Origin of the sequence: Streptomyces sp. KM273126 (genome assembly GCF_004337435.2) — a bacterium.
Lineage (GTDB): Bacteria > Actinomycetota > Actinomycetes > Streptomycetales > Streptomycetaceae > Streptomyces > Streptomyces acidicola.
In genome coordinates this window covers 6,029,118-6,258,377 of record NZ_SJXB02000001.1, presented here as the reverse complement: position 1 = coordinate 6,258,377, position 229,260 = coordinate 6,029,118, and the positions used below count along the sequence as shown (strand labels likewise).

The window sequence follows — 229,260 nt, the reverse complement described above, 5'->3', positions numbered from 1 at the left end:
TGACACGGCCGTTCCGGATTCCGGTGCCGGACACCTGCCGGTGCCCGGCACCGGAATCATCCGTTGTGCTCCCCGCGAGCCATGCTGCACGACCGGGCCTCGGCCGCGCATTGCCGGTTCCCGGCAGTGTTCCTTGGGGTCTGCATGCCGGTGACCGTTAAGAAACCGTCAGCGAGGCGTCAAGGATGCGGGGGGACGACGTGACGGACCGGAGGGTTCCGGAGCACACTCCGGACGGTTGTGACCGCATCCTGGCGAAGGTCTCGGCCGCCGGTCGACGCCTGCCCCGGGACGAGATCGCCTCGCGACGCGCCCTGGGCGAGGAGGCCGCCGAGGCCGACCTCGTCCTCGGCACCCTGGGCCCGCTCACCACGGCCCGCGGCGGGGTCCAGTCCCCGTGGCCGCCGCCCCGTCCCTGACGGCCCTCTCCGCGCAGATCCCGGGGGTTGATACTGGTGGGCTCGCGTATTCAACTGTCGCCAGTTGCCCGGGGAGTCCACCCCGTCGGTGACCGTGCGTGGCCGGCGGCGTATCGGCTCCAGGCTCCTCTGGCCTTGGCGACGAGCCAGGTTGTGGTGACCTGGTGGTAGCAGAGGGGCCTTGGCGACGACGGGGGCGGTAGTTCGTCGGCCTGGAGAACGGCGAAGTAGGCGTGTGCCTGGGCGATACGGCTTCCGGGTACGCTCAGCGCTTGGCGTCCTCGGCGAGGCCCGGGTGGGATTATCCGAATCGGCTTCTACGGAACCGTGATTGCTCGTAGCGTGTCCATCCTGTTGAGCATGCACGTGCGGAGGGTTATGCGGGTGGATCCGGTATCGGTGGGAGAAACTTCTCAGGGATCTCCTTCACCACCATGCCCCCGCCGCCAGCCGAGCCCCTCCGCGCAGGGCTGACCGACATGGCTGACACAGACCGGAGCGGCGAGGACAGCGCGGGCGGGCCGGTGTCGAACCGGATCAGCGGCGGTACGTTCTCCGGACCGGTGTTCCAAGGCCGAGATCTCAACGTGCAGCTGCCACTGGTCGAGCAGCACGAGCCCATGGCGCCAGGGGAATCAGAGGATCATGAGGCAGGGGGGACGACCCGCAACGTCGTCCAAGGCGGTGCTCGAATCCGCGGCTTCCTCGTGCAGGCAGACACGATCGAAGGAGGCGTGCACGTCCACCCTCCCCAGGTGTCGCCCGTCGCGCCGTCGGTCGAGACTCGCTCCGGGATGGTGATCCGTGTCGAACGCAACGGCGAGGCCATCGAGTTCTTCGACGCGGAGTTGGCACGCCTGTGGGTCACCGCGACTCTCGGCCCACCTCCAACTCCCGCCCCGCCAGGGTCGGCACGCCGCGACGATGTCCCCGTGACCGAGCGCGCGGCCTCAACACGGCGGGCCCTCGACCTCACCGTCACGGTCTTGAGCGGGCACACTGGCAACGTCACAGCGGTGGCCTTCGAGCTCGAGGGGCGCCTGTTGGCGACCGCCTCCAACGACGGCACGGCGCGACTGTGGGAGGTAGCCGCCGGTTCCCCAACGGGCGCACCGCTTGCCGGGCACCGTGACGGCGTACGGGCTGTGGCCTTCTCTCCTGACGGGCAACTGCTGGCGAGTGCGGGCCAGGACCGCACGGTGCGGTTGTGGGACCCGGCCACGGGCGAGCAGATCGGGCAACCGCTCACGGGGCACACCTGCGCCGTGTGGGACCTCGCGTTCGCGCCCGACGGCACACTGCTCGCGAGCGCCGGTCTGGACCGCACAATATGCCTGTGGGACCCGACCACCCGCGCCCTTGTCGGATCTCCGCTCACGGGCCACACCGGCGGGGTCGACACCGTGACGTTCTCCCCAGACGGACGGCTCCTGGTAAGCGGCGGGGAGGATACCGTCGTGCGTCTGTGGGATCCCTTGAGCGGCCAGCCCGTCGGCGCACCGCTGACGGGTCATCGCGGTGCGGTACGCGCGGTGGCCTTCTCCCCCGATGGCCGCCTTCTCGCGACCGGCAGCTGGGACGGGACCGTGCGGCTGTGGGACCCCGTCACCTTCCGGCCCACCGGCACCCCCTTGGTGGGTCACCGCAACGCGGTCCGGGCCGTGGCCTTCTCCAACGATGGCTCACTGCTCGCGAGCGCGAGCATGGACCGCACGGTACGCCTATGGGATCCGGCCACCGGCCTCTCCGTCGGGTCTCCACTCATGGGTTACGTCAACGGCCTCAAAGCGGCGGTGTTCGCCCCGAATGAGCCATTGCTGGCGAGTGCCGATGGAAACACGGTCCTGCTCTGGCGCGCGCCGACCCGAACGAACGTAGGCATCTATGACCCTTGATTTACTGGTGAGCTCGCCTATTCAACTGTCGTCAGTTCGCCATGGCCATCCAGTCGGATGGTGACTTCAGGTAGTCACCCGGCTCACGTTGGCTGGACCCTAGCGGGCGCTCGCGAGAACGATGTAGGCGACCACCGCCACAGCGACGACGTACAGCACGTTCCGCTCCTGCGGCGGACAGTAGGTCAGCTTGCCATCTGAGGTCAGCGTGCGACCTGTTCGCGGGTTGAACATGTCGTAGTGGCCAGCAAGGGCGAACGGATAGCCCACAAGCAGGAGGACCGACAGGCCGAAGGCCTTCAGGGCGACGGCCGCACCGCTGATCCCAAGGATGGGGAGTGATGAACACACCAAGCATGGTCACGGCGAGCGACGCAAGGTTGAGGGCGTCCGCGAGGGGCAGCCACGTAAGTTCGCCCTTTCCACCGACCGCGATCTCCCTGTTGATCCGCAGAGCGAACCCGGTGACCTGGAGGCCACCAAGGACTCCAGCCGCGGTCCACAACTTTTCCAAATCAAGGTGCATGGCGGTAGTTTCTCGGGCGGCTCGTCTCCATGTGATGCGGCGCGCGGACCTCGGCATAGGTGGGCGTTTGCCGATCAGACGTCCTGGACCTGGATGACCACGGAGGCGACACGGGTGAGCTCGCGAATCAACTCTCGCCAGTTCTCTTTGGGGACCAGCCGGATGGTGACCGTAGGTGTTCTCCGGCGGCGTATCGGCTCCAGGTGCCACCGGCCTCTTTGAGGAGGCGGCTGGTGGTCTTGCCGTGGTAGCCGAGAGCGTCCGCGACGACGGGGGCGGGCAGTTCGAGGAGTTGTTGTCGGATGGCGGCGCCGCGGGCGGCGGCGACCGGGATGCCGATCTCGCCCAGGAGCGCGGACAGGTGGTCGGGGCGAGCCGGCTGGTCTCCCCGGCGTCCGGGAAAGAGCCACCGGGATGCCTGGTTGGTGGCAGTGTTCATGTTGTCGCGATCCGCGATGTACGCCAGCAGCAGGGATGCGACTGGTGCGGGGACGGGCGAGGCGGGTTCCCCGAGCCGCAGAAGCGTGGTCTCCCCGTCGTGGAGCACGTCGTCGACCGTCAACTGGACGATCCGAGTCAGGGGTTGCGCATAGAGGAGGACGATCACGCCGGCGACGCGGAAGCGCATCGGTGTGTCTGCGTCGGTCAGCAGCCGGCCGAGGGCGTCCAAGCGCTCGTCCTCGCTCAGCGCGGGTCGCCGGGAGTCCCTCAGCGCGGGAATTGAGAGGGAACGTCGGCATCGTCGGCTCTGCATGGCCCAGTTGAGGAAGGCCCTCAGGCAGGTGCGGCCGTGTTCAGTGTTCTCTGCCCACCAGGCCTCGATGTCGATCTGGCCGCAGGAAGCGAGGCTGCTGTCCCGGGCGCCGAGCCACTGGAGGAAAGCCGTCGCGTACTTGATCTGCTCGGCCGCGAAGCGGCGCACGCTCGGTGTGATGTGGCTCCGGTCAGCCCGTTCCCGCAGTCGGGGAAGGACGTGCCAGGTCGCGAAGAGCTTGATCGTCTTGACGTGCTCGGGATCGGCGATGTGGGCCAGGTGACCGGGCAGCCATCGCTGGAATGAGCAGATGTACTTCTCGACGGCGGGTAGGACTCCGCTGGCCATCAGGAGTTCTTCCAGATGAGCCGCTGCCCGCCAGGGCTGGAGTTCGTGAAAGGCATCGTGGGTCAGGGGTATCTGTCCGAGGCCGAGCCGCCGCAGCACCTGGGAGGCGTTTCCCGGCTGGTCGCGGCGCATATCGAGCCAGGACAGGCCGCTTCCGGGCTTGTCCATCGCCACCAACAGGTTGAACAGGGGCGTCAGCGCGGGACGGATGCGGCCCGTGCCGTCGTCCAGGAGGGCGGTCAGCCGGTCGGTGAGCGTGCAGCGTTCGCAGAGCCGTCCGCCCAGCAGTTTGCCCTCGAAACCGCAGCGCGAGCAGTCGAAGGTCTGGGAGAAGCCGGCACAGGTCGTGCAGATCGCGGCGCCGTCGACGGGGTGCAGCCCGGGAAGGGCACGGTCCTGGCCGCATCCTGGGCAGATGCCTCGTGTCCGCACCGCACGGTCCGAACAGGTCCGGCAGACATATCCGTCCGGCCAGGTCCCGGCCTTGTGTCTGCGCTGGCCACAGCGGCAGCACTCGGCCATGAACCAGCGTTCGTACTGCTCGTCGGTGGCGTAGGAGCGGCTCATGCGTCGGGCAGGATGCGGGCCGCGCGGGGCCGCAGCTTCGCGACGTTCACGGGCGGGGCAGGCAGGTCGCCGGTGGCGGTCTTGCGGACACCGGCGTTCTCCGCGGTGGTGGCCACCAGGTCGGCTGGGGTGCAGGACAGGATGTCGCAGAGCGCGGACAGGACCTGCAACGACAGTCGCTCGGGCGTCCCGGAGACCAGGCGGTGGACCTGGGAGGCGGAGAGGTCGATGCCGCGGTCGCGTAGCAGCGGGATCAGTTCGGTGGCGGTGTAGACGCGGTGTTGGGCCATCACCTCACGCAGCCGCCAGGTGTAGCCGACCTTGCGCTTCATGCCCGCCCCCCGTTCTGGGCATGGAGGGCGGCGGCGACGGTGGCGTCCAGGTGTCGGCGCAGGGTGCGGGTGCGGAAGTCCGAGGAGACGCAGGTGTAAATGGAGGTGGTGCTGGCGTGCTCGTGACCGACCTGTTGCTGAATTATCTTTAGTTTGCTGAGCTGGCAGGCTGTTGACCTGTGCGTCTGTGTTGCGGTCGTTGTCCGTGACGTAGCTGGTGAGGGCAGTGGGGGGCCTTTCAGCACGGGCCGATCGTTACCGACCTGGGATTGCTTGTCGACGGTCTCTTGGAGGGTCTCCCGGGCGTCGGCCATTCGTCGGCCGTCGGAGGCTGCGGAGGAGGTATCCAGTGGCACGCGCGGCGGCCTCTTCAGTAGGTTCTGCGGATGCGGCAATTCGCGGACATCGAAGACCTGTCGGGGCTCGTGCGTGACGCACTGGGAGCGGGATGCCACGTTGTCGCGGTGGACCGGTTGCGCGGGGGAAGCAAGAAAGGGGTGTACCGGGTCCGCCTCGGTGGAAGCCACCCGGCGAGTGTGATCATCTACAGCTGGGCCGAAACTGAGAACTTCTGGCCAGGCGCGCACGAAGCCGACCCGGCTGACCCGTTCGCGCCCGCCTCCGGGCTGGTCCCGTTCCTCACCGCGCAGCGGAGCTTGAACAGCCTCGGGGTGCGGGTTCCGCAGGTGCTTCTGGCGGAAGACAGCCGTCGCCAGTATCCGGCGGACGTCGCCGTGGTCGAGGATGCCTCCGGCGGCACGCTCGAAGCACTCTTCGAAACCGATCCCACGCGCGCCGCGGGAGCCCTGGGCGACCTCGCCGAGATGCTTGAGGTGATGCACCGGCACCAGGCCCAGCACTACGGCAGGGTGGACCTGTTGGAGCGGGGCGGCTCCGCATCCGAGATCTCGTGCGAGCGACGGGTCCTCGACCGCGCCATGCGGGACCTTGAGGAGGCGGCGGGGCGTGACGGCAGGATCGCGGCAGCCGGCACGGCATTGTGCGACCGTCTGCAGGAACTGGCTGATCGAGTGAGCCCTCGCGCGCAATACGGACTGATCCACGGTGAACTCGGACCCGACCACGTCCTGGTCGACGCCGAAGGTCACCCTGTCCTGATCGACATCGAGGGCCTGATGTACTTCGACGTCGAGTGGGAGCACGTCTTCCTCCAGCTCCGCTTCGGCGAGTGGTATCCCGCACTGGCCCGGCCCGGTCTCGATCCGCAGCGCCTCGACCTCTATATGCTCGCGATGCGTCTGTCGCTGGTAGCCGGTCCACTGCGTCTCCTCGACGGTGACTTCCCCGACCGGGCGTTCATGCAGGGGATCGCTGAGCACAACCTGAAAGAGGCGCTGGCGCTCCTGCCGTTGGTGTAGCCGGATACACAGGGCCGCGCCGAGCACTCGCCTACTCGACACGATCAGCTCGAACGGGTGGGCGGGGAAGCTGACGCTCGCCGTGGGGAACTGGGTGACCGTCGACAGGGTTGCTTGCGCCTGCCCGTGGTGAGTTGGTACGGGTCGCCGCGGCGCGTTGTTCGCCGAGGGCACGGGCGAGTTGCTCGCGGAGTTGCTGGTTCTCTTCGGTGAGCCGCCGGATGCGCGCGTTGGCGGCTTCGAGCCGTCGCAGCAGCGAAGCATCGGAAGTGCGCTGACGTGCGGGAACCGGCGATCTGGGTTCCTGGCGGTGTGCTGCCCGTAGTCGCTCGATCTCTGCTCGCAGGTCCGGCTGGGCATAGAGCCAGGACCGGGAGACTCCGGCCTGCTTCGCGACGGTCTCGAATGTGACCGGCTCGCCTGCAGCGTCGAGGGTGCGGAGGGCCTGGATGGCTTTGGCGCGGGTGTACTCGCTGCGGCGGCGGGCGGCGTCGACGATGTGCCGACTGTTGTCAGCTCGCATCGGCGATCGCCTCCGGCTGTCCGGGGTCGTCTTCCAGACCGGTGATGATTTTCTCCAGGTTGCCGAGGACCTGGCGGTTCATCTCGGCCACGCGTGCTTGGCCACGGGCTTCGGCGGCGGAGACGATCTGCAGCAGTTGCTGCCGTTGCTCACGGTGCTGGGGCAGGAACTCGGGGGTCGTGACGAACATCGGGCATGTCAGGCAAGCGTTGGCATGCGGACAGGTCTTCTGTACTGGCAGACCGCAGTAGCCGTTGGGCAGGGCCTGGGTCACACGGCCGAGCCGCTGCTTGGCCCAGGTGGCCTCGGCCAGCGGGCCTTCGGGATCGACGGTGACGCTTTCGCCCTGGATGTTGACCTTGCGGGCCTTCTCCCAGTGCCGGCGGACCGTGGTGTCGTGCAGCCGGGCATAGTGGGCGGTCATCTCGCCGGAAGAGTGATCGAGAAGGACGCGTACAACTTCTTGCGGGACGTCCCGGTTGATCAGTCTGGTTCCAAAAGTGTGGCGCCATTGATGGGGCGTCAGATGGACAGCCCGGCCATGTTCGTCGCGGACGTCGCACCGCTCCAGCCAGAGGTCAAGCTGCCCGCGGTAGGAGTGCGTGGTCAGTGACCGAGTGCCGTCGGGGTTCATCCGCGGTGCCGGGAACAGCCACCGGCTGCCACCGGGCCAGCGGTCCAGGACGCGCTGCTGCTGCGTGGTGATCTCGTTCTCGACTTCCTCGTCGATCGGAACCAGGGCTTCGCGTTTCATCTTCCGGTTGAGGTAGCGCACGTAGGCAGCGCCGTCGGCGTCCCGGATGATGCAGTCGAAGGCCAGGTTGCAGGCGTCGCCGACCCGCAGTCCGCAGCGCATGAGGATCAAGGTCAGCACGCGGCCGTCGGGGTTGTGCCAGCGGTCGAGGTTGGCGGGCTGCTCGACCTGGGCCATCACGTGCTCGGCCAGCGCCCGGGGCAGCCGCTTGTCGGGGCGGGGGAAGTCGTCGGGGTAGAAGGTCGCATTCGCCGGGAGACTCTGGTCCCAGCCGTGCCGGCGCACGGCGTTGAAGAAGGCGTTGAGCGAGCCGATGTCCCGGCTACGGGAATGGGTCGAGCGCGGGTCCAGGGCCAGGTCGGCGAGATAGCGTTCCAGCACCATCCGGTCCACGCGGGCGAGCTTGTCGGCGGCGACGCGGGGATCGGCCAGGAAGCCGGAGAAGCGGTTGAGGGCAAGGATGTCGACGACGGCCTGGTTGATGCTGCGGCCGATACTCAACCGCCAGCGCACGAATCGCTTGGCCGGCTCGCGCAGCCACGGCTGGGTGATGCGGTCGAACCGCAGCCGTGCCCGGGTGCCCTCGATGCCGAGCCGGCGCAGTTCCCATACGTCGCGCGGGAACTCGCTCTCCCAGCCATTGCCGTGGACGAGGTCTTCCAGATGCATGTACGCATAGCGCAGGAAGGCCAGTTGCCCGTTCTGGCTGTGGCTGGCACCTCGCATCGCCGCGTAGTACTCGCTCCACCGCTCCATCGGCCACTCCAGCAACGACGCGGTGCCGCTGACGGCGGCCAGTCGGATCACCGGGGCGACAGCCGAGCTGTGGGTGTTGACCTGCCGGTCGTCGTGACGGCACTGGAGTGCGTACTGCAGCTCCAGTCGCAGCTGCCGCTCTCCGTCCAACGGTCGGAAGTCGAACCGGTCGTCGCCCGCTGCCTCGCAGCGGCGTACGAACTCCTCGATCTCGGGGCGGCCGACAGCCTGCCAGCGGGAGTTGTGGTTGTGGCAGAACGGCGACTTCCCCTGAGCCCACAGGCTGCAGAACAACAGCCGGCAGACCCGGCGGCCGTCGTCTTCGACCACCCGGAGACCCGGGGTCCAGATCTTCTTGTCGGGTTTGCCCGCCCGCTCCCAGAAGCCGTTGTGGCTCACGCACAGGCCCTGACGGGCCGCTCCGAAGCGGCATCCGGCGATGGCGCAGGCGGTCAGCTCGGACCGCCCGACCGGATCGGCTCCGGGATCGGCGATGAACGCTTCAACGTCCGGTTTCCCGCGCCGTTGCCAGCGGTAGTAGTGGCCACGGCAGAGCTGGCGGGTGCGGGGCTGGCGCGGGCAGCCGGGAACCCGGCAGGCGCCCAGACCGAAGATCAGTTCCCCGGGTTCGGGGATGAACACATCCACCCGGAACGCCGGCCGGACGGCAGCCATCAACTTGCCCAGCAGTCCGGCGCCGGGAGACGGAACGGCGAAAGTCTCCTGGCTCACCAGCGCACCTCCCGGCCGGTCAGGAATCCTGCGGCCTCCAGAGCACGGCGGGCGTCCTCCACCGACAGGTGGCCGTAGATGTCGTGCGTGGTGGCGATCGAGGAATGTCCTAGCAAAGTGCTGACCACTTCGATCGGCACCCCCTGCCGCAGGAGCAAGGTCGCTCGGGTATGCCGGAGCCAGTGGGGGTCGAAGTCGATGCCGGTGCCGCGGCGCAGTCGCAGGACGAGATCGTAGACGGACGCGTAGGTCAGCGGGCGCCCGTAGGAGCCACCCCATAGATTGACGAACATGTAGTCGCTGTCGAGGTCGCCGTACTCACCGTGGAGGTAGTCGGCGTAGAGCCGTACGATCTCGGGGCCGACGGGAACGGTGCGGGGCGATGCGGACTTGGCCCTCGCCCGGTTGTCGTTGACGCGCGGCATGACGGTCAACTCGCCTTCTGCCGCAGCCAGATCCTCGTGCCGCAAGCCCAGAGCTTCGCCGATCCGGACCCCGGTCTCCCACAGCAGTGCGAACAGGAACCGGTCCCGCAGCCGGGTGCAGGCGTCCAGGATCGCCTGGACCTGGGCGGCCGTCAGGATCGTCGGATGCGTGCGAGGCGTCTTCAGCTTGATCGTGCGACGCCGCTCCGGCTGGCCGCCGGCCAGGTGGTAGAGGAATGGCTTCCAGCCCGTGCGGCGGGCGCGGACCGGCTGCAGCTCGGTGACAAGGTCGCCGAGGTCCACTCCATGGCGTGCGTGGAAGACGTACAGACCGCTGACGGCGGAGAGCTTCCGGTTGACCGTGGTGACCCCGCAGTGATGCTCCGCCGAGGGCAGCAACGTCACACCGCCATGCCGTCCCGCAGGCGGCAGCCGGAGCCAGGCAACGAACTCGCCCAAGTCCTCCAGCCGGACCTCACGCCAGTCCAGACCGCGTCGGTCGAGGAAGACAAACCAGTCCTTCAGATCATGGGCGTATGCCTTGATCGTGTTCGGCGACCGCTCGATGTCGGTCAGGTAGGCGAGGTAACGCTCGATCGGCTCGACTATCCCGCCTTCATTGCCGAGGACCGTCCATGACTCAAGCGCTGAGTCGGGCATCAGCACCCGTTGCACCAGCATCAAACCTCCCGGGGAACTGCCTGGTGGACGGCGGTAGATAACCACCTCCACCACACAGATCGCCGCCCGTCCCAGGTTCGTGCTGCACGTCATGGACATACTGCTGAGGACTCAAGAGAACCTGGACGAAGCGGGGATCCCAGCCGTCCTCGATGAGGTGGGTGACGTAGGACCTTCGGAAGGAGTGGTAGTCCAGCCCCTCGTTCAGGCCCAGGGCCTTGCGGTAGGTGATGAAGCGGGAGTTGATGCGCTGGCAGCCGATCCGCATCCCGCGTTCGGAGGGCCAGGCTGCCGGGTTGCCGTCGGTGCCCAGCAGCGGGCGGACCTCGGTGAACCACTCGTCCAGGATGTCGGGGGTCCAGCCGAACACGATCAGCACGCCGCGGCGCTTGGGCGGTGAGCCCTTCTTGGCCTTGCCGAACCGGACCTGGCAGCGGCCGAACTCGCCGTACTCGGCGCCGTGCGGGTTGCGGCCGAAGTCGGCGGCGTCGAGCATCCGCGTCTCGTTGCGCCGGAGCCCGTAGGCGGAGGCGGTCTTGAACAGGGTGGCGTCACGGAATGCCGGCAGCCAGCCCTTGCGGCCGAAGGCCCGGATCCGGGCGACCTCGTCGTCGCAGTGCTCGAAGAACGCGTGCAGCTCGGCCTTGGTGAACGCCCGCTTCTTCGCGTCGGCCTCGTTGTCCTGGACGTGCACCGCGGTGTTCCACTGATGCACGACCTGGACCGGGTGGGTGCCGAACCGCTCCTCGCACGTGGCCACCCAGTCGTAGAGCGGGTCGGTGACGAAGTGGCAGAACGCTCGGACCGCCTCCGAGTAGGACCGGATCGTGGAACGGCGCAGGTCCCTCAGCGAGCGCAGGTCACCGAGCCACTCGTCGACCATCGCCGGTGTCCAGTGCCACGGGTAGGTGTTCACGTACGCGGCGAACGCCTTGACCGTGTTCCCCCGGCCCTCCACCGTCGTCTGGGCCAGATTCCGCGCGAGCTGCTGGTTGGCGAACCCGATCAGCATCGCGGTGAAGACCTGTTCCTCCGGCCGCAGCAGCGCGACTCCGTCCACCAGGTGCAGCCGTGCCGCGCCTGGGATCGATCCGTTGAACCCCACCGGTCCACCACCCTCCGTCACTCGCGTCGTATGCGAGAAAACCGCATCTGATGCGAGTCGGCGGACAAACCGTAGGTCAGTCAGCCGGACGAGTGACACCAGCTGGCGTCATCGTCACGTCCGTCGCTACCGTCGCCACCAGTAGGCCGGGCCAACCTCAGTGGTCAGCGTGCTGGTTGGCGCCGTTGCCCACGACGATTCGCGAACCGTCGCGATTTCGCATCGGATGCAATTGGCGGCGCTTGGAACATCGGAACGAAAACCGGCGCTAAGCCTCCCGTGCACCTGAGAGTGCTTTGACCTGGACTTCTTCGAGGGCGGAGCCTTCAGCAGTCGTGTTGATCATTGACTGTGTGGAGGTCCGGGGTGCCGGTCGAGTTTCTGACGGACGCACAAGCCGCCGCGTACGCGGCGTATGACGGGACGCCGTCCCGTACGGAGTTGGAGCGGTTCTTCTTCCTGGACGACGCGGACCGGGAGCTGATCGAGGGCAAGCGGCGGTCCCACAACCGGCTGGGCTTCGCGGCCCAGCTCACGACCGTGCGTTACCTCGGGGTGTTCCTGGACGACCCGACCGAAGTGCCGGTCGAAGTCGTCGACTACCTCGCCGAGCAGCTGGGCATCGCGGACGCGTCGGCACTGGAGGCGTATGGGGAACGGGAGAACACCCGGCTGGCCCACGTCCGTGAGCTGCGGAAGCTCCTGGAGTACACGGAGTTCGCCGAGGCGGAAGCCGAGTTGCGGGTGTGGGTGGACGCGCGGGCGTGGACAACCGGGGAGGGCCCGAAGGCGTTGTTCGACGCGGCGGTGGGGTGGCTGCGTGAGCGGCGGGTGCTGCTGCCCGGCGTGACGACGCTCGCCCGGCTGGTGGCTTTGGTGCGGGAGGCGGCGAACCAGCGGCTGTGGGACAGCCTCTACGGGCTGCTGAGCGCCGGTCAGCGGACGGTGCTCGACTCCCTGCTGACCGTGCCGCCCGGTGCGCGGGTGTCGGACCTGGACCGGCTGCGGCGCGGCCCGGTGCGGATCTCCGGGTCCCAGATGAAGTGGGCGCTTGAGCGGGCGGCGGAGATCGACGCGTTCGGGATGGGTGAGCTGGACGTGTCCGGGATACCGCAGCGGCGGCTGGCGGAGCTGTCGCGGTACGGCGTGGACGGCAAGGCGTCCTTGCTGCGACGTCACGGCGACTCCCGGCGCCTGGCCACGCTGCTGGCCACCGCGGTCTACTTGACGAGCAGGGCGGTCGACGACGCGCTGGATCTGCTGGAGGTGCTGATCGCGACGAAGCTGCTCGCGCGGGCGGAGCGGGAGACGGCAAAACAGAAGCTGAAGACGCTGCCGAGGATGGAGCGGGCCGGGATCAGGCTGGCGACCGCGTTCCGGGTCGTGTTCGACACCACGAGCGAGCAGGTCGACACCGAGTCCGGGGAGATCAGTCCGCCTCAGGTGGCGACTCTGACGGCGATGTGGGAGCGGATCGAGGAGGTGGTGCCGCGCGAGGAGCTGGCCGCCGCGATCGCCGCGCTGTTCGAGCTGGCGCCGCCGATCGACTCGGACGCGGACGCGGACGCGGCATGGCGCACCATGCTGGTCACCCGGTTCCCCACCGTACGGCCGTTCCTGGCGCTCCTGGTCCAGGTCGTTGACTTCGGCGCGACCCCGGAGGGCCTGACGGTCCTAAAGGCACTGAAGTCCCTTCCCGACCTGATGGGGCGCAAGAAGGTCGGACCCGACGAGATCGACACGTCGCTGCTGGTCGGCTCGTGGCGGCGCCTCGTGCTGGCGGCGCCGCACCTGGAGGCGGGCACGGTGGACTGGAAGGCGTACGTGTTCTGCGTGCTGGAATCTTTCCACCGGATGCTGCGCCGGCGGGAGGTGTTCGCCAAGAACTCCTCGAAGTGGGGCGACCCGCGGGCGAAGCTGCTGGACGGTGAGTCGTGGGAGCGGGTCCGCCCGACCGTGCTGGCCTCTTTGAACCTGCCCGGCGAGGCGGATGAGCACCTGGCGGCGCGGGCCGCGCTGCTGGACGGCACGTACCGGGAGGTCGCCGGGCGAGTGCCGGCGACCTCCCAGATCGTGTTCGACGACGACGGCCGCCTCCATTTCGCCGCCCTGGAGCCGGAGCCCGAACCCGCCTCCCTGCTCGAACTGCGGAAGGCGGTGGAGGCGATGATGCCCCGCGTCGACCTGCCGGAGGTCCTGCTGGAGGTGTTCTCGTGGACTGGCGCCGACCAGGCGTTCACCTCGATCACCGGCGGCGAGGCCAGGCTGAAGGACCTGCACGTGACGGTCGCCGCGCTGCTGGTCGCGCACGGCTGCAACGTCGGCTACACGCCAGCCATCGGCGGGATCGATGAGCTGAAGTACGGCAGGTTGTCCCACGTTGACCAGACGTATCTGCGGCTGGCCACCTACCGGGCCGCGAACGCCACCCTCATCGAGCACCAGGCGTCCATCGGCCTCGCGCAGGTGTGGGGCGGCGGGCTGGTCGCCTCCGTGGACGGCATGCGGTTCGTCGTCCCCGTCCCCTCCGTCTACGCCCGGCCGAACCCGAAGTACTTCGGGCGCCGGGGCGGCGCGACGTGGCTGAACATGATCAACGACCAGGCGGCGGGGCTCGGCGGGAAGGTGGTGGCTGGCACCCCGCGCGACTCCCTGTACGTGCTCGATGTCCTGTACGACCGGGACGGCGGCAAGCGCCCGGAGACGATCGTCACGGACACCTCCTCGTACTCGGACATCGTCTTCGGACTCCTCACCCTGGCCGGGTTCGCGTACGCGCCGCAGCTCGCGGACCTGCCGGACCAGAAGATGTGGCGCATCGACCGCACCGCCGACTACGGCGCCTTCCAGGAAGCGGCCCGCGGCCGGGTCGACCTCACTCGGATCGAACGCCACTGGGAGGACATCCTGCGCATCATCGGCTCCATCCACACCGGCGCCGTGCGCGCGTACGACGTGATCCGGATGCTGTCGCGGGACGGGCGGCCGACCCCGCTGGGAGACGCGATCGCGCACTACGGGCGGATCGCCAAGAGCCTGCACATCCTGCGCCTGGCCGACGAGCCCGGCTACCGCCGCCAGATCAAGGCGCAGGCCAACCTCCAGGAGGGCCGCCACTCCCTCGCCCGGAAGATCTTCCACGGCCGTTCCGGGCAGCTCTACCAGCGCTACCAGGACGGCATGGAGGACCAGATCGGCGCGCTGGGCCTGGTCCTGAACGCCGTCGTGCTCTTCAACACCCGGTACATGGACGCCGCTGTGAACCAGCTGCGCACGGACGGGTTCGACGTACGCGACGAGGACGTTGCCCGCCTTTCCCCGTTCGTGCGGCAGCACATCAACATGCTCGGCCGGTACTCGTTCAAGCTGCCCGAGCTGCCCGGCGGGATGCGCCCGCTGCGTGACAAGGACGCCATCGACGACGAGTGACGTCATACGATGGCTCGTCGTGGTCGCCACCATCTTGACCTAGGCGTCTGCGCTGGCCAGGCCCCGGAGAGGGGTACGAGAGCCGTCAACCGGCCGGAGCTGTTACGGCTTCGCGGATCCACTCGGCCGCCCGGCGTGCCCGGTACGCCTTCTGTCGGCTGGCGGGCCGGTCGTAGACGGCGTCCCGGCGGTGACCGCGGCCCAGGGCGAACCGGTCCGGCTTCTCGTCGTTGGCCAGGTTCCCGTTCATCAGGGTGAGCGCCCGACGGCGAGCCGGCCCGGTGCGTGGGCGCGGGGCCGGCTCCTGGTACCAGTGCGGCGTGACGTTGCCTGCTGGCTGATCACTTCGCCTGGGAGAGCGAGACCGCGTCGGGGCCGGCGGGGAATCGCAGCTGGCCGGTCGTGTCGTGCACGGCTCGCCACACTGTCTCGGCGACGTCGCTCTCCTTGGTGAACAGGTCCTGGCTCGTGAAGTCGCCCATGACCTTCTTCGCCCATGGTGCGTAGGGCGCCGGGACCAGCTCGTCCACCGAGGCGCCCTTCGTCGCGTTGGCCGCGAAGTTCGTCGTCAGGCAGGCGCCCGGCTGGACCGTCTTCGCCTGTACACCGAAGGGCGCGAGCTCGAGCGCAAGGGATGCGGTGAACCCCTCGATGGCCATCTTGCTCGCCTTGTAGAGGGCCGAGAGCGGCATGTGGCCCAGCACCACGCTGGATGTCACGTTGACCACCACGCCGGAGCCGCGCTCGCGGAACTGGGGCAGCACCGCCTGCGTCGTCGCCATCACGCCGAACGTGTTGGTCTCGAAGACCTCCCGCACTCGGGCCATGGGGGTGCCCTCGAACACGCTGATCGATGGGACGCCCGCGTTGTTGACCAGGACGTCGATGGGCCCGGCTGCCTCGAACGCCTCGGTGATGCTCTCGGGCCTGGTCACGTCGAGCTCGATGACGCGGAGCCGGTCCGACTCAGGAAGGACGCCTGGACGCGGCGTCCGCATCGTGGCGATGACGTTCCACCCCTGCGAGTGGAAGTAGAGGGCGGTCTCCCGCCCGTACCCGGATGAGGTACCAGTGATCAGAACGGTCTTCATGGTGTGCCCCTTTGCGATGTGGTGGGATCCATACGGGTGGGCAGGCATTTTCCTGCTCCACGGGAGGACCGGTGATCCCATTGAATCGCCCTGACCTGCGGAGATAGTAGAACTATCCTCGCTACTCCTTGCACGATCCTCCAATAAAGCCCACCCGGCTCAGGGCAGGAGACCTGCCGGGGCACGCACGGCCTGACGCAGGCGGGCGGCGTCCTGGCTGGGGGGCGCGCCGAACTGGCGGCGGTACTCCCGGCTGAACTGCGACGGGTTGTCGTAGCCGACGCGGTGGCCGACTCCGGTGACGTCTCCGGGGTGGGTGGCGAGCAGCAGCCGGGCCTCCTGCAGCCGGATCTGCTTCTGGAACTGGATGGGGCTCATCGCGGTCACCGCTTGGAAGTTGCGGTAGAAGGCGGAGACGCCCATGCCGGACTGCCGCGCCACGTCCTCGACCCGGAAGGGCTGCGCGTAGTGCTCGCGGATCCAGCGCACGGCCCGCGAGATGTGGCTGAGGCTGCTGTCGGCCAGGCCGAGCTGGCGAACCGTCGCACCCTGCTCGCCGGTGATCAGACGCCACAGGATCTCGCGCTTGACCAACGGGGCCAGTACGGCCCTGTCGCGGGGCTCGTCGAGCAGGCGCAGCAGCCGGACCACCGCGTCCAGCAGCGCGGCCGGAGCGTCACTGACGGCGATCCCCGACGGCGCGCCCCCGCTGCTCCGGGGGGCGTCTCCGGGCCCGGCCTCAAGCAGCAGCTCGGCAACGGCGGACGGTTCCAGGACGAGACCGAACCCCAGCGCCGGCTGCTCGGGGTCGGCCTGGGTGAACTGCCCTGTGACAGGCAGATCGACGGATGCAACCAGGTACTGCCCGGGCCCGTACTCGAACACCCTCTCACCCAGGGCGAGGCGTTTGGCGCCCTGCGCGATGACCGCCAGGAGCGTGCCGGACATCGAAGGTGCCGGCGGATCAGGGCGGTCGACCTTCGAGATGAGGACGCCGTCGACGGCGGTGGTCCAGTCGGGCCGCGCATGGCGCGCCAGCAGGGTGCGGAGTTCTTCGAGGTACATGCGTCCATTGCAGCACCATTCCGCGCCGCGGTTCCCAAAGTCGCGAGGATCGTGCAAGGACGAACGAGCATCGGTCTAACGTTTGCGCAGGTCAACCCGCTTGAATGGAATCACCGCACTCCACCATCGAAGAGGAAGAGAAGGAATCCATGATTGCCAACTACGGCTTCAGCGCCACCCTGACCGCCAGGCCCGGTATGGGCGACCAGCTCGTCGACCTGCTGCTGACCGGACTGAACGAGGGCAGCCCCGGCGCCAGCGAATACTGCCTCGTCTACCTCGTCTCCCGCTCCGCGTCCGACCCCGACGTCGTTCACGTCGCCGAAGGCTGGACCAGCGAGGAGGACCACCACCGCTGCTTCGCCGGCCAGACCGCCCAGGCCATCGTGGCGCAGATCGACCCGCTGCTCGCCAAGGACTCCGAGTACACCGACTACGTTCCGGTCCGCGGCAAATCCGCCCTCTGACTCGCCGAACACCCCACGCCCCTGCCTCTGCCGCCTCGGTGCCCACCGAGGTGGCCCCTTCCCTCGCCCGACCGTCCCGCCACCACCCACGAAAGGCAATGACCATGACCACAGCACGTCCCTCCCTCGACCCCGAACTGCATGAACTCCTGGCCGACATGCCGCTGATGTCCCAGCTCAGCCCGGAAGTGCTGGCGCAGGTACGCCCCTTCTCCTCGATACCCGTCGAACCCCTTCTCGAAGGTCGCGCTATCGACCGGCGCGAGGTCACCATTGCGAGTCCGGACGGCACCCCGATCCCCTTGTCCGTCTTCAGCCCCGCGAACAGCGATCGCACCGCTGCCGCACCCTGCGTCTACTGGATGCACGGCGGCGGGATGATCATGGGCGACCGCTTCTCACAAATCGACATCCCGCTGGAGTGGCTCGACGAGTTCGGCGCCGTCGTGGTCTCCGTCGACTACCGGCTCGCGCCCGAGTCCACCGGCACCATCCCGGTCGACGACTGCTACCAGGGACTGCTCTGGATCGCCGACCACGCCGCCGAACTGGGCATCGACCCCGCCCGGATCATCGTCGCAGGCGCCAGCGCGGGCGGCGGCCTCGCCGCCGGCGTCACCCTGCTGGCCCGCGACCTCGGCGCCCCGACGATCGCCGCCCAAGTCCTGATCGGCCCCATGCTCGACCACCGCAACACCACCACCTCCAGCCTCCAGTACTCGAACGGGCCCGGCGTCTGGACCCGCGAGATGAACGGATTCGGATGGCGCTGCCTCCTCGGCGACCTCACCGACGACGAGGTACCCGCATACGTCTCACCTGCCCTGGCCGACGACCTCGCGGGCCTACCGACCACCTACATCGACACCGGCTCCGCCGAGGTCTTCCGCGACGAGGACACCGACTACGCCACCCGCATCTGGGCGGCCGGCGGCCAAGCCGAACTCCACGTCTGGGCAGGCGGCTTCCACGGATTCGACGCCCTGTACCCGCAGGCACACATCTCGAACACAGCCCGCCGAACCCGCACCGACTGGCTCGCCCGGCTCCTGCCCACGAACCCCGCCGCATAGGTGAAGTCGACGAGTTTCGGTCGTACGCTTCAGCCTTGGCCAAGACCTCAGCGTCTGCTGTCTCCGGGCGCGAGCAGGCTGGTGACCTCGGCGATCGCCTCCGCCGAGGGGTGGAAGTAGCGCCGTACGTTCTCCGCCTTCTTGTGCCGGGACTTCGCCATCAGCATGGGCAGGCTGGCCCCGGCCTCGCCGAGGTGGGTGAGACCAGAATGGCGATATTCGTGCAGGTCCCAGCCTGTGCCCGGCACTCCGCCGACTGCGGTGTGGGCGTCGAGCAGGGCGCGGGCCTGGCCGTACGACAGCCGGACCAGCCCGGTGTCCGGGCACACGTCACGCGGCGCGAGGACCTTGCTGGGACCCGGCTTGCGGTGGGTGACGAAAACCGGCCCGCGCGTGCGGCCCTTGATCAGCCGGGGCAGCAGGCGGGCGGTGCCGGCGTCCCAGTACACGGGCTCCATGACGTAGTCCTCGCGCGGGGCACCGCGGCGGCGGGTACGCGGCTTCGTTAACGACTGTACCGATGGTCCAATACCAAGGCCGGTTCAGGGCTTCAAGATCATCCCGTGGCCCCTTCTGGGATTATCTCGGCGATCCCCCTATCCGCGCTCGACACACCAGCCCAGCCACGACAGCACCGCCGCCCGCCGGGCGTTCCACGTGTTAACCGCGGCCTCGCCCCACAGTTGTTCGAGGGCGCCGCCGATCTCGTCGTCCGCGACAGTGGCGAGCGGGCGGGCATCACCGAGGTGCTCGGCGGTCTTGCCGACGCCAATTCCGTACGACCGGAGCGTGTTCGCGTTGTCGAGCGAGTCGAGGAACACGTCGGCCGCCGCGCGGACGGTCAACGCCTTCCCGACGGGCAGTCGTACGACGGCGGGCACCGCTCCCCCCTTGCCACAGATAACGGGGCCGCTTCGTGCACAGGCCCGAGAACGTCGCCGCATGTCGTGATCAGCGATGCCGCAGATAATAGGGCGTTATCTGCGGAAGACTTCACACGGGTCCCACCGCCGACCATCCGTCAGCAGCCCACCAGGGCCGATCGGGGCTTAGCGCCGGTTTTCGTTCCGATGTTCCTCAACCCCCATCCCCGCCAAGTCCCTGTCGCTCACCGAGGCGTCATCGCCGCCCCTCAGAGCAGCCGGGCCCTCTGGCCGGCAACCCCGACACGCGCTCGTTCCGCCCGTCCGCCACGGTATCCAGGGCCCGCAGGACAGTCCGCCGCAGCCGCTGCCCGGACACATCGACATCTCCTCACACCATTGACACTCACCTGTCCCAACCCGAGACTCATGTCCGCCAGTGAATCAGATTTCACCAGGCGAACAACCCATGTTCCAGAGCCCGCTCATCGCCTTCCCGTCCCCCTCTCTCCCCCACTCATCTCCAATCTCTCCCCTCCGCTCATCTCCAAGGACGAAGATGAACCAATCCCCCGCGTCCGCCACGCTCCGTCCCCCACACACGTTCCGCTCCGTGTTCCCGGTCCTGGCCCTGTGCTGGCTGGCCGTGTTCTTCGACGGCATGGACGTCAACATCTACGGCGCCGTCATGCCGCACATGCTCGACGACCCAGGGCTCGGCCTGGCCCCGGCGAGTGCGGGCACGATCGGCAGCTGGACCACGTTCGGCATGCTCATCGGCGCGCTCACGGCCGGAAACCTCACCGACTGGCTCGGCCGGAGGCTGATGCTGGTGGCGAGCGTGACGTTGTTCTCCGTCGGCTCGGCGATCTGTGCCGTGGCAGGCGGCGTCGGCCTGTTCGGTTTCGGCCGGTTCTTCTCCGGCCTCGGCCTCGGCGGGCTCATGCCGCTGTGCCTGGCCATGGTCATGGAGTTCGCCCCGCCGCGCCGGGCGGCTCTGACCACCGGCCTGCTCATGACGTCGTACCACTTCGGGGGCATGGCGGCGACCGGGCTCGGTCTGACGCTGGCCCCGGCCGCAGGCTGGCGCTGGGTGTTCTGGGCGGGTGTGCTGCCGGCCCTGATCGCGGTGCCGCTGCTACTGGCCCTGCTGCCCGAGTCGCCGGGTGTCCTGCTGGCGCGGGGCGAGCGCGACAAGGCCGATGCCGTCGCGGACCGCTACGGGCTTCCCCGGCCCACCGCTGTCGCCGCCCCGGCGGCCGGCGCCAAGGGTCGGCTCGCCGCCGTACGGGCGTTGTTCCGCCCCGAGTCCCGCTGGGCGACTCCGCTGCTGTGGCTGGCCTCGTTCTGCGGTCTGCTGCTGGTGTACGGCGTGAGCACCTGGCTGCCGCAGATGATGCGCGCCGAGGGTTACGGCCTGAGCTCCTCCGTCAGCTTCCTCATGGTGATCAACGCGGGCGGCATCGTCGGCCTGCTCATCGCGGGCCGCACCGCCGACAAGTTCGGCGCCGTGCGCGTGTCGGCGATCTGGTTCGTGCTGACCGCCGCCGGGGCCCTCCTGCTCAAGGCCCATCTCCCGCTGGGCGTGACGTACGCCGTCGTCGCCGTCACCGGTGTGTGGCTGTTCAGCGCACAGGTCATGGTCTACGCCGCCACCAACTCCGTCTACCGCGACAGCGAGCGCGCAGCCGGCCTCGGCTGGGTCACCGGAATCGGCCGCACCGGAGCCGTCGTCGGCCCGTGGCTGATCGGCTCGCTCGCGAGCGACGGCAACCAGAGCTGGGGCTTCACCACCTTCGCCCTGGCCGGGCTCGTGGGCGCGGTCGCGATCGCCCTCGTCCCTCTCGCCCGGCGGATCGGCCGGAGCGACACCCAGGCGCCGATACCCGTCGCGGCCACGACGGGCGCGAGCACCTCGGACGCCTGACGCTCCGTCCCTCGCCGCGTTCACGGTGACCCGTACGACGACTGCGCTCAGAGCGCGTTCCGCGCACACTGGCGGCGGCGGCCGCGGCGGTGGCTCTCATCACTGCTGCGGGAGCCGCCGCCGCCCTTCCCCGCACGCCGAGGGCCACGGGCCCGAAGGGCCTCGTGCGCTTGGCGCGGCGCCGAAAACCGAATGATGCGAGGGGTATTGACGCGTGCACTGAGGCTCGTATTCTCCATCACGCCCGAAGTGTCGGCCGACGTTCGAGACTCCGAACCCCGGCTTGGTTGAAGCGGCTCGCGCTCTCTGCGCGAGCCAGGCACGACAGCACCCGCATCATCCGTACCGGTAAGGCTCTCCCCCACGCGCCACCGTGCCGGAACTCCAAGGGCGCACAGGTGTGTCCGTGCGGCGGGCCCCGACCGCTTCCTGGAGCCTTGTATGCCCGCATCCGTACGACGACGGCCTCACCCGCGCCTCCGCCGGACGGCGGCGGCCTTCGTGTCAGGCCTGGCGCTGGCGCTCGCCCTCCCCGCGCAGGCCTCCTCCGCTCAGCCCGGGCCGGAGCGGGCAGCCACCAGAGCAGCGGCAGAGCTGCCGAGCAGTTTCCGGTGGTCGTCCAGTGGCCCGCTGATCGCCCCCAAGCCCGACGCGAGTCACCCGGTGGTCTCGGTCAAGGACCCGACGGTGGTCCAGGCGAACGGGAAGTGGCACGTCTTCATGACGACCGCGAACACCTCCGGCGCCTGGAGCCTGGCCCACACGAGTTTCACCGACTGGTCGCAGGCCGCCTCGACCCCGCTGACCTACCTGGACACCAACCCCGACATCGGCACCCGGTACGCCGCGGCTCCCCAGGTGTTCTACTTCGCACCGAAGGGCGTGTGGTACCTCGTGTACCAGACCGGGCCGCCCTCGTACTCCACCAGCACGGACCCCGGCAACCCGCAGAGCTGGTCCGCACCCCGGACCTTCCAGAACGCCGCTCCGTCGGGGACGCTCGACTACTGGGTGATCTGCGACAGCGCCAAGTGCTATCTGTTCTCCGCGGACGACAACGGCCACGTGTACCGGTCGGAGACCACCGTCGGCGAGTTCCCGGGCGGCTTCCGGAACACGCAACTCGTCCTCCAGGACTCCAAGTTCGCCCTGTTCGAGGGCGGAGCCGTCTACCGCGTCCAGGGCACCGACACCTATCTGCTGCTGTGGGAGGCCATCGGCAGCGACGGCAGGCGGCACTACCGCTCCTTCACCGCCCAGGGGCTCACCGGCCAATGGCAGCCACTGGCCGCGACCGAGGCCAACCCGTTCGCCCGCAGCAACAACGTCACCTTCCCCTCCGGCGCCTGGACAGCGGACATCAGCCACGGCGAACTCATCCGCAGCGGCAACGACCAGACCATGGCCATCGACCCGTGCCGCCTGCGGTTCCTCTACCAGGGCATGAACCCTTCGGCCGGCGGGGACTACTCCCAGCTCCCCTGGCGCCTGGGGCTGCTCACCCAGACGAACAGTTCCTGCTGATCCCCCATCCGCCCGCATCTGTTCGGTCCGTCACACCAGGAGGCGGGCACATTGTCATGACTCGAACAATCGCACTGATCACGGAAGCCCCCCTTCCCGGCGCCACCCCGACGCACAAACCGCACCACCCGCACCCGCACCCGCACCCGCACCCGCACCCGCACCCAACCGTACGAGGAGAATCATGAGACTTCTTCAGCGAACACATCGGCGCCGGCTCACGGCATTAGGCATGGTGGCCGCCGGCGTACTGGCGACGTTGACCGGAACCGCGACGGCCGCTGCCGCTCCCGACGCCGTCCAGGCCTCCACCCTGGGAGCCCAAGCGGCGCAGTCCGGACGGTACTTCGGAACCGCCGTGGCCGCCGGCAAGCTGGGCGACGGCACGTACACCACGATCCTGGACCGCGAGTTCAACTCGGTCACGCCTGAGAACGAGATGAAGTGGGACACCATCGAGCGGTCCCGCGGCTCGTTCAACTTCGCCCCTGCGGACCAGATCGTCAACCGCTCCACGGCACGCGGGCAGCGCGTACGAGGCCACACCCTGGTCTGGCACTCCCAACTGCCCAGCTGGGTCAGCTCCATCACGGACGCGAACACGCTGCGCAGCGTGATGAACAACCACATCAGCACGGTGATGAACCACTACAAGGGCAAGGTCTTCGCCTGGGACGTGGTCAACGAGGCCTTCGCCGACGGCGGCAGCGGCCAGCACCGCCCCTCGGTGTTCCAGAACCTGCTCGGTGACGGCTTCATCGAGGAGGCCTTCCGCACCGCGCGGGCGGCCGACTCGGGGGCCAAGCTCTGTTACAACGACTACAACATCGAGGACTGGAACGCCGCGAAGACCCAGGGCGTCTACCGCATGGTGCGCGACTTCAAGGCTCGCGGCGTGCCCATCGACTGCGTCGGGTTCCAGGCCCACTTCGGCACCGGCGGGCCGCCGGCCGGCTTCCAGACCACGCTGTCGAACTTCGCCGCCCTCGGCGTGGACGTCCAGATCACCGAGCTGGACATCGCGCAGGCGCCGACGACCGCGTACACGAACTCCGTACGGGCCTGTATCAACGTCGCGCGCTGCACCGGCATCACGGTGTGGGGCATCCGTGACAGCGACTCCTGGCGGGCCGGGGAGAACCCGTTGCTGTTCGACCGCAACGGAGCCAAGAAGCCGGCGTACAACGCGGCTCTGACCGCGATGGGCGGAACGCCCGCAGCCGCGCCCGCTACCGCCGCGCCCACGCCCGCTGCCGCCGCGACCACGAGCACCGCCGCCAGGGCCGCAGCCGCCCTGCCCGGCAGCTACAACTGGAGCTCCAGCGGTGTGCTGATGTCCCCGAAGCCGGACTCGACGCACAACATCGCGGGCCTCAAGGACCCCTCGGTCGTCTACCACAACGGCAAGTGGCACGTCTTCGCCAGCGTCGCCGGCTCCTCCGGCTACAGCCTGGTGTACCTGAACTTCACCGACTGGTCCCAGGCGGCCTCCGCCACCCACCACTACCTCGACCGCAGCGCCATCGGCACCGGATACCGGGCCGCGCCCCAGGTGTTCTACTACGCGCCGCAGGGTCTGTGGTACCTCGTCTACCAGACCGGCAACGCCTCGTACTCCACGAACCCCGACATCAGCAACCCCAATGGCTGGAGCGCGCCCCGCAACTTCTACTCGTCGATGCCCGACATCATCCGGCAGAACATCGGCAACGGCTACTGGGTCGACATGTGGGTGATCTGCGACAGCACCAACTGCTACCTGTTCTCCTCCGACGACAACGGGCACCTCTACCGCTCGCAGACGACGCTGGGCCAGTTCCCGGGCGGCTTCACCAACACCGTCATCGCGGCCCAGGACTCCAACAAATACGCCCTGTTCGAGGCGAGCAACGTGTACAAGGTGCAGGGCAGCAACCAGTACCTGCTGCTCGTCGAGGCGATCGGCTCGGACGGACGGCGCTACTTCCGCTCCTGGACGTCCGGCAGCCTGGCCGGCTCGTGGACGCCGCTGGCCGCCTCCGAGAGCAACCCGTTCGCCCGGGCCAACAACGTCTCCTTCCCCGCGGGCACCTGGACGAGGGACATCAGCCACGGGGAGATGATCCGCGCCGGCAACGACCAGACGCTGACCATCCCCTCCTGTCGGCTCCAGTACCTGTACCAGGGCAAGGACCCGAACGCCGGCGGCGACTACAACAGCCTGCCGTGGCGGCTCAGCCTCCTCACGCAGACCAACTCCACCTGCTGACGAGCCGCGGGCAGCAGCATCCACCGCTCCTCCAGGACCGCGAGACGGCGTGGTGTCTTACGGAGGTGTGACGTGGTGGGCGTGGCCCCACGGTGGGACGGGTGCGCCGCCCTACCGTGGGCCCATGCGTGTACTGGTCACCGGCGGTGCCGGGTTCATCGGTTCCCATGTGGTGGAGGCGCTGGCGGCGCGCGGGCACGAACCCGTCGTGTTCGACGTGCGCGAGGACGCGGAATCGGACGTACGGGATCCGGAGGCGGTCGCCCGTGCCCTGTCCGGGGTGGACGCCGTGTGCCACCAGGCGGCGATGGTCGGCCTCGGCAGCGGATTCACCGACGCGGCGGAGTACGTCTCCCGCAACGACCTCGGCACCGCCGTGCTGCTCACCGCCATGGCGGACGCGGGCGTGCGGCACCTCGTGCTGGCCGGGTCGATGGTGGTGTACGGGGAGGGGCGGTACCTCTGTGCGCGGCACGGGGTGGTGCGGCCGGGACCGCGGGCCGTCACCGACCTGGCGGCCGGCCGCTTCGAGCCGCGGTGTCCGGTCTGCGGGGAGGAGTTGTCGCCGGGACTGGTCGGGGAGGACGCCCCGGCCGATCCGCGCAACGTGTACGCCACCACCAAGCTCGCCCAGGAGCATCTGGCCGCCGCGTGGGCGCGGGCGACGGGCGGATCGGCGGTGTCGTTGCGCTACCACAACGTGTACGGGCCCCGGATGCCGCGCGACACCCCGTACGCCGGGGTCGCGTCCTTCTTCCGGTCGGCGCTCGCCCGCGGTGAGGCGCCGCGCGTGTACGAGGACGGCCGCCAGCGGCGGGACTTCGTGCACGTACGCGATGTGGCGGCGGCCAACGCGGCGGCGCTGGAGGCGGATTCGGCCCTCGGTGCGCTGACCGCGTACAACACCGGCAGCGGCGAACCGCACACCGTCGGGGAGATGGCACGGGCGCTGGCGGCCGCGTACGGCGGTCCCGAGCCGGTCGTCACCGGGGAGTACCGCCTCGGGGACGTACGGCACATCACGGCGGACTCGTCGCGGCTGCGGACCGGGCTGGGCTGGAAGCCGGAGGTCGGATTCGCCGAGGGGATGCGGGAGTTCGCGCGGGCCCGGCTGCGGGGTGAGTGAACCGGTCAGTGTTCGGCTGCCGGCAGGGTCACCTCGAAGCGGCAGCCGCCGGGAATGTTGCGTACGACCGCGCGGCCCTGGTGGGCCTCCACGATCCCGCGGACGATGGCGAGCCCCAGTCCCGCACCGGCCGGAGGGGTCCGTGCGTGCGTACCGCGCCAGCCGGTGTCGAACACGCGCGGCAGATCCTCCTCGGGGATGCCGCCGCAGCCGTCCGTCACCGACAGCACGACGCCCTCGGCGGAGCGTTCGGCGGCGACCGCGACCGTCCCGTCCTCGGGTGTCCGGCGGATCGCGTTGACGAGGAGGTTGCCCAGCACCCGGTTCATCTCCTTGCTGTCCACCTCGACGGGCACCTCCTCGATGCGGTCGCCCACCAGTTTCACCCCGTGTTCCCGGGCGAGCGGGTCGGCTCCGGAGAGGGCGTCGCCCACCAGGTCGTACAGCGAGATCCGGGACGGCGTGAGGGCGAGGGTGCCGGCGTGGATACGGGACAGCTCGAAGAGGTCGCCCACCATGTCGTTGAGGCGTTCGACCTCGGTGCGTATCTGCCGCAGATAGCGGTCGGGGTCGGCGGCGACACCGTCCTCCAGCGCCTCGGACATGGCACGCAGTCCGGCGAGGGGGGTGCGCAGGTCGTGCGAGATCCAGGCGACGAGTTCCCGCCGGGAGGACTCCAGCATGCGTTCCCGCTCCCGGGACTCCGCGAGCCTGACACTGGTGGCCGCCAACTCCCGGCTTAGCGCGGCGAGTTCGGCGGTCGCGGGCCGGGACGGGGCCGCGAAGTCGCCGCCCTCGCCGAAGGAGCGGGCGGCGAGCTGGAGTTCCCGGCTGCGGGCCACCACCCAGCGACCCAGCAGCAGCGCGGTGGCCAGGGAGACCACGGCCGCCATCGCGACCACCGTCGTGACGACGGTCAGGTCGTGCGCGGACAGGAACATCGCCTGCGCCACGGCCAGCGTGCCCGCGAACATCGCGGCCACGGCCACCGCGGCGACCACCGCCAGCGAGGCGGTCAGCGAACGGCGGCGCAGCTGCCACAGCGCCGCGGCACCCAGTAGCCCGGCCGCACCGGCGCCGAGGAAGGCGAACAGGGCGATGAGGAGGGTGTCTTTCATGATCACTCCTCGCCGGAGGCCGTGGGGGCGGGATCGAAGCGGTAGCCCACACCCCAGACCGTACGGATCAGGCGGGGCCGGCCGGGATCGTCCTCGACCTTGCCCCGCAGGCGCCGGACGTGGACGGTGACGGTCGACAGGTCGCCGAAGTCCCAGCCCCACACCTCCCGCATCAGATCCTCGCGGCTGTACGCCCGGCCCGGATGGCGCAGGAGGAACGCGAGCAGGTCGAACTCGCGGAGGGTGAGGGCGAGGTCCGCGCCGTTCCTGGTGGCGCGGCGGGCGGCCGGGTCGACGGTGAGTCCGGCCGCGCTCAGCGGACGCGTCGCCGCGGGAGGCCGGGTCCGGCGCAGCACCGACTCCACCCGCAGCACCAGCTCCCGGGGGCTGAACGGCTTGGTGACGTAGTCGTCGGCGCCGACCTCCAGGCCCAGGATCCGGTCGTCCTCGTCACCGCGGGCGGTGAGCATGATGACCGGGACGGGGGCGCGTCCGCGCATCCGGCGGCACACCTCCAGTCCGTCCATCCCGGGCAGCATCAGGTCCAGGACCACCAGGTCCGGCCAGTGCGCGGCGGCCCGGTCGAGTGCCGCCGGACCGTCTCCGGCCCGGTCCACCACGTATCCGGCACGGTCCAGATAGCCCGAGACGACCTCGGCGACCGTGGGGTCGTCGTCGACGACGAGGACGCGGGCGCCCCCGGCGCCGCGGCCGACGGTCCCGCCCGCCGTCGGATCGTAAGACTGCTGCTCCTTGGCCATGGGGCCAGCCTGGCACCGCCTGCCCTTGCCCGTCCCCCTCCGAGCCGCCCAGAGCCCCGACGTCCGTGTTTCGTAAGGAGCGGCAGTCCGATATGCACCATTCGCATTCGTAAGGTGAGACCCGTGATGACCTCTTCCACGCCTGAGGACGTCGATGTCGTCCTCCCCTGCCTGAACGAGGCCGGCGCCCTGCCCTGGGTTCTTGCCCGGATCCCTCCTGGCTGGCGCGCCCTCGTGGTGGACAACGGCTCCACCGACGGCTCGGCGGACCTCGCACGCGAACTCGGCGCGACCGTCGTCCGGGAACCGCGCCGTGGCTTCGGCGCGGCCTGTCACGCGGGGCTGACCGCCGCGACGGCCGAGATCGTGTGCTTCTGCGACTGCGACGCCTCACTGGACCCGGGCCTGCTCGTGCCCTTCGTACATGAAGTGCGGGACGGCCAGGCGGACCTGGTGCTCGGGCGGCGCCGGCCACAGGGCCGGGGCGCCTGGCCCGCGCACGCCCGGGCCGGCAATCTCGCGCTGGCCCTGATGCTGCGCCGCCGCACCGGCCTGCGCCTGCACGACCTCGGCCCGCTGCGCGCCGCCCGCCGCGAGGCGCTGCTCGCCCTGGACCTGACCGACCGCCGCAGCGGCTATCCGCTGCAGATGGTCGTGCGCGCCGCCGACGCGGGATGGCGTGTCACCGAGCACGACGTCCCGTACCGGCCGCGCACCGGCGCCTCGAAGGTGACCGGGACCTGGCGCGGCACCTGGCAGGCGGTACGGGACATGAGCCGCGTCCTGGCCGACGCGCCCGCCGCGCCACCGGCTGCCGCACCCCAGGCGCAAGGAAGGCCCCGCCCTTGACCACCCTCCTCGTCATCGCGAAAGAGCCCCGGCCCGGAAGGGTGAAGACCCGGCTCACGCCACCGTTCACTCCCGTGGAGGCGGCGGCGCTCGCCGCGGCGGCCCTCACGGACACCCTGCGTACGGTGGCCGCGACGCCCGCCCGGCGCCGGGTCCTGGTCCTCGACGGGAGGGCCGGTCGCTGGCTGCCGCCCGGCTTCGACGTCGTACCGCAGTGCGCGGGCGCCCTCGACGAACGGCTGGCCGCGGCCTTCGCCGACTGTGCCGGCCCCACCCTGCTGATCGGGATGGACACCCCGCAGGTGACACCGGAGCTGCTCACCGTGGACCTCGACGAAGGCGACGCCTGCCTCGGTCCCGCCGAGGACGGCGGCTTCTGGGCCCTGGGGCTGGCCGATCCGGACCCGGAGCTGCTGCGCGGAGTCCCGATGTCGACGCCCACCACCGGCGCCGCCCAGCGCGACCGGCTCGTCGCCGCCGGTCTGCGCGTCCACGATCTGCCCCGCCTGCGGGACGTCGACACGGCCGCCGACGCCGAGGCTGTCGCCGCCGAGGCACCGCACACCCACTTCGCCGCGGAGCTGGCCCGGCTGCGAGCGGTCGGCGGCCGATGAGCACGGCGCACGAAGCGACGGCGCGGGACAGCGCGAAGCGCCCCTGGTCCGCCGACCCCTACGCCGACGCCCTGCGGACCGGTCGCGGACCCCTCTTCCTGCGCCGCAGCGACGGGTGGCTGCTGCCCCTGGACGTGGAACGGTGGTGTGCCCGCGCCGACACCGTGGACCTGGCGGTCCTGGACCGGTGCGAGGGTGCCGTGCTCGACGTGGGATGCGGGCCGGGACGGCTGGTCGTGGAGCTCGCCGCCCGGGGCCGGTCCGCGCTCGGCATCGACGTCAGCGAGGCGGCGGTCGCCCACACCGCGGCGCTCGGGGGGAGGGCCCTGTGGCGCTCGGTCTTCGAACCGCTGCCCGGCGAGGGCCGTTGGAACACGGCCCTGCTCCTGGACGGCAACCTCGGCATCGGCGGCGACCCGCGGGCCCTGCTCCGCAGGCTGGCCGAGCTGTTGCGGCCCGGCGGCCTGCTGATCGCCGAGACGGCCCCGGCGGACGTGGACGAGCGCGTCGAGGTCCGCCTCGTGTACGGCACCGACGCCCGGGGCTCCGCCGACGCCCTGTTCCCCTGGGCCAGGCTCGGCACCCCGGCACTGCTTCGGTACGCCGGCCCGCTGGGCTGGAGTGCCGACGATCAGTGGACGGCCGGGGGCCGCTGCTTCGTCGCCCTGCGCAGCCGAAGCACCAGCAGCAGCGCCGAGCCGCCGAAGAGCACCGCCGTGATCAGCAGCCAGCGGGTGAAGAAGCCCTCCGCGGACAGTCCGGTGACGGGCTCGTAGCTTTCCGCCACGCGACCGCTGATCAGCGGGAACCACACGAGCAGGAGAAGCCCGGACAGGGTGGCCGGAACGCGGACGTACATCGTCCGCTCCCGGTGGCCGACGGCGCCGAACACACCGGCGACGGCCCGGTCCACGGCCGCGTACAGCGGCAGAAACACGAGGTCGTGCAGCACCGCCGCGCCCACGAACCAGAGCGTCACCGCCAGCGCGTCACCGGCCAGCAGGCGCACGCCCGCGTATCCCGCAAGCGCGAACGAACAGGCCAGGAGCAGGATCTGCAAGGGGCTTCCCAGCGTAGGAAGTCTTCTCATCACGGGGTTCTCCTCACCGCACGGCTCTTCTCGTCCCGAGGGCTCTTGTCGTCACAGGTCCCCCCGCAGGCCCGGTCACAGGTCGCCGAAGGTCATCCGGGCCACCCACTTGGTGTTGAGCACGCCGGGCGCCGCGGGCACGATGATCCGGGCCGGGTGGCCGTGGTCGGGGGTCAGCGGCTCACCGTTGACGTCCAGGGCCAGCAGTGAGCGCGCATCACGCACCTGGTTGGCGCGCAGGGCGGCCCTGCGGAAGGCGCCGTGCCGTTGGAGGGACTCCACCAGGACGTCGGGGGCCGCATCCGCCTCGTATCCGACCAGCGCGGCGAGGTCCCGCAGCCGTACGCCCCGCCACCACTGGTCGGAGGTCGACCAGCCCTCCACACAGGCGATGGGGAGCGCCGAGCTGTGCAGGGGGAGGCCCAGCAGTTCGGCCCGGCTCAACCGGACCGTGCCCGAGGGCCCGGTGACGGCCAGTCGCCACACCTCGTCACTGGTCTCCCGCGCGCTGATCCCCCGGTACGCGGCCGTCTTGTTGATCTGGAAGCCGCCCGGGCCGCTGCCGGGATCGGCGAAGCCGTGTGGTGCGAGGAGGGCCGTGCGCCGCAGCGGACCGTCGAAGCTCTGTCCCGCCGTCGTCACGAACAGCGCCAGCGAACCGCCTCCGACCAGCCACAGCGATCCGCGCCGGGACACCGTGGGCGCCGCGGGCCGCGGGGTGACCAGCGGGAAGTCCGGCTCCCCGCCGGCCTCCTCCTCAGGACCCTTCCCCGCCCGCATGCGACGCAGGTTGCGTACGGCGGCGGGCGCGCGGAGCAGCGCGTGCACGACGAACGCGGCGAAGAACACCCACGCCCCGTAGAAGTGCAGCGGATAGAAGGAGCCGGGGAAGACGTAGTCCAGCTGGACGTTGAGCACACCCGTCACGAACTCGAAGAGCGCTCCGCCGACCAGCAGGAGCAGCGAGATCCGCTCCAGGGCGTGGGCGAGCGACCGGACCGGCGGCAGGGCGAAAAGTTTCGGCACCACCGACCACAGTTTGGCCAGCAGGACGGGGACGATCGTGATGCCCAGGGTGACGTGGACGCCCTGGGTGAGCCGGTACAGCCAGTACGGACCGGTCGGCCAGGCGAAGAGGTAGAAGCCGAGGATCCCCTTTTCCGGGGTCTTGTCGTTCACCGGCGACAGATCCGGGTTGTACGCCGCGTACGACAGCAGCCCCGTCACGAACAGCACGGTGATGCCCACCAGCAGCACGACACCGAGCACGGAGGTGAACCAGGGGCCGCGCACCGGACTGCGCCAGAAGCCGGGCGATGAAGGAGGAAGCGGTTGGTCGCGCATGTCCCGACGGTAGGCCGGAACCGGCCCCCGAAAGGGTGCGCAACCCATGACGAAACGCTGACGTCAGCGGTGCGGGCGACGGTGTTCGCCCCTTTCCGCCCTAGCGTTCCTTCTGTGACCCGCTCCCCGCTCGGTTTCTCCCTCCGTCCGTTTCCGCGCACCCCCCGTCGCTCCGGCCACGACCCCCTTCGCGCGTCGCTGCGCACCGCTCTTCCCGACCTGGCCGCCGCACTGGCCGCCGTCCTCCTCGTCGTGGCAGCCGCACTGGTCGGCCGACACCTTCAGGACAACTACGGGAATCTGCACGTCGGCTGGCCCCCGCTGTACGCGAACTGGGGCCCGCACGCCGGGCCGGGCACCCCGGCCGCCCTGGCGGTGGCGGCCGCGGTCGTCGCCTATGGTCCCGTCGTCGCCGCGCGGCTGCCGTGGCGCGCCCTGCTGGCCGCGGCCTGGGGCACGGCCATGGCGTGGACCTGGTCCCTGGCGCTGATCGACGGCTGGCACCGGGGCATCGCGGTCCGGCTCACCACCCGCTACGAGTACCTCCAGGTCATCGACCGCTTCCACGACATCCCCGCCACCCTGCGGGACTTCACCCACCACATCCTGCTCCACTCCCCCGACCACTGGCCGCCTCATGTGGCCGGACACCCTCCGGCGGCCACCCTCACCTTCGTCCTCCTCGACCGGATCGGCCTGGGAGGCGGAGGCTGGGCCGGGGTGTGGTGCATCACCGTCGGCGCCGCAGCCGGCGTGGCGGTGCTGGTGACGGTGCGGGCACTGGCCGGAGAGGAACTGGCGCGGCGGGCGGCGCCGTTCCTGGTGATGGCGCCGGCCGCGGTGTGGATGGGCACGTCGGCCGACGGGTACTTCGCCGCCGTCGCCGCATGGTCCGTGGCACTGCTCGCGCTCGCGGTGACCGGGCGGCCGGGGCCCCGTATGCGGGCCGCCGCGTTCGCCTCCGGGCTGCTGTTCGGCCTGACCTGCTACCTCTCCTACGGGCTGACTCTGTTCGTGCTGGTCGCGGCGGGTGTTCTGCTCCTCGGACGGCACCGGGCACGTCCGCTCCCCTTCGTTCTCGCCGGAGCCGCCGTCGTGCCTCTCGCGTTCACGCTCGCCGGCTTCGACTGGTGGGAGGGGTACCGCCTCCTGACCGAGCGCTACTACCAGGGGGCCGGCGGCATCCGGCCCTATGGGTACTGGGTGTGGGCGAACCTCGCCTGCACCGTGTTCCTGGTGGGCCTGGCGACGGCCGCGGGACTACGGCACACCGTCGCCGCCCTCGCCCACCGGCGCGGCAGCGTCCTCACCCGGCCGGACAGCCCGGGTCCCCTCGCTGCCGGGGCCCGCCTCGCGCTCCTCGTGTCCGCCGCCGTGATCGCCGTCCTCGCGGCCGACCTGTCCGGGATGAGCAAGGCGGAGACGGAACGCATCTGGCTGCCGTTCGCGATGTGGCTGCTCCCCGCGTGTGCCTTCCTGAGCCGGCCCCGCGTCTGGCTGACGGCCCAGGCCTCCCTCGCCCTCCTGACCAACCATCTGCTCATGACCGGATGGTGACAGCGGCGACGGCCGGAAGGCGCCCCACTCAGTAGCTCCGGACCGGCCTTGTAGCGGTGCCTGCCATCCTTGGCTGCCGAAGTCAAGACGCCGTGCGTTCGGCAACTCGAAGATCGCGCACAGGACAGCCCCCTAGGATGGGCTGACCGCATCGCTTGTCCGCGTGCGGAGTTGTGTCCACCGCAGGGAGAATGTCCATGGGCGTCCAAGAGGCCACATGTACACCGTCCGGCAGCGGGGTCCTGTACGGCCAGTCGGCCGGCCCCATGGTTCCGCGACTGGCACTGGGGGCACACCTGCGCAGACTGCGGGAGGGGCGGCTCATCTCCCGTGAGGCCGCGGGTCGGGCCATCCGCGCCTCCCGGTCCAAGATCAGCCGACTGGAGGCCGGCCGTCACGGGGTCAAACTGCGTGACGTGGCCGATCTGCTCACCCTCTACGGAGTCACGGACGAGGCCGAACGCGCCACCTTGCTGGCGTTGGCCGAGCAGGCCAACGCCCCCGCCTGGTGGCAGCACTACAACGACGTGGTGCCTGCCTGGATGCAGGCGTACCTCGGGGTCGAACAGGCAGCGAGTCTCATCCGCTGTTTCGAGGTCCAGCGTGTTCCCAGCCTGCTGCAGACCCGCGCCTATGCACGTGCCTCCATCCGGTCCGTCCATCCAGGCGCTTCGGCGGAGGAGATCGAGCGGCGGGTCACCCTGCGGACGACACGCCAGCGGATCCTTCACCGGCAGCAGGCGACCCAGCTCTGGGCCGTGATCGACGAGGCGGCGCTTCGCCGCCCGGTGGGCGGAGTCAGCGTGATGCGCGCCCAGCTCCAGCACCTCATCGAGATCTGCCGACTCCCTCAGGTCACGGTGCAGGTCCTGCCGTTCCTCGCCGGTGGCCACGCCGCGGAAAGCGGCCCGGTCACCATCCTGCGCCTGCCCGGAGGTCAGTTGACCGACGTGGTCTACCTCGAACAGCTCGCCACTGCCCTCTACCCGGGCAAGCCGTCCGAGATCGAGTGCTACTGGGATGCCATGAACCGCCTGGTGGTCCAGGCCGAGTCACCGGACGAGACGCCCACGATCCTCCACCGCATCCTCCAGGAGACGTGACCGGGGGATGTGGTCGAGGACGTGGGCGGTTCGTCGGCCGGGGTTCACCTCTTGAGGGCGACACCACCGTACTGATGTACCTCCGCGGGGAGACCCCAGGCGCCCGCGTCCGGACGCCAGCGCGAGCACGACGCCACGCCCGGTTCGAGCAGTTCCAGGCCGTCGAAGAAGCGCGCGATCTGGTCGGGGCTGCGGAGGATGTACGGGACCGATCCGCCGTCGTTGTACTGCTGGATGGCCTTGACGTACGCCTTGCTGGTGTTGGTGCTGTCGTACTGCACGAGGTAGCTGCCGGAGGGCAGCGCCTCCACCAGCTCCCGCACGATCGAGCGCGCCTCGTCGAAGTCCTCGATGTGGCCCAGGATGCCCATCAGCATGAGCGCGACGGGCTTGTCGAAGTCCAGCGTCTTGGCGGCTTCCCGCAGGATCGTGCTCGGCTCGCGCAGGTCGGCGTCGACATAGTTGGTGACGCCTTCCGGTGTGCTGGTCAGCAGCGCGCGGGCGTGCGCCAGCACCAACGGGTCGTTGTCGACATAGACAATCCGGGATTCGGGGACGACCCGCTGGGCGATCTGATGGGTGTTGTCCACGTTGGGCAGCCCGGTGCCGATGTCCAGGAACTGCCGGATGCCCTCCTCGGCGGCCAGATGACGAACAGCGCGGGCGAGGAAGTACCGCGCGGCACGGGCTCCGGTCTCGATGGCGGGGAAGATCGTGCGGAAGGCGTCACCGGCCACACGGTCGACTTCGTAGTTGTCCTTGCCGCCCAGCCAGTAGTTCCAGATCCGAGCCGACTGCGGCACGGAGGTATCGATCTTGGGGAAGCCCTCCTGCGCGGAGTTCGCTGCCTCATCAGTCATGGACACTCCCTGCGTGTACGTGGTGCGAGAACCACGAAACCGTCGAACACCAGTTGTGGACGCCCACGTTATTCCACCCCGCTCCCCTCAACTAAATCAGCGGTCCCAACCCACTTGTCCAGCTGGGTGGTTGGCCGGCTTGCTCCCCCCCCCAACCGGGGGGAGCGCCCAAAGTCAGCCGACTGCCGACGGGTGCCGGGCCAGCGGCGTCACCGTGATCTCCATGTAGGGAAAGAGCGGCAGGCCCCAGAGGAGTTCGTTGAGGCGGTCGTTGTCGCTCACGTCGAAGACGCTGAGGTTCGCGTACTGACCGGCACAGCGCCACAAGTGCAGCCACTCGCCGCTGTGTTGCAGCTTCCGCGCGTACTCCTTCTCCGCCGCGAGGAGCGACGTGCGGAGTTCGGGGTCCATGTCGGGCGGCAGTGCGACTGTCATCCGGACGGCGAAGAGCACGGGCACGCCTCCTTTCGTTCGGTCAGGACACCGGGTCGAGGACGATGTCGTACACGACCTCGTTTCCGCCCCCGGAGGCAGGCCGCGGGTCGAGGACGAGTTCGGGCTTGACCGCGGAGGCCACGTCGTCCTGGATGTGTTCGCCGCCCTTGAAGTACAGCTGTGTGGTGAGCGGCTCGTAACCGGGCGCGGACACCTTCAGGTGCAGGTGGGCGGGGCGCCAGGCATGCCAGCCCGCGGCGGCGATGAGCCGGCCGCAGGAGCCGTCGGTGGGGATCTGGTACGGGGCGGGCTCGACGGTCGTCACCGCGAACCGGCCCTCGGCGTCGGCGACGACGCTGCCGCGCAGGTTCCACTCCGGAAGGCCGGGCGCGAACTGTGCGTACAGCCCGTCGTCGTCGGCCTGCCACATCTCCAGCAGGGCGCCGCCGAGCGGCTCGCCCGACACGCCGGTGACCTGCCCCTGGAAGAGGAGCGGGGTGCCCGGCTCGTCCTCGCGCATCGGCAGGACGGCGGTACTGGGGAGGGCGGGAGCACCCGGTACGTAGTACGGGCCCTCGATGGTGCCCTTGCTGCCCTCGCGAGCGGCACTCGCGACCTCCTCGACGACGTGCTCGATCCACACGTCCAGGAACAGCGGCCACTCTCCGTCCTGGCCGACCGCGATCAGCCACGCCTTGAGAGCGTTGTACTCGTCGTAGGTGACCCGGTGGCGGCGGATCACGTCGTGCACGGCAGTGAGGACCTCCGTGGCCAGCGTGTTGACGCGGGCGGCGTCGGTACCTTCGGTGGGCAGGGAGGTCTTGTCGGTGAGGAAGCGTTCGGTCGCCGAAGCACCGGATGCGGCGGCCGTGGCGGTGAGGGCGGTGTCGGACATGGTGGTGCGGCTCCTTCGTGGGTGGAGGGGTCAGTGGTCCTGGCGGTAGCGGGCGAGCTTGTCCTCGTCGATCGCGACGCCCAGTCCGGGCCGGTCGCGGACGGCGAGCGTGCCACCGGTGATGGTGAGTGGTTCGGTGAGCAGGTCGTCGCTCATGTCCAGGAAGTTGGACAGTTCGCCGGCACGGCGTGACGTGGCGACGTGGGCGGCGCCGAAGGCCACCGTGCAGACGGTGCCCAGCTGGCCGTCGATCTGGTTGCCCATCACCACTTCGGCACCGAGCCCCTCGCACTGGAACAGCACGCGCTGGGAACCGGTGAAGCCGGTGCGGGCGGTCTTGATGCTGATGGCGGTGGCGTCGCCGTCGAGCAGGGAGCGGGTCACCTCGGCCGGTGTGGTGGCGGACTCGTCGGCGACGAACGGGACACGGCAGTCCCTGACGAGCCGGCGGCGGCCGAGTACGTCGTCGGCGGGGCACAGCTCCTCGGCGAGCGTCAGGCCGAGGCCGTCCAGTTCACGCAGGGCGAAGGCGGCCTCGGAGGCGGTCCAGCCGCGATTGCCGTCGACGTACAACTCGGCGTCGTCGCCCAGGGTTTCGCGTAGGGCACGGCACACGTCGAGGTCGAGGCGGACCGGGCGGCGGCCGACCTTCACCTTGAAGACGGTGATGCCGTGGGTGTCGCGGATGCGTTCCGCCTCCGCGGTCACGCGCCGCGGTGTGTCGAAGCCGAGCATGTGGCTGACGCGCATACGGTCGGTGCTGCCGCCGAGCAGTTGGGTGACGGGCCGCCCGCAGGCCTGGCCCGCGATGTCCCACAGCGCCATGTCGAGGGCGGACTTCGCGGCCGGGTTGCCGACCGTGCGGTGCAGGAGGGCGTGGACACGCTCGCGGGCGAAGACCTCCGCCCCCAGCAGTTGCGGGGCGAAGACCTTCTCGATCACTCCGGTCACGGATGCCTGCGTCTCGCCGTAGGTGAACGGACGCGGTGGCGCGTCGGCGACTCCGACCAGCCCCTCATCGGTGTGTACCCGGACCAGGACGTGCTCGGCGGTGTGCACCTCGCCGCTCGCGAACCTGAGTGGCTTGGTGTAGGGGATGGCGTACGGGATGGCCTCGATCCCGGTGATCTTCATCGGGGGCTCCCTGTGATGTCCCGGACGAGGGTTTCCGTGTGCCGGGCGATGCCGAGCAGACGGCCCGCGCGGTCGGGGTGGCCGATGAGCTGGAGGCCGAGGGGCATGCCGTGCGGGTCGCGGTGCCCCGCGATGGTGACGACGGGCAGGCCGAGCAGTTGCCAGGGGCGGCTGAGGACCGGGGTGCCGGTGGCGCCGAGGCCGTGCGGGGCGGGGCCCGGAGCGGCGGGGCCGAGGATTACGTCGGCACGGTCGAGCAGGCCGAGGATCCGGGTGCGGGCGCCGTCCCTGACGGCGAGCGCCGCCTCGTAGGCGGCCACAGGGGTGTCGCGTCCCCGTTGCAGAAGTTCGCAGAGGTGTGCGCTCAGTGCCTCGGGGTGCCGTGCCTCGGCTTCGAGCGCGCGGGCGGCCTCGTACGCCATGACAGTGGCGTGCGTCTCGGCGAGTACCGGTGTGCCGGTCCGGTCCCCGAGATCGGCCGTTTCCGCGCCGAAGGCTTCCAGGGCCCGCCGGGTGTGCTCCAGCGCGTCCAGCATCGCGGGGTCGATGTCCGCCAGTTCGGTGCCGGACCACAGCAACACCTTCGGGGACTGGGGCTCCTCGGTCAGGGTGCCGTCGACGGCCTCCACGGCCGTGGCCAGGAAGCCGACGTCCGCCGCGAGCAGTCCGGGCGCGTCCAGGGTCCGGCTGAGGCCGGTGAAGCCCGTTGTCGGCCACGCGCCCGCCGGGGCGACATATCCGGCGACACCGCAGAAGGACGCCGGCCGGGTCAGGGAGCCCGCGGTCTGCGAACCCAGTGCGAGCGGTACGACGCCGGAGGCGACCGAGGCGGCCGAGCCGCTGGAGGAACCCCCCGGTGTATGGGCGGGGTTGTACGGATTGCGGGTGGGACCGGGCTGGAAGTACGCGAACTCGGTGGTCACGGTCTTGCCGAGGGGTACGGCCCCGGCTGAGCGCAGCCGGTCCACCAGCCAGGCATCGGCCGTGGCGATCCGCCCCCGGCGCAGCGGGGAGCCGCACTCGGTGGGCAGTCCGGCGACGTCGATGATGTCCTTCACGCCGAACGGCACACCGCGCAACGGGCCGGACGACGCGCTCTCGGCAGCCGCACGGGCGCCGTCCGCGTCGACCCGGACCCAGGCACGGATTCCGGGCTCGGTCTGCTCCAGGCGGCGCAGTGCCTCCTCGACCGCGGCCGTCCTCTCGGTGGTCATGACCCGGCGCCTTCCGTTATCAGGGGCGTGGCGTCGAGGCGGTGGAACGCCCGGTTGAAGTAGACGAGGCTCTGCCCGCCCGAACGGGTGCGGATCTGCTCGACGTCGACGAAGAGGACGCTGTGGGAGCCCATGGGGACGGTGTGGCTGACGGTGCCGACCGCGGTCACCAGGGCGTCCTTGAGGACCGGCACGTCCTGGGTGCGGTCCCAGACGTCCCAGGTGAAGCGCTCGGCCATGGGCACCTTGGTGGCGCCGGCGAAGTGCAGTGCCAGTTCCTGCTGGTCGCCGCCGAGGACGTTGACGCAGACGTGACCGTTGGTGCGGAAGACGTCGTGCATGGCACTGGAGCGGTTGACGCAGACCAGGAGGGTCGGCGGTGCGTCGGTGACCGAGCAGACCGCGCTGACGGTGAGGCCGCAGCGGCCGCTCGGGCCGTTTGTCGTCAGGATGTTGACGGCTGCCGGGAGATGCGCCATGGCCTCCCGGAACTCGCGCTGATCGGGGGCCACGGCGGTGCCGCTCCTCTCCTGCTCGGATCGGTTCTCGCTCACCACAGCTCGACCACCAGCCGCGGCGACTTCGCACGTGACACACAGGCGGCTATCTGGTCGCCGGCCGCCTTCTCCTTCGCGGACAGGCAGTGGTCGCGGTGGTCTGGTTCGCCCTGGACGACCCGCAGGACGCAGGTCCCGCAGATGCCTTCCCGGCACGAGGTTTCGAGGGGGACGCCGCCCGCCTCCAGTACGTCGGCGATGCTCTTGTCCGGCGGCACGGTGTACACCTCGCCGGTGTCCAGTTCGACTTCGAAGCCGGTGGCGGGTTCGGCTTTCGGAAGGTCACCTGCCTGGAACAGCTCACGGTGGACACGGTCCTCGGGCAGAGTGCGGGCCGCGAGCGCGCCGACCCGGTCCATGAAGCCCTGGGGGCCGCAGGTGTAGACGTGTGCGTCCGGCCCGGCCCCGGCGAGTTCGCCGGCCAGGGCCCTGACCGTCGCCTCGCGTCCGAGGCCGAAGTGGAAGACGACGCGGTCGGCGAAGGCGCTGCGTTCGAGCAGGTCGGCGAAGGCCGCCTCGGCCCGGCGGCGTGCCACGTAGTGCAGCCGGAACTCGGCGCCGGTGGTGTGGAGTTCGTACGCCATCGCCAGCAGCGGGGTGATACCGATCCCGGCGGCCATCAGGTGGTGCTGCCCGGCGTCCGCGGCGAGCCCGAACAGCCGGCGGGGCTGCCCCACGGTCAGTTCGGTGCCCCGGTCGGCCTTGTCGTGCAGGGCCTGGGAGCCGCCGCGCGAGTTCTCCTCGCGTTTGACCGCGATGGTGTAGGCGCCGGTGTCGTCGGGTGGCCCGCACAGGGAGTAGGGGCGGGTGATCCCGGTGGGTCCGGTCACGTCGATGTGTGCGCCCGCCGGATACGGAGGGAGGGCGTTGCCGTCGGAGCGGACGAGCCTCAGGGCCTTGATCGTGTCGGTTTCGTCAGCGGTCTCGGTGACGGTGACAGTGAACATCCGTCTGCCTTCGCGTTCGCGGGTGGTGCTGATGTGGTGCTGACGGCGCTGTCAGCGCATGTACAGGCCGCCGTTGGCGTCCCAGCAGGCTCCGGTGACCGCGTCCGCGTGCTCGGCGGCGAGCAGGACGGCCATGTCGGCGATGAACCGGGGCCGGCCGAGGCGGCCGACCGGGATCGACGCCTCGATCTGGGCGAGCCGGTCCGGGGCGACGGTCTCGCGGACCACCGGGAGGTCCTGCGGTCCCGGGGAGATGGCGTTGACCGTCACCCCGTGCGGTCCGAGTTCGCGGGCGAACACCTTGGTCAGTGTCGCCACACCCCCCTTGGCCGCCGCGTAGTGCGCGCCCGTCGCCGTACCGCCGTTCTGGCCGGCGAGGGAGGCGATGTTGACGATGCGTCCGTAGCCGCGCTCGGCGAAGTAGGCGCCGAAGACCTGGCAGCCGAAGAAGGTGCCGTTGAGGTTGGTGGTCACCACGGCGTCGAAGCTCTCCGGGCTGATCCGCATCAGGGGCTCGACCTTGGACTGCCCGGCGTTGTTGACCAGGACGTGCACGGCGCCCCAGCGTTCGGTCAGCCGGTCCCGCACCCGGACGAAGGCGTCCTTGTCCCGCACGTCCAGGGCGAGACCCACGGCGTTGCGGCCGGAGGGGTCGAGCTCCGCGGCGGCCTCGGCGGCGGCCTCCGCGTCGAGGTCGGTCAGGGCGACGCGGTAGCCCCGGTCGTACAGCCGCGCGGCGATACAGCCGCCGAGGCCGCGGGCCGCGCCGGTCACCAGCGCGACACGGTGGGCGTCGTCCTCCCAGCTCTCGCCGGTTCCCTGCGGGCTCACAGCAGGAATCCCGATGCCGTGACGGTGTCGTCCGAGTTGACCAGCCGGACGACCTTCCGGGAGATCCGGGGGCCGTCGGCGTCCCACACGATCCGGTGGGTGAGGTCGGCTGCGAGGACGAAGGTCTCCTCGCGCTTGTAGCCGACGAGGACCTGCGCCGAGCAGATCTCGATCGCGTCCGGCTCGCGGCCGGTGACGACGAAGCGCGAGACGGTGCGGACCGTGCGCGCCGCCGCGGCCGCGGAGATGGAGAATCCGCCGGTGAGGCGCTCGATGCGCATACGGCGCATCCGGTCGTCGTCGAAGACGAGGTTGAGGGTGGAGGCGAAGTCGGTGGTCTCACGGTCGATGGGGACGACGTACTCTCCCCCCTCGGCCCACAGGCCGTCCCAGTCCTCGTACCGCCGGGCGTCCAGCAGGTGTGCCTCGCGCCAGATGAGGGACACGGCGGCCAGGGCACGGGGGTCGTCGAAAGGGAGTGCCGTGGCCGGGGCGGCCGTGCTCGGGGCGTCACTCGCCATCCGTCATCATCCTCTTCCACATCGCGTAGGCCTCGCGCATCCCGGTCTCGTCAGTCGCGTGCGAGGTGGGCTGCCCCAGGTCGTTGGGCTTCTCGCGGCCGAGGCCGCGGTTGACCAGGATCGGCATGTCGACGCCGCCGGTCACCCCGCGCTGGACGCGGTTCCACGCCTCGGCGTCGTCGGGGCTGCCGAAGCCGAACGGGCCCTGGAAGTGCTCGTGGATGCGCAGCCGTTCACGGTTGACGATCTCCGGACCGCCGTCCAGGCCGAGGGCCACGTGCCGGATCTCCGTCTCGGCGACCGAGATCGGACGCAGGACGCGGAAGAAGGACATCGACATGGCCACGTTCGGGAACAGGTTGAGGTTGAACCCGGCGCCGTGCAGCGAGCGGACGATGCGCCGCACCTTCTCCGGCGGCATGTCCTTCGACAGTTCCTCGACGATGTGGCTGAAGCGGTCCTGGAGTTTCTCGGTGCCGTCGTCGACGTCGAGGTCGGCGTGCTCGGCAACTGATATGGACACGCTGTGGCCGTTGCCGAGGGCGTGGGTGACCGCGCTCTCGTCGGTCATGATCGACAGCATGCTCGCGGTCTCGGCGTCGACCGACGACATCCAGGAGCGGTGCACGATCGGGAAGTGGTACCAGTCGGTGGTGTTCTCCAGCTGGATCTTCCAGTTGCCCCGGAAGCGGAACCGGTGCTCGCCCTGCACCTTGACCGGGTAGCCGGCGCCCTGCTTCATGAAGCGGTCGATCCACAGGCGGGCCCCGCCGAGGAAGTCCTCCAGCGGCTCGATGTCGTGGTCGAAGCTGGCGAAGATCATGCCCGCGTAGCTGCCGACCTTCAGCCGCTGCAGCGGCAGGTCCTTCTTCTCGACGACGTCCTCGTAGCCGTCGGGGTAGGGAATGCCGCGCAGTGTGCCGTCCAGGGCGTACGACCAGGCGTGGTAGGGGCACGTGAAGCCGTTGCCGTTGCCCTTGGGGGTTTCGCAGACGCTGGCGCCGCGGTGGCGGCAGCGGTTGAGCAGGACATTGATGCCGCCGCGGCGGTCTCGGCTGACGATGACCGGCCTGCGGCCGATCCAGGCCGTCTTGAAGTCGCCGGGCTTGGCGACTTCGCTCTCGTGCGCCACCCACACCCAGGTGCGGTGGAAGATGCGGTCCATCTCCCGCTCGAACAGGTCCGGGTCGGTGTAGAGGGTGCCGGCGACCCGGTCGGACTCGACCAGGGAGGAGATGTCGGGGCTCATCGGACCGCCTCCGGTTCGGGCAGCGGGCGGCCGAGGCGGGCCTCGATCTTCATGTAGCGCCACAGGCCGTGCTCGCCGACCTGCACGGTGCGGAAGAGGTTGCAGGCGGCGGCGACTGTCGGCTGGTCGACGACATCGGCGAGGACGTAACAGGTCCACGGCCAGGAGTCGGACGGGCCGACCATGTGCCGGTCGTCGTCGATGGTGCCGAGGACGGTCACCCCGGGCAGCTCGAACAGCTGGGTGAGCATGGTGGTGAAGCCGTCCCAGACCGTCTTGCCCTGGCCGGTGGGCAGGTCGAAGAAGTTCTGGTTGACGCCGATACAGAAGAGCACCCTCAGCGGGGAGTTGTCGGGCATGGCGATTCCTGCCTCTCAGAGGTAGCCGGTCAGAGGTAGCCGGGGAAGGGCTGGACGCCCATGAGCACAGCGCCGGCGCCGTCGTACATGCCCTCCTGGAGGAAGGCGTGCTGCGGGACGACCGACGCGTCGCGCAGGTGGCGCTGGAGGGGGCTGCCGTCGGCGATGGCACCGATGCCGCCGAGCTGGTAGGCGGCCCGGACGACCTCGAAGGTGGTCCTGGCCAGGTGGGCGGAGGCGAGCCGCAGCAGGCTGGCCTGCTCGGGGGTGGCCGGGTCTCCCGCCTCGACGGTGGCCCAGACCTCTTCGGTGGTCTCGTAGAAGAAGGCGCGCACGGACCGGAGTTGGGCCTCGGCCTGCGCCACCGCGATGCGGTAGGTGGCGCGTTCGGCCGGTTTCGGGGCGCCGGTGTAGCCGGAGCGGCCGCCCTGGGCGATGACGTGGTCGAGGGCCGCACGAGCCACTCCGAGGCCGACGACGGCCAGGACCTGGGCCGCGTACGGGACCGTCGGGTAGCGGTACAGCGGTTCGTCGACAGCGGGCTCACCGCCGCGGACGAACGTCCACTCCTCCGGTACGACAGCTCCGTCGACCACCAGGTCGTGGCTGCCGGTGCCGCGCATGCCGATGACGTCCCAGTTGTCGGTGATCTCCACCTGGTCGGGCCGCAGGACGGCGGTCAGCGGCCGGCCGGAGTGGTCCGCGCCGGACTTGATGCCCACGCCCAGCACGTCGGCCCCCTTGCAGCCGCTGGCGAACCTCCATCGGCCGGAGACGCGGTAGCCGTTCTCGACGCGCTGCGCGGGCTGCACCGGGAACAGCCCGCCAGCGAAGGCCACGTCGGGGCCGTCCGCGTACAGCAGGGCCTGCGTCTGTAGTGGCAGTGCGGTGAGATAGATGGCCGACGAGCCGAAGCTCGCGACCCAGCCGGCCGAGCCGTCGACCACGGATATCCGCTCGACGAGGTGAAGGAATTCAGCGGGCGGCAGTGCATCTCCACCGAAACGCTTCGGGACGCCGGCCCGGTAGATTCCGGCCTTCTTGAATTCGGCGATCACATCACGCGGGACGTGCCGTTTCTCCTCGAATTCGGCCCGCCGTCCCCTCACTGTCTCCAGCAGTCGGTCGAACGCCGCCCCGGCTTGCGAACGGCCTTCGGCCGCGGTCGGGGAATCCAGCGTCTGCGTCATGAGAAATTCTCCTCGCATTGCCGGGGCGGTTCTCTCTTCCGCCTCCCTTTCACGCTACGGGCATCAACCATGTGTCCACCATTGGGACTTGGCCGCGTCCGCATAGGGGAATTCCCCTACACTCGGGCCCGCTCTCATCGGGCCGTCATGAGGTCTTTATGAGGTCTTTTCGTACGGTTCCCGACTGCGCGACCAGCACGATGGCATCGGGCCGGCCCAGTACGCCGATGTCGGCCAGCGGATCTCCGTCGACAACCACGAAGTCCGCGGTCTTTCCTGTTTCGAGGGAGCCCAGCGTCTTGTCGAGACCGAGAAGGCGTGCCGCGTTCAGGGTTCCGGCCGTGATCGCGTCGAGCGGTTCCATGCCCAGTTCGACGAGGTACGACAGTTCCAGCAGATTACGGGCGTGCGGGACGACGCCCGAATCCGTGCCGAGGGCGATGGGGACTCCGCGGCTGATCGCGTGCGCGATGTTCTCCTTGCTGATCCGGGCCCAGCGGCTCTTCTTGCGGAAGTGGTGCTCGGCCATCGCCTCGCGGTCGAGCGGGGCGAAGACGGTGGACAGGGTGGGGACGAGGAACGTGCCGTGTTCCAGGGCCAGATCGCACAGTTCGTCGGTCATGCCGTAGCCGTGCTCGATGCTGGTGACCCGGGCGCGCAGGGCGTTGCGGATGCCGGCGCTGCCCTGGGCGTGCGCCGCGACGCGTTTCCCGCGGTGCCGTGCCGCCTCGTCGACGACGGCTGTCAGCTCGTCGTAGGTCAGGCCCTCGTCGTCGGGGTCGTCGTGCGGGCTGCCCATGCCGCCGGTGGCGCAGACCTTGACGAGGTCCGCTCCGGCTCGCAGCACCTTGCGTGCCGCGAGCCGTGCCTCGTCGGCGGTGTCGGCGATCTCGCCCAGATGCGGTGCGGCGTCGACCCCTCCGGGCAGCGAGCAGTCGGCGTGCCCGCCGGTGTGGCTGATCACTTTCACGGCGACCTGGAGCCGAGGGCCTTCGATCAGGCCCCGCTCGATCGCGGTGCGGTAGCCCGCGGGCACACCGCCGAGGTCGCGCAGTGTGGTCACGCCCGCGTCCAGGGTGGCGCGCAGCCGCCGGGCGATCTCGAAGGTCTCCACCGTCGCGTCGGCGGCCAGCCCTGCGAGCAGCCCGCGTTCCGGGGTCATGCACAGGTGCACGTGGCAGTCGATGAAGCCGGGCAGCAGTGTCCGGCCGCCCAGGTCGACCGTCGTCGCGGTGGGTGTCGGTGGTGCGCCCGCAGCCGGACCCGCGTAGGCGATGAGTCCGTCGTCCACGACGAGAACCGCGTCGGGCACGGGGGTGGCTCCGGTTCCCTGGATGAGGGTGGCGTGCTGGTATCGGATGGTCATGAGCTTTCTGTCTCCGCTTGCGATGGGGCCGGCGGCAGCGTGAAGCGGAAGACCGCGCCGCGCGGCTCGTTGGGGTGGACTTCGATGTGGCCGCCGTGCCGGGTGACGATGCGGTGGCTGAGGGCGAGGCCGATGCCGCTGCCGTTCTCCTTGGAGGTGAAGACTCCGTCGAAGATCCGGTTGTCGGGGGGCGGTCCGTGGCCCTGGTCGCGGACGGCGAGTTCGGCGCGACCGCCCTCACCGCGCCGGGTGGTGACCTGTACGCCTACGCCGCGTTCCTTCCCGGGCCATCTGGCCATCTCCTCGACCGCGTTGAAGGCGAGGTTCATCACGACCTGGCCGATGAGGACGTTCTCGCAGCGCACCGGCAGCGGCTCGCCGGTGAGGTCGAACTCGACGGTCACCGCGTGCTCCTGGGCCCGCAGCTCGATGAAGTACGCGCAGTCACGCACGATCGCGTTGAGGTCGGTCAGTTGCTCGGACTGCTCCAGGCGTCCGACATAACTCCGCAGGCTCCCCAGGATGCGACGCGCCCGGTCGATCTGCCGCACGGCGTTGTCCAGCCCCCAGGCCACCGACGCGTCACCGGCACCGTGGCCGAGCCGGCCGCGCGCTCCCTCGACGAAGTTGTACGCGGCGGCGAGCGGCTGGCTGACCTCGTGGGCGATGGCCATCGCCATGTCACCCATGGCGTTGTAGCGGGCGAGGTGGTCGAGGTGCTGGGTGTCGCGGCGGTGCCGCTCCTCCGCGCGGACCCGGTCGGTGATGTCGTAGAACAGGAGCATCCGGCCGCGCAGATCGCTCTCGATCTCGATGTGCTGGCACGTCGCGGCGTACCAGCGGGGCGCCTGGCCGGGCCCGGCGAACCGGTAGCGGCCCTCACGTTCGGGTACGGGTCCGTCGCAGCAGTAGGCGGTGAAGTCGGCGCCGTCGAGGTCGCCGCCGAGCAGCCGGAGGGCGGACTCACTCGCGAACACCACGCTGTCGGCGTCGTCGAGGACGACGATCCCCTCGGCCAGCCCGCCGAGGAAGGCGCGCAGTCTGTTCTCGGTGCGGAACAGGTCCCGCCGGACCGCCTTCTCCTCGGCGATGTCCCGGAACTGGACCATCACCGCCGTCCGCGCCGCCAGTTCGACACGGATCGCGATCGCCTCGGTGAGGATCTCCTCGCCGCTCTTGGAGCGATAGCACCACTCGGTGGCGCTGACGCCCTGCTCGACGGCGCGGCCGAGCCAGCGGTGCCCCAGTTCGCGGCTGTACTGGCGGGCGTTCTTGCTCATGTCGGGCGCCTTGAGCGGCTTCAGCTCGTCGACACTCCAGCCGAGCAGTTCGCAGGCGGCCCGGTTGGCCCACAGGATGTCGAAGGTGCGGGCGTCATGAAGCAGGACGCAGTACTTCAGGGCCTGGGTCAGCTCGCGGAAGTCGTCCGGGGCCAGGGCCTGTGTCGAAAGTGGAGTCGTCCGCCCGAAGGGCGGGCCGGGCGGCGGCGATGGGGGTGCCCCCGCGCGAGCTCGGGTTCGAGCGTGGGGGAGCGTGCTCTCGGTATGCCGGGCGGAAGACCCCGTTGACGGACCGGACGTACTTGGGCTTTCGCCCGGTGCGGCGAGGGGGCGTGCCAGGCGTCGGCCGGCAGGCGCCACTTTCGACACAGGCCCTGGGTCGTCCATGTGTTTGCTCCCGGTCACTGTGCGTCGAGCCGGAGTACGTCGCGGACCAGGGCGGCCATGCTCTCGGCACCGGTCTTCTCCCGGATGCGGGCCCGGTGCACGTCGACGGTCTTGGCGCTGATGCCGAGCCGCCCCGCGATCTGCTTGCTGGGCACGCCCTCGACGGATAGCGCGAGCACTTGCCGTTCCCGTACCGTCAGGCTGTCCAACCTGGCGCGCAGTTCGCCTTGTTGGGCCCTTCGTGCGAACCGGTCCCGGGCCGTGCGCTGGGCGGCCTGCACGACGTCGAGCAGGTGCTGGGGGTCGTACGGCTTCTCCAGGAAGTCGACTGCGCCGTTCTGCAGGGCGCGCACGGACATGCGGATGTCGCCGTGCGCGGAGACGAAGACGACGGGCAGTGGGGACCCCGTCTCATTGAGGAGTTCCTGGACGCCGAAGCCGCTGAGCTCGGGCATGCGGACGTCCAGGACCAGGCAGGCGGGCCGGGCGCGGTCGTAGGAGGCGAGGAAGGTCCGGGCGTCCCGGAAACGCTCCGAACGGATGCCGACCGATTCCAGGAGCCAGGCGAGTGACTCGCTCAGCTCCTCGTCGTCGTCCAGGATGTAGACGAGGCACATCGCAGCCGTCCCGTGTCCTCAGCCGTCCCAGACGGCCTGGGCGGTCCAGTAGTCGCCGCCGTCGGCGCTGACGCCGTGCCGCCACTCGGTCGTGCGGCGCAGCGCGGGTTCGACGCGGGCGGTGGCCTCGTCGGCGCCGACGGGGCCGTCCTCGTCGACCGTCCAGTGGACCCAGTTGACCTCTCTGCCGGTGCTGTCGTGCGTGAACAGGTCGACGTGGTGCCAGCCGTAGTTGTGGGTGTCGGCGTAGCAGGTCAGAAGCATCGTGCGGGTGTTCATCGCTCTCCCGACAGCGGTTCGCTGAAGAGTCGTTCGGTGCGGAAGGCGGAGATACGGGGCCGGTCGGCGTCGAGGCGGAACGTCACGTCGAGCCGGGCGACCATGACCTCCGAGGCACCGGACGCGTAGCGGGAGAGCTGCTGCATCGACCAGCTCCCTCGCGCTGTCGCCCCGTCGGTGTCCACCGTGCCGGGGAACAGCAGATGGACGTTCGTGTGGAAGTGCGGGTTGGGCGGCAGATAGGCCGAGAGCATCCGGACGATCGCCTCACGGCCTTCGCTGCGCCCGAACTTCTCGGCGTACGCACTGCCGCCGCCCTCCCACACGGCGTCCTCGGTGAAGAGGTCGCCCAGATCGCCCTCGACGCGCGCGGGCACGTCGCACAGGGCGAGGTAGCGGGTCAGGGTGTCCGTCACGTCGGTCATGACGCCCTCAGCTTCAGCCGCTCCGAGCGGCGTTGCGCCTGCCGCTCCGGGTCCGGTACCGGCGCGGCGAGCAACAGCCCCTTCGTGTAGGGGTGTTCCGGGCGCTCGGTGACCTGGACCGCGTCGCCGGTCTCCACGATGTCGCCCCGGTAGAGCACGGCCACGCGGTGGCTGATGTGCCGTACGACGGACAGGTCGTGGGTGACGAAGAGGTACGCCACGCCGGTCGCCTCCTGGATCTCGATGAACAGGTCCAGCACCCGGGCCTGGGTCGTCAGGTCGAGGGCGCTGACCGGTTCGTCACAGACGATCAGCTTGGGGTCCCGGCACAGGGCCCGCGCGATGGCGATCCGCTGACGCTGTCCGCCGGAGAACTCGCGGGGCAGCCGGCGGGCCGCGTCCTGCGGCAGGTACACGTGGTCGAGCAGCTTCTGGACCCTGCGTTCGGCGTCGGCACGGGCGACGCCGGTGACGAGCAGCGGCTCGGTGAGGATGTCCATGACGGTCATGGCCGGGTTCAGCGAGGTGTACGGGTCCTGGAAGACGACCTGGATGTCCTTGCTGAGTGCCCTCCGTTCCCGCTTGCCGAGGCCGGAGACGGTCCGTCCCTCGAACCGGACGGTGCCCCCGGTGACGGGCGCGAGGCCGAGTACGGCCCGGCCCAGGGTCGTCTTGCCCGAGCCGGACTCGCCCACCAGGCCGAGGGTCTCACCGGGCGCGACGGAGAGGGACACGCCGTGCAGGACCCGGAAGGGCTTCCTGCCGCGGCCCTTGCCCGGGTACTCCACCACGACGTCGTCGAGTTCGAGGAGCGGTGGCGTCTGTGACGTCATGACGTCACCTCCTTGACGGGCTTCGAGGGGACGTGCAGCGCGCCCCGTGCGGGCCCGCCTTCGAGCGTGGAGTCCAGCAGCATGCGGGTGTACGCGTGGTCGGGCGCCGCGAAGATCCGCCGTGCTGGCGCGGTCTCCACGATGCGGCCCTTCTGCATCACCGCGACCCGGTCGCAGATGTCGGCGACGACGCCGAAGTCGTGGGTCACGAGGATCATGCCCATGTGGCGCTCCTGCTGGAGCGAGCGCATCAGGTCGAGGACCTCGGCCTGGACGGTGACGTCGAGTGCGGTGGTCGGCTCGTCGGCGATGAGGAGCTGCGGGTCGCAGGAGACGGCGCCGGCGATGAGGACGCGCTGGGCCATGCCGCCGGAGATCTGGTGCGGGTACGACCGGAACACGCGCTCGGGGTCCGGGATGCCGACCCTCTCCAGGAGGTCGAGGGCCTTGGTGCGGGCCTCGGCCCGGGACAGGCCCAGGTGCTTCCGCATGGGTTCCACCAGTTGGGAGCCGATGCGGAAGCAGGGGTCCAGGTTGGACATGGGCTCCTGGGGGATGTAGCCGATGCCCCGGCCGCGCAGGGCGTTGAGCGCGGCGAGGTCCAGGGCCAGCAGCTCCTTGCCGTCGAAGACGAGGTGGTCGGCCGTCACCCCGGCCTCGTACGGCAGCAGCCCGAGGACGGAGAACGCCGTCTGGCTCTTGCCGGACCCCGACTCGCCGACCAGGCCCAGGACTTCGCCGCGTGCCACGGTCAGGTCCACTCCGTCGACGACCGTCTTCTCGCCGTAGGCGACGCGCAGACCCTCCACCGTCAGGAGACGGTCCGCGGGCATCTCGGCCACGGCTGCCGCGGCCTTCCGCGCGACGAGTTCGCGCCGCCTGACCACCCGGGGCTCCGCCGTGCCCAGTGCGTCCCGCACCGCGTTGCCCAGCATGCTGGACGCCAGGATGGTCAGGCCCATCGCGGCGCCCGGCCAGACCAGCAGCACGGGTGCGTTGTACACGTTGGTGAAGGCGTCGCCCAGCATCGCGCCCCAGCTGGCCTGGGACGCCTTGCCCAGACCCAGGAAGGCGAGGCCCGCCTGGATGCCGATCGCCACGGCGAACACCTGGGTCGCCTGGATGACGGACGGCGCGATCACCACGGGCAGGACGTGACGGCGGATGATGCGGGCGTCGCCGAGCCCGGAGACGCGGGCGGCGTCGACGTACAGCTCCTCACGCACCGCGAGCACCGAGGCGCGGATGAGGCGGAAGACCATCGGTGCCATGATCACACCGAGGACGATCATCGCGACGTTGAGATCCTGGGACACGGCCGCCATGACCACGAGCATCACGATGATCGCGGGCACGGCCATGATCACGTTGACGGTCCAGCCGGCCACGGCGTCGAACCAGCCCCGGTAGAAACCGCTGACCAGGCCGAGCGGTGCGCCGACCGCGAAGGCCACGAGCACGGCGAGAGTTCCGCCCAGGAGGCTGGTGCGTCCGCCGTACATCAGCCGGGACAGGACGTCGCGGCCCACGCCGTCGCCGCCGAGGGGATGGGTGCCCGACATGGGCGCGAGGGTGTCCGCCAGGACACTGCGGTCCGGCGCGTGGTCCGTGAGCAGCGGCGCCGCGAGACTCACGGCGATCACCAGGGCCAGGACGAGGAGACAGACGACGGCGACCGGGTCACGCAGGGACCGGCGCAGCAGCCGGTCCCGTTCGGGAGCCGCGGCGGACGCCGCAGGCGCCACGGAGTCCACGGAGGTCATGAGACACGCACCTTCGGGTTGAGCCAGCCGTACGCGACGTCCAGCAGCAGGTTGACGGCGACGACGATGACGACGGTGACCACGACCGTGCCGAGCAGCACGGGCGCGTCGCCGCGCACGGCGGCCGAGTTGGCGAGGGTGCCGATGCCCGGCAGCCCGAACACCTTCTCCACGACGACCGCGCCGCCGATCAGACCGATGAACTGGAGGGCGAGCACGGTCAGGGCGGGCGGCGCCGCGTTGCGCAGCGCGTGCCGGTACACGACGCTGCGGGTGGTCAGGCCCCGGCTGCGCAGGGTGCGGACGAAGTCGGCGCGCAGGATGTCGATCAGGGCGCCGCGTACCTGCATCGCGGTGGCCGCGGTCGCGGCGACGGCGAGGGACAGGGCGGGCAGGGTGATCGAGCGGAGCCAGCCGCCGGGCGAGGTGCCGAGGGCGACGTATCCGGTGGCCGGCAGCCAGCCGAGCCGGACGGCCAGGGTGACGGCGAGGACCAGGGCGATCAGGAAACTGGGCACCGCGGTGCCGAGCACCGCGGCGAACTGCACCGCACGGTCCACCCAGCCGCCGCGCAGCGCCGCCGCGGTGCCCAGCGCCACGCTGAGCACCGCCGCGATCACCATGCCGGCGAGCACGATGGACAGGGTGACCGGCAGCGTGTCCGTCAGGGACTGGCTCACCGAATCGCCGGTGAACCACGAGCTGCCCAGGTTTCCCTGTACTGCCTGTTCGGCCCAGTGCCAGTAGCGCTCCACCAGGGGCTGGTCCAGGCCCAGTTCACGGCTCTTGGCGGCCACAGCGGACCGCGAGGCCGTCTCGCCCAGGATGTTGCGGGCGACATCGGTGCCCGTGAGGCTGAGCAGCAGGAACGTCGCGGTGGCCACGACGACCACCAGGGCGGCGCCGGCGGCGATGCGCCGGAGCAAGAAGGCAAGCACGACAGAGTTCCTCCTTCCGGACGTCGGAGCGGGCCGAAGCTACTTCGCGGCCGGCGCGTAGTTGTAGATCGGCGGGTACTGGGAGCCCGGCTGGGGCGTCACCCTGACATCCTTCGCGGTCGCGTACGCGTTGGCGATGACGCTCCAGGGGGCGTTCCATGCCTGGTCGACGACGTAGGTGTTGAGTTCCTCGAACAGCGCCTCGCGCTCGGCCCCGGTCGACTTGCCGATGCGGTCGATGAGGTCGTCGGCCTTGGGGTCGCTGTACTTGAAGGGGTTCCAGGTCGACTTCTTCGTCAGCTCCAGCTGGACCTTGTCCCAGGCCGTGGGAGCGCCGAGCTTGAAGTACGACATCGCGTACTCGCCCGACAGCATGGCGCTGAAGATCTGGTCGCCGGGCAGGTTGTCCAGCTTCACCTTGATGCCGATGTCCCTGAGGGACTGGGTGAGGGCGGCCTGCTCCTGCGGGAAGTTCGCGGAGAGGTCCGGGATGGTGACGGCGAAACCGTTGGGGTAACCGGCCTCCGCGAGCAGTTTCCTGGCCTTCTTCGGGTCGTACGAGTAGGTCTCGTCGAGCGCGGCCTTGTGGCCGTCCTCGCCCTTGGCGAAGATCTGCGTGGTGGGCGTGCCGAGTCCGGTCTTGGCCGACTTGATGATCGCCTCCTTGTCGAAGGCGTGGTTGAGGGCCTGGCGGACCTTCAGCTTGCCGAGGGCGGGCACCTTCCTGCCGGCGCGGTCCCAGATGTACAGACCCTCGATGTCGCCGGGCTGGTAGGTGACGACGTTCAGGCCACGGCCCTTGACGGTCGCCACCCGGTTGAGGTTGAGGGTGGCGCCGTCGAGCTGGCCGGACAGCAACGCGTTGGTGCGGGCCGTCGGGTCGGCCAGGTACTTGATGACGATCTTGTCGTAGGGGAACGCCTTGGTGTTCCAGTAGTCGGCGTTACGCGTGTACGTGTACGTCTGCCCGGCCGTGGTCGCGCCCGTGTCCAGCTTGTACGGGCCCGAGCCGACGGGCGTCCGGGGGCTCTTCAGCGCCTTCGGGCTGACGATCATGCCGGAGACCTGGCCCAGCGCGGGCAACAGGGCCGCGGTGGGGTGGCTCAGCCTGATCGCCACGGTGTGGGAGTCGACGATGTCGACGCCGGTGATGTCCTGGATCTCGCCGGCCGCGGAGGCCGTGCCGCTCTTGGTGTGCAGCAGGCTCTTGCGCACGGCGTCCGCGTCGAGGACGGTGCCGTCGGTGAACTTCACTCCCTCGCGCAGTTTCAGCGTCAGGATGGTCTGGGTCTTGTCGTACGACCACGAGGTGGCCAGGTTGGGGGTGGGCTCCCCCTTGGTGTTCAGCCGGATCAGGGTGTCGTACACCGGCTGGTAGTACTGGGACTCGGGGCCCATGCTCGCCTTGGCCAGGTCCCACGGCGTGGCCGTGACCGACTCGGCGAGTGTCAGGGTCCTGTCCCCGCCCGCGGCCTGTGTGCCGCCGCCGCAGGCTGTCACCGTCGCTGTCAGAATTCCCGCGCCGATGAACGCCACTGTCTTGCGCATGTTCTCTCCACCTGTCTCAATCCTTCGGCTCCTGGTCGCCCCGTCTGCGGCCGTGCCCGGCCGGTACTGCTCGTGGTCCGCGTGTCCCGGTCATGGCTACGCGTGCTTGGCGGCCCACTCCCCGCAGAGCCGCACGCTCTCCTCCGGTGTGGGCCTGGCCCCGCGGTCGACCTCGACGATCAGCCAGCCGTCGAAGTCGTCCGGGAGCGCGCCGACGAAGCCCTCGATGTCGGCGTTGCCGTGGCCCGGCTCCGACCACAGCCCCGCCAGGACGGTCCTGCGGTAGTCCCAGCCCGCTTCCCTGGCCTCGGCGGCGAGGTCGAGGTCCAGGTCCTTGATGTGGACGGCCGCCACCCGGTCCGCGTAGTCGCGTACGAGCCCTGCGGCGTCGGCACCCGCCCAGGCCAGGTGGCCCATGTCGGGTCCGAAGCCGAGGACGGAGGCGTCGACCGTGTCGAGGATGAAGCGGGTCTCCTCCTCGGTCTCCGCCCAGGTACCGACATGCGGGTGGAAGGCGGGGGTGATGCCCTGGGCCCGGACGATCCCGGCGATCTCGGCCAGCAGGTCCCGTACGCGCTCCAGCCGTCCCTGGTCGGCGAGGTGGCCGACGGCGGGGTGGGCGACGCGCTCGGCGTCCTTCGCCATCCCCATGGCGAGGAAAACCGTCGGGACGCCAAGTGCGGCGTGCTGTTCCGCGACGCGGGCCGCGGTGTCCCGGAAGGTCCCCCGCTCGGACTCGTCGTCCGTCAGGCGGACAGGGATGTAGCCGGGAGCGGGGCTGATCCCGTACTCGGCGAGTCTGGCGGCGTACGCCTCCGGTGCCATGTCGCCGGGGACCGCACTGTGCAGGGCCGTGATACCCGCGTCGCGGATGACCGCCAGTTGCGCGTCGAGCGAAGGGGCCAGGGAGGGGTCGATCCAGCCGTCGGCGCTCGCGACCCACTGCAGGGGGTTGATGGCGAGGCGGTCCTGCCTGATCTTCATGGGGTTCGGTCCTCTCAGTGGACGGGGCGCGGTTCGGGGCGCTCGCAGCTGCTCTCCGGCGTGACGAAACGTTTCTCTCGTTGCGAGGTCTCGAAGCTCGCCAGGACGTCCAGGACGTGGAAGGCGAACTGCGGGGTCGCGCGGTGCGGTCCGCCGCCGATCGCGCCGGCCAGGTCACGGACGCCGAGTCCGCGCCGGTGCTGCTCGGGGGTGTCGACGGCGCCGAACAACTCGGTGACCGGGGTGAGAACCCGCCACTCCTCGTCCCCGTGCCGCTTGAGGCGTACGTCGCCGTCGAAGAAGTTCGGGTTGGGCAGCGCGAGCGTGCCCTCGGTGCCGTAGATCTCGATGCGCGGGAGCTCGGTGTCCCAGACGTCGAAGCTCATGAGGGTGGTGCCGATGACGCCGGAGGCGAAGGTCAGGGTAGCCGAGGCATGGGTGGTCACCTCGACGGTCACCTCGTCGACGACGCGCCCGGGGCTGGTGACCTTGCGGGTCGGTGCGCCGATACGGGTGGCGGCGGACACCTGGACGACCGGGCCGAGGCAGTTGATGAGGGCGGCCAGGTAGTAGGGGCCCATGTCGAGGACGGGGCCGCCTCCGGGGCCGTAGAAGGCGCGCGGGTCCGGATGCCAGGTCTCGCTGCGGCTGGAGCGTACGAAGGCGGTGGCGCCGACGGCCTCGCCGATCAGGCCGGTGTCGATCGCGTGCCGGGCCGTCTGCACGGCGCTGCCCAGGAAGGTGTCCGGGGCCGACCCCAGCAGCGCCGCACTCCGGCCGGCGGCGTCGAGAACCTCGCGGGCCTCCTCGACCGTGGCCGCGAGCGGCTTCTCGACATAGACGTGCTTGCCCGCCTCCAGCGCCGAGATGACGGTCTTGGCGTGGAACTGCGGCGGGGTGATGTTGACGACGATCTCGACGGAGTCGTCGTCGAGGAGCTGGTCGCCGTCGCCCCAGGCCGGAATGCCGTACTCGTCCGCGGCCTGCTTGGCGCGGGCCGTGTCGACGTCGGCCACACGGACCACCTCCAGCTCCGGGAAGGTCCGCAGGCCCTCGACGTAGCGGCCGAAGATGTTGCCGGCACCCAGGATCCCGATGCGGTGCCGTGCTTGGTTCTGAACCATGAATCTCCTGCAATCGGTCAGTGATTGACGGGTGTCAGGCGACGATGAGAGGCCGCAGGGTCCTGTGGGCGATCTCCAGGCCGGTCTTCACCTTCTCCTCGGTCCCGCTCCAGACGGGGTCCTCGTGCTCGACGGAGAGGGTGCCGGTGAAACCGTGCTCGTACAGCGCGTCGACGACGGCGTTCCAGTCGACCTGGCCGCGGCCCGGGACGCGGTAGCGCCACCAGCCGGTGTCCCAGGGGTCCTCGCGCCGGACCGCCTTGCCGAAGAAGCCGTAGCGGTCGGCCTTGCCCGGCAGGATCTGCAGGTCCTTGGCCTGGGCGTGCACGATCCGGTCCGCGTACGGCGCGATGGTGGTCACCGGGTCGATGCCGATCCAGGTCAGGTGGGACGGGTCCCAGTTGAGGTACAGGCCCAGGGAGAACATCCACTCCCACAGTTCCGGCGAGTAGGCGAGGTTGCCCGGGTAGCCGTCCGGATGCCAGCCCTCCATCACGCAGTTCTCGATGAGGAGCCGTACGCCCCGCTCCCCCGCGTACTCGACGAGCCCGGGAAAGACCTTCTCCGCCTCGGCCAGGTTCTCCGCCACCGGCCGGGTCCAGTCACGGCCCACGAAGGTGCCCGCGAACGGGACGTTCAACGCCGATGCCGCGTCGATGACGTGCTTGAGGTGGGCGTGGATCTCCGCCCGCCGGGCGGGATCGGGGTGGAGGTTGTTCTCGTAGTAGGCGAGGGCGGAGATGTCGAGTCCGTGGCGCGCCATGAGCGCCCTGGTCTCGTCGGCCGACCGGGAGTCGAAGCCGGCCACCGGCAGATGGGCGGCCTCGAAGTCACGGCCGCCGGTGTCCGGCCAGGCGGCGACCTCCAGCGCCTCGTATCCCGCCTCACCCGCCCAGGCGGCGATCTCGGCGAGGGAGAGCTGGGGCAGGCAGGCGGTGAGCATGCCGAGTTTCATGCAACGGTCTCCAGGGTTTCGGGGGTGTCCACGCCGGTCCAGGTGAGCGATGCTGCGGACTTCAGGACGGCCTCGACGATGCGGGCCGAGCGGACCCCGTCCGCACCGGTCGGCAGGCCTTCCGGCGTCTCGCCCCGTACTGCCGCGTAGGCGTCGGCCACGAAGGAGTGGAAGCAGTCGGCGTAGCCCTGCGCATGTCCGGCGGGCAGCCGGGACAGACGGCGCTGCTCGGCCGAGCCGTGGCCCGGGTCCCGGACCAGCACACGGGCTCCGTCCGGTGCGCCGAGCCAGACGGTCTCGGCGTTCTCCTGGTCGAAGACCGCGCTGGCGGCCGCGCCGTCGAGCTCGAACCACAGACGGTTCTTGCGGCCGGCCGACACCTGGGACACTGTCAGCGTGCCGAGCACGCCCTCTCCGGTGCGCATCATCACGGTCGCCACGTCCTCCGTACGAACCTGAACGCGCGGTCCGCCGCCGGAAGCGGTGAAGCTCGCGCCGGTACCGGCCGGCCGGGTGGCGACGGTGGTGCCGAGACGCGCGGTCACTTCGCTGAACCGGACTCCGGCAACCCATTCGACGAGGTCGCACCAGTGGGAGCCGATGTCCGCGAACGCCCGTGACGGCCCGCCCTCGGACGGGTCGACCCGCCACGACATGGCGTCCTCGGACAGCATCCAGTCCTGCAGATAACTGCCGTGGATCACCTGCCACGCCCCGAACTCGCCGCGCAGCCGGCGCTCACGGATCTCCCGGACGAGCGGGTGGTAGCGGTACACGAAGGGCACCGCCAGCACGAGGCCCTCCTCCCGCGCCAGCCGCGTCAGACGTTCCGCGTCGGCGGCCGCCGTGGCGAGCGGCTTTTCGCAGATCACGTGCTTCCCCGCGGCCAGAGCCGCCTCCGCCTGCCGCATATGGAGCGCGTTCGGTGTGCACACGTGGACGACGGAGACGCTGTCGTCGGCGAGCACGGCTTCGAAGTCCGGGTAACGGGCGGGCACTTGCCAGGCATCCGCGACCCGGGCGCTGCGCTCGGGGCTGGAGGCCACCACCCCGGCCAGTTCTCCGCCGGCGGCGCGAATGGCGGCGGCGTGCACGGCACCGATCATCCCGGCCCCCACCACCACTGCCCGAATCGAGACACCCACCGCTGCACCTCCGCCTTCCGGTACTCGACCGCGGTCTGAGCTCCGCGTTGCGCATCACCTTCGTTTAGTTCGCGCATCGCGCACAAGACGCTGCATTTAATTTTTTCCAAGGCCTAAAAGTGGCTGAAATTCAGGCAACATGTCCGCTTAGATCCCCATCGAACAGCACACGGGCACGAGCTATTGACGGGCATAACGAGGCGACATTACGTTCGCTCGAATGCATAAAGATGACGCCCACATCGCGGAAGCGCTTGGCCCCACGTCGGTTCCCCTGGCGCTGCGCCGGGTCCTGGGGCTCGTCGTTTCCGGGCAGGCTACCAACCGGGCGGAGATCGCCCGTCGCAGCGGCCTGGCGCGCTCGACCGTGGGCCAGCAGGTCGACCATCTCGTCGGCACCGGCATCCTGGAGGAGGTCGAGTCCAGACGGTCCGTCCGGGGGCGGCCGCCTCGCGTGCTGACGATCAGCCCGCAGGCCGGGACCGTCGTCGTCGCCGACGTCGATTCCGCGGAATCCCAGGTCGCCATCGCCGACCTCACCCGGCGGGTGATCGCACAGGAGACCGTGGCGGTCCGGATCGGTGCGGGCCCCCGGGCGGTGCTGGACGCGGTCACCGAACGGCTGCAGGAGCTGCTGGAGAAGCACGGGCGCGATCCCGGTCGCGTCCGCCAGGTGGTCGTCGGGCTGCCCGGTCCGGTGGACTTCGAACAGGGGTGCGCGGTGCAACCGACCGGCATGCCCGGCTGGGACGGCTACTCCGTCGCCGCACACCTCCGGGAGCGCCTGCACGCCCCCGTCGTGGTGGACAACGACGTCAATCTGATGGCTCTCGGCGAAGCCGTGCAGGCCCGTATGGAAACCCCGCTCCTGTGCATCAGGATCGGGAGCGGCATCGGCGCGGGGCTCGTCACCGCGGGCGGTGACGTGTACCGCGGCGCAGACGGAGCCGCGGGCGACATCGGCCACATCAGAGCCGTGGGCGGTGGCAACGTGCTGTGCGCGTGCGGCAACGTCGGCTGCGTCGGGGCGCTGGCCTCCCACCGGGCGGTCCTCCGCGGCCTCGGCATCCCCGAGTCGACCGACGACGACCCACTGCACGGTGCCCGCGAACTCGCCCGGCGCATCGCCGACAGCGAGCCGACCGCCCTGCACGCCGTACGACAGGCCGCCACGGAGATCGGCGAGGTGGTGGCCATGCTGGTTCACATGTTCAATCCGCGCACCGTGGTGCTGGCCGGACCGCTCAGCGAACTCCGCGACGACCTCGTCTCGGCCGTACGCGCGGCGGTGTACCAGCGGGCCCTCCCACTGGCCACCCGCAAACTGACCATCACGGCAACCCAGCTCAAACGCAGCTCCGGCCTGCACGGCGGCATCGCCCTCGCCACACAGGACGTCTTCAGTCCGGCGGGCATCGCCCGACTGCTCGCCGACGAGGGGCCGCCGCAGGAGTAACGCGCTCCCGGAGCCGGTGGCGTCGGCCGGCCACAGAAGGCCGCAGCAGGTCGCGGGGGTCGGCGGCACAGAGGCCGGCTGGGCTCGCCGGTTCAGTCGTGAAGCGTGCTGGAGTCCGACGCCGTTGCGCCCCCTTGCTCGGGATGGCGTGCCGCCGCGTGCCGGCCCTGCGGGGGGATGCGATGGTTCCGGTGCTCCAGAAGGGCGGCCCTGGCTTCCAGGGGGCCGGCCATATAGGCGAGGACGCAGGCCGAGGCGATGAAGGCCATGTGGATGATCGTGCCCATGAGCAGCTCCGCGCGTGGGGTGCGGTGGATGTCCACGAACATCTGCAGCAGATGGATCGAGGAGATACCGACGATCGCCATGGCGAGCTTGACCTTGAGCACGTGCGAGAGCCACTCCGGCTGATCACGGTGTCCCTGCAGACCGATGCGGGACACGAACGTCTCGCCTCCGACGATCACCATGACCAGCAGGTTGGCGATCATGACGACGTCCACCAGTTTCAGGACGGTGAGCATCACCAGGTTCTCGTCCGAAGTCCCGGTGACCACCGCACGGATGAGGTTGCCCAGCTCGCCGAAGAACTCGTAGACGTAGACGGCCTGGGCGACCACAAGCCCGAAGTACAACGGGGCTTGCAGCCAGCGGCTGGCGAACAGCGCGTGGCCCAGCGACGGCACGCGCCCGCTCGCCGGGTCCGACACGGCGGACGTGTACCGACCGAAAGTGCGCACTGGTTGTCTCCCGTCCTCGCTCTCCCCCCGGTCAGGGATCAGAACTGCCCAGATGCGCAGCGCTTAGGGATGACACGCGTAGACTTCCTCAATGTGGGTGAAACGCCCCGGGTCAGCGTCGGGTGGCCTCGTCGAGGAGTTCGAGCAGGTGCCGGTAGGGGTGCCCGGTGGCGCGGGTCATGCCGAGTTCGCAGGTGCGGTTGACCGAGGCGTAGGCGGTTGCCGGGTGGTTCCGGACAGCGCGCGACTCGGCCGCGGTGGCGGACGACGTCAGTTCCGGGTGGAGCAGTCCGCGGTCGCCGGCGAAGGCACAGCAGCTCCAGTCCTCCGGCTGCACGACGTCCTCGGCGATGGCGTCGGCCACGCGCAGGAGCGCCGGGTCGATGCCGAGTTGGGTGGAGGAACAGGTGGGGTGCACGACGACGGAGGGGATACGGCGGGCCGCGGGCAGCCGTGGCAGCACCGTTGAGTCGACGAACGCCACCGCGTCCACAACCTGGATGCCCTCTTCGCCGAGCATGCGCGCCAGGCCTTCAGTGCAGGATGCCGCGTCGACGACGACAGGCAGCGCGCCCTCCTCGGTCGCCGAACGCAGCACGGGAACGACCTGCTCGCGCATGACCGCATGGCCGGCGGTGAGGCCCTTGGACTTCCACGGTGTGCCGCAGCACAGGGAGGCGATTCCCTCCGGCACCCGAACCTCGACTCCGGCACGCTCGCACAGGGCCAGGAAGGAGTCCCGGACTCCGGGGCCCGCGTCCGGGTCGGCGGGCCCGAACATCGTCGAGACGCAGGCGGGGAAGTAGACCGCCCGCGGTGTTCCGGCTGCGCGGGCACGTCGTCTCGTGCCGCCGCGCGGAAGCTCCGGGGACCAGGCGGGCACCACGTCCGTGCCGAGCAGTTTCCGCCCTGTGGCCGTGGCTCCGGCAGGCACGGCGTCGGGGGTGGCCCGGGCGAGCGTGAGCGCTCCGGACGCCGCTCTGGTGAAGCCGTCCCAGTGCCGGGCGGCCGAGGCCCACGCCTTCTGTTCGGTCCGGCCTCGTCGTTCGGCGCGCAGTCGCCGGGTGAGGTCCCCGGTGTCGATGAGCACGGGGCAGGCCGTCCGGCACATGCCGTCGACCGCGCAGGTGTCGACGGCGTCGTACTGGTACTCGCGCTCCAACCGGTCGAGCAGGTCGGTGTCCCCGGCTGCCCGGGCGCGGGCGATCTCGCGGCGCAGCACGATCCGCCGGCGTGGTGTCGTGGTCAGGTCCTGGCTGGGGCAGACCGGTTCGCAGTAGCCGCACTCGACACAGCGGTCCACCTCCTCCTCGACGGTGGGTGTGGACTTCAGATGGCTGATGTGGACGGTGGGGTCGTCGGTGAGCAGGACCCCGGGGTTGAGCAGTCCGTGCGGGTCGAGGAGGTGTTTGACCTCCCGCATGACGTCGTGGAGCTCGTCGCCGTACTGGCGGCGGACGTACGGTGCCATGATGCGGCCGGTGCCGTGCTCGGCCTTGAGGGTGCCGCCGTGGCCGAGGACGAGGTCGGCCATGTCGTCGGTGAACGCCAGGTAGCGCTCGACGAGTCGGGGGTCGTCGAAGTCCTCGTTGAGCAGGAAGTGGACGTTGCCGTCTTTGGCGTGGCCGAAGATGACGCTGCCGGTGTAGCCGTGGCGGTCGAACAGTTCGGTGAGGTCCGCGCAGGTGGGCAGCAGCCGGGCGACGGGGACGGCGATGTCCTCCAGCAGGGCCGTCGTGCCGGAGGGGCGTGCCCCGGCGACCGCGGCGTAGAGGCCCTTGCGGATGTGCCAGAGGGCGGCCCGTGTGTCCGGTTCGGCGCTCAGCTCTCCGGGGGCGGTCAGGGGGAGGCCGCGCAGGACGTGCCTGGCGTCCGCGATCCGGTCGTCCAGGGCCTCGGCGGTCGGCTCCTGGTACTCGACGAGGAGTGCCGTGTGGTCCCGGACGGTCAGGTCCCGGAGTGCTTCGGTGGCCCCCGGGTCGCGTTGGGCGACCCGCAGGCTCGTGGCGTCGAGGAGTTCGACGGTCGCGAACCCGGCGGCGACCAGCTCGGGCAGGGCGCCGGTCGCCGCCGCGAGATCGGGGAAGAGGAGCAGTCCGGTGGCCGCGTGCGGGTGGGCCGGAACGGTGCGGAAGGTCGCCTCGGCGACGAAGGCGAGGGTGCCTTCGCTGCCGATGACCAGGTGGGTGAGGATGTCGACCGGGCGGGTGTGGTCGACGAAGGAGTTCACGCCGTAGCCCATGGTGTTCTTGATGGCGTAGAGGCGGCGGATCGTCCCTACGGACGCGGGGTTGCCGCGCACACGGTCCCGCAGTCGCACGAGTCCGTCGTGGATGCGCGGTTCGAGCGTGCGCAGGCGGTCGTCGGCGTCGGGGGCGCCGGTGTCGACGACCGTGCCGCTCGGCAGCACGAGGACGGCCGACTCCAGCGTGCGGTAGGTGTTGAGTTCGGTGCCGCAGGCCATGCCACTGGAGTTGTTGGCGACGACACCGCCGATGGTGCAGGCGGTCTCGCTGGCCGGGTCGGGGCCGAGCTTGCGGCCGTACCGGGCGAGGCGGGTGTTCACCGCCCTTACGGTGGCGCCGGGTTGGACCCGTACGCGGGCGCCGTCGTCGAGGATCTCGATGCCGCGGAAGCCTCGGCGGGTGTCCACGAGGATCCCGCCGCCCGTGGCCTGACCCGAGAGGCTGGTGCCGCCGGAGCGGAACGTCATCGACAGCCCGTGGGCGGCACTCGTGCGCAGCAGCTCGGACACCTGGGCCGCGTCCTTCGGGGTGACCACGGCCTGCGGCACGAGCAGGTAGTGCGAGGCGTCGTGGGCGAAGGCGAGCCGGTCGGAGGCGCGCGCGGTGACCGCGCCCGGTACCGCCGCTTCCAGGCGCGCGAGGAGCACGGCGTCGGCGGTGAGGAGCCCGCCGTCACGGTCAGTGCGACTCACGTGTCACCTCGGAGCCGCTGGAGCCGACGAGGAAGTCGAGGTCGGCGCCGGTGTCGGCCTGCTGGACGTGGTCGACGTAGAGCCGTTCCCAGCCGCGGCGGGGGTTGGCGAAGCCGGTGGTGGTGGCCTCGCCCGGGGTCCTGCGGGCGAGTTCATCGGCGGGTACGTCGACGTCGATGCGGCGGGCCTCGACGTCGAGGGTGATGAAGTCCCCGGTCCGTACGAGGGCGAGGGGGCCGCCGGCCGCGGCCTCGGGGGCCACGTGCAGGACGACCGTGCCGTACGCGGTGCCGCTCATCCGGCCGTCGCAGACCCGGACCATGTCGCGGACGCCCTGCTCCAGCAGCTTCCTCGGCAGCGGCATGTTCGAGACCTCGGGCATGCCCGGGTAGCCCTTGGGGCCGCAGCCGCGCAGGACGAGGACGGACGTCTCGTCCACGTCGAGTGCGGGGTCGTCGATGCGGGCGTGGAAGTCCTCTATGGAGTCGAAGACGACGGCCCGGCCGCGAGCCTTGAGCAGGTGCGGGGAGGCGGCGGCCGGTTTGATGAGGGCGCCGTCGGGGGCGAGGTTGCCGCGCAGGACGGCGATGCCGCCCTCGGCGACCAGCGGTTCGGCGCGGGTGCGGATGACCTCGCCGTCCCAGATCGGGGCGTCGTCGAGGAAGTCGGCCAAGGGGGTGCCGGTGACGGTCAGCGCGTCGGGGTCGAGCAGGTCGCGCACCTCGCGCAGGACGGCGAGCAGGCCTCCGGCGCGGTGGAAGTCCTCCATGAGGAAGCGGCCGGCCGGCTGGAGGTCGACCAGGACCGGCACGCGGGAGCCGATGCGGTCGAAGTCGTCGAGGGACAGGTCGATGCCCAGTCGGCCCGCGATGGCCAAGAGGTGGACGACGGCGTTGGTGGAACCGCCGATGGCGGCCAGCGCGACGATCGCGTTGTGGAAGGACGCCTTGGTCAGGAACGTCCCGGGGCGGCGGTCGGCACCGACCATGTCCACCGCGAGCCGGCCGGTGTGGTGCGCGGCCTCCAGCAGACGGCTGTCGGGGGCGGGGGTTCCGGCCGTACCGGGCACGATCGTGCCCAGTGCCTCGGCGACGAGAGCCATCGTCGAGGCGGTGCCCATGGTGTTGCAGTGCCCGCGGCTGCGGATCATCGCCGACTCGGACCGGGTGAACTCCCCCTGGGAGAGGGTCCCGGCCCGGACCTCCTCCGACAGCTGCCACACTCCGGTGCCGCAGCCCAGCAGGCCCCCGCGGAAGGTGCCGTTGAGCATCGGGCCACCGGGTACGACGACGGCGGGCAGGTCCACGGAGGCGGCGGCCATCAGCAGCGACGGGATCGTCTTGTCGCAGCCGCCCAACAGGACGACGCCGTCGATGGGGTTGGCGCGCAGCATCTCCTCCGTGGCCATCGCGGCCATGTTGCGCCAGAGCATGGCCGTGGGACGCACGTTCGTCTCGCCGAGCGACACCACAGGCAGGTCCAGCGGGATGCCACCCGCCTCGTACACGCCGTTGCGCACCGAGGCCGCGACCTCGTTCAGATGCGCGTTGCAGGGAGTCAGGTCCGATGCCGTGTTGGCGATGGCGATCTGCGGCCGGCCGGTGAAGGCGTCACCCGGCACACCGCGTCGCATCCACGCGCGGTGGATATAGGCGTTGCGGTCCTGCCCCTCGTACCAGTGCGCGCTGCGGAGCGTCACCCTTGAGCCCCTTCCAATAAACGGTACAGCGGTCTAAAGTCTGGAACGCCATGGAGCATACGCAGACGTACGACGATTCGACAGCCCCCGGCGAGGACGGCGTGGCAGGCGCCGAGGGCGGCCGCCTCGTCGGCTCGGACCGGGTGCTCGCCGTCCTCAAGGAGCTCGCTCGCCATCCCGACGGCGTGGGGCTGGAGGAGCTGACGCGTGCGATGGGCAGCCCCAAGCCGACCGTGCACCGGGCACTCGGCGCACTGCGCCGGGCAGGGCTGGCCTGCCAGGACGCCCGCGGCCGCTACGTACTCGGCGACGAGTTCCTGCGCATGGCCTTCGCCCACCACGAGGCGCGGCCCGAGCACGTCCGCGTCCGCCCCGTGCTCGCGGCGCTGGCGCACCGGTTCGGCGAGACCGCGCACTACGCGGTCCTCGACGGGCACGAGGTCGTCTACCGCGCCAAGGTCGACCCGCCCTCCGGTGCCGTCCGGCTGACGTCGACGATCGGCGGACGCAATCCCGCCCACACCACCGCCGTCGGCAAACTGCTGCTCACCCGGCAGTTGAACTCCCTGAAGGAGGTCGAGGCGTGGACCGGCGGCTCCCCCCTGGAGCGTCGCACGCCACGGACCCTGTGCGCGGCGGCCGACCTGCACCGTGAGCTGGAGGCCACCCGCGAACGGGGCTACGGCGTCGACGACCAGGAGAACGAGACCGGCGTCAACTGCCTCGCCCTGCCCGTGTACCTCACCTCACCGACGACCCCCTCCGGAGCCGTGAGCGTCAGCGCGCTGGCGTACCGGACGCCCCTGGACACCCTGGTCGACTCGCTCGACGAGATCCGGGCGCTGCTCGGCCCCCTCGGCGAGCCCCACCGCTGAAGACGGCGCGGTCGAGCCGCCGCCGCATGCCCCGCCGGGACCACCCCGCCGGGCGCCCCCGGTCATCCACCACACCGCCCCGCACCCTGGAGTCAGACCCGTGTACCTCATGCGCATCGGCGCCCCCGGCGCAGAGAAGCCCGTCGCCCGTATCGACGACGAGACGTACGTCGACCTCTCCGACGTCGTCACGGACTTCGACGAGGCGTTCTTCGAGTCGGGCGGCATCGACCGCCTCCGCCCCGTCGTGACCGAGCGGACGCAGGCGGGCCGGGTGTCCCGCTTCGCCGGGGAACGCGTCGGCGCCCCCATCGCCCGTCCGCACCAGATCCTGTGCATCGGCCTCAACTACCGTGACCACGCCGCCGAGAGCGGCATGCCCGTCCCCGACGAGCCGATCCTGTTCACCAAGTCACCCAACACCCTCATCGGCCCGGGCGACGACGTGCGCATCCCCCGCGGCTCCACCAAGACCGACTGGGAGGTGGAGCTCGGCATCGTGATCGGCCGCCGCACCAGCTACCTGGACTCGGTGGAGGAAGCACGCGACGCCATCGCCGGCTATGTGGTCGTCAACGACGTCAGCGAGCGCTCCTTCCAGTTGGAACGCGGCGGGCAGTGGGCCAAGGGCAAGTCCGCCGAGACGTTCAACCCCGCGGGCCCCTGGCTCGCCACGACCGACGAGATCGACGACGTCCTCGCCCTGGACATGTGGCTGGACGTCAACGGCGTGCGCCGGCAGACCGGCAGCACCAAGACGATGATCTTCGACCCGTACTTCATCGTGCACTACCTCAGCCAGTTCCTCGTCCTGGAGCCCGGCGACCTGATCAACACCGGCACCCCGCCCGGCGTCGGCATGGGCCTCACCCCGCCCGTCTACCTCCAGGAGGGCGACGTGATGGAGCTGGGCATCAAGCATCTCGGCACCCAGCGCCAGCACGTCCTCGGTCCCCGGTGAGCCGTCGGCTGATGCGCGCGTTCGTCCTGACCGCCCCCGGCGCCTACGAGGTCCAGGACCTCCCGGCGCCCGTGGCGGGCCCCGGTGAGGTCGTCGTCGACGTCGAGCGGGTCGGCGTGTGCGGCACCGACGTGGAGTTCTTCAGCGGCGCCATGGCCTACCTCCACCAGGGACACTCCTCCTACCCGATGCGGCCGGGCCACGAGTGGGCCGGCCGGGTGACGGCGGTCGGCGACGGCGTCGACCCGGGCTGGCTCGGCCGCCGCGTCATGGGCGACACGATGCTCGGCTGCGGCATCTGCCGCCGCTGCCGACGTGGCCACCAGCACGTGTGCGAGAAACGGCAGGAGGTCGGCATCCGAGGGGGCCGGGCCGGTGCCCTGGCGGAGCAACTCGCCGTTCCCGCCTCCTCGTTGCATGCCCTGCCCGACTCCGTCGACGCCGTGCTCGGCGCGCTCGTGGAGCCGGGCGGCAACGCCCTGCGCGCCGCGCAGGCCGCCGCGCAGGCCCCCGGGGACCGCGCCCTGGTCCTGGGTCCGGGGACGATCGGGCTGCTGGTCGCGATGTTCCTCCGTGCCACCGGTACGGAAGTCCATCTCATGGGCCGCACCGACAGTTCCCTCGCCTTCGCCCGCGATCTGGGCTTCGACCACGTATGGACGGAGGACTCCGTGCCGGACCTGCCGTTCGACGCGGTCGTCGACGCGTCCAACGCCGCCCATCTTCCGGACAGAGCCCTGGAGTTGGTCGAGCCGGCCGGCCGCCTCGTGTACGTCGGGCTGGCCGGCGAACCCAGCAGGATCGACACCCGCAGGCTCGCCCTGAAGGACGTGACCGCGGTGGGCGTCCTGTCCGCCTCCCCCGGACTCGACGCCACCATCCAGGCGTACGCCGCCGGTTCGGTCGACCCCAGGCCGCTCGTCGCCGCCACGCTGAGCCTCGACGAGGTCGGCCCCGTGCTCGCCGGTGAGCGACCGGCCGGCGCCGGGCCCGGACCCAAGATCCACGTCAACCCCCGACTCGGCCCAGCGAGGACAGCTTCATGAACGACTTCCACGGCGTCGGCGCGATCGTCACCGGGGGCACCGGCGGCATCGGCGGCGCCACGGCCACCCTCCTGCGCGAGCGCGGCGCGCGAGTGGCCGTCCTGGACCTGCGAATCGACGACGCGCCGGACGGAGTGCACGCCGTACGCTGCGACATCACCGATCCCGTGGCGGTCGACGAAGCCGTCGCCACCGCCGTCGACCGCCTGGGCTCGCTCGACGTCCTGGTCAACAACGCCGGTATCGGAGCGGTCGGCGACATCGCGCAGAACGACGACGCCGAGTGGGCCCGGGTCCTCGACGTCAACGTCACCGGCATCGCCAGAGTCACCCGGGCGGCCCTCCCTCATCTGCTCCGCTCGCCGCACCCGGCGATCGTCAACACCTGCTCGGCCGTCGCGTACGTCGGCGTACGCCAACGCGCCCTCTACAGCGCCAGCAAAGGCGCCGTGCACGCGCTGACCCTCGCCATGGCCGCCGACCACGCCGCCGACGGCATCCGCGTCAACGCCGTCGCCCCCGGCACCGCCGACACTCCGTGGGTGGCACGCCTGCTGGAGGGCACCGACGACCCCGACACGGCGGCCCGCGACCTGCGGGCACGCCAGCCACTGGGCCGGCTGGTGACCGCCGAGGAGGTGGCCGACGCCATCGTGTCACTCGCCTCCCCCACCGCCGGTGCCACCACCGGCACGATCCTGCGCGTAGACGGAGGCATGACCAGCCTGCGCCTGTGACCGCCCGGTCCCGGTTCGAGTTCCTCAGTAGCTCCTGAACAACAGCTGATTCACCTGGCTGAGGCGCGTCACCCCGGAGTGTGATTCCGGCGGCCCTGCGCGCCGGGCGCTGAGAGAGGGCGGGTGGACGTGGGCATCGTTGCGGATTCGTACGGGGCTGCGGAGCGGTGGTCCCGCAGAGCCGTTGGAGGGCGCATGCTCGGCACAGACTTCACGCATGGATCACCCTGCTGGATCGACCTCGGCAGTCCGGACACCGAGCGGGCGACCGCCTTCTACGGCGGCGTCTTCGGCTGGCGGTTCGTCTCCGCCGGGCCCGAGGCCGGCGGGTACGGGTTCTTCCAGAAGGACGGAAGCACCGTCGCCGCACTGGGCCGGCTCACCGAGGAGGGCGCGAGCACGGCCTGGACGGTGTACTTCCGCACCGACGACGCCCGGGCCACGGCCGAGGCCGTCGAGCGGGGCGGCGGCACAGTCCGGGTCGCGCCCATGAACATGGGAGAGGCGCGGATGGCTCAGTTCACCGACCCCCAGGGGGCCCGGTTCGCGGTGTTGCAGCCGGGCGGGACGCCAGGCGGGCTGGAGAGGACGTCCGAGGACGACACCCTGCTGTGGGTGGAGCTCCACGTACCCGACCCGGTGGCCGGGATCGGCTTCTACCGCGGCCTCTTCGGCTGGCGCTCGGAGGAGATGCAGGCGCCCGGGATGACGTACCGAGTGCTCAGCCTGCGGGACGGGGACCAGCAGGCCACATCCTTCGGCGGGGTCGCCCCGCTCCAGGACGGCGGCCTCGGGGCGCGCTGGGTGCCGTACTTCGCCGTGGCGGACGCCGACGACGTCGTGCGGAAGACGCAGGAGAACGGTGGCTCGGTGCTGATGCCGGCGTCGGACGTGCCGGACGTCGGCAGGATCGCGTGGCTGGCGGACACCTCGGGCGCGGTGTTCGCGGTGCTCAAGCCGAACCCCCGGCAGGCGTAGCCGAGCGCGCCTCCGGACGATCGCCGCGCAGGCGGGAGCGGTGCTTTCGGCCTACGGTGGTCCGAGAGGACCGACGAGAACCGACGAGAGCCGAACCGATGTCGCGGAGGAGGGTGCGGTGGAGGAACACTTCGTCTGGGTGACGACACGCCGTCTTCAGCCGAGCTCGCTGGAGGAGTTCGAGCGTGCCTGGCGGCCGGACCCCTACCCGCAGAGTCTGCGCCGCGCCTACGCGTACTGGTCCGAGGACGGGGAGGAGATCACCGGCGTGTCGTTCTGGGAGTCGAAAGAGGCGTGCGACACCTGGCGGGCTTCCGAGCCGGAGACGCAGCGGCGTGCGGCCATGGCCCCTTACGTCGTCGAGGAGTGGGAAGGCTTCTACCGGGGCCGTGAACTCACGGTCCCCCGGCGGTAGTCGAGGCGATCAGGGGCGGCCCCGGACTTCCGTGCGGAGTGCCGCCGGTCGCCTCACGGAGACGGCAGGGACGACGGGGACGACGGGGACGCAAAACGGTCCGGCCCTCCCGCCGGAGGGCCGGACCGTTGCACTGCCCGGTCCGGAACCGCTGGATACGGCCGGGTCAGCGGCTCTTGAGTCCGAGAGACAGCTCAGGGAATGGTGACGCTGATCCCGCCGCCGTCCTCCACTTCCACTTCCTGGCCGGCCTGCTCGTTGCCGACGCCCTGCTGCCCGTCGCCGACACCCTGCTCCTGACCGGCACCGACGTCCTGGCCCGCACCGGCCTCTTCGCCCGCACCGGCACCCTGACCGGCACCGGCGTCGCCGCCCGCGCCAGCCTCGCCACCGGCGCCCGCTTCCTCACCGGCGCCCGCTTCTCCGCCGGCACCCGCTTCCTCACCAGCGCCCGCTTCTCCGCCGGCGCCCCCTTCCTCACCGGCACCGGCCTCGCCGCCGCCGGCCGCGCCGCCGTCACCGAGGGTCGCACCGGTCGCCTCCAGGGCGGTCGTGACCGGCTGGAAGAACGTCTCACCGCCGACGGTGCAGTCCCCGCTGCCACCGGAGGTCAGGCCGATGGCGCTGCCGTCCGCGGTGAACAGGGAGCCGCCGCTGTCGCCCGGCTCGGCGCAGACGTTCGTCTGGATGAGCCCGGTGACCGTGCCCTCGGGGTAGTTGACCGTGGCGTTGAGGCCCGTGACCTCGCCGTCGCTGAGGCCGGTGGTGGAGCCCATGCGGATGACCGGCTGGCCGACGGTCGCCTCGGCGGCCTGGGTTATCTCCACGAGCTGGCCGTCGCCGGTGTTCACGGCGCTGCCCGCCTGGGTGGCCGGGTCGTCGTAGTTGACCAGCGCGAAGTCGCCCGCGCCGGGGAAGGTGGCCGTCTGCGCGTCGACCGTGCCGATCGGCGCGCCGTTCTCCTCCTCCGACCACTCGGCGGCCGCGACACCGCAGTGACCCGCGGTCAGGAAGGCGGGGTCGCCCTCGGAGTTGGTCACGTTGAAGCCGAGCGAGCAGCGCGCGCCGCCGCCGAAGATGGCGTCACCGCCGTCGGCGAAGATCTTGAAGGTACCCTCGGACTTCTTGACCGTCGCAACACCGTCGCCGAGCGCCTGCACCGTCGACTGCAGTCTGTTCCACGTGTCACCGGTGACGGTGGAGTCCGCGGTGACCCGGACCTCGTTGGTCTTCGGGTCGACGGCCCAGGCGGTGCCCGGGATCGTCGCGTCCGCCTTCAGCGTCTTCTCGGCCGCGTCGATCGCGGCGAGGCTGTTCTGCACCTCGTTCGGGACGGCGCCGGCATCCTTGATCTGCTGGATCACCTGACTGTTGTCGCCGACCACATTGATGATGATCTGCTTCTGGTCACCGTCGTAGTACGAGCCGGCGAACGCCTCACCGAGCAGTTCGGAGAGCTGCGCTGCCACGTCCGGGACGTCGGCCGCCGTGAACGTCTTGGGGGTGGCGGCCTCACTGTCGTCCGACTGACCCGCCATGGCGTTCGGGATGATCAGTGCCGCCGCTCCGAGCGCCACCACGCTTCCTGCCGCGATGACAGCCTTGCGCTTGGGTGTGCGTTTGTGACTCAACTCTGAACCTCCTGGGGACGGGGCCAGGGCCACCGTCCGGAAGTGACTGGGGCGCCTGGATGCCTGTTGATACGCACATGCCGCGTGGGGTGTTCAACGCTCGTAAGAATCAGTTCAGGGCACTGGCCCCCTCCAGGACAGAGAAGATCATTTCCGCGAACTTCCCCCATGAAGCGGTGAACTGCCGGTTTTCGTACAGGAGTTGAGTGAGCGTCGGACAGTGCCACGCCTCCGGCCGGGGAAGGTGGCGCCCCCTCGGGCGGGACGCCGACGACCGCGGTCGGCACGGCGACCGCGATCGCAGCGATCCGGGGCGCGCGGCACCCACACCCCCTTTTACGACCGTTCCGCGGTCCACCGACTTCCAGCACCCCGTCACGGAAGCGAACACCGCCGCCGACGGCGTACCTCACCGAGCTCCCCTTGAGTCCGCCCCCGCTTGCCATCACTCCGGTCACGACAGCCCCCCGAGTGCACCCCAAGTGCGCTTCGAATACACCCGACACGGTCTGTTGTCGATCAGTAGCGATCCGTTCACGACAGGGAGCGGAATCCTGGCTTCCGTGAATCTCCACATCGACTGCGCAACCAAGTCACGCCACGCGGTGAATCGGCACACCCTTCCAGTGCGTGCCGTGCCATTGAGGCGGGAGTGTCCTGTTCGTTTTCCGGGTGGCAACGAAGGGAACGCGACGATGCCGCGCACCCTGTGAAGAAGTGGAAACCGAGCCGTGCGCGGGACTGCACGGTTGGCCCCTGAGCGGGCCCAAGTCCTCTGGTGAGGGCCGTCGTTGATTGGAAGCGCGGAGCGCGACCGTGCTTTGATCCATCGCATCGCGGGGGTCGCCGCGGGTTCTCCGGGGAACCAGCGACCGACACCCGCGGCCGCGGCCGACCGTCTGTTCCAGAAGCCGTCTGTTCCAGGAGGGGGCCGCTCTCCCCCTTATGAATATCCATTACGAAGGGAAGTTCCAACATGAACTCCACCCCCCAGGTTGAGACCGTCGAGATCTCGGACGCCGACCTCGACAACGTCTCCGGCGGTCTGTCCGTGAACGCGGTCAACACCCTCACCGGCGCCGTTGACGGCATCGTCCCGCTGTCCGCCACCGTGGACACGGTTGTCGGCACCGTCGAGGGCGCGACCGGCCTGAGCACGGCCCCGGTCACCAACCTGGTCGCCGGTCTCTGATCGCACCTTGTTGCCGCTGAGCCCCGGAACCGTTATCCGGTTCCGGGGCTCTCGGTTGTCGTCACACCCGTCCGCCGCGGGGGCTTGGTACGTCCCGCTCCGTCGCGCGCGGACGCCGTACTCCTTTCCTAGCAGGTGAGGGAAGTCCCGTGCAGTTCCGCCAACAGGCCCTCGCCAAGCTGCAGTCGCCCGAGGAGCTCGATCTCCCGGTGCGCTTCGCTCGTCCCCAGGGCTGGCTGGTGCTGTCGGTGACGGTGGTCGTCATGGCCGCCGCGTCCGTATGGGCCGCGACCGGTTCGGTGGCCTCCACGGTCAGCGCGCCCGCCATTCTGACCCACGGGCAGGGCAGTTACGTTCTGCAGAGCCCTGTCGCCGGCCAGGTCACCGCCGTACTCGCCAAGCAGGGCCAGCGGCTCGACGCCAAAGCGCCCGTCCTCAAGGTCCGTACCGAGCAGGGCGAGACGGTCGTACGCACCGTCGCCCCGGGCCGGGTCACCACGCTCGCCGCACAGATCGGCCAGATCATCTCGACCGGCGCCAATGTCGCGGCCGTGGAGAAGGTCGCCAAGGCCGACGACCCGCTGTACGCGACCGTGTACGTGCCGGCCGAGAACGCCGCCACGATCCTCAAGGACGCGTCGGTGGACCTCACCGTGCAGTCCGTGCCCACACAGCAGTACGGCGTGCTGCGCGGCCATGTGAAGTCCGTGGACCGTACCCCCCAGACCCCGCAGTCGATCACCGCGTTCCTCGGCGACAGCCAGCTGGGCGAGCAGTTCACGAAAGAGGGTCGGCCGGTGGCCGTACTGGTGCGCCTGGACAGCAGGTCCGCCACCAAGTCCGGCTACGAGTGGTCCTCGCAGGACGGACCGCCGTTCAGGCTCACCTCCATGACCATGGCCACAGGTTCGATCCGCATGGCCGATCAGCGTCCGATCGATTGGCTGCTGCCGTGAGTTCGCCCAGCACGTCCCAGGAGACCGCACCACCGCCCGTACGGGGACGGCGGAAGGCCGCGCCGAAGCGCCCCGTGCCCAAACCGAAGCGGCGGCAGAAGGGCGTCCGCACCCCGACCGTCCTCCAGATGGAGGCCGTGGAGTGCGGTGCCGCGTCCCTCGCCATGGTGCTCGGCCACTACGGGCGGCACATCCCGCTGGAGGAGCTGCGCATCGCGTGCGGCGTCTCCCGCGACGGCTCGCGTGCGAGCAACCTCCTCAAGGCCGCCCGGAGTTACGGGCTCACGGCCAAGGGCATGCAGATGGACCTGGCCGCGCTCGCCGAGGTCAAGGCGCCGGCCATCCTGTTCTGGGAGTTCAACCACTACGTCGTCTACGACGGCATGGGGCGCCGCTTCGGCCGCCGTGGCGTGCTCATCAACGACCCCGGCAAGGGCCGCCGGTTCGTGCCCCTGGAGGACTTCGACGCCAGTTTCACCGGGGTCGTCCTCGTCATGGAGCCCGGCGAGGACTTCGAGCGCGGCGGACGCAGGCCGGGCGTGCTGGGCGCCATGCCGGCCCGGCTGCGCGGCACCTCGGGCACCCTGCCCGCCGCCGTGCTGGCGAGCCTGCTGCTGGTGGCGGTCGGCGCGGCGGTGCCCGCGCTGAGCCGCACGTACATCGACATGTTCCTGATCGGCGGCCAGACCTCTCTGCTGGGTGTGCTGTTCGCGTCGATGGGCGCGTCGGTGGCGCTGACGGTGGTGCTGACCTGGCTCCAGCAGGCCAACCTGCTGCGCGGCCGCATCATCTCCTCGACCCTCTCCAGCGCCCGCTTCCTGCGCCATCTGCTGCGGCTGCCGGTCACGTTCTTCTCCCAGCGCAGCCCCGCCGACCTGGTGCAGCGGCTCCAGTCGAACGACGCGGTGGCGGAGACCCTGGCACGTGACCTCGCGGCGGCGGGTGTGGACGCGATCGTGGTCGTGCTCTACGCGGCCCTGCTGTACACCTACGATCCGCAGCTCACCTTCGTCGGCATCGGCGTGGCCCTGCTCAACGTGGTCGCGATGCGGGTGGTCATAAAACTGCGCGCGACCCGTACGGCGAAGCTGCGCGCCGACAGCGCCCGGCTCACCAACACGTCCTACACCGGCCTGCAGTTGATCGAGACGATGAAGGCGACCGGCGGCGAGGACGGCTACTTCCGCAAGTGGGCCGGGCAGCACGCCACCACCCTGGAGGAGCAGCAGCGCCTCGGGGTGCCGAGCGCCTGGCTGGGCGTGGTCGCGCCGACGCTGGCCACCCTGAACAGCGCGCTGATCCTGTGGATCGGCGGCATGCGGGCGATCGAGGGCCATATCTCGGTCGGTCTGCTGGTCGCGTTCCAGGCGCTGGTGACCCGCTTCACCGCGCCGATCACCCGGCTGAACGGCGTCGCGGGCCGTATCCAGGACTTCGCTGCCGACGTGGCCCGGCTGAAGGACGTCGAGAACTTCCAGGCCGACCCGCTGTACGCCCGCCGCGAGGGGGCCGAGTCCACGCGCCGACTGCACGGGCACGTCGAGCTGCAGAACATCACGTTCGGCTACAGCCCGCTGGACAAGCCGCTGCTGTCCGGCTTCGACCTGACGGTGGGACCGGGGCAGCAGGTGGCGCTGGTCGGCGGCTCGGGCAGCGGCAAGTCCACCGTGTCCCGGCTGATCTCGGGCCTCTACACACCGTGGGAGGGCGTGATCCGCATCGACGGCCAGCGCTTGGACGACATCCCGCGCGGCGCGCTGGCCGCCTCGGTGTCCTTCGTCGACCAGGACGTGTTCCTCTTCGAGGGCACGGTCCGCGACAACGTGGCGCTGTGGGACCCGTCGGTGCCGGACGACGCGGTCGTGGCGGCGCTTGAGGACGCGGCGCTGTACGACGTGGTGACGCGCCGGCCTGGCGGCATCCACAGCCGGGTCGAGCAGGACGGACGGAACTTCTCCGGCGGGCAGCGCCAGCGGCTGGAGATCGCCCGCGCGCTGGTGCGCAGGCCCAGCATCCTGGTCCTGGACGAGGTGACGAGCGCCCTGGACGCGGAGACCGAGCTCATCGTGATGGACAACCTGCGCAAGCGCGGCTGTGCCTGTGTGGTGATCGCGCACCGGCTCAGCACGGTCCGCGACAGCGACGAGATCGTCGTGCTCCAGCACGGCACGATCGTGGAACGCGGCCGGCACGAGGAGCTCGTGGCGCGCGGCGGTGCGTACGCCCAGCTGGTCAAGGAGCGGTGAGATGACGACCGTTCACGAAGGACACGAAGGAGACCTCGTCCTCGGTGCGCTCGGCGCCATGGGCACGCCGATGGACTGCACCGGTCACAGCCGCCTCGACCTGGAAGGTCCGCAGGTCCTGTGGCTGGTGGCGTCGGGCGCGCTCGACCTGTTCGCGGTCGACGCCGTGCAGCAGGGCCACTGGCACCACCTGGGCCGCCTGGAGGCGGGCTCGCTGCTGCTCGGCCCGGTGGCGGGACCCCAGCACACCCTGGTGGCACGCCCGCTCAGGGACTGCGTGGTGCGCCGCATCGGACTGCGCGAGCTCTACCAGCAGGCCGACACCGCGAGCTGGTCGTACGACGAGTACGGCAACCCGCAGTACGTGCCGCCCACGACGAGCCCGCTGGAGTACGCCCTCGCCCTCGGCGTCGGCCGGGGCCTGTCGATCCTCTTCCAGGCGCCGATGGCCACCGAGAACGCCGCCGCGCTCACCGACGACGACGTCTTCTGGATGCAGGTGCCGCCGGGCAGCGTGCAGTACGGCTCCCTGTACGGGGCGGAGGCGGCGGCCGATCTGCTGATGGACCCCGGGGTCTGGCAGGGCATGGTCGACCAGCAGTACCGGCTGCTGGCCACCCTTGACCGGTGGATCGAGCAGCTGGAGCGCACCCACGAGGACCGTACGGCCGCCGGGATCAAGGCGGGCGAGGCCGTGCGCGCCCAGGCCGACCGGACGCTGCTGGCCTCGATGGGCAAGCCGTCGGCGCGGCGCACCACCTCCGCCGACGCCGACGCCACGTACGCGGCCTGCGAACTCGCCGCCCGCGCGGCGGGGATCAGCCTCTCCGAGCCCGCGCAGAGCGGCACGGAGAGCGACCGCATCGACCCCGTGGAACGCATCGCGATCGCCTCCCGCGTCCGCACCCGTGCCGTACGCCTCACCGGCCGCTGGTGGCGGGAGAACGTCGGCCCGCTGGTGGGGCACCGGGCCCTGTCGGGCGCACCGGTCGCGCTGCTGTGGCGGCGCGGCGGATACGTGGCCGTGCAGCCCTCCTCCGGACGCGAGACACCGATCGAGAAGGCGAACGCGGCGGAGTTCGAGCCCCGTGCGGTGATGTTCTACCGACCGCTGCCCGAACGGACGCTGAGCCCTCTCCGCCTCGTGCGCTTCAGCCTCCAGGGCACGCGCGGCGACCTCGGCAACCTGGCGGTCAGCGGGCTGGTGACGGTCGCGCTGGGCGCGCTGGTGCCGATCGCGACGGGCAAGGTGCTCGGTGAGTATGTGCCGAAGGCGCAGGAGAACCTGATCGTCCAGGTCTGCCTGGCCATCATCATCGCGAGCGTGGTGTCGGCGGCGTTCATGCTGCTGCAGAACCTCACGATCCTGCGGCTGGAGGGAAGGATCGAGGCGACGCTGCAACCGGCCGTCTGGGACCGGCTGCTGCGCCTGCCGACGAAGTTCTTCGCCTCCCGCTCCACGGGCGAACTCGCCAGCGCCGCCATGGGCATCAGCTCGATCCGCCGGCTGCTGGCGGGCGTCGGCCCGGTGATCGCCCAGTCGGTCACGGTCGGCGCGATGAACCTGGGGCTGCTGCTCTGGTACAGCGTGCCCATGGCGATGGCCGCGATCGGCATGCTCGTCGTCATCGCCGCCGTGTTCCTCGCGCTGGGCCTGTGGCAGGTGCGCTGGCAGCGCCGCCTGGTGGTACTGAACAACAAGCTCAACAACCAGGCGTTCCAGACCCTGCGCGGACTGCCGAAACTGCGGGTCGCGGCGGCCGAGAACTACGCGTACGCGGCCTGGGCGGGCGAGTTCGCACGCGGCCGGGAGCTCCAGCAGCGGGTGGGCCGCATCAAGAACCTCACCACGGTGCTCGGCGCGGTCTACCTGCCGCTGTGCACGCTGGTGATGTTCATGCTGCTGGCCGGACCGGCCCGCGGCTCGATGTCGGCCGGCGCGTTCCTCACCTTCAACACCTCGGTGACCATGCTGCTGACCTCGGTCACACAGCTCACCGGAGCGTTCGTGTCGGCGGTGTCCGCGCTGCCGCTGTTCGAGGAGATCAAGCCGGTACTGGAGGCCACGCCCGAGGTGCGCACGGCGAGCACCCGGCCGGGTGTGCTGTCCGGCGCAATGGAGGCCCGGAAGCTGTCGTTCCGGTACGCCGACGACGGTCCCCTCGTCCTCGACGACGTGTCCTTCAGGATCGAGCCGGGTGAGTTCGTGGCGATCGTCGGCCCGAGCGGCTGCGGCAAGTCCACACTGCTGCGGCTCCTCATCGGCTTCGACAAGCCCGTCTCGGGCAGCGTCCTGTACGACGGCCAGGACCTCGCCGCCCTCGACCAGTCTGCCGTACGCCGCCAGTGCGGTGTGGTCCTCCAGCACGCACAGCCGTTCACCGGCTCCATCCTGGACGTCATCTGCGGCACCGAGCCGTACACGCCCGAGGAGGCGATGGCGGCGGCCGAGATGGCGGGGCTCGCCGAGGACATCAAGCGCATGCCGATGGGCCTGCACACCATCGTCCAGGGCAGCGGCGCCGTCTCGGGCGGCCAGCGTCAGCGCCTGATGATCGCCCAGGCGCTGATCCGGCGCCCGCGCATCCTCTTCTTCGACGAGGCGACCAGCGCCCTCGACAACGAGACGCAGCGCAGGGTCATCGAGAGCACGCGCGCCCTCAACGCCACCCGGGTCGTCATCGCGCACCGTCTGTCCACGGTGATGGACGCGGACCGCGTCATCGTGATGGAGGACGGCAAGGTGGCCCAGCAGGGCCCGCCCGCGCAGCTGCTCGCGGACACGGGCGGGCGACTGCACGAACTGGTGCGGCGGCAGATGGCGTGAGGAGTCACTCCTGTCCGGGGATGGGGGCGCCGGAGGGTACCCCGGCGTCGACGTAGCCGCGGTAGATCTCCTGCCAGGGCGCGTTGAGACCGGCGTGCGGTCCCCCGAAATCCTCGCCGCGGGCCCATGCGTCCAAGGCGGCCAGGCACACCTCCCAGCCCGCGCCGTTGCGTGCCGCCGTGTCGGTGGCCACCAGGACGTTGGTGAGCGTGAACCGGGTGCGCTTGTCGTCCAGCGCCTCCAGGTCGAAGTGCAGTTCGTCCCCCTCCCAGCTGAAGGAGAGGTGCCGGGGCGGGTCGACGGCGAGCACCGTGCCCGTGGAGTCCTCCATGTTGGGGTCACCGCTGAAGGTGATCGTGCCGCCGACGCGCAGCTCGATCTCGGCGCGGCACGGGAACCAGTGGGTCAGCTCGTCGGCGTCGGTGACGAACTGCCACACGCGCTCGACAGGGTGGTCGTAGGTACGGCTGAAGCGGACCGCGGGGCGGCCGTCGTCGAGGATGAGGTAGGTGCCGGTGAGTTCGGCGGCCATGGTGGATCAGTCCTTCGGTGGGGGTCGTTCCTTGGCGTCGGTGTCGGTGCCGACGCCGGTACCGGTGCCGTCCGACGTCTGGTCGAGGCGCCGGCCGAGGGCGTCGAGGCGCTCGTTCCAGAGTCGGCGGTAGGGGGCCAGCCAGGCGTCGAGGTCGGCGATGGGGGCGGGGTCGAGCGCGTAGACGCGGCGCTGTGCTTCCTGGTCCACGTGCACGAGACCCGCCTCTCGCAGCACCTTGAGATGCTTCGAGGTACTCGGCTGACTGAGCCCGCACGCCTCCACGATCTCTCCGACGGGCCGCGGTCGCTCCAGCAGCAGGCCGATGATCCTGCGCCGGTGCGGGTCCGCCAGCGCGGTCCAGAAAGAGTCGTGGGGCATGGGTTCAATATGCCTCGGCGGTTATATTCCCGTCAAGGAATACATACGGGGCCTCGTCCGCCGGGCTGGGCGGGCGCCCGGGTGCGGGTTCGTTGCGGCTGGTCGCTCCCCCACTCTCGGCTGCGCTCGAGCGGGGGAACCCCCATCGCGGCGGAGCCGCACATCCAACACAGCCCCGCGCCCCTGGAAGCACGGGCCACGCGCCGCGAGCTCCGTACACATCGCCGCACCAAAGGCAACGCGTGCGACACCCGCCCCCACGCACCGGCAGCCGCGTACGGACGTAAGGGGGTGTGCCGGGAGGTGTCCGCCCGCAGCGGCCGGCGTCCGCCACCGAGAACCTCTCACCCCCACACACACCCGCCGGACCGAGGACGGAGACCTCCCGGCGCGCACCCGACCCACGACGAAACCGCGGGCGACGCGAACCCCCACGCGCCCGCAGTACCGATACGAACTGTCCGCGGCTCACCGCGCCGGCGTCGCGATCCGCAGCGGCACCGCGTCCCCCGACGCCGCGCCGCACCACGACATCTCCTCGCCGAACTGGACGATGTCCTCCCACCACGACGGCCCGTCCTCGATGTGCCGCAGCAACACCCCCTCCCGCAGCGCCCACGGACAGATCGTGACCACCTTCAGCCCGGTCAGCTTCATCGTGGTGTGGCCGATCACCGCCCCCGCCAGACTCTGCGTGGCCCGCGGCGCCGAGATCCCGGGCAACCGAGCCCGCTCGGCCGCGGGCAGCGCCGCCAGCCGCTCCAGCGACCTGCGCAGCTCCGTCCGGTGCAACCGCCGCTCCATGAACGGCCCGTGACGCCCGGGCGCGGCCCCGCACAGCCGTCCGAGCTGCTGGAAGGTACGCGAGGTCGCCACGGCGGTGCGCGGCCCCTCCCACCGGATCCGGGCGGCCACGTCCCGGAGCTCATGGCGGACCTTCCGCCGCAGCGCCTTCACACTCCGCGCCGACGGCGGGTCCTCCCCCTGGAAGAACTCGTGCGTCAGCCGAGCGGCCCCCAGCGGCAGTGAGGCCGCGAAGTCGGGCAACCGCCCCCGCCCGAAGGCCACTTCCAGCGAACCCCCGCCGATGTCGAGCATCGCCAGCGGACCCGACCTCCACCCCATCCACCGCCGCGCAGCGAGGAACGTGAGCTCCGCCTCCACCTCACCCGGGAGCGTGCACAGCCCTATCCCGGTCTCCCCACGAACGGCCCGCAGCACCTCCGAACGGTTCGGCGCACTGCGCACCACGGCCGTGGCGAACGCCAACGGTTCCGCCGCGCCCCACCGTTCGGCCGTCCGGCCCGCCGCCGCGACCGCCTCGCACAACTGCTGCACGGACTCGTCGGGGATACGGCCCCCGTGCGCCACGTGCTGGGAGAGCCGTAACCGCCACTTCGCGGTGTGCACCGGCAGCGGGACACCCCCCTCGGCATCCGCCACCACGAGCCGGACGGTGTTCGACCCCACATCCACCACGCTGATCCGCATGGCTGCGACGTACCCGAAAGTGGTCCCGGCACGCGTGCGGCGCGCACGAACATGCAGCACGAGAGTGCCTACGAGTCACGCACGCCCAGAGCACAGGACGCACGCCCCCGATCAGACGGCGCACATCTCCGATCCCCTCCGCCCCCGATCCATCTCCCCGGTCCCCCGATCCCCCGATCATCAAGCGCAATCCTTAATGCATATGATGCGCAGGTGCAGATAGAGAGCATCAATGGCCGGGGCCACAGCATCAGGGAAGCAGCCCCCGACGACCTCGACGGCGCCCGAGCGGTGATGCTCGACACCGTCTACCGGGACTTCGGCACCGGCTACGTGCCCCGGTGGCACGGCGACATCATCGACCTCCACGGCGCGTACGTCGCTCCCGCGCGCCACACCCTGCTGGTGGCCGTCGACGACCAGCACGAAGAGGTCGTGGCCACCGCCGCACTCGACTCACGGGGCCCGGCTCATCCCCCCAACCCCCGTCGATTGGCGGAGCGTTACCCGCCAGGCACCACCGCACAGCTGCGGCGCGTCTACGTGCGCCCCGACCACCGCAGACGCGGCCTGGCCCGTCGACTGGTGGCCGCGCTGCTGGACTTCGCGGCGGCGGACGGCGGTTACCGCTCCGTCTATCTGCACACCGACCCGGACGTGCCCGGCGCCGAGGCGTTCTGGCGGTCGCTGGGCGAGGTGGTGTGCGACGAACGGCAGGAGACCGGACAGCGGGTGGTGCACTTCGAGATCTCCTCCTTCCAGCCCGCCGTGGAGATCCCCGAAGGGGCCACCCGCGACCGGCGGACCGAGCCCCAGCCCTCCGCATGAGCACCATCCCCACGCCGACCCACCCCACGCCAACCACCCCATGAGGACCCACCCCATGAGGACCACGCGCCCCGTCCCCCGGCGCCGACTGCTCGTCGGCCTGCTGCTCACCCCCGTACTGACGACCGGCTGCTTCGCGTCCGGAGGCGAAGCAGCCGGAGAAGACGCCGCGGGCGGCTCCCGCCTCCGCGTCGCCCTCGCGTTCCCGCCCGCCGAGAACCTCTCCCCGTACGGCGCCGACGCCACCCTCCTCAGCCGCCTCGGCGTCACCGAGGGCCTCACCGAACTGGACGCCAACGGTTCGGCGGCCCCCGCGCTCGCCGCGTCGTGGACCCGGGAGAACGACCGGACCTGGCTGTTCACGCTGCGCGAGGCGACCTTCCAGGACGGCACCGCCGTCACCCCGGCCGCCGTCGCCGCCGCCCTCACCCACGCGACAGAGGCGAAGCCCGTACCGGCCGCGCTCGCCGGTGTCACCCTCAAGGCAGCCGAGGCCGACGGCGGTCGGGTGCGCATCACCACCGGGAACGCCGACCCCGCCCTGCCCCTGCGCCTGTCGAGCCCGGGCCTCGCGATCCTCTCGCCCAAGGCGTACGGCAGCGGCCAAAGCGGGGGCGGTGGCGACAAGGGCAGGAGGCCCGACCCCACCGGCACCGCCACCGGCCCCTTCGAGCTCACCAAGGTCTCCGGCACCACCGCAGCCACCCTCGACCGGTACGACGACTACTGGGGCGGCCGCGCCCAGGCCTCCGGCATCGACGCCAGGTTCATATCCGACGGCACGGCCCGCACGAACGCCCTGCGCACCGGCCAGGCCGACATCGCCGAGGCCGTCCCCGTCTCCCAGGCGGCCGCGCTGGACGAGGGCACCCGCCACGAGACGGCCACCACCCGCACCACGAGCCTCCACCTCAACACGAAGAAAGGTCCCTTCAAGGACCCGGCGCTCCGGGCCGCCGCCCGTGGGGCCGTCGACACGTCCGTGTTCGCGAAGGACGTGTACGAGGGGTACGCCGACCCGGGCGCCGGAGTGTTCGGACCCGCCGTCACCTGGGCCGCCGACAAGCGCGTCAAGCCGGCCGGGCGAGCCGGGGCCGCCGAGCCGGACGGCACATCGGTGACCGTGGCCACGTACAACAACCGGCCCGAACTGCCCGAGGTCGCCCAGGTGCTCGGGCAGCAGCTGGAGAAGGCCGGATTCAAGGTCAAGCTGGAGGTGCGCGAGTACTCGCGGCTCGAAAGCGACGCCCTGGCAGGGAAGTTCGACGCGTTCGTCGCCGCCCGCAACACCCTCCTCGACACCGGTGACCCGGTGTCCGTCCTCGCCAGTGACTACACCTGCGACGGCGGCTACAACCTCTCGCTGCTCTGCGACAAGGAGGTCGACGGGGCCGTAGCCGAGGCCGAGGGGCTGTCCGACAGCGCGAAGCGGCAGCAGGCGGTGATGGACGCGGAGGCCGCGATCCTCGGCACGGACGCCGTGGTTCCCCTGGTCCACCAGCAGATCATCACCGGGGTCCGCACCTCCGTGCAGGGAGTGGTCTTCGACCCGTACGAGCGCACGCTCATGGACACGGGGACGCGACGCTGAGCCGGATACTCTGGCGGGCCCTGCTCGCCGCCTCCCTCCTGTGCGCCATCGGCCTGCTGCCGTGGCTGTCGCGCACCGACCCGGCGCTCACCGTCCTCAAGGCCCGCTCGGCGGAACGCATCCCGGACCCCGAGGTGCTGGCCGCCGTACGGGAGCAGTTGGGCCTGGACGTAGACCCCTCGCACCTTCTGTGGCAGTGGCTCGCCGGGCTGGCGCGCGGTGACGCGGGACAGTCGTGGATCTCCGGGGACGAGGTGGGCCCCGCGGTCCTCCAGGCCCTCGGCGTCTCGCTCCTGCTGATGACCGTCGCGCTCGTCGTCGCGGCGGCCACGGCGGCGGCGATCACCGCGCGCACCCTGTGGCTCGGCTCGCGCCGCCGGCTCGACGAACGCGGGGGAGGCGGCGGCACGTCGGCGGTACTGGCCGCACTGCCCGAGTTCCTGACCGCGTCCGTACTGGCCGCCGTGGTCGGGGTGCACCTCGGCTGGCTGCCCGCCCTCGGCTGGTACGGGCCGCGCTGGACGCTGCTTCCCGCCATCGCTCTCGGTCTGCCCGCTGGTGCGTTGCTCGGCCGGATGCTCGACGACATGCTGCCCGGCGCCTTCGCCGAGCCCTGGGCGCTGGCCGCCGCGGCACGGGGCGTACCCGGCCGGTCCGTCGCCCGGCAGGCGCTGCGCCGCTGTGTGCCCGGACTCCTGCCGAACACCGGCCTGTTCGTCGTCGGTCTCACGGGGGGCGCGGTCGCCGTGGAGCAGATCTTCGACATCCCCGGACTCGGCCGCACCACCCTCCAGGCCGCGATCGCCCAGGACCTGCCCGTCCTCCAGGCCGGGACGCTCGCCCTGGTCCTGCTGGCCGCCGGAGCCGCAGCCCTCGCCCGGCTCACCGCTCGCATGCTCGTCGGCCCGGCCCTGCGCGACGGTGCCCTCCTGTCCCTGCACCGGCCCACGCGGCCCGTCCCGAGGGCGACCCCACTGCTGTACGGGGCCGTCCTGCTCGGTGTCATCGCGGTCGGCCTGGCGCGCGACCCGCTCGCCCTGGACACCGGTGCCCGGCTCCAACCCCCGTCCTGGGGCCACCCGTTCGGCACCGACGCGCTCGGCCGCGACGTCCTCGCCCGCATCGGGCACGGTGCGTTCGGCACGCTCACCCTCGCGTCGGCGATCAGCGCCGCCGCGCTGCTCACCGGCGTCGTGCTCGGCCTTCTGCCGCGGCTGTCCGGTCCGCTCGTGGACACCGTCAACGCCGTACCGCCCGTCCTCGTGGCCCTGTTGACAGCGGCGGTCGCCGGAAGCGGCGCCGCGACACCCGCCCTCGCGGTCGCCGCGGTCGCCTGGGCCCCGCTCGCCGCGCACACCACCGCCCTGCTGGAACAGGAGCGGGCCACCACACACGTGACGGCCACGAAGGGACTCGGCGCGGACCGGTGGTACCTGCTCCGCCACGAACTCCTGCCCGCCGTCCTCCCGCCGGTCACCCGGCACGCCCTGCTCCGCCTGCCCTCCGTGGCCCTCGCCCTCACGGCCCTCGGCTTCCTCGGCCTCGGCACCCAGCCGCCCGCCCCCGAGTGGGGCCTCCTCCTCGCCGAGAACCAGCCGTACGTCGAGCGCGCCCCCTGGGCGGTCCTCGCGCCCGCCGCGGTCCTCGCCCTCCTCGGTGTCCTGGCGGTCGAGATGGCACGTGGCGTACGACTGCCACGCCGGCGTGCCGTGACCGTACGACAGCCGAAGCCCGCCACGGCCGTCGGCCCCGGCGCCGGCGCCGGCGCCAGGGAGTCCGGATGACCGAGCGAACGACACGGGCGACGGGGCGCGGCCTGCACACCTGGAGGGGGCTCAGCCCCCTGCTGCGTCTGCTGATCCTCACCCAACTCGCCTTCAACATCGGCTTCTTCGCCGTGCTGCCCTTCCTGGCAGAGCACCTCGGCACCGCGATCGGCCTGGCGGGCTGGATGGTCGGCCTCGTCCTGGGGCTGCGCACCTTCAGCCAGCAGGGCCTGTTCGTGGTGGGCGGTGCGCTGGCCGACCGGTACGGCGTACGGCCCGTCGTCCTCGCGGGCTGTGTGCTGCGGATCGCCGGGTTCGTGTGGCTCGGGTACGCGGCGCAGTCCTGGGCGGTCATCGGCGCTGTCCTGCTGATCGGCTTCGCCGCGGCCCTCTTCTCCCCCGCCGTCGAGTCCGAGGTGGCCCGGCAGGCGGTGCTCCGGGAGGAGTCCGGCGGCGGCTCCCGTACGAACGTGCTGGCCCTGTTCACGGTGGCGGGACAGGCCGGAGCCTTCGTCGGCCCCCTCCTCGGCGCGGCTCTGCTGGCGGTGGACTTCCGTGCGGTGTGCCTCGCGGGCGCCGGAGTCTTCGTCCTCGTCCTGGCCGGGCACTTCCGGCTCCTGCCGCAGCACATACCCGGCCGGGTGCGTGTGCGGGGCAGGGCGCTTCTGATGGATCTCCGTGGAGGAAGGAGCGGCGTCCGGTGCGTGCGATCGGCGTGCGGTGTGGAGGGTCATGTGGCGGAGCCACCTGTCCCTTCGCGGCGTGCGGCGAGCATGCGTGCTGGACGCCGCGACGCCGCGGAGATCCATCAGAAGCGCTCTGGGGGCGGCCTGCGCTCGCTCAGCCGCAACGGCCGCTTTCTGGCGCTGTGCTGCGCGTACGGCGCCTATCTGCTCGCGTACAACCAGCTGTATCTGATCCTCCCCGACGAGGTGGAGCGCACGTCGGGCTCGCAGGCGCCGCTGGCGTGGCTGTTCGCGCTGTCGTCGCTGCTGGTGGTGACCACCCAGTTGCCGGTCACCCGCTGGACCGCGCACCGTCTCGACCTGCGCCGCTCGATGGGGGCGGGGCTGCTGCTGATCGCCGCCGGTTTCGGGGTGGTCGCTGCGGCGCGGCCCGCCGGGTGGACGGGGACCGTGGGCCTGCTGCCCGCCGCCGGCTTCGTCGTCCTGCTCACCCTCGGCCAGATGCTCGTCGCGCCCGCCGCCCGCGCCTGGGTGCCGGACCTGGCCGAGGAGGGACGCCTGGGCCTCTACACGGGCGCGATGTCGTCGGTGTCCGGGCTGATCGTCCTGGTGGGCAGCTCGGCCACGGGCTCCCTGCTCGACACCGAACTCCCGCCGGCCGTGCCGTGGCTCGTCCTCGCCGCGATCCCCGTCGCGTCCGTGGCACTCCTCCCTCGTCGCCGGTAATCCGCGCCGTTGTGGCTTGGGCGCCTGCGGTTTCGTCGTGGGTCGGGTGCGCGCCGGGAGGTCTCCGTCCTCGGTCCGGCGGGTCTGTGGGGTGTCGTATGTGCTCGGCGGCGGACGCCGGCCGCTGCGGGCGGACACCTCCCGGCACACCCCCTTACGTCCGTAGGCGGCTGCCTGTGCGTGGGGGCGGGTGCCGCCCACGTTGCCTTTGGTGCGGCGATGTGTACGGAGCTCGCGGTGCGTTGTGGCGGCGGGCGCGCCTGTGGCTTTCAGGGGCGCAGGGAACTGCGCGACCAGCCACAACGAACCCGCAGCCGCCTCCCGACAGAACCCGGCAGACGAAACGCCCCCTGGAATGCGCCATGAGCGGGGTGTCAACTTCCGCTGGATCAGGGCGCCTTGCGGCAGCACCTCCTTGCAAAAGTCAATACTTTGGCTCGAAGTTCACCTTGTCGAGTGAACTAGATCTTGCGGTCGGCGCGGCAGGGATGGTGCCGCCCCGGCCGGGGTAGCTACCGAGATCGAATGCGCCCTACCGTCCCGAGGTGGAGCCGAGATGCCGCCGGAAGACCACGACCGTGCCGCCGACCCGCCCGAGGACACGGCCGCCATGTCACGGCCCGTTCCGAAAAGCGCCTGTGCGCGGCCCCTGCCGGCGAACCCCTACGCCCACAGCCGGTGGACCGGGTCGTTCACCGTGGTCGAGGTCCTGGGCGAGATCGACATGGCGACCGCGGACTTCGTGGCCGAGCACCTCGACGCCGCCACTGCGCCGGCCGAACCGGATGTTCTGGTCGACCTGCGCGGGGTGACGTTCTTCGACTGCTCGGGCCTGCGGCTGCTGTGCCGGGCCGAGGCCAGGGCGAGGGAGCGCGGGGGCCGACTGCGGATCGTCTCCGACCTGCCCCGTATGCGCCGGCTGCTGCGCGCCGCCGGACTGCTCAATCGCTTTCCCCCACTGGCGGAACTTCCTCCTCCACGCCGTCTGGAAAGCGAATCACCACAGCCCCCTCCCCAGTGACCCGCGCGCTCGCTCCGCGCGCCCCCTCCGGATCGGCGCCCAGCACTACCAGGGTGACCAGCAGGTGCACTCCTCCGGGGTGAACGGGCAGCACGAGGTGAGGAGTCGCCGAGTGCACCCCGTACGCGTTGGCCTCCTGCGCGTGCGTGACCGCCCCGTGCGTCTCGGTGTCCCAGCCGTGCAGGGCGACGACGGTGCTGGCGAGTCCGTCCGTGCGCCGCGCCCACGCCCACCCGGGCCCCGTCGCCGCCTCGGGCGGCCGGAGGTCGTCGGCCAGTGCCCAACCGCCCTCGCACACGGCCACCCCGTACGGTCCCCCGACGCGATGCACCCGCACCTCCCACGGGCCGTGCACCACGCTGGTGGTCTCGATCCGGTGCTCCTCCCCCGCCAGTGACGCCGTGTGCCAGGAGGCCGCCCGGCGTCCGGTCATCCCGAGCGCGTGGATGCGCCCGCGCCGGGAGGCGGTTCCGTCGGGGGCGACCAGGGCGATGTGGTTGTCGATGGCCGGGCCCGCGGTGTCGGGGGCCGCCGCGCTCGCGTAGGCGAACCGCGTGTAGTGCGGGTTGTCCTCGGACTCGGCGGGCGGTGGCGGCAGTCGGTCGGTGCCGTGGTTGACCAGTCGTACGATCCCGTCGGCGGCTGTGGAGTGCAGCAGCCAGCCCGGGGCGGGCAGCGGCAGGCAGGTGTCGTCGGTGTCGACCGGGGCCGGTTCCTCGGGGGCCGTCCATACGGGGTGGTCGGCGGGCAGCAGCAGACCGAGGAACGCCTTGCTCGCCCAGTACGGGGAGGCCGGGCCCGAGTACCGCTGGGTGACCGGGAGGAACGGCCGGTACCAGCCCAGGCTCAACAGGCCGTGTTCGTCCGGGACTCCGTGATCGGCGAAGTGCTTGAGGGCGCCGGAGGCGAGGCGGCGGGTGCGGCCCGGAGGAAGGGGGGTCGCGTCCGCCAGAGCCCCCGCCCACAGCGGGGCCGTGGCTGCGAAGCGGTACGTGAGCGAGCGGCCCTGGTGGACGGGGGCGCCGTCGGAGCCGAAGAAGTGCTGGTGCGCGGCGAGGAACTCACGCAGTCGCGCACGGTGCCGGTCCACCAGGGCGGGGTTGGCGCGCGGTCCGGCGATGCGCGCCCACAGGGCCGGATACAGGTGCAGCGCCCAGGCGTTGTAGTAGTCGAACTTGCGTCCGTCGCCGTCGGTGTACCAGCCGCCGCCCCGGTACCAGTCCTCCAGCCGGGTGAGTCCGCCGTCGATCTCGGCGCGGCTGTGCGCAGCGCCCACCGAGGCCAGGAACTCCTCGGTGACGACCTGGAACAGGCGCCAGTTGGAGTCGTTGGCCCGCGCGCCGACGAAGCCGCCCAGCCACTCGGCGACCCGTTCCCGGACGTGGTCGTCGAGGTGGTCCCACAGCCACCGCCGGGACTCGTGCAGGGCGATCGCGAGAGAAGCGGCCTCGACCATGGGCTGGCCGCGGTCCGTGATCGGCGGCCAGCGTTCCTCGCCGTACGGGTCCGTCCCGGCGGCGAGCCCGGCCGCGTACCGTTCGATCAGTTCCGGACCGACCCGCCCCTGGGAGCCCGCGATACGGAAGGCCGCCAGCAGGAAGGAGCGGGCGTAGCCCTCCAGTCCGTCGGACCAAGGGCCGGAGTAGCTTGCGCGGCCGGGCAGTCGGTACTGGGCGAACCCGGGTGAGGCGTACGGCAGGAGTCCTTCCAGGAGGCGGTCGGCCGTCGCCTCCCAGTGGGCGCGGGTCCAGCCGGTGACGGGTGAGCGGGCGGGGTCGAGGGGCGGCAGGCCGGTGAGCGACACGTGCGGCGCGGTCATACGGGGGTTGGTCCTCCGTCAGTCGGGGGTGGCTTGACGCTGTCGCGGACGACGATGTGGGTACCGAGCAGGTGGTGGGTGCCCGCGGTGTGGTCGGGGTCGCGCAGAGCGATGCGGACGGCGGCCCGGCCGAGTTCCTCGGCGGGGGTACGGACCGTGGTGAGCGGGGGGTTGAAGTCCTCGGCGAGCGGGATGTCGTTGTAGCCGACGACGGAGATGTCGTGCGGCACGCGCAGCCCCGCGTCGGCGATGGCCCGCAGGGCGCCGGCGGCCACCATGTCGTCCCCCGCGAAGACAGCGGTGAACTCCCTTGTGGCTTTGAGGAGTTCGGACATGGCTCGGTGTCCTGCCGCTCGGCCGAGGCCACAGTCGATGACGTGGGCGGCATCGGTCGGCAGGCCGTGTTCGGCGAGCGCGGCCCGGTAGCCGGCGACGCGGGCGTCGAGGGCCGTGTTGCCGGGCAGTCCGCCGAGGAAGACGATACGGCGATGGCCTGCCGAGAGCAGGTGGCCGGTGATGGCGCGGGCGCCTGCCTCGTTGTCGAACTCCACGACGAGGGCGGGGATGCCGGGGTCGGGGGCGGGCCGTCCGCACAGCACGAGGCGGGCGCCGGAGGCGTCGAGGGCCTGCGCGTAGCGGGCGACGCGCTCGCGGTAGGCGTCGTCCTCGACGACCCCGCCGACGAGGATCACCAGCCGGGCGCCCTCCTCCCGCATCAGCTGCACGAACTCCAGCTCGCGCCCGGGGTCGCCGCCGGTCGTGCCGACCAGGCAGAGCCAGCCACGGGCGGCGGCCTCCGCCTCGACGCCCTCGGCGACCTGGGCGTAGAAGGGGCTGGTGACCTGGCGCAGGACGACGGCGACCATCTTGCGGCCGCCGCCGACCAGGGCGCGGGCGTGCGCGTTGGCGACGTAGTCGAGGTCGCGGGCCGCGCGCAGCACCCGGGTCCTCGTCGCGGGCGGGACCGGGTAGTTGCCGCTGAGCACCCGCGAGACGGTGGCCACGGACACGCCCGCCCGCTCGGCGACCTCGCGGATCGTGACCCGCCCCTTCGACGCCGTCATGTCGCTTCCCATCCCCCGCGTCTCCCTCCGGCCGTCCGTCGCCGCACGTCAGCTGTTGGCCGCGTGGTCCTCGGCGAATTCCTCGGCCATTCTGTCGCCGCCGCGGTCCCGCCACTTCTTCACGGCCGCGTCGTACTCCGAGAGCGGGACACGGCCCGCGATGATGCCGGTCGCGGTGTCGTCCATCAGGGCCTTCAGCGTGGTGCCCTGGGCGGTGTAGGTGCGGGACTGCAGGCCGTAGGAGGCGTTGCGGATCGCGTACGGCACGGTTTTCTGCTGCCAGGCGTGCAGAGCGCGTACGGCGTCGGGCATGCCCGGTACGAAGAGCACCTGCGGGCCCTCGGCAAGGTACTTCAGCGGGAGGTTGGTGTTGTTCTCGACCTTGCCCAGTTCGTTGGGTTCGGGTGAGCCGTCCTTGGCACGGGTGAAGTGGGTGCCCTCGACACCGTAGTGGACGAGCTCCCACTCCTTAGAACCGAAGGGCGCCGCAAGGTAGTTGAGGACGCGCAGCAGCAGCTCGATCCGTTCCTTCTTCGCCTGCTTGAGGATGGTGTAGCCGAAGGAACGGCGGGCCGCGACGATGCCGCCCGTTTCGCCGCCGACGCTGTACGGCAGCGCCGCCGCCGGGGTGAGCAGTCCCTTGGAGTCGAGGAACTTGGGCAGATAGGCGCCGAACCCGTCCTGCATGGAGCCGACGGTCCCGTTCAGCCAGAGGGTGACCAGGTCCGGCTGGGAGAGCGAGGTGGCGTCGGGGTGATAGGAGCCGTCCTTGCGCAGCTGGGCCTGGTAGGCGACGGCGGCCTTGTAGCGTTCGTCGGTGAAGTTGGACTGGAAGGTGCCGTCCTTGTCCACGGCCCAGCCCTGCGGGGCGTTGTGCGCGGCGGAGTGGTAGCCGTTGCCGAAAACGGATCCGGTGGCGGCGCCGAGGGCGTACTTCTTGCCGCCCGTGCCCTTCTTGGCGACGGCGGCGAAGTCCTCGGAGGTCCAGTCCTCCTTCATGCCCGCGTCGGTGAAGAAGCCCTGGTTGACCCAGAGGGTGGAGCCGGGCAGCGGTCGTTCCAGCGGGATGCCGTAGACCCGGCCGCCGATGCGGCCCATGTCGCGCCAGGCGTGGGTGGGGATGCCCGCCAGGTTCGGATACGCCTTGACGCCGTCCCCGGACAGGAACGGGGTGAGGTCCTCGGCGCGGCGCTGGACGAACTGGGCCTCGCGGGGCAGGACGAACCCGGAGAAGACGTTGATGATGTCGGGCAGATCGCCGGCGTCACCGGCCATCACGGTCCCCATCTTCTTCTGGTAGTCGGTCTGCGAGATGATCGTGTACTCGATCTTCACGCCGAGCGCCTTCTCTACTGCCGCCCAGAACTGGTTGGCCGACGCCGGCTTGGGTGGCACGCCGAAGGACACCGACATGACCCTGATCGTCGAGCCGTCTCCCGGCTTGTCGGGGACGGCCGTCACCAGGTCGGAGGGGTACGCGGTGTAGCCGGCCTGGACGCCCTCCTCGGTGGGCGCGAGGTCGGGCTTCGGGCCGGAGAACGGGACGTAGGCGGGCCAAGAGGCCAGTTTCTTGCCCGCGTTGGAGACGTCACCGTCGTCGGAGCCCGAGGAGCAGGCGGTGAGCGTGCCGGGGACGGCGAGTGCGGCTCCGCCGACGGCGATCGAGCGCAGCAGGGTGCGCCGGGACATAGAGGGCTTCGATGGCTGCGGGGACATGGGCAAGCGACCTTTCGTAGCACGGCTCTTGACGTCGCGTCAGCTGTACGGGTGGGTCTGCTCAGCTCTTGATGGCGCCGGTGAGCACGCCCTTGGTGAAGTACTTCTGGAGGAAGGGGTAGACGAGCAGGATCGGCACGGTGGCGATCACGAGGACGGCCATCTGCACGGTCTGCGGGGCGTTGACGGTGGCCTCGCCGGTGGTGGTGTCGGTGATCCCGGAACCGGCCACCACATAGGTGCGCAGCACCTGTTGCAGCGGCCAGTGGTCGCTCTCCAGATAGAGGGAGGCGTAGAACCAGGAGTTCCAGTACGCCACCGCGTAGAAGAGGCCGACGACGGCGAGGGCCGCCTTCGACAGGGGCAGGACCACCGACCACAGCACGCGCCAGTCCCCTGCGCCATCGAGCCGGGCCGCCTCGTACAGCTCTTCCGGGATGCCCTGGAAGAAGCCGCGCAGGACGACCAGGTTGAAGACGTTGACGAGGACGGGCAGCACCAGTGAGGTGTACGAGTCGAGCAGTCCGAGCTCCTTGACCAGCAGGAAGCTCGGGATCATGCCCGGTGGGAAGAGGAACGTGAACAGGACGAGCAGCAGGACGGGTTTGCCGCCGAAGACGCCGGGGCGGGACAGGGCGTAGGCGAGGGTCACGGTGCAGGCGAGGCTGAGCAGGGTGCCCATGACGGTGACTCCCGCGCTGACACCGAGGGCCTGGGTGACGATGCCGCCGTCGAGGATGTCCTCGTACGCCCCCAGCGTGGGGTTCTGCGGCCACAGCACCCAGCCGCCGTTCGCGATCACCTCGCGCTGGGAGGCGAGCGAGGTGGACAGGATGACCAGGAACGGCACGCAGACCAGCAGGACGACCGCGGCGAGCGCGAGGATCTTGGCCGCCTGGGTGACGGGCTTCGGCTTCTCCATCCAGCCGGGCCGGGTGTGCGCGCTCACTTGTAGACCCCCTGTTCGCCGAGGCGGTGGGCGACCTTGTTGGCCGCGTAGACGAGCAGGGCGCCGACCACGCCCTTGAACAGGCCCGCGGCCGCGGCGAATCCGTAGTCGCCGCCGACGATGCCCTGGTAGTAGACGAAGGTGTCGATGATCTCGGCGGCCTCGGGGCCGACCGCGTCGCGCTGGAGCAGCATCTGCTCGAAGCCGACGGAGAGGATGTCGCCGAGCCGCATGATCAGCAGCAGGACGATGACCGGGCGGATCGCGGGCAGGGTGACGTGCCAGAAGCGCCGCCAGGGTCCGGCGCCGTCGATGGCGGCGGCCTCGTACTGCTGCTCGTCGACCTGGGAGAGCGCGGCGAGGAAGATGATCGTGCCCCAGCCGGCGTCCTTCCAGATCACCTGGGCGACGACGAGCGGCTGGAAGGCGTCGGGGTTGCCGATGATGTCGACGGTGCTGAGGCCGGCGTCACCGAGGTAGCCGTTCACCAGGCCCGTGTCGCCGAGGACCTGCTGGAAGAGGGCGACGACGATCACCCACGAGATGAAGTGCGGCAGGTATGCCACCGACTGCACGAAACGGCGGACCGTGCTCCAGGTGAGCGTGTGCAGCAGCAGGGCGAGGGCGAGCGGGACCGGGAAGTAGAAGACGATCTGGAGGAGCGCGATCCAGACGGTGTTGAGGGTCGCGTCCCAGAACGCGTCGTCCTCGAACATCCGCTGGAAGTTGCCGAGGCCGACCCAGGGGCTGCCCCAGATGCCGTCGAACGGCACATAGTCCTTGAAGGCGATGAGGTTGCCGACGAGCGCGCCGTAGTGGAACACGAGGAAGTACGCGAGCCCGGGCAGCATGAGCAGGAACAGCGTCCGGCTCCTACGGCCGTGAAAACCTTTTCGCTTGGTACGAGCGCGGGTGGGGCGGTGTCGTGAAGGAGTCACCGACGTCCTACCTGTGCGCTCCCGTAGCAACGCCGCCACGGAGCCTCCTCACCTCGGGGTGTCGAGTGAGGGGAAGTTAAAACGTTTTCAGATCCCGGTCAACACTTCTGACAGGACTCGCGACTGACGGTGCGACAGCGTGTTCCTGGCCTGTGGCGTCACGGGCGAAGCCTCAAGAGGTACTTCAATGAAACGATTGAAGGAGGTGCCGGAAGGCGCCGGACGACGGAGAGGGAGGCGCGTACGTGAAATTCGTTCTCGAAGTCGAGCTGGACGGTGCGGACTGGAACGAGGGCACCACCGTGCAGGAGTTGAGCCGGATCCTGCGGTACTGGGGCGGCAACCTCCACCACTACGACCTCAGGCCCGGGGACGGCTCCGCCGTGTACGACTCGGGCTACCGCGAGGTCGGGCACTGGACCGTCGCGCCCGAGTGATCCAGGGGCCGGCCGACGGCCCCACTCCGTCGGCCGGCCCCCGGTGCGGAGACCGCACGGTTCCCGTGGTGGGCTCGCACTCCCCATCCGCGAGCCCGGTAGCCGCTCACGGGAACCCCGCGACCCCGGCCTTCGGAACGTGATGACAACGCTCGGAGCGCGAGTCTGCCGACTCCGGGCGGGAAAGGCACGTCGACCCCATGGGTTTCAGTAACTTTGAGTGTTGAAGTAGTGGCGTGATGTCACGGACCTTGATCGAGTGAAGCCCGGAACTGAGCGCCTGGTGATCGTCTGAGGTGTCCGCCTGGCTGGATTCGTGCGGTTCAGTAATCGGCCTGAAACATTCAGTGAGGAGCTGTCCACTCCCGGGGGCTGAAGGAATCGAGCGTCCCGCGAACGGACGCGAGCACAGTGGTTTTGCGACGAGAGGCGGGACGTACCGATGGCGAAGCACTGGGCCGACTTCCAGTACGAGATCTATCTGAACGGTCTGGGGGGTGCCGTGCCACGGCTGCCCACCGATCTGACACGGCTGGAGGAGCTCACCGAGCAGCGGCTCGGCCCCGGTCCGGCCGGCTACGTGGCGGGCAGCGCGGGTGACGGCAGCACCGCCCGCGCCAACCGGGCAGCGCTGGAGCGGCGCAGGATCGTGCCGCGGATGCTGCGCGACGTGCACGAACGGGACCTGTCCGCCGAGGTGTTGGGCCGCGCGCTGCCCGCGCCCCTGGCGCTGGCACCGGTGGGTGTGCTGTCGATCATGCACCCGGAGGCGGAGTCCGCGGCCGCCCGGGCCGCCGCCGCGCAGGGCGTGCCGTACGTGCTGTCGTCGGCCTCCAGCACGCCCATGGAGCAGGTCGCGGAGGCGATGGGTGATGCGGAACGCTGGTTCCAGCTGTACTGGCCGAAGGACCCGGAGGTGGCACGCAGTTTCCTCGGCCGGGCGAGGGCGGCCGGGTACTCCGTCCTGGTCGTCACCCTCGACACGCCGTTGCTCGCCTGGCGGCCGCGTGACCTCGACCAGGCGTACCTGCCGTTCCTGCACGGCGTGGGCACCGCCAACTACTTCTCCGACCCGGCGTTCCAGGCGGGCCTGGCCAAGCCCGTCCACGAGGACCCGAACGCGGCCGTGCTGCACTTCGTGAACCTGTTCTCGGACCCCGGCAAGACCTGGTCGGACCTGGCGTTCCTGCGGGAGAACTGGGACGGCCCGATCGCCCTGAAGGGCATCCTCCACCCGGACGACGCCCGGCTCGCCCTCGATGCCGGGGTGGACGGCGTGATCGTCTCCAACCACGGCGGCCGCCAGGTGGCCGGATCGATCGCGGCGGCCGACGCGTTGCCCCGAGTGGCCGGCGCCGTGGGCGACCGGATGACCGTGCTCTTCGACAGCGGCGTCCGAACGGGCGGCGACATCTTCAAGGCGCTCGCTCTGGGCGCCGAGGCCGTCCTCGTGGGGCGTCCGTACGTGTACGGGCTCGCCCTCGACGGCCAGGCGGGCGTGGAGCACGTGATCCGCTGTCTGCTCGCGGAGTTCGACCTGACACTCGCGCTGTCGGGGCACGCCGGGCCGGGCACGGTCGGCGCCGACGACATCGAGGAGGCCTGAAGTCCGAGGGCGCGTCATATCTCTCCGGCCCGCCCGCGCCGACGGCCGTACGGAGTGGGGCACCCTGCACTGCCAGGGTGCCCCGCCCGCCCGTCAGGTCACCAGGTCGCTGCCCGCGGCGGGCCGGCGCGCCGCCGGCGGCAGGGCAGGCGCGTTGCTCGTGTCATCGGCGGCGGAGGCCGCGTCGTCGGCCGAAACCGTGCTGTCGCCGACGGACATGATCGTGCCGTCCTCCAGGTGCTCCAGCGCACCGGTCAGGTCCGGGTCGCCCACCGGTTCCGGGGCCCGTACCCGGCTCCCGAGCTCGGCGAGGGGCGTTCCCGTGGCGCTGGCTTCGGCCCGCGGGGCGTCGGAGCCGGCGATCGACAGGGACTCGGGGGTGGCCGACGCGCCGTCGGTCGCCCAGCGCTGCGTGTCCGAGCCGTCGCGGACCTTCACCACGATGTCGGCCTTCGGGTCCGAGTTGGTGGGGGCGACGGCGAGCTCCTCCTCCCAGCGGGGCAGTAACTCGCCCTGCACGGTGAGGTCGTAGCGCACGTCCTCGGCACGGTCGGACTTCTCTGAGGTGCACTCACCCAGGACGACCACCCCGGCGTCCACGTGGGAGTCCAGGCACAGTTCGGGGCTGGCGACACTGCGCAGCTGGCCGTCGTCCTCGTACGACCACTTCTGTGTCCAGGCGGACGAGCACACGGCGAGTTCGGTCGCGGCGCCCTCCTTCGCCTTGCCGCCGCGTATGTCGAGACACAGGTCGGCGTCGACGTTGCGCAGCCGGGTCTGGTCGGGGGTGGTCGACATGCCTGCCGAGTCGGGGGGCGGGGACGACGTGGGCGCGGGCGTGGTCCCGGGGTCGGGTGCCGTGCTGCGTCCGCCGCTGGCGCTGGTCGACGCGGCGGGATCGGCTCCGCTGCCGTCGTCCGAGAGCATCGCGATGGACAGGACGAGCGCGATCAGGGCTCCCGAGGCGGCACCGACACCGGTGAGCAGGGCCCTGCCGTTGACGCGCGGTGCGGCCGTGCCGCGGGCACGGCGCTGGGGAGGGATGCGGGACAGCAGACGGTGCCGGCCGTTGTTCGCGGCGCGTCGGCCACCACCCTGGCGCAAACCGCTCTGCGAGCCGCGGTCGGGCCGCGAGTCGAGGTAGCGGCGCGCGCCCCAGCCGAGCACGGCCTCGGCCAGCAGACCTGCCAGGGATCCCTCGAAATGGCTGAGTTGCTCGGCGGCGTAACGGCAGTAGCGGCACTCCAGCAGATGTTGCTGCACATCGGGGAGCAGAGCGCCGCCGCGCCGAATCGGCACATCCAGCAGCCGGTTGTAGAAGCGGCAGTCCTTGCCCGGCGCGAGTTCCCGATGGGCGCGGACACAGCCCTGGCGGAATTGTTCGCGGGCCTGCTCCAGTGCCGTCGCCGCGGTGTCGGGGTCCATGCCCAGCAGCCCGGCGGGAATGGTGATCGGTTCCGCTTCCACCTCGGTGTGCCACAGCAGACACTGGGCGAGTCCGGGCAGGGCCTGAAAAGAACGCTCGGCGAGCTTGCGATTGTCCGGCGTCATGGACTTCGCGGCGCGCATGCCGCGGCCCCCGGCGGGTTTTCTCAGGTCCGGCAGAACGGTGGAGAGCTCGTCCTGTGCGGACCACTCCTTGACCATGTCCCGCACGGTCACGAGGAGGCGGGGGCGCAGGGCGACGCCCGACTCCCCCCGTATCAGCCCCTCCAGCACCCGGTGGAAGGAGGCGGCCGTGACCATCGAGGCTGCGTTCGCCGAAGAAGCGAGGCAGATGACCGCGTAGTCGTGCGTCGATTGCCAGTGCCGTGCCATCAGCACCGCGACGGGGTCGCCGGCCTCGCTCTCCGGCCGGCCTCTCAGCTGGGCGGCGAGGTTCTCGTCCGATACCCCGGGAATCACGCCGGGGCGCGGCGGATAGGACGGGCGTGGGGGTTGGGGGGTGTGCACAGAGCGGTTTCCTTCCGAGGCGCAAAGGCGGCACACAGAGGTGGTTACCGAAAAAGAGCGCCTGATTGGTGCGGACCTTTTTTCGGCGGTGCGCCGGGAAAACGGCCCGAGGGGACTGACAGAGCCGCACGGTGGCCGCCGGCCGAGGACCTTTTGGGCCCGTCGACGAACCGAGAAGCCGAGCGGCGTTTCAGACCTGGCCAATGCCCGTACGCAGGGAAGTTCACCCTTGCACAAGTAACTCGCGGCTAACAAGGCACTTGGGCAACATCCGGCCTGCTGAAGGAAAGTCAAAACGTGTCCTGCTCGACACATGAATGGCGAGAGCCCTCTTCGGCGCTGGTGACCGATGCCTCCCGTATGTCTCCGATCATGGCCTTGCCGCGCCTGTCGAGACGTCAACTCGTCCGGCTCGTACGGGTATTCGCGTGTGCTGCGCGCCGGGCGAAGGGGACACGCACCCGGACGGAGCGCACACGCTTCCGAGGAACACGCATTCCGTGGTCGGCTGGGATCGACCGCTCGAAGGCCTGATCCTCCCGCCCGAGGGCTTGTGCGGGAACGCTCAGATCTGCCAGGACCGCAGCCGGTCCGCGGCGCCGTACACATCGACCTTGTCGGAGATCAGATCGCGCGCGAGGTCCACGAGAGCGCCGTACGGCGGATCGATCCCGGCACCGCTCACGAACATGTACGACACGGCGGTCGCACAGGCGAAGCGGGCGTTGGCGGACGGCAGGGGCCTGAGCAGGGCCAGTGTGTGCAGCAGTGCCGCGGCACGCCAGGCCGGGTCGGAGTCCACGCCGAGGCGCGGCGGGTCGACGCGGTGGCGGGCCACGGCGGCGACGAGGGCGGAGAAGTCGTCGACCGTCGGCTGGTCGGGCAGGAGCTCTTCGTGGCGCTGAAGCAGCCAGGGCACGTCGATATGGATGACGGGAGGAGCCATCGGTCAGACGGCCCGCCCCTCGTCCTTGTCGACCGGTTCGTCCTCCGGGAACGCGGCGGCGAACTCATCCGCGTGCGCCGTGAAGAACTGCCGGAACGCCTCGGCGCCCTCCTTCAGCGCCCGGTGGCGCACGATGTCGGCCGCGGCGGCCTCGCGCACGAGGGCCTTCATCGACGTACCGCGCTCCTTGGCCATCTGCCGCAGGTCCTCTAGCTCGCGGTCGCTGAACTCCACATTCAGAGCTGGCATGCCCCTCACGGTACCGCGTGGGTACTGACTCGTAAATACCCGCAGGTCAGGACCTGTTGCACGCGGTACCGACAGAAGGGCCCTAGGTCTGGTCCGCCACGAATGACGCCATCCGTGCCAGCGCGGCGTTCCAGTTGATCGTGTGCTCGTTCGTCGACCAGGACTGGATGTCGTCGATGTAGCAGAACTGACCGACACAGCCCTGGAGTTTGCTCTGTGCGTACGGGTCCTGGATGCTCGAGTTCGGGCCTCCGGCGAGCGTGCCCCGCGGCGGGTTCGGAAGGCCGGGATCGAGCTGGCGGGCGTACCAGCGGCTGTGCTGGTTGTGCGCGTTGGCCTCGCCGTAGCCCGTCACATAGGACATGTTCAGCGCGTTGCGGCCGAAGATGTAGTCCATGCTCTGGATCGCCCCGTCACGGTACTTCGACGCGCCCGTGATGTCGTAGGCGGTGGCGATGACCACCGCGTTGTTGAGGACCTGGTGGCTGGAGCCCCAGTCGTACAGATTGTTGTCGGGTGCGTACGGCATGCCGTACGCCTGTGTTTTCAGCGTGGCGAGGTAGCGGTCGGCGCCCTTGACCACGGACTGGCGCACCTTGTCCCGGCCGGGCAGCGCGCTCGGGACCGTCGCGAGGTCGAGGCGGCCCGCGGCGGCCGTCCTGGACCAGTCGAAGCCGAGGCTGCCGAAGAGGTCGGCCGTGTGGACCGGGGAGCCGAGGACGAAGTCGGCGAACTCCTTCTCGCCGGTGGTGAGATAGAGCTCGGCGGCCGCCCAGTAGAACTCGTCGGTGGCGTTGTCGTCGGCGTAGGTACCGCCGCCGGTGCCGTCGTTCGGGTCGGGGTAGGTGTCGGGGTGTGCTAGGGCCGCCGCCCAGGCCGTCCTCGCCGCCGCGAGCGTCTTCGCCGCGAAGGTCTGGTCGTACGGCTTGTACAGGCGCGCCGCCTGTGCGGCGGTGGCCGCGAGGTTCAGGGTCGCCGTCGTGGTCGCCGGGTGCAGTTCGCGCTTCTGCGGGTCGGCGTCCGGCATCAGGGGCAGTCCGGTCCACTGCTCGTCGTGGATCTTGTGGTGCGCCATGCCCGCGAGCGGCTGTCCTGCCGGCACCTGCATCTTCAGCAGGAACTCCAGCTCCCAGCGGGCCTCGTCCAGCACGTCCGGCACCTTGTTGCCGCTCTCCGGGAGGGCGAGCGTGCCGTCGCCGAGCTTCTCGGCCCGCCCGGTGCGGGCCAGCAGGGACCGCTCGTACGTGGACAGCAGCTCCCAGGTGGAGATGCCTCCGTTGACGACGTACTTGCCGTGGTCTCCGGCGTCGTACCAGCCGCCGGTGACGTCGAGCGTGTAGTCGCAGACGCCCGGTTGGCAGGGCACGTCCTTGTCGCCGCGGTTGGGCGCGGCGTTCAGGTGACCGGCCGGTCGGCCGTAGCCGGGGCGCAGGTCGTCGCGGATCTCGATGCCGCTGCGCTGGGTGTAGTAGTACTTCAGCGAGTCGAGCCGCAGCTGTTCGTAGGCTCCCGGGTCGATGTCGAACGGGCGGCTCGTCTCGCCGTCGGCGACCAGCGTGAGGTCCCTGGCCCGGGTGCGGTAGGAGCCGAAGTCGATCGAGTGGACGTTCTGCCCGGAGGAGGCGTCGAGGCCGCGCGGCACGGTCCAGCCCTGGGCGACCGTGGTACCGGAGGCGTTCTTCAGCTGCCAGGGCAGCTTCGCGGTGGCGTCGGTGACGAGGGTGGCGTTCTTCGGCCCGGCGGGCAGATAGGCGACCTGGTTGACGCGTACCCGCGGCCCGGTGTCGGGCTCGTACACCTCGGGCGGCACCCCGCCGAGCAGCGACACGTCGTCCATGCAGAAGCGGAACGGGTCGGTGCCACCGCCGAGTTGGAAGCCGACCTGCCCCTGGGTGGTGTCGACGGGTGAGGTGAACGTGTAGGAGTACGCGTCGCCCGAGACGCTCAGGCGCGGGCTGACCTCGAAGTAGGTGTCGTACGGCGCCACCGACAGCCCGACGATCGCCCGCAGCACGTTTCCCTCGGGCGCGCCGGACGCGGTGAAGCTGAACCGGTAGGACTCCCCCTTCACGAGGGTGATGTCGTTCTGGCCGACGGCGGCGTCCCAGCGGTTGGCGGTGCCGCCCGGGATGCCGGCGCAGAGTCTGCCCTCGGACAGGCCCGCGGTGACGTTGCTCGTCGTCCACCAGGGGGCGGTGGTGGTGTCGAAGGTGCCGTTCTTGACCTGTTCGACCTCCTCGGCCTGGGCCGGTCCGGACGGCAACGCGGTGAGCGCCGCCGCGAGGAGGGTCGTCACGGAGAGCAGGGTGGTTCTGCGTCGTTTCACGTCTGGGCTCCTCGGGGAGATGGGGGGCGCGCAGAGGTGGCGCATGGGCGTGGGAGCGCTCCCAGATGCGGTCGCAGGTCATGCTGTTCGAGACATGACAGCGCGTCAACGGTCCGGACAGGACTCGTTCCCGTCCGGACCGTTACGGCATCGCATTTCGCTTGGCTTCGGTGCTTCGGTGCTTCGGTCAGCCGGTCGTCGGCACCTCCAGGCGGCTGATCCGCACCGCTCCCTTGGCATCGCCCGGGTGAGCGCTGGTCAGGAGGAGACGGAGCCGGGTGCCGCGCACCGGATCGAAGGTGATCACCGTGGGGGCGTCGGACTCCGTGGCCCAGTCGGTCTTCACACCCCGGGCGGGCACGTACCGCCTGCCGTCCCAGACGGACACCTCGACCGAGGCGGGCAGGGAGTGCGTGGCGCCGACGGTGAAGGAGACCTCCGCCCGGTCGACCGTACGGGTTCGGCCCCAGTCGACCGAGACCCAGTCCTGCGCGCGGGCGCCGTCGAACGCGGGCAGCAGGGCCGTGGCCGCCTTGCTGAACGCGTTGGACCAGCCGGTGGCCGGGTCGCCGTCGAGCATGGCGGCCGGGAGGGTGTCTGGGCGGCCCGAGTAACTGGCGTCGGCCAACGGGAAGTTCGGGGCAGGCGGGTGCTCGGCCTCGAACACGGCCGGTGGTGTGGTGGACTTCGACCGTGCCGGGGTGACGCGGACGGTCACCGTGCCCTTCCGCAGACCGTCCGCGCGTGCCGTCACCTTCAGGGAGCCGGCCTCGACGCCGGACCGTACGATCGCGAGTGCCCTGCCGTGGAAGGCGGTTCGGGTGCTCGCCTGGTAGCGCTCGGCGCTCTCCTCGCGCCCGTTGTCGAGGCCCGCCAGCGAGCCGCCGTCGGCGTCGAAGGTGATCAGGTGCTCGGCGCCGGGCACGATCACGCCCCGGGCGTCGACCACCTCGGCGGTGACGAAGCACAGCGAACGGCCGTCGGCGGCCAGGGACGTGCGGTCGGAGGTGAGGCGGATCGCGTACGGCCGGCCCGCCGTGCGCAGAACGTCCGTGGCGACCGTGCGGCCGTCGCGGCGCGCCACCGCCTTCAGCTCACCGGGCTCGTACGGGACCTTCCAGGTGAGGTGGAGCTTGCCCGCGCTGCCGTTCGGGCTGGTGTAACTGCCCGGGTAGGGGCCCGAGGTGACGGTCTTGTCGTCGCCGGTGGTCTCGGTGGTCTCCAGGTAGGGGCGTCCGTCGACGGTCTTCTTGCGGTCGAACTTCCGGACGCCCAGGGACGTCCCGTTGAGGTACAGCTCGACGGTGTCGACGTTGGAGTAGGCCCACACCTCGACGGTGTCGCCCTCCTCGTGGTTCCAGCTCATGGGCAGCAGGTGGACCATGGGCTCGTCCGTCCACTGGCTCCTGAACAGGTGGTACGTGTCCTTGGGGAACCCGGCCGTGTCGACCGCCCCGAAGAAGGACGCCTTCACGGGGAACACGTCGTACGGCGTGGGCTCACCGATGTAGTCGATGCCGGACCACAGGAACTCCCCGGTGAACCACTTCCGGTCCCGGTCCTTCTTCAGGCCGTACTCACCGCTGTACGTCCACGTGGCGAGGTTGTTGTCGTACGAGGAGGTGGCGCGCCTGCCCGGGGTCTGGTTCTCGCCGGTGTTGAGGCGCTCGGGCTCCTGGTAGGTGCCGCGGGTCGACGTCTCGGACGAGGACTCCGACTCGAACAGGAACAGCCTGGGGTAGCGGGCGTGCAGGGCGTCGACGGAGGCGGCCGTGTTGTAGTTGACGCCCAGGCCGTCGACCTTGGCGAGGATCAGGTCGGCCGGGGAGCCCTCGGCGGGCACGCTGCGGTGCCGGTGGGAGCCGATCACGATCGGGCGGGTGCTGTCGTACGTCTTCACTCCGGCGATCAGCCGGTCCGCGATGGTGAGGCCTGCGGTGGAGGTGAACTCGGAGATCTCGTTGCCGATGGACCACATGATGACGGCGGGCGAGTTGCGGTTCGCGAGCACCATCTCCGCGAGGTCCCGGTCGGACCACTCGTCGAAGAAGCGGCCGTAGTCGTACCGGGTCTTGCTGCTGCGCCAGCAGTCGAAGGCCTCCACGATCATGACGATGCCGAGTCGCTCGCAGGCCGCGAGCACCTCGGGTGCGGGCGGGTTGTGGGAGGTGCGCAGGGCGTTGACGCCCATGCTCTTCATGATGACGAGCTGCCGCTCCACGGCGTCGGCGTGGACGGCCGAGCCGAGGGCGCCGAGGTCGTGGTGGAGGTTGACGCCGCGGAGTTTGACGTAACGGCCGTTCAGGGTGAGGCCGTTGTCGGCGTCGATGGTGAAGTGGCGGATGCCGAAGGGAGTTTCGTAGGTGTCGACGGTGCGGCCGTCGACACGGAGCTCGGTCCGCAGGGTGTAGAGCCGGGGGGTTTCGATGTCCCACACCCTCGGGTCCGGTACGGCGAGTTCGTGGGCGACGGTCTCGGGGTCCGCCGCGGCCGTCACGGCGGACTCCGTGCGGGCGACCGTGCGTCCGTCGGGGTCGGCGACGCGGGATCTCACGGTGACCTCCGTGGCGGTTCCCGACGCGTTGACGATGGTGGTCCGGGCCCGTAGGAGGGCGCGCTCGCCGCTCAGCTCCTCGGTCGTCACGTACGTGCCCCAACGCTGGACGTGCACGGGGTCGGTGACGACCAGGCGGGCCGTGCGGTAGATGCCACTGCCCGAGTACCAGCGGCTGCTGGGAAGCCGGTTCTGGACCTTGACCGCGATCACGTTGGGGGTGGTGCCGTCGGTGTGCAGCAGGTCGGTGAGGTCGAGGGCGAACCCGGTGTACCCGTACGGGTGACGGCCGACCTCGGTGCCGTTGCAGTAGACGTACGAGTCCATGTAGACGCCGTCGAACTCCACCGAGACGCGTCTACCGGCGAGGGCGGGTGGGAGGGTGAAGGTGAGGCGGTACCAGCCGAGGCCTCCGGGGAGGAAACCGGTGCCGCTGGTGGTGCCGAAGTCGGTGGTGGGCGTCTGCGCGATGCTCCAGTCGTGGGGCACGGCCACCTGACGCCAGGCCGAGTCGTCGTAGGCCGGGTTCATCGCGTCGGAGTACTCGCCGGTGGGGTCGGTGATGCCGCCGGGGTTGACCAGCGCGAAACGCCAGCCGTCGCGGAGGTCGATCGTGCGCCCCGAGGTGGCGTCGGCCGGGCGGGCCAGGGGCTCGGCGGCGGACGCGGTGCCCGCGAGCGCGCCTGCCATCGGCGCGGCGGAGCCCGCGATCAGTAACGACCTGCGCGTGACCGTCATGGTCATCCCTTCGTCGGACGTGCGGGTGAACGATTCCGTGGCACACAGGCAGGGCAGGAGCCCTCCAGCACAAGGGCCCACAAGCGCAAGCGATCACACACAAGTGCTCGTGAACAAACAGATTCTGACGTTGTGACGCGCAGACGCGTCAAGGGTCCGTCCGGCCACTTGCGCCCGCCCTGCCCTGGCAGCTGCACCGATCGGCCCACCTCACTCGCGCCACACCCCGGGTGCGGGGAACAACGACGCACTAGGCTGGATTTCGCCCGCATGCGCGTTCGGTCCGGCGAAATGGAATCTGGCCACGATGAGGAGCCGCAAGGTCACAGAAGGTGACGCCGTGGCGTATCCCTTCGACGGCACCGTCACGGCGCGGGCGGTGGTGGCCGCCGACGGTTCGGTCGTCGAGTGGAACGAGGGAGCGCGGCTGCTGCTGGGCTGGGCGGCGCCGGACGTCCTGGGCCGGTCCGCCGCGCGACTGCTGGCCGCGCACGGTTCCTTCCGGCTGCCTCCGCCGGGCAGCCTCGTCTGGAGCGGCACGGTACCGCTGCGTCACCAGGACGGCCGGACGGTGTCGGTGTGGCTGCTCGCCCACCTCCTTCGGCCGACGGCCGGGGACGAGAGCGGCGGCTGGCTGGTTCTCTGCCCCCTGGAGGACCCCGGTCCGCTCAGTCTCGACGAGCCCCTCTCCGCGGCGCTCATGACCCAGTCGCCGTGCGCGGCGGCCGTGTTCGACGGGCAGCTGCGGCTGCGCGGCATCAACAACGCGATGGCGGACGCGGTCGGCATCCCGGAGGAGAACCTCCGGGGGCTCCACATGTCCGAGATAGTGGGCGGCCGACAGGGCGAGAAGCTGGAGGAGCACCTGCGCGAGGTGCTCGACAGCGGCCGGAGCAAGGAAGTGCAGACCTTTCTGCGGGCCGCCGACGAGGCCGACGCGCACGCCTGGTCCGCGCGGATCGCCCCCCTGACCGACAGCGACGGGCGGGCGATCGGCGTCTGTGTGACCGGCCACGACATCACCGAGCAGTACCAGGCCCGCCAGCGGCTGCAGCTCGTGAACGAGGCCAGCGTCCGGATCGGCAGCACCCTCGACGTGACGCGCACGGCCCAGGAGCTGGCCGATGTGTGCGTGCCCACGCTCGCCGACTTCGTCAGTGTCGACCTCATGGAGTCCCTGGCGTACGGGGACGAGCCGGCGGTGGGATCGCTGTCCGCCCCGTTCACTCTGCGCCGCGCCGCCCACCAGTCGGTGAACCCGGGCTGCCCCGAGGCCGTGGTCGAGCTGGGGGGCCTCGACGTCTACCCCGCCTCCTCACCGCAGGGCGCCTCGCTGGCCGTCGGGCGGACGGTCGTGGCGACGGACTCCGGCGGCGCCCTCGGCGAGTGGCTGGACTGGGACCCGGTGCGCAGTGCGCGGATAAAGGAGTACGGCATCCACGCCACGATGGCGGTCCCGATCCGGGCCCGCGGCTCGACCCTCGGCGTGGCGGTGCTCACCCGATTCCGGCACAAGGACCCGTTCACTCCCGACGACGAGCTGCTGGCCGAGGAGGTCACGGCCCGCGCCGCCGTCTGTATCGACAACGCCCGCCGCTTCTCGCGCGAGCGAGAGACGGCACTGGCGCTCCAGCGCAGCCTGCTCCCACTGACGCTGCCCCGCATGCCCGCGCTGGAGGCGGCGTCGCGGTACCTGCCGGCGGCGCGGGCCGGAGTGGGCGGCGACTGGTTCGACGTGATCCCGCTGTCCGGCCTGCGGGTCGCCATGGTGGTCGGCGATGTCGTCGGCCACGGCATCCAGGCGTCGGCGACGATGGGCCGGCTCCGTACGGCTGTCCGTACGCTCGCGGACGTCGACCTGGCTCCGGACGAGCTGCTGACCCACGTCGACGACCTCGTCGTACGGCTGTCGAAGGAGGCCGGTGCCGAAGGGGTGACCGAGGTGGGGGCCACCTGTCTGTACTCGGTGTACGACCCGGTCACCCGCCGGTGCAGTTTCGCGCGGGCCGGGCATCCGCCGCCGGTGGTGCTCACGCCGGACGGCCGAACGCTCGATGTGCAGGTGCCGGCGGGCCCGCCGCTGGGCCTGGGCGGGTTGCCCTTCGAGTCCACCGAGCTGGAACTCCCCGAGGGCACACTCCTCGCCCTCTACACCGACGGGCTGATCGAGAGCCGCGACCGCGACATCGACGCCGGGCACGAACTGCTGCGCCAGACACTCGCCCGCTCGACCGGTTCCCTGGACGAGGTCTGCCAGGACGTCATCCGCTCGATGCTGCCGGCGGCCGGAGCCACCGACGACGTGGCGCTGCTGCTGGCCCGGACCCGCGGGCTGAAGCCCTCGCAGGTCGCGACCTGGGCGCTGCCGGCCAATCCCGCGGTCGTCTCCCGCACCCGCCAGTACGTCCTGGACCAGCTGGCGGCGTGGGGGCTGGCCGAGATGGCGTTCACCGTCGAACTCGTGGTGAGCGAGCTGGTCACCAACGCGATCCGGCACGGCGCGCCCCCGATCCAGCTGCGGCTCATCCACGAGGACTCCAGCCTGATCTGTGAGGTGTCCGACTCCAGCGGTACGGCTCCGCATCTGCGCCGGGCCAAGACGTTCGACGAGGGCGGCCGCGGCCTGCTGCTGGTGGCCCAGCTCACCCAGCGCTGGGGCAGCCGCCACACGGACAACGGCAAGACGATCTGGGCGGAGCTGACGCTGTCGGACTGAGCGAGGCAGCTCAGAGCGGACGTGCCACGGCGAACGCCCCGTCAGGCGCCCCGGAGACCGTTGCGGTAACCCCCCGGAGGGACCCCGTACCGCTGCCGGAACACCCGGCTGAAGTGGAACGGGCTGGTGAAGCCCGAGGCCGCGGCGACCCGCTCGACCGGCAGGTCGGTCGCTTCGAGGAGCCGCGCCGCGTGCAGCAGCCGAGCGTCGAGGAGCGCCCGCATCGGGGACCGGCCGAGTTGCTGGGTGAAGAGATGCGCGAACCGCGACGGCGACAGCGAGACGCGCTCGGCGAGGGAGCGGACCGTGTGCCGGGCACCCGGGTCGGCGGCGATCAGCCCTTCCGCCCGCCGGATGCGCGGGTCGACCCCCGACCGGCGCGGCTCCGAGCGGGCCGCGGCGAGCAGCACGACCTCCTCCAGCGAGCACAGGGCCAGCTCACGGGCCGCGGTGCCGTGCGCCACGGCCACCTCACCGGCTCCCGGCACACCCTCGGCCCCCGGCACATCCTCGGCCGGTGGTGCGCCCTCCCCCGCCCAGCGCGCGTCGGCGATCATCCGGCCGAACGCGGCGTCGACACGGTCCCGGACACCGGTATCGGTGCGCGTCACCGCGTAGAGGCGGTCCCCGATCTCGTACGGCCGCAACCAGCCGGTCCAGGAGGTCCTGGCCTGGCAGTGCGCCCACCAGAACGCCCAGTGGTCCGCGCCGGGCCGGAGGGCGTACCGGTGGGGCACGCCGGGACCCAGGACGACGAGGTCGCCCGGGCCCGCGACCGTCTCGGCCGCACCCTGGCGCAGCAGTCCCCCGCCGCCCGTGGTCCACGTGAACAGCCAACTGTCCGATCCGCCCGGACGGTTGATCCGGTAGCCCGTTCCCTGGTCGAAGTGTCCGACGGTCACCAGGCCCGGCGGCGGGGACGGGACGGCAGTCTCGGACAGGTCGTCAGCACGCACAGGCATCCTCCCGATGGTTGCTCCGACCTAGCGTGAGGCACGAAGGACATCGGCGAGAAGGGACACTCGGATGACAGCCACGGTCAGGGCGGACTTCAGGACGGACTTCGAGGAGAACGGCTGTCTGGTGGTGCGCGGGCTGTTCTCCGCCGCCGAGATCGACGGCCTGTGCGCGGAGTTCGCGCGGCTGCACGCGGGCGGCCCGGTCCCCGGGCACTTCGAACCCCGGGCGACCGCGGCCGACACCGCCGCGGACCCGCTGCACGTCTACCCCCGGTTCATGCACCCGCACCGCGTCAACGAGCTGTCCCGGCGCGTCCTCCTCGACGCCCGGCTGCGGGAGATCCTCGAAGTGCTGCTGGGCGAGGAGGTGCTGGCCGCGCAGAGCATGTTCTACTTCAAGCCGCCGGGCGCCCGCGGTCAGGCGCTGCACCAGGACAACTTCTATCTCCGGGTGGAGCCGGGCACGTGTGTGGCCGCGTGGATCGCCTGCGACGTGATCGACCAGGAGAACGGCGGTCTGGAGGTCGTGCCGGGCACGCACCGCATGGACCTGTTCTGCCCGGAGGAGGCGGACGCCGAGCTGTCCTTCGTCCGGGAATACGTGCCGCCGCCGCCCGGCCTGGCCGCCGTACCCGTCGACTTGAATCCCGGTGATGTCCTGTTCTTCAACGGCAGCCTGGTGCACGGCTCCCAGCCCAACCGCACCGACGACCGCTTCCGCCGCTCGTTCATCGGCCACTACGTCGGCCGCTCCACCGAGCGCATCGGCCGCTTCTACCACTCCCTCACGATGAGCGGCGAGCCCGTCGCCCTGCCGGAGAGCGAGGGCGCGGGGCCGTGCGGCACGGAGTTCGAGGCGGCGGGCGCGCACTGAGGCGGTGCGCCCCGGAACGCGCTCTCATCCCCGTTTTCGAAAAGACCCTTTCCTGCCTTTCCGTTCCACGCGCTTGACATTTGGCGGTTGAATGTGGGCAATAAAAGGCACCGGAAAACAGGCCATAACGATTCGATAACCCCACGCTTCCCTGCGCGTTAGGGTCGGTGGCGTGAGAGACCGCATCGTCATCAAGGGCGCTCGTCAGCACAATCTCCGTGACATCTCTGTTGAGCTGCCCCGGGAGGCGCTCATCGTTTTCTCGGGTGTTTCCGGTTCGGGAAAGTCGAGCCTCGCTTTCGACACGATTTTCGCCGAGGGACAGCGCCGCTATGTGGAGTCACTTTCGGCGTACGCGCGGCAGTTCCTGGGGCAGCTGGACAAGCCGGACGTCGACGTCATCGAGGGGCTGTCGCCGGCCATCGCGATCGACCAGAAGACGACCGGCCGCAATCCGCGCTCCACCGTCGGCACGATCACCGAGGTGTACGACCATCTGCGGCTGCTGTACGCCCGTGTCGGCCGCCCCCACTGCCCCGAGTGCGACGAGCCGGTCAGCCGTCAGACGCCCCAGCGGATCGTGGACCGGCTCCTGGCCGAGGAGGAGGGCGTCCGTGTGCAGGTGCTGGCCCCGGTCGTGCGGGACCGCAAGGGTGAACACGCCGAGGTGTTCCGCCAGTTGCAGACGGACGGCTTCAGCCGGGTGCGGGTGGACGGGGTCGTCCTTCCCCTGAGCGCACCGCCGGCGCTCGACAGGGGCACGAAGCACTCCGTCGAGGTCGTGGTGGACCGGATCGCCCTCAAGGCAGGCGCCCGGCAGCGGCTGACCGAGTCGGTCGAGACCGCGCTGGGCCTCACGGGCGGTGTCGTCTGCGTCGACTTCGTGGACCTGGACGCCGCCGATCCCGCACGCGAGCTGCGGTTCTCGGAGAAGATGGCGTGCCCGCGCGGCCACGACCTCGGCCTGGAGACGCTGGAACCCCGGCTGTTCTCGTTCAACGCCCCCTGGGGTGCCTGCCCCGAGTGCACCGGCCTCGGCTCACGGACCGAGGTCGACCCCGGACTCCTCGTCCCGGACGAGGAGAAGTCCCTGGCCGAGGGCGCCATCGCGCCCTGGACCAACACCAGCGGCGCCGACTACTTCGCCCGGCTGCTCGACGCACTCGCCGCCGAGATCGGCTTCAGCACCGCGACTGCGTGGCGCGAACTGCCGGACGAGGTACGGCACATCGTGCTGTACGGCACGCCGCGGCAGCTGCACCTGACGTACCAGAACCGGTTCGGCCGCGACCGTTCCCACCTGACCCGGTACGAGGGGGTCGTCCCGCACGTCCAGCGGCGGTACGCGGAGGCCGAGGGCGAGGGCGCCCCGACGCGGTTCGCGGGCTATATGCGCGAGGTGCCCTGCTCGGCCTGCGGTGGTGCGCGGCTCAGGCCCGGGGTGCTCGCCGTGCGGGTGGGCGGGCGCGGCATAGCCGAGCTGACCGCGCTCCCCCTCGACCAACTCGGACAATTCATAAGCGACTTGGAGCTCCGGGGATGGGAGCGCCGGGTCGCGGAGGCCGTGCTCGCCGAGATCGACGAGCGGCTGCGGTTCCTCCTGGACGTCGGACTCCACTACCTGTCCCTGGACCGGCCCGCCGCGAGCCTGTCGGGCGGGGAGGCGCAGCGCATCCGGCTGGCCACACAGATCGGCGCCGGCCTGGTCGGGGTGCTGTACGTGCTGGACGAGCCGAGCATCGGGCTGCACCAGCGGGACAACCGGCGGCTGATCGAGACCCTGCTGCGGCTGCGCGACCGGGGCAACACCGTGATCGTGGTCGAACACGACGAGGACACCATGAAGGTGGCCGACTGGGTGGTGGACATCGGGCCGGGCGCCGGGGAGCACGGCGGGCACGTGGTGCACTCCGGAACGGTACGCGAACTCCTGGAGCACCCCACCTCGCTCACCGGGGCGTATCTGTCGGGCCGCCAGGGGATACCGCTGCCCCGGCAGCGCAGGCCGCGCACGGAGGGCCGGGAGCTCACGGTGCACGACGCGGCCGAGCACAACCTGAAGGACGTCACAGTGTCGTTCCCGCTCGGGCAGTTCGTCGCGGTCACCGGTGTCTCCGGCTCGGGCAAGTCGACGCTGGTGAACGACATCCTCCACACGGCGCTCGCCCAGCGGCTGCACCGCGCCCACAAGGTGCCGGGGCGGCATCGCACGATCACCGGTGTCGACGAGATCGACAAGGTGGTCCAGGTCGACCAGTCCCCCATCGGCCGCAGCCCGCGCTCCAACCCGGCGACGTACACGGGGGTCTTCGATCATCTGCGCAAGCTGTTCGCGGGGACCCCGGAGGCGAAGGTGCGCGGTTACCAGCCCGGCCGGTTCTCCTTCAACCTCAAGGGCGGCCGCTGCGACCACTGTTACGGCGACGGCACCATCAAGGTGGAGATGAACTTCCTGCCGGACGTGTACGTGCCGTGCGAGGTGTGCCACGGCGCCCAGTACAACCGGGAGACCCTGGAGGTCCACTACAAGGGCCGGTCCATCGCCGACGTCCTCGCCATGACCGTCGCGGAGAGCCTGGACTTCTTCGACGGGCACCAGATCATCTCCCGGCATCTTCGCACCCTGCACGACGTCGGGCTCGGCTACGTCAGGATCGGCCAGCCGGCGACGACCCTGTCCGGCGGCGAGGCGCAGCGCGTCAAAGTCGCCTCCGAACTCCAGCGCCGTACGCACGGACGCACCCTCTACGTACTCGACGAACCGACCACCGGACTGCACATCGACGATGTGCGCAGGCTGCTGGACGTGCTCCACCGGCTCGTCGACTCGGGCAACACGGTCGTCGTGATCGAGCACAACCTCGACGTCGTCAAGACGGCGGACTGGCTGATCGACATGGGCCCGGAGGGCGGCCACGGCGGCGGCACGGTCATCGCCGAGGGAACCCCCGAGCTGGTGGCGGCTCAACCGCACTCGTACACGGGGCAGTTCCTGCGTCCGCTGCTGGAGGTGGGGTGACGTGAGCGTGGTGGACAGCGTGATGGACACGGGCGCCCCGGTGGAGGAGCGGGAGGAGTTCCTGCTCGGGGACGACGAGAATGACGCGGCCGCCCCTCGGCCGGCCGCCGCGAGCGGGTCGGTGGACCCGGTGCGGGACTACCTCAGGCTCATCGCGCGGGTGCGCCTCCTCAGCGCCGAGCAGGAGGTGGAGCTGGCGAAACGCATCGAGGCGGGCCTGTACGCGGAGAAGCGGAGGGAGGAGGAGCCGGAGCTGGCGCCCTCGTTCCGGCGGGAACTCGCCCTGCTCGCCGAGGACGGGTGCCGCGCCAAGGCCCACCTCATCGAGGCGAACCTCCGGCTGGTCGTCTCGGTGGCGAAGCGGTACACGGGCCGCGGGCTGCTGTTCCTGGACCTGATCCAGGAGGGCAACACCGGTCTGATCCGCGCCGTCGAGAAGTTCGACTACGCCAAGGGATTCAAGTTCTCGACATACGCGACCTGGTGGATCCGGCAGGCCATCACGCGCGCGCTGGCCGACCAGGGGCGGACCATCCGTATTCCGGTCCACTTGGTGGAGGTCATCAACCGGGTGGCCAGGACGCGGCGCGAACTGCTCCATGAGCACGGCACGGAACCCTCGCCCCAGGAGCTGGCCGACAAGGCGGGCGTCTCCCTGGACAAGCTCACCGAACTCGACGGCTACACCCGGGAACCCGTCTCCCTGCACACCGCGCTGGGCGAGGAGGGCGACACCGAGTTCGGCGACCTGATCGAGGACGCCGACAGCGTGTCCCCCTGGGAGACGGTCACCTTCGTCCTGCTCCAGGAGACCATCCAGTCCCTCCTCGCGGACATGACGCCGCGGGAGGCCGGCATCATCTCCCTGCGGTTCGGGCTCTTCGGCGGCCGGGCCCGGACGCTGGAGGAGATCGGCCAGGTGTACGGCGTGACCCGTGAACGCATCCGCCAGATCGAGTCGAAGACGATGTCCAAGCTGCGTCATCCCTCGCGCTCGCAGGCGCTGCGGGACTATCTCGACGTCCTGTGACGCCGGTCGGTCACCCCGCGTCGAGAGCGAGCAGGTCGAGGGCCGGCTCCCAGGCGAACTCCGCTCGCCCGCCTTCCTGTTGGGGTTCACCGGAGTAGGGGTCGCCGATGCGGACGCCCATCTCGCGCAGCCGGACGAGGCTCGCCCGGTACGCGGGGTGGGCCGCCAGGGCGTCCGCCACACAGGGCAGGACGGCGATCGGGACGCCGAGCCCGTAGGCCTCGCAGAGGGTGCCGAGGGCGAGGGTGTCGGCGATGCCGGCCGCCCATTTATTGATCGTGTTGAACGTGGCGGGCGCGACGGCCACGGCGTCGGGCGCGGGAAAGGGGCGCGGGTCGCCCGGGGACCGCCAGGCGGAGCGTATGGGGCGGCCCGTCTGTGTCTCGACGGCGGCGGTGTCGAAGAAGCCGCGCACGGCGACCGGGGTGGCGATCACGCCGACGTCCCAGTTCCGTTCCTGCGCCGCCGTGATCAGCTTGCTGACGTCCGCGGCGATCCCGGCGGCGCAGACGACGACGTAGAGGAAGGGCTTCTCGGCCTGTTCGGTCATCCGGGAACCCTACTGAACCCGGGAACCCTACTGAACGGGGAACGACCGCCCGTGCTCCGCCTCCGGCCGCGGCCCGAAGATGCGCCGCTCCGTCGCCTCGATCGGGAGGTCGTTGATGCTGGCCTCGCGCCGGGTCATCAGCCCGTGTTCGTCGAACTCCCAGAGCTCGTTGCCGTAGGAACGCCACCACTGTCCGTCGGCGTCACGGCACTCGTACTGGAAGCGGACGGCGATGCGGTTGCCGTCGAAGGCCCACAGGTCCTTGCGCAGCGCGTACTCCCGCTCGCGCTCCCACTTCGCGGTGAGGAACGCGACGATCTCCGCGCGGCCGGTGAGGAAGGTGTCGCGGTTGCGCCAGACCGAGTCCTCCGAGTAGGCGAGCGCGACCTTCTGGGGGTCGCGGGTGTTCCAGGCGTCCTCGGCGGCCTGGACCTTCCGCGCGGCCGTCTCACGGGTGAACGGCGGCAGGGGCGGGCGGTCGGTCATGCTCACGTCCTTCCGGAGGCAACGGTGGCGACAGCGAGGGAGGCGACGGCAAGGGAAACGTACATGGACAGCGCGACAGCCCGCGAGCGGGCGCTGGACGCCGCCGGAGGAGCAGGCGTTCGGGGACTGCCTCGGTGCTGCCGGCCGGATGTGCGGTCCCCGGCAGCGCTCAGCGGGGCGCGGGAGCGGGGGCCGTGCTGTCGCGGACGACGAGCCGCACGGGGACGACGGGGTCGGTCCGTGGCCCGTCCGTGCCGTCGAGCCGGTCGAGGAGGAGCCGCAGGGAGCGGGTGCCGAGCTCGGTGAAGTCCGTGCGCACCGTGGTCAGCGGGGGCAGCAGATGGGCGGCCTCGGGGATGTCGTCGTACCCGACGACGCTCACCTCCTCGGGGACTCGGCGGCCCGCCTCGTGACAGGCGCGCAGGACGCCGAGTGCCATCTGGTCGTTGGACGCGAACACGGCTGTGACCTCGGGGCGCCGTGCCAGCCCCCGGCCCAGGGCGTAGCCGGAGTCGGCGCTCCAGTCGCCCAGGAGGGGCTCGGGGACCTCGGCTCGGGCCGCTGCGAGGGTCGCGTGCCAGCTCGCGAGCCTCTGCTCGGCCGACGTCCAGCCCGTGGGACCGGCGATGTGCCAGACAGTCGCGTGTCCGAGCCCGAGGAGGTGTGCGGTGGCGGCGCGCGCCCCGGCCCGGGAGTCCGCGCTGACCATGGGGGTGCCGTCCCCGAGGGCGTTGTCGAGTGTCACCAGAGGGGTGTCGAGCCGGGCCTCGGTCAGTGCCCGGCCCACCCGGCGCTGCGGGGCGATGGCGATCACGCCGTCCGCGCCCTCGGCGGACAGCCGGTCCACGGCACGGACCACGGTGTCCTTGTCGGCCGTGTCGAGGGCGATGGAGCTGACCAGGTAACCCGCCTCCTGGGCCGCCGTGTTGATGGCGGTCAGGGTGGAGGCCGGCCCGTAGCGGGCCGCGTCGAAGGAGATCACACCGAGCATGCGGGTCCTGCCGCTGGCCAGGGACCGGGCGCTGCGGCTGGGCCGGTAGCCGAGCGACCGCATGGCGTCGAGCACGGCCTCGCGGGTCTCGGCGCGGACCGCGGGATTGTCGTTGAGTACCCGGGAGACGGTCTGCTTGGAGACACCGGCCAGCCGCGCCACGTCGTCCATCACGGGCCGCGATCCGGCGAAGTTGCGCCTGCTGCGGCCCCTGGGGGCGGCGCCGTCCGTGGCGCTTCGGGTCATGGCGGCTGCTTCCTTCGGCTGCTTCCTTCGGCCTCGTGGCGACGGCCCGGCGGTTCCGTCCCGCCCGGCAGGCCCACAGGATAGGGCGGGCGGGCCGGGGCGGCGCCCAGGGCCTCACCCCGCACCCACCGACCAGGACCGTACGGTGATCCACTCGGCCCGCTCGACCGCGGCCACTGCCCCGTCGCCCGCCCCCTCGGGCACGTACACCCTGGCGTCGGCGTGCCGGGGCAGCACCCTCAGCCGCAGCCCTTCGGCACGCGGGGCCCCGGCGGGCAGCCGGTCGAGGCCGATGTCCCAGACGTGCCCGGCGTGGAACTGGTCGGCGACCAGCGTGTCCCCCACGTACGCGCGCGCCACGTCACCCGTCCAGTGGACGCGGAGCAGGGTTCCCGCCGGAAGGTCCTCCGCTACGTCGACGCGGTACTCGGCCGCAGTCGTCTCGAAGTACTTGTCGGCCGGCGCGCTCGCCCTGCCCATCACTCCCGTGACGGGCTCGGGTGCCTGCCCCGCGGGCCGGAGTCGCGTGACCCGTGCGGCGGTGACGTAGGGTCCATCGGTGGCATCGGACCCGTGGCCGGCCGGCACCGTGTAGCGGGTGAACACCCCGTCCTCCGTGGCCTGTACGTCCGCCCCGGCCACCACCGGTGCACGGGCCGGCGCGGGCAAGACGGCGAACGACAGCTCCGGGGACGGGCCGTGCACCCGTACCTCGTCGGCCACCTCGTCGAAGACGACCCCGTCGGCACACAGCACGAGCCGCTCGGCGCCCCATGCCACGCCCCGGTAGAGGGTGCGTGCCGTCGCCGCGTCGAGCACCAGCAGGCCGACGCGCCCGCCGTCCACGGTGTCCACCTCGACCAGGGCGTCGGTGCCGGGCCGCAGCCCGGTGATCAGGGTGCGGTCACCGAGCTGCGCGATGTCGCCGGAGGGGGTGCTGACCGATGTGAACGTGCCGGTGTCCAGGGCTAGTTCGGGGATGATGCCGTCGGTGGCGGCCAGCACCAGGACGGTTCGGCCCTCGTCGTCGACGGTGCACACGGGCTGCGCGGTGGCCCAGTCGAGCCGCAGACCGGCGACGTCGAGGCGCAGCGGCCAGCAGAAGTAGGCGCCCGAGGGCACGGTGACGGGTGTGCTGGGCAGAGCCAGCGGGGCAGCGGTGCCCGGGAGTTCGATGGTGAAGGTGGTCTCCGGATGGTCCGGCAGCGGCTCGTGCGGCTGGTGGTTGGTGACGAACAGGAAGCCCGAGCTGTCGTCGCCGCGCACGGCCCAGCGCAGCGTGTCCCGGTCGTGCTGGCCCGTCGGCACCCGCTCGGGGAGGACCGACTCCATGAACGCCATGCGATGGCCGAAGTCCGCCAGCAGCAGGTGCTGGAGGCGCAGTTCGTGGTACGAGGGCCGGTACTGGCCGTACTCGCCGAGCGGTGCCTGGAAGTCGTACGTGAGGACGGGCAGGTCGTTGGGGTAGCCGGTGGCGTGGGACTCCTGCAGGGGCGTCAGCTCCCCGGCGGGGTTGGTGCCGCCGTGGAACATGTAGTAGCCCTGCCACACCGATCCGCAGCCGATCTTGGTGAGGGCGAGCGCGCCGATGTCGGCGGCGTCGACGCGCGGCCGGCGGTGGTACGCGACAGCCATACCGCCGCCCAGCTCGCAGGTGGCCCAAGGGAAGCGCTCCGCGAGGGCCGCCGGGTCGGTGTCGCGCACGGATGTCGGGCGCAGGTCGGCACCGATGCCCTCGTCGTCGCGGTGGTGGGTGAAGAAGAAGTGCTTGCGGCAGGTGTCGGGCCAGCCGCCGTCGGCCTCGGTCCAGAACGCCTCCGGGTAGCCGCCGTACAGCGGGAACAGCTCGTCCGGCGGAAGTTGTACTCCGCCCCAGGCGGTCGACGTCCACAGCGGGGCACTCAGGCCGAGCTCCTGGGCCATGCGCCTCAGGGTGAGCAGATGGCCGGGCTGGTCGTAGAGCTCGTTCTCGATCTGGATCGCCACGACGGGCCCGCCGTGGGCGCGGTCGAGGCCGCGCAGCTGCTCCGCGACGGCCGCGTACCAGTGACGTACGGGCTCCAGGTAGGCCGGGTCGTCGGTGCGCGGCGTGCAGGGGCGGGCGAGGAGCCAGTCGGGCAGGCCGCCGCCCCGGACCTCAGCGTGGACCCAGGGCCCGATGCGGGGGACGAAGTCCAGTCCGTGGCGGGCGCACAACTCGGCGAAGCGGCGCAGGTCCAGATTCCCGTCGAAGCGGACGCGGCCCTCCACCTCCTCGTGGTGGATCCAGATGACGTAACTGGCGACCGCCGTCACCCCTCCCGCCTTCATCTTCAGCAACTCCTCCTCCCACTCCCCGGCGGGACAGCGGGAGTAGTGGAACTCGCCGGAGACGGGGAACCAGGGGCGGCCACCGCGGGTGAGCCAGCGGCTGGTCACCTCGATCGGGTCGGTTACTCCGGGCGCGTCGGCGAAGGGCAGGTGGCCGATGAGCGGGGGTGCGGAGGGCGCGGGGACACGGAGGCGGTGCGGGGGTGTCATCAGGGCTTCTCCTGGCCGGGATCGGGGAGCGGGCACGCGAAGCCCACCGATGTTACCGGTAACATTCAGCCGGTCAAGATCTCCTGCGCCGCCTTCCGGCCCTCGGGATGGCCGGGACCACAGCGGCGACTACTCGGAAGTGACGGTCGGTGCGAAGGCCCGGGCCACCGCGAGGCTGTCCTCGTACACGTGATGCCGTACGACCAGCCCGTCCTCGACGGTCAGGTGCAGGGCGAACGGGGCGCTGTAACGGCGCCCGGTGCCCTTGGCCGTCTGGCGGATCACGCCGAGGACGACCGCGTCGGCGCCGTCGACGAGGATCCGCTCGATCTCGGTGTCCGCCTCGCCGGGAACGTGGTTCTGGGCGAGTTCGCGGTAGTGGGCGGCGGCGTCGGCCCGCGTCGAGCGATGGCGGATCCACGGGGTCTCCGCGCGGCCGTGCTCGCTCTCGGGCCAGCTCAGACGCCAGTCGCCGCGCTCGGCGTACAGCTCGGCGACCCGCTCGGGGTCACCCTCCCCCATCCGGCGCAGCAACTCCTCGACCACGGCACGGGTGGACATGGGACGGCCTCCTGGTCTTCCGGTTCTCTCGGGTTCTTCGGATTCTTCGGGTTCTTCGGGTTCTTCGGGTTCTCTGCTGGTTCTTCCAGCCGTCGGCCCCAGCCCTCCGGGGCGGTCACCACCTTGCCGGAGCCGTTCGCGTTACGTCGATTACGCGAGAGGTAAGACTCGGCGCGGGACCGGGATGAATGATTCCCGGTGCGACTGTTGGTACTACTGAGAAGAACCAAGCAGCGACGATGGGACGGAAGTCATGCCACTTGAGGGCGAGTACGTGCCCAGCCCGACGGACTGGGTGCGCAAGCAGGTCGAGTTGTACGAGAGCACGGGCGGAACCGAGGGAACGACATTGCTGGACACGGGCATGCCCGTCATCATCCTCACCACGCGCGGCGCGAAGTCCGGCAAGATCCGCAAGACCCCGCTGATGCGCGTGGAGCACGAGGGCCGGTACGCGGTCGTGGCCTCTCTGGGCGGCGCGCCCCAGCATCCGGTCTGGTACCACAATGTCGTATCCGATCCTCACGTGGAGCTGCAGGACGGGCCCGTACGCCAGGACATGGCGGCGCGTGAGGTCACCGGGGACGAGAAGGCCCTGTGGTGGGAACGCGCCGTCGCCGCGTATCCGCCGTACGCGGACTACCAGAAGAAGACCGATCGGGTGATCCCCGTCTTCGTGCTGGAGCCGGTGGCCGGAGGCTGAGGAAAAGAGCACGAGAAAATCTTCGGTTCGGGAGGCATGGACCGACTCCCGCCGGGCATCCGTGCCTAAGGCCCCGCCGCGCTCCCCCGTCGCGGCGGGGCTTTCTGCTGCCCCAAGGCGTCCCGAGCGTGCCTCTGACGCGGAGGCGGGGTTGCAGAGGCCGGGCCGCGTACGCCTCGCGGTCCCGTGGCAACTCTCCGCACCCTCCACTCTCCGTCGGACCTCGGTTTGTGTGTTCCTCGTTCTGTTCGCTCCGGCCGGACTGCCCCGGTCGGCCTCGATCACGCCGAGGTACTGACCACGCTCACCAGGGGTACCCGTATCCGGACACACCAGGCGGTCGAAGGAGAGATCCAGGTGGCCAAGAAGAAGAAACTCCCGCTCGCCTACCAGCCCATCGGGTTCGCGCTCGGCTGGCTGAGCGGCGCCCTGGCCGGGATGGCGTTCCGCACGGCGTGGAAGGCGATCCGTCACGAGGACGACACGCCCGACGCGCTGGACGAGGACCGCGACTGGGGCGAGGTGCTGCTGGCCGCGGCCGTTCAGGGCGCCATCTTCGCGGTGGTCCGCAGCGCGTTGGACCGCGCGGGTGCGACGGTCATCGCGCACCGGACGGGGGTGTGGCCGTCGTCCGACAAGGAGGACCGGGACTGAGGAGAGCCGGGGTTGAGGAGGGCTGGGGTTGAGGGGGGCCGGGATTCAGGAGACCCGGCTCGGGGCCTCAGCCCTGTTTCGGTGCCGTGGGCCGTACGCGGCGCAGGGTGAAGGAGTGGCCGGCCGGGTCGGCGTAACCGCGCTCCTCGAACGGCCCCGCCGGCTCCTTGGTGTCCACGGGGCGCCCACCGAGGCCGACGATCTTGCGTTCGGCCTCGTCGAGGTCCTCGACGAGGAAGTCCAGGTGGACCTGGAGGGAGTGCTCCGGGCGCGGCCAGCTCGGCGGGGTGGCGTTCACGTCGCGGCGGAACGCCATGCGGGTGTCGGCGGCACCCTTGATCTCGACGCGGTTGGCGGTCGTGTCCGTCTCCTCGGCGTCGAGCAGTTCCTTGTAGAAGGCGGCGAGTTTCTCGGGCTCGGCGCAGTCCAGTACCACTACGCCTGCCTGTACCAGTGCCATCGTTCCTCCGTCGGTGTCCCGGGCGCGGGCGGCGGTCCGCCGTCGCCTGTGTGGTGCCGGGTACCCCGTTCCGGAGAATCAGTCGGCCAGCGGCCGCGCGAAAGGAGGGATGCGGAAGTACAGGTAGAGAGTGGCCGGTTGACGGATCGATGCCGGTCTTCGCGGCGAACCGTTCGTCGCCGTCCAACGCCCGTACGCCCTCTTCTGGCTCCGGCGCGCGCCCGGTCGTAGATCAGGCACGCAAGTTGCCGGACGACTCACCCCTCAAATCGAAGACATATGTCAATCGAACATGCTGAAATTCACTCCAACGAGGGTAACTTGCAGAGCAAGGAACGGTTTTGCCATCGCGGAGACCCCGGTGACACGTCAACGCCCACGTGACGTCGTCGTCCCGGCCCCCGGTGAGACTTGAGAGCCCTGCCATGAGGGAGCCGGATGGAGGCAATGTCGGTGCACGACGGTTCCGCGCAGCCGCTCCGGCATCTGCGCGTCCGCAAGGAGTACGGGCACACCGTGCTGGAGTTCCACGGCGAGATCGACATCCTCGCCTCGCTGGAGATCATCCCGTACCTGGACTCCGCGACCGCCCGCCCAGAGCCGCACATCGTGATCGACCTGCGGCCCGTCGAGTTCTTCGACTGCTCGGGGCTGCGTCTGCTGTACCGGGCCCGGCGCCGGGTCCTCGCCCGCGGCGGGCAGCTGCACCTGCTGTGCACCCACGAGCTGACCCTGCGCGTCCTCAAGGTGACCGGCCTCGCTCGCCTGCTGCCGCCGGCGGCCTCCCTGGAGGAGGCGCTGGCCCGTCCGGAAGCCGCCTCGGGCACCTTGTGAGCGGGCCCCCGGAACCGCTCACCGCGACAGCGTGTGCCGACCGCCCCCGGTCCGCCCGCCCCCGGTCCGCCTGACGCCGGGACGGATGCGGGTCCGCAGGTTCCCGTGCGGCGGGCGGACGGGACGCGTTCCCTGCCTACGCCGAACAGCGGTCGTGGTGGGCGTCCATCCGTACCAGTCACACCCCGGTGTATCCGCCCACCGGCCGGGGTCAGGATGTCGGCGGCCGCGCCCGGGCACCCGTGCGTGCCCCGAACAGGTGTCGACAAACCGCCAACTGGGCGTTCTGTCAAGGGATTTGGCGGGCAGTTGTGGAGACAGGAAGGAGGACTGTCGACATGACGACGTCCATCAAGCGCGCCCGTCACCTGCCCCGCTGGGCGAAGCTCCTGACTGTCCTCGTGGTGCTCGTCGCGGTCGTGCTCGCCGCGGTTCCACTGCTTGTCCTCGGAGGGCTGAAGGATGTGTTCGGCGAGGAGACGCACGACCGGTCCGGACCCGCGCTCCTCAAGTCCATCCAGGACATCAGCCGTTACGACGCCGCCACGGGCAACTTCCAGGTGGTGGTGGACCTGGAGAAGGACGCCAAGTACCTGCCCGACGCGATCCGCGGCACCCGCACCCTGTACGTGGGCGCGGGCACCGTCGACGCCTACGTCGACCTGGGGAAGGTGGGCGAGAACGACGTGACGGTGAACGAGGAACGCACCGCGGCCACGCTCCACCTGCCGCACGCCGCGCTCGGCAAGCCCGCACTCGACCCCGACCGCTCCTACGCCGTCTCCAAGCAGCGCGGGCTGCTCGACCGGATCGGCGACCTCTTCTCCGACAACCCCAACAGCGAACAGGCCGTCCAGAAGCTCGCGTCCCAGCACATCGGCGAGGCCGCCAGGGAGAGCCGCCTCACCGCCCGCGCCGAGTCCAACACCACCGGCATGCTCGAAGGGCTGCTCCGCTCACTCGGCTTCGAGGACGTGAAGGTGACGTACGGCGACGCCTGAGCCCGCCCAGGGCATCAGGGCGAGCGGCATCGGCGCACTCTTCGGGGGTAACCACCTTCAGTACAAGGGAAGTTGAAACTGGGAGGGTTGCATGGCCCGTACCACGTCACGTTCCCCCACATCCACAGCCCGCCGTCGGTCCAAGGCAGCCCCGCGCGGGCGGCGGGCGCTCTCCTTCCCCTTGCGTCTCCTGGCGATGGCGACGGCCTTCGCCGCCATGGTCGCGTTCGCGGCGGTGCTGGCCCGGCTCACGCTCCAGCCGTCACCGGCCTCGGAGGCGCTGACCCACAGCAACCTGCACCCCGGCCGCTCCCTGGAGGCCTATCTGAACCAGCCCGCGCTGCGTGACGCCGTCAAGCAGATCGGCGGGAACATCCTGCTCGGCGTGCCGTTCGGCGTGCTGCTGCCCATGCTGGCGCCCGGGACGCGGGGCATCCTGCGCGTGCCGGTGCTGACCGCCATGGTCATGCTTCTGGTGGAACTGGTGCAGGGGGCGATGATCACGGGGCGCGCCTTCGACATCGACGACGTCATCCTCAACACCACGGGCGCACTGCTGGGGTACGTCCTGCTGGGTCGACGGCTGGGCCACGCCGTGCATCCGCCCGAGCAGAGCAAGCCCTCGGGCAGGAAGAGCCGCAGGCGCCCTCGCTTCCGCATCCTGCGTCGCAAGGCTCATAAGCGCCCTAGTGCGGCAGCCAGGTGAACTTGTCGCCGCCGACCCAGCGGACCACATCGGGGTCGTCGAGGTCGTGGACTCTGATGCCGGCCGCCGAAGCGGCGGCCAGGACGTCGGTGATGGCCGTGGCCTCGCCGACGACCTGGCCGTCGATCTCCACGATCCGGAACGGGGGTGTGCCGGGCTGCACCCCGAGCACCAGGATCCGCGGGTGAGGTACGCGGGGGCTCGCGATTTCGGTCATACAAGAGAGCCTAGATCGCATCGGGTCAATAGGACCCAAAGCGGACCCCATCTCCTCGGCGAGTGGGTCACGGACAGTGCGGCCCCGTGTGCGGTCCGGGCGCGGTTGGGCAACGCTGGACGAGGAGGTGCCCATGGAACCCGTCGAGGCCCTGGACAGGATCGCGTTCCTGCTGGAGCGGTCCCGGGCGCCGGACTATCGCGTACGGGCGTTCCGTACCGCGGCCGGCGTGCTGGGCGCGCTGCCCCCGGACGAGGTGGCCGAGCGCGCGGCCGGCGGCTCGCTGGAGTCGCTGCGCGGGGTCGGCCCGAAGACCGCACAGGTGGTGCGTGAGGCGCTGGCCGGCGAGGTGCCCGATTACCTCCGGAAGCTGGAGGACGAGGCCGGGGGGCCGGTCGCGTCGGGCGGCGAACGGTTGCGGGCGCTGTTGCGCGGCGACTGCCACGTGCACTCCGACTGGTCGGACGGCGGGAGCCCGATCGAGGAGATGGGGCGGACGGCTGCCCGCCTCGGGCACGAGTGGGCGGCGCTCACGGACCACTCGCCCAGGCTGACGGTGGCCCGGGGGCTGTCCCCGGACCGGTTGCGCGAGCAGCTCGACGTGGTGGCCGGGCTCAACGAGCGGTGGGCTCCGTTCCGGCTGCTCACCGGCATCGAGTGCGACATCCTCGACGACGGGTCGCTCGACCAGGAGCCCGAGCTGCTGGAGCGGCTCGACGTCGTGGTGGTGTCCGTGCACTCGAAGCTGCGCATGGACGCGCGGGCGATGACCCGCCGTATGGTCACCGCCGTCCGCGATCCGCACGCCGACATCCTCGGGCACTGCACCGGACGGCGGCTGTCCGGGCAGGAACGGCCGGAGTCGGAGTTCGACGCGGACGAGGTCTTCGCGGCCTGCGCCGAGTCCGGCACGGCCGTGGAGATCAACTGCCGCCCCGATCGGCTCGACCCGCCCAGACGGCTGCTGCGCCGGGCGCTCGACGCGGGCGTGCTGTTCTCGATCGACACCGACGCGCACGCCCCCGGCCAGCTGGACTGGCAGCTCCACGGCTGCGCCAGGGCCGAGGAGTGCGGGGTGCCCGCCGAGCGCGTGATCACGACGTGGACCGCGGACGAAGTGCTGGCCTGGACACGGGAGGGCCTGGTGCCGTCGCGCGTGGGGAGCGCCTGACGCAGTACCCGGGACCTGACGCGGTACCCGGGACGCACAGGACCTGCGACGCCGGATTCGGGCCGTCCGCCGTGAGAAAGGAGGACACGTACATGGGCCGAGCAGCCGTGTTCGACGTCGACGGCACGCTCGTCGACACCAACCATCTCCACGTGACGACCTGGTGGGAGGCGTTCCGGCAGGCCGGTCACGACGTGGAGATGCACGCGATCCACCGGGCTGTGGGGCTCGCTCCGGGCGATCTGATCACACATGTTCTGGGCGAGAACCCGGACTCGGACGAGGTGTCCGCGCTCAGCGCCGCTCACAGGGCCCTGTACGGCACGTACTTCGACCGGCTGCCCGCGCTGCGGGGCGCCGGGCGGCTGTTGCGGCGCCTGGACCGCGAGGGCTGGAGCGTGGTTCTCGCCACCTCGGCCGGCGGTTCGGAACTGTCCGCGCTGCGCCGGGCGATCGACGCCGACGACGCGATCACGGCCACGGCGAGCACCAACGACGTGGTCGCCGGGAAGCCCGCCCCCGAGCCGGTCTCGTACGCCCTGGAGCTGGCCGGGGTGCCCGCCGGGCGCGCGGTCTTCGTCGGCGACACGGTGTGGGACATGCGCGCGGGCACCCGCGCCGGAGTGCGCTGCGTAGGCGTACTGAGTGGCGGTATCCCGCGCGCCGACCTGGAGGCGGCGGGCGCCGAGGCGGTCTACCGGGACCCGGCGCATCTGCTGGCGTCCCTGGAGGAGAGTCCGCTGGCGGCGGACGTGTGACCGGGCGCGGCCTCGCGTTCCCGGGCCGCACCCGCACGGACCACGTGACGGTGCCGCCCACGGACGACACGGTGCCGATCCGTGGGCGGCGGCAGGTCGATGTACCGAAACCCGTCCGGCTTCAGTCGCCGGACTTCCCTCGGTGGACTGCGGTTGGTGGACTCAGTCGGTGGACTCGTACGGCACGGGTTGCTCGGGGTGGATGCTTCCCCGCTTCGGGACGCCTCGTCTGCCCGAGCCCGCCTCGTCCGTGTCCGGTACGTCGGTGGCGGGTGTGGCCTCGCCGTTCGGGTCGCCGTCCTCGGGGACGACGTCCCAGGGGTCGTCGCCGCCATGGGCCTGCTGGTCGGGCATGTCTCGCGGTACGGGCTCCCCGTTCGCGCCGGGACCCCCCTGACGGTGATCGGTCACGGCGTACTCCCTTCGTCTCGGCCCGGCGCGAGTACCTCGGGTGGGACGGCCGAAACCAGGTGCGTCGGCCGGGACCCGTGTCAACCGCCGAGCTCGTCCAGGGCCGCCGTGAGCTGAGGTGCCACCACCTCGCGCACCCAGCCGACGTGCTCGTCACCCGCAGCGCGCGGCACCGTCTCGGTGAGCATGATCAGATAGAGGTAACTGCGGTAGAGGGCGAGACGCTGACGGGCAGTCGACGTGAACTCGACCTGTCCACCAGCCTCTTGATACCCAGTCAGGAACTCCGGGTCGTCCTCGATGTTCCCGAGCAGCGCGAGCGACACGAAGTCCGCCAGCGGGTCGCCCCAGAACATGCGCTCGCCGTCGATCAGTCCGCCGACGCGCGGAGCGCCGTCGCGCTCCACGAGGATGTTGCCCTGCCACAGGTCGAAGTGGACGAGATGCGGGACGGTGACCTCGTCGAGTGCGTCGTACGCGGTCTTCGCCGTGCGCGCCACCTCGTCCACGGTGCGCGGCAGCCAGGCCCGGAAGCGGCGTGCGTCGGCGAGTACGGCGTCGTACATGGCGGTGAAGGCGGTGCGCCAGTCGGGGGCGAGCGGACCGAGGGCACCGGACGGGTACCCGAAGCCGGGGCCGGTCACGCGGTGGAGGCGGGCCACCAGGCCGCCCAGCTCCTGGCGCAGCGTCCGCTGTTCGGCCTCCTCCAGGGAGGCGAGGTGCCAGGGCGTGCCGGGGCATGCGGTCATCAGGAGGCGGCCGTGCGCCAGGACGACCACGTGCGGAGCGGGTGCGCCGACGGTGGCGGCTCCCCGGTAGAACTCGGCCTCTGCCCCGAGGAGTTCGTGTTCGTGGCGCAGGGCGGGGGCCTGAGGCGGCGGTGGCGTCTTCAGGATCAGACGCCGGCCGTCGGTGAGCACGAGTTCCTCGACCGTGTTGTAGGTACCGCCGTCGAGTGGCCGGACCGTCACGAGGTCGTCCTGGCCGAGCCCAGCCGCGGACAGGATCCGCCGTGCCCGTTCCACCGCGTCCGTCACCGTGCGCTTCCCCCTCGTCCGTACCGCCGCCGACCCACACTCTCGCAGGTCGGCAGTGCGCCCGTACACCGGTTGCCCGGTGCGAAATCCATTGGCTTTCCTCGATCTGCCTACATAACCTGTCTCACAGCCTAGTGCCCCTAGGTTTTGGATCTGTCTGGCTTCGCTCCCCCCTTCCCCAGGAGGCTCCCCCATGAGGTCACTCACCGAGCAGGACATCCGCACCTCGTTCGTCAACTGCACCAAGGGAGAGGCGAAACGACTCGCGCTACCCCGTGATCTCGACCGGCGCCCCTGGGACGACCTGGACTTCCTCGGCTGGCGTGACCCCGGCGCGCCCGACCGGAGCTATCTCGTGGCCGAGCACGGCGGCGATCTGGTCGGCGTCGCGTTGCGTTTTCCGTCCGTCCGGCGCGGTCTCCTGCACCGGAGCCTGTGTTCGGTGTGCCTGACCACGCACCCGGGCAGCGGTGTCTCCCTGATGACGGCACGCAAGGCGGGCGCGGCCGGGCGGGAGGGCAACTCGGTCGGGGTGTACATGTGCGCCGACCTCGCCTGCTCCCTCTACGTACGCGGTAAGAAGGTCCCCCGAGTCAGGGGGCCGTTTCGAGGAGACCCTCACGCAGGAAGAACAGATCGCACGGACGGTGGGCAACCTGTCCTCGTTCCTGCGGAAGTTGCACGAGTGAGCCGGCCCCGGCGACCACCGGGCCCCGCTCCCTCCTCATCTCACCCCTTGGCGTCTCCGCTCATGACCGGCGGGTACGGCCTACGCTCCCAAGCGGACGATCAACGTCCGCGGAGAAACGTTCCGGGCAGCGGCAGAACGGGAAAAGCCCAAGGATGCGAGACGTACGTGGTGCGTGGGCCGTGGTCGGCCCACAGATGACGAAGTGGCGCCAGGACCCCATTGTCGTGCAATCGGTGAGGTCGTCGGCGGCCGCGACGCTGGCGTATGTGGTCGCGCTGCGGCTCAGCCCCGAGGCGGCGCCCCTCACGGCCCCGCTGACCGCGCTCCTCGTCGTGCAGGTCACCCTCTACGCCACGCTCAAGACCGGCATCCGCCGTGTGAACGCGGTGGTGGCCGGCGTCGTCATCGCCATCCTGTTCAGCCTTCTGGTGGGGCTCACCTGGTGGAGCCTCGCCCTGATCATCCTCGCCTCGCTCGCCGTCGGGCATCTCGTGCGGGTCAGCGAGTTCGTGCCCGAGGTGGCGATCAGCGCCATGCTCGTGCTCGGCGTCACCCAGGTCGGGGGCACGGCCTGGACGCGGGTGCTGGAGACGCTGATCGGTGCCGCCGTGGGACTCGTCTTCAACCTCGTCCTCGCTCCCCCGGTGTGGGTGAAGACGGCCGGTGAGTCCATCGAGGACATGGCGCGCCGGATGCGGCAGTTGATGCTGCGCGTCGGCGAGGAGGCCGCCGGCCGCACTCCCTTCGTGCAGGCCGCCGCCCAGCTCCACGAGGCCCGTCAGCTCGACCACGACATCGTCGAGGTGGACGCGTCCCTCCGGCAGGCCGAGGACAGCCTGAAGCTCAACCCGCGAGTGCGGGAGGGGCTGCTGCACCGGGTCGTGCTGCGCACGGGCCTGGACACGCTGGAGATCTGCACGGTGGTCCTGCGGGTCATCGCCCGCACCCTCACCGACCTCGCCCGGGAGCGGGAGCCCCAGCCGCTGTTCGAGCCCGCGACGGGAGCGGTCCTCGAACAGCTCCTCGCGGAGATCGCGGACGCCGTCGTCAGCTTCGCGGTGCTGGTCACCACCGACGTCAGCAGCAACGCCGAGTCCGCCGAGTCCCGGCTCGCCGCCGAGCTGGCCACGGCGGCCGCGACCCGCGACAAGCTGGCCCAGCTGCTGCTGGAGGACGTGCAGCGGGACGCCCGCCAGTGGCAGCTGCGCGGGGCCGTCCTCACCGAGGTCAACCGCATCCTGGACGAGCTCGACACCGAGCACCGCTCCCGCCGCCTGCTGGAGGAACTCGACCGCGTCTCCCGCGAGGAACGCGAGCGCAGCCCCCGCCTGACCCGCCTGCGCGACCGGCTGCACCACGTCCGCACGCGCCTGCGGAACCAGGTGGTGCTCGTCCGGCGTTCCAAGTGACGACCGGGCGTCGTACACGGCGACGACGCGACACGGCACCACAGCGAGGGGGCGTACGGAATGGCCGACGGCACCGTGCGGATCGACGGCACCACACTGCACCTGCCGGGAGGTGTCCAGGTGCGGTTCAAACGGACCCTGCGGCTGCCCGAGACGGGCACGCACCCGCTGCCTCCGGGGCTCGGCGACTTCCCGGTCCGCCGCGTCGAGGACTACCCGGACACGGCACCCGAGCGGATGCGGGCGCGTGGCGGGGTGATGCTGCCGGTGTACCTGCGCGAGGCGATGTGGCTGCACTTCGGGGGCACGACGGAGCCGGCCGCGCTCCAGGTGGGCGTCGGCAAGGTGTGCGCGGTCTCCGGCGAACCGTGGAGCGACCGGCTCGGTCGTGATCCGCAGAACTACGTGGTGTTGCCCCGGCAGCCGTGGCTGGACGGCATCAACTCGGGGAAGGGCACGGTCCGCCAGTTCGTGGCCGTCCCGCTGGGCCTGGGTGCCACGGTCGAGGGCCAGGTCACCGGCGAGGAGGTGTGGGGTGGCGTACAGCTGCGGTCGTTCCCGCTGAACGGCGAGCGGCTGGCCGAGTGGCGCGAGGCGCAGCGGCGGATCGCCGAGGACCGGGCCGTCGTGCGGTCGGCGAAGCCGACTGGAGGCTACGGCGCGGCGTTTCCCATGGCGGCCCCGCCCGCGCCGGGTGCCGCGCAGGGCGGTGCTCCCGCCGGCCCGCCCCGCGCTCCCGCCGCGATGGGGCTCGGTGTCGGCGGCTCGATGCGTCAGGAGGTCCACCGGGACGTGTGGCCGCGCGGCAGCTGGGCCGAGGAGCCTGCCGGGCGCGTCTTCGTGCACCTGGTGACGCCGCCGGAGTGGCGCCGTATCACCGGCGAGGCGCCCCCGCCGTCGCCCGTGGACCGCGCGGCGTACACCCGGGCCGGGCTGCCGTGGTTCGACTACTACGACCAGGACGCCCTCGACCTCGCGCCCAGCGACGCACTGGGCACCGTGCGGCCGGTCGGCGACTGGCTCGGCGACGACCACGAGCCCTGGCAGCAGCCCGCGCCCCACCAGGTGAAACCGCTGGGGGACGCGCCGGGCAAGGCGGTCGGGGACGGCGACTGGTAGACGGGCCACGGGTGGGAGACCGACGGGCGGTGGGTGTCGCGTCAGGCGCGCGCCCACCGCTGTGTTTTGCGCTTCGGAGGTCTCGCGGGTGAAAGTGGATCACGGACAGGACGACGACCGAGGGACCGAGGTGCGGCCAGTGACGAGTGAACCGGCGCGGGACCGACGCGAATGGACCAGGCGCCGTTTGCTGACGGCGGTCACAGCGTCCGCCGTCCCGGTGTCGCTGGCGGGATGCTCCGGGTCCACCACCGCGACCGACGGCGCCGCGCCTGCCACGCCGGGAGCCTCCGCGTCCCCTTCCGCGCAGAGCACCGCTCCCTCCCCGCGCCCCACGGGCCCGCACCCGCTCTACATCGGCACGTACACCTCGGCCGAGGGGGGCGGCGACGGTATCCGCGTGGCGACGTACGACGCGCAGACCGGCGGCATCAAGGGCGGGCAGACCATCACCGGTGTCGCCGATCCGTCGTACCTCGCGGCGCATCCGGACGGCCGCACGCTGTACGCCGTCAATGAGCGGACCGAGGGCACTGTGACCGCCGTACGGCTCTCCGACCACCGTGTCCTCGGCACCCGGAGCACCGGTGGCGCGGCCCCCTGCCATCTGTCGGTGCACCCGAGCGGGCGCTGGCTGCTCAGCGCCGACTACGGCTCGGGCAGTGTGGCCGTGCACCCCATCGACGGTTCGGGTGCGCTCGGCGAGCGCACGGACCGCGTCGTGCACGACAGTCCGGCGCCCGGGCCGGGGCAGGAGGGCCCGCACGCGCACCAGATCGTCACCAGCCCCGACGGAGGCCATGTCCTCGCCGTGGACCTCGGCACGGACACCGTGTACACGTACCGGCTCGACGAGGCGAAGGGCACGCTCACGGAGGTCTCGCGGGCGCGGACGCGGCCGGGCGCCGGGCCCCGGCATCTGACGTTCCACCCGGGGGGCCGCCACGCGTACCTCGCGGGCGAGCTCGACAACACGGTCGTGGTGTGCGGCTACGACCCGGGCAGCGGCCGGCTGACCCCGGGTGAGCCGCAGTCCACGGGGACGGGTTCCGGCACGAACTATCCCGCACAGCTCCTGGTGACGGCGGACGGGTCGTACGCCTATCTCGCCAATCGCGGCCACGACAGCCTGACGCGCTACGCGGTCGAGGCGGGCGGGGCGCGGCTGAAACTGATGGACACGGTGCCGGTGGGCGGGGACTTCCCGCGTCAGATCGCGTTCTCGCCCGACGGGACGCTGCTGTTCGCCTCGCTCCAGCGGTCGAACGCGGTCAGTGTCTTCCACGTGGACCGCGAGAGCGGTGGGCTCCGGCGCGCGGGAGAGCCGTTCGCGTCACCCGTCGCCGTCTGTGCGCTGCCGCTGTAGTGCCCGGGGGCGGCGAGCGGCACCGGCCTGGGCGAGCAGCGTGTGCATGCGCTCGGTGAGCTGCGCCAGGTCGTCGGCGGGCCGGTGGAAGGTCAGGCGCACGTCGCCGTTGTCGCGGGCCCGCTCGATGCGCAGGGTGATGCCGTGCCGGTCGACGGCCAGCGGCTGGACGCGGACGGCGCCCTGCAGGCTGTCGGGGTCGACGAGGCGGGTGAGCCGTTCGACCGCGTCGGGGTGGGCTTCGGCGAGGTGGGTGAGCAGGTGGAACTCGGCCGTGGCGAGCGGGTCGGGCGTGGCGGCGGCGTACTCGTCGAGGTCGACGACGACCGCGCCGGTCGACAGGCGCAGCACGACCCGCGTGGGCCGGAACGCGAGCCGCCCGTCCTCGGGGGCGAACCAGCCGGCCATCCAGAGCCGGGTACGGATACGGTCCCGCATGGCCACGGGTGCCACGTCGGCGAACTCCAGCACCGCGGAGGGCTCGCCGCGCGGGGCGCAGACGGCGGCCGCGGCGAGCCTGCTGTCCTCCGGCACGTGCAGCAGCACACGGCCGTCCTCTGCCGCGGTGTGCGCGCCGACGAACTCCTCGCGTCCGCCTTCCGCGGTCACCGCGCAGGACCACGCCGCGGCGAGCACCGAGCGGGCGCGCTCGGCCGCGGTGGGTGCGGCCGTCCAGGTCTGACCGTCAGCCATCCCAACCTCCCTTAGGTAAGCCTTGCCTAACCTATCGGAGATCGGGGTGTACGCCAACCATCTCCCGGCACACCGTGAGCGATCCGCTCCACGCGGCCGACACCCGTGTCAGGACCCCGCTGTCCAGTGAGCGGGGCGGGTGACCGTCACCGGCAGCCTCGTCCCGACGCTCCCCCGGGCCGAGTCGAGCTGGGGCTGGGTGAGGAAGAAGGCGCCGGTCAGGTCGGCGCCGGTGAGGTCGGCGTCCCTCAGATCGGCGCCGATCAGGTCCGCACCCCGCAGGTCGGCCCCCGTCAGGTCGGCGGCGATGAGGTACGCGCCGCGCAGGTCGGCCTTGCGGAGGTCGGCACCCCTCAGGCGGGCTCCGATCAGATCGGCACCCCGGCGCTGCTTCCGGCGGCCCGCACCCGCCCTCGTCAGCTCGCTCGCACGCAGCAGCAGGACGTTGGCGCGCTGCCGGTGCGCGGGGACGTCCAACTCCCCCAGCTCCTGCGGGGTTCCGAGGGTGAGCCGTTCGGTCTCGTCGAGCAGGGCGCGTATGTCCGCGTGGACTTCACTGGCGGCGGTCAGAGTCAGAGCCTCCGCCAAGTACCGGAGCAGCTCGTGGAGTTGGCGTACGACAGGGAACACGTCGAACATCCGCCGCGCGTCCGCACGCGATCCCGTCCTCCAGTCCTGCCCGCCGAAGGTGACCTGGGAGACCTTCTGTCCGGCGCCGAAGCAGTCGTAGACCGTGCAGCCGGTGAAGCCCTTCTGCCGCAACTCGGTGTGGATGCCGCAGCGGAAGTCCTCCCGGAGGTTGGCGCACGGCTCGCCGGCCGCCTTGTCGACGGCGAAGTCCGCCGAGGCGGCGAAGGCCAGGGCCACACAGCACAGCCCGAAGCACCGGGAGCAGTCGGCTCGCAGGTCCAGGGGGCGGTCGGCGCTTGTCTGTTCCATGCGGTTCAGCCTAACGACGACGCGTTCTCATCCCTCCGACCCGGGGCTGTCCCCGGTGGAGGACGCGGGCCGGTCGGCGGCCGGCGCCACGAGACCGAGCCCTGCGAGTCGCTCCGGGTCCGACAGGATGTGCATCGCGGTGATCTTCCCGTCCACCACCGTGAAGCTCGCGACCGACACGGGTGTGCCGTCGACGACCGTGAGCAGGCCCACCGATCCGTTGACGAGCACCGGCCGCGCGTACTGCGACAACTGCCGGAACATGAAGGCCCCTTCGGCCACCGACTGCCTGCCCCGCACCTGCTTGGACGCCGCCGCGCCCACGGCCAGGGCTCCGGCGTCGGCGCGCAGCACCACCTCGGGGTCGAGCACCGACAGCAGCGCTTCGAAGTCCCCGCCGCGCGAGGCGGCGAGGAAGGCGTCGACCACCTGTCTCTGCCGTGCCAGATCGGGGTCCGAGGCGGGTACGGAACCCTGCACGCGGCGCCGGGCGCGGCTGGCGAGCTGCCGGGTCGCGGCCGTGGAACGGTCCACGACCGGCGCGATGTCGTCGAAGGGCACCGCGAACATGTCGTGGAGCACGAACGCGAGCCGCTCGGCGGGCTCCAGCGTCTCCATCACCACCAGCAGCGCGAGTCCGACGGCGTCCGCCTGCAGCACCTCCTGCTCGGGGTCCACCCGGTCCAGGGAGCGGACGACCGGATCGGGCACGAACGTCTCGTACGCGTCCATGGACTCCTCGCGCCGGGTGCGGCGCGAGCGCAGCATGTCCAGGCACACCCGTCCGGTCACGGTCGTCAGCCAGCCCCCGAGGTTGTGCACATCGCTCGTGTCGGAGCGGCTGAGCCGCAGCCACGCCTCCTGCACGGCGTCCTCGGCCTCGCTGAGCGAGCCGAGCATCCGGTAGGCCACCGCGCGGAGATGACCTCGGTGCTCCTCGAACCGTTCGGCGAGCAGTTCCTCCTCGGCCATCGGTCGCTCTCCCCTCGGTTCCGCAGCGTCGGTCATCGGGTGAACAGTTCGAACGCCACGGCCGGTTTCCCGCCGAAGCGCTCACCCGCGGCCCGGGCCTCCCCGGCCAGGAACTCTCGGGCGTACGCCTCGGGTTCCTGGTCGGTCAACGCCTCGATGTAGGTGCGGTGTTCGAGCAGAGAACGCACCGCGTGATCGAGTCCCCGAGTGGCGTCCGCCGCGTGGGTGGGCGTCGCGGAGGCGGCGACGGCGACCCAGCGGACGCCGTTCCAGGGCTCCAGGCCCTGCTCGGTGAGCTCGGGGAAGATCCAGCGGTTGCCGGCGTCGGCCGCCGCGTCCAGGGTGGCGCGGCCCACGGCCACATGGTCGGGGGTGTTCCAGGCGGTGCCGTCCCAGGTGTCGCGGTGGTTGAGGGTGATGACCAGCTCGGGCCGGTGTCTGCGGATGGCGGCCGCGATGTCCCGGCGCAGCGCGGGGCCGTACTCGATGACGCCGTCCCTGTGGTCGAGGAACTCCACCTCGGTCACGCCCACGGCCGCCGCGCCGGCCCGCTGCTCCCGCTCGCGCAGCGGGCCGCACTCGTGGGGCTCCAGCGTGTCGATGCCGGCCTCGCCGCGGGTGGCGAGGACGTAGGTGACCTCGCGGCCCCCCTCGGTCCACGCGGCGATGGCCGCCGAGCCGCCGTATTCGAGGTCGTCCGGGTGGGCCACGACGGCGAGGGCGCGCTGCCAGTCCTCCGGCATGGGCTCCAGCTGGTCGTTCGTCGGCTCCGTCATGACCGCACAGTAACCCGCGGCACTGACAACGGTCAGACCTCGTCCCGCGTCAGCGCCAGCAGCCGGTCCAGGACGCGGGGCCCGGAGGCCCGTACCCCGTCGTGCTCGTACTCGTCGGTGACCCAGGTGCGCAGGCCGCGGATCACGCGGGCCGTCTGCAGCGAGTGTGCGGTGTCGACGTACATGTCGTCGTGGTAGACGGCTGCCGCGACCGGCACCTCGTTGACGGCGAGCCGGGCCGGGTCGTACAGGGGCTTCCAGTCGGTGCGGGCGGCCAGCTCCTCCGCGGTCTCACGCAGGGGGCGCAGGGCCGGGTCGGTGTCGAAGTTCCAGGGGTGGACGGACTCGCCGGTGAACAGCAGCGGGCCGTCCCCGGTAAGCGTCTTGGCCGCGTCGAACTGCGGGAACTCGGCGCGCACCCGCTCCGCGGACCAGGCGGTGGGCCGCTCGCCCTGCCCGTAGCAGGCCTCGTGGACGAGCGCGTACAGCGGGTGGCCCGCGAACGACAGCAGCCCCAGGATCTCCTCCTGGAAGGCGTCGGACAGTGCGGGGCCCTGCCCGGTGCGGACGAAGGCGTCCTCCAGGAGGTAGTGCAGACGCGCACTGCCGTCGCTCCTGCCGAGGGCGATGCCGAGGGACTGGAAGGCCTCGACGGTGAGCCCGTAGCCGTTCGGCAGGACGACCTCGTGCGCGAGCAGGTGCTCGGCGATCCGGCGGGCCCGCTCGACGTCCTGAGGGTAGCGGGCGTAGTGGGCGGCGACCTTGCGTTCGATGCGCGGGTAGGCGGCGCGGTAGACGTCGTCCGCGTGTGCGTCGAGGGAGGGCAGACCTCCGGTGATGACGGCGGCGCTCAGTCCCTCGGGTGCGGTGGACAGGTAGCTGACCGTGCAGAAGCCGCCGAAGCTCTGGCCGAGTACGGTCCAGGGGGCGCCACCGGTGACCTCGGGGCGGACGGCCTCACAGTCGCGGACGATGGAGTCGGCGCGGAAGTGCGCCAGGTAGTCGGCCTGCTCGCGGGGGCCGCCGCGCAGCGGGAGGGTCTGCCGGTTGGCGGGCGTGGAGGCGCCGGTGCCACGCTGGTCGAGCAGCAGAACGCGGAACTCCTCAAGGGCGCGGCCGAGCCAGGCCTGTGTGCCGACGAACCGGTTCGCGCCGAAGCCGGGCCCGCCCTGGAGGTAGACCAGCCAGGGCAGGTCCTGGTCCGTCTTGTCGCTCGCTACGACTTCACGCGCGTAGAGCTCGATCCGTTCCCCTGCCGGGTCGTCGTGGTCGAGGGGCACGGTGAAGCGGCGGTCGGTGAGGACGACACCGGGCTGGCGGTAGCTGGCGGTCAACGGGGCTCCCGAGACGTACGGTTTCCAGGGCGCCCACCAGTCCACCACAGATTCTTCGCGTGGCCGACCCCGTGGATCAAGAAAATCCACGAAACGGGCGGTCAGCGCGCCGACAGGCTGGAGCTGCGCACCACCAGTTCAGGCTGGAGGACGACCCGCTTGTGCTCGTGCACCGCCGGTGCCGTCTCCGCCTCGGTCTCCTCCAGGAGCAGCTCCGCGGCCATGGCGCCCAGGGTCACGGCGGGTTGCCGTACGGAGGTGAGGGGGACGGCCGCGGCGGCGGCGAACTCGATGTCGTCGTAGCCGACGATCGCGAGGTCGTCCGGCACGCTGACCCCAGCCGCGAACACGGCCTGCAGCACGCCGAGGGCGAGGAGGTCGTTGGCGCAGAACACGGCGGTCGGGCGGTCGGCGAGGCCGAGGAGCCGGGCGCCGGCGTCGCGGCCCGCGGCCACGTCGAGCCGCTCGGTGGGCAGCTCGCGCAGGGAGTCGGGGCCCAGCCCGGCCTCGGCCAGCGCGTTCAGGGCGCCGGTGCGGCGGTCGCGGACCTGGTTGAGGCCGGGCGGGCCGCTGACGTACGCGATGGAGCGGTGTCCGGCGTCCACCAGATGCCGTACGGCGAGCGCGCCGCCCGCGACGTCGTCGACGGACACCGAGCACTCGGTGGTGCCCTCGGCCACCCGGTCGACGAGGACGAAGGGGATGCCGTGGCGGCGGAACGTCTTGATGTTGCGGCCGGTCGCGTCGGCGGGGGTCAGCAGGACGCCCCGGACCCGCTGCTCCGCGAAGAGGGACAGGTACTCGGCCTCCTCGCTCGCGCTCTGCGCGCTGTTGCAGACCATCACGCCGAGCCCGGCCTCGCGTGCGGCCCGCTCGGCGCCGCGCGCCACGTCCACGAAGAAGGGGTTGCCCATGTCGAGCACGAGCAGGCCCATGATGCGGCTGCGCCCGGCCCTCAGCTGGCGTGCCGACTCGCTGCGGACATAGCCGAGGCGCTCTATCGCCGACAGCACACGGGCACGGGTCTCGGACGCGACCGTGTCCGGGCGGTTGATCACGTTCGACACCGTGCCCACGGAGACTCCGGCGGCACGGGCGACGTCCTTGATACCCACCGACTGGGCCATCGGTCGAGGACCTCCAGGGGAGTTACGGAGCGGCGGGTGCGCGTTCACATTACCTTCGTGGCGCCGTGACCAGCGCACCCGCCACAGCGGCGCCGGTCACGGTCTCCCGGTCACGGCGCCATGGATCAGACGGGCAGGCGGAAGTCGAGGGTGCGCAGCGCCGAGGGCGTCGTACCGCTGGACCTCACCTGGTACATGATCGACAGGACGTTGTCCTGGGCGACCCGCGTCTCGTCGATCACGACCTCGCCGAAGGCGTTCAGTCCGGCGCCGACGCCGTCGTACAGGATCGTCCAGTCCGTGTACCCGGACGCCTTGGAGGCCCCGGCGACACGGCAGAAGGGGAGGATCGCGTACGCGTTGTCGTACCTGTCGAGGATCAGTTTGGTGCGCTGGCTGGAGTTCAGCGGGACCGGTATCTCGGTCTTCTGCCACGTGCCGGAGGAGTTCTTGCGGACGTGGAAGGCGCGGCCGTTGTTCGTGCGGTCGGTGACGTAGTTCGTGGTGCACTGGCCGAAGCGGCCGGGCACGTAGCTGATGACGGCGTGCGGCAGACCGGCCGAGTCCGTGAACTGGCTCTCCTGGTTCATCAGCGAGTGGTCCGGATTGAGCGGGTCCACGACCAGCCCGGGGTCGGTGACGGAGACCTTGTCGGAGCCGCCGGTGGTGCCGACGACGGTGCCCGCGTTGTTGCGCCAGGTACGGCCGCGGTCGTCGGAGTAGACGTAGCCGGTGTCGTGGTTGGTGATGCCGCCGCCGCTGCACATCACCGCGCTGTTCTGCTCGCGCCAGGTGAAGAACGCGTGCAGGCGCCCGTTCCTGTCGTAGTCGATGCCGTGCAGGTACATGTTGCGGGCCGTGCTGGAGCCGTGCTCGCTGGTGTACGTGCCGGTGGAGCTGGTCCACTCGCCGAGTGCGGTCCAGGACGTGCCGTCGTACTCGGCCAGCGCGTTGCGGCCGTTGCCGGAGACGGCGACGCGGTAGCTCAGCTGGAGCTTCCCCTCGGGCGTGGAGACGAACTGCGGGTACGTGAACTGCGAGGTGAGCGCGAGCCCGTCGAGCGTGGACTGCGGGACGCCGAAACGGCTGGCGGTCCAGCTCAGCCCGGACGGGTTGTCCATGAGCCCGGCCACGGACTTGACGTAGGTGAAGCCGTCGCTGTGGGAGTCCATGTTGAGGTGCAGCCGGCCGTCGGCCCTGGAGACACCCATGGAGATGACGTTGTGCGAGTCGTCGTACCTGAGGGTGTGACCGACCTTGACGGTCTCCCAGGTGCTCGCCCCGAGGACGCGGCCGCCCACGACGGCGTTGCGGTCGGCGGTGTACCAGGCGGCGTACTGGTGGCCCTTGTAGGTCAGCAGCCCGTTCTTCTGGAACGAGTTGTTGTTGACCAGGCCGTCGTACGACACGAAGTAGATGGCCCTCGTGTCGAGGGTGGTGCTGCCGGCCGGGGTGAGCGAGGGGCCGGGGGCGGCGGCTCGGGCGACACCGTTGAGGCTGGGGGTGGCCGCGGTGCTCAGCAGGGCGGTCGCCAGCAGAGTGCGTCTTCTCATGTCCGGGGGCTCCTGTGTGGGGACTCCTGTGCGGAGGGAGGCGAACGAGCGGTGGGACGAGCCGGCGGGGTCAGGGCAGGTGGAACACCTCGGTGAGGGGTTTCATGGCTTCGTCGGGCCTGGCGCCGTCCAGCGACTCGAAGAACGGCGCCATCTCCGCCTGCCAGCGGGCGTTGACGCCGGTGGCCTCCATGCCGGCCCGGGCGGCCTCGAAGTCCTCGGTCTCCAGGTAGCCGACCAGCAGACCGTCCTCGCGCAGGAAGAGCGAGTAGTTGTGCCAGCCGGTGGCCGAGAGCGCCTCACGCATCTCGGGCCACACGGCGGCGTGCCGCTCGCGGTACTCGTCGAGGCGGTCCGCCCGCACCTTCAGCAGGAAGCACACGCGCTTCATCAACGACCCTCCGGGGATCAGAAGTCGAACTGGTCGATGTTCTTCTCGTCGAACACGGTCGGCTTGCCGAGGCTGATCACGCCGTCCTTGCCGATGGTGTACTCGCCCATGTCACCGGCCGTGAACGTCTCGCCCTCCTTGCCGGTGATCTGACCGGAGACCAGCGCCACGGCCGTACGGGCGGCCAGCTCGCCGAGCTTCGCCGGGTCCCACAGCTCGAACGCGTCGACCGTGCCGTTCTTGATGTACTTGCGCATGTCGTTCGGGGTGCCGAGACCCGTCAGCTTGACCTTGCCCTTGTACTTGGAGCCCGACAGGTACTGGGCGGCCGCCTTGATGCCGACGGTGGTCGGGGAGATGATCCCCTTCAGGTCCGGGTACTCTTGGAGCAGGCCCTGGGTCTGCTGGAAGGACTTCTGGGCGTCGTCGTCACCGTAGGCGACCTTGACGAGCTTCATGTCCTTGTACTTGGGGTCCTTGAGCTCGTCCTTCATGAAGTCGATCCAGGTGTTCTGGTTCGTCGCGGTCTGCGCGGCGGACAGGATCGCGAACTCACCCTTGTAGCCGATCTGTTCGGCGAGCAGCTGGACCTCGGTGCGGCCGAGGTCCTCGGCGCTGGCCTGCGAGACGAAGGCGTTGCGGCAGTCGGCCTTGGTGTCGGAGTCGTAGGTGACGACCTTGATGTCGTTCTTCATGGCCTGCTTGAGCGCGGTGCACAGGGCGCCCGGGTCCTGCGCGGACACGGCCATCGCGTCGACCTGCTGCTGGGTGAGGGTGTTGACGTAGTTCACCTGGCCGGCGGTGTCGGTGGCGCTGGACGGGCCGACCTCCTTGTAGCTGGAGCCCAGCTCCTTCACGGCCGCCTCGCCGCCCTTGTCGGCGGAGGTGAAGTACGGGTTGTTGACCTGCTTCGGCAGGAAGCCGACGGTCAGGCCCTTCTTCAGCTCGGCGTCGGGGTTGGCCTTGGCGTCCGAGGCGGCGGAGGCGTTCTCCTCGCTGACGTCCTTCTTGGTGGTGCCGCCGCAGGCGGTGGCCGCGAGGGTGAGGGAGGTGACGGCGGCGAGGGCCGCACAGGCACGGCGGATGGATGACTTGCGCATGGTGTGGGTCCTTTGGACGGAGGGGAGCGGGTGGCGCCCCGTGTGGGGAACGGTGCTGTTTCGGTGTGCGGCTCCGCCGCGTGGGGGCGGGCCTATCCGGTGGAGCGCGCGGCCCTCGCTGCCGAGATCTGCCGTGCGACCCGGGGGCCCAGCACGGAGAGAACGAGCAGGACGCCGGTGACGACGATCTGCGACTGCGCGGAGACGTCCGACAGGCTCATGACGTTCTGCAGCGCCCCCAGCAGGAACACACCGGCGATCGCGCCGCCCAGCGTGCCCTTGCCGCCGTCGAAGTCGATGCCGCCGAGCAGCACCGCCGCCACGACGGAGAGTTCGAGGCCCGTGGCGTTGTCGTAGCGGGCGCTGGCGTAGTGCAGCGCCCAGAAGATGCCGGTGAGGGAGGCCATCAGGCCGGTCACCGTGAACAGGATGAGCTTCTGCCGCCTGACGCGGATGCCCGCGAACCGTGCGGCCTCCTCGCTCGCGCCGATCGCGAACAGCGACCGCCCGAACGGGGTGGCGTGCAGCGCGACCACGGCGATCGCGAGCAGCACCAGGAAGGGCAGGAAGGCGTACGGGACGAAGGTGTCCCCGATGCGTCCGGCCGCGAAGTCCAGGTACTGGGTGGGGAAGTCGGTCACCGCGTCGGAGCCGAGCACGATCTGCGCGATGCCCCGGTAGGCGGCGAGGGTGCCGATGGTGACGGCGAGGGAGGGCAGCCCGAGCCGGGTGACGAGGAGGCCGTTGACGAGGCCGCACACCACGCCGAGCAGCAAGCAGACCGGGATGATCGTCTCGATGGCCATGCCCTGGTTCCACAGGGCGCCCATCACCGCGCCGGACAGACCGGCCGTCGAGGCCACCGAGAGGTCGATCTCGCCCGAGACCACGAGCAGGGTCATCGGCAGGGCGATCAGCGCGATCGGCAGGGTGTTGCCGATCAGGAACGACAGGTTGAGGGCGTTGCCGAAACCGTCGACGGTGCCGAAGGACAGCAGCAGGACCACGATGAGGAGGGCGCCGACGGCCCCGTCCCACCTCAGGGAGGCGGACCAGCGGCCGGCGCGCGGATGCGTCGAGTCAGCCATGGCGGGCGTTCCTCTTCTTCAGGGCGGAGGCCACGCGCAGGGCGACGATCCGGTCGACCGCGATGGCGAGGATGAGCAGGATGCCGTTGATCGCGAGCACCCACACCGAGCTGACGCCGAGGGCGGGCAGCACGCTGTTGATGGAGGTCAGCAGCAGGGCGCCGAGCGCGGCACCGTAGACGCTGCCGGAGCCGCCGGTGAAGACGACGCCACCGACCACGACGGCGCTGACGACGGTGAGTTCGTAGCCGTTGCCGGTGCCGGAGTCGACGTTGCCGAAGCGCGCCAGGTACAGGGCGCCCGCGAGTCCGGCGAGGGCGCCGCAGAAGGTGTAGGCGGCGAGGATCCGCTTGCGGACCGGGATGCCGGCGAGCCGGGCGGCCTCCGGGTTCGACCCGAGCGCGTACAGCTCGCGGCCACCGCCGAAGTGCTTGAGGTAGTACGCCGTCGCCACGAGCACCGCGAGCGCGATCAGCGCCAGCCACGGCACCGCGGAGATGCCGCCGGAGCCGAAGTTCACAAATCCGTCCGGGAGGTCGGCCGCCGTGATCTGGCGGGAGCCGACCCAGATCGAGTCGATGCCGCGGATGATGTACAGCGTGCCGAGTGTGACGACGAGCGCGGGTACCTGGCCGAGGCTGACGAGGAGCCCGTTGAGCAGGCCGAAGCCGACGCCCATCAGGACCGCCAGGACCACGGCCACGAGCGTGTTCCCGCCGCCCTGGAGGTATGTGCCGGCGGCGAAGGCGCTGATGCCGAGCGTGGAGCCGACCGACAGGTCGACGTTCCGGGTGATGACGACCAGCGACTGACCGGTGGCGACCAGCACGAGGATGGTCGCGTTGAGCAGCAGGTCCTTGATGCCCTGCTCGGTGAGGAACTCGCTGTTGCCCAGCTGGGTGATGACGATCATCACCAGGAAGACGAGCAGGATGGCGAGTTCGCGCATCTTGAAGACGCGGTCCACGAGCCGGGTGCCGCTGGACTTGGGCACCTGGGCGGCGGGGGCTGGGTTCGGGGCGGTCACCGTCATGCGGCGGCCCTCCCCGTGGCTGCGGCCATCACGGATTCCTCGGTGGCGTCGGAGCGGGGGATCTCGGCGGTGAGGCGGCCCTCGTGCATCACGAGCACACGGTCGGCCATGCCGAGGATCTCGGGCAGGTCGGAGGAGATCATCAGGACGGCCACCCCGTCGGCGGCCAACTCGCTGAGCAGTCGGTGCACTTCGGCCTTCGTGCCGACGTCGATGCCACGGGTGGGCTCGTCGACGATCAGTACCTTGGGGCCGGTGGCCAGCCACTTGGCGAGAACGACCTTCTGCTGGTTGCCGCCGGACAGTGTGGAGACGGTGTCAGCGATCCGCGCGTACTTGACCTGGAGCTTCACGGCCCAGTCGAGGGAGCGGCTGCGTTCGGCGCCACGGTCCATCAGGCCGGCCTTCACGGTGGTGCGCAGGCCGGTGAGGCCGATGTTGCGCTCGATGGACATGTCCATCACCAGGCCCTGGGCACGGCGGTCCTCGGGGACGAGCGCGAGCCCGGCGGCCATGGCGGTGGAGGGGGCGCCGTTCGTCAGCGCCTTCCCGTCGACCTCGACCTCGCCCGCGTCCCAGCGGTCGACGCCGAACACGGCACGGGCGACCTCCGTGCGCCCGGCGCCGACGAGTCCGGCCAGGCCGACGATCTCGCCGCGCCGCACATCGAAGGAGACGTCGGTGAAGACGCCCTCCCGGGTCAGCCGGCGCACGCTCAGCGCCACCTCGCCCGCCTCGACCTCCTGCTTCGGGTAGAGCTCTTCGAGGTCGCGGCCGACCATACGGCGCACGAGGTCGTCCTCGGTCATACCGTCGACCGGCTCGCTGGAGATCCAGGCGCCGTCGCGCAGGGTCGTGACCCGCCCGCAGATCTGGAAGATCTCCTCAAGGCGGTGCGAGATGAACAGCACGGCGGCGCCCTGCTCGCGCAGCGTGCGGACGACACCGAAGAGACGGGCTACCTCGCTGCCGGTGAGGGCCGCGGTGGGCTCGTCCATGATCAGGACCCGGGCGTCGAAGGAGAGCGCCTTGGCGATCTCGACGATCTGCTGGTCCGCGATGGACAGTCCGCGGGCCGGGCGGTCGGGGTCGAGCTCGACGCCGAGGCGCCGCATCAGGGCGAGGGTGGCGGCGTGTGTGGCCTTGTGGTCGATACGGCCGAGGGCGCGCTTGGGCTGGCGGCCCATGAAGATGTTCTCGGCGATCGACAGGTCGGGGAAGAGCGTGGGCTCCTGGTAGATCACGGCGATGCCGGCGTCACGGGCGTCGGCCGGGCCGTGGAAGACGGTCGGCTCACCGTCCAGCAGCACCTGGCCGGCGTCCGGACGGTGCACCCCGGCGAGCGTCTTGATGAGGGTCGACTTGCCCGCGCCGTTCTCACCCGCGAGGGCGTGCACCTCTCCGGGGAACAGCTCCAGGGACACGTCGCGCAGGGCGCGCACCGCTCCGAAGGACTTCGAGATGTCCCTGAGCGCCAGCACCGGGGCCGGACCCGTGTCGGACGGGAGGGTCATGGGGGCTCCTCGACGACGCCCGCAGGTCGGGCCTCACGGCGTCGTGAAAGGTTTCAACTGGGTTGCCGGGACGTTAGGCACGACGTGCACGTCGCGTCAATGGGTTCGTATCGAAATTCTTTCGATAGCCAGAGGTCACATCCTGGTCACGACGGACACTCTGCGCGTGAGGGGTTGACAGCCCCTCCGGGGCCTCCTAGCTTCACTTTCTGAATCGTTTCAGACGGACGTCCTTCCAGACGGCCGTCACCCGTTGTCCGGACCCGATGTCACAGGAGCCCTGAAGTGACCGAGCTCGCCGCGGTGAAGGCCGCGCTCAAGACCCAGGCCGTCGAGACGCCGTCGTGGGCGTACGGGAACTCGGGGACCCGCTTCAAGGTGTTCGCGCAGGCGGGAGTCCCCCGCACTCCACGGGAGAAACTGGACGACGCCGCGAAGGTGCACGAGTACACCGGTGTCGCGCCGACCGTGGCGCTGCACATCCCGTGGGACACGGTGGACGACTATGCGGCGCTTGCGGAGTACGCCGAGGACCGCGGTGTGAAGCTGGGCGCGATCAACTCCAACACCTTCCAGGACGACGACTACAAGCTGGGGAGCATCTGCCACCCCGACGCGGCGGTGCGGCGCAAGGCCGTTGATCATCTGCTGGAGTGCGTCGGCATCATGGACGCGACGGGTTCGAGGGATCTGAAGCTGTGGTTCGCCGACGGTACGAACTACCCCGGTCAGGATGATGTGCGGGAGCGCCAGGACCGGCTCGCCGAAGGTCTCGCCGAGGTGTACGAGCGGCTCGGCGAGGGGCAGCGGATGCTGCTGGAGTACAAGTTCTTCGAGCCCGCCTTCTACTCGACGGACGTCCCTGACTGGGGCACGGCCTACGCCCACTGCCTGAAGCTCGGGCCGAAGGCGCAGGTCGTCGTCGACACGGGGCACCACGCGCCGGGCACGAACATCGAGTTCATCGTCGCCACGCTGCTGCGGGAGGGCAAGCTCGGCGGGTTCGACTTCAACTCGCGGTTCTACGCGGACGACGACCTGATGGTGGGGGCCGCGGACCCCTTCCAGCTGTTCCGGATCATGTACGAGGTGGTGCGCGGTGGCGGGTTCACGCCCGAGGTCGCGTTCATGCTCGACCAGTGCCACAACATCGAGGCAAAGATCCCGGCGATCATCCGGTCGGTGATGAACGTGCAGGAGGCCACGGCGAAGGCGCTGCTGGTGGACCGCGAGGCGTTGCGCTCCGCGCAGGTGGCCGGGGATGTGCTGGGGGCCAACGCCGTGCTCATGGACGCCTACAACACCGATGTGCGGCCGTTGCTTCGTGAGGTGCGGGAGGAGATGGGGTTGGACCCCGACCCCATGGCGGCGTACGCCGCGTCCGGGTGGGCCGCGAAGGTCGTGGAGGAGCGGGTTGGTGGGCAGCAAGCGGGGTGGGGAGCGTGAACTCTCCGCCAGGTGAGCCAGACGGGACTCGTCTGCCAAACGAGGTCAGTCGCCGTCTGCGGGCCATGCTGTGGCTGGTCGCGCAGTTCCCCGCGCCCCTCAGGGGCGCGCACGTACGCACCCTTCATTGAAAAGGACTGAGAGCACATGGCACCCAACCCCGAAGCCGCCGCCCTCCTCGCCCGTTCGCACCGGCTCGGTGCCGATCCCCGTAACACCAACTACGCCGGCGGCAACGCCTCCGCGAAGGGCGCCGAGACCGATCCGGTGACCGGCGGGGATGTCGAACTGATGTGGGTGAAGGGGTCCGGGGGCGACCTCGGCACGCTCACCGAAGCGGGGCTCGCCGTGCTGCGCCTCGACCGGCTGCGGGCGCTCACCGAGGTGTATCCCGGTGTGGAGCGCGAGGACGAGATGGTGGCCGCGTTCGACTACTGCCTGCACGGGAAGGGCGGTGCGGCTCCCTCCATCGACACGGCCATGCACGGGCTCGTGGACGCGGCCCACGTGGACCACCTGCACCCCGACTCCGGTATCGCACTCGCCTGTGCGGCCGACGGGGAGAAGCTGACCGCCGAGTGCTTCGGGGACAGCGTGGTGTGGGTGCCGTGGCGTCGGCCCGGGTTCCAGCTCGGGCTGGACATCGCCGCCGTGAAGGCCGGCAACCCGGGGGCCATCGGGTGCGTCCTCGGCGGGCACGGGATCACGGCGTGGGGTGACACCGCCGAGGAGTGCGAGCGGAACTCGCTGCACATCATCCGGACCGCCGAGGCCTTCCTCGCCGAGCGGGGCGGGCCCGAGCCCTTCGGGCCCGTCATCGAGGGGTACGACGCGCTGCCCGAGGCCGAGCGGCGGGAGCGCGCCGCCGCGCTCGCGCCGTACGTCCGGGCGATCGCCTCGCAGGACCGGCCGCAGGTGGGGCACTTCGACGACTCCGAGGTCGTCCTCGACTTCGTGGCCCGCGCCGAGCACCCGCGGCTGGCGGCGCTGGGGACGTCCTGCCCCGATCACTTCCTGCGCACCAAGGTGCGGCCGCTGGTGCTGGACCTGCCGCCCACGGCTCCGCCGGCCGAGGCGGTCGCCCGGCTGGGCGAGCTGCACGCCGAGTACCGCGAGGAATACGCCGCCTACTACCAGCGGCACGCCGAGCCCGACTCCCCCGCCATGCGCGGCGCCGACCCGGCCATCGTCCTGATCCCCGGCGTGGGCATGTTCTCCTTCGGCAAGGACAAGCAGACCGCCCGGGTGGCCGGTGAGTTCTACGTCAACGCGATCAACGTGATGCGCGGAGCCGAGGCCGTGTCGACGTACGCGCCGATCGAGGAGTCGGAGAAGTTCCGTATCGAGTACTGGGCCCTGGAGGAGGCCAAGCTCCAGCGGATGCCGAAGCCCAAGCCGCTCGCGACACGGGTCGCGCTGGTGACAGGGGCGGGCAGCGGGATCGGGAAGGCCATCGCGCAGCGGCTCGTGGCCGAGGGGGCGTGTGTCGTCGTCGCCGATGTGAACGCCGAGGGCGCCGCCGCCGTCGCCGAGGAGCTGGGCGGGCCCGACAAGGCCGTCTCCGTCACCGTGGACGTCACGGACGAGGAGCAGATCGTCGCGGCCTTCAAGGCGGCGGTGCTCGCCTTCGGCGGGGTCGACCTCGTCGTCAACAACGCCGGTATCTCCATCTCCAAGCCGCTGCTGGAGACGACCACGAAGGACTGGGACCTCCAGCACGACATCATGGCCCGCGGCTCGTTCCTCGTCTCGCGCGAGGCGGCCCGGGTGATGATCCGGCAGAAGCTCGGCGGCGACATCGTCTACATCGCCTCGAAGAACGCCGTCTTCGCCGGGCCCAACAACATCGCGTACTCCGCCACCAAGGCCGACCAGGCGCACCAGGTGCGGCTGCTGGCCGCCGAGCTGGGCGAGCACGGCATCCGCGTCAACGGGATCAACCCGGACGGGGTCGTGCGCGGCTCCGGGATCTTCGCCGGCGGGTGGGGAGCGAAGCGCGCCGCGGTGTACGGGGTGCAGGAGGAGAAACTGGGCGAGTTCTACGCCCAGCGGACCATCCTCAAGCGGGAGGTGCTGCCGGAGCACGTCGCGAACGCGGTGTTCGCGCTGACGGGCGGCGACCTGACGCACACCACCGGGCTGCATGTCCCGGTCGACGCCGGTGTCGCCGCCGCCTTCCTGCGATGACTGGGGAGATGACTACGGACATGGGCACGGGCACGGGGGTGAAGGCCTTCGCCGCGGTCGACCTCGGCGCGTCCAGCGGGCGCGTCATGGTCGGCCGGGTAGGGGCCGGCTCCCTGGAGCTGACCGAGGCCCACCGCTTCCCGAACCGGCCGGTGCGCGTGCCGGAGGGGCTGCGGTGGGACGTCCTCGCGCTGTACGGGGGTGTGCTGGACGGGCTGCGGGCCGCCGGTGCCCGCTGCGGTGGCCGTCTCGACTCCGTCGGCATCGACAGCTGGGCCGTGGACTACGGCCTGCTCGACGCCGACGGTGCCCTGCTCGGCAACCCGGTCCACTACCGGGACCCGCGCACCGAGGGCGTCGCCGAGAAGGTGTGGGCCACGCTGCCCGCCGTCGAGCTGTACGCGGCGACCGGGCTGCAGTACGCGCCCTTCAACACCCTGTACCAGCTGGCGGCCGCCCGCGAGTCGGCACAACTGGCTTACGCCAAGCGGCTGTTGCTCATCCCCGACCTGCTGACGTACTGGCTCACGGGCGAGCCAGGCACCGAGCTCACCAACGCCTCGACCACCCAGCTGATCGACCCGCGCACCCGTGACTGGGCGTACGGCGTGGCGGCGCGCCTCGACATCGATCTGGAGCTGTTCGCGCCGCTGCGGCAGCCCGGGGACCCGGCGGGGCTGCTGCGGGAGCGGGTGCTGGAGGAGACGGGGCTGACCGGCCCGGTGCCGGTGACGACGGTCGGCTCGCACGACACGGCGTCCGCGGTGGCCGCCGTCCCGGCTGCCGGTGAGCGCTTCGCGTACATCTGTACCGGCACCTGGTCCCTGGCGGGCCTGGAGCTGGAGGCCCCCGTCCTCACCGAGGCGAGCCGGGCCGCCAACTTCACCAACGAGCTGGGCCTGGACGGCACGGTCCGCTACCTGCGGAACATCATGGGGCTGTGGCTGCTCCAGGAGTGCCTGCGGGAGTGGGGCGAACCGGATCTCGGTGAACTGCTGCGGGCTGCGGGCGAGTTGCCAGCGCTGCGGTCGGTGGTGGACGCGGGAGACGCGGCGTTCCTGGCGCCCGGACGGATGCCCGAGCGGATCGCCGAGGCGTGCCGACAGTCGGGGCAGCCCGTGCCGGACACTCCCGCCGGGATCACCCGCTGCATCCTCGACTCGCTCGCCCTCGCCCACCGCCAGGCCGTCACCGAGGCCCAGGAGCTCGCCGATCACCCGGTCGACGTGGTCCACGTGGTCGGCGGCGGCACCCGCAACGCGCTGCTGTGCCAGCTCACCGCCGACGCCTGCGGGCTCCCGGTGGTGGCGGGCCCGGCGGAGGCGGCCGCGCTCGGCAACGTCCTCGTCCAGGCGCGGACCCAGGGGCTGGTCGGCGACCGTGCGGCGATGCGACGGCTTCTCGCCCGTACGCAGCCGCTGGAGCGATACGAGCCGCGCGGCGACACGGCGGCGTGGCGCGCGGCTCAGGCCCGGCTCACCACTCAGTGAGCGGGCCGGCCCACCACTCGCTGAGCGGGCCCCCTCCCCGTCCGCGCGCCCACGCCGTAACCTGCACTCATCCGATGATCGACCCCAAGGAGCCGCGATGCGTGTCGCCCTGTTCCTGACCTGCGTCAACGACACGCTCTATCCGGACACCGGCCGTGCCGTGGTGAAACTACTGACCAGGCTGGGCGTCGACGTCGACTTCCCGATGGGGCAGACCTGCTGCGGGCAGGCCCACTACAACACCGGATATCGGCATGAGGCGGAGCCACTGGCCCGGCAGTTCTCCGATGTCTTCCGGGACTACGAGGCGATCGTGACGCCGTCCGGGTCGTGCGGCGCGATGGTGCGGGAGCTGTATCCACGCATGGGTGAGCGGGCACGGGCGGAGGGGCGCGGGGACACGCTCGCACGCACGCTGGCGCCGGTCGTGCCGAAGACGTACGAGCTCACCGAGTTCCTGGTGGACGTGCTGGGCGTGACGGACGTGGGCGCGTACTACCCGCACACGGTGACCTACCACCCGACCTGCCACGGGCTGCGCAGCCTGGGCCTGGGAGACCGTCCCCGCCGGCTCCTGAAGGCGGTCAAGGGACTCGAACTGCGCGAACTGCCCGGCGCCGACGAGTGCTGTGGCTTCGGTGGCACCTTCGCGGTGAAGAACTCCGATGTCTCGGCGGCCATGGGGACGGACAAGGTACGCAACGCCGAGTCCACCGGAGCCGAGGTGCTGTGCGCGGCCGACAACTCCTGTCTGATGCACATCGGCGGCACGATGACCCGGATGCGGACCGGGATGCGTCCGGTCCACATCGCCGAGATCCTGGCGAGTACGGAAGAGGAGCCCCTGGGATGAGCGAGACGTTCGTCGGGATGCCTGCGTTTCCCCCACCCACCTTTCCTGCGTTCCCCAAGGCCGCACACGAGGCCGTCAACAACCCGACCCTGCGCGGCAATCTCCGCCACGCCACCCACACCATCCGCGCCAAGCGCGCCAGGGCGGTGGCCGAGGTCTCCGACTGGGCGGCGCTGCGCGAGGCGGGCAAGCAGATCAAGGACCACACGCTCCGTCATCTCGACCGCTACCTCGTGCAGTTGGAGGAGTCGGTCACACGGGCGGGCGGCACGGTCCACTGGGCGGCCGACGCCGACGAGGCCAACCGGATCGTGGCGGACCTGGTGAAGGCGACCGGCGAGAGCGAGGTCGTCAAGGTCAAGTCGATGGCCACGCAGGAGATCGGGCTGAACGAGGCCCTGGAGGCCGAGGGCATCCACGCCTACGAGACCGATCTCGCCGAGCTCATCGTGCAGTTGGGCAAGGACCGGCCCTCCCACATCCTCGTCCCGGCGATCCACCGCAACCGCGGCGAGATCCGGGACATCTTCGCCCGCGAGATGAGCGCGTGGGGCCGCCCGGCGCCCGAGGGTCTCACTGACACGCCCGCCGAACTCGCCGAGGCCGCCCGTCTCCATCTGCGCGAGAAGTTCCTGCGCGCCAAGGTCGGTATCTCCGGCGCCAACTTCATGGTCGCCGAGACCGGCACGCTGGTCGTCGTGGAGTCCGAGGGCAACGGCCGCATGTGCCTGACCCTGCCCGAGACGCTGATCTCGGTCGTCGGCATCGAGAAGATCGTGCCCACCTGGCAGGACCTGGAGGTGTTCCTCCAGACCCTCCCCCGTTCCTCGACGGCCGAGCGCATGAACCCGTACACGTCGATGTGGACGGGCCCGTCGGACGCGGAGACGGCGGACGGTCCGCGCACCTTCCATCTGGTCCTGCTGGACAACGGCCGCACCGACACCCTCGCCGACCAGGTCGGACGCCAGGCCCTGCGCTGCATCCGCTGCTCGGCGTGCCTCAACGTCTGCCCCGTGTACGAGCGGGCGGGCGGCCACGCGTACGGCTCGGTCTACCCGGGCCCGATCGGCGCCATCCTCAGCCCCCAACTCCGGGGCACGGCAAGCGAGATCGATGCCTCCCTGCCGTACGCATCGTCCCTGTGCGGCGCCTGCTACGAGGTGTGCCCGGTCGCCATCGACATCCCCGAGGTGCTGGTGCACCTGCGGGAGCGGGTCGCGCAGGGCGGCCAGGTCACCCAGCGCGGCAACAAGGTCGTCCTCAAACCGGCCAAGGGCCACGCCGCCGAGCGCGCGGCGATGCGTGCGGCCCGCTGGGCGCTCAGCCACCCCGGCGCCCTGCGCACCGGTCAGCGGCTCGCGTCCCGCACCCGCCGCCTCCACCCGCGCGCCCTGCGGGGGCCGGGGAAGGCGTGGACCGGGAGCCGCGACCTCCCCGCCGTCCCCGCGGAGCCGTTCCGCGACTGGTGGCAGCGCACACACGGCGGAAAGGACAGCGGAAAGTGAGCAGCAGGGACGCGATCCTGGGCCGCGTACGGCGCGCGCTCGCGGACGTACGACAGGACGACACTCCCCCAGTGCCTGAACGGCCTGGGAGGTACCCCCAGTACGACGAGGCCATCGACCGGAGTTATCTGCGCGAGCACGGAGACCGGAGCGTCGAGGAGACGGTGGATCTCCTCGCCGAGAACCTGGCGGACTACCGGGCGCTCGTGCACCGCTGCACGGAGGAGGAGTTGCCGGAGGTGCTCATGCGGCTCCTCGCCGAGCGGGGGTCGACGAGCGTGCTTGTCCCGCCGGAGCTGCCGCCCTCCTGGTTGAAGGCGGTGGACGCGACCCGTGTCCACGACCGCGCGGCGAGTACCCCGCATGAACTGGACCGTGTCGACAGCGTCGTGACGGGCTGCGCGGTCGCGATCGCCGAGACCGGCTCCATCGTCCTGGACGGGTCGCCCGACCAGGGCCGCCGCCGCATCACCCTCGTCCCCGACCACCACGTCTGCGTCGTACGCGTCCCCGGCCAGGTCGTCTCCTCGGTCCCGCAGGGCCTCGAACGCCTCGACCCGGCACGCCCGTTGACCTGGGTCTCCGGTCCGTCGGCGACCAGTGACATCGAGCTGGACCGCGTCGAGGGGGTGCACGGCCCACGCACCCTGGAGGTGGTGCTCGTGAGCGGTACGCCGCCCGAAGCCGAGGTCACCTCGTAGCGCCTGGTTGCCTGAGGGACCGCGGGGGGTGTCACTGGGTACACCCCCCGATACGGGTTCTGCGCCCAGTGTGGCCCCGCTCCGTTCTCCGTAGCTTCGTCGGCGAGGCACAAGGCGTGCCAGGACGGGGAGGGACGAGATGTTCCGGCGAAACAGGCGGGGCACGGTCGAAGCGGGGCCCGCCCCGGAGGCGCTCCGGCTGGTCAAGGTCAGCAGGACGTACGGCAGTGACGACAGTGCCGTGACGGCGCTGGACAGGGTGACGCTCAGTCTGGCGCGGGGCACGTTCACCGCGGTGATGGGGCCTTCGGGGTCCGGCAAGTCCACGCTGTTGCAGTGCGCGGCGGGGCTGGACCGGCCCGACCGCGGCATCGTGGTGGTCGACGGCACGGAGATGACGGGTGACGGCGAGGCCGCGCTGACCCGGTTCCGGCGGGAGCGGATCGGGTTCGTGTTCCAGCAGTACAACCTGCTGCCGACGCTGACGGTGGCCCAGAACACGATCCTGCCGCTGAAGCTCGCCGGGCGGCGGGTCGACCGCCGCCGCGTGAAGGAGGTGCTGACGGCGGTCGGTCTCGGTGACCGGCTCGGGCACCGGCCGGACCAGCTGTCCGGCGGGCAGCGGCAGCGGGTGGCTATCGCGCGGGCGCTGGTCACCGAACCGCGGGTGATCTTCGCGGACGAGCCGACGGGCGCGCTCGACACACGCAGCGCGCGCGAGGTGCTGGAGCTGCTGCGGGATGCCGTACGGACGCACGGCCGGACCGTGGTGATGGTGACGCACGACCCGGTGGCCGCCTCGTACGCGGACTCCGTGGTGTTCCTCGCCGACGGACGGCTCGCGGGCGAGATGCCGGCACCCACGGTGGACGCGGTCGCGGAGCGGCTGGCGCACCTGGGCGACGGCGTGACGGCGGGGGTGTGAGTGATGTTCGTGCTGGCGATGCGTTCGATCCGGCGGCGGCCGGGGCGCTTCATGGCGACGCTGCTGTCCGTGTTCCTGGGCGCGGCGATCATCATGACGTTCAACTCGATGCACGACACGGCCGGGCAGCGGGGCGTCGACTCCGTGAGCGCGGAGACGCTGTCCACGACGGCGGCTGTCGTCGGCGGGTACGGCACCCTGCTGGTGTTGTTCGCTGTGGCGTCCACGCTGACCGTGAACATCCGTCAACGGACCGCTGAAATGGAGCTGTTGCGATGCTCCGGGGCGACTCCGGGACAGATCAGGCGGATGGTCGTGGGTGAGTCGGTGGCGATCGCCCTGTTCGGGGCGGTCCTCGCGATCGGGCCCGCGATGCTGGGCGGGCGGCTGTTGCTGGAGATGTTCCAGGACACCGGTCAGGTCGCCGACTCGGTGTCGTACTCCTTCGGTCCCGTCGCCCTGCTGACGGGCATCGACATCACGCTGCTCGCGACGGTGGGCGCGGCCTTCCTCGCCGTGCGGCGGGCGACACGGCGCCGGCCACCGCGGGGCGGTGCGCGGACGCTGCTCGCGTACGCCGCGCTGGTCCTCGGTGCTCTGGGGGTGTGCTCCACGTTCGCGTTCTCCGCCACGGACGCCGCGCTGATGGCGCCTCCCGTGTACGGGGCGGTCCTGCTGTCGGTCGGGTTCGCGCTTCTCACGCCGCGGCTGCTGTCGGGCGTGCTCGGCCGGCTGCCGCTGACCGGGGCGAGCGGCTGGGTGGCCGTGCGGACGCTGAGGGAGCGCGCGAGTCAGCTCTCCGGTGTGCTCATGCCGTTGATCCTCTTCACCTGCTTGGCGACGGCGACGCTGTACATGCAGGCGGTCGAGAACGACGCCATCGACGCGTCCGGTGTGCCGAAGTCGGTCGACGCGAAGAACCTGGAGACCCTCAACCTCACGGTCGTCGGCATCATCGTGGTCTTCGCCTGCATCATGCTGGTCAACTCCCTGTACGCGGCGACGACGTACCGCCGCCGTGAGTTCGGCCAGCAGCGGCTGGCGGGCGCGACTCCGGGGCAGGTGCTGGGGGCGGTCGGCGTGGAGGGGCTGGTGCTGACGGCGACCGGTGTCTTCTTCGGTTCGGTGGCCGGGCTCGCCGGGATCCTGCCCTTCACGATCGTCCGTACGGACTCGGTGTGGCCGGAACAGGGCCTGGGCGTGTGGTTGGGCATCGTCGCGGTCGCGGCGGTGGCGACGCTGGGCACCAGCCTCGCCACGGCCCGGCGAACACTGCGGACGCCGGCGGTGGAGGCGGTGGCGTTGGCCGCGTGAGCTCGTGGTCCCGCACGGCAACGGGCGGCTGCTTCGGGCGGCCGCCCGAGGCGTATGCCGCGACGACGACGGCGGCGGTCGATTCCGACGGTCTCGGCCTGCTGGAGCCCGGCCTGCTCTCCGTCGCCCAGTGGCGCCCGGAGCAGGCCGATGCGCAGCCGCCGGCCGAGGTGGACAGCTTCGCCGGTGTGGCCCGCAAGCCGTAGGGCGAGCGGTCCGCGTGTGGCTGGTCAGGCCGTTGGCTCGCACTCCGCCAGAGCCTTCGCCGCCACGCCCAGGTCGGACACCAGCCCCGCGTACGCGGCCTCCCGGTCCTTGTCGGAGGCGCGCAGGATCGCCGACGGGTGCAGCGTCGCCACGACGTACGCGCCCTGCTCCTCGCCCGGCATCCGGAGCAGGGCACCGCGGTCCTTCGTGACCCGGAACGAGCTGCCCATCAGGGCCTTGCCAGCGGTCGCGCCCAGGGCCACCACGACGTCCGGACGCGTCAGGTGCAGTTCGGCCAGCAGCCAGGGGCGGCACGCGGAGATCTCGCGCAGGTCCGGCGCCTTGTGGATGCGGCGTTTGCCGCCCGGGGCCACGGTGAACTTGAAGTGCTTGACGGCGTTGGTCACGTACGCCTCGCCCCGGTCGATGCCGGCCTCCTCCAGCGCCTTGCCCAGGAGCCGCCCGGCCGGCCCGACGAAGGGTTCGCCCCGCCTGTCCTCCTGGTCCCCCGGCTGTTCGCCGACCAGCATGATGCGGGCGGACTCGGGGCCCTTGCCGAAGACGGTACGGGTGGCGTTCTCGTACAGGGGGCAGCCCTGGCAGCGCGCGGCGGCCCGCCGGTACGCGTCGAGGCCACCGCTGCGGGGCAGATACGGCCCGGCGTCGTGGGCCTGGCTGCCGCTCGTGTTCTCCCGCGTGGTCTTCGAGGGGCACATGTGCGCTCACCTCCAGCGAGTCCGAGTACCCCCTCGGGTCCCGCGAACGCGTCGGAACCGCGCCTCAAGATGCGAAGAGACGCTCACCGCAGTGCCATGGAGACAAGAGACGGCTCGCGTCACGCGGGAGGGACGATGCCCTCACAGACCCATCCGGAAGGCAGCGACCTCCCGGAGACGGCGACGGACGCCACCGCACGGATCTTTGAGCTCGAAGAAGAGGTCCACCAGCTCAAGGAGGCCGTCACCTCGCATGCCGTCGTGGACCAGGCGATCGGCATGATCGTCGCCTGGGCCCGGGTCACGCCCGACCAGGGCTGGTCGGTCCTGCGGGAGGTCTCGCAGCACACGAACATCAAGCTGCGCAACATAGCCGAGATGATCATCATCTGGGGCCGCAACGGGGAACTGCCGCCGGAGATCCGGGCCGAGCTGGAGAACACCCTCGACCGCTACGGGCCCACCCAGTTCCCGGAGGAGCAGGCCGCACCCTAGGGTCTGTGCCGGACACGTCGGAGTGGCGCCCGGGCGCCTCCGGCGTGTTTCAGCGGCTTCATCCTGGTTAGTTCGGAGCGTTGAGGCACGGTTCTGACGAACCCGTCCCGGGAGGGTTCGACAGTGAGCTCACCGTCCGGCCGCCCGGTCGAGGATTCTCGACCGGGCGGCTGGATCGACTGGGCGGCTGGGGGGGCTGGGCGGCTGGGCGGCTGGATTGAGGGCACCAGACGCTTCTCGTGGGTCACACCGGCTCGGTCAGCATCTCGTCGCGCAGGCGGGCGCAGCAGCCGCTGATCAGCCGGGAGACGTGCATCTGGGAGATGCCGAGCTGCTGTGCGATGTGGCTCTGGGTCATACCGCGGAAGAACCGCAGGTAGAGAATGGTCCGCTCCCGTTCCGGAAGCGCGCGCAGGCACGGCTTGACGGACTCGCGGTCGACGACGAGGTCGAAGCCGCCGTCCGGTCCGCCGAGGGCGTCCCCCAGCGAGAAGCCGTCGTCGCTGCCCTGGAGCTCGGCGTCCAGCGACAGCGTGCTGAAGCAGTCCAGGGCCTCCATGCCGACGAGCACGTCCTCCTCGCTCAGATGGGCGTACTCGGCGATCTCGCCGACGGTCGGACTGCGTCCCGAGACCTCCTGTGACAGGTCCTTCGATGCCGAGCGCACCCGGTTGCGCAGGTCCTGGACGCGGCGCGGCACGTGCAGGACCCACATGTGGTCCCGGAAGTGCCGCTTGATCTCGCCGGTGATGGTGGGGACGGCGTAGCTCTCGAAGGCGTTGCCCCGCACCGGATCGTAGCGGTCGACGGCCTTGACGAGGCCGAGCGCCGCCACCTGGCAGAGGTCTTCGAGGGACTCGCCGCGCCCCCGGAACCGGACGGCGATCCGCTCGGCCATGGGCAGCCACGCCTGGACGATCTCGTCACGCAACGTCTGGCGCTCCGGCCCGTCCGGCAGCGCCCGGAGCCTGTCGAACGCGTCGGCCGTGTCGGGGGCGTCGTCGTGCGGGTGTTGCCTCGTTCTCACGGTGATGCGCATGTGCGTCGCATCTCCCTCCACGAGTGACCGGGCAGTCACCATGGGAGGGCGCGCGCTCGGACCGTACGGGGAGACAATCGGGGCCTGGCGCACCAGCTCCCACGGACGTGCCTCCTATCCGAAGCACTAAACGCTCATTTCCCGCCATTCAGACCAAAGAAACAATTCGGATGGCCTGATTTCCGGTTCAGCGGGTTCGGTGGTGGCGCCGATCGCGCAGGTGACCTGCGGCCACGCGTCGGCGCCGGAACGGTGTCCGGCGCCGACGGGTCGCGTCTCAGCGGCCGGTGCTCTCGCCACTCTCACCGCTCTCGGTGATGTGGATGTGCCGGGGCTTGTCGACCTCCGCCTTGGGGACGGTGATCGAGACCACACCGTCCGACATGTCCGCCTTGATCTTCTCGGTGTCCACGTTTCCCGGGTATCCCGGCACCCGCAACCGGTACTCGAAGGCGCCGGTCCGGCGGGTGCTTCGGCGCAGGACGCCCTCGCGCTCCTTCTCCTCGATCGCTCCGGTGACGACCAGTTCCTGGCCACCGGCCTCGATGTCGACGTCCTTGCTCTTGACGCCGGGGAGTTCGATCTCGACGTGGAACGCGTCGTCGGTTTCCCGGACGTCCGCGAGGGGTGTCCACGCGACCGCTGGGGCCGTGCCGCCCACCGTGGATTCGATCAGCCCGCTCATCTGGTTGAGGAGTTCGTCGAATTCCAGCAGCGGATTGCGTGCCCACCCGACGGGACGCTCCGTCGTCGCTCCGCCACTCCGGTGGCGCCGTACGGGCAAGGTCATCGCCCATCACCTGCCCTTCTTTCCCGGGTCCGTTCCGGGATTCGTTCGTGGACGGCGGCATTCCTCGCCCACGGGACGACCCTGGTGGAGAAGTTCGGCCACCGGCTCAACCTGCCGGTGGCGACGAGGGTCTGGAAGATCATGACGGGCGGTCCCGGCTGAGGCGCTCGCGGGCTGGGGCGCTCGCGCACCACGACGACCAGGGCCGCCCTGCGCGCATCGCCGCGCTGGTCGGCCGGCCTTTTGACGACACACCATCCTTTCGGCGACTTCGTGCGGGTCGTCGGCCTAACCCTGTGACTTGGCGTAGTCCTTCGCCATGCCACCCGCGAAGTCGTAAATCACGCACTGTTCGTCACCCACGACCCAGGCGTCGTGCCCGGGCGGGACGACGAAGGCCTCGCCTGCTTCGAGCTCGGCTTCCTCACCGTCCTCCATACGGATACGCATACGTCCCTGGACGACATAGCCGTTGTGGTGGACCTGGCAGTGCTCCGTGCCCATGATCGGGGCCACGGACTCCGTCCAGCGCCAGCCGGGATCGAAGGTGGCCACGGCGAAGTCCAGTCCTGTCAGGTGGACTGCCTCCAGGTGTCCGCGCGGGAAATCGCGCCGTTCGTCGGGCTTGCCGACCATTTTCGCCTCAATCATGACGGCTCCCTGTGTTCCGGCAATTCCGCTCCCCCCAGTCCATCGTCCGTCTGTCAAGCCGGGACTGCCATCGGAGGGACAGCGGTGACGGGCTCCGCTGGTGCCGTCCCGTCCCGACCCGACCCGCTGAAGTCCACTCCCCCGGCGGTCTTCGGCGTGGGCCGCCCAGGGGAAAACACAGTTCATCAGCAACCGGGTGCCGGGCCTGGGCCCGGGCCGTGCTTACCGTGGCGGACCATGCACGAGCTGTCGATCGCCGCGCGGTCGTGGAGAGCGCCGAGGGCGTCGCCCGCGCACACGGGGCGGACGCGGTGGCGGGCGTGACGCCGCGCGTCGGCGAGCCGGCGGGGTGTGGTCCCGGACGTGCTGCGCTGCTCGTTCTCGCTCGTCGCCGAGGGCACCGCGCCGGACCGCGCCGAACTGGTCGTCGAGGAGGTACCGGCGCGGGGCCCGCTGCGACGACTGCGACACGCGTTTCGCGGTCGGTTCGCCGCCCGCGCTGTGGTGCCCGCACTGCGACACCCCGGCGGCCGAACTGCTGACCGGGCGGGAACTGGAACTGGCGGAGGTACGAATGGCAGGGAGCCCGTGATGTGCCGCAGCGTCGACGTACGGACGGCCGTGCCGGCCAGGAACGACGGTCTGGCCGCGGAACTCCGCGCCGATCTGGCCCAGCGGCGGGTGACCGCCGTCAATCTGCTCTCCAGCCCCGGCAGCGGCAAGACCGCGCTGCTGGAACTGGTCCTGCGCCGTGCCCGCGAGCGGGGACTGGCCGTCGCCGCGCTCACCGCGGGCCCGGCCACGGAGAACGACGCCCGCCGCCTCGCCCGCTCCGGAGCGCCCGTGAAGCAGGTGCTGACCGGCGGCCAGTGCCACTTGGAGGCCGCGCAGGTGTCCGGCCTCATCGACGGCTGGCTCCCGGACGGAACCCGCCTGCTGTTCGTGGAGAACGTCGGGAACCTGGTCTGTCCCGCCTCCTACGACCTGGGCGAGACGCTGCGCGTGACACTGATGTCGGTGACGGAGGGCGAGGACAGGCCGCTGAAGTACCCGACCGCCTTTGGCGCGGCCCATCTCGTGGTGCTGACGAAGACGGATCTCGCGGACGCCACCGGCTTCGACGACGCCGCCTTCGCGACGGCCGTGGAACGCGTCAATCCCGGAGTGGAGATCCTGCGCACCTCGTCCCGTGACGGGCGGGGCGTCGACATCCTGCTCGACCGCGTCCACGCCGTCGCGGACGGAGCGGCACCGCACGCCCCGCTGCTCGCGATGGATCACCTGCGCCGCCAGGGCCACGACAACAACCCCGCCGAGGCCCACGACGCTCACGGCCAGGGGCGGGTGTCCCGGGCCGCTGTCACGTGACCTCCGCGACGACGGCCCCGAGTACGGCCGCTCCGAGCACGGCCGCGCCGTCCGCGGAACGGCGGCGGGTGACCGTGCGCGGTACCGTGCAGGGCGTGGGGTTCCGGCCCTTCGTGCACCGTCTGGCCGCGGAGCTGGGCCTCGCGGGGCACGTACGCAACGGCATCGATGGCGTGGTCGCCGAGGTGGAGGGCGCCCCGGACTCGGTGGCGGAGTTCTGCCGGGCACTGGCCGAGAGGCCACCGCCGCTGGCGGACGTGCAGGAGGTGGCGTACGAGACCGTCCCGGCTCTCGGCGCGTGCGGTTTCGTCATCCACACGTCCGAGGACGGCGGCACGGGCCGGACGCTCATTCCGCCGGACACCGCGACCTGCGAGGACTGTCTGCGGGAGCTGGCGGACCCGGCGGACCGCCGCCACCGGCACCCGTTCATCACGTGCACGCACTGCGGCCCCCGCTTCACCATCTCCACCGGTGTGCCCTACGACCGGGCGACGACCACCATGTCCGTGTTCCCCCTGTGCCGGGACTGCGCCACCGAGTACGCGGACCCGGCCGACCGCCGGTTCCACGCCCAGCCGGTGGCGTGCCACGACTGCGGGCCCAGGCTGCGGCTCACCGTCCCCGGCACACGCCCCCACGAGGGCGGGCAGGCTCTCGCCGAGGCCCGGCTGCTGCTGGCGCGGGGTGCTGTGCTGGCCCTCAAGGGGCTCGGCGGCTACCACCTGGCCTGCGACGCCGCCGACGAGCGGGCCGTCGCCGCCCTGCGCACACGCAAGGAGCGCGGCGGCAAACCGTTCGCGGTCATGTGCGCCGACCTGGCGGCGGCCGAGCGGCTGGCCCACGTCGCCCCGGAGGAACAGTCGGTTCTGACGGGCCGTCGGCGCCCGATCGTGCTGCTGCGCCGTAGGGCGGAGGCCGCCGGGCTGGCGGAGGCGGCGTGCCCGGGCAGCCCGGACGTCGGGGTGATGCTCCCGTACACCCCCCTGCACCGGCTGCTGTTCGGCCTGCCGGGCGATCCTCCGGGTCCCCGGGTACTGGTGATGACCAGCGGCAACCGTGCCGGGGAGCCGATCGTCACCGACGACGCCGAGGCGCTGGAGCGGCTCGCCGGGATCGCTGACGCCTGGCTGTGGCACGACCAGGTCATCGAGGCGCCCTGCGACGACTCCGTGGTGCGTGTCCGGGCCGACGGGGGCGGCGAGGTCGTACTGCGCCGGTCACGCGGCCATGTCCCGGAGCCGGTCGCGCTGCCGGTGCCCGTCGCCCCGGCGCTGGCCGTGGGCGGTGATCTGAAGAACGCCCTGTGTCTCGGGGCGGACGGCGTCGCCTGGTTCTCCCCGCACATCGGCGACCTGGCCGACCTGACCGCCGTACGGACCTTCGAGCGGGCCGAGGGCCGCCTGCGGGCGCTGACCGGGGTCACCCCGGAGCTGCTGGCGGCCGACCGGCATCCGGGGTACCACTCGTCCCGCTGGGCGCGGCGTACGGCGGAGGCGCGCGGCATCGACCTGCACCCGGTGCAGCATCACCACGCCCACATCGCGTCCGTGATGGCCGAGCACGGTCTGGACGGCGGTGCGCGGGTCATCGGCGTCGCCTTCGACGGCACGGGGTACGGCGACGACGGGGCGATCTGGGGCGGTGAGGTGCTGATCGCCGGCTACGACGGCTACCGCCGCTTCGCCCGGCTGCCGTACGCGCAGCTGCCCGGCGGTGACGCGGGCGTGGCCGATCCGTGCCGTGTGGCGCTGGCGCGGCTACGGGCCGCCTGCCTGCCCTGGGACGCGGACATGCCCTGCGTCGCCGCCTGCACGCCCGCCGAACTACGTCTGCTGGAACGGCAGTTGGACCTCGGCATCGGTTGCGTGCCGACCTCCAGCATGGGCCGGCTCTTCGATGTGGTCGCCTCCCTGGCCGGGGTCTGCCACCGCGCACGCTACGAGGCGCAGGCCACGATCGAGTTGGAGGCGGCGGCGGTCCTCGCCTGGCCGGAGAAGACCGGGGCGTACCGCTTCGCCGGCGGCCTGGACCCCGGGCCGGTACTGGCCGCGATCGTGGCCGACCTGCGGCACGGGGTGCCCGTTCCTGTGATCGCCGCCCGCTTCCACCGCGCGGTCGCGGCGGCGGTGGCGAAGGTCTGCCGGGCCGCCCGCCGGGAGACGGGAGCTGCCGTGGCCGCGCTGTCGGGCGGAGTGTTCGCCAACGCGCTGCTCGACTCCGCCTGCGCAGCGCTGCTGGCGGAGGACGGTTTCACGGTGCTCCGCCACCGGCGGGTGCCGCCGGGCGACGGCGGTCTCGCGCTCGGCCAGTTGGTCGCCGCAGCTCACGGGGACGACACGTAGGACGCTGAAGAAAGGCGATGAAGAAGGACGCTGAAGTAAAACGCCGGCGACGGCGGGACGCCGGGTGGGGGTGGGTGTCGTCGGAGCGACGCCCACCCCCGTGGACGGTCAACTGCACTTACGTCCGGTGTTGATGCACTGGGTCATCTTCTTCATCAGCCGCTCGTCGAAGACGTTGATGAAGTCGTCGTGGTCGGTGACCGGCTTGTGGGCCTGCTCGGGGAAGCCGTCCACGGCGAAGAACGGCCGGGTCTTTCCGTTGTCCTTCAGGCTGGGCGCGTCCACGTCGTAGACCAGACGGTGCACCAGTTGCGGAATGGCCTTGAAGCCGCTCGGGCACTTGCCGCTCGCGTCGGCGAAGGCAACGTGCGTACGGTGGTTGGCGCTGTCGATGTTGCTGCCGTCCCAGCAGCTCTGGTACTTGAACGTACGCACCACGTCGCTGCCCGACGGGCAGAGGGGGTACTTGTCCTTCAGCTGCACCTTGTTCTCGAAGCCGGTGCAGCTCCAGGAGGCGTTGGCGTTGGCCGTGCCGTTGGTGAACGCCTTGGCGTCACCGGTGATGATGCGCAGGAACTTCGGCATCGCCACCACCTTGCCGCGGGGGCTGCCGACGAAGGTCAGGGTGGACTGCTTGGCCGTCAGGATCTTGCCGATGTTGCCCTCGGCGCCGCCGCCCTGCTGGTCCGCGTCGAACTCCTTGCTGCCGTCCTGCAGACGCAGCACCGGCCAGTAGTAGGAGGACTTGTCGCTGCGGTTCTGGCAACTGGTCTTGGCCTTGGCGAAGTCCTGGTCGGTCGCGAAGGCGTCGTTGGACTGGTTGCCGACGTAGTCGTGCGTGTGGTGTGCGCCGTTGGTGACACCGGGCGCGACGATGACGTTGTCGGTGTTGTACAGCTTGTTGGCGTTCACGCCGCACTTGGTGACGAACGTGCCCCTCGAAGCCTTCCCCGACTTGCGCTGTGCGCTCACATTGGGGCGAACCTTCTTGATGTCCACGTAGTCGGCGGCGACGGGGCCGCCGACGGCCGGCTGTCCGGCATTGCCGTTGCCGCCACCCTGGTTGCCACCCTGGTTGTTGTTGCCGCCTTGGTTGTTGCCCTGACCGGCATTGGTCTGGTTGCCACCGGTGGACAGCAGCTTGCAGGCGGCCAGAGCCTCAAGGCCCTGCGGCTTGGCGGCCGAGCGGCCGATGGCGATGACGATCCGGTCGATCGTGGCCGCCCGCTTGTCCTTCAGCGGACTCACGATCGCGTTCTGTGCGAAGTCGGCGTCCTGCTGAATCGCCCGCTGGGAAGTGGCAAGACGCTGGTAGGCCTCGGATATCTGCTTGTCGAGGAGCGCCAGTTCCTTGTCCACCTGAGACCGCGCCTGGTCGGGAACCGCCTTCAACTGCTGGCCGACGTCGGGGCAGTCGATGGTGGAGGTCGCCGTCGCCGCCAACTGATTCTGGGCGGAACGCTGCGCCGTGTTGGTCTCACCGGCTGAGGCGTAGATGTTGGCCGCCACGATTCCACCGGCTCCCATGGCCAGTGCTGCCACCGCGCCCACCGCTCGAACGGTGGTCTTCGATCTCTTTCGCGTGTTGCGTCTCATCAGGCCTCTCTGAAACTTCCTCTGAGCCGGCGATTACGTCCGGTGTGTGTGAAGCTCCCTTGGATACGGATCTGAGTGCCGATTGTTCAGCGAATTCTCAGATTCATGGTTTCCTCCATGCACGAAACCGGCATTGAGCCCCGAATCCGGCGCGAGGCGGCAGAGTCGGACCATCAGGGCATGACCCTCCCCCCACCCTGACCATCGCGGGGGTCAGCCCTCAGCGGCGAAAAGGATTCCGGGTACACCTATTTCAAGCCATCAGCGCAGTACAGAGCAGGTGACTCGCGTCACGACCAGAACGACCACAACACACACTATGAGCTCTGATGGCTGAAGGATTTACCCGCCTGACCTGGGTCTCTAACCTCCCGGCAACAGCTGCCAGAGGGCACGTGTTCAAAGGAGAACCATGGCCAGATCCAGCCACCTCGGCTCACGACACTTCGCCGCCTCGGGCGCCGCCCCCGGGCTCGCTCACCCCGGCCGTCTCCGGTCCGCGACCGCGATCGGCGTGGTTCTCGCACTCGGACTGCTGACCGCCTGCGGGGGCAGCGACAAGCCCGCGGTGGCGGAGAACAAGATCAACGCGGGGAAGGTGCCCGTCTACTACCCCAAGGACTACAACAACCTGATCGCGGAGGCGAAGAAGGAGGGCGGCAAGCTCACCGTCTACTCCAACCTCGGCGACGAGAACATGGCCCCCATCGTCCGGGACTTCAAGAAGAAGTACGACTTCATCAAGACCGTCTCGGTCAACGAGCTCGACAGCGACGAGCTGTTCCAGAAGGTCCTCTCGGAGAACGCGGCCGGCAGTTCGCCCGCTGACGTGATGATCTCCAGCGCGGCGAGCGCCTGGGCGAACTTCGCTCAGCGCAAGGACGCGGTGCTGGAGTACAAGACCCCGGAGCTTGCCGCACTCGGCGACGAAGCCCAACTCCTGCCCAGCGTCTACTCGTTGTCGCAGGACCCGATGACGATCGCCTACAACACCAGCCTGATGGAGAAGCCGCCGACCGGCATGGCCGACCTGGCCAGGATCGTGAGTGCCGACGAGGGCAAGTTCAAGAACAAGGTGACGGTCCGCGACCCGGAGGGCTCGTTCGGCTTCTCGGTGACCCGCGCCCTGACCGAGGGCAACCCCGGAGCGTGGGACGCGCTGAAGACGATCCTCCCGCTGACCCGCCCGGAGACCTCCTCCGGGACGCAGCTGGAGAAGATCGTCTCCGGTGAGTACACGGCCGGCTTCCTGATCAGCGCCTCCCCCGCGTACCCGGTCGTCGACGACAGCGCCGGGCTGGTGAAGATCGTCTTCCCCGAGGACGGCACCGTGGTCCTCCCCCGTGGCATGGGCATCTCCTCCGAGGCACCGCACCCGGCGACCTCGAAGCTGTTCATGGACTTCGCGCTCTCCACGGAGGGCCAGCGCGCGGTCGCCGAGGGTGGACTGGCCTCGTACCGCGAGGGCGTCAAGGGCCGGGGCCTGCACACCTACCAGGAGGTCGTGGACAAGGTCGGCGAGGACAAGATCATCCACGTCGACTACTCCGCTGTCGCGAAGAACGACGCCGACGCCTGGCTCGAACGCTTCAACAGCCTCCTCAAGAAGTAGGCATCCTCGGGACGATCGGAGTCAGAGCAGATGTCAACCCTCACCCCACCGGTCCGCACGTCGGCCGACGAGCACCAAGAGACGTTCAAACCGCCGCGTTACCGCCGCCCCCTCGGCATCGGACGGGACCAGGTCGTCCAGTACGCGGTCCTCGCGTTCCTCGCCGTCCTCGTACTGGCCCCGATCGTCCCGACCCTCTACCAGAGCGTGCGCAACCGCCCGCTCTACGAAGCCGGAGGAGCCTTCACGGTCCGCGGCTATGTCGACCTGTTCACGGACGCGGGCTTCGGCGAAGTGGCGCTCAACACGCTGCTGTTCGCCGGTCTGACCACGCTGCTGAGCCTGGCCATCGCCATCCCGATGGCGATCGTGGTGGTCCGTACGAAGCTGCCCGGCGGCCGGCTGATCGCGCTGGCGATGCAGTGGCCGTTCTTCATCTCCTCGCTGATCCTGGGCTTCGGCTGGATCATCATGTACGGCCCGGCCGGGTTCGTCAGCATCAAGGTCCAGCAGGTCTTCGGCGGCGTGCCGTGGAACCTGTACTCGATTCCCGGGATGGCCCTCACGGAGGCCGTGGCGCTCGCGCCCATCGCCTATGTGTTCTGCGCCAACGCGCTGCGGCAGTCCGACGCGTCCCTGGAGTCCGCGGCGCAGGTCTGTGGTGCCGGGCCGCTCAGGATCCTGGGGCAGGTGGTCGTCCCGATGCTGCGGCCGCCCATCGTCTACAGCGCCATCCTGGTGTTCTCCGTCTCCATCGAGACCCTGAGCGTGCCGCTGCTGTACGGCCAGCCGGTGAAGATCGACGTGTTCTCGACGTTCCTGTACCACAACGGCCTGCAGTCGGTGGACCCCGACTACACGATGCTGGGCGCCGCCTCGACGATCATCCTGCTCGTCACGCTGACCCTGGTGGCCGTACAGGCCAAGCTGCTCAAGGACGCCGCACGGTTCGTCTCCGTGCGCGGCAAGGTGACCCGCCCCCGCAAGCTCGACCTGGGCTGGCTGAAGTGGGTGAGCATCGCGTTCATCTGGCTCTACGTCATCGTCGGTGCCCTGGTCCCGATCCTCGGCCTGGTGCTCCGCTCGTTCACGCTGGTCTTCACCCCGCTCCAGTCGCCGCTGAAGACGATCACCACGCAGAACTACGAGATCGTGTTCGACTCGGACAACTACGTCCAGTCCCTCTGGAACAGCCTCATCGTGGCCGGCGTCGGCTCGGTGCTGGTCAGTGCCCTCGCGGTGGTCGCGGTGATGGTCGCCCGCCGCTCCACCTTCCGCTTCGGCCGGGCCGTCGAGTACCTCGCGCTGATCCCGCAGTCGCTGCCCGGCATCATCATCGGTATCGGTTTCTTCTGGGCCTTCGCCCTCGCCCCGTTCGGTATGGGCTCGGTGCTGCAGGGCACGGTCTACGCCGTCATCATCGCCTTCGGCATGCGCGCCCTGCCCAGTGCGTTCGGCTCGGTCGCCCCGGCAGTCATGCAGATCGGCGGCGAGCTCGACAACGCGGCCCGGGTGTCCGGCGCCGACTGGCTGATGACGTTCTTCCGGGTCCTGCGGGCCCTCGTCACCCCCGCGTTCGCCGGAGCCCTCGTGCTCACCTTCGTGATCATGCTCAAGGAGTACTCGCCGGCCGTGTTCCTGAGCTCCGCGGACAACAACATCCTGGGCACCACCATGCTCAGCCTCTGGACCCAGGGCCGGGCCGGATCCGTCGCCGCACTGGCAACCCTCCAGATCGCCATCACCGCGGTCTTCGTCGCACTCGCAGGACTGCTCATGAAGGGAAAGCACCATGCCTGAGGTGACCGTGAAGAACCTGGCCAAGACGTTCGGGGACAACTCCGTCCTCCGCGACGTCACCTTCACCATCAAGGACGGCGAGTTCTTCACCCTCCTGGGAGCCAGCGGCTGCGGCAAGTCCACCACGCTCAACTGCATCGCCGGTCTGGAACAGCCCACCGAGGGCTCCATCACCGTCGGAGGAAGACCCTTCGTCGACGCCTCGGCCGGGGTGTTCCTGCCCCCTGAAGAGCGCAACCTCGGCATGGTGTTCCAGTCCTACGCGCTCTGGCCGCACATGACCATCGCGAAGAACCTCGCCCTGCCCCTCAACATCCGCAAGGTCCCCAAGGAGAAGCAGAGGACCCTCATCCACGACGCGCTCGACAAGGTCGGTCTCGCCGACCTGAGCGGCCGCTACCCGCACCAGTTGTCCGGAGGCCAGCAGCAGCGGGTCGCGCTCGCCCGTGCCCTGGTCTACTCCCCGACGGTGCTGCTGCTCGACGAGCCGCTGTCCAACCTCGACGCCAAACTCCGGGAGCAGGCGCGCGCCTGGCTGAAGCGGCTGCAGGAGGAGCTGGGCATCACCACCGTCTACGTCACACACGACCAGGAGGAGGCCCTCGCCCTCAGCGACCGCATCGCGGTCATGGAGGGCGGCAACATGATCCAGATCGGCACGCCGCACGAGATCTACGAGCGGCCCGCCGCCCCGGAGGTGGCCGCCTTCGTGGGCCGCTGCAACTTCCTCACCGGCCGGGTGATCGGACAGGAGGGCACGCGGTACCGGATCCTCCTCGACTGCAGCGACGACGTGGTGCAGGTCGACAGCGACGAGCGCGTCCCGGCCGGCCACTCCGTCACCGTGGCGATCCGGCCCGAGCGGCTTGAGGTCGTCCCGCAGTCCGGTACGCCGTCCCATGTCAACCAGTTGAGGACCGAGGTCCTCACCAGCTCCTACGTCGGCTCCCGCTACGAGTACGACGTCCGCCTCGGCGACCAGGCCGTGCAGGTCCTCAGCGGCAACGGCGGCCTGGCGGGCGAAGTGGTGCTCGTCTTCGACCCGGCTCAGGCGCTCCTGTACCAGGACAAGGTCGAACTCCCCGAGGAACAGCGCGACCTGCTGACCGTCACCTCGTGACCTGGTCGGTGTAGGACACAGCCACGACACGCCGGGGCCCGGAGAGTCCGTCATGACTCTCCGGGCCCCGGCGTACGGCGTTCCCACGGCGTCCCGCTGCTGCTCGGGAGCCCTCGTCCGGCACCGGTCCCTCTGGCCCGGCCCGGCCCGGCGTGCGGCGATCTCTGTCGGTGCTCGGTCGTAGCGAGAGGTGCGAACGGGTCCCGATCCGCCCGGAGAAGAAACTCGTCCGGGCCCAGCTCTCCTGGCTCGACCGCCGGATCCGGCTCGACCCGGCGCGCGCGGCACGACTCCTGGCCGATGTCGCGCCGGCCTTCGCGGAGCCGTGGTGGACACCGGACCGCTCCGGAGTGGTCCTCGACCCGCCGCTGCCGCCGGCCGCCGCGGCCCTGGTCGGGCCGTACCGGGGGCAGGAAGACCTCCTTCGGAAAGCCGACCGCACCACTTCTGGGTGGCGCAACTGCCGCACTACCGCGAGGAGATGCCGGCACGTGACTACTTCGGAGAGGGCTGTTCGGGGGGCCGCGTGTACCGCGGCCTGTACCGGCGCCCCTGCCACCGTGTGGTCCGTACTCGACGCCGCCCTGCCGGGCCTGCTGCGCGACCTGTTGTGCTGAGAGGGCCTGTCCCGACGACAAGCCCATGGCGAAGCCGAGTTCACCGCGCGCGCCGGCAACCGCGGGCGCGTGCAGTGCGCGAGGGGAGGGAGAAAGCGGGGACCGAACGCCGACTACGGTGGCTGCGTTGCCGTGTGAGTCCCGGAAATCGCCGGGACCGGGAGTTTCAGGAGGCCGAACTGTGGGACTGTGGTGGGGCAAGGCGCTGGACGCCGCCCGGATCGACGGGGCGGGGTTGCGCGCCGACTACACACGGCAGCGCCGGATCGTCGCGCGCTACCGCCCCAGCGCCTATCTGGCCACCCGCCTCCTGGTGCGCCCCGAGCAGCTCCCGCATCTCCTGGCCGTCACCGCTTTCATGCACCTCTCCGACAATCTCCTCGACAGCGGCCCGCGAGCCGAACGCGCCGCCGCCTTCGCGCGCTGGGCGACACAGGTCCGCGAGGGAATGGCCGGCGGTACCGTCGAGCACCCCGATCTCCGGGCCCTGGTGCACACCATGAGCGTCCACCCCCCGTTGCGCACCTATGTGACGGACTTCCTCGCCGCCGCCCCCGCCGACCTCGACTTCGCGGGCTTCGCCACCGAGGCGGACTACCAGTCATACATCGACGCCTACGTTCTTCCCGCGTTCCTGCTGATCGCCGGCCTCCTGACGGGTGAGGACACCCCGGCCGGCTACCGCGAGGCCTGCCGTACGTACATCGACGGCAGCCAGCGCCTCGACTTCGCCAACGACATCGCTGAGGATCTCGCAGAGGGCCGCCTCAACCTCCCCCAGGAGACCCTGGACGCGTTCGCGGTCACCCGCGCCGACCTCGAATCCGCCCATGACACCCCCGGCACCCGCGCCCTGCTGGCCCACGTCCTCGGTCAGGCGCGCGAGTCGCTGGCCGCCGGGCGGCCCCTGGCCGACCTCGTACCGCCCGATGGCCGCCCGCTGTTCCGCGCCATGATCGGCGTCGAGGACCTGACGGCCGAGGCGGCGCTGGCCAAGGGCGCGGCGCTGCTGCGGGGTCCCGCCCGGCCACCGCTCCCCAGCACTCTGAAGCTGCTCTTCAGGGAGCGTGCTCGGGCGAAGCGGAGTGCGGTGAAGACCGAGAACGAGACCGGGACAGAGAACGAGACCGAGACCGAGTCCGGGACCGGGACCGAGACCGGGACAGTCGGAAGTCGTGGCGGCGCGAGGCCCTGAGATCTCAAGGCTCTGAGCAGGAGAGCAACAGCGGCGCGCAGGGGGCTCGGAACGGCATGGTGCCGCCCCCTGCCCGCCGTAACGTGTTTCACCTGATCTCTAATTGCCCAGTTTGGGGTAGATATGATGCGTTTCGTGCCTACCTTGAGGCGACTACGGCGCCGTCGGCAACGCGGCGGCCGAAGGGACGCTGTCCGGCTGTCACCGGTGTTCCTCACCTTCCTCATCACCGCGCTGGCGTTCGCGACACCGAGGGAGATCGCCATCAGCCGCCTCCTGCCCGCCGCGCCCGCCCTGGCCGCCTCGATGTGGCCCGTGCTCCCCACGATCCTGCTGGGCACGGGCTGTCTGCTGGCCATGCTCGGCCTGAGCCTCGTCTACACCGACCTGGGGACGCCCTACACATCGGCTGCGATCGTCGCGGTCACCCTGGCGGCCGCGTACGCGAGCCATGTCCGGCTGCGACGGGAGGAGGCCCTCATCCAGATCCGGCTCGTCGCCGACACGGCCCAGAAGGTGCTGATGCGTCCCCTGCCGAGCCGCCTGGAGGACATCGAGATCGAGTCGCTGTATGTAGCGGCCCAGGCGCAGGCCCGGATCGGCGGCGACTTCTACGAGGCGGCCGCCACACCGTACGGGGTCCGGCTGCTCCTCGGCGACGTACGCGGCAAGGGCCTCTCCGCCGTGGGAGCGGCCTCGGCGCTGATCAGCTGCTTCAGAGAGGCCGCGCACGACGAGCCCGACCTGAGGGGCGTCATCCATCGTCTGGAGACCAGCATCATCCGCCACAGTGCCGCGTTCCCCGCCCAGGACCTGCCGGAGCGATTCGCCACCGCTCTTCTCGCCGAGATCCCGCGGGGAGGCGGCAACGTCAGACTGCTCAACTGCGGGCACCCCCCGCCACTGCTCGTGCGCCACGGGGAAATGCGCGTTCTGGAGCCCACCGCCCCCTCTCCGCCGCTCAACCTCGCGAAGCTCATCGGAGACCGCTACTGCATCGACACCCTGGCCTTCGCCCCGGGCGACCAGTTACTGCTCTACACCGACGGTGTCACGGAGACCCGGGACCGCAGCGGCGACTTCTTCCCGCTGCAGGACTGGATGCGCGGGCAAGGTCCGGCGTCGCCCCCGGGGCTGCTCAACCGACTTCACAGGGACCTGCTCCGTTTCAGCGGCGGACGGCTCGACGACGACATCGCCGCGCTCGCCGTACGACGCCCGGATGCCGTTCGACGCCCGGAGCACCGGGCGCTGGAGCACCCGGCGTAGCCGCGGACCGCTCAGGCGATCACCCCCGTTGCGGCACGACCGCCACGGGACAGGGGGCATGGTGCAACAGCGTGTGGGTCACCCGGCCGAGTTGGAGCCCGAAGTGGTCCTGTCTGCGCTGTGCTCCGACGATCACCAGGTCGGCTGCGTCCGCGCGGCGCAGGAGTACCTTGCGGGCCGGTCCTTCGACCGTGTCGGGGCGTACCCGGACACCCGGATGGTCCGCCACCGCGTCGTGCAACAGGGCGTCGAGCAGGGCGGACGCCCGCTCCCTGGGGTAGCGCGCCGGCTCGCCTGCCGACCGAGGGGGGTGGGTGGTCTGGTGCGCGGGGGAACGCCACGCACGTACGACGTCGAGGGGGCACCGGCGTGCCTCGGCCTCACGGAAGGCGAACCGCACGGCCTCACCGCTCGTGACGGGGTTCCCCGCGCCGAGCAGGATGCGTTCGTGGGTGCCGGCCAGTGCGGCCTGGTTGCCGCGGACCACGATCACCGGGCAGTGCGCACGGGCCGCCACCACCAGGCCGACCGATCCGAGGAGCATCCCCTTCAGCTCACCACGGCCACGTGAGCCCGTCACCACGGCGGAGGCATGGAGACCTTCGCGCAGCAGGGCGTCCACCGCCTCCTCGGGGACCACCTCGGCCGAGACCGTCACATCCCGGTTGCGCCGCCGGGCACGCTCCGTCGCGGACCGGACGATGTTCTCCGCCATCACCTGTTCGGACGGGCGCTCACGGTCGCCCGTCATCACGGCGCCTTCGTAGTGCGCCCACAACGAGGCGTAGACGAGCCGCAGGGGCAGACCGTGCCGGGCCGCCTCGTCCACGGCCCAGTCGACCGCCGTGAGGGCGGCAGCCGATCCGTCGACCCCCACGACCAGGGGAAGTTCCATCCTTCCCACCGCCTTTCGCTTCCCTCTCCGTCAGTCCTGCGGGCGGGTCACGGCTGGATGTCGAGTACCTGCGACACCGGGCGGCGCGGTGCGCCGGGGCCCTGGGGGCCGTATCCCAGGCGGATGATCATCTGCGTGTAGCCCGTACCGGACACCGGGTCGCGCAGGGGCCAGCGCAGGTCGGTCCACTCGAGGGGCTGGGTGGCGAAGGAGCTGGACAGACCCTCGACCGTGGCCAGCAGGAGGACGCGTTCCAGGGCCTGGCCGGCGCGCAGCCAGTCCTCCGGGCGGTCGTAGAGCGTGCTGACGAGGGCCAGCTGAGGAGTCCGCTCGAAATCGGCGGAGTCGCGGCCCGCCACCTGCCGAGGACCGGCGAAGTCGCGCACCGGGGCCTTGCCGCCACGCTTGCGTGGCCCGAAGGCGTAGTCCGGGACTCCGTCGTCGGTCGTGTGAGCCGACGGGGTGCCGGCCCGGGTCCACTGGGCCAGGTCCTGGTCACTGCCGCGGTCGGTGATGTTGCGCGCCTCGGCCTGACGGACCAGTTCCAGGACTTCCTGCAGATGCCATGACGTGGGGAACGTCAGCATCGCTCCCTCAAGGCGAGCGGCATCGGCGAGCGCTCTGCGGACGGCTTCGGGGATCTCCGTCTCCTCGAACGGGAAGCGGCTGCTGTGCCGCCGGTGGATCGCCGGATACAGCGCGCCGAGGTCGCTCTCGCGGCTCCCGGAGGCGGTCAGTCGCACGCCGGCGAGCAGCGCCCGGTCGCTGAGGTCGGGCAGCAGCCGGGTTTCCGGGCACCAGCCCTCGTGGACCACGGCGACCCTCAGGTTCAACAGGGCGGCGCCGCAGCCGAGATGAAGGCCGCGGGTGTCGGGGTCGGAGTGCGGCATGACACGCTCGAAATCGGCGCGCACTTCGATGGTGCGACTGCGCCGCAGGTAGCGGAAGCGCCAAGGCTGCGCGTTGTGCATCGACGGGGCGGCGGCCGCGTCGTGCACCAGGGCCGTCACGCGTTCGTCGGACGGTGCTTGCCGGTTCACCGGAACCTCCCTCACGGGTCGGCGGCCGGGACGGGACCGCTCTCCGATTGGTCTTGGGATACGCGACGGGAGGGCCGGGGCCCTCGGCCGCTCACTCGTCGGCCGGAGTGATGCGGCGGCCCGTCAGGTGCATGGGCCGGATCGGCACCCGCATCTCGCGTTCGCCGCCCGGGGGTTCGCAGTGGGCGCGCTCGGCCACCGAGCGGGGTCCGGCTCCGCGACGACCGGGTGCAGCAGCGCCTGCCCTGGCCGCACGGCAGACCGGCGCCGCCGCCGCTCGGCCGCCGCGCGCCGGCGGATGTCGCCGGGGCTGGCGGCTCCGCCGACGGGGGCCTGCCGGGGACGCCTTCCGCCTCATCCGTGCCCGGCCGCCGGGACGGCTCCTGAGCTCGCATGATCGCCGCCCCTTCCTCACAATGGTGCTGTATCCAACGTGCCACGCCCGGCACACCGCCGCACGGGACGAACACCCCCCACGTACCGCCCCGAGTCGACCGGCCGTCACGTCCCGTGAGGGAGAGGCGACATGCACCACCGAACCGTCGCGGAACTCATGACCCGAGACGTGGTCCGGGCACGGCGGGAACCTGACCTTCAAGGAGATCGTCAAGCTCCTCACGGACCACGACGTCACCGCCGTACCCGTCGTCGACGAACTGGACCGCCCCCTGGGCGTGGTGTCCGAGGTCGACCTGCTGCGCAAGTCGGCCGACCAGGCCGACCCCTCCGGCCTGGCCCCGATCCCGCACCTTCAGGCGTGGGAACGGGCCAAGGCCGAGGGCGCCCGCGCCGAGGAACTGATGTCCGCGCCCGCGGTGTGCGCCCGCCCCGACTGGACCGTGGTCGAGGCCGCCCGTCTGATGGAGGTCCAGAAGGTGAAACGGCTGCCAGTGGTCGACGAGGCGGACCGGCTCCTGGGCATCGTCAGCCGCTCCGACCTGCTGCGGGTCTTCCTGCGCCGCGACGACGCCATCCACGACGAGATCACCCAGGACGTACTGCGGCGCACCATGGGACTCGACCCCGCACAGCTGACGGTCCAGGTACGGGACGGCCGGGTCGACCTCCACGGCTCCGTCGAGTTCAGAAGCCTGATCCCCATCATCGAACAGCTCTGCAGGAGCGTCGACGGCGTCGTCTCCGTCACCGGGCACCTCACCTACCCGACCGACGACACCCACCACTCCCCCACCGGCACCTGAGGCGCGAGAGCGGCACGGCGGCGCGGCGGAGGCTCATGTTGCCCAGGAGTCCCTCAGGCGCGACCGTGGAGGTGAGGTAGCGAGGGAGTGAGTATCGTGCGAGCGCTCGTCTACCACGGCCCCGAACAGAGCTCCTGGGACACCGCCACGGACCCCGCGATCGAGGAGGCGACCGACGCGATCGTGCGCGTCGACGCCACCACCGTCTGCGGAAGCGATCTGCACATCCTGCGGGGAGACCTCCCCGACGTGAAGCCGGGGACGATCCTCGGTCACGAGGCCGTGGGCGAGGTCATGGAGGTCGGCGGCGGCATCCACGACCTGCGCCCCGGGGACCAGGTGATCGTGTCCTCCGTCTCGGCCTGCGGTCACTGTCAGCCGTGCCGTGACGGCATGTACGGGCAGTGCCGCGGCGGCGGCGGGTGGATCCTGGGGAGCCTGATCAACGGCACCCAGGCCGAGTTCGTACGGGTGCCGTTCGCCGACCACTCCACCCACCGACGGCCCTTCGACCTCCCGCTCGACGACGCGGTCCTGCTCTCCGAGGTCCTTCCCACCGCCTACGAGGTCGGAGTGCGCAACGGACATGTGGGCCCGGGAGACACCGTCGTCGTGGTGGGCGCGGGTCCCGTCGGTCTCGCCGCGGTCGTCATCGCGCGGCTCTACTCACCCCGCCGGATCGTCGTGACGGACCTGTCCGCCGCGCGGCTGGAAGCCGCCGCCCGTGTGGGTACCGATGCCGCCGAGCTGCCCGGACGGATGATCGCCGAGTTGTCCGAGGGCCCGGGTGCCGACGTGGTCATCGAGGCCACGGGGGAACCGGAGGGCTTCGTACTGTGCACGCGTGCCGTCCGCGCGGGAGGGCACATCGCCAACATCGGCACGCACGGCAAGCCGGCCACGCTGCATCTCGAGTCGCTGTGGCGCAAGAACGTGACGATCAGTACCGGCCAGGTGGACACGTCCTCCACACCGTGGCTGCTGGAGCTGGTGGGGTTCGGGCGCCTGCCCGTCTCCCGGCTCGTGAGCCACACCTTCGGCCTCAACAGGATGGAGGACGCCTACGAGGCGTTCGCCCATGGCACCACGACCGGCGCCCTCAAGGTCGTACTGCACCGCGAGTGAGAGGCCCTGGCCGGCAGGGAGTCGCTCATGCCGGGACCGTGATGACGGGACAGCGGGCGTGGTGCAGTACTCCCTGACTCACCGAGCCCAGCAGCATGCCCGTGAATCCTCCGTGCCCCCGGGTTCCCACGACCAGGCCCAGGGCGCGTTCCGAGGCTTCGGTCAGGGCCTTCACCGGGTGGCCGCGGACGACTTCGTGGTGCAGTTCCACATCCGGGTGCGTCGCGCTGCGGCCCGCGACCGTCTCGGACAGCACACGGCGGCACTCCAGCACCGCGGCGTCCTCGTCCAGGGCACCGAGGCGCGGCGGATGCCACACGTACAGGGCCCGCAGGAGCGCCCCGCGCAGGGCCGCCTCCTCGAACGCCACGTCCACCGCCGCGGCCGAATGCGGGCTGCCGTCGACGCCGACCACGAAGTACGCGGGCTGCTGGGTGTTGGGCTCCGGCTCCGGCTCCGGTACGGCCACGACCGGGCAGGGGGCGTGGGCGGTGAGCGGGAGCGCCACGGAGGCGGAGGTGAACATTCCGTGCCGTCTGGTCAGGTGCCAGGAGCCCACCACGACCAGGGCGGCGCGTCGCGCCTCCTCGTGCAGGACCCACGCCGGCTCTCCCTCCGCCAGCAGAGTCGACACCTCCACCGCCGGCCACCGGGACTCGACGAACGCGACCGCCTCCTTGAGTACCTGGTCACCGACTCCGTGCAGCGCCCGGTTCCACTCCTCCCAGGACGGTCGCGCCTCCCCCGACCGGTATCCGCCGGTCGGCGTGCCCTGGGCGTGGACCAGCCGCAGCGGCAGGCGACGTCGATCCGCTTCGTCGGCGGCCCAGGCGAGCGCCAGTCGCTTGGCGGTGTCGGGGTCGACGCCCACCACGATCGGCCGACGCCCGTCTGCACCTGTCATGGCCGCCTCCAGGAGAGAGTTCCCCGCTCCGCCGTCCGTCCGTTCGCTGCCCTTCCACCCTCGCCCCTGTTGTCGAGCGCCGCCTTGCCACGGCCTCGCGGGCACCTGTCGGGGCTCCGGGCCTGGCCACGGTCACCGACGACCGCGCCGCCCGGGGGCGGTGCTCATCAGCCATGTCACCATGCGGCTGACGTCCGAGGGCGAGACGATGCCGACGAGCATGCCGCGATCCACGACCAGGACCCGGTGTTCGGCGCCCGGCTCCATGCGCGGCATCAGGTCCGCCACCGGGCTCTCCGGCCCCACCACGATGACCTTGGACAACGGCACCATCACCGCCCTCACCGACAGGGCCTGGGCCTCGGTCTGCGACACCCGTCTGGCGCTGTCCAGGGTCACCAGCCCGACCGGGGCCCCGTCGTCGGTCACGGGGAACGCCGAGTGCCGGTAGCGGTAGCGCACTCCGGTGAGGAACTCCGCGATCGTGGTGTCCTCGGGAACCGTGAGAGGTTCCGGCGTCATGACGTCCCGCACCGGAACCCCGGCAAGCACGCCCCGCAGCTGGGCCTGCCGTCCCTCGGTGGTCGCGGCCGCGATGAGGAACCAGCCGATCAGTGCCAGCCAGAAGCCGCCGAACGTGCCGGTCCTCAGGAACAGGACCAGCCCGAACACCACGAGCAGCCACCCGAAGACCCGCCCCGCCATGGTCGCGTTGGCTGTCGCCCGCAGCCGGTCTCCCGTGCGCCACCACAGGAACGCGCGCAACAGCCTGCCGCCGTCGAGCGGGGCGGCGGGCACCGCGTTGAAGACCGCGAGCAGCACATTGATGACGGCCAGCCACGCCACCATCTCCACCACGATCCCGGACGCGGACACCAGGGTGAGCAGCCAGGCGCCGAGTGCGAAGAACCCGCCCAGGAGAAGGCTGACGAGCGGGCCGACGCCGGCGATCCTCAGTTCCGCGCCGGGGCTGGACGCCTCGGTCTTGAGCCGGGCCGCCCCGCCCAGCAGCCACAGCACGATGTCGTCCACCTCGACCCCGTTGCGCCGGGCCACGACGGCGTGCGCCAGCTCATGCGCGAGGAGGGAGGCGAAGAAGACCACGGCGGTGCACAGGCCGGCCGCCCAGTACACCGCCCAGGCACGCCCTGGATACGCGTGGGGAAGGCGGCCCTGCGACAGGCCGAACGCGATGATGCCGAAGATGAACAGGACGCTCCAGTGCACGCCGACCCGGACCCCCGCGATCCGTCCCAGAACGAACGTCGCCCGCACAGCTTTCTCCCTGCCCGGACCCACGGGCCATGGAGAGGATGACGCCTTCGGCCTCTCGCCCCGCGGATCCTCCTGACTTCCAGTACACCCTCGTGGCCACGGCTTCGCGCGCCGGAGGCCTGGCACGCCGGACAGGTCGGTTCCTAGACTGTGAGACGTGGTCCGGCCCAACGAGGAGGTCGAGGCACTCCTTCAGGAGTACGCGGACCTCATCGCCATCACTGGAGGCGACGCGTTCAAGGCGCGCGCCTACGAGAAGGCCGCCCGCGCGATCGGCGGTCATCCCGCCGATGTCTCCCGCCTCGACGTCGCGGGTCTGAGGGAGATCCCGGGCGTGGGCAGGTCGATCGCCGAGAAGGTCGTCGAGTACTTCCGCACCGGCCGTGTCACGGTGGTCGAGGAGACGCGGGCCAGGATTCCCGCGGGGGTAAGGCAGCTCATCACCATCCCCACTCTCGGCCCCCGGAAGGCGATGACCGTCTACGAGGATCTGCACATCTCCTCGGTGGGCGAGCTCGCCGACGCCATCAGGGCGGAGAAGCTGCGCGACCTGAAGGGCTTCGGGGAGAAGACCGAGGCGAACATCCTGCACGGCATCGCCCTCATGCAGCAGGCAGGAGGGCGGATCCCGCTGAGCACGGCCATGGAGTCCGCCGAGGAGATCGTCGCCGAGCTCTCCCGGATCACGGGCTGTGAAGACTGCGCCTACGCCGGTTCGCTGCGCCGTATGAGGGAGACCATCGGCGACATCGACATCCTCGTCGCCGCTGGCCGGTCGGCCCCCTTCATGGACGCGCTCACCGAACTGCCCTCCACCTCCGAGGTCATCGCCCACGGCGAGAAGAAGACCTCGATCCGTACCGTCAAGGGCGTCCAGGTCGACCTGCGCGTGGTGCGACCGGACTCGTGGGGCGCCGGGATGCAGTACTTCACCGGCTCGAAGGCACACAACATCCGTACCCGCACGATCGCCGTCCACCTGGGGCTGAAGCTCTCCGAGTACGGCCTGTTCGAGACCGAGGGCGGAGAGCGGGTCGCCTCCCGGTCAGAGGACGAGGTGTACTCCCGACTCGGCCTGCCGTGGATCCCGCCCACACTGCGCGAGGACCGGGGGGAGATCGAAGCAGGCCTGCGGGGCGAACTGCCCGAGGTGGTGACCGAGAGCGACATCAGAGGTGACCTGCACACCCACACCGACCTCACCGACGGCCTCGCCCCGCTGGAGGAGATGGTGGCAGCGGCCGCCGAGCGGGGTTACGCGTACTACGCGGTCACCGACCACGCACCGAACCTGTACATGCAGCGCATGACCGACGAGAAGATCCTCGCCCAGCGCGAGCTCGTGCGCTCACTGGACGGCAAACACCACCGGATGCGACTGCTGCACGGCACCGAGCTCAACATCGACCCGGACGGGGCGGTGGACTGGCCCGACGAGTTCCTCCAGGGCTTCGACATCTGCGTGGCCTCGGTGCACTCCCACTTCAACGTCGATCGCGAGGCGATGACCCGGCGGATCGTGCGTGCCTGCGAGAACCCCCACATCAACGTCATCGGCCACCCCACGACCCGTCTGATCGGCAAACGACCGGGCGTCGAAGCCGATCTCGACGAGGTGTTCGCGGCCTGCGCCCGCACCGGCACGGCCCTGGAGATCAACGCCCAGCCCGACCGCCTCGACCTGGGCGACGAGGACATCCTCCGCGCCCGGAGTCACGGGGCGAAGTTCGCCGTCAGCACCGACGCCCACTCCCTCCTCCACCTCGCGTACCTCCGCTACGGGATCGGCATGGCCCAACGCGGATGGCTCACTCCGGAAGACGTGATCAACACATGGCCGCTGGGTCGACTGCGCCGGTTCCTGCGCAAGGGGAAGCGCCCCGAGTGAGACATTCTCCATTACTGTTGAATGTCCCGGTTTGATACTGAAAGGATAAATTTCAACTCATGCAGGCGCGGCTGGCGTTGCTCAGCGCGGTGCGTCCCGGTCTTCCGGAAAGCGAAATCTTCCGGTTGGGGCTGCTCCACGCCACGGCGGAGTTGTGCGCTCTGGGGGGCATGGTCCACCTCTGCGGCCCCACCTCCGCGCTGTGCCTGGCGTCCACGGTCGGCCTGCCTCCGGCCCTTCCACGCTCCTGGGAGGTCATCGACCAGGAGAGTCAGGTGGCCCCCGCGCGTGCCCTGCGCCGGGGCAGCGCCGTATGGCTGCCGCCGCCCCCTGCCGAACCGGCCGCAGCGACACAGGCGGCAGAGGCTGCAGATACGGCAGAAACCGCAGACATGGCAGATGCGCCATGGCCCGGCATGCGCACGGGCCTGGCCGTCCTGCCGGTGTCCGCCGGGGGCCGCATCATGGGCACGCTCACCGTGCTGACGGGCGACCGGGGCGAGCCCACCCCGGAAGAGTGGGACTTCCTCCGGTCCGTCGTCGCCTGGACCGAGGAGCGCATGGTCCAGGCGCCGAAGGTGACCGCACCCGCGGCGTCGGAACCAGACGGTGAGCGGCCACAGCAGACCGCCGTGCAGGACCTCATGGTCGGATGGTGGGACTGGAACCTCCAGACCGACGAGCTGATCTGGGACGCGCTGGTCATGGAGTTCTACGGCACCAAACCGGCCGACTACATTGGCAGAATCCAGGACTGGATCCAGATCCTCCACCCCGACGACCTGGCACCGACGCTGCGGGAGGCGCAGCGCGCGATCCGCGAGCACTCGATATACGAGGCCACGTATCGGGTACGGCACCTTGACGGCACGTACGTCTGGTCGCGGGCCCGCGGCAAGCCGACGTACGACGATCAGGGTGCCCCCCTCCGGATGGCCGGCGTCCGGTGGGAGAGCAGCGAGTCGCCTTCCGCCCGCGACGCGCTCAGCCGGGCCCTTCGCCATATGAGCGACGGCTTCCTGGCGGTGGACGCCGAGTGGCACATCATCTTCGCCAACCTGGAAGCGGAACGCCTGCTGGGACACTCCCAGGAGGAACTGTTCGGGCGTGTGCTGTGGGACCTGCCCGCCGCGCAGCGGATCCCGGGCCTGGAGCGCCGCTGCCGGAGAGCCGCCGCCGAGGAGATACCCGCCAGCTTCGATGTGGACATGCCGGACACCGGGCGTCGTTACCAGCTACGGCTGGTCCCGGGCCCCGTCGGCCGGGCGATCTACCTGGCGGACGTCACAGAGAAACGGCGTATGCAGGAGGAGCGCGAGGCGGCCGAGCGCGCCGCGTCCGAGCGGGCGGCCCAGATCGCGGAGCTGACCGCGGCCCTCGCCAAGGCGACGACCACACAGGACGTGGTGGACGCGGTCGCACAGCGGGTGCTGCCGCCGTTCGACGCCGTCGGACTCGTGGTGCAGGCCATCGAAGGGAACCAACTCCTCGCTATCGGGGCCGTCGGCTACGCGGACGACTTCCTCGACCTCTTGAACAGCCGCTCCACAGCGGCCACGCTGCCGGGCTGGAGTGTGATCGCGTCCGGAGCACCGGTGTTCCTCTCCTCGACCCAGGAGTACGCCGCGTACGCGCCCGACCACGCCGACCTCCCCGGAATCGCCCACAAGCAGGCCTGGGCGTTCATGCCACTGACGGTGTCCGACCACACATTCGGGGTGTGCGTCGTGTCCTGGGAACGTCCGCGTCGGCTCACCACCGACGAGCGCTCGCTGCTGACCACGATCAGCGCCCTCGTCGCACAGGCCCTGGAGCGGGCCCGGCTCTACGACGCCGAGCACACCCGGTCCCGCGAACTCCAGCGCAGCCTGCTCCCCACCGGCCTCCCCGACCTGCCCGCATGCTCCGCCGCCGCCCGCTACCTCCCCGCCGGGCAGGGCATGGACGTGGGCGGCGACTGGTACGACGTCATCCCGCTCTCCAGCGGCCAGGTCGCCCTCGTCGTCGGCGACGTCATGGGCCACGGCCTGCCCGAGGCCGCCACCATGGGCCGCCTGCGCACCGCCGTCCACACCCTGGCCGACCTCGAACTGCCGCCCGACGAAATCATGGGGCACCTCAACGACATCGTCGGCGGCATGAGCGAGGACTCGTACGTCACCTGCCTGTACGCGCTCTACGACTCCACCACCCAGAACTGCTCCATCGCCCGCGCCGGACACCCTCCCCCGGCCCTGGTGCACCCCGACGGCACCGTGCACTTCCCCGAGCCGGCCGCGGATCCACCGCTCGGCGCGGCGAAGCCGCCGTTCGAGACGGTCGAGCTGACGGTGCCCGACGGAAGTCTGCTCGTGCTCTACACCGACGGCCTCGTCGAGTCGTCGAAACGGGAGGTCGACGAGGGGATGTCGGGCCTTGCTCGACTCCTGCGCACCGCCCACGACGAGGGCATCGACGCGGACCTGGAAACCCTGTGCGACACCCTGACGGCCGGACTGCTCTCCGGCGAGCACCAGGCGGCCGACGACGCGGCGCTCCTCGTCGCCCGCCTCCACGCCCTGACCGAGGACAGGATGGCCTCCTGGCCGCTGCCCGAGGACCCGAAGGCGGCCGGCCTGGCCCGCCGCCACGTCCGCGAGCAGCTCTCCGTCTGGGGCCTGGACGAACTGACCCCCACCACAGAACTCCTGGCCAGCGAAATGGTCGGCAACGTCGTACGCCACGCCAAGGGCCCGATGCGCCTACGTCTGCTGCACGACACCAGGCTGATCTGCGAGGTCTTCGACGGCAGCCTCACGATGCCCCGCATCCGCCACGCGACGGAGACCGACGAGGGAGGCCGCGGGCTGCAGTTGATCACGGCGCTCTCCCAGCGTTGGGGTGCCCGGTACACGCCGAACGGAAAGTGCATCTGGACCGAACAGACACTGCTCGGCCCGGACGGCCGCCTGGACCGGCCGTCCGATACGCAGGACCTGCTGTTCCTGAACCCCGAGGGCTTCGCGGGAGATCTGGACGCACTGTCCTTCGAGAGCCAGGAGCAGTAGAGCGAGCTCAACGCCGCACAGCCGTGGGCCCGGACGACACCGCGAGCACCCGGGGCAAGTAGTGGAATTTTCAACTGCCCCGTAGGGTTGTACGCCGCGAAGGAGGTCACGAGTGGACACGACGTACTACGACCACGGGACGGCCGCGGAGCGCTGGGAGCGGGCGCGGTTGTTCTTCGAGGCCAAGGACTACGCCGCGGCGGCGCGGACCCTCGGCGCGCTGGTCGAGGAGGTGCCGGAGCAGACCGGCCCGCGGCTGCTGCTGGCGCGCGCGTACTACCACTCGGCCCAGCTGCGCCGCGCGGAGGCCGAGTTGCGCGTGATCGTCGAGCGCGATCCGGTGGAGCACTACGCCCGGCTGATGCTGGGGCGCACGCTGGAGCGGCAGGGGCGGCACGAGGAGGCGGAGTCGCACCTGCGGATCGCCTCCGCCCTCGCCGGCGACTTCGAGGAGCTCTGAGGACGGACCTGACAGGCCGAGAACGGACCTGACGGGCCGATAGCGGAGTTGACGAAACCTGGACGGCGGGCTCACCCCTGAGGGGAGCCCGCCGTCGCGCATGCGCACATCGCCCTACTGCGCGTACGTCCGCCTGCCCCGCCGGTACGCGATCTCGCCGAGCACGATGTCCACCACGATGAAGGCCGCGAGCGGGATACCCAGGAGCGGGACGAAGTAGCCGAGGACGGCGACGGCCGCCATCGCGGGGACCAGGATCTGTGGGGGCACCTGCTGCCAGGCGCCGCGCGGGATGGGGCGGCCGAAGGCCGAGTCGCGGCCGCGCTGCCACCACATGCGGTAGCCCCAGAGGATGAGGAGGATCAGCGAGAGCGCCAGGGCCATCAGGACGAGCTGGTTGACCAGGCCGAACAGGACGCCGGTGTGGGCGTCGATGCCCCAGCGGCTGAGCTTGGCGAGCACGGGGAAGTCCGCGAACCGGACGGTGTCCGTGACCTCGTTGGTCGCCGGGTCCACGGCCACCGCGTCCTGCTTCGTCGGCCAGCTGCGCTGGATCTGCTGCACGACGTACCCGGAGGACGCGTCGGCGGGCGGCACGATCTCGACCGGGTCGCCGAGGCCCTCGGCGCGCGCGGCGGCGAGGATCTTGTCGAGATCGCCCTCGGCCGCCTTGCCGGACGAGGCGCCGCCGCCTCCGTGGGCCGCGTGGTCGCCCAGGGTCGCCGATATCGCCGGGGTCGCCTGCCCCAGCGAGGTGCGCAGGGTTTCGACGTTGGCCCCGGCGTACGTGGACCAGGTCAGGCCCGTCGCGGAGAGGAAGAAGAGCCCGGCGGCCGCCCAGGCGCCGACGGTGCCGTGCAGGCCGAGGGTGCGGCGCCGGCCGCTGGTGCCGCGCAACTTGCGCTGCGTCCGTCGGCGGCCGAACCACAGCGCGAGCCCGCCGCCCGCGATCACCCACAGCCAGCTGGCCGCGAGTTCGCTGTAGAGACGGCCGTTCTCCCCGAGGCGCAGATCGCGGTGGAACTCGTCGATCCACGTCCGCAGGGGCAGTGCGCCCGTCGATCCGTACTGTTCGAGAGCCCCGCGCACCTCGGCGGTGTACGGGTCGACGAACACCGCGAGTGTGTGGGTGTCGTCGACACCGGGGACGCCGGACAGCAGCACCCGGGTCGTGGCGTCGTCCTCCGGCGACACCCGTACGGCGGAGATCGTGCCGTCGGGGTGGGCCTTGCGGGCGGCGGCCACCTGCTCGGAGACCGGCAGCTTGCGATCACCGACGGGGACGGTCAGCTCGTCCGCGTACACGATCTTCTCGGCCTGGAACGAGGCCGCGTACAGGAAGCCGGTCAGAGCGGCGACCAGCAGGAACGGGGCGACGAGGAGACCGGCGTAGAAGTGCAGCCGCAGCACGAGCGGTCTGAGCGTGACGGCCGGGCGGGGTCTCGGGGCGGTGACGGGTTCCTGGGACTCGCCCGTCTCGGTCGAGGGAGCAGTGGACATCGGCGGGCTACTCCGGGGAGGAAGGGGACGGCGTTGTGGTCCAGTAGTCGGGGCGAGGGGGTGCCGAGTTCCCGGACGTGCGAGTGGCATGGATCACATCGAGGCGAGGACTCCCGCCGTGCGCTCTGTACGCGGTGCCTGTACCGCCGTGTGGCCTGTACCGGAGTGTGGCCCGTACCGCAGTGTGGTCTGTACCTCTTCCGGCCGATCCGCCCCGCATCGAGCGACGCGTCTTGGCATGCTGGCGCGATGGCATCAGAGAGCGACCGTCCGACCTCCCGCCGGATCCGTGACCGGGTCGAGGAACTCCTCTCCCACGAGGGCCCGTTGCCGATCGTCGCCGCGGGCGACCCGGTGCTGCGGCGGCCCGCCGAACCCTTCGACGGCCAGCTGGACCCGGCGCTCCTGGTCCGCTTCATCGTCGCCCTGCGCGCGACCATGCATGCCGCGCCCGGTGTCGGGCTCGCCGCGCCGCAGGTCGGGGTGGGACTGCGGATCGCCGTCATCGAGGACCCGGCGCCAGTGCCCGAGGAGGTGCGGCTCGCTCGCCGCCGGGTGCCGCAGCCCTTCCGTGTGCTGGTCAACCCGGAGTACGAGGCCGTGGGCACCGAGCGCGCCGCGTTCTTCGAGGGCTGTCTGAGCGTGCCGGGCTGGCAGGCCGTGGTGGCCCGGCACGCCCGTGTACGGCTCACCGGCCTGGACGAACACGGCCGTGCGGTGGACGAGGAGTTCTCCGGCTGGCCCGCCCGCATCGTCCAGCACGAGACGGACCACCTGGACGGCACGCTCTACCTCGACCGCGCCGAACTGCGCTCCCTGTCCTCGAACCAGGCCATGGCCGACCTCTGGAACGAGCCGGTACCGCACCGGGCGGCGGAATCCCTCGGTTTCCCGCTGCCCGGCTGACGGTCGGCGACTGGTCGGTGCGAGCGGGCCGTCCTCGTCACCGGATCGGCTCAGGAGTCCCGGAACGCCTCCAGCAGCCGCAGCCAGACCTCGCTGATCGTCGGGTACGACGGGACCGCGTGCCAGAGGCGGCTGACCGGGACCCGTCCGGCGACCGCGATCGACGCCGAGTGGATCAGTTCGCCGACGCCGGGGCCGACGAAGGTGACACCGCGCAGGATGTCCTCGTCCAGGTCGACGACCATGCGGGCGCGGCCACGGTAGCCGTCGGCGTAGAGGCCGGCTCCTGCGGCCGAGGCGATGTCGACGTCCACGGCGCGGACACGGTGGCCTGCCTGCTCGGCCTCGGCGAGCGAGAGGCCCACGGCCGCGGCCTCCGGGTCGGTGAACACCACCTGGGGTACGGCGGCGTGGTCCGCGGTGGCGGCGTGGGCGCCCCAGGGGTCGGTCTCCAGGAGCGGTACACCGGCCGCGCGGGCGGCGATGGCGGCGCCCGCGATTCGGGCCTGGTACTTGCCCTGGTGGGTGAGGAGCGCACGGTGGTTGACGTCGCCGACCGCGTACAGCCATTCGCTTCCCGTGACGCGGAGGCTGTCGTCGACCGCCAGCCAGGAGCCCGGCTCCATGCCGACCGTGTCGAGGCCGATGTCCTCCGTGCGCGGAGCGCGCCCGGTGGCGAAGAGGATCTCGTCGGCCTCGAAACGGTCCCCGGCGTCGGTGCGCACCACGACGGTTCCGTTCTCGCGGGTGACCGACTCCGCCGACGTACCGGTGCGCACCTCGACACCGGCCTCCGTCAGCGCCTCGGCGACCAGTTCCCCCGCGAAGGGCTCCATGCGGGGCAGCAGGCCCTTGCCGCGGACGAGGACGGTGACCCGGGAGCCGAGGGCCTGCCAGGCCGTGGCCATCTCCACGGCCACGACGCCGCCGCCGATCACGACCAGACGGCCGGGTACGGCCTGCGCGCTGGTGGCCTCACGGCTCGTCCACGGCCGTACCCGGTCCAGCCCCGGCAGGCCGGGCAGGAGGGCGCGGCTGCCGGTGCACACGGCGACGGCGTGCCGGGCGGTCAGCACCTGGCGCGTGCCGTCCGGGCCGTCGACGACGACCCGGCGGGGGCCGTCGAGGCGTCCGTGGCCCCGGTGGAGATCGGCGCCGATGCTCTCCAGCCACCGGACCTGGCCGTCGTCCTTCCAGTGCGAGGTCTCGTAGTCGCGGTGGGCCAGTACCTCGGCCGCGTCGAGGGGGCCCTGCACCAGGTGCCGCAGGCCGGGTACGCGGCGGGCGTCGGCGCGCGCGATGACCGGGCGCAGCAGGGCCTTGCTGGGCATGCACGCCCAGTACGAGCACTCGCCGCCGACGAGTTCGTTCTCGACGACCGCGGTGGAGAGGCCGGCCGCGCGGGTGCGGTCGGCGACGTTCTCGCCCACCGGCCCGGCGCCGAGCACCACGACGTCGTATGTGAGAGGTGCAGAGTCTTCTGCGGATTGCGTGTCCGTCATGGGGTCAGTCTGGTTGGTGGTGTGCGCGGAGGCCACACGGGTACGCGCGCGGAATACGCCACCGCAGGACGGCGTTACCGACAGCGGCTTGCCCCAGAGCCCCGATTTCCAGGAGAGGGATACACGCGATGAGCAGCACCGTGGAGCTCACCAAGGAGAACTTCGACCAGACGGTCACGGACAACGACTTCGTCCTGATCGACTTCTGGGCGTCCTGGTGCGGGCCGTGCCGTCAGTTCGCGCCGGTCTACGAGAAGGCGGCGGAGGAGAACCCGGATCTGGTGTTCGGGAAGGTGGACACCGAGGCGCAGCCGGAGCTGGCCCAGGCCTTCGGCATCCAGTCGATCCCGACGCTGATGATCGTCCGTGACCGGGTCGCCGTGTTCGCGCAGCCGGGCGCCCTGCCCGAGGCCGCCCTGACGGACGTCATCGGCCAGGCCCGGAAACTGGACATGGACGAGGTCCGCAAGTCGGTCGCCGAGCAGCAGGCCAAGGCCGAGGGCGACGGCCAGGTGCGGTAGGTCCCGGCGGCCATGTGGGCCAGTAGTCCCCGGCCGCCGGGTGGTCCCCCGAAGGGGGCCCAAGAAGGGATCCCAATAAAGGGGTCCCTAGAAGGGGTACGCCGCCACGTCCCCGCGCACCGTCGTCCAGCGCAGTTCGGTGAAGGCCTCCAGATTGGCCTCGCCGCCGAAGCGGGCGCCGGTGCCGGAGGCGGCGATCCCGCCGAACGGCGCGACGGCCTCGTCGTTGACGGTCTGGTCGTTGATGTGGGCGATACCGGTCGGGATGCGCTCGGCCAGGTCGAGGCCGCGCGCGGTGTCGCGGGTGACGATGCCCAGCGACAGTCCGTAGGGGCCGTCGGCGGCGAGAGCGGCGGCGTCGTCGGCGTCCTTGAAGGGCCGTACGGGCGCGACGGGACCGAAGACCTCCTCGGCGTAGGCGGGGGTGGAGTCGTCGACGCCGGCGAGGACGGTCGGCCGGTAGAACAGCCGCTCGTGCGTGCCGCCCGCCGCGAGCCTGGCGCCGCCTGCCGTGCTGGACTCCACCAGGCCCCTGATCTTGGCCAGCTGGGAGTCGTCGATGACGGGACCGAGGTGCACCTGCTCGCGGTAGGGGTCTCCGACGGCGAGCGAGTCGGCCTTCGCCGCGAGCCGCTCGACGTACTCCTCGTACAGGGACGCGTGGACGAGATGGCGGCCCGTCGTCATGCAGATCTGGCCCTGGTGGAAGAACGATCCCCACGCGGCCGTGGAGATCACCGCGTCGATGTCGGCGTCCTCCAGCACGACGAGCGCCGAGTTCCCGCCCAGTTCCAGGTGCGCCCGCTTGAGATGACGTCCCGCGGCCTCACCGACCGCGCGTCCGGCGGCCGTCGACCCGGTGAAGGAGATGACGGGCACGAGCGGGTCGGCGACCAGCGCCTGGCCCGCCTGAGGACCGCCGGGCAGCACGTGCAGGAGCCCCTCGGGGAGTCCGGCCTCCGCGAGGACGGCGGCCAGGGAGAGCCCGCCGCAGACGGCGGTGCGCGGATCCGGCTTCAGGACGACGCCGTTGCCGAGGGCGAGGGCCGGGGCGACGGAGCGGATGGACAGGATCAGCGGGGCGTTGAACGGGGAGATCACACCGACGACACCGACCGGCACCCGCCGCGTGTACGACAGCCGGGGTGCCTCGGAGGGCAGTGTCTGACCGGTCGGGCGTGAGGCCAGCGCGGCCGCCTCGTAGCACTCCTGGGCCGCGACGTGCAGTTCGAACTCCGCCTTGCCCGGGACGGAGCCGGACTCCCGCACGATCCAGTCGCGCAGTTCCTCGGCGTGCGCGGTGAACAGGTCGCCCGCCCTGCGCAGCACCCCGGCGCGGACGAAGTGCGGGCTGCGGGCCCACTCGGCCTGTGCGGCCCTGGCCTGCCCGGTGGCCGTCGCCACGTCGTCGGCGGTGGCCGACGTGACGGTGGCGAGCGTCTCGCCGGTCGCGGGCTCGGTGACGGCGTACTCACCGCCCGACAGGGTGCGGGACTGCCAGGTCTTCGGGTCGAGCAGCGGCATGACGGCGCTCCGATCGTTCGCTGATCACCGGTGGGAAGAAGACGTACCCGTCTTGTGCCCCCTCTGGTTGAGCGCGCAACATCCTAGTCACGTCACGGGAGAAACGTGTCGCCTGCCACACCCGACCGACACACAACTCCGATAATCCTCCCAGGAGTTGCGCGAAACCTGCGCTCCGGCCCGCGGTACGGGTCAGGTGCCCCGGCGGGTCAGCTCGATTCCCGGTGCACCACCCGGAACCCGAGTACCTGGTTCGTCTCGGGTATCCCGCCGGGCTCGCGGACGGCCCGGTCCACCAGCTCCGCGAGATCGCGCCCGGCGGGCAGTTCCATGTGGACGGTGCTCAGGCGGGGCCGCAGCAGCCTGCCGAGCATCAGGTCGTCGGCCCCGATCACGGCCGTCTCCCCGGGGACGGCGATGCCCTGGTCCTGGAGGGCGCGCATCAGCAGCATCGCGTACTCGTCGTTGTACGCGAACACGGCGTCCAGGCCGAGGGAGCGCCAGCGCGCCGCGAGCTCGGCCGCGGCCTCCTCCTGGTACGCGAGCGGCAGTTCGGTCACCGTGGCGTCGGTGCCCTGGGCCGCCTGCCGCACGCCGGCGAGTCTGGGGCCGGAGAAGATGCTCAGGCCGCGCTCTGCGGGCACCACCACACCGATGCGGCGGCGGCCCTCGGCCACGAGGTGGGCTCCGGCGCTGCGCCCGAGCTCGGAGTGGTCCAGGAGCATTCCGTGCGCGCCCTCGACGGGCTCGGGTCCCATGGTGACGACGGCCCGGGCGCCGGACCGCTTGAGGACGGCGACGCCCTTCGGGCCGATTCCGGCGCCGGGCACGATCACCGCGACCGGGCGCAGTTCGGCCCAGGCGCGGGCGGCCTCGTCGCCGTGGAGGCCGATGCTGCCGTACTGGACGACGGTGTAGTCGAGGCGGCTGAGCGCCCACTGGATCTCATTGATGAACTGGCTGTACAGCGGGTTCGCCGGGACGTGGGGAGCGGGCATGAGGACCATGCGGCTGTGGCCGGCGCGCAGGCTGCGGGCGGCCGCGTGCGGCACGTATCCGAGTTCCCTGGCGGCCTCGTGGACACGGCGGCGCGTGGGCTCGCTGATCCGGACGGCAGTGGTGTTGTTGAGGACGTAGCTGACGGTCGCGCGTGAGACACCCGCAAGGCGCGCCACATCGGCACTCGTCGGCACGGATCGCTGTGCGGGCGACGGCGGAGCGGGCTGGTTCGGTATGTGGACCATGAGGTACGCATCTTTACAGAAGCTGTGACGGGCGTTCGGGCAGAGGGAGTCGCGGCGGCAACCGGGCAGCGGGCAGGTTCGTACGGACCCACCCCGCACCGGGTGTTCACGCGACCGCTGTGGGGGCCACCTTACGCAATTCCCGCAACGCCGCTGCCACAGCCGGGCGTTGGGCACCGCCGCCACGCGTGCAGGTGAGCAGTGTGCGGTGCGGGTTGCCGTTGCAGCCGACGCGGGTGATGGGCAGGTGAGGGGTCAGCTGGGCGAGCCGCGGGATGAGGGCGACGCCGAGCCGGTGGGCGACGAGGTGGGCCGAGACGTTCCAGTCCAGCGCGTGGTGCACGACGTTGGGGCTGAAGCCGGCACCGCCGCACGCCGACATCACGTGGGGGCGGCAGGGGCTCTCCGGCACCGGGGCGATCCAGTCCTCGTGCGCCGCCTGTGCGAGGTCGACGCGCTCGTGTCCCGCGAGGGGATGGTCCGCGGGGACGACCAGGTCGAACGGGTCGTCCAGAAGCGGCTGTTGGTCGAAGCGCGCGTCGGCGAGGGGCGGGTTCTGCGGGGTCGCCTCGACGACCGCCAGGTCGATCTCCCCCTCGAAGAGCAGGTCGAAGCTCTTCGGCACTTCCGTCTCCTGGATCCGTACGGACAGACGCGGGTGCAGGGCACGCAGGCGGGCCGCCGTCGGCGCCAGGAGCACGGAGACGGCGACGGGGAATCCGCTCGTGCGCAGGATGCCGGACGGGGCCTCGTGGTCCGCGCGCAGGTCCAGTTCGGCCTGCTCCCAACGGGCCTGGATGGCGTCCGCGTGCGCGAGCAGGCTCTGTGCCGCCGGGGTGAGCCGGACCCCGCGGCCCTGCGGTTCCAGCAGGTCGACGCCCAGGTCGCGGGCGAGCTGACGGATCTGTTGCGAGGCGGCGGACGGTGTGAAGTGCAGGGCGCGGGCGGCCGCGGTGACCGTGCCGTAGTGGGCGACCGCCCTCAGGACGTGCAGTCGGCGCAGATCAATCATGAAGTCCACGCTTCACAGTGGAATCCGGAAAGTCAACCTGGACGTACACGGCGGCTTCGGTTCACTCTGGCTGTGTCGCGACGGTCAACCCTTCCCGCCGTACTGAGGAGTCGCCATGACCAGCACGACAGCCGGTGCCTGCCCGCACTGCGGCTGGCCGGACCGCGCCGAGCCCTTCCAGGTCGTGTCCCGGCACGCCACGGCCACGGGTCACACCGTGTGGATCCGCTGCGGGTGCGGCTCGGTCCAGGTCCGGGTCGTCGACGAACGCGGTATGCGCGTCGTCTCCCGCAGCCGGCCCGCCGCTCCGGACGCGGTGCGCGGAGTGTGCGGCCCGGCGGGTCGCTGACCGCCCTGGCCGCCCCGGCCGCCTCGGCCGCCGAGGGACGCTCGGTGTGAAATCGTTCAAGCGCGCAACCGATTCGCGCCGTCTCTGCGAGGGTGGGCGGATGGAGACGATTTACAGAAGATTGCTCAGGGCGATACCCCGGCTGGGCGTGCGGGTGACCGATCTCGGCCCGGGCACCGCGGTGGTCTCCCGGCGCGGCACACCCGCCCGTATTCCGCTGCAGCCGGGCGCGGACCTGCTGGCCAGGGGCGCCGACCGGTACTCCGTGGCCCCCGCGGGCAAGGGCGTGTGGGTGGTCCTGGACAAGAAGGCCCGCAACACCCCGGAGTCGCCCGGCAAGTGGACCGACGTCCCGCTCGGCGACACCGGGGCGCACCTGCTGATGACCGAGAACGCGGGGGCGGACGAGCGCAGGTTCCAGCTGGCGGCCGGGGCGTACCTGTGCGCGCAGCACGTGGCCGGGATGCTGGCGGCCTACGGGGTGAACTGCGTGTTCGACGTGGGGGCCAACGCCGGCCAGTACGCCAAGCGGCTGCGCCGGTTCGGCTACACCGGCCGGATCGTCTCCTTCGAGCCCACCGCGGACGCCTTCGCCCGCCTGGAACGGGCCGCGCAGGACGACCCCGAGTGGCGGGTGCACCACTTCGCCCTGGGGCGCGAGGAGACCTCGCGGTCCATCCACACCGGCTGGAACTCGATGAACTCGCTGCTGCCGCCGAGCGACTACGGCCGTGGCCGCTACAAGCGGTTCGCGAAGACGCAGACCGAGGAGATCGGGATCCGGCGGCTGGACGCGGTGATCGAGCAGTCCCTGGAGGGCATCGCCGACCCCCGGCCCTACCTCAAGATGGACACGCAGGGCTACGACCTGGAGGTCTTCGCGGGCGCCGGGGAGCGGATCGCGGACTTCGTGGGCCTGCAGTCGGAGGTCGCCGCGCTGCGGTTGTACGAGGGCAGCCCGGAGATGGGCGAGGCGATCGCCGCGTACGAGGCCGGCGGGTTCGGGATCACCGGCATGTATCCGGTCACGCGGGAGGAGTCCACGGGGCGTGTGGTCGAGTTCGACTGCGTGATGATGCGCGCGGACGCGGCTCCGGCCAAGAGCTGACGAGGCCTCCGGCGCCGGTCCCCTGGAGGGCCACCCGCCGGTTGGCGGGCAGGTACCGCCGTGCGGCGGGCTGCGGGGCCGGGGCCGGGGTGCGGACCATGAGGGCCGTACGCGCCGCCGGCACGGACATCCCCGTGTGAGGAGAACGCCATGACCCTGCCCCCGCCCCCGTTCGACCCCGAGCTCGCCGCCGCCCTGGAGGTGGTCGCCGAGACACTGCCCTCGTCCTTCGGCCTCGACGGGATCGCCGAGAGGCGCCAGGGGCTGGCCTTCCTGGACACTTCCGACGAGCAGCTGAGCCGTGACGGGTTGTTCGAGGTCGAGGACCGGGCGGTGCCGGGACCGCAGGGGGCGCCCGGCATCTCGCTGCTGATCTGCCGGCCGTCCGGGTCCGTCGGCGGGCGGCCGGTGATCTACCACACCCACGGCGGCGGGATGATCGTCGGCAACAACAGGCTGGGCGTCGACATGGCCCTGGACTGGGCGCGGGAGCTGGACGCGGTCGTGGTGTCCGTGGAGTACCGGCTGGCGCCGGAGCACCCGCACCCGGCGCCCGTGGAGGACGTCTACGCCGGTCTGCTGTGGACTGCGGAGCACGCCGATGAGATCGGCGGCGATCCCGAGCGGATCGTCATCGCGGGTGCCAGCGCGGGTGGTGGTCTGACGGCGGCGCTGGCCCTGCTGACGCGCGACCGCGGGGGCCCGCGGCCGCTCGGGCAGATGCTGATGTGCCCGATGCTCGACGATCGCAACGACACCCCGTCCGCCCACCAGATGGCGGGCCTCGGCGTCTGGGACCAGAAGTCCAACGAGACCGGGTGGACCGCACTGCTCGGCGACCGGCGGGGCGGTGCGGACGTGTCCCCGTACGCGGCGCCGGCCCGGGCCGAGGACCTGTCCGGCCTTCCGCCCGCCTTCCTCGACGTCGGCTCCGCGGAGACCTTCCGGGACGAGACCACCGCCTACGCCTCGCGGATCTGGCAGGCCGGCGGGGTCGCCGAACTGCACGTGTGGCCCGGCGGCTTCCACGGCTACGACGGCTTCGCCCCGCAGGCCGCCCTCTCCCAGGCCACGGTGGCGGCGCGGCTGGCGTGGCTGCGGAGGCTCGTCGGCGAATGACCTCTGCCAAGAGGGCTCCGCCCCGGCCCCGCGCCGGGGGCCGGGGCCCTGACCCCCCGCTCCTCACACGCCGCAGAGGGCTGGGATGTGGCATGCCTCCGGAACCGGAGCACGTCCGGGCCGTGTGGCGTGCGGGCCGTACGGCGCACCATGGCGTAGGAAAATGGGCGCATGAAAGAGCTGGCCGGGCGTCTGACCGCGCTCGACCCGGACGCCGGTGCCGCCGTACGGGTCATCGCCTACTTCGACCGACTGGCCGAGTCGCGGGCCGGTCTGGAGGCGCTGGTGCGTGGGGCGGCCGTGCTGTCCGGCTGTCCGGCACGGCTCGTCGACGCCGGGCGGCGGGTGCGCGTACGGGTCGAGCCCGACGGCAGCCGCCGGGACACGGATCTGCCGCCGGATCCGCGGTGGCCGTCGGAGTCGCTGACGCCGGACGGCGCCGCGGCGTTGTGGCTGGAGCGCGCCGGGGCCGGGCCGAGCGTGGTCGACGCGGTGATCCTGGAGCGGGCCGCGGGCGCGATCCGGCTGGTCCTGGACCGTACCCGCGGCCGGGCGCCCGTCTCCCCGGCCGACGATCCGGCACTCGTCGAGACTCTTCTCGACCCCACCGCGCCCGAACGGGCCAGGCTGCTCGCCGCCCGGCACCTGGGCCTCGACACCGCCGACCCCGCCACGCGGGCACGCGCCCTCGCGTCCCTCGACGGCCCGCCGCGGATTCTGTCCGCGCACCTGGGTGAACGCCCGGCCGACACGGCGCTGCCCGCCGGCCGCCTCGGTGTCGGCCCTGCCGTTCCCGTGCTCGACCTGCCCTGCTCCTGGGCCGCCGCCCGTACCGCCCTGCGGTTCACCGCCGAGGGCACCGCGCGCGATCCGGGCCCCGGAGTCGTGCACGCCGACGACCTCGGCGGCATCAGCCTCCTCGCGGACCTAGTCGTTCCGGGCGCCGAACCGCCGCCCGACGTCCACGCTCTGGAGTGTGCCGTGGCGGACACTCCCTGGATGCTGGTCACCCTGCACGCCGTCGCCGCCACGGCGAGCCTGCGCGCGGCTGCCGCCGAGATCACCGTCCATCACTCCACACTCCAGGACCGGCTGACCCACGCCGAATCGCTCCTCGGCTGGCCGGTCCAGACACCTCAGGGCCGTCTGCGACTGCAATTGGCCCTGACTGTACGGAAGTTGGCGCAAGAGACGGGATAGCGGCCACGATCCGGCCGCAGCGTGAGGGCATGGGCGGGAGCGTCGGCCCGTACCGTCGCGGGGACTTCGGCCCGTACCGCGGCGGCGACTTCGGCCGCAGGCCACGAAGGCGAGGGGTGCCGCCGCCGCGACCGCGACACGGGCCACCGGTGAGGCGGAGGCCGCGGCCCAGCAGGCGAAGGGCCTGGCGGCCGCCGAGGCCGCGCGGGCCAAGGGTCTCGCCGAGGCCGAGGCCATCAAGGCGCGCGCCGCCGCCCTCGCGGAGAACCAGGAGGCCGTGGTCGCCCAGCAACTCGCCGAGAAGTGGCCGGAGATCGTGCAGGCGTGCGCGAGCGCCTTCGGCAACGTCGACAACATGGTGCTGCTCAACGGCGCCGACGGCATGGCGGACCTGTTCGCGAAGGCACTCACCATGGGCGGTACGGGACTGAGGCTCGCCAGAAGTGACGTACGGACGGTGGACGTACGGAGGGTAACGGAGGGTGGACGTACGGAGGGTAGGGGGACCTGGCGCGTACCGGACTCGGCCGGAGGCCTAACGTGGCCCACGTGACTGCGTTTACCTCTGAAGACGTCCCCGGCCGCCACGGCGCCTCCGCCACCACCGAGGCCGACCCCCGCGGGGTGGGCCGCGTACGCACCGAGTACTCGCCCGCGCACGACGGCGACCCGGACCCCGGGGAGATCGTGTGGACGTGGGTGCCGTACGAGGAGAACGACGGGCGGGGCAAGGACCGGCCCGTGCTGGTGGTCGCCCGCGAGCCCTCGGGCACCCTGCTCGCCGTACAGCTGTCCAGCAAGCGGCACGACGGCGATCGCGAGTGGGTGCCGATCGGGAGCGGGCCGTGGGACCGGTCGGGGCGGGACTCGTGGGTGGACGTGGACCGGGTGCTGCGGCTGCATGAGGCGGGGATGCGGAGGGAGGCGTGTGCCTTGGACCGGATGCGGTTCAACTCCGTGGTGCACAGGTTGCGGGAGCGGTACGGATGGGTTTAGGGCCGTTTGGAATGTGCGGGGCCGCTGGACGTGCCCGCGCGGCGGAGCCGCATGTGTCGCGGCCCCGCGCCGGTCAGTAGCGCGTGAACGCCCGCTCGAAGGCGCTCCGGATCACTGCTCCCTGCGTGCGGTCCAGCACCCCGAACACCACGTGCTCGAAGTGCCCCTGGAAACGGCCCCCGACCAACAGCGCACGAAACGCCTCCGCCACCTGCCCCGGATCGTTCCCGAACACCCCGCACCCCCACGCCCCCAGCACCAGCCGGCGGTAGCCGCACGCCGCGGCCGTCTCCAGAACCCGTTCGGCGCGGGCGGCGAGGGCCCGGGGCAGCTCGGGGGCCCGATCCGGCGCCGTACGTCGTACCACCGACGCGTTCGGCGCGGCGGCGGTCAGGAATCCGGCGGTGTACGGCTCGTCCAGGAGCCGTCCCCGGTCGTCGCGGAAGACGGGCACGGCCGGTGAGTGGATGACGCGGTCCGTGTAGAACGGGTCGCGGTGGGCGCGGTGGTGGTCGTAGAACGCGCGCGCCTCACGGACGCATGCGTACAGCGCGGAGGCCCGGCACAGGGCCTCCTCCTGGGCCTGCGCGCCGTTCAGGAAACCGCCGCCGGGGTTTCGCGCGGAGGCGAAGTTCAGGACGGCGACCGGCGGGGCGTCGTCCAGGACCAGCCGTCGCGCGGCCTCCAGGCTGCTCTCCCCGGTGACCTCGATCCGCGTGGGGGCGGGGGCGACCCGCGGCGTCTCCACCGGGTCCGGGCCGAACAGCCGCGTTCCGGCACGCGCCGCCGCGACGGCCCCGGCGATGGACACCTCACGCCCGTCGGCCGTGCGGTACACCCCCTTGGCGACGATCTCCTCCGTGTCCCGCGCCATCCCGCGCAGGCGCGCGCTCATGGCGCCTCCCCCGTGCGCGCCATGAGCGTGCCCCGAGTCGTCTCCCCCGCCGTGCTCATGCACGCATCCTGAGCGATGCTGGTCCTACGCCGCAACGGAGTTTCCTGGTCCGGAACAGGCCGTGAAGGCTGCGGAAACGCGTCGCCGAGTCCCCTGGAGAAGGGGTTTTCGAATTCGGTTCGAATACGGAAAGACACGATGTGCACCCTTGTGCGAACCGGCGTGAGGGTCTTGGGTGAGACGAACCCTGCCGTTCCGGGCCTGTCCGGTACCGGACCGACGGCAGGGTGAAACCTCAGGAGGATCCCGACATGTCCGATTCACCTGGTGACTGTGCGAGGCGACGCCCCACCGTCACCGAGGCCGAGGTCGAGGCGCTGGTCCGTGGCATCTGCTTCAAGACCGGCCCGCCCCGCACCCTCGGTGTCGAACTGGAATGGCTCGTCCACGAGCTGCGCGACCCGCGGCTCCCTGCATCACCCGAACGTCTCGAAGCGGCCTACGCCGCACTGCGGACCCTGCCCCTCTCCTCGGCGCTCACCGTCGAACCCGGCGGCCAGCTGGAGCTCAGCTCGGCGCCCGCCACCTCCCTGACGGAAGTCATCGGGTCCGTCTCCTCCGACCTGGCCGCCGTCCGCGCCGTACTGCGCGAGGCGGACCTCGCTCTGAGCGGCTTCGGCCACGATCCCTGGAACCCTCCCCTCCGCTACCTTCACGAGCCCCGCTACGACGCGATGGAGCAGTGCCTCGACCGCTACGGACCCGAGGGCCGGGCCATGATGTGCTCCACCGCGTCCGTCCAGGTGTGCCTGGACGCCGGGTACGAGGAGCCGGGCCCGCTGGGCTACGGGCGGCGCTGGTGGCTGGCGCACCAGCTGGGCGCGGTGCTGCTGGCGGCGTTCGCCCACTCCCCGGTCGCCGGTGGCCGCGCCACCGGCTGGCGTTCCACGCGGCAGTCCATGTGGGCGGGGATGGACCCCGGCCGGACCAGCGCTCCCCCGCTCAACGGCGATCCGCGGGCGGCCTGGGCGCGGCACGTGCTGGACGCGCCGGTGATGTGCGTCCGGGCCGACGAGGGCCCCTGGGGGGTCCCGGAGGGCATGAGTTTCCGGGACTGGACCCGGGCCCAGGATCCGCCCGGTCGTGGGGATCTCGACTATCACCTGACGACCCTCTTCCCACCCGTTCGGCCCCGCGGTCACCTCGAACTGCGCATGATCGACGCCCAGCCCGGCGAGGACGGGTGGATCGTGCCGCTCGCGGTGACGGCCGCCCTGTTCGAGGACCCGGGGGCGGCGGAGGTCGCCTACCGGACCGTCAAACCCCTCGCCGAGCGGGCGGGGGCGCTGCCGGCTCCGTGCAATCCGCTGTGGATCGCGGCCGCCCGGTCGGGTCTTGCCGACCCCGAGCTGCACGAGGCGGCGGTCGTCTGCTTCGAGGCGGCCGCCGGGGCGCTGCCCCGGCTGGGCGCGAGCACGGAGGTCTGCGCGGCCGTCGCCGCGTTCACCGACCGCTATGTGGCCCGGGGCCGCTGCCCCGCCGACGATCTGCTCAGCCAGCTCCACGGGAAGGACATCCGCACATGACCGTCCCCGAGACCACCGACACGATTGATCCGGAGTCACTTCGCGAGCGCGCACTTCAGGCGCTGACCACGGCCCGCGCCCGTACCGCGCTGCTCACCTCCTGCGTCGAGGACCCCGAGCTGACCGCCCAGCACTCGCCGCTGATGTCCCCGCTGGTGTGGGACCTGGCGCACATCGGCAACCAGGAGGAGTTGTGGCTGCTGCGGAACGTTGCGGGGCGTGAGGCGATGCGGCCCGAGATCGACGCGATCTACGACGCGTTCGAGCACCCGCGGGCCGAGCGGCCCTCGCTGCCGCTGCTGCCGCCCGCCGAGGCCCGTCGGTACGCGGCCGAGGTGCGGGGCCGGGCGCTGGACGTGCTGGAGAGCACCGCGTTCCATGGCACCCGGCTCACCGAGGCGGGTTTCGCGTTCGGGATGATCGCCCAGCACGAGCAGCAGCACGACGAGACGATGCTGATCACCCACCAGCTCCGCAAGGGCGGCGCGGCCCTGACGGCGCCGGATCCGGAGCCGGTGCCGCTGTTCACGGGACCCTCCGAGGTCCTCGTGCCCGGCGGCCCGTTCATGATGGGCACGTCGACCGAACCCTGGGCGCTGGACAACGAGCGGCCCGCGCACCGGCGGCTGGTCCCGCCCTTCCACATCGACACCACGCCGGTGACGAACGGCGCCTACCGGGCGTTCATCGAGGACGGCGGCTACGACGACGAGCGCTGGTGGGCCCCTCAGGGCTGGAACCACATCAAGGCGCACGGCATTTCGGCGCCCCTGTTCTGGCGTCGCGACGGCGGGCAGTGGCTGCGGCGGCACTTCGGCGTCACCGAGGTCATACCGCCGGACGAGCCCGTCCTGCACGTGTCCTGGTACGAGGCCGACGCGTACGCCCGCTGGGCGGGGCGTCGGCTGCCCACGGAGGCCGAGTGGGAGAAGGCGGCCCGCCACGACCCGGCCACCGGCCGCTCGACACGCTACCCGTGGGGCGACGCCGACCCCACGCCGGTCCACGCCAACCTCGGCCAGCGCCATCTGCGCCCGGCACCGGCGGGCAGCTGTCCGGCGGGCGCGTCACCGCTCGGGGTACGGCAGCTGATCGGGGACGTGTGGGAGTGGACGTCGAGCGACTTCCTGCCCTATCCCGGGTTCACGGCGTTCCCGTACAAGGAGTACTCGGAGGTGTTCTTCGGTCCCGAGTACAAGGTGCTGCGCGGTGGTTCGTTCGCCGTGGACGCGGTGGCGTGCCGGGGGACGTTCCGCAACTGGGACTATCCGGTCCGGCGGCAGATCTTCTCCGGTTTCCGCACGGCGCGGGATGCCTCCCCGGAGCTCGGCTGATGTGCCGCCATCTGGCGTTCCTGGGTCCCGAGGAGCCGCTCGGCGGGCTCCTCGTGGACCCGCCGCACAGCCTGTACCGGCAGTCGTGGGCGCCGCGGCGGCAGCGGTACGGGACGGTCAACGCCGACGGTTTCGGCGTCGGCTGGTACGCGGAAGGCGACCCGGTACCTGCGCGCTACCGGCGGGCCGGGCCGATCTGGGGCGACCAGAGCTTCGCGGACCTGGCCCGGGTCGTGCGGACCACCGGGCTGCTGGCCGCCGTGCGGGACGCGACCGTGGCGGGGGCGGACGGGGAGGCCGCGGCGGCGCCATTCGCCGCGGGGACCTGGCTGTTCAGCCACAACGGTGCCGTCGCCGGCTGGCCGCACTCCCTCGCGTCCCTCACACCGTCCCTGCCCCCGGTGGAGCTGCTGTCGCTGGAGGCCCGCTCCGACTCCGCGTTCGTCTGGGCGCTGGTGCTGAACCGGCTGCGTGGCGGCGACGGTGAGGGGCAGGCGCTTGCCGACACCGTCCTGGAGGTTGCCCGGGCGGCCCCCGGTTCCCGCCTCAATCTGCTGCTCACCAACGGCGAGATGATCGCCGCCACGGCCTGGGGCGATACCGTCTGGTACCTGTCCGAGCCCGGCCGCCGCACGGTCGTCGCGTCCGAGCCGTACGACGACGACCCGCACTGGCAGGAGGTACCCGACCGCACGCTGCTCGTGGCGAGCCGTACGGACATCCTGCTCACCCCGCTGAAGGAACCCGACGACAAGGCGACGGACACCGCTGACACCACTAACACGCCTGTTCACCACACGGCATCCGACGACAAGGCATCCGCACCACCCAAGGAGCCCATCGCGTGAGCCCGTTCCAGCTGACCCGCACCCTGCCCGAGGACGCCACGGACGCGGCCCTGCGCTCCGACGTCCTGCGCGGCCTCACCGGCAACCCCAAGGCACTACCCCCGAAGTGGTTCTACGACGCGCACGGCAGCGACCTCTTCGAGCAGATCACCGAACTGCCCGAGTACTACCCCACGCGGGCCGAGCGCGAGATCCTGCTGGCCCGCGCCCCGGAGATCGCCGCCGCGACCGGCGCCCGCACCCTCGTCGAGCTGGGCTCCGGCTCCTCGGACAAGACCCGGCATCTCCTCGACGCCATGCCCGGCCTGCACACGTACGTGCCCGTCGACGTCAGCGAGAGCGCGCTGCGACAGGCGGGCGAGGCGCTGATCGCCGAGCGGCCCGGCCTCCATGTGCACGCGCTGATCGCCGACTTCACCGCCGCGCTCACGCTGCCGGACACGCCCGAACCGCGGCTCGTGGCGTTCCTGGGCGGCACCGTCGGCAATCTGCTGCCCGCCGAACGCGCCGCCTTCCTGGCCTCCGTACGTGCCCTGATGTCGCCCGGTGACGCGCTGCTGCTCGGCACGGACCTGGTCAAGGACGCGTCGGTGCTCGTGGCCGCGTACGACGACGCGGCCGGGGTGACCGCCGAGTTCAACAAGAACGTGCTGACGGTCGTGAACCGCGAGCTCGACGCGGACTTCGACCTCGACGCCTTCGACCACGTCGCCCTGTGGGACACGGAGAACGAGTGGATCGAGATGCGGCTGCGGTCGCGGCGGGCACAGACCGTGAAGATCCCGGCGGTCGACCTCGCCGTGCACTTCGCGGCCGGGGAGGATCTGCGCACCGAGGTCTCGGCGAAGTTCCGCGAGGACGGAGTGCGGGGTGAACTGGCCGCCGCCGGGCTTAAGTCGACCCACTGGTGGACGGACCAGGAGGCCAGGTTCGCACTGTCGTTGAGCATGGCGCGGTGACAACGGGGCGTCGGGTTCGGGTCCGAGCGGGGCCCGGACCCGGCGCCGCTGGGCCGGTTGCCGCCGACGCCTCGCGGGCCGCCGCGCTCTGCGGCACCGTGGAGTGACGCGTGGCACACCGGCCACAGCGGAGAGGAGCACCGTATGTCCGACCACACCTACCGCGTCACCGAGATCGTCGGCAGCTCCGCGGAGGGCGTCGACCAGGCCGTCCGCAACGCCATCTCGCGCGCCTCACAGACCCTGCGCCTGCTGGACTGGTTCGAGGTCACACAGATCAGGGGCCACATCGAGAACGGCGAGATCGAGCACTTCCAGGTCGGCCTGAAGGTCGGCTTCCGGCTGGAGGACACGCGCGCCGGGGGCGGCGTGAGCGGGCGCCACCCCGGGGCACGGGCAAGGGGTCAGGCCAGGTTCGCCGAGGCGGCCTTCTCCTGCTCGATGAGCTCTTCGCCGTGGCGCAGGAAGTCGTCGACCATGCGGTGGAAGAGGGAGGCGAGCTGGCGCAGCTCCTCGGGCGACCAGTTGTCCAGGGCCAGTTGCATACCGCGGGCACCGGCGCCGCGGATGCGGTCGACGGCCTCCTGGCCGGTCTTGGTGAGCTTGATGCGCTGGGCGCGGCGGTCGTCGGGGTCGGGGATGCGGTCCACATAGCCGGACTTCTGCAGTTGCTGCACCTGGCGGGTGACGTGCGAGGCCTCCACGCCCAGCCGGTTGGCGAGCTCCCCCGGGCGCAGCGGCTCGGAGTCGGCCATCTGCCGCAGCAACGCCACGGCGGCCCGGTCGAGCGGTACTCCGGCCAGGGCCATCAGGCGTTCATGCTGCCGGGTACGGGTGCTCAGATAGGTGATGCGAGTGAGAGCGCGCTCGATCTCGATCACTTCCGGCGAGGCGGGGACGCTGGGGAGCGGTGGTGTGGCCATACGGCAACTTTACCATCTTGTTGCCTTACTCAAGTAAATTCTCGGGCCGCTGTTCACGCGCGCGTGGGCAGCCTGAGGGTGAAGGTCGTCGCGCCGGGCCCGCTGCTCAGCTCGATCGTGCCGCCGTGCGCCGCGACGAGGGAGCGGGCGACCGAAAGGCCGAGGCCGCTGCCGCCGCGGTCGCGGCTGCGGGCCTTGTCGACCCGGTAGAAGCGGTCGAAGACCCGGTCCCGGTCGGCGGCCGGGATGCCCGGCCCGGAGTCGGTGACCCTGACCACGGCCGCCGGTCCGGCGGGACCGGACTCCTCCACGGCCACTTCCACGGCCACCTTCGTTCCGGCCGGGGTGTGCACGGCCGCGTTGGTGAGCAGGTTGTCCAGCACCTGCCGGATCCGCAGGGGGTCGATACGGAGCCGTAGGGGACCGGGGCCCGTCGTCACGGTCAGCGGGTGGTCCGGGCGGCCCGCGCGGAACGCGTCCGCGGCCTGGCGGACCAGTTCGACCAGGTCGGCGTCCTGCGGCCGCAGGGGCGTCTCGACCTCGGCGGCGTCAAGCCGGGCGAGCAGCAGCAGGTCGTCCAGCAGGACACCCATCCGGGCGGCCTCGGCGCGCAGCCGGGCCAGGTGCCTGTCCCGCTCCTCGGGGGCGTTGGCCGCCGCGTACTGGAACAGGTCGGCGTAGCCGCGCACCGACATCAGGGGTGTGCGCAGTTCGTGCGAGGCGTCCGCGACGAAGCGGCGCAGGCGCTGCTCGGCCTCGGTGCGCACGGCGAGCGCGTCGTCGATGTGCTCCAGCATCGTGTTGAACGCGGTGCGCAGTTCCTCGACCTCGGGGCCGCCCTTCCCGCCGTCGGCGCGCACCGGCAGACGCGCCGAGTCCGTCGTCAGGTCGTGCGAGGTGATGCCGCGGGCCGTGCGCGCCATGTCGCCGATCGGCTTCAGACCGCGCCGCAGCAGCGACCGCCCCAACACCACGAGCGCCAGCAGCGCCAGCGCGAAGGTGATCACCTGCACCGTGATCAGCCGTCCGACGGTGTCCTCGATGTCCTTCATGGGCGCGGCGCTGACGAGGACCACCCCGGGTTCCACCTCGCAGGCCCGCAGCCGGTACAGGCCGTCGCCCTTGAGGGACTCGGTGCGGATGACCTCCGTGTCGGCGGCGATCTGGGCCCGGGCCACCGTGGTGAGGTCGTCGAGGTCCCCGGGTATGTCGGCGGGGTCCTCGGGCCTGCGCAGCGTGGGTGTGCCTCCTGACACGTCGTACACCGCGTAGTACCAGCGGTAGTACTTCTTTCCCTGGAGCGTGCCGCTGTCCGCGATGCTCTTGGACTGGGCGATCTGAGCGAGCTTCAGCTGCTCGTTGAGCTGGGCCGACAGATAGTCCCGCATGTACGTCGTGAGGGCCGTGCCGACGACGGCGAACACGGCCAGCGAGAGCACCCCCAGGCCCAGTGCCAGGCGGGTGCCGAGGGGCATCCTGCGGTAGGTCCGCTTCAGCCGGTCGATCACTCGGTGACCCGCCGCACCACGTAGCCCACACCGCGGACGGTGTGGATGAGCGGCGCCCCGTCGTCAGCAGTGTCGTCGGTGTAGTCGAGCTTGCGGCGCAGCCGGCTGACCACCAGCTCCACCACGTTGGAGCGCCCTCCGAAGCCGTACTCCCAGACATGGTCGAGGATCTGCGCCTTGGTGAGCACGGTGGGCGACCTGCGCATCAGATAGCGGAGCACCTCGTACTCGGTGGGGGTGAGGGTGAGCAGCCTGTCGCCGCGCCGGACCTCGCGGGTGTCCTCGTCCATCGTCAGGTCGGCGACCTGGAGCAGGGACCGCTGGAAGCCGGGGCCGGCGCTGCGGCGCAGCACGGTGCGCAGCCGGGCCATGAGTTCCTCCACCGCGAACGGCTTCACCAGGTAGTCGTCGCCGCCGCGGGTGAGGCCCGCGACCCGGTCGGCGACACCGTCCCGCGCGGTCAGGAACACCACGGGCACCATGGTCCCGGAGGCCCGCAGCCGGTCGAGCACGCCGAAGCCGTCCAGGTCGGGGAGCATCAGGTCGAGCACCACGATGTCCGGATCGAACTCGGCGGCGTGACGCAGCGCCTCCTCGCCGGAGTTCGCCGTGACCGCGTCCCAGCCCTCGTAGCGGGCGACGGTCGCCACCAGGTCGGCGATGGGCGGGTCGTCGTCCACCACGAGGAGTCGCACTCTTTCCACGTGCTCATACTGCTTCACGTCCTCCATGAGGCCATGGCTGCCCCCCGGTTGGACCGGCCGGGAGCACATCGCTAAGAACTTGAAAGTTGACCGACAGCGAAACGACAGCTCCCACCAGGCAGGCTCGGTGTTCCAGGAGCCGAGCGAGGAGTTTGTGTCCGTGACGACTGTCCACAGCGTCCAGCCGCCGCCGACGGCGATACGCCCCAGGGTGGTGGCCCGGACGGGCCTGTACGCCGTGCTGGCCGCCAACGCGGCCGTGGTGGCCTACTTCTTCGCCCGGGCCGGGTTCGCCTCGAACGCCCTCATCGTGCTGGGCCGGCTGACCGGCCTGTACGGCGCGCTCCTGATGGCCTTCCAGCTGCTGCTGGTGGCCCGGCTGCCGTGGCTCGACCGCCGCATCGGCATGGACCGGCTGACGTCATGGCACCGCCGGGTCGGCTTCGGCATCCTGTGGACGCTGCTCGCGCACGCCGTGTTCCTCACCCTCGGCTACGCCGAGTCGTCCGCCCTGGACCCGGTGAACCAGCTGGTCGACCTCGCCGAGACCGTCGAGGGCGTGCTGCGCGCGGTGGTAGCGCTGGGCATCATCTTCGTCGTGGGCGCCGTCTCGGGCCGCCTCGCCCGGCGCCGACTGGCCTACGAGACATGGCACTTCATCCACCTCTACACGTACGTCGCCGTGGTGCTGGCCTTCACGCACCAAGTCGCGGCCGGTACGACCTTCACGTCGTCGTCCGCGGCCAGGACGTACTGGTACGCCGTGTGGGGCGTGGCCCTCGCCTCGGTGTTCGTGGGCCGACTGGCGCTCCCGCTGTGGCGGAACTGGCGCCACCAGCTGCGTGTCACGGCCGTGGTGCCCGAGTCGGACAACGTCGTCTCGGTCTACATGACCGGCCGTGATCTCGACCGGCTGCCCGCGCGGGCCGGCCAGTTCTTCCTGTGGCGTTTCCTGACCCGCGACCGCTGGTGGCAGGCCAACCCGTTCTCTCTGTCGGCCGCGCCCGACGGCCGCACGCTGCGGCTCACCGCCAAGGCGGCCGGCGACGGCAGCGCCGCCCTGCGGCACGTGAAGGTCGGCACGCGCGTCTTCGCCGAGGGCCCCTACGGCGCCTTCACCGCGATGCACCGCATCCGGCCGGAGGCCCTGCTCATCGCCGGCGGCGTGGGCGTCACCCCCATCCGCGCGCTGCTGGAGGAGCTGCACGGACATGCCGTGGTCATCTACCGGGTGGCCTCGGACCGGGACGCCGTCCTCTACGACGAGCTGCGGGAACTCGCCCACGCCAAGGGCGCCGAGCTGCACCTGGTCACCGGGCCGGCCAGCCCCGACAAGCTGGCTCCGGGCGAACTCCTGAAGCTCGTGCCGGACGTCACGGAGCGGGACGTCTTCCTGTGCGGACCGCCCCCGATGATGAACGCCGTCCTCGGCAGCCTGCGCGAGCTGGACGTGCCCAAACCGCAGATCCACTTCGAGCGCTTCAGCCTGGCGGGATGAGGGAGACGAGGAGAACACCCTGAAGCGAGCACTGCCTGTCCTGGCCCTGACCATCGCGGGCCTCGTCCCCGTGTGGCGTTACGCGCCCGCGGACAGCACGACGACCACGGAGTCCGCCGCCCCCGCCGCGACACCCTCCGCGTCCACCGACACCTCGGACTCCTCGGCCCAGGTGGTCGCGGGTTCCACCGTGGACACCGAGAAGGGCGCCGTACAGGTCGAGGTGACCTTCGCGGGTGACGAGATCAGTTCGGTGCGCATGCTGAAGCAGCCGAACCACCCGCAGACCACGGGCGCGGTGCCGAAGCTGATCGAGGAGACCCTGGAAGCGCAGAGCGCCGACATCGACACGGTCTCGGGCGCCACCGTCACCAGCGACGGCTACAAGGAGTCGCTCCAGGCCGCGATCGACGCGAAAGGCGCCTGACGTGCGGCACGTCGAACACGTCATGGGATTCCCGGTGTCGCTGCGGGTCGACGACGCGGACGTCCCCGAGGCGGCGGTGGACGCGGTGTTTGCCCGGCTCACGAATTCTTGACGCTGCCAATCATCGGACAACAGAATGATTGACAATGGCAAGAAGGCCGGGTGTGCGGATCGGGCGACGCCGTGCGGCCGCGAAGTCAGCCCGCTCAAAGGAGTCGTATGTCCCTCCTGGCCCGGCCGGCGGTGGCCTCCTTCGCCGCCAGGATGATGCAGCGTGCCTTTTCGCTGGCCGGCCGGCGGGCCGACGGGCCCGGCTCCACGGCCTCCTGGCTCCAACGCCTCCCCGAGTTCCCACGCCACACCCGCGAGCTGACGATCCCGACCTCCGTCGCCCCGGCCCCGGCCGTGGTCCACATGCCGGGCTCCCCCGAGGGCGCGCCCCCACCCGTCCACGTCAACTTCCACGGCGGCGGGTACGTCATGCCGGGGGCCGAGATGGACGACGCACTGTGCCGCTGCCTCGCCGCGGAAGCGGGCGTGGCCGTGATCAACGTGGACTACGCCGTCGCCCCGCAGCATCCGTTCCCCGCCCCGCCCCGCCAGGCGTACGAGGTCGTCCGCTGGGTCGCCGAGCACGGCGCCGAGCAGGGCTGGGACGGCAGCCGGCTCACCGTCGGCGGCCAGAGCGCCGGAGGCGGCCTCGCGGCAGCGGTGGCCCGTCAGGCCTTCGAGGAGGGCGGACCCTCGATCGCGCTCCAGGTGCTGCACTATCCCCCGCTCGACCTCGCCACCGACGCCCGTGACAAACGCGCCGCCATCGCCAGGCCCATGCTGCGCCCGTGGATGGCGGACGTCTTCGACAGCGCGTACGTGCCGGATCGACGGCGGCGTCCCGATCGCCTGGTCTCCCCGGCGGGCGCCGCGGACACCGTCGACCTCACGGGTATCGCCCCGGCGTTCGTCATCACGGCGGAGTACGACCTCCTCCGCGCGGAGGGCGGGCGCTACGCCGAGCGGCTCGACCGGGCCGGGGCCCTGGTCGCGCACCACGACGTCCCCAGGGCCGACCACGGCTACGACCTCAAGGACGCCGAGGCCGCCCGTCAGGTCTACGCCCTGATCGCGGACCACGTGCGGCGGGCCACCGACGCGGACGGCTGAGGCGGCGGCGAGCCGGCGTTCTGGTGGTGCTCGCGTGCTTGTGCGGGCCCGTCTCGATGAACACACCGGTGTCCAGGGCGAGATCGGCGGCGCACAGGATGTCCTCTCGGGTGTCGGTGGCGAACGCGATGTGGTGCAGCCTGCCGTGTGAGCCGGTCCAGTCCTCGGTGTGGACGACGTCGTACGACTTGTTGCTGAACGTCAGCCACTTCGCGGCGATCCTGCCCGTGTCGAGCCCGATCTGCTCGGTCGGGCGGGCGCACAGCGGTCGGTGGTGACGTACAGCGGGCCGAGACCGGGCTCGTCCTCGGTCCAGTGGCCCTGGTGGCCCGCGGACTCCAGTTCCTCGACCCTGCGGTGCAGCGCCTCCTCGCTGGAAGCCCGGAACGCGGTGCGGCGGATGCCGGAGCTCCCGTGCGCGGTGAGGACCAGGCTGTGGTGCTCGTAGTCGTCCCAGGTCCGCAGACGGACCGAGTCGCCGTTCTGCCCGTTGACCGTGAGGCCGAGGTAGTCGGTGAAGAAGGCCAGACTGCGCTCCGGGTCCGGGGTGAGCTGTTCAGGAGCGCGCTGCCAGGACGCTGACCGCGTTCGCGGTGACGATCGCCGCGATGCTCGCCCACTCCGGGCCGCCCAGGCCCTGCCCGAGGACCACCCAGCCGACGGCGGCCGCGAGGACGGGGTTGACGCTCATGAAGAGACCGAAGGCACGGGCCGGTACGCGGCGCAGGGTGAACAGGTCCGCGAGATACGGCACGGCGGAGGAGAGGACACCGGCGGCGACGGCGTACACGACGGACCCGGCCGTGGGCGGGTGCTGGACCACGACGACGGCGCCGACCGGCAGGAACATCAGCGCGGAGACTCCGGCGGCGGCAGCCGGTCCCTGCGCCCCGGGGATCCTCCGGCCGACGGTGCGGTTGAGCAGGATGTACGACGCCCAGCAGACGGCGGCCAGCAGGCCGAGCCCCATCCCCAGGTAGTCGGTCGAGGGCTGGGGCCTCATCAGGGTGACCGCTCCCGCGCCCGCGACCACCGCGCAGCACGCGTCCAGTCGGCGCCGGGCCCCGGCGAGGGCGATGGTGAGCGGTCCCAGGAACTCCAGGGTCACCGCCAGGCCCAGGCCGACGCGGTCGATGGCGCTGTACAGGGACAGGTTCATCGTGCCGAACACCAGGGCCAGCAGCAGCACCGGACGCCACTGCCACCAGGTGAAGGCGCGCAGCCGGGGGCGGCCGACGGCCACCAGGACGACGGCGGCGACGTACTGGCGTACCGCGACCACGCCGACCGGGCCGAGCACGGGGAAGGCGAGGGCCCCCGTCGCGGCGCCGACCTGGTTGGACAGACCGCTGGCGACCATGGTCGCCACCCCGGCGAGTCGCTGCCGGTCGCGTTCCGGTTCCTGGGCCACGCCGGCGGTTGTGTGCGTGGGAGTCACCGGGCCTGCCGCTTCTGCATGCATGTCCCGAATCGTGGCCACCCTCACCGCTTGCGCAAAATGCATCCACCGCTCCATCCATACGCTGGAGTCATGGATGCTGAAGTGATGGATGTGGACCTGCGACAGCTGCGCTGTCTCGTCGCGATCGTCGAGGAGGGCACCTTCACGGACGCGGCCATCGCGCTCGGCGTCTCCCAGGCCGCCGTCTCCCGCACCCTGGCCTCGCTCGAACGGGCCCTCGGGGTACGGCTGCTGAGGCGGACCTCCCGCGAGGTGAACCCGACGGCGACCGGACTGCGCGTGCTGGCGCACGCCCGGCGGGTGCTCGGTGAGGTGGACGATCTGGTGCGGGAGGCCACGTCGGGCCACACCCGGCTGCGGATCGGGTACGCGTGGTCGGCCGTCGGCCGGCACACCCTGGCGTTCCAGCGCCGCTGGCGTGCCGCGCACCCGGAGACGGACCTCCAGCTCGTACGCGTCAACTCCGCGACGGCCGGGCTGGCGGAGGGGGCCTGCGACCTCGCCGTGGTCCGCAGGCCGCTGGACGGGCGCCGGTTCGACTCGGTCATCGTGGGGCTGGAGCGGCGGCTGTGCGCGATGGCCGCCGACGACCCGCTGGCCCGCCGCCGCGCCGTCCGGCTCGGCGATCTCGGCGGGCACACCCTGCTCGTCGACCGCAGGACCGGCACGACCACCGAGGAACTGTGGCCGCCCGACGCGCGCCCGGCGACCGAGGAGTCGCACGACGTCGACGACTGGCTCACCGTCATCTCCACCGGCCGCTGCTTCGGGGTCACCGCGGAGTCGACCGCCCACCAGTACCCCCGGCCCGGCGTCGTCTACCGGCCGGTGCGCGACGCCGAGCCGATCCCCGTGCTGCTCGGCTGGTGGCGGGACGACCCGCATCCCGCCACCCAGTCCGCGATCGAACTGCTCACGGACCTCTATCGCTCCGCGTGAGCCCCGGCCCGCGGGTTGCTCACCGTGTCAGGGCCTGTCGTCTGCCCCGCGACGCCTGACGTCCGGTCCGTCAACGGGGTCTTCCGCCCGGCACGCCGAGAGCACGCACCAGACGCCGCGGGGCCGCCCTTCGGGCGACGACGGGAATTTGACGACAGGCTGTAGCGGCTGAGCGCTCAGGTCGCCGTCGCGGTCTCGGTCCTGGTCAGCCGCAGCACCGTGCCCTCGCCGTTGGCCGAGAGCAGCAGCGCTCCGTCCGGTGTGGCGGCGAGGCCGGCGAAGCGGACGGCCACGCCGGGCATGCCGTCGGCGAACAGCGCGGGCTCGGTGCGGGGTACGACGCCCGGGGGCGGTCCGACCGGCAGGTCCTCCGCCTCGGTCCGGCTCTCCCCCGTGGTCAGGGAGATCGCCCGGAGGCTGCGGTGCCCGGTCTCCACCGTGAACAGTTCGTCGCCCAGGACCGCGAGGCCCTGCGGTGCGCCGAGGCCGTCGGCGACGACCGCGGTCGTGCCGTCCTCCTCAATCCTCAGCACCGCCCCGAGCCGGTCCTCACTCACATAACAGCGCCCCGCCCCGTCGAAGGCCACGTCCACGGGGTGGTCGAGCCCCTCGGCGAGCACGGTGACGGTGTCGCTGTCGTCGACGGCCACGACCCGGCCCGCGTCCGTCTCGGCGACGACGAGCGAACCGTCCGGTGCCACCGCGATGCCCAGGGGCCGCTGAAGCCCGGCCGCCCGTTCCCGTGTGGTCCCGCTCTCGGGGTCGTAGGTCTGGACGTTGCCGTACTGCGAGGTGAAGTGCAGCAGTTCGCCGTCGGCGGTGAGACCGTGGTGGAAGTGCAGCAGGTTGTGCGTGGTCACACCGCCCGGCCCGGTGCCGTCCGGGCCGTCGTCCGGCTCGCCCTCGTGGGTGACCGCGGGGGTCGCCAGCCGGTAGTGGTCGGCCGCGTAGACCGTGCCGCCGAGGTCGATCGTCACCCCGTAGGGGCCGTCGAGCCCGCGGGGCACGATCTCGCGTATCCGGCCGTCGGGGTGCATCTCGGTGACGCCGCCGCTGGAGTAGCTGGAGACGAACATCCGGTTCTCCGCGTCGAACGCCGCGTTGTCCAGCCCCACCACACCACTGGTGACGAGGGTGCGGGACCCGCTGCCGTGCAGGTCGATGCGGGTCACGATGCCTTCCACGCCGCGCGACAGCACATGCAGGACACCGCCCTGGTCGAAGCGGACCGCGACCGGCTGGTGCACGTCGTCCGCGACCAGTTCGGGTGCGCCGCCGTCCGGAGGTATCCGCCAGACCTGGCCGGTCAGCAACGGGTTCTGCCCGCTCATCATGTGCGGGTAGTACAGGTGGCCGTCCGGGCCGAGCTGCATCGCGTTGCCGAGGGCCAGTCCCTCGGTGAGGACCACCGGGTCGCCGCCGTCCGGGAACAGCTCCAGCAGCCGGCCGCCGGGCTTCATCTCGTTGACGAAGAGCCGGTCGCCGACGCACGTGATGCCGTTCGGGTTCGCCACCTCGCCGGAGACGAGCGTGTACTCACCGCGCGGGCTGCGCCGCCACACCCGGCCGGGCACCAGGTCGGAGATGTACATCGAACCGTCCGCCCCGAAGGCCAGGTCGTCCGGCGACTGGACCGGGCTGTCCATCGGTACGACCACCTCGACGTCCCCGGTGGCGGGCTCCACGGCGCTGATCTGTCCGGCGAGGAACTGGGCGACGTACAGCCGCCCGTCGGGGCCGAACGCGACACCGTTGGAACCCCAGAGCCGGTTGGGCGGGTTGAGCCGCATCGCCTCCCAATGGGTGCTGACCGGCCGGCTGCCGCCGGTCTCGTCGAACCGGCTGGGGTGCGCTGCCGTTGTCTCTGTCATCGTCTCGTGTCCCTGCCGCCTCACTCGGCATCGACCAGGACATCGCGCATGCCGCCCTCGGCACGCCAGCGCCGCAGCAGTTCGTGGAAGGCGACCGGGCCGTCACCGAACGACTCGCTGCGCTCCCTCGGCATGCCCTCGTTGTTGTAATAGCCGGGGGTGCACTCGGCCTGGAACTTGTGCAGGTCGGCGGCCTTCTCACGGATCGTGGCCACCCAGGCGTCCTCGGCCTCGGCGGTCGGCTCGACGTAGCGGACCCGGCGCTTGCGCGCCTCGGCGACGACCTCGGCGACGTGCGTGGCCTGCTCGTCGAGGATGTGCACGTAGTTCACGGCGGAGGCGTTCTGCAGCGGGCCGAGCTGGAACAGGTTGGGGAAGCCGTGGCTGAAGAACCCGTGCAGCGTCTTCGGGCCGCCGTTCATCCAGGAGTGCAGCAGGTTGACGCCGCCCCGGCCGTGCACCGGCAGCCGCCCGGACAGGATCCCGGAGACCCCGACCTCGAAGCCGGTCGCGAAGATGACGCAGTCGACCTCGTACTCCGCCCCGCCGACCACGACGGCGTTCTCGGTGATCTCCTCGACACCGTGGCTGTCGGTCGTGTCGACCAGGGTGACGTTCGGCCGGTTGAAGGTCTGCAGATAGGTGTCGCTGAACGTGGGCCGCTTGCACATGTAGCGGTACCAGGGCTTGAGGAGCTCGGCGGTCCCAGGGTCCTCGACCATCGCGTCCACGCGGTCGCGGATCTCGTTCATCTTCTGGAAGTCGGCGATCTCGTACAGCCGCTCCCGCTCCTCGGACGGGACGTCCGTGTACGCGTTGGTCGGGATCAGCTTCTCCTGCAGCCGGGCGCTGCTGGTCCACGAGTCGTCCACCAGGTCCTCGTCCACCCGGACACCGGTGACGACCTTGAGGAAGTTCTCCATCCGCCGTTTCTGCCAGCCCGGCTCCAGCGACTTCGCCCACTGAGGGTCCGTGGGGCGCTGGCCGCGTACGTCGACCGAGGACGGCGTGCGCTGGAACACGTACACCTGCTGCGCGTCGGCCCCGAGGTGCGGCACGACCTGGATGGCGGTGGCGCCGGTGCCGATGAGGGCGACGCGCTTGTCGGCGAGCCCCGTCAGGCCGCCGCCCGAGTCACCGCCGGTGTAGTCGTAGTCCCAGCGGCTGGTGTGGAACGTGTGCCCCTTGAAGTTCTCGATGCCGGGGATGCCGGGGAGTTTCGGCTGGCTGAGCGTGCCGCTGGAGATCACCACGTGGCGCGCCCGCATCACGTCGCCGCGGTCGGTGGTGACGGTCCACTCCAACTCGGTGTCGTCCCAGCGCAGTTCGGTCACCTGGGTCTGGAAGCAGGCGTCCCGGTAGAGGCCGAAGTGCCGGCCGATCGCCCTCGCGTGCTGCCGGATCTCCTCGCCGGGCGCGTACTTCCACTTCGGGACGTAGCCGACTTCTTCGAGCAGCGGCAGGTAGACGTACGACTCGATGTCGCAGTGGATGCCCGGATACCGGTTCCAGTACCAGGTGCCGCCGAAGTCCCCGGCCTGTTCGATGACCCGGATCGACTCGACTCCGGCCTGGCGCAGCCGCGCGCCGGCGAGGAGGCCGCCGAAGCCGCCCCCGATGACGATCACCTCGACGCGGTCGTGCAGCGGCTCCCGCTCGGCGAACTCGGTGTACGGGTCGTCGGCGTAGGAGACGAACTCGCCGCCGGTGGTGCGCTGGTACTGCCGGTTGCCGTCGGGGCGGATCCGGCGGTCGCGCTCGGCGCGGTACTTCGCGCGCAGGGCATCCGGGTCGAAGCCCAGTTCCTCGGGGGTGAGGGGGGTGTCGGCGGACGGAGTGCGGGGGGTGGACATGCTGTCCTCTTCTCTGTGTCCTGTGTCCTCGGCTGATCAGTGATCACGGGAATACGGCTGACCGGACGCCGGGCCAGGGCACCGGCGCGGCGTCCGGTCGGCGTGATGGTTCAGCGCCGCATGTGCCGGCGTACCCAGGCGGCCTGCCCGCCGTCGACGAGGAGATCGGTGCCGGTGACGAACCGCGCCTGCGGACCGGTGAGGTACGCGACGGCCTCGGCGATCTCCCCGGGTGTGCCGGTGCGGCCGGCGCCGCAGTCGTCGAGCATCCTGAGCATGTGTTCGCCGCTGGACGACTCGGCCTCGGCCTGCGACATCGCGGTGGAGATCACTCCGGGGCTGACGGTGTTGACCGTCGCCCCGCGCTGGTTCCAGGCGAGCGCGGCCGCTTCCACCCGTACGTGGTTGGCGCGCTTGGACACCATGTAGGCGGTGCCCGCGTCGTCTCCGACGACGGCGACGGCGTCGAGCCCGAGGAGGTCCTCGGGCGGAGCCGTGGCGAGCGCGGCCTCGTCCTCCCGGCTCAGCGAGGCGTAGTGGCCCGCCATGCTGGAGATCACCACGAGCGAGGTGCCGCGCGTGGCCACCTTCTCGAACGCGTCGATCACATGGACCGTGCCGAGGAGGTTGACCTCAAGGATCGTCCTCGCCGGCGCGGTTGCCGGGGAGACGCCCGCGGTGTGCACGACGGCGGAGAGGCGGCCCTCGCCGGCGACCTCCTCCGCGAGCTTCTCGACCGACGCGCGGTCGGACACGTCGGTCAGTACCCCGTGCACGGCGTAGCCCTCGGAGGTGAGCGCGGCCACGGCCAGGTCGAGCTGTGCGCGCGAGGCCTCGGCGAGGAACAGGGGCCGTCCGCTCCCCAGGCGTCGTGCGATGGCCGTGCCCATGCCTCCCGCGCCCGTGACCACGACCACGTCGCCGCGCTCGCCAGTGGGACGATCCGCCATGGCGGCCTCCTTGATGTCAGTGGTCATCGCCGGTGTCTCCTGCGGGTACGGCCTCACGCCAGGTCGCGCCGGTCGCGATGGCCTGGCGCCATGACCGGATCGCCTTGGGCGGCATACCGACGGCGAGGGTGCCGGTGAGCCGGTCGCCGGTGCGGTAGGCGGCCACGAACCGGCGCTCCTCCAAGTCCCCTTCCACGACGGCTACTTCGTCGTGGCCGCGCAGGTAGCCGTACGCCTGGATCTTCATGTCGTACTGGTCGGACCAGAAGTACGGCACCGGCGCGAACGGCTTACGGGCCTCGGGCCGCAGGAGGTTGCGGGCGGCGGCCATGCCCTGTTCGGCGGCGTTGGTGCGGTGCTCGATCCGCATGGGCACCCCGAACAGCGGGTTGTACCAGCGGGCGACGTCACCGGCGGCGTACACGTTCCGGGCGGCCTCGCAGTACTCGTCGCAGTTCAGCCCGTCGCCGATGGACAGGCCGCTGTCGGCGAGCCACTCGGTGTTGGGCAGCGAGCCGATGGCGACCAGCACCTCGTCGGCGTCGACGAGTTCACCGTCGGCGAGCCGTACCCCGTCCTCGGTCACCGCGGTCACGGTGACTCCGGTGCGCAGGTTCACCCCGTGGTCCAGATGGGCCCGCGACAGCACCTGCCCGACCTCGTCGCCGATCGCGTGGGCGAGCGGCACCGGCGCCGGTTCCAGCAGGGTCACCTCGGCGCCGAGCCGCGACGCCACGGCGGCGGCCTCCGCCCCGAGGAACCCGGCCCCGACGACGACCACCCGCGCTCCGGGCTCCAGCCGGTCCCGCAGGGCGACGGCGTCGTCGAGGGTGCGCAGCACATGGGCGCCTTCACCGGGCAGCCGGCGCGGGCGCACCCCGGTGGCGACCACGAGACCGTCGTACGGCACCGTCGAACCGTCCGCCAGACGCAACCTTCGGCCCGGCACGTCCAGCCCGGTCGCGGCGACGCCGAGACGCAGGTCGAGATCGAGGGCGTCGAGGTCGGCCGAGTGGCGCAGCGCCAGCCGCTCGGGGCTCCACTCACCGGCCAGGAGCTGCTTGGACAGCGGCGGGCGGTCGTACGGGGCGTGCGGTTCGTCGCCGACGAGGGTGAGCGTGCCGTCGTAGCCTTCGCGGCGCAGCGTCTCGACCGCCGCGAGTCCGGCGGCCGAGGCGCCCACGACGACGATGCGCCTCACTCCTCCACCAGCCGGATCGCCGCCGCCGGGCAGATGGCCACGGCCTCCCGGACACCGTCGAGGAGTTCCTCGCCGGGCCTCTCCTGAAGCAGGATCGCGACGCCGTCGTCGTCCCGCTGGTCGAACACCTCAGGGGATGCCATGACGCACTGCCCCGACGCCACGCATTTCGGCTCGTCCAGTTCCACACGCATGGTCTGCTCCTCGGTCGTCTGTGGGGGGTTGGTTTCGTTCCGGGGGTACGTCACCAGCGGACGGGAAGGCACTTGACGCCGTAGGTGGTACCCGTGTGGTTGAACGGCAGTTGTTCTATCGGAGCGGCCAGGCTCAGCGTGGGAACGCGCTTGTAGAGCGTGCCGTAGACGACCTGGAGCTCCAGGCGGGCCAGGTTCTGGCCGAGGCACTGGTGGGGTCCGTAGCCGAACGCGTTGTGCTGACGCGCGGGACGGCTCAGGTCCAGTCGCTCGCTCTCGGGGAACGCCTGGGGGTCCCAGTTGGCGGCGTGCAGGTCGAAGAGGATGCCGTCGCCCTCGCGGATGACCTGGTCGCCGATCTCGATGTCCTCCTTGGCGACCCGGCGCAGTCCCGAGTGGACGATGGACAGGTAGCGCAGCAGTTCCTCCACGGCGCCCGCGATGAACTTCGGGTCGTCGCTCTCGCGCAGCAGCGCCAGCTGGTCGGGGTGCTGCAGCAGGGCGAGGGTGCCGAGACTGATCATCGTGGCGGTGGTCTCGTGACCGGCGATCAGCATGGCGACGCCCATGTTGACGGCCTCCTGCTGGGCCATCTCGCCGGCCTTGACCCGGCCGGCCATCTCGGACAGCACGTCGTCGCCCGGGTTCTGGAGCTTCTCCCGGAACAGGGTGTCCATGTACTGGCCCAGCGCCCGGCTCGCGGCCGACGCCTCCTCCGCGGTGAGGGAGCTGTCGAGGGCGCGGTTGCTGTTCTCCTGGAAGAACCCGTGGTCCTTGTACGGCACGCCGAGCAGGTCGGCGATGACCAGGGAGGGCAGGGGCAGCGCCAACGCCGTGAGCAGGTCGGCGGGGTTGGGCCCGGCGAGCATGGTGTCGATCAGGTCGTCGACGGTCTTCTGGATGGCGGGCCGCATGGCCTCGATCCGCTTGACTAGGAACGGGGCGTTGACCGACCGGCGCAGCCGGGTGTGTTCCGGGGCGTCGGTGTTGGTGATGAGCTTCGGCGTGTGCGGCGCGATCGCGGCCCGGTGGGCGTTGACGTGGGGGAAGTCGGGTTCGTGGTCGTCGTTGCTGACGCGGGGGTCGGTGAGCAGGGCCCGCTGGTCGGCGTGACGGGTGATCAGCCAGGGCGTACTGCCGTTCCAGATGCGGACCTTGGCGATGGGTTGTTCGTCCCGCAGGGGTTCCAGGGCCGGGGGCGGGGCGAGCGGGCAGCGCAAGTCCCGGGGCATCGGATACTCGGGAACCGCCGGGGCCGCGTCGGGCGTGGCGCCGGCCAGGGTGTCGGCCATGTCTCTCCTCGGTGGTGGGGGCTCCGCTCCAAGCGGAGCGCCGGGTGAAGTCGAGGCCTCGATGAGCACATGCAAACAGAGTTGTCTGACGCCCCCCGGACCGTTTCCTGACAGAAAGCTGACGTGACCCGGATCACGTCCGGCCGCCTCGCCGCCGCACCAGCAGAACGGGACGGAAGTACCCAACCAGCGATCCTGACAGGGCAGTTCATACGGCACCACCGCACACCCGAGCAGGCACCGAGGACCGTACGAAGGACCGCCACGAGACCACCCCCGCCACCCGCCCCAGGACACCGAAGGGCGTACCGCAGACCACCCCGGCACTGACGCGTTTGCTTCTTGATTAACTTCACACAAGGCTCACTTCACGCCTTGCCTCCCGGGCGGCCAAGCCAGTAGCCGAAACCACGGCGAGTGTGGATCAGCGCCGGCCCGTCCTGGTTCACCTTGCGCCGCAGCCGGGAGACGAGCTGCTCGATCGCGTTGTCCCCGCGGTACTCGCCCCAGACGTACCGGGCGATCTGCTCCTTCGACAGCACCTTGTGGGCGTTGCCCAGCAGATGGCGCAACAGCCGGAACTCCGCGGGCGTGAGGTCCAGCACCCGCTGTCCGCGCCGTGCCTGACAGGTGACGTCGTCCAGCACCAGATCGCCGTACTCCAGCACGCCCTCCCGCCGTGAGAGCACCCTGCCGCGCAGTAACACCTGGACGCGCGCCAGGACTTCGGCGATCCGGAGGGGTTTGGTGACGTAGTCCAGCTCCCCCAGCCCGAGTTCCGGAAGGATCCTGCCCAGTTCGTCGTAGGCGGTCAGGAGGAGCACCGGCGGGCGGTGGGCGACCACGGGGCGGCGCCCTCCGTCGAACCCCTCCAGGTCCGGCAACGTCGTGTCGACGATCACGAGGTCGACCGATTCCTCGGCGAGCTGTGCCACCACCTCACCGACCGTCGTCGTCGTGCCGGGCCGATAGCCCGCCAGTTCCAGCGTCGTCGAGAGCAGTTCGGACGTACCCGGATCGTCGGCGAGGATCAGAACGTGCTGACCCTCTCCACGAGCGACCGAGGGTTTCTCACTGCTGCTGCCGTACATGGAAAGACCATTCATCCAGGGCTCGTGCCACACACCGGGACGGCGGCGGCCGGCACACACGGGCGTCACTGAAGGGCCCCATGGGGGCGCGAGAGGGCGGAAGAGCGAGGGACGCGGCGGCGGTCTCGGAGAGGACGCGGCACGCACCGCGCCGGAGCGGGGACCCTGACCCCGAAAGCCCGGACCACGACGGCCGTACCAGCCGTCACCGCCCCTCAGAAGCGGCGGCACAGCACCGCGCGCGTCCGGACGCCAACGGGCAACGGTCAGCCGCTCACATGGTGCGGCACCCCGGCCGTCAGGCGCGAGGCGTACCCAGGGCCGGCGCTTCACCCGCGGTCGATTCGACGTGGTCCAGGAAGTCGTCGACCAGGCGGTGGACGAGGGCCGCGAGGTCCCGGAGCTCTTCGGGCGACCAGTCGGCCAGCGACATCTGCATGCCACGCCTGCACACCTCCTGTATGCGGTCGACGGCGTACCGCCCCCTCGGAGTGAGCTCGATGCGCCGGGCACGGCGGTCGTCGCGGTCGGCGACGCGCGTGACGTAGCCGGCTTTCTGGAGCTGCTGCACCTGCCGGGTGACATGGGACGCCTCGACCACCAGCCGGTCGGCCAACTCCCCCGGCCGCAGCGGCTCGGAGTCGGCGATCTGCCGCAGCACCGTCACGGCGGCCCGGTCCAGCGACACCCCGGCCGAGGCCATGAGGCGCTCGTGCTGGCGGACCCGGCTGGTCAGATAGGCGGCGCGGGTCAGGGCGCGCTCGATCTCGACCACTTCCGGTACGGGGGCATCTGCCAGCGGTGGTGTGGGCATGGACCTCACCCTACTAACATTTGCCTAAGTCAAGCAACCTGCTTGCGATTGCTTGACTCAAGTAACTCTCATATGCTTGCCTGACGCAATTAAGAAGCCGGTCGGTCGGCACCGGCACGCGGCGCGGTGCGGCCCCGTCCGCCCGTACCCCGAAATGACCCGTACACCGAAATGAGGAGACAGCATGAACACCACCGGGCTTCAGGACCGCAGTGTCGTCGTCACCGGCGCCGGAGGCGGCATCGGCCGGGCCGCGGCTCTGAGGTTCGCCGAGGAGGGCGCGAAGGTCCTCGTCGCGGACCTGAACCCGGAGGGCGCCCAGGAGACCGTCAAGTCGATCGAGAGCGCCGGGGGCACCGCTCTCGCCGTCATAGGCGACCTGAGCGACCAGACGGTGGTGGACACGGTCGTCGAGCGGGCCGTCGAGGCCTTCGGCGGGCTGGACGTCCTGGTGAACAACGCCGGGGTCATGGACCGCATGTCCGCCCTCGCGGACGTCGACGACGCCGAGTGGGAGCGCGTCCTCAGGGTCAACCTGACCGCCCCCTTCCTGCTGACCCGGGCCGCCCTGCCGCACATGCTGGCCGCGGAGCGCGGCTGCATCGTCTTCACCGCCTCCGAGGCGGGTCTGCGGGGCAGCGCCGCCGGTGCCGCGTACACCGCCTCCAAGCACGGTGTGATCGGCCTGGTGAAGAACCTCGCCGTCATGTACCGCAAGCAGGGCATCCGCGCCAACGCCATCGCCCCCGGCCCCACCATGACCGGCATCCAGGTCGACGCCGACAACGAGGCCCACGGGCCCGCGGTCGTGGGGCAGTTCATCGGCGCCAACATCGGCAGGCTCGGCAGCGCCGAGGAGCAGGCCGCCGCGATCGTCTTTCTCGCCTCCGACGCCGCCGCGTTCATCAACGGCGCGGTCCTGCCCGTCGACGACGGCTGGGCCGCCGTCTGACGCGCTCCCCTGCCCCGGACACTCCGTCGATGCCGCCGTCGGCTGCGCGGCCACGGCAGTGAGGGTCCCGCCGCCGGCCCAGGCCCGCGGCGGGACCCTCCTCATGGAGCGGTCACCAGGCCACCGGCAGTTCGTAGACGCCGTAGACCGCACCGTCGTGCTTGTAGGGCAGCTTCTCCGCCTCTGTGGCCAGCCGCAGCGTGGGGACGCGCCGGTAGAGGGTGCTGTAGACGACCTGGAGCTCCAGCCGGGCCAGCGGCTGGCCGAGGCACTGGTGCACCCCGAAGCCGAAGGCCACGTGACGGCGGGCGTCGCGTCCCAGGTCGAGGTGGTCCGGGTCGGTGAAGACCTCGGGGTCCCGGTTGGCGATCTCGTTGGGGAAGACGATCCCTTCGCCCGCGCGGATCACCTCCCCGGCCACCTCGATGTCCTCCAGCGCGACCCGGCGCCGCCCGCTGTGCGTGACGTTGAGGTAGCGCAGCAGTTCCTCCACGGCCGCGGCGATCGCCTTCGGATCGTCCGCGTCGCGCAGTTGCGCGAGCTGGTCGGGGTGTTCCAGCAGGGCGACCGTGCCGAGGGCGATCATGTTGGCCGTGGTCTCGTGTCCGGCGAGGAGCAGGAGCACGCCCATCTGGGCCGCCTCGTTGCGGGACAGTTCACCGTCCTTGACCCGGGTCACCAGGCTGGACAGCAGATCGTCGGCGGGGTGGGCCAGCTTCTCGCCCATCAGGTCGTCGAGGTAGGTGAGGAGTGCGCCGTGGGCGGCCGTTCGCTCTTCGACGGACAGGCTCTGTTTGACCAGGGCGCTGCTGTTGCGCTGGAAGAAGTCGTGGTCGTCGTACGGCACTCCGAGCAGTTCGCAGATGACCAGTGAGGGCACGGGCAGCGCGAACGCCTGGACCAGGTCGACCGGGTTGGGGCCGGCCAGCATGTCGTCGATCAGATCGTCCACGATCTTCTGCACGGCCGGGCGCATCGCCTGCACCCGCTTGACGGCGAACGACCCCGTCACCATCCGGCGGAGCCGGGCGTGTTCGGGATCGTCCATGAGGATGAAGCTGATGTTGTTCCGGCCGTTGCTGGGGGCCGACCTCGGGTAGCCGGGCCGCATGGCGTCGGCGCTGACCCGGGGGTCGCCCAGCAGGGCGCGCTGATCGGCGTGCCGGGTGACGAACCAGGGCGTGCTGCCGTCCCAGATGCGGACCCTGGAGAGCGGCTCCTCCTGCTGTTGGGCCTGGAGCCGGGGCGGCGGATCGAACGGGCAGCCCGCCGCCCGGTCCATCGGAAACGACAGGATCCCGGAGTCGGCCGAGCGGTCTTCCGCCGGGTTCGACGTGATGGTCATCGGTTCACCCATTCCTTGGAGCCCCTGCGGGCTCGTGACGTGTGGTGGGGGGCATGGGATACGGAGGGGTCGAAGAGCGTCGAGAGGGGTCGGAGCATGCGCCCGGGACGGCTCAGATGTCCTCGTGCACGGCGATCGCACTGGCTGGGCACATGTCGGAGGCCTCACGGAGCGCCGCCCGCAGGTGCTCCGGGGGTTCCTCTTCGAGGAGGACGACGATGCCGTCCTCCTCCTGCTGATCGAACACTTCGGGTACGAGCAGCACGCAATTGCCGGCACCGCAGCATTTGTTCTGGTCGGCGGTTACTTTCATGGTCGCTTCTCCCTGTCCGCGGGATTCCGCGGGCTTTCTTCGGGGCCGCAACGGGTCGAGTCGCGTGTGAGGAAGTGTGAGGAAATCGGTTCAGGGATGGGGCCGGGTCCGGTCGGGACTCCGGGACCGCGGAGCCCCGGACGTCGTCACGGGCGGTGCGTCACCGGGGCCAGCCACAGTCCCAGGATGGCGTCGACGAGGCCGGTGGCGGTGTCCTGCCAGCTGGCCCGGGGCGTGGGGGTGCCCTCGGCGAGGGCCCGTTCGCGTTCGGCGCACATGTGCACTATGAGCTGGCGGGCCGTGGCGCCGCGCTCGGCGTGAACCTCGGGAGGCAGGTCGGGGAGCCGCCGGTTCACCTCGTCGACGATCTGCCGCAGGGACGCGGAGGCGAGGGACTCCTCGACGAGGATCCGGTGGAGCGCCGGGTCGGTCATCACCTGGGCGCAGAACCGCGCGTACCACGTGGGGCTGCCGAGGGCCGCCAGGTGCTCGGGGATCGGCCGCACCAGACAGTCCACCCAGTCCCGTACGTCGCTGGAGTCGCGGGTCGCGGTCAGCAGCCGCGCGCGGATCTCCTGGATCTGCTCGGCATGTCTTCGGGCGACGGCGCGGACCAGGTCGGCCTTGGTGCCGAAGTGGTAGCCGACCGCGGCGTTGTTGCCCTGGCCGGCGGCCTCGCTGACCTGACGGTTCGACACGGCGTACACACCGTGCTCGGCGAACAGCCGCTCCGCCGCGGTGAGGATGAGCTCCCGCGTGACACCGGCCCGCTCCGCCCGTACCGTCCTGTCCGCCATGGTCACCACCGCACCGCGACTTCGCTCAACCCGCCGACGGCCAGCCCTTCAAGCCGCCGCAGGTCCTCGGCCGGGACGGCGAGGTCCAGCGAGGGAAGCCTGCGCAAAAGCACGTCGAGGGTGCCCTGCAGTTCCGTGCGGGCGAGGGCCTGACCGAGGCAGGAGTGCGGGCCGACGCCGAACGCCAGATGGGGGTTCGGGCTGCGGCCGAGCGTCATCTCCTCGGCGCCGTCGAAGGCGGTCTCGTCCCGGTTGGCGGCGGCCATGCTGCACACCACGGTCGTGCCGGCCGGCAGGACCGTGCCGGAGACCTCGATGTCCTCGCCGATGTACCGGGGCATGCCGACGCCGGCGTTGGCGTCGAAGCGCAGGGCCTCCTCCACCGCGGACCGGACCAGTGACGGGTCGGCCAGCAGGCTCTCCCAACGCTGCCGGTCGGAGAGCAGCATGGCCACCATCTTCCCGATCATGTTCGCGGTGGTCTCGTGCCCGGCGACCAGCAGGCCCTGGCCGGTGGCCACGAGTTCGCGGTCGCTGAGCCGGTAGCCGTCGGGCGCGGTGGCGGTGGTGAGTTCGCCGAGCAGATCGTCGCTCGGGACCTTCCGCTTCGCGGCCACGTGGGTGGCCATGTAGTCGGTGAACTCCGCCTGGGCCGCGTCGACTTCGTCCTGCCGGTAGCGGGTCAGGTTGAGCATGGTGTCGGACCAGTACGAGAACCGGTCGCGGTCGGAGTCCGGGACGCCGAGCAAGTCGCAGATCACCCACACCGGCAGCGGGAAGGCCAGGTGCGCCTTGAGGTCCGCGGGATGGCCGTGCTCCAGCATGCCGTCGATGAGCTGGTCGGCCATGGTCTCGATCCTGGGGCGCAGGGCGGCCATGCGCTTGGCGGTGAACCACCTGCTCACCATCCGGCGCCACCGCTGGTGTTCCTCACCGCTCTGCGGGAGCGCCGTGGACAGCTCGCTGTTGAACACGCCGCCCGAGTCGGTGTCCGAGAACCTCGCCGCGCCCTCTGCGTTCAACTGCCGGCTGAAGCGGGCGTCGGCCAGCACCTGTCTGACGTCCTCGTAGCGCGTCAGCAGCGAGGCCTCGTCCCCGCTGGGCAGTGTCACCCGCGCGACGGGGTACTGCCGGCGCAGTTCGGCCCATTCCGCGGGGGCGGCCAGGGCCGTCGCCCCGGTCATGGGATAGCTGGGCGGCTGGTCGCCGGCGCTCGGGCTCATCGCGTCCTCCTGTGATCCGGTGGTCGCTGCGAGCCCAGGCAATCCCACCCGCCTCAGCCAAGTCAAGCAACTGATTTAAAACGCGCCGAGTTCCAGCCACGGGGGCGCGGTACGGCGGCCAGTCGCAGTGCGCGCTGTTCAGACACGTCCCCACCGCCGACGCAGATCGCCTACGGCAGACGCCGAGATCCCGCAGTACACCGAATCAACCGGAACAGAACTCGCCGGAAGCGTTGACGTGATCGCACTCCAAACCTATCTTCTGGTCGACCTTCCGTACGTCGTTCGGCATTTCGAACGAGCTGCGACCCTGCCCGGCAACGCCCGTCCCCACCCCGCGCAGAGACGAGGAACGCATGGCACCGGCCCTCCCCAGACGAACCCTCCTCCAGGCCGCGCTGCTCGGCACGACGGCCCCGGCGATGACGTACGCCGCCACCGGCCGGGCAGCCGCGGCCACGGTGCCGGCACCGTCCGCCTGGACCCTGCGGCCGTTCGAGCTGAAGGACGTCGAGCTGGGCCCGGGCGTCTTCGCCGCCAAGCGTCGGCTGATGCTCGACCACGGGCGTGGTTACGACGTGAACCGGCTGCTCCAGGTCTTCCGCGCGGGCGCCGGGCTCTCCACGGGCGGCGCCGTGGCCCCCGGCGGCTGGGAGGGGCTGGACGGCGAGGCCAACGGCAATCTGCGCGGCCACTACACCGGCCATTTCCTCACCATGCTGTCGCAGTCCTACGCGTCCACCGGGGACCAGGCGTACGCCGACAAGATCCGGACCATGGTCGGTGCCCTGACCGAGGTACGAGACGCGCTGCGCCGCGACCCGCGCGTGCTCAGCGTGACCGGACGGTTCGGTACCGCCCACGAGAACGTCCGGGGCTCGTACCAGTACGTCGACCTGCCCGCCGCGGTGCTCGGCGGTGCCCCGGCGATCACCCTGTCGGCCTGGGTGAAGCCCACTCACGACGCCAACTGGACCCGGGTCTTCGACTTCGGCGACAACACCACCCGCTACCTGTACCTGGCCGCCCGCAACGGCAGTGGCGTACCGCGCTTCGCCGTCACGACCGGCGGACCGGGCGGCGAGCAGGCACTCAACGGCACCGCCGCACTCCCCCTCGACCGGTGGAGCCACCTGGCGGTGACGATCAGCGGCAGCACCGGCACGCTGTACGTCAACGGCACGGCCGTCGCCCGGAACACGTCGATGACCCTCAACCCGGCGGCACTGGGCACCCTGAGAAACAACTGGCTGGGCCGCTCCAACTTCTCGGCCGACCCGGCGTTCGCGGGCGCCCTCGACGAGTTCAACATCTGGTCACGAGCCCTGACCGCCGCCGAGATCACGGCACTGCAGAACGACCCGGCCGCCGCGACCCCGGCCGGCCGGGGCGACCTGGCGTCGTACGACTTCTCGGAGACCACCGGCGGCACCTTCGCGGACGCCTCCGGCCGAGGCCTCACCGCCACCCTGCGCCGTACCTGGGGCGGGCCGAGCCATCCCGGGTTCCTCGCCGCGTACCCGGAGACCCAGTTCATCGAGCTGGAGTCGATGACCAGCGGCGACTACACCAAGGTGTGGGCGCCGTACTACACCGCGCACAAGATCCTCAAGGGCCTGCTGGACGCCTACCTCGCCACGGACGACGACCGGGCGCTCGACCTCGCGTCCGGCATGTGCGACTGGATGCACTCCCGGCTGTCCAAGCTGCCCGACGCCACCCTGCAGCGGATGTGGGGCATCTTCTCCAGCGGCGAGTTCGGCGGCATCGTCGAGACGATCGTCGACCTGCACTCGATCACCGGCAGGGCCGAACACCTCGCGCTGGCCAAGCTGTTCGACCTCGACAGGCTCATCGACGCCTGCGCCGCGAACACCGACACGCTCGACGGCCTGCACGCCAACCAGCACATCCCGATCTTCACCGGCTACGTCCGGTTGTACGACGCGACGGGCGAGACCCGATACCTCACCGCCGCGAAGAACTTCTGGGGCATGGTCGTCCCGCACCGGATGTACGGCATCGGCGGGACGAGCACGGCCGAGTTCTGGAAGGCCCGCGGGGTCATCGCGGGCACGATCAGCGACACCAACGCCGAGTCCTGCTGCACCTACAACCTGCTCAAGCTGAGCCGGATGCTGTTCCTCCACGACCAGGACCCGACGTACATGGACTACTACGAGCGGGGCCTCTACAACCAGGTCCTCGGCTCCAAGCAGGACAAGGCGGACGCGGAGAAGCCGCTCGTCACGTACTTCATCGGCCTCAGGCCCGGGCACGTGCGCGACTACACCCCCAAGCAGGGCACGACCTGCTGCGAGGGCACCGGCATGGAGAGCGCCACGAAGTACCAGGACTCGGTGTACTTCAAGAAGGCCGACAGCAGCACGCTGTACGTCAACCTGTACAGCCCCTCCACCCTGACCTGGTCCGAGAAGGGCGTCACCGTCACACAGACCACGGACTACCCGAGGGAACAGGGCTCCACGCTCACCGTCGGCGGCGGCAGCGCGGCCTTCGAGCTGAAGCTGCGCGTGCCGTCGTGGGCGACGAACGGCTTCCGGGTGACCGTCAACGGCAGTGCGGTCAGCGGCACTCCGGCCGCGGGCAGCTACTTCACCGTCCCCTCCCGGACCTGGCGCAGCGGCGACACCGTGCGCATCACCATCCCGTTCCGGCTACGGGTCGAGAAGGCGCTCGACGACCCGTCCCTGCAGACGCTGTTCTACGGCCCGGTCAACCTGGTCGGCCGCGACACCAGCACCGGCTATCTCCAGGTCGGGCTGTACGGCAACGCGGCGCTCTCCGGCGACCTGTTGCCCTCGCTGGCCCCCGTGCCGGGCAGGCCGCTCCACTACACGCTGAACGGTGTCGAGTTCGCCCCCTTCCACGAGGGCACCGAGGACCCGACGCACGCGTACGTCCGGCGCTCCGAGCCCAGGGTCGTCTTCGGGAACACCGACTCCCAGGTCGTCAACCCGGCGAAACCCGACGGTACGACGCTCCTGGACGAGATCTGGGCGGGGGCGCCGTTCGCCAACAAGGGGGCGCTGGTGACACGGGTGCGGTCGACGGTGAACTCGTGGGTGTCGGCGGGCCTGCTCTCCCAGGCCGACGGACAGAAGGTGGTCACCACGGCGCAGAACGCGAGGTACGTGGACTGACGGCGGCTCGTGGGTGATCGGGCGCGCGTGCTGCTCCGGAGGGTCGGTGCACTCGGCGCCCGTGACTCCCTGTAATGATTCGCCTGCTCATTCCATTCACCCTGCTGGGCGAGGGGTGCTTCCGGCAGCTCAGGCAGCGGAAAGGGCCGCGATGACGGGTACTGACAGGACCCCCCACCTTCGGCGCACGGCTCCTAGCCTGGAGAGATGGACACCGCCCACGACATCCGTGAGTTTCTCGCATCCCGGCGCGCCAAGATCACGCCGCAGCAGGCGGGCCTGCCCGCCTTCGGCGGGAACCGCCGCGTTCCGGGACTGCGCCGCGAGGAAGTCGCGCTGCTGGCCGGTGTGAGCATCGACTACTACGTGCGCCTGGAGCGCGGCCACCTCGCGGGCGCCTCCGACGAGGTCCTGGACGCCGTCGCCAGTGCCCTCCAGCTCGACGACGCCGAACGCGCCCACCTCTACGACCTGGCCGCCGCCCAGCGCACCCGGCCCGCCCGCCGCACCAGAAAGGCCCGCGGCACCGTCCCCGCCAGCATCCAGCGTGTGCTGGACTCGATGACCCACAGCCCCGCCTTCGTGCGCAACGGGCGCCTGGACGTCCTCGCCGTCAACCGGCTCTGCCGCGCCCTGTACGCGCCCCTGTTCGCACCGGACGTCCCCCGCCCCGTCAACATCGCCCGCTTCCAGTTCCTGAATCCGGCAGGCCGCGACTTCTTCCCCGACTGGGAGGCCTCGCTCGACACCACCGTCTCCCTGCTGCGCACCGAGGCCGGACGCGCCCCCCACGACACGGATCTGACCGGGCTGATCGGTGAACTGGTCACCCGCAGCGACGAGTTCCGCACGGCCTGGGCCAAGCACAATGTGCGCCTGCACCTCACCGGCAGCAAGTCCTTCCGCCACCCGGAAGTCGGTGACATCACCCTCGACTTCGACGCGATGGCGCTGCCCGCGCATCCGGGGCTGACCCTCACCGCCTACAGCGCGGAACCCGGCACACCCGCCCACGACGCCCTTCAGCTGCTGTCCGCGTGGGCCGCCACCGAGGACGCCGGGACGGCGACCGTCACTGAGGGCCACCGCTGAAGCATGCGTCGCCACCCCGCGAGCGCGAGAACGACCGTGCGACCGTGCGACCGTGCGACCGGAAGTACGATGACCCATGCCCATCCGTGTCCTGCTCGCCGACGACCAGGCCCTCCTGCGGGCCACCTTCCGCATCCTGATCGACTCCTGCGACGACATGGAGGTGGTCGACGAGGCCACGGACGGCGCCGAAGCCGTCGACCTGGCGCGCGTGCACCGTCCCGACGTCGTCCTCATGGACATCCGGATGCCGGGCACCGACGGTCTGTCCGCCACGACCACGATCTGCGCCGACCCGGAGCTGTCGGGCACCCGGGTCCTCATCCTGACCACGTTCGAGATCGACGAGTACGTCGCCCGGGCGCTGCGCGCGGGTGCGAGCGGTTTCCTCGGCAAGGACGTCAGCGCCGACGCGCTCCTGGACGGCATCCGCACCGTGGCGTCCGGCGAATCACTCCTCTCCCCCGTCGCCACCCGCACCCTCATCACCCGCTTCCTC

At 70.9% G+C, this 229,260-nt stretch carries 195 protein-coding genes and 9 pseudogenes (1 of these 204 cut by a window edge); 93 read left to right on the top strand and 111 right to left on the bottom strand.

Annotated elements, in window-relative coordinates; all coding sequences use genetic code 11:
* The first annotated feature begins 200 nt into the window (after window positions 1–200).
* Together E0500_RS45070 and E0500_RS26740 are read left to right on the top strand one after the other, a co-directional pair.
* Window positions 201–419, top strand: coding sequence for a hypothetical protein (locus E0500_RS45070; protein WP_181587144.1), 219 nt, complete (start codon window positions 201–203; stop codon window positions 417–419).
* 524 nt (window positions 420–943) lie between these two features.
* Complete coding sequence (locus tag E0500_RS26740) at window positions 944–2,314, top strand: WD40 repeat domain-containing protein (RefSeq protein ID WP_181587143.1); 1,371 nt, start codon at window positions 944–946, stop codon at window positions 2,312–2,314.
* A gap of 99 nt (window positions 2,315–2,413) precedes the next feature.
* On the opposite strand, the gene E0500_RS26735 is transcribed toward E0500_RS26740, so the two are convergent.
* The 3 genes from E0500_RS26735 to E0500_RS26725 form a co-directional block, all read right to left on the bottom strand.
* Window positions 2,414–2,665: a hypothetical protein gene (locus tag E0500_RS26735; protein ID WP_131557662.1), complete on the bottom strand. Its 252-nt coding sequence runs from the start codon at window positions 2,663–2,665 to the stop codon at window positions 2,414–2,416.
* Between the two features lie 302 nt (window positions 2,666–2,967).
* On the bottom strand, window positions 2,968–4,509 hold the full coding sequence (locus E0500_RS44200; RefSeq protein WP_165934814.1) for a hypothetical protein: 1,542 nt from the start codon (window positions 4,507–4,509) through the stop codon (window positions 2,968–2,970).
* Window positions 4,506–4,841: a helix-turn-helix transcriptional regulator gene (locus tag E0500_RS26725; RefSeq protein ID WP_131557663.1), complete on the bottom strand. Its 336-nt coding sequence runs from the start codon at window positions 4,839–4,841 to the stop codon at window positions 4,506–4,508. Before E0500_RS26725 ends, E0500_RS44200 begins: the two co-directional genes overlap by 4 nt.
* 386 nt (window positions 4,842–5,227) lie before the next feature.
* Here E0500_RS26725 and E0500_RS26720 point away from each other — a divergent pair, with 386 nt between their 5' ends.
* Window positions 5,228–6,220: a phosphotransferase gene (locus tag E0500_RS26720; protein ID WP_131557665.1), complete on the top strand. Its 993-nt coding sequence runs from the start codon at window positions 5,228–5,230 to the stop codon at window positions 6,218–6,220.
* Between the two features lie 31 nt (window positions 6,221–6,251).
* Here the strand turns inward: E0500_RS26720 and E0500_RS26715 are convergent, their stop codons facing one another.
* From E0500_RS26715 to E0500_RS26700, 4 genes are read right to left on the bottom strand one after another with little or no spacing between them, the layout of a single operon-like run.
* Window positions 6,252–6,743, bottom strand: a complete 492-nt coding sequence (locus tag E0500_RS26715) for a DUF6262 family protein (protein WP_220140611.1) — start codon at window positions 6,741–6,743, stop codon at window positions 6,252–6,254.
* A complete protein-coding gene (locus E0500_RS26710) occupies window positions 6,733–8,985 on the bottom strand; it encodes a tyrosine-type recombinase/integrase (RefSeq protein ID WP_309505149.1) in 2,253 nt (750 codons plus the stop codon). Before E0500_RS26710 ends, E0500_RS26715 begins: the two co-directional genes overlap by 11 nt.
* Window positions 8,982–10,091, bottom strand: a complete 1,110-nt coding sequence (locus E0500_RS26705; RefSeq protein WP_131557667.1) for a tyrosine-type recombinase/integrase — start codon at window positions 10,089–10,091, stop codon at window positions 8,982–8,984. The genes E0500_RS26710 and E0500_RS26705 overlap by 4 nt, the downstream gene beginning before the upstream one ends.
* The gene (locus E0500_RS26700; protein ID WP_309505148.1) at window positions 10,051–11,196 is read right to left on the bottom strand and encodes a site-specific integrase; all 1,146 of its coding nucleotides are present in this window, start codon (window positions 11,194–11,196) and stop codon (window positions 10,051–10,053) included. The genes E0500_RS26705 and E0500_RS26700 overlap by 41 nt, the downstream gene beginning before the upstream one ends.
* 366 nt (window positions 11,197–11,562) lie before the next feature.
* Here E0500_RS26700 and E0500_RS26695 point away from each other — a divergent pair, with 366 nt between their 5' ends.
* A complete protein-coding gene (locus tag E0500_RS26695) occupies window positions 11,563–14,625 on the top strand; it encodes a Tn3 family transposase (protein ID WP_131557669.1) in 3,063 nt (1,020 codons plus the stop codon).
* A gap of 85 nt (window positions 14,626–14,710) precedes the next feature.
* On the opposite strand, the gene E0500_RS26690 is transcribed toward E0500_RS26695, so the two are convergent.
* The 3 genes from E0500_RS26690 to E0500_RS26680 all read right to left on the bottom strand — a co-directional run bounded on the left by E0500_RS26690 (window position 14,711) and on the right by E0500_RS26680 (window position 16,781).
* The gene (locus E0500_RS26690; RefSeq protein WP_165934815.1) at window positions 14,711–14,875 is read right to left on the bottom strand and encodes a hypothetical protein; all 165 of its coding nucleotides are present in this window, start codon (window positions 14,873–14,875) and stop codon (window positions 14,711–14,713) included.
* 91 nt (window positions 14,876–14,966) lie between these two features.
* Window positions 14,967–15,716, bottom strand: a complete 750-nt coding sequence (locus E0500_RS26685) for an SDR family oxidoreductase (RefSeq protein WP_131557671.1) — start codon at window positions 15,714–15,716, stop codon at window positions 14,967–14,969.
* A 159-nt stretch (window positions 15,717–15,875) separates the two neighbouring features.
* Complete coding sequence (locus E0500_RS26680) at window positions 15,876–16,781, bottom strand: AraC family transcriptional regulator (protein ID WP_131557673.1); 906 nt, start codon at window positions 16,779–16,781, stop codon at window positions 15,876–15,878.
* Window positions 16,782–16,930: 149 nt separating this feature from the next.
* Between E0500_RS26680 and E0500_RS26675 the strand changes: the two genes are divergently transcribed.
* A complete protein-coding gene (locus E0500_RS26675) occupies window positions 16,931–17,248 on the top strand; it encodes a putative quinol monooxygenase (RefSeq protein ID WP_131557675.1) in 318 nt (105 codons plus the stop codon).
* Between the two features lie 104 nt (window positions 17,249–17,352).
* Window positions 17,353–18,321 carry an alpha/beta hydrolase gene (locus E0500_RS26670; RefSeq protein WP_131557677.1) on the top strand — a complete coding sequence of 323 codons (969 nt, stop codon included), beginning with the start codon at window positions 17,353–17,355 and terminating at the stop codon, window positions 18,319–18,321.
* A gap of 47 nt (window positions 18,322–18,368) precedes the next feature.
* Here the strand turns inward: E0500_RS26670 and E0500_RS45525 are convergent.
* Both E0500_RS45525 and E0500_RS45520 read right to left on the bottom strand, forming a co-directional pair.
* Window positions 18,369–18,815, bottom strand: a pseudogene (locus E0500_RS45525) (site-specific integrase); the annotation flags it as partial.
* 108 nt (window positions 18,816–18,923) lie between these two features.
* Window positions 18,924–19,202: pseudogene (locus tag E0500_RS45520) on the bottom strand (site-specific integrase); the annotation flags it as partial.
* A 541-nt stretch (window positions 19,203–19,743) separates the two neighbouring features.
* Between E0500_RS45520 and E0500_RS26660 the strand changes: the two are divergent.
* From E0500_RS26660 to E0500_RS26645, 4 genes are all read left to right on the top strand, one after another.
* The gene (locus E0500_RS26660; RefSeq protein WP_131557679.1) at window positions 19,744–21,111 is read left to right on the top strand and encodes an MFS transporter; all 1,368 of its coding nucleotides are present in this window, start codon (window positions 19,744–19,746) and stop codon (window positions 21,109–21,111) included.
* Window positions 21,112–21,552: 441 nt separating this feature from the next.
* Window positions 21,553–22,635, top strand: a complete 1,083-nt coding sequence (locus E0500_RS26655; protein WP_131557681.1) for a non-reducing end alpha-L-arabinofuranosidase family hydrolase — start codon at window positions 21,553–21,555, stop codon at window positions 22,633–22,635.
* A gap of 184 nt (window positions 22,636–22,819) precedes the next feature.
* On the top strand, window positions 22,820–24,883 hold the full coding sequence (locus E0500_RS26650; RefSeq protein WP_131557683.1) for a non-reducing end alpha-L-arabinofuranosidase family hydrolase: 2,064 nt from the start codon (window positions 22,820–22,822) through the stop codon (window positions 24,881–24,883).
* Window positions 24,884–25,007: 124 nt separating this feature from the next.
* The gene (locus tag E0500_RS26645) at window positions 25,008–26,009 is read left to right on the top strand and encodes an NAD(P)-dependent oxidoreductase (RefSeq protein WP_131557685.1); all 1,002 of its coding nucleotides are present in this window, start codon (window positions 25,008–25,010) and stop codon (window positions 26,007–26,009) included.
* Window positions 26,010–26,014: 5 nt separating this feature from the next.
* Here the strand turns inward: E0500_RS26645 and E0500_RS26640 are convergent, their stop codons facing one another.
* A complete protein-coding gene (locus tag E0500_RS26640) occupies window positions 26,015–27,127 on the bottom strand; it encodes a sensor histidine kinase KdpD (protein WP_131557687.1) in 1,113 nt (370 codons plus the stop codon).
* Window positions 27,128–27,129: 2 nt separating this feature from the next.
* Window positions 27,130–27,888, bottom strand: coding sequence for a response regulator transcription factor (locus E0500_RS26635; RefSeq protein ID WP_131557689.1), 759 nt, complete (start codon window positions 27,886–27,888; stop codon window positions 27,130–27,132).
* 126 nt (window positions 27,889–28,014) lie between these two features.
* Between E0500_RS26635 and E0500_RS26630 the strand changes: the two genes are divergently transcribed.
* Genes E0500_RS26630 through E0500_RS26620 form a run of 3 tightly spaced genes read left to right on the top strand, consistent with a single transcriptional unit; the run spans window position 28,015 to window position 30,127 of the window.
* Window positions 28,015–28,737: a glycosyltransferase family 2 protein gene (locus tag E0500_RS26630; protein ID WP_131557691.1), complete on the top strand. Its 723-nt coding sequence runs from the start codon at window positions 28,015–28,017 to the stop codon at window positions 28,735–28,737.
* Window positions 28,734–29,351 (top strand): DUF2064 domain-containing protein, encoded by a 618-nt coding sequence (locus tag E0500_RS26625; protein WP_131557693.1) that lies wholly within the window; start codon window positions 28,734–28,736, stop codon window positions 29,349–29,351. Before E0500_RS26630 ends, E0500_RS26625 begins: the two co-directional genes overlap by 4 nt.
* Window positions 29,348–30,127 carry a class I SAM-dependent methyltransferase gene (locus tag E0500_RS26620; RefSeq protein ID WP_131557695.1) on the top strand — a complete coding sequence of 260 codons (780 nt, stop codon included), beginning with the start codon at window positions 29,348–29,350 and terminating at the stop codon, window positions 30,125–30,127. Before E0500_RS26625 ends, E0500_RS26620 begins: the two co-directional genes overlap by 4 nt.
* Before the next feature lie 389 nt (window positions 30,128–30,516).
* Here E0500_RS26620 and E0500_RS26615 read toward each other — a convergent pair whose 3' ends face one another.
* Window positions 30,517–31,785, bottom strand: coding sequence for a molybdopterin-dependent oxidoreductase (locus tag E0500_RS26615; RefSeq protein ID WP_131557697.1), 1,269 nt, complete (start codon window positions 31,783–31,785; stop codon window positions 30,517–30,519).
* Between the two features lie 198 nt (window positions 31,786–31,983).
* Between E0500_RS26615 and E0500_RS26610 the strand changes: the two genes are divergently transcribed.
* Both E0500_RS26610 and E0500_RS26605 read left to right on the top strand, forming a co-directional pair.
* Entirely contained in the window at window positions 31,984–33,342 is a 1,359-nt protein-coding gene (locus tag E0500_RS26610; protein WP_131557819.1) for a hypothetical protein, read from the top strand.
* 197 nt (window positions 33,343–33,539) lie between these two features.
* The gene (locus tag E0500_RS26605; protein ID WP_131557698.1) at window positions 33,540–34,445 is read left to right on the top strand and encodes a helix-turn-helix transcriptional regulator; all 906 of its coding nucleotides are present in this window, start codon (window positions 33,540–33,542) and stop codon (window positions 34,443–34,445) included.
* A 44-nt stretch (window positions 34,446–34,489) separates the two neighbouring features.
* Here E0500_RS26605 and E0500_RS26600 read toward each other — a convergent pair whose 3' ends face one another.
* From E0500_RS26600 to E0500_RS26480, 25 genes are all read right to left on the bottom strand, one after another.
* Window positions 34,490–35,305, bottom strand: coding sequence for an SAM-dependent methyltransferase (locus E0500_RS26600; RefSeq protein ID WP_131557700.1), 816 nt, complete (start codon window positions 35,303–35,305; stop codon window positions 34,490–34,492).
* A 174-nt stretch (window positions 35,306–35,479) separates the two neighbouring features.
* Window positions 35,480–35,758 (bottom strand): muconolactone Delta-isomerase, encoded by a 279-nt coding sequence (gene catC, locus E0500_RS26595; RefSeq protein ID WP_131557702.1) that lies wholly within the window; start codon window positions 35,756–35,758, stop codon window positions 35,480–35,482.
* A 22-nt stretch (window positions 35,759–35,780) separates the two neighbouring features.
* Window positions 35,781–36,635, bottom strand: coding sequence for a catechol 1,2-dioxygenase (catA, locus tag E0500_RS26590; protein ID WP_131557704.1), 855 nt, complete (start codon window positions 36,633–36,635; stop codon window positions 35,781–35,783).
* Between the two features lie 30 nt (window positions 36,636–36,665).
* A complete protein-coding gene (locus tag E0500_RS26585) occupies window positions 36,666–37,769 on the bottom strand; it encodes a mandelate racemase/muconate lactonizing enzyme family protein (RefSeq protein ID WP_131557707.1) in 1,104 nt (367 codons plus the stop codon).
* Window positions 37,766–38,983 carry an amidase gene (locus tag E0500_RS26580; RefSeq protein WP_131557709.1) on the bottom strand — a complete coding sequence of 406 codons (1,218 nt, stop codon included), beginning with the start codon at window positions 38,981–38,983 and terminating at the stop codon, window positions 37,766–37,768. The genes E0500_RS26585 and E0500_RS26580 overlap by 4 nt, the downstream gene beginning before the upstream one ends.
* Window positions 38,980–39,537 (bottom strand): flavin reductase, encoded by a 558-nt coding sequence (locus E0500_RS26575; protein WP_309505147.1) that lies wholly within the window; start codon window positions 39,535–39,537, stop codon window positions 38,980–38,982. The genes E0500_RS26580 and E0500_RS26575 overlap by 4 nt, the downstream gene beginning before the upstream one ends.
* Window positions 39,534–40,487, bottom strand: a complete 954-nt coding sequence (locus E0500_RS26570) for a PDR/VanB family oxidoreductase (protein ID WP_131557711.1) — start codon at window positions 40,485–40,487, stop codon at window positions 39,534–39,536. Before E0500_RS26570 ends, E0500_RS26575 begins: the two co-directional genes overlap by 4 nt.
* A gap of 51 nt (window positions 40,488–40,538) precedes the next feature.
* The gene (locus tag E0500_RS26565; protein ID WP_131557713.1) at window positions 40,539–41,318 is read right to left on the bottom strand and encodes an SDR family NAD(P)-dependent oxidoreductase; all 780 of its coding nucleotides are present in this window, start codon (window positions 41,316–41,318) and stop codon (window positions 40,539–40,541) included.
* The gene (locus E0500_RS26560; protein WP_131557715.1) at window positions 41,315–41,839 is read right to left on the bottom strand and encodes an aromatic-ring-hydroxylating dioxygenase subunit beta; all 525 of its coding nucleotides are present in this window, start codon (window positions 41,837–41,839) and stop codon (window positions 41,315–41,317) included. Before E0500_RS26560 ends, E0500_RS26565 begins: the two co-directional genes overlap by 4 nt.
* On the bottom strand, window positions 41,829–43,088 hold the full coding sequence (locus E0500_RS26555) for a Rieske 2Fe-2S domain-containing protein (protein WP_131557717.1): 1,260 nt from the start codon (window positions 43,086–43,088) through the stop codon (window positions 41,829–41,831). Before E0500_RS26555 ends, E0500_RS26560 begins: the two co-directional genes overlap by 11 nt.
* On the bottom strand, window positions 43,085–43,447 hold the full coding sequence (locus tag E0500_RS26550) for a hypothetical protein (RefSeq protein ID WP_131557719.1): 363 nt from the start codon (window positions 43,445–43,447) through the stop codon (window positions 43,085–43,087). The genes E0500_RS26555 and E0500_RS26550 overlap by 4 nt, the downstream gene beginning before the upstream one ends.
* Before the next feature lie 29 nt (window positions 43,448–43,476).
* A complete protein-coding gene (locus E0500_RS26545) occupies window positions 43,477–44,637 on the bottom strand; it encodes an acyl-CoA dehydrogenase family protein (RefSeq protein WP_131557721.1) in 1,161 nt (386 codons plus the stop codon).
* Window positions 44,638–44,782: 145 nt separating this feature from the next.
* Window positions 44,783–46,003, bottom strand: a complete 1,221-nt coding sequence (locus E0500_RS26540; RefSeq protein WP_131557723.1) for an amidohydrolase family protein — start codon at window positions 46,001–46,003, stop codon at window positions 44,783–44,785.
* Entirely contained in the window at window positions 46,000–47,388 is a 1,389-nt protein-coding gene (locus E0500_RS26535; protein WP_258573499.1) for an ATP-binding protein, read from the bottom strand. The genes E0500_RS26540 and E0500_RS26535 overlap by 4 nt, the downstream gene beginning before the upstream one ends.
* Before the next feature lie 296 nt (window positions 47,389–47,684).
* On the bottom strand, window positions 47,685–48,287 hold the full coding sequence (locus E0500_RS26530) for a response regulator transcription factor (protein ID WP_131557725.1): 603 nt from the start codon (window positions 48,285–48,287) through the stop codon (window positions 47,685–47,687).
* 18 nt (window positions 48,288–48,305) lie between these two features.
* Complete coding sequence (locus E0500_RS26525; RefSeq protein ID WP_131557727.1) at window positions 48,306–48,566, bottom strand: hypothetical protein; 261 nt, start codon at window positions 48,564–48,566, stop codon at window positions 48,306–48,308.
* Window positions 48,563–48,991, bottom strand: coding sequence for a nuclear transport factor 2 family protein (locus E0500_RS26520; protein ID WP_131557729.1), 429 nt, complete (start codon window positions 48,989–48,991; stop codon window positions 48,563–48,565). The genes E0500_RS26525 and E0500_RS26520 overlap by 4 nt, the downstream gene beginning before the upstream one ends.
* On the bottom strand, window positions 48,988–49,824 hold the full coding sequence (locus tag E0500_RS26515; protein ID WP_131557731.1) for an ATP-binding cassette domain-containing protein: 837 nt from the start codon (window positions 49,822–49,824) through the stop codon (window positions 48,988–48,990). The genes E0500_RS26520 and E0500_RS26515 overlap by 4 nt, the downstream gene beginning before the upstream one ends.
* On the bottom strand, window positions 49,821–51,587 hold the full coding sequence (locus E0500_RS26510; RefSeq protein WP_131557733.1) for a dipeptide/oligopeptide/nickel ABC transporter permease/ATP-binding protein: 1,767 nt from the start codon (window positions 51,585–51,587) through the stop codon (window positions 49,821–49,823). The genes E0500_RS26515 and E0500_RS26510 overlap by 4 nt, the downstream gene beginning before the upstream one ends.
* Window positions 51,584–52,525, bottom strand: a complete 942-nt coding sequence (locus E0500_RS26505; protein WP_131557735.1) for an ABC transporter permease — start codon at window positions 52,523–52,525, stop codon at window positions 51,584–51,586. Before E0500_RS26505 ends, E0500_RS26510 begins: the two co-directional genes overlap by 4 nt.
* Before the next feature lie 39 nt (window positions 52,526–52,564).
* Window positions 52,565–54,073 (bottom strand): ABC transporter substrate-binding protein, encoded by a 1,509-nt coding sequence (locus E0500_RS26500; protein ID WP_131557737.1) that lies wholly within the window; start codon window positions 54,071–54,073, stop codon window positions 52,565–52,567.
* A 96-nt stretch (window positions 54,074–54,169) separates the two neighbouring features.
* Complete coding sequence (locus E0500_RS26495) at window positions 54,170–55,057, bottom strand: sugar phosphate isomerase/epimerase (protein ID WP_131557739.1); 888 nt, start codon at window positions 55,055–55,057, stop codon at window positions 54,170–54,172.
* A gap of 14 nt (window positions 55,058–55,071) precedes the next feature.
* On the bottom strand, window positions 55,072–56,181 hold the full coding sequence (locus E0500_RS26490) for a Gfo/Idh/MocA family protein (protein WP_131557740.1): 1,110 nt from the start codon (window positions 56,179–56,181) through the stop codon (window positions 55,072–55,074).
* Window positions 56,182–56,215: 34 nt separating this feature from the next.
* Complete coding sequence (locus E0500_RS26485; protein ID WP_131557742.1) at window positions 56,216–57,136, bottom strand: sugar phosphate isomerase/epimerase; 921 nt, start codon at window positions 57,134–57,136, stop codon at window positions 56,216–56,218.
* Window positions 57,133–58,281 carry a Gfo/Idh/MocA family protein gene (locus E0500_RS26480; RefSeq protein ID WP_131557744.1) on the bottom strand — a complete coding sequence of 383 codons (1,149 nt, stop codon included), beginning with the start codon at window positions 58,279–58,281 and terminating at the stop codon, window positions 57,133–57,135. The genes E0500_RS26485 and E0500_RS26480 overlap by 4 nt, the downstream gene beginning before the upstream one ends.
* 220 nt (window positions 58,282–58,501) lie before the next feature.
* Here E0500_RS26480 and E0500_RS26475 point away from each other — a divergent pair, with 220 nt between their 5' ends.
* Window positions 58,502–59,737 (top strand): ROK family transcriptional regulator, encoded by a 1,236-nt coding sequence (locus tag E0500_RS26475; RefSeq protein ID WP_131557746.1) that lies wholly within the window; start codon window positions 58,502–58,504, stop codon window positions 59,735–59,737.
* 92 nt (window positions 59,738–59,829) lie between these two features.
* Here the strand turns inward: E0500_RS26475 and E0500_RS26470 are convergent, their stop codons facing one another.
* From E0500_RS26470 to E0500_RS26460, 3 genes are all read right to left on the bottom strand, one after another.
* Window positions 59,830–60,477 carry a TIGR00645 family protein gene (locus E0500_RS26470; RefSeq protein ID WP_131557748.1) on the bottom strand — a complete coding sequence of 216 codons (648 nt, stop codon included), beginning with the start codon at window positions 60,475–60,477 and terminating at the stop codon, window positions 59,830–59,832.
* Between the two features lie 112 nt (window positions 60,478–60,589).
* Entirely contained in the window at window positions 60,590–63,415 is a 2,826-nt protein-coding gene (locus E0500_RS26465) for an FAD-binding and (Fe-S)-binding domain-containing protein (RefSeq protein ID WP_131557749.1), read from the bottom strand.
* Window positions 63,402–65,114, bottom strand: a complete 1,713-nt coding sequence (locus E0500_RS26460; RefSeq protein WP_131557751.1) for an IlvD/Edd family dehydratase — start codon at window positions 65,112–65,114, stop codon at window positions 63,402–63,404. Before E0500_RS26460 ends, E0500_RS26465 begins: the two co-directional genes overlap by 14 nt.
* A gap of 50 nt (window positions 65,115–65,164) precedes the next feature.
* On the opposite strand from E0500_RS26460, the gene E0500_RS26455 reads away from it, so the two are divergent.
* The 6 genes from E0500_RS26455 (at window position 65,165) to E0500_RS26430 (ending at window position 70,126) form a co-directional block, all read left to right on the top strand.
* Window positions 65,165–65,989, top strand: a complete 825-nt coding sequence (locus tag E0500_RS26455) for an IclR family transcriptional regulator (RefSeq protein WP_131557753.1) — start codon at window positions 65,165–65,167, stop codon at window positions 65,987–65,989.
* Window positions 65,990–66,089: 100 nt separating this feature from the next.
* Window positions 66,090–66,950 (top strand): fumarylacetoacetate hydrolase family protein, encoded by an 861-nt coding sequence (locus tag E0500_RS26450; RefSeq protein ID WP_131557755.1) that lies wholly within the window; start codon window positions 66,090–66,092, stop codon window positions 66,948–66,950.
* 11 nt (window positions 66,951–66,961) lie between these two features.
* Window positions 66,962–67,996, top strand: coding sequence for a zinc-binding dehydrogenase (locus E0500_RS26445; protein ID WP_131557757.1), 1,035 nt, complete (start codon window positions 66,962–66,964; stop codon window positions 67,994–67,996).
* Complete coding sequence (locus E0500_RS26440; RefSeq protein WP_131557759.1) at window positions 67,993–68,733, top strand: SDR family NAD(P)-dependent oxidoreductase; 741 nt, start codon at window positions 67,993–67,995, stop codon at window positions 68,731–68,733. The genes E0500_RS26445 and E0500_RS26440 overlap by 4 nt, the downstream gene beginning before the upstream one ends.
* Window positions 68,734–68,928: 195 nt before the next feature.
* Entirely contained in the window at window positions 68,929–69,711 is a 783-nt protein-coding gene (locus E0500_RS26435) for a VOC family protein (RefSeq protein ID WP_131557761.1), read from the top strand.
* A gap of 118 nt (window positions 69,712–69,829) precedes the next feature.
* Window positions 69,830–70,126 (top strand): hypothetical protein, encoded by a 297-nt coding sequence (locus E0500_RS26430; RefSeq protein WP_131557763.1) that lies wholly within the window; start codon window positions 69,830–69,832, stop codon window positions 70,124–70,126.
* 194 nt (window positions 70,127–70,320) lie between these two features.
* Here E0500_RS26430 and E0500_RS26425 read toward each other — a convergent pair whose 3' ends face one another.
* Window positions 70,321–71,757, bottom strand: a complete 1,437-nt coding sequence (locus E0500_RS26425) for a S1 family peptidase (RefSeq protein WP_220140609.1) — start codon at window positions 71,755–71,757, stop codon at window positions 70,321–70,323.
* 976 nt (window positions 71,758–72,733) lie between these two features.
* On the opposite strand from E0500_RS26425, the gene E0500_RS26420 reads away from it, so the two are divergent.
* The 4 genes from E0500_RS26420 (at window position 72,734) to E0500_RS26405 (ending at window position 78,978) form a co-directional block, all read left to right on the top strand.
* Window positions 72,734–72,949 carry a type A2 lantipeptide gene (locus E0500_RS26420; RefSeq protein ID WP_131557765.1) on the top strand — a complete coding sequence of 72 codons (216 nt, stop codon included), beginning with the start codon at window positions 72,734–72,736 and terminating at the stop codon, window positions 72,947–72,949.
* Between the two features lie 149 nt (window positions 72,950–73,098).
* Window positions 73,099–73,905, top strand: a complete 807-nt coding sequence (locus E0500_RS26415; protein ID WP_131557767.1) for an HlyD family efflux transporter periplasmic adaptor subunit — start codon at window positions 73,099–73,101, stop codon at window positions 73,903–73,905.
* Window positions 73,890–76,151 (top strand): NHLP family bacteriocin export ABC transporter peptidase/permease/ATPase subunit, encoded by a 2,262-nt coding sequence (locus E0500_RS26410; RefSeq protein WP_181587141.1) that lies wholly within the window; start codon window positions 73,890–73,892, stop codon window positions 76,149–76,151. The genes E0500_RS26415 and E0500_RS26410 overlap by 16 nt, the downstream gene beginning before the upstream one ends.
* Before the next feature lies 1 nt (window position 76,152).
* Complete coding sequence (locus tag E0500_RS26405; protein ID WP_131557771.1) at window positions 76,153–78,978, top strand: NHLP bacteriocin export ABC transporter permease/ATPase subunit; 2,826 nt, start codon at window positions 76,153–76,155, stop codon at window positions 78,976–78,978.
* Between the two features lie 4 nt (window positions 78,979–78,982).
* Here E0500_RS26405 and E0500_RS26400 read toward each other — a convergent pair whose 3' ends face one another.
* From E0500_RS26400 to E0500_RS26390, 3 genes are all read right to left on the bottom strand, one after another.
* Complete coding sequence (locus E0500_RS26400; protein ID WP_131557773.1) at window positions 78,983–79,510, bottom strand: SRPBCC family protein; 528 nt, start codon at window positions 79,508–79,510, stop codon at window positions 78,983–78,985.
* Window positions 79,511–79,516: 6 nt separating this feature from the next.
* A complete protein-coding gene (locus E0500_RS26395; protein ID WP_131557775.1) occupies window positions 79,517–79,891 on the bottom strand; it encodes a helix-turn-helix transcriptional regulator in 375 nt (124 codons plus the stop codon).
* 468 nt (window positions 79,892–80,359) lie between these two features.
* The gene (locus E0500_RS26390; RefSeq protein WP_131557778.1) at window positions 80,360–81,382 is read right to left on the bottom strand and encodes a Ppx/GppA family phosphatase; all 1,023 of its coding nucleotides are present in this window, start codon (window positions 81,380–81,382) and stop codon (window positions 80,360–80,362) included.
* Window positions 81,383–81,676: 294 nt separating this feature from the next.
* On the opposite strand from E0500_RS26390, the gene E0500_RS26385 reads away from it, so the two are divergent.
* The 5 genes from E0500_RS26385 to E0500_RS26365 all read left to right on the top strand — a co-directional run bounded on the left by E0500_RS26385 (window position 81,677) and on the right by E0500_RS26365 (window position 88,000).
* Complete coding sequence (locus E0500_RS26385) at window positions 81,677–82,210, top strand: GNAT family N-acetyltransferase (protein ID WP_131572364.1); 534 nt, start codon at window positions 81,677–81,679, stop codon at window positions 82,208–82,210.
* A gap of 55 nt (window positions 82,211–82,265) precedes the next feature.
* The gene (locus tag E0500_RS26380; RefSeq protein ID WP_181587140.1) at window positions 82,266–83,801 is read left to right on the top strand and encodes an ABC transporter substrate-binding protein; all 1,536 of its coding nucleotides are present in this window, start codon (window positions 82,266–82,268) and stop codon (window positions 83,799–83,801) included.
* Complete coding sequence (locus tag E0500_RS26375) at window positions 83,798–85,585, top strand: ABC transporter permease subunit (RefSeq protein ID WP_131572081.1); 1,788 nt, start codon at window positions 83,798–83,800, stop codon at window positions 85,583–85,585. Before E0500_RS26380 ends, E0500_RS26375 begins: the two co-directional genes overlap by 4 nt.
* On the top strand, window positions 85,582–86,979 hold the full coding sequence (locus E0500_RS26370) for an MFS transporter (protein ID WP_131572082.1): 1,398 nt from the start codon (window positions 85,582–85,584) through the stop codon (window positions 86,977–86,979). The genes E0500_RS26375 and E0500_RS26370 overlap by 4 nt, the downstream gene beginning before the upstream one ends.
* 556 nt (window positions 86,980–87,535) lie before the next feature.
* The gene (locus tag E0500_RS26365; RefSeq protein WP_131572245.1) at window positions 87,536–88,000 is read left to right on the top strand and encodes an STAS domain-containing protein; all 465 of its coding nucleotides are present in this window, start codon (window positions 87,536–87,538) and stop codon (window positions 87,998–88,000) included.
* Here the strand turns inward: E0500_RS26365 and E0500_RS26360 are convergent.
* The 5 genes from E0500_RS26360 to E0500_RS26340 form a co-directional block, all read right to left on the bottom strand.
* Window positions 87,921–89,819: a DUF2264 domain-containing protein gene (locus E0500_RS26360; RefSeq protein ID WP_131572244.1), complete on the bottom strand. Its 1,899-nt coding sequence runs from the start codon at window positions 89,817–89,819 to the stop codon at window positions 87,921–87,923. The genes E0500_RS26365 and E0500_RS26360 overlap by 80 nt on opposite strands.
* The gene (locus E0500_RS26355; RefSeq protein WP_181587139.1) at window positions 89,816–90,895 is read right to left on the bottom strand and encodes a LacI family DNA-binding transcriptional regulator; all 1,080 of its coding nucleotides are present in this window, start codon (window positions 90,893–90,895) and stop codon (window positions 89,816–89,818) included. The genes E0500_RS26360 and E0500_RS26355 overlap by 4 nt, the downstream gene beginning before the upstream one ends.
* A 36-nt stretch (window positions 90,896–90,931) precedes the next feature.
* Window positions 90,932–92,572, bottom strand: a complete 1,641-nt coding sequence (locus tag E0500_RS26350; RefSeq protein ID WP_165935173.1) for an extracellular solute-binding protein — start codon at window positions 92,570–92,572, stop codon at window positions 90,932–90,934.
* An 88-nt stretch (window positions 92,573–92,660) separates the two neighbouring features.
* Window positions 92,661–93,548 (bottom strand): carbohydrate ABC transporter permease, encoded by an 888-nt coding sequence (locus tag E0500_RS26345; RefSeq protein WP_131569517.1) that lies wholly within the window; start codon window positions 93,546–93,548, stop codon window positions 92,661–92,663.
* Complete coding sequence (locus E0500_RS26340; protein WP_131569515.1) at window positions 93,545–94,399, bottom strand: sugar ABC transporter permease; 855 nt, start codon at window positions 94,397–94,399, stop codon at window positions 93,545–93,547. Before E0500_RS26340 ends, E0500_RS26345 begins: the two co-directional genes overlap by 4 nt.
* Before the next feature lie 332 nt (window positions 94,400–94,731).
* Between E0500_RS26340 and E0500_RS26335 the strand changes: the two genes are divergently transcribed.
* Window positions 94,732–94,923, top strand: a complete 192-nt coding sequence (locus tag E0500_RS26335) for a hypothetical protein (RefSeq protein WP_131569513.1) — start codon at window positions 94,732–94,734, stop codon at window positions 94,921–94,923.
* A gap of 442 nt (window positions 94,924–95,365) precedes the next feature.
* On the top strand, window positions 95,366–96,529 hold the full coding sequence (locus E0500_RS26330) for a lactate 2-monooxygenase (RefSeq protein ID WP_131569511.1): 1,164 nt from the start codon (window positions 95,366–95,368) through the stop codon (window positions 96,527–96,529).
* 93 nt (window positions 96,530–96,622) lie between these two features.
* Here E0500_RS26330 and E0500_RS26325 read toward each other — a convergent pair whose 3' ends face one another.
* The 5 genes from E0500_RS26325 to E0500_RS26305 all read right to left on the bottom strand — a co-directional run bounded on the left by E0500_RS26325 (window position 96,623) and on the right by E0500_RS26305 (window position 105,295).
* Complete coding sequence (locus tag E0500_RS26325) at window positions 96,623–98,482, bottom strand: RICIN domain-containing protein (protein WP_181587138.1); 1,860 nt, start codon at window positions 98,480–98,482, stop codon at window positions 96,623–96,625.
* A 565-nt stretch (window positions 98,483–99,047) separates the two neighbouring features.
* Entirely contained in the window at window positions 99,048–99,428 is a 381-nt protein-coding gene (locus E0500_RS26320; RefSeq protein WP_131569507.1) for a toxin Doc, read from the bottom strand.
* A gap of 3 nt (window positions 99,429–99,431) precedes the next feature.
* On the bottom strand, window positions 99,432–99,677 hold the full coding sequence (locus E0500_RS26315; protein WP_131569506.1) for a hypothetical protein: 246 nt from the start codon (window positions 99,675–99,677) through the stop codon (window positions 99,432–99,434).
* Window positions 99,678–99,759: 82 nt separating this feature from the next.
* Complete coding sequence (locus tag E0500_RS26310; protein ID WP_131569504.1) at window positions 99,760–102,003, bottom strand: glycoside hydrolase family 9 protein; 2,244 nt, start codon at window positions 102,001–102,003, stop codon at window positions 99,760–99,762.
* A gap of 187 nt (window positions 102,004–102,190) precedes the next feature.
* On the bottom strand, window positions 102,191–105,295 hold the full coding sequence (locus E0500_RS26305) for a glycoside hydrolase family 2 TIM barrel-domain containing protein (protein WP_181587137.1): 3,105 nt from the start codon (window positions 105,293–105,295) through the stop codon (window positions 102,191–102,193).
* A gap of 307 nt (window positions 105,296–105,602) precedes the next feature.
* Here E0500_RS26305 and E0500_RS26300 point away from each other — a divergent pair, with 307 nt between their 5' ends.
* Window positions 105,603–108,011, top strand: coding sequence for a SpoIIE family protein phosphatase (locus E0500_RS26300; protein WP_165935208.1), 2,409 nt, complete (start codon window positions 105,603–105,605; stop codon window positions 108,009–108,011).
* A gap of 41 nt (window positions 108,012–108,052) precedes the next feature.
* On the opposite strand, the gene E0500_RS26295 is transcribed toward E0500_RS26300, so the two are convergent.
* Window positions 108,053–108,973 carry a helix-turn-helix domain-containing protein gene (locus E0500_RS26295; protein ID WP_131570516.1) on the bottom strand — a complete coding sequence of 307 codons (921 nt, stop codon included), beginning with the start codon at window positions 108,971–108,973 and terminating at the stop codon, window positions 108,053–108,055.
* 64 nt (window positions 108,974–109,037) lie between these two features.
* Between E0500_RS26295 and E0500_RS26290 the strand changes: the two genes are divergently transcribed.
* The 3 genes and pseudogenes from E0500_RS26290 to E0500_RS26280 form a co-directional block, all read left to right on the top strand.
* Window positions 109,038–109,844, top strand: a complete 807-nt coding sequence (locus tag E0500_RS26290) for a phytanoyl-CoA dioxygenase family protein (protein ID WP_131570514.1) — start codon at window positions 109,038–109,040, stop codon at window positions 109,842–109,844.
* A gap of 172 nt (window positions 109,845–110,016) precedes the next feature.
* Window positions 110,017–112,863 (top strand): excinuclease ABC subunit UvrA, encoded by a 2,847-nt coding sequence (gene uvrA / locus E0500_RS26285; protein ID WP_131570512.1) that lies wholly within the window; start codon window positions 110,017–110,019, stop codon window positions 112,861–112,863.
* 4 nt (window positions 112,864–112,867) lie between these two features.
* Window positions 112,868–113,893 (top strand): annotated as a pseudogene (locus E0500_RS26280) (RNA polymerase sigma factor); the annotation flags it as partial.
* A gap of 10 nt (window positions 113,894–113,903) precedes the next feature.
* On the opposite strand, the gene E0500_RS26275 reads toward E0500_RS26280, so the two are convergent.
* The 5 genes from E0500_RS26275 to E0500_RS26255 all read right to left on the bottom strand — a co-directional run bounded on the left by E0500_RS26275 (window position 113,904) and on the right by E0500_RS26255 (window position 119,247).
* Window positions 113,904–114,443, bottom strand: a complete 540-nt coding sequence (locus E0500_RS26275; RefSeq protein WP_131570510.1) for a flavoprotein — start codon at window positions 114,441–114,443, stop codon at window positions 113,904–113,906.
* 27 nt (window positions 114,444–114,470) lie between these two features.
* Complete coding sequence (locus tag E0500_RS26270) at window positions 114,471–114,929, bottom strand: nuclear transport factor 2 family protein (protein WP_131570508.1); 459 nt, start codon at window positions 114,927–114,929, stop codon at window positions 114,471–114,473.
* Between the two features lie 169 nt (window positions 114,930–115,098).
* Window positions 115,099–116,166 (bottom strand): LacI family DNA-binding transcriptional regulator, encoded by a 1,068-nt coding sequence (locus E0500_RS26265; protein ID WP_131570506.1) that lies wholly within the window; start codon window positions 116,164–116,166, stop codon window positions 115,099–115,101.
* Between the two features lie 114 nt (window positions 116,167–116,280).
* Complete coding sequence (locus tag E0500_RS26260; protein ID WP_131561704.1) at window positions 116,281–118,686, bottom strand: beta-galactosidase; 2,406 nt, start codon at window positions 118,684–118,686, stop codon at window positions 116,281–116,283.
* A 129-nt stretch (window positions 118,687–118,815) separates the two neighbouring features.
* Window positions 118,816–119,247: a nuclear transport factor 2 family protein gene (locus E0500_RS26255; RefSeq protein WP_131561706.1), complete on the bottom strand. Its 432-nt coding sequence runs from the start codon at window positions 119,245–119,247 to the stop codon at window positions 118,816–118,818.
* Window positions 119,248–119,500: 253 nt separating this feature from the next.
* Here E0500_RS26255 and E0500_RS26250 point away from each other — a divergent pair, with 253 nt between their 5' ends.
* Together E0500_RS26250 and E0500_RS26245 are read left to right on the top strand one after the other, a co-directional pair.
* Window positions 119,501–119,950 carry a nitroreductase family deazaflavin-dependent oxidoreductase gene (locus E0500_RS26250; protein ID WP_131561708.1) on the top strand — a complete coding sequence of 150 codons (450 nt, stop codon included), beginning with the start codon at window positions 119,501–119,503 and terminating at the stop codon, window positions 119,948–119,950.
* A 357-nt stretch (window positions 119,951–120,307) separates the two neighbouring features.
* Complete coding sequence (locus E0500_RS26245; RefSeq protein ID WP_131561710.1) at window positions 120,308–120,604, top strand: DUF4235 domain-containing protein; 297 nt, start codon at window positions 120,308–120,310, stop codon at window positions 120,602–120,604.
* A gap of 67 nt (window positions 120,605–120,671) precedes the next feature.
* Here the strand turns inward: E0500_RS26245 and E0500_RS26240 are convergent, their stop codons facing one another.
* Window positions 120,672–121,064 (bottom strand): VOC family protein, encoded by a 393-nt coding sequence (locus tag E0500_RS26240; protein ID WP_131561712.1) that lies wholly within the window; start codon window positions 121,062–121,064, stop codon window positions 120,672–120,674.
* Window positions 121,065–121,511: 447 nt separating this feature from the next.
* On the opposite strand from E0500_RS26240, the gene E0500_RS26235 reads away from it, so the two are divergent.
* The 3 genes from E0500_RS26235 to E0500_RS26225 all read left to right on the top strand — a co-directional run bounded on the left by E0500_RS26235 (window position 121,512) and on the right by E0500_RS26225 (window position 123,605).
* Window positions 121,512–121,898: an anti-sigma factor antagonist gene (locus E0500_RS26235; RefSeq protein WP_131561786.1), complete on the top strand. Its 387-nt coding sequence runs from the start codon at window positions 121,512–121,514 to the stop codon at window positions 121,896–121,898.
* 338 nt (window positions 121,899–122,236) lie between these two features.
* Window positions 122,237–122,899 (top strand): DUF4230 domain-containing protein, encoded by a 663-nt coding sequence (locus E0500_RS26230; RefSeq protein WP_131561714.1) that lies wholly within the window; start codon window positions 122,237–122,239, stop codon window positions 122,897–122,899.
* A gap of 91 nt (window positions 122,900–122,990) precedes the next feature.
* Entirely contained in the window at window positions 122,991–123,605 is a 615-nt protein-coding gene (locus tag E0500_RS26225) for a VanZ family protein (RefSeq protein ID WP_131561716.1), read from the top strand.
* Here the strand turns inward: E0500_RS26225 and E0500_RS26220 are convergent.
* Complete coding sequence (locus tag E0500_RS26220) at window positions 123,586–123,822, bottom strand: hypothetical protein (RefSeq protein WP_131561718.1); 237 nt, start codon at window positions 123,820–123,822, stop codon at window positions 123,586–123,588. The two genes, E0500_RS26225 and E0500_RS26220, sit on opposite strands and share 20 nt — an antisense overlap.
* Before the next feature lie 133 nt (window positions 123,823–123,955).
* Here E0500_RS26220 and E0500_RS26215 point away from each other — a divergent pair, with 133 nt between their 5' ends.
* Together E0500_RS26215 and E0500_RS26210 are read left to right on the top strand one after the other, a co-directional pair.
* Window positions 123,956–124,993, top strand: a complete 1,038-nt coding sequence (locus E0500_RS26215; RefSeq protein WP_131561720.1) for a PHP domain-containing protein — start codon at window positions 123,956–123,958, stop codon at window positions 124,991–124,993.
* A 92-nt stretch (window positions 124,994–125,085) separates the two neighbouring features.
* Window positions 125,086–125,751: an HAD family hydrolase gene (locus tag E0500_RS26210; protein WP_131561722.1), complete on the top strand. Its 666-nt coding sequence runs from the start codon at window positions 125,086–125,088 to the stop codon at window positions 125,749–125,751.
* A gap of 162 nt (window positions 125,752–125,913) precedes the next feature.
* On the opposite strand, the gene E0500_RS26205 is transcribed toward E0500_RS26210, so the two are convergent.
* Together E0500_RS26205 and E0500_RS26200 are read right to left on the bottom strand one after the other, a co-directional pair.
* Complete coding sequence (locus E0500_RS26205) at window positions 125,914–126,162, bottom strand: hypothetical protein (RefSeq protein WP_131561724.1); 249 nt, start codon at window positions 126,160–126,162, stop codon at window positions 125,914–125,916.
* Window positions 126,163–126,242: 80 nt separating this feature from the next.
* Complete coding sequence (locus E0500_RS26200; protein ID WP_181587136.1) at window positions 126,243–127,199, bottom strand: phosphotransferase family protein; 957 nt, start codon at window positions 127,197–127,199, stop codon at window positions 126,243–126,245.
* A gap of 193 nt (window positions 127,200–127,392) precedes the next feature.
* Between E0500_RS26200 and E0500_RS26195 the strand changes: the two are divergent.
* From E0500_RS26195 to E0500_RS26180, 4 genes and pseudogenes are all read left to right on the top strand, one after another.
* A pseudogene (locus tag E0500_RS26195) lies at window positions 127,393–127,888 on the top strand (FBP domain-containing protein).
* Window positions 127,889–128,042: 154 nt separating this feature from the next.
* Window positions 128,043–129,299 carry an aromatic acid exporter family protein gene (locus E0500_RS26190; protein WP_131561728.1) on the top strand — a complete coding sequence of 419 codons (1,257 nt, stop codon included), beginning with the start codon at window positions 128,043–128,045 and terminating at the stop codon, window positions 129,297–129,299.
* Window positions 129,300–129,359: 60 nt separating this feature from the next.
* Window positions 129,360–130,418, top strand: coding sequence for a hypothetical protein (locus E0500_RS26185; RefSeq protein ID WP_131561730.1), 1,059 nt, complete (start codon window positions 129,360–129,362; stop codon window positions 130,416–130,418).
* A 139-nt stretch (window positions 130,419–130,557) separates the two neighbouring features.
* Complete coding sequence (locus E0500_RS26180) at window positions 130,558–131,784, top strand: lactonase family protein (RefSeq protein ID WP_131561732.1); 1,227 nt, start codon at window positions 130,558–130,560, stop codon at window positions 131,782–131,784.
* On the opposite strand, the gene E0500_RS26175 is transcribed toward E0500_RS26180, so the two are convergent.
* The 12 genes from E0500_RS26175 to E0500_RS26120 all read right to left on the bottom strand — a co-directional run bounded on the left by E0500_RS26175 (window position 131,752) and on the right by E0500_RS26120 (window position 144,304).
* Complete coding sequence (locus E0500_RS26175) at window positions 131,752–132,477, bottom strand: DUF2470 domain-containing protein (RefSeq protein WP_131561734.1); 726 nt, start codon at window positions 132,475–132,477, stop codon at window positions 131,752–131,754. The two genes, E0500_RS26180 and E0500_RS26175, sit on opposite strands and share 33 nt — an antisense overlap.
* A 108-nt stretch (window positions 132,478–132,585) precedes the next feature.
* Window positions 132,586–133,416 carry a pentapeptide repeat-containing protein gene (locus E0500_RS26170; RefSeq protein WP_131561736.1) on the bottom strand — a complete coding sequence of 277 codons (831 nt, stop codon included), beginning with the start codon at window positions 133,414–133,416 and terminating at the stop codon, window positions 132,586–132,588.
* Between the two features lie 27 nt (window positions 133,417–133,443).
* The gene (sigJ, locus tag E0500_RS26165) at window positions 133,444–134,388 is read right to left on the bottom strand and encodes an RNA polymerase sigma factor SigJ (protein WP_131561738.1); all 945 of its coding nucleotides are present in this window, start codon (window positions 134,386–134,388) and stop codon (window positions 133,444–133,446) included.
* A 32-nt stretch (window positions 134,389–134,420) separates the two neighbouring features.
* A complete protein-coding gene (locus E0500_RS26160; protein ID WP_131561740.1) occupies window positions 134,421–135,164 on the bottom strand; it encodes a PIG-L deacetylase family protein in 744 nt (247 codons plus the stop codon).
* 32 nt (window positions 135,165–135,196) lie between these two features.
* Complete coding sequence (locus tag E0500_RS26155; RefSeq protein WP_131561742.1) at window positions 135,197–136,498, bottom strand: alpha/beta fold hydrolase; 1,302 nt, start codon at window positions 136,496–136,498, stop codon at window positions 135,197–135,199.
* Between the two features lie 101 nt (window positions 136,499–136,599).
* A complete protein-coding gene (locus E0500_RS26150) occupies window positions 136,600–137,625 on the bottom strand; it encodes a LacI family DNA-binding transcriptional regulator (protein WP_131561744.1) in 1,026 nt (341 codons plus the stop codon).
* A 125-nt stretch (window positions 137,626–137,750) separates the two neighbouring features.
* Window positions 137,751–139,178, bottom strand: a complete 1,428-nt coding sequence (locus E0500_RS26145; protein ID WP_131561746.1) for a BNR repeat-containing protein — start codon at window positions 139,176–139,178, stop codon at window positions 137,751–137,753.
* A gap of 70 nt (window positions 139,179–139,248) precedes the next feature.
* Window positions 139,249–139,569, bottom strand: coding sequence for an L-rhamnose mutarotase (locus tag E0500_RS26140; protein WP_131561748.1), 321 nt, complete (start codon window positions 139,567–139,569; stop codon window positions 139,249–139,251).
* Between the two features lie 17 nt (window positions 139,570–139,586).
* On the bottom strand, window positions 139,587–140,669 hold the full coding sequence (rhaS, locus tag E0500_RS26135) for a rhamnose ABC transporter substrate-binding protein (protein ID WP_131561750.1): 1,083 nt from the start codon (window positions 140,667–140,669) through the stop codon (window positions 139,587–139,589).
* Between the two features lie 92 nt (window positions 140,670–140,761).
* The gene (locus E0500_RS26130; protein ID WP_131561752.1) at window positions 140,762–141,757 is read right to left on the bottom strand and encodes an ABC transporter permease; all 996 of its coding nucleotides are present in this window, start codon (window positions 141,755–141,757) and stop codon (window positions 140,762–140,764) included.
* Window positions 141,750–142,790 (bottom strand): ABC transporter permease, encoded by a 1,041-nt coding sequence (locus E0500_RS26125; protein WP_131561754.1) that lies wholly within the window; start codon window positions 142,788–142,790, stop codon window positions 141,750–141,752. Before E0500_RS26125 ends, E0500_RS26130 begins: the two co-directional genes overlap by 8 nt.
* On the bottom strand, window positions 142,787–144,304 hold the full coding sequence (locus E0500_RS26120) for a sugar ABC transporter ATP-binding protein (protein WP_131561755.1): 1,518 nt from the start codon (window positions 144,302–144,304) through the stop codon (window positions 142,787–142,789). The genes E0500_RS26125 and E0500_RS26120 overlap by 4 nt, the downstream gene beginning before the upstream one ends.
* A gap of 285 nt (window positions 144,305–144,589) precedes the next feature.
* Between E0500_RS26120 and rhaI the strand changes: the two genes are divergently transcribed.
* The 9 genes from rhaI (at window position 144,590) to E0500_RS45065 (ending at window position 154,934) form a co-directional block, all read left to right on the top strand.
* On the top strand, window positions 144,590–145,750 hold the full coding sequence (rhaI, locus tag E0500_RS26115; protein WP_131561757.1) for an L-rhamnose isomerase: 1,161 nt from the start codon (window positions 144,590–144,592) through the stop codon (window positions 145,748–145,750).
* Window positions 145,751–145,897: 147 nt separating this feature from the next.
* Window positions 145,898–147,937, top strand: coding sequence for a bifunctional aldolase/short-chain dehydrogenase (locus E0500_RS26110; RefSeq protein WP_131561759.1), 2,040 nt, complete (start codon window positions 145,898–145,900; stop codon window positions 147,935–147,937).
* A gap of 38 nt (window positions 147,938–147,975) precedes the next feature.
* Window positions 147,976–149,427 carry a rhamnulokinase family protein gene (locus E0500_RS26105; protein WP_131561788.1) on the top strand — a complete coding sequence of 484 codons (1,452 nt, stop codon included), beginning with the start codon at window positions 147,976–147,978 and terminating at the stop codon, window positions 149,425–149,427.
* Window positions 149,428–149,524: 97 nt separating this feature from the next.
* A complete protein-coding gene (locus E0500_RS26100; protein ID WP_131561761.1) occupies window positions 149,525–150,280 on the top strand; it encodes a (Fe-S)-binding protein in 756 nt (251 codons plus the stop codon).
* Window positions 150,277–151,788 carry a LutB/LldF family L-lactate oxidation iron-sulfur protein gene (locus tag E0500_RS26095; protein ID WP_131561762.1) on the top strand — a complete coding sequence of 504 codons (1,512 nt, stop codon included), beginning with the start codon at window positions 150,277–150,279 and terminating at the stop codon, window positions 151,786–151,788. Before E0500_RS26100 ends, E0500_RS26095 begins: the two co-directional genes overlap by 4 nt.
* Window positions 151,785–152,489, top strand: a complete 705-nt coding sequence (locus E0500_RS26090) for a lactate utilization protein C (RefSeq protein WP_131561764.1) — start codon at window positions 151,785–151,787, stop codon at window positions 152,487–152,489. The genes E0500_RS26095 and E0500_RS26090 overlap by 4 nt, the downstream gene beginning before the upstream one ends.
* 139 nt (window positions 152,490–152,628) lie before the next feature.
* Window positions 152,629–153,414 carry an ABC transporter ATP-binding protein gene (locus E0500_RS26085; protein WP_131561766.1) on the top strand — a complete coding sequence of 262 codons (786 nt, stop codon included), beginning with the start codon at window positions 152,629–152,631 and terminating at the stop codon, window positions 153,412–153,414.
* Window positions 153,415–153,417: 3 nt separating this feature from the next.
* The gene (locus E0500_RS26080; protein WP_131561767.1) at window positions 153,418–154,728 is read left to right on the top strand and encodes an FtsX-like permease family protein; all 1,311 of its coding nucleotides are present in this window, start codon (window positions 153,418–153,420) and stop codon (window positions 154,726–154,728) included.
* Window positions 154,725–154,934 (top strand): SAM-dependent methyltransferase, encoded by a 210-nt coding sequence (locus E0500_RS45065; protein WP_309505145.1) that lies wholly within the window; start codon window positions 154,725–154,727, stop codon window positions 154,932–154,934. The genes E0500_RS26080 and E0500_RS45065 overlap by 4 nt, the downstream gene beginning before the upstream one ends.
* Window positions 154,935–154,958: 24 nt before the next feature.
* On the opposite strand, the gene E0500_RS26070 is transcribed toward E0500_RS45065, so the two are convergent.
* Entirely contained in the window at window positions 154,959–155,651 is a 693-nt protein-coding gene (locus tag E0500_RS26070; protein ID WP_131561771.1) for a UdgX family uracil-DNA binding protein, read from the bottom strand.
* 135 nt (window positions 155,652–155,786) lie between these two features.
* On the opposite strand from E0500_RS26070, the gene E0500_RS26065 reads away from it, so the two are divergent.
* Window positions 155,787–156,146 carry an ANTAR domain-containing protein gene (locus E0500_RS26065; RefSeq protein ID WP_131561773.1) on the top strand — a complete coding sequence of 120 codons (360 nt, stop codon included), beginning with the start codon at window positions 155,787–155,789 and terminating at the stop codon, window positions 156,144–156,146.
* Between the two features lie 244 nt (window positions 156,147–156,390).
* On the opposite strand, the gene E0500_RS26060 is transcribed toward E0500_RS26065, so the two are convergent.
* The 3 genes from E0500_RS26060 to E0500_RS26050 all read right to left on the bottom strand — a co-directional run bounded on the left by E0500_RS26060 (window position 156,391) and on the right by E0500_RS26050 (window position 158,626).
* Complete coding sequence (locus tag E0500_RS26060) at window positions 156,391–157,185, bottom strand: RNA polymerase sigma factor SigF (RefSeq protein WP_131561775.1); 795 nt, start codon at window positions 157,183–157,185, stop codon at window positions 156,391–156,393.
* Window positions 157,186–157,462: 277 nt separating this feature from the next.
* Window positions 157,463–157,975, bottom strand: coding sequence for an Hsp20/alpha crystallin family protein (locus E0500_RS26055; RefSeq protein ID WP_131561776.1), 513 nt, complete (start codon window positions 157,973–157,975; stop codon window positions 157,463–157,465).
* A 288-nt stretch (window positions 157,976–158,263) separates the two neighbouring features.
* The gene (locus tag E0500_RS26050) at window positions 158,264–158,626 is read right to left on the bottom strand and encodes a cupin domain-containing protein (RefSeq protein WP_131561778.1); all 363 of its coding nucleotides are present in this window, start codon (window positions 158,624–158,626) and stop codon (window positions 158,264–158,266) included.
* 591 nt (window positions 158,627–159,217) lie between these two features.
* On the opposite strand from E0500_RS26050, the gene hypB reads away from it, so the two are divergent.
* Window positions 159,218–159,994 (top strand): hydrogenase nickel incorporation protein HypB, encoded by a 777-nt coding sequence (gene hypB / locus E0500_RS26045; RefSeq protein WP_131561780.1) that lies wholly within the window; start codon window positions 159,218–159,220, stop codon window positions 159,992–159,994.
* A complete protein-coding gene (hypF, locus tag E0500_RS26040; RefSeq protein ID WP_131561782.1) occupies window positions 159,991–162,339 on the top strand; it encodes a carbamoyltransferase HypF in 2,349 nt (782 codons plus the stop codon). Before hypB ends, hypF begins: the two co-directional genes overlap by 4 nt.
* Window positions 162,340–162,447: 108 nt before the next feature.
* Here hypF and E0500_RS26035 read toward each other — a convergent pair whose 3' ends face one another.
* A complete protein-coding gene (locus E0500_RS26035; protein WP_131561784.1) occupies window positions 162,448–163,935 on the bottom strand; it encodes a DUF1996 domain-containing protein in 1,488 nt (495 codons plus the stop codon).
* 412 nt (window positions 163,936–164,347) lie between these two features.
* On the opposite strand from E0500_RS26035, the gene E0500_RS26030 reads away from it, so the two are divergent.
* From E0500_RS26030 to E0500_RS26005, 6 genes are all read left to right on the top strand, one after another.
* Window positions 164,348–165,547, top strand: a complete 1,200-nt coding sequence (locus tag E0500_RS26030) for an ABC transporter substrate-binding protein (protein ID WP_131568756.1) — start codon at window positions 164,348–164,350, stop codon at window positions 165,545–165,547.
* Window positions 165,548–165,577: 30 nt separating this feature from the next.
* Window positions 165,578–167,347 carry an iron ABC transporter permease gene (locus E0500_RS26025; RefSeq protein WP_131568758.1) on the top strand — a complete coding sequence of 590 codons (1,770 nt, stop codon included), beginning with the start codon at window positions 165,578–165,580 and terminating at the stop codon, window positions 167,345–167,347.
* Complete coding sequence (locus tag E0500_RS26020) at window positions 167,340–168,467, top strand: ABC transporter ATP-binding protein (RefSeq protein ID WP_131568760.1); 1,128 nt, start codon at window positions 167,340–167,342, stop codon at window positions 168,465–168,467. Before E0500_RS26025 ends, E0500_RS26020 begins: the two co-directional genes overlap by 8 nt.
* Before the next feature lie 170 nt (window positions 168,468–168,637).
* Window positions 168,638–169,084, top strand: a complete 447-nt coding sequence (locus E0500_RS26015) for a hypothetical protein (protein WP_131568762.1) — start codon at window positions 168,638–168,640, stop codon at window positions 169,082–169,084.
* A 181-nt stretch (window positions 169,085–169,265) separates the two neighbouring features.
* The gene (locus E0500_RS26010) at window positions 169,266–170,279 is read left to right on the top strand and encodes a squalene/phytoene synthase family protein (RefSeq protein ID WP_309505144.1); all 1,014 of its coding nucleotides are present in this window, start codon (window positions 169,266–169,268) and stop codon (window positions 170,277–170,279) included.
* Between the two features lie 126 nt (window positions 170,280–170,405).
* Entirely contained in the window at window positions 170,406–171,548 is a 1,143-nt protein-coding gene (locus E0500_RS26005; protein ID WP_258572933.1) for a PP2C family protein-serine/threonine phosphatase, read from the top strand.
* Between the two features lie 19 nt (window positions 171,549–171,567).
* Here E0500_RS26005 and E0500_RS26000 read toward each other — a convergent pair whose 3' ends face one another.
* Together E0500_RS26000 and E0500_RS25995 are read right to left on the bottom strand one after the other, a co-directional pair.
* Window positions 171,568–172,443 carry a universal stress protein gene (locus E0500_RS26000; RefSeq protein ID WP_131568768.1) on the bottom strand — a complete coding sequence of 292 codons (876 nt, stop codon included), beginning with the start codon at window positions 172,441–172,443 and terminating at the stop codon, window positions 171,568–171,570.
* 47 nt (window positions 172,444–172,490) lie between these two features.
* Complete coding sequence (locus tag E0500_RS25995) at window positions 172,491–173,483, bottom strand: Acg family FMN-binding oxidoreductase (protein ID WP_399119877.1); 993 nt, start codon at window positions 173,481–173,483, stop codon at window positions 172,491–172,493.
* A gap of 526 nt (window positions 173,484–174,009) precedes the next feature.
* Here E0500_RS25995 and E0500_RS25990 point away from each other — a divergent pair.
* Window positions 174,010–174,685 (top strand): annotated as a pseudogene (locus E0500_RS25990) (CBS domain-containing protein).
* Window positions 174,686–174,781: 96 nt separating this feature from the next.
* Window positions 174,782–175,810 (top strand): alcohol dehydrogenase catalytic domain-containing protein, encoded by a 1,029-nt coding sequence (locus E0500_RS25985; RefSeq protein WP_131568780.1) that lies wholly within the window; start codon window positions 174,782–174,784, stop codon window positions 175,808–175,810.
* Window positions 175,811–175,835: 25 nt separating this feature from the next.
* Here E0500_RS25985 and E0500_RS25980 read toward each other — a convergent pair whose 3' ends face one another.
* Together E0500_RS25980 and E0500_RS25975 are read right to left on the bottom strand one after the other, a co-directional pair.
* Entirely contained in the window at window positions 175,836–176,714 is an 879-nt protein-coding gene (locus E0500_RS25980) for a universal stress protein (protein ID WP_131568770.1), read from the bottom strand.
* Between the two features lie 132 nt (window positions 176,715–176,846).
* A complete protein-coding gene (locus E0500_RS25975; RefSeq protein WP_131568772.1) occupies window positions 176,847–177,989 on the bottom strand; it encodes a site-2 protease family protein in 1,143 nt (380 codons plus the stop codon).
* Window positions 177,990–178,146: 157 nt separating this feature from the next.
* Between E0500_RS25975 and polX the strand changes: the two genes are divergently transcribed.
* The 3 genes from polX to E0500_RS25960 all read left to right on the top strand — a co-directional run bounded on the left by polX (window position 178,147) and on the right by E0500_RS25960 (window position 183,384).
* Window positions 178,147–179,877 (top strand): DNA polymerase/3'-5' exonuclease PolX, encoded by a 1,731-nt coding sequence (gene polX, locus E0500_RS25970; protein ID WP_131568774.1) that lies wholly within the window; start codon window positions 178,147–178,149, stop codon window positions 179,875–179,877.
* Window positions 179,878–179,936: 59 nt separating this feature from the next.
* Window positions 179,937–182,924 (top strand): SpoIIE family protein phosphatase, encoded by a 2,988-nt coding sequence (locus E0500_RS25965; protein WP_181587135.1) that lies wholly within the window; start codon window positions 179,937–179,939, stop codon window positions 182,922–182,924.
* Between the two features lie 112 nt (window positions 182,925–183,036).
* Entirely contained in the window at window positions 183,037–183,384 is a 348-nt protein-coding gene (locus E0500_RS25960; RefSeq protein ID WP_131560399.1) for a tetratricopeptide repeat protein, read from the top strand.
* 114 nt (window positions 183,385–183,498) lie between these two features.
* Here E0500_RS25960 and E0500_RS25955 read toward each other — a convergent pair whose 3' ends face one another.
* Window positions 183,499–184,884, bottom strand: coding sequence for a PepSY domain-containing protein (locus E0500_RS25955; RefSeq protein WP_131560397.1), 1,386 nt, complete (start codon window positions 184,882–184,884; stop codon window positions 183,499–183,501).
* A gap of 249 nt (window positions 184,885–185,133) precedes the next feature.
* Here E0500_RS25955 and E0500_RS25950 point away from each other — a divergent pair, with 249 nt between their 5' ends.
* Entirely contained in the window at window positions 185,134–185,790 is a 657-nt protein-coding gene (locus E0500_RS25950) for a peptide deformylase (protein ID WP_131560395.1), read from the top strand.
* Between the two features lie 50 nt (window positions 185,791–185,840).
* On the opposite strand, the gene E0500_RS25945 is transcribed toward E0500_RS25950, so the two are convergent.
* The gene (locus tag E0500_RS25945; RefSeq protein ID WP_131560393.1) at window positions 185,841–187,292 is read right to left on the bottom strand and encodes an NAD(P)/FAD-dependent oxidoreductase; all 1,452 of its coding nucleotides are present in this window, start codon (window positions 187,290–187,292) and stop codon (window positions 185,841–185,843) included.
* Between the two features lie 128 nt (window positions 187,293–187,420).
* On the opposite strand from E0500_RS25945, the gene trxA reads away from it, so the two are divergent.
* Window positions 187,421–187,813 carry a thioredoxin gene (gene trxA, locus E0500_RS25940; protein WP_131560391.1) on the top strand — a complete coding sequence of 131 codons (393 nt, stop codon included), beginning with the start codon at window positions 187,421–187,423 and terminating at the stop codon, window positions 187,811–187,813.
* Between the two features lie 87 nt (window positions 187,814–187,900).
* On the opposite strand, the gene E0500_RS25935 is transcribed toward trxA, so the two are convergent.
* From E0500_RS25935 to E0500_RS25925, 3 genes are all read right to left on the bottom strand, one after another.
* Window positions 187,901–189,337 (bottom strand): aldehyde dehydrogenase family protein, encoded by a 1,437-nt coding sequence (locus E0500_RS25935; RefSeq protein WP_131560389.1) that lies wholly within the window; start codon window positions 189,335–189,337, stop codon window positions 187,901–187,903.
* Between the two features lie 209 nt (window positions 189,338–189,546).
* Complete coding sequence (locus E0500_RS25930) at window positions 189,547–190,581, bottom strand: LacI family DNA-binding transcriptional regulator (RefSeq protein ID WP_131560388.1); 1,035 nt, start codon at window positions 190,579–190,581, stop codon at window positions 189,547–189,549.
* A 106-nt stretch (window positions 190,582–190,687) separates the two neighbouring features.
* Window positions 190,688–191,593, bottom strand: a complete 906-nt coding sequence (locus E0500_RS25925; protein WP_131560415.1) for a LysR family transcriptional regulator — start codon at window positions 191,591–191,593, stop codon at window positions 190,688–190,690.
* Between the two features lie 115 nt (window positions 191,594–191,708).
* Here E0500_RS25925 and E0500_RS25920 point away from each other — a divergent pair, with 115 nt between their 5' ends.
* The 6 genes and pseudogenes from E0500_RS25920 (at window position 191,709) to E0500_RS25895 (ending at window position 196,365) form a co-directional block, all read left to right on the top strand.
* Entirely contained in the window at window positions 191,709–191,942 is a 234-nt protein-coding gene (locus tag E0500_RS25920) for a hypothetical protein (RefSeq protein ID WP_131560387.1), read from the top strand.
* 100 nt (window positions 191,943–192,042) lie between these two features.
* Window positions 192,043–193,050, top strand: a complete 1,008-nt coding sequence (locus tag E0500_RS25915) for an FkbM family methyltransferase (RefSeq protein WP_131560385.1) — start codon at window positions 192,043–192,045, stop codon at window positions 193,048–193,050.
* Window positions 193,051–193,200: 150 nt separating this feature from the next.
* On the top strand, window positions 193,201–194,169 hold the full coding sequence (locus E0500_RS25910; protein ID WP_131560383.1) for an alpha/beta hydrolase: 969 nt from the start codon (window positions 193,201–193,203) through the stop codon (window positions 194,167–194,169).
* 171 nt (window positions 194,170–194,340) lie between these two features.
* The gene (locus E0500_RS25905; RefSeq protein ID WP_131560381.1) at window positions 194,341–195,369 is read left to right on the top strand and encodes a helix-turn-helix domain-containing protein; all 1,029 of its coding nucleotides are present in this window, start codon (window positions 194,341–194,343) and stop codon (window positions 195,367–195,369) included.
* 72 nt (window positions 195,370–195,441) lie between these two features.
* Window positions 195,442–195,922, top strand: a pseudogene (locus tag E0500_RS25900) (flotillin domain-containing protein); the annotation flags it as partial.
* Window positions 195,919–196,365: a type II toxin-antitoxin system PemK/MazF family toxin gene (locus E0500_RS25895; protein ID WP_131560379.1), complete on the top strand. Its 447-nt coding sequence runs from the start codon at window positions 195,919–195,921 to the stop codon at window positions 196,363–196,365. The pseudogene E0500_RS25900 and the gene E0500_RS25895, both read left to right, overlap by 4 nt.
* A 73-nt stretch (window positions 196,366–196,438) precedes the next feature.
* Here the strand turns inward: E0500_RS25895 and E0500_RS25890 are convergent, their stop codons facing one another.
* Window positions 196,439–197,260: a TIGR02452 family protein gene (locus E0500_RS25890; RefSeq protein ID WP_131560377.1), complete on the bottom strand. Its 822-nt coding sequence runs from the start codon at window positions 197,258–197,260 to the stop codon at window positions 196,439–196,441.
* A 311-nt stretch (window positions 197,261–197,571) separates the two neighbouring features.
* On the opposite strand from E0500_RS25890, the gene egtA reads away from it, so the two are divergent.
* From egtA to E0500_RS25865, 5 genes and pseudogenes are all read left to right on the top strand, one after another.
* On the top strand, window positions 197,572–198,846 hold the full coding sequence (gene egtA, locus E0500_RS25885; protein WP_131560375.1) for an ergothioneine biosynthesis glutamate--cysteine ligase EgtA: 1,275 nt from the start codon (window positions 197,572–197,574) through the stop codon (window positions 198,844–198,846).
* Window positions 198,843–200,180 carry an ergothioneine biosynthesis protein EgtB gene (gene egtB / locus E0500_RS25880; RefSeq protein ID WP_131560373.1) on the top strand — a complete coding sequence of 446 codons (1,338 nt, stop codon included), beginning with the start codon at window positions 198,843–198,845 and terminating at the stop codon, window positions 200,178–200,180. The genes egtA and egtB overlap by 4 nt, the downstream gene beginning before the upstream one ends.
* Window positions 200,180–201,028 (top strand): ergothioneine biosynthesis protein EgtC, encoded by an 849-nt coding sequence (gene egtC / locus E0500_RS25875; protein ID WP_131560371.1) that lies wholly within the window; start codon window positions 200,180–200,182, stop codon window positions 201,026–201,028. The genes egtB and egtC overlap by 1 nt, the downstream gene beginning before the upstream one ends.
* Window positions 201,025–201,987, top strand: a complete 963-nt coding sequence (gene egtD, locus E0500_RS25870; RefSeq protein ID WP_131560369.1) for an L-histidine N(alpha)-methyltransferase — start codon at window positions 201,025–201,027, stop codon at window positions 201,985–201,987. The genes egtC and egtD overlap by 4 nt, the downstream gene beginning before the upstream one ends.
* A 144-nt stretch (window positions 201,988–202,131) precedes the next feature.
* Window positions 202,132–202,341 (top strand): annotated as a pseudogene (locus tag E0500_RS25865) (dodecin); the annotation flags it as partial.
* A 50-nt stretch (window positions 202,342–202,391) separates the two neighbouring features.
* Here E0500_RS25865 and E0500_RS25860 read toward each other — a convergent pair.
* From E0500_RS25860 to E0500_RS25850, 3 genes are read right to left on the bottom strand one after another with little or no spacing between them, the layout of a single operon-like run.
* Window positions 202,392–202,910, bottom strand: coding sequence for a MarR family winged helix-turn-helix transcriptional regulator (locus tag E0500_RS25860; RefSeq protein WP_131560367.1), 519 nt, complete (start codon window positions 202,908–202,910; stop codon window positions 202,392–202,394).
* Between the two features lie 53 nt (window positions 202,911–202,963).
* Window positions 202,964–204,418 (bottom strand): cell wall metabolism sensor histidine kinase WalK, encoded by a 1,455-nt coding sequence (locus E0500_RS25855; protein WP_131560365.1) that lies wholly within the window; start codon window positions 204,416–204,418, stop codon window positions 202,964–202,966.
* A complete protein-coding gene (locus E0500_RS25850; protein ID WP_165934890.1) occupies window positions 204,415–205,149 on the bottom strand; it encodes a response regulator transcription factor in 735 nt (244 codons plus the stop codon). The genes E0500_RS25855 and E0500_RS25850 overlap by 4 nt, the downstream gene beginning before the upstream one ends.
* 133 nt (window positions 205,150–205,282) lie before the next feature.
* Between E0500_RS25850 and E0500_RS25845 the strand changes: the two genes are divergently transcribed.
* From E0500_RS25845 to E0500_RS25830, 4 genes and pseudogenes are all read left to right on the top strand, one after another.
* Window positions 205,283–206,620 (top strand): ferric reductase-like transmembrane domain-containing protein, encoded by a 1,338-nt coding sequence (locus E0500_RS25845; RefSeq protein WP_181587134.1) that lies wholly within the window; start codon window positions 205,283–205,285, stop codon window positions 206,618–206,620.
* A gap of 19 nt (window positions 206,621–206,639) precedes the next feature.
* Window positions 206,640–207,047 (top strand): FMN-binding protein, encoded by a 408-nt coding sequence (locus E0500_RS25840; RefSeq protein ID WP_131560363.1) that lies wholly within the window; start codon window positions 206,640–206,642, stop codon window positions 207,045–207,047.
* A gap of 1 nt (window position 207,048) precedes the next feature.
* Window positions 207,049–207,147 (top strand): annotated as a pseudogene (locus E0500_RS25835) (FAD:protein FMN transferase); the annotation flags it as partial.
* Window positions 207,148–207,266: 119 nt separating this feature from the next.
* A complete protein-coding gene (locus tag E0500_RS25830) occupies window positions 207,267–208,208 on the top strand; it encodes an alpha/beta hydrolase fold domain-containing protein (RefSeq protein ID WP_131560361.1) in 942 nt (313 codons plus the stop codon).
* Window positions 208,209–208,239: 31 nt separating this feature from the next.
* On the opposite strand, the pseudogene E0500_RS44190 reads toward E0500_RS25830, so the two are convergent.
* Both E0500_RS44190 and E0500_RS25820 read right to left on the bottom strand, forming a co-directional pair.
* A pseudogene (locus tag E0500_RS44190) lies at window positions 208,240–208,757 on the bottom strand (VOC family protein); the annotation flags it as partial.
* A gap of 7 nt (window positions 208,758–208,764) precedes the next feature.
* The gene (locus tag E0500_RS25820) at window positions 208,765–209,568 is read right to left on the bottom strand and encodes a DMT family transporter (RefSeq protein ID WP_258573493.1); all 804 of its coding nucleotides are present in this window, start codon (window positions 209,566–209,568) and stop codon (window positions 208,765–208,767) included.
* Between the two features lie 186 nt (window positions 209,569–209,754).
* On the opposite strand from E0500_RS25820, the gene E0500_RS25815 reads away from it, so the two are divergent.
* Window positions 209,755–210,609, top strand: coding sequence for a LysR family transcriptional regulator (locus E0500_RS25815; RefSeq protein ID WP_131560409.1), 855 nt, complete (start codon window positions 209,755–209,757; stop codon window positions 210,607–210,609).
* A 176-nt stretch (window positions 210,610–210,785) separates the two neighbouring features.
* Here the strand turns inward: E0500_RS25815 and E0500_RS25810 are convergent, their stop codons facing one another.
* The 8 genes from E0500_RS25810 to E0500_RS25775 all read right to left on the bottom strand — a co-directional run bounded on the left by E0500_RS25810 (window position 210,786) and on the right by E0500_RS25775 (window position 219,875).
* Entirely contained in the window at window positions 210,786–212,480 is a 1,695-nt protein-coding gene (locus tag E0500_RS25810) for a hypothetical protein (protein ID WP_131560358.1), read from the bottom strand.
* 20 nt (window positions 212,481–212,500) lie between these two features.
* Complete coding sequence (locus E0500_RS25805; RefSeq protein ID WP_131560356.1) at window positions 212,501–214,333, bottom strand: NAD(P)/FAD-dependent oxidoreductase; 1,833 nt, start codon at window positions 214,331–214,333, stop codon at window positions 212,501–212,503.
* A gap of 110 nt (window positions 214,334–214,443) precedes the next feature.
* Complete coding sequence (locus tag E0500_RS25800; RefSeq protein ID WP_258572931.1) at window positions 214,444–215,310, bottom strand: SDR family oxidoreductase; 867 nt, start codon at window positions 215,308–215,310, stop codon at window positions 214,444–214,446.
* The gene (locus tag E0500_RS25795) at window positions 215,300–216,484 is read right to left on the bottom strand and encodes an FAD-dependent oxidoreductase (RefSeq protein ID WP_131560354.1); all 1,185 of its coding nucleotides are present in this window, start codon (window positions 216,482–216,484) and stop codon (window positions 215,300–215,302) included. Before E0500_RS25795 ends, E0500_RS25800 begins: the two co-directional genes overlap by 11 nt.
* A complete protein-coding gene (locus E0500_RS25790; RefSeq protein WP_131560352.1) occupies window positions 216,481–216,678 on the bottom strand; it encodes a ferredoxin in 198 nt (65 codons plus the stop codon). The genes E0500_RS25795 and E0500_RS25790 overlap by 4 nt, the downstream gene beginning before the upstream one ends.
* 50 nt (window positions 216,679–216,728) lie before the next feature.
* The gene (locus E0500_RS25785; protein WP_131560350.1) at window positions 216,729–217,970 is read right to left on the bottom strand and encodes a cytochrome P450; all 1,242 of its coding nucleotides are present in this window, start codon (window positions 217,968–217,970) and stop codon (window positions 216,729–216,731) included.
* A gap of 368 nt (window positions 217,971–218,338) precedes the next feature.
* The gene (locus tag E0500_RS25780; protein WP_131560348.1) at window positions 218,339–219,061 is read right to left on the bottom strand and encodes a response regulator transcription factor; all 723 of its coding nucleotides are present in this window, start codon (window positions 219,059–219,061) and stop codon (window positions 218,339–218,341) included.
* A 298-nt stretch (window positions 219,062–219,359) separates the two neighbouring features.
* A complete protein-coding gene (locus E0500_RS25775) occupies window positions 219,360–219,875 on the bottom strand; it encodes a MarR family winged helix-turn-helix transcriptional regulator (protein WP_131560346.1) in 516 nt (171 codons plus the stop codon).
* Window positions 219,876–220,059: 184 nt separating this feature from the next.
* Here E0500_RS25775 and E0500_RS25770 point away from each other — a divergent pair, with 184 nt between their 5' ends.
* Complete coding sequence (locus tag E0500_RS25770) at window positions 220,060–220,827, top strand: SDR family NAD(P)-dependent oxidoreductase (protein WP_131560344.1); 768 nt, start codon at window positions 220,060–220,062, stop codon at window positions 220,825–220,827.
* Between the two features lie 112 nt (window positions 220,828–220,939).
* Here E0500_RS25770 and E0500_RS25765 read toward each other — a convergent pair whose 3' ends face one another.
* From E0500_RS25765 to E0500_RS25750, 4 genes are all read right to left on the bottom strand, one after another.
* Window positions 220,940–222,172 (bottom strand): cytochrome P450, encoded by a 1,233-nt coding sequence (locus E0500_RS25765; RefSeq protein ID WP_131560343.1) that lies wholly within the window; start codon window positions 222,170–222,172, stop codon window positions 220,940–220,942.
* Window positions 222,173–222,284: 112 nt separating this feature from the next.
* Window positions 222,285–222,485 carry a ferredoxin gene (locus E0500_RS25760; protein ID WP_131560341.1) on the bottom strand — a complete coding sequence of 67 codons (201 nt, stop codon included), beginning with the start codon at window positions 222,483–222,485 and terminating at the stop codon, window positions 222,285–222,287.
* A gap of 146 nt (window positions 222,486–222,631) precedes the next feature.
* The gene (locus tag E0500_RS25755) at window positions 222,632–223,282 is read right to left on the bottom strand and encodes a TetR/AcrR family transcriptional regulator (protein ID WP_131560339.1); all 651 of its coding nucleotides are present in this window, start codon (window positions 223,280–223,282) and stop codon (window positions 222,632–222,634) included.
* A gap of 2 nt (window positions 223,283–223,284) precedes the next feature.
* Complete coding sequence (locus tag E0500_RS25750) at window positions 223,285–224,505, bottom strand: cytochrome P450 (RefSeq protein ID WP_131560337.1); 1,221 nt, start codon at window positions 224,503–224,505, stop codon at window positions 223,285–223,287.
* A gap of 356 nt (window positions 224,506–224,861) precedes the next feature.
* Between E0500_RS25750 and E0500_RS25745 the strand changes: the two genes are divergently transcribed.
* The 3 genes from E0500_RS25745 to E0500_RS25735 form a co-directional block, all read left to right on the top strand.
* The gene (locus E0500_RS25745) at window positions 224,862–227,669 is read left to right on the top strand and encodes a beta-L-arabinofuranosidase domain-containing protein (RefSeq protein WP_131560335.1); all 2,808 of its coding nucleotides are present in this window, start codon (window positions 224,862–224,864) and stop codon (window positions 227,667–227,669) included.
* A gap of 207 nt (window positions 227,670–227,876) precedes the next feature.
* Window positions 227,877–228,761 carry a helix-turn-helix domain-containing protein gene (locus E0500_RS25740; RefSeq protein WP_131560333.1) on the top strand — a complete coding sequence of 295 codons (885 nt, stop codon included), beginning with the start codon at window positions 227,877–227,879 and terminating at the stop codon, window positions 228,759–228,761.
* 76 nt (window positions 228,762–228,837) lie between these two features.
* On the top strand, window positions 228,838–229,260 hold the 5' portion of the coding sequence (locus E0500_RS25735; RefSeq protein WP_131560331.1) for a response regulator transcription factor. The gene runs 255 nt beyond the window's last position; 423 of the gene's 678 nt are visible here — the first part of the coding sequence; it begins with the start codon at window positions 228,838–228,840; its stop codon lies off the right edge, out of view.

Bases quoted from the DNA above. Each gene is read 5' to 3' on its own strand.
- E0500_RS44200 (WP_165934814.1), bottom strand. From the start codon at position 4,509: ATGAGCCGCTCCTACGCCACCGACGAGCAGTACGAACGCTGGTTCATG.
- E0500_RS26725 (WP_131557663.1), bottom strand. From the start codon at position 4,841: ATGAAGCGCAAGGTCGGCTACACCTGGCGGCTGCGTGAGGTGATGGCC.
- E0500_RS26720 (WP_131557665.1), top strand. From the start codon at position 5,228: ATGCGGCAATTCGCGGACATCGAAGACCTGTCGGGGCTCGTGCGTGAC.
- E0500_RS26715 (WP_220140611.1), bottom strand. From the start codon at position 6,743: ATGCGAGCTGACAACAGTCGGCACATCGTCGACGCCGCCCGCCGCCGC.
- E0500_RS26705 (WP_131557667.1), bottom strand. From the start codon at position 10,091: ATGCTGGTGCAACGGGTGCTGATGCCCGACTCAGCGCTTGAGTCATGG.
- E0500_RS26690 (WP_165934815.1), bottom strand. From the start codon at position 14,875: ATGAACGGGAACCTGGCCAACGACGAGAAGCCGGACCGGTTCGCCCTG.
- E0500_RS26685 (WP_131557671.1), bottom strand. From the start codon at position 15,716: ATGAAGACCGTTCTGATCACTGGTACCTCATCCGGGTACGGGCGGGAG.
- E0500_RS26680 (WP_131557673.1), bottom strand. From the start codon at position 16,781: ATGTACCTCGAAGAACTCCGCACCCTGCTGGCGCGCCATGCGCGGCCC.
- E0500_RS26675 (WP_131557675.1), top strand. From the start codon at position 16,931: ATGATTGCCAACTACGGCTTCAGCGCCACCCTGACCGCCAGGCCCGGT.
- E0500_RS26670 (WP_131557677.1), top strand. From the start codon at position 17,353: ATGACCACAGCACGTCCCTCCCTCGACCCCGAACTGCATGAACTCCTG.
- E0500_RS26660 (WP_131557679.1), top strand. From the start codon at position 19,744: ATGAACCAATCCCCCGCGTCCGCCACGCTCCGTCCCCCACACACGTTC.
- E0500_RS26655 (WP_131557681.1), top strand. From the start codon at position 21,553: ATGCCCGCATCCGTACGACGACGGCCTCACCCGCGCCTCCGCCGGACG.
- E0500_RS26650 (WP_131557683.1), top strand. From the start codon at position 22,820: ATGAGACTTCTTCAGCGAACACATCGGCGCCGGCTCACGGCATTAGGC.
- E0500_RS26645 (WP_131557685.1), top strand. From the start codon at position 25,008: ATGCGTGTACTGGTCACCGGCGGTGCCGGGTTCATCGGTTCCCATGTG.
- E0500_RS26640 (WP_131557687.1), bottom strand. From the start codon at position 27,127: ATGAAAGACACCCTCCTCATCGCCCTGTTCGCCTTCCTCGGCGCCGGT.
- E0500_RS26635 (WP_131557689.1), bottom strand. From the start codon at position 27,888: ATGGCCAAGGAGCAGCAGTCTTACGATCCGACGGCGGGCGGGACCGTC.
- E0500_RS26630 (WP_131557691.1), top strand. From the start codon at position 28,015: ATGACCTCTTCCACGCCTGAGGACGTCGATGTCGTCCTCCCCTGCCTG.
- E0500_RS26620 (WP_131557695.1), top strand. From the start codon at position 29,348: ATGAGCACGGCGCACGAAGCGACGGCGCGGGACAGCGCGAAGCGCCCC.
- E0500_RS26615 (WP_131557697.1), bottom strand. From the start codon at position 31,785: ATGCGCGACCAACCGCTTCCTCCTTCATCGCCCGGCTTCTGGCGCAGT.
- E0500_RS26605 (WP_131557698.1), top strand. From the start codon at position 33,540: ATGGGCGTCCAAGAGGCCACATGTACACCGTCCGGCAGCGGGGTCCTG.
- E0500_RS26600 (WP_131557700.1), bottom strand. From the start codon at position 35,305: ATGACTGATGAGGCAGCGAACTCCGCGCAGGAGGGCTTCCCCAAGATC.
- catA (WP_131557704.1), bottom strand. From the start codon at position 36,635: ATGTCCGACACCGCCCTCACCGCCACGGCCGCCGCATCCGGTGCTTCG.
- E0500_RS26585 (WP_131557707.1), bottom strand. From the start codon at position 37,769: ATGAAGATCACCGGGATCGAGGCCATCCCGTACGCCATCCCCTACACC.
- E0500_RS26580 (WP_131557709.1), bottom strand. From the start codon at position 38,983: ATGACCACCGAGAGGACGGCCGCGGTCGAGGAGGCACTGCGCCGCCTG.
- E0500_RS26570 (WP_131557711.1), bottom strand. From the start codon at position 40,487: ATGTTCACTGTCACCGTCACCGAGACCGCTGACGAAACCGACACGATC.
- E0500_RS26560 (WP_131557715.1), bottom strand. From the start codon at position 41,839: ATGGCGAGTGACGCCCCGAGCACGGCCGCCCCGGCCACGGCACTCCCT.
- E0500_RS26555 (WP_131557717.1), bottom strand. From the start codon at position 43,088: ATGAGCCCCGACATCTCCTCCCTGGTCGAGTCCGACCGGGTCGCCGGC.
- E0500_RS26550 (WP_131557719.1), bottom strand. From the start codon at position 43,447: ATGCCCGACAACTCCCCGCTGAGGGTGCTCTTCTGTATCGGCGTCAAC.
- E0500_RS26545 (WP_131557721.1), bottom strand. From the start codon at position 44,637: ATGACGCAGACGCTGGATTCCCCGACCGCGGCCGAAGGCCGTTCGCAA.
- E0500_RS26540 (WP_131557723.1), bottom strand. From the start codon at position 46,003: ATGACCATCCGATACCAGCACGCCACCCTCATCCAGGGAACCGGAGCC.
- E0500_RS26530 (WP_131557725.1), bottom strand. From the start codon at position 48,287: ATGTGCCTCGTCTACATCCTGGACGACGACGAGGAGCTGAGCGAGTCA.
- E0500_RS26525 (WP_131557727.1), bottom strand. From the start codon at position 48,566: ATGAACACCCGCACGATGCTTCTGACCTGCTACGCCGACACCCACAAC.
- E0500_RS26520 (WP_131557729.1), bottom strand. From the start codon at position 48,991: ATGACCGACGTGACGGACACCCTGACCCGCTACCTCGCCCTGTGCGAC.
- E0500_RS26515 (WP_131557731.1), bottom strand. From the start codon at position 49,824: ATGACGTCACAGACGCCACCGCTCCTCGAACTCGACGACGTCGTGGTG.
- E0500_RS26510 (WP_131557733.1), bottom strand. From the start codon at position 51,587: ATGACCTCCGTGGACTCCGTGGCGCCTGCGGCGTCCGCCGCGGCTCCC.
- E0500_RS26500 (WP_131557737.1), bottom strand. From the start codon at position 54,073: ATGCGCAAGACAGTGGCGTTCATCGGCGCGGGAATTCTGACAGCGACG.
- E0500_RS26495 (WP_131557739.1), bottom strand. From the start codon at position 55,057: ATGAAGATCAGGCAGGACCGCCTCGCCATCAACCCCCTGCAGTGGGTC.
- E0500_RS26490 (WP_131557740.1), bottom strand. From the start codon at position 56,181: ATGGTTCAGAACCAAGCACGGCACCGCATCGGGATCCTGGGTGCCGGC.
- E0500_RS26485 (WP_131557742.1), bottom strand. From the start codon at position 57,136: ATGAAACTCGGCATGCTCACCGCCTGCCTGCCCCAGCTCTCCCTCGCC.
- E0500_RS26475 (WP_131557746.1), top strand. From the start codon at position 58,502: ATGCATAAAGATGACGCCCACATCGCGGAAGCGCTTGGCCCCACGTCG.
- E0500_RS26455 (WP_131557753.1), top strand. From the start codon at position 65,165: ATGGAGCATACGCAGACGTACGACGATTCGACAGCCCCCGGCGAGGAC.
- E0500_RS26445 (WP_131557757.1), top strand. From the start codon at position 66,962: ATGCGCGCGTTCGTCCTGACCGCCCCCGGCGCCTACGAGGTCCAGGAC.
- E0500_RS26440 (WP_131557759.1), top strand. From the start codon at position 67,993: ATGAACGACTTCCACGGCGTCGGCGCGATCGTCACCGGGGGCACCGGC.
- E0500_RS26435 (WP_131557761.1), top strand. From the start codon at position 68,929: ATGCTCGGCACAGACTTCACGCATGGATCACCCTGCTGGATCGACCTC.
- E0500_RS26420 (WP_131557765.1), top strand. From the start codon at position 72,734: ATGAACTCCACCCCCCAGGTTGAGACCGTCGAGATCTCGGACGCCGAC.
- E0500_RS26405 (WP_131557771.1), top strand. From the start codon at position 76,153: ATGACGACCGTTCACGAAGGACACGAAGGAGACCTCGTCCTCGGTGCG.
- E0500_RS26400 (WP_131557773.1), bottom strand. From the start codon at position 79,510: ATGGCCGCCGAACTCACCGGCACCTACCTCATCCTCGACGACGGCCGC.
- E0500_RS26395 (WP_131557775.1), bottom strand. From the start codon at position 79,891: ATGCCCCACGACTCTTTCTGGACCGCGCTGGCGGACCCGCACCGGCGC.
- E0500_RS26390 (WP_131557778.1), bottom strand. From the start codon at position 81,382: ATGCGGATCAGCGTGGTGGATGTGGGGTCGAACACCGTCCGGCTCGTG.
- E0500_RS26385 (WP_131572364.1), top strand. From the start codon at position 81,677: ATGCTCGACACCGTCTACCGGGACTTCGGCACCGGCTACGTGCCCCGG.
- E0500_RS26380 (WP_181587140.1), top strand. From the start codon at position 82,266: ATGAGGACCACGCGCCCCGTCCCCCGGCGCCGACTGCTCGTCGGCCTG.
- E0500_RS26370 (WP_131572082.1), top strand. From the start codon at position 85,582: ATGACCGAGCGAACGACACGGGCGACGGGGCGCGGCCTGCACACCTGG.
- E0500_RS26365 (WP_131572245.1), top strand. From the start codon at position 87,536: ATGCCGCCGGAAGACCACGACCGTGCCGCCGACCCGCCCGAGGACACG.
- E0500_RS26360 (WP_131572244.1), bottom strand. From the start codon at position 89,819: ATGACCGCGCCGCACGTGTCGCTCACCGGCCTGCCGCCCCTCGACCCC.
- E0500_RS26355 (WP_181587139.1), bottom strand. From the start codon at position 90,895: ATGGGAAGCGACATGACGGCGTCGAAGGGGCGGGTCACGATCCGCGAG.
- E0500_RS26350 (WP_165935173.1), bottom strand. From the start codon at position 92,572: ATGTCCCGGCGCACCCTGCTGCGCTCGATCGCCGTCGGCGGAGCCGCA.
- E0500_RS26340 (WP_131569515.1), bottom strand. From the start codon at position 94,399: ATGCTGCCCGGGCTCGCGTACTTCCTCGTGTTCCACTACGGCGCGCTC.
- E0500_RS26330 (WP_131569511.1), top strand. From the start codon at position 95,366: ATGGCGAAGCACTGGGCCGACTTCCAGTACGAGATCTATCTGAACGGT.
- E0500_RS26320 (WP_131569507.1), bottom strand. From the start codon at position 99,428: ATGGCTCCTCCCGTCATCCATATCGACGTGCCCTGGCTGCTTCAGCGC.
- E0500_RS26315 (WP_131569506.1), bottom strand. From the start codon at position 99,677: ATGCCAGCTCTGAATGTGGAGTTCAGCGACCGCGAGCTAGAGGACCTG.
- E0500_RS26305 (WP_181587137.1), bottom strand. From the start codon at position 105,295: ATGACGGTCACGCGCAGGTCGTTACTGATCGCGGGCTCCGCCGCGCCG.
- E0500_RS26300 (WP_165935208.1), top strand. From the start codon at position 105,603: ATGAGGAGCCGCAAGGTCACAGAAGGTGACGCCGTGGCGTATCCCTTC.
- E0500_RS26295 (WP_131570516.1), bottom strand. From the start codon at position 108,973: ATGCCTGTGCGTGCTGACGACCTGTCCGAGACTGCCGTCCCGTCCCCG.
- E0500_RS26290 (WP_131570514.1), top strand. From the start codon at position 109,038: ATGACAGCCACGGTCAGGGCGGACTTCAGGACGGACTTCGAGGAGAAC.
- E0500_RS26275 (WP_131570510.1), bottom strand. From the start codon at position 114,443: ATGACCGAACAGGCCGAGAAGCCCTTCCTCTACGTCGTCGTCTGCGCC.
- E0500_RS26270 (WP_131570508.1), bottom strand. From the start codon at position 114,929: ATGACCGACCGCCCGCCCCTGCCGCCGTTCACCCGTGAGACGGCCGCG.
- E0500_RS26265 (WP_131570506.1), bottom strand. From the start codon at position 116,166: ATGACCCGAAGCGCCACGGACGGCGCCGCCCCCAGGGGCCGCAGCAGG.
- E0500_RS26260 (WP_131561704.1), bottom strand. From the start codon at position 118,686: ATGACACCCCCGCACCGCCTCCGTGTCCCCGCGCCCTCCGCACCCCCG.
- E0500_RS26255 (WP_131561706.1), bottom strand. From the start codon at position 119,247: ATGTCCACCCGTGCCGTGGTCGAGGAGTTGCTGCGCCGGATGGGGGAG.
- E0500_RS26250 (WP_131561708.1), top strand. From the start codon at position 119,501: ATGCCACTTGAGGGCGAGTACGTGCCCAGCCCGACGGACTGGGTGCGC.
- E0500_RS26240 (WP_131561712.1), bottom strand. From the start codon at position 121,064: ATGGCACTGGTACAGGCAGGCGTAGTGGTACTGGACTGCGCCGAGCCC.
- E0500_RS26235 (WP_131561786.1), top strand. From the start codon at position 121,512: ATGTCGGTGCACGACGGTTCCGCGCAGCCGCTCCGGCATCTGCGCGTC.
- E0500_RS26230 (WP_131561714.1), top strand. From the start codon at position 122,237: ATGACGACGTCCATCAAGCGCGCCCGTCACCTGCCCCGCTGGGCGAAG.
- E0500_RS26225 (WP_131561716.1), top strand. From the start codon at position 122,991: ATGGCCCGTACCACGTCACGTTCCCCCACATCCACAGCCCGCCGTCGG.
- E0500_RS26220 (WP_131561718.1), bottom strand. From the start codon at position 123,822: ATGACCGAAATCGCGAGCCCCCGCGTACCTCACCCGCGGATCCTGGTG.
- E0500_RS26215 (WP_131561720.1), top strand. From the start codon at position 123,956: ATGGAACCCGTCGAGGCCCTGGACAGGATCGCGTTCCTGCTGGAGCGG.
- E0500_RS26210 (WP_131561722.1), top strand. From the start codon at position 125,086: ATGGGCCGAGCAGCCGTGTTCGACGTCGACGGCACGCTCGTCGACACC.
- E0500_RS26190 (WP_131561728.1), top strand. From the start codon at position 128,043: ATGCGAGACGTACGTGGTGCGTGGGCCGTGGTCGGCCCACAGATGACG.
- E0500_RS26185 (WP_131561730.1), top strand. From the start codon at position 129,360: ATGGCCGACGGCACCGTGCGGATCGACGGCACCACACTGCACCTGCCG.
- E0500_RS26175 (WP_131561734.1), bottom strand. From the start codon at position 132,477: ATGGCTGACGGTCAGACCTGGACGGCCGCACCCACCGCGGCCGAGCGC.
- E0500_RS26170 (WP_131561736.1), bottom strand. From the start codon at position 133,416: ATGGAACAGACAAGCGCCGACCGCCCCCTGGACCTGCGAGCCGACTGC.
- sigJ (WP_131561738.1), bottom strand. From the start codon at position 134,388: ATGGCCGAGGAGGAACTGCTCGCCGAACGGTTCGAGGAGCACCGAGGT.
- E0500_RS26160 (WP_131561740.1), bottom strand. From the start codon at position 135,164: ATGACGGAGCCGACGAACGACCAGCTGGAGCCCATGCCGGAGGACTGG.
- E0500_RS26150 (WP_131561744.1), bottom strand. From the start codon at position 137,625: ATGGCCCAGTCGGTGGGTATCAAGGACGTCGCCCGTGCCGCCGGAGTC.
- E0500_RS26145 (WP_131561746.1), bottom strand. From the start codon at position 139,178: ATGAGAAGACGCACTCTGCTGGCGACCGCCCTGCTGAGCACCGCGGCC.
- E0500_RS26140 (WP_131561748.1), bottom strand. From the start codon at position 139,569: ATGAAGCGCGTGTGCTTCCTGCTGAAGGTGCGGGCGGACCGCCTCGAC.
- rhaS (WP_131561750.1), bottom strand. From the start codon at position 140,669: ATGCGCAAGTCATCCATCCGCCGTGCCTGTGCGGCCCTCGCCGCCGTC.
- E0500_RS26130 (WP_131561752.1), bottom strand. From the start codon at position 141,757: ATGGCTGACTCGACGCATCCGCGCGCCGGCCGCTGGTCCGCCTCCCTG.
- E0500_RS26125 (WP_131561754.1), bottom strand. From the start codon at position 142,790: ATGACGGTGACCGCCCCGAACCCAGCCCCCGCCGCCCAGGTGCCCAAG.
- E0500_RS26120 (WP_131561755.1), bottom strand. From the start codon at position 144,304: ATGACCCTCCCGTCCGACACGGGTCCGGCCCCGGTGCTGGCGCTCAGG.
- E0500_RS26110 (WP_131561759.1), top strand. From the start codon at position 145,898: ATGGCACCCAACCCCGAAGCCGCCGCCCTCCTCGCCCGTTCGCACCGG.
- E0500_RS26100 (WP_131561761.1), top strand. From the start codon at position 149,525: ATGCGTGTCGCCCTGTTCCTGACCTGCGTCAACGACACGCTCTATCCG.
- E0500_RS26095 (WP_131561762.1), top strand. From the start codon at position 150,277: ATGAGCGAGACGTTCGTCGGGATGCCTGCGTTTCCCCCACCCACCTTT.
- E0500_RS26085 (WP_131561766.1), top strand. From the start codon at position 152,629: ATGTTCCGGCGAAACAGGCGGGGCACGGTCGAAGCGGGGCCCGCCCCG.
- E0500_RS26080 (WP_131561767.1), top strand. From the start codon at position 153,418: ATGTTCGTGCTGGCGATGCGTTCGATCCGGCGGCGGCCGGGGCGCTTC.
- E0500_RS26070 (WP_131561771.1), bottom strand. From the start codon at position 155,651: ATGTGCCCCTCGAAGACCACGCGGGAGAACACGAGCGGCAGCCAGGCC.
- E0500_RS26065 (WP_131561773.1), top strand. From the start codon at position 155,787: ATGCCCTCACAGACCCATCCGGAAGGCAGCGACCTCCCGGAGACGGCG.
- E0500_RS26060 (WP_131561775.1), bottom strand. From the start codon at position 157,185: ATGCGCATCACCGTGAGAACGAGGCAACACCCGCACGACGACGCCCCC.
- E0500_RS26055 (WP_131561776.1), bottom strand. From the start codon at position 157,975: ATGACCTTGCCCGTACGGCGCCACCGGAGTGGCGGAGCGACGACGGAG.
- E0500_RS26050 (WP_131561778.1), bottom strand. From the start codon at position 158,626: ATGATTGAGGCGAAAATGGTCGGCAAGCCCGACGAACGGCGCGATTTC.
- hypB (WP_131561780.1), top strand. From the start codon at position 159,218: ATGTGCCGCAGCGTCGACGTACGGACGGCCGTGCCGGCCAGGAACGAC.
- E0500_RS26035 (WP_131561784.1), bottom strand. From the start codon at position 163,935: ATGAGACGCAACACGCGAAAGAGATCGAAGACCACCGTTCGAGCGGTG.
- E0500_RS26030 (WP_131568756.1), top strand. From the start codon at position 164,348: ATGGCCAGATCCAGCCACCTCGGCTCACGACACTTCGCCGCCTCGGGC.
- E0500_RS26025 (WP_131568758.1), top strand. From the start codon at position 165,578: ATGTCAACCCTCACCCCACCGGTCCGCACGTCGGCCGACGAGCACCAA.
- E0500_RS26020 (WP_131568760.1), top strand. From the start codon at position 167,340: ATGCCTGAGGTGACCGTGAAGAACCTGGCCAAGACGTTCGGGGACAAC.
- E0500_RS26005 (WP_258572933.1), top strand. From the start codon at position 170,406: ATGCGTTTCGTGCCTACCTTGAGGCGACTACGGCGCCGTCGGCAACGC.
- E0500_RS26000 (WP_131568768.1), bottom strand. From the start codon at position 172,443: ATGGAACTTCCCCTGGTCGTGGGGGTCGACGGATCGGCTGCCGCCCTC.
- E0500_RS25980 (WP_131568770.1), bottom strand. From the start codon at position 176,714: ATGACAGGTGCAGACGGGCGTCGGCCGATCGTGGTGGGCGTCGACCCC.
- E0500_RS25965 (WP_181587135.1), top strand. From the start codon at position 179,937: ATGCAGGCGCGGCTGGCGTTGCTCAGCGCGGTGCGTCCCGGTCTTCCG.
- E0500_RS25955 (WP_131560397.1), bottom strand. From the start codon at position 184,884: ATGTCCACTGCTCCCTCGACCGAGACGGGCGAGTCCCAGGAACCCGTC.
- E0500_RS25950 (WP_131560395.1), top strand. From the start codon at position 185,134: ATGGCATCAGAGAGCGACCGTCCGACCTCCCGCCGGATCCGTGACCGG.
- E0500_RS25945 (WP_131560393.1), bottom strand. From the start codon at position 187,292: ATGACGGACACGCAATCCGCAGAAGACTCTGCACCTCTCACATACGAC.
- trxA (WP_131560391.1), top strand. From the start codon at position 187,421: ATGAGCAGCACCGTGGAGCTCACCAAGGAGAACTTCGACCAGACGGTC.
- E0500_RS25935 (WP_131560389.1), bottom strand. From the start codon at position 189,337: ATGCCGCTGCTCGACCCGAAGACCTGGCAGTCCCGCACCCTGTCGGGC.
- E0500_RS25930 (WP_131560388.1), bottom strand. From the start codon at position 190,581: ATGGTCCACATACCGAACCAGCCCGCTCCGCCGTCGCCCGCACAGCGA.
- E0500_RS25925 (WP_131560415.1), bottom strand. From the start codon at position 191,593: ATGATTGATCTGCGCCGACTGCACGTCCTGAGGGCGGTCGCCCACTAC.
- E0500_RS25920 (WP_131560387.1), top strand. From the start codon at position 191,709: ATGACCAGCACGACAGCCGGTGCCTGCCCGCACTGCGGCTGGCCGGAC.
- E0500_RS25915 (WP_131560385.1), top strand. From the start codon at position 192,043: ATGGAGACGATTTACAGAAGATTGCTCAGGGCGATACCCCGGCTGGGC.
- E0500_RS25910 (WP_131560383.1), top strand. From the start codon at position 193,201: ATGACCCTGCCCCCGCCCCCGTTCGACCCCGAGCTCGCCGCCGCCCTG.
- E0500_RS25905 (WP_131560381.1), top strand. From the start codon at position 194,341: ATGAAAGAGCTGGCCGGGCGTCTGACCGCGCTCGACCCGGACGCCGGT.
- E0500_RS25890 (WP_131560377.1), bottom strand. From the start codon at position 197,260: ATGAGCGCGCGCCTGCGCGGGATGGCGCGGGACACGGAGGAGATCGTC.
- egtA (WP_131560375.1), top strand. From the start codon at position 197,572: ATGTCCGATTCACCTGGTGACTGTGCGAGGCGACGCCCCACCGTCACC.
- egtB (WP_131560373.1), top strand. From the start codon at position 198,843: ATGACCGTCCCCGAGACCACCGACACGATTGATCCGGAGTCACTTCGC.
- egtC (WP_131560371.1), top strand. From the start codon at position 200,180: ATGTGCCGCCATCTGGCGTTCCTGGGTCCCGAGGAGCCGCTCGGCGGG.
- E0500_RS25860 (WP_131560367.1), bottom strand. From the start codon at position 202,910: ATGGCCACACCACCGCTCCCCAGCGTCCCCGCCTCGCCGGAAGTGATC.
- E0500_RS25850 (WP_165934890.1), bottom strand. From the start codon at position 205,149: ATGGAGGACGTGAAGCAGTATGAGCACGTGGAAAGAGTGCGACTCCTC.
- E0500_RS25830 (WP_131560361.1), top strand. From the start codon at position 207,267: ATGTCCCTCCTGGCCCGGCCGGCGGTGGCCTCCTTCGCCGCCAGGATG.
- E0500_RS25820 (WP_258573493.1), bottom strand. From the start codon at position 209,568: ATGGTCGCCAGCGGTCTGTCCAACCAGGTCGGCGCCGCGACGGGGGCC.
- E0500_RS25815 (WP_131560409.1), top strand. From the start codon at position 209,755: ATGGATGTGGACCTGCGACAGCTGCGCTGTCTCGTCGCGATCGTCGAG.
- E0500_RS25810 (WP_131560358.1), bottom strand. From the start codon at position 212,480: ATGACAGAGACAACGGCAGCGCACCCCAGCCGGTTCGACGAGACCGGC.
- E0500_RS25805 (WP_131560356.1), bottom strand. From the start codon at position 214,333: ATGTCCACCCCCCGCACTCCGTCCGCCGACACCCCCCTCACCCCCGAG.
- E0500_RS25800 (WP_258572931.1), bottom strand. From the start codon at position 215,310: ATGACCACTGACATCAAGGAGGCCGCCATGGCGGATCGTCCCACTGGC.
- E0500_RS25790 (WP_131560352.1), bottom strand. From the start codon at position 216,678: ATGCGTGTGGAACTGGACGAGCCGAAATGCGTGGCGTCGGGGCAGTGC.
- E0500_RS25785 (WP_131560350.1), bottom strand. From the start codon at position 217,970: ATGGCCGACACCCTGGCCGGCGCCACGCCCGACGCGGCCCCGGCGGTT.
- E0500_RS25780 (WP_131560348.1), bottom strand. From the start codon at position 219,061: ATGTACGGCAGCAGCAGTGAGAAACCCTCGGTCGCTCGTGGAGAGGGT.
- E0500_RS25775 (WP_131560346.1), bottom strand. From the start codon at position 219,875: ATGCCCACACCACCGCTGGCAGATGCCCCCGTACCGGAAGTGGTCGAG.
- E0500_RS25770 (WP_131560344.1), top strand. From the start codon at position 220,060: ATGAACACCACCGGGCTTCAGGACCGCAGTGTCGTCGTCACCGGCGCC.
- E0500_RS25765 (WP_131560343.1), bottom strand. From the start codon at position 222,172: ATGACCATCACGTCGAACCCGGCGGAAGACCGCTCGGCCGACTCCGGG.
- E0500_RS25760 (WP_131560341.1), bottom strand. From the start codon at position 222,485: ATGAAAGTAACCGCCGACCAGAACAAATGCTGCGGTGCCGGCAATTGC.
- E0500_RS25755 (WP_131560339.1), bottom strand. From the start codon at position 223,282: ATGGCGGACAGGACGGTACGGGCGGAGCGGGCCGGTGTCACGCGGGAG.
- E0500_RS25750 (WP_131560337.1), bottom strand. From the start codon at position 224,505: ATGAGCCCGAGCGCCGGCGACCAGCCGCCCAGCTATCCCATGACCGGG.
- E0500_RS25745 (WP_131560335.1), top strand. From the start codon at position 224,862: ATGGCACCGGCCCTCCCCAGACGAACCCTCCTCCAGGCCGCGCTGCTC.
- E0500_RS25740 (WP_131560333.1), top strand. From the start codon at position 227,877: ATGGACACCGCCCACGACATCCGTGAGTTTCTCGCATCCCGGCGCGCC.